This window comes from Bradyrhizobium sp. CCBAU 45384 (genome assembly GCF_028128665.1).
Taxonomy (GTDB): domain Bacteria; phylum Pseudomonadota; class Alphaproteobacteria; order Rhizobiales; family Xanthobacteraceae; genus Bradyrhizobium; species Bradyrhizobium manausense.
On record NZ_LBIZ01000104.1, the window covers coordinates 1 to 176,034 of the forward strand.

Consider the following 176,034-nt stretch of genomic DNA (forward strand, 5'->3'; position numbering starts at 1 on the left):
GCGGCGCAGTTTGCGGCTTCTTCATCGCGCAAGCCACTTGATCTGCCGCCGCAACGCCCGGAGCAGGCCGATTACGGGCGGCCATCGCCTATGCCGGCAGCGGCCTGCACCCTGATACGCTCGAGGCCTGGACGTTGGGGCGGAATTTCGCCTTCGTCTATCACAAGCATCCGCCCTTGATGGGATGGGTCGCAGCAAGCTGGACCTTCATCTTCCCGGTCAGCGACTTGTCGCTGCAACTGATGGCGATGGTGAATGCCGGGCTCGCGCTGTTCTTCGTCGACTGTATCGCGCGGCAATTCGTCACCGGGCACAAGCGCATCCTTGTGCTGCTGCTGTTAATGCTGACGCCGGCCTATCAATTCCACGCCCAGCGCTTCAACGCCAACGCCGTGCTGCTGGCGACATGGCCGCTGGCGACATGGTGTTTCCTGCGCGCGTTCGAAACACGGTCCGTGTTCTGGGCGGTCGCGGCCGGATGCGCCACGGCGCTCGCCATGGTCGGCAAATATTACTCGATCTTTCTGGTCGCGAGCTTTGCATTGGCTGCGCTCGCGCACCCGGCGCGTCGCGACTATCTCACCTCGGCGTCGCCCTGGATCTCGGTCGTGACAGGGGTCGCGGTGCTGTCGCCGCACGTCTACTGGCTTGCGACCACGGGGGCGTCGACTTTCGACTACGCCCTGGCCCATGCCAACGGCAATGCCCTCAGTTCGATCGATGACGTCACGAATTTCCTGCTTGGGCTGATCGCGGCCGTCAGCGTTGCGGCCGTGATCTGGGTGCTGATATCAGGCACGCGCCTGAAGCAGTTTCCGGCCGACTTCGTTGCGATGAGCCCCGGGCTTCGGCTGCTGTTCTACGTCGCCATCGGCACGATCGTTCTGCCGGTGCTGACCTCGCTCGCGATGGGCACCGATCTGCCGTCGCTCTGGGCTTTGCAGGGGCTGTTCCTGTTCATCGTGCTCGTCGTCTGCGGCGCCCGCTACCCGATTGAGCGCTTCTACACCGTCAATGTCACGGTCATCGTTGCAGGTGTTGCGTTGGTCGCCATCCTGGTCGCGGCTCCCATCCATGCCACCTATCGCAATGTCAACGGCTACGAGGAGGCGCGGAATCTCTACGCGCAAGCCGCAAGCGAGCTTACCCGGCAATGGCACGAGCTGACCGGCGAATCCCTCAAGGCCGTCAGTGGCGACGATTCACTCGCTTTCGCCACGGCCTTCTACAGTCCCGACCATCCGCACTACGCCCGGCCGTTCGAGCATCAGTCCGATTGGGGGCTGCCGCGCAAGACGACGCTTGATCGCGGCTGGGCCGCACTCTGTTTCAAGGGCCAGGATTATTGCGGTCGCTGGATGGAATGGGTGTCCTCGCGCGCCGGGACCTTCGTCAGGCGGGAATTCACGGTGCAGGCCCAGCTGTGGGGCCGGCCCGGCCTGTCTCGGGAGGTGGTCGTGTTGATGGTGCCGCCACGCGCCAACGCTGACGCGCCGTCCGAGAGTGCCGCAGAGGAGTTCGGTGCGAGCAAGCGCAGTCCGGACTAAAGCGCGATGAGATTGGGATGAATCGTCGTCGCGCTTCAGGTTATCGTTTGAGCATGATCTGCGCGCAAACGCGTTCCGCTGATGTCGCGAGGGAAAACCGCTTCGCACTTTTCCGGATCATGCTTTAAAGCCTCTCAGCAGTGGCTGTCGCGGACCTGCTCGAGCCCCTCGCTGGCGAAGGGCGGGTCGACGGCGGCTTGTTCAGCGGGCGACGCCACGGGTTCGGCATGCTGCCGGTTCGACTTGCGATGCTCGTCCTGCTGTTCCAGTTCCATTGAAGCCACCTCTCGAATTGCTGCAGGACAACATCGAGACGGCTTCGAAGTTCCTCACACGATCGGGCGATGGTGCGGCTTGAACAGCCGTCCCTTCTCCACCACAAGCACGATCGCGAGCGCGGCGAGCGTCGACAGGAAGAAGCCGGTCGAGAACGGCAGCAGCGTGCCGTCAAAGCTCTGGCCGATCGCGGTGCCGACGGCGATGCCGATCAGCGTCGTGATCGAGCCGTAGAGCGAGGAGGCCGTGCCGGCGATGTGGCCCTGCGGCTCCATCGCAAGGGCGGTGAAATTGGCAACCATCATGCCGAACGAGAACATCATCAGCGCCGACAGCGCCATGAACAAGGGCAGCGGCAGCACGCCGAGAATCTCGGTCAGCAGCATGACGCCTGATACCGCGGCATAGAGCGAGAGCGCGCCGTGCGAGATCACGCGCATGCCGAGCCGCCCGACCAGCTTGGAATTGAGAAACCCCGCGACGGCGGTGCCGGCCGCGATCGCGGCGAAGGCGAGCGGGAAGTAATGGCCGAGATGATAGATGCCGGTGAAGATCTGCTGCGCGGAAAACACGAAAGCAAACAACGCGCCCATGATGCTGCCGGCGGCCGTCGCATAGCCGATGGTCTGGCGGTTGGTGACGGTCTGGCGGAACGCCGAGAGCACGTCGGCAGGGGCGAGCGACCTGCGCTCCGTCTCGGGCAGCGTCTCCGGTAGCCGCCACACGCTCCATGCCAGCGCGATGACGCCGTAGAGCATCAGCACGACGAAGATGCCGCGCCAATGCGTCATGAGCAGCACCGCCTGTCCGAACGAGGGGGCGATCACGGGGACGGCGATGAAGATCATCATCGCAAGCGACATCACGCTCGCCATGCGGCGGCCGGCATAGCAGTCACGCACGATCGAGGTCGCGATCACGCGCGTGGCCGAAGTGCCGAGCCCCTGGAGCGCGCGGGCCAGCAGTAGCGTCTCGAAGGTGGGCGCGGCCACCGCCAGCACGCTCGCCACCGCATAAACAGCCATGCCGCCGAGCAGCACCGGCCGGCGACCGAACCGGTCCGACAGCGGGCCCATGATGAACTGGCCGGCGCCGAAGCCGATCAGGAAGGTCGACAGCACGAGCTGGAGATGGTTGGCGTTGGGAATGCGGAAGGCGGCCCCGATATTGGGCAGCGCCGGCAGCATCATGTCCATCGCGAGCGGATTCAGCGCCATGATGGACGCGATCACGATGACAAATTCGGGAAAACCCATCGGACGGTGTCCCGAGGACACCCATTCGTCGGCATTGACGTCGGACAAGCAGTTCACCTCTGATTTCGGAGGCTAAACTAAAGTCCATGCTGCGTCGCACAACCCATGTTTTGGGATGGGTGGTAGGCGGGCACAAGCTATGGCGCTTCACAAACGGTGCGCCTTGTTGGCCCTCGGGTTGGAAACCGGACATTCACCATAAGATCGGGGCGCCGCACCGAGGACATGAATCCGCAACTCATCCTGCCCATTGTGGCCGGATCGCCGCGCAAAGCGCCGAGAAGCCAGACAGACAGGTATTTGCGGTGTCCGACGTCACAGGTGCGACTCGATGGTTGGGGCCGTCGGCCGACACGGCTGCGAAGCGTGTCTGGCTTGGTTCCCTGATCGCGGTCGTCACCCTGCTGGCGCTCTACAATCTCGCCAACGACACGGCGACGGGTACGGGATACGGCTGGGACGCCCGCGTCAATTGTGCGGCCGTCGATGCGCATGTCGCGGGGCTCGATCCCTATTTCGTCAAGAACCTGAAGGGCACCTCCTACTCCTATCCCTATCTGCCGGCGACGCTGGACGCGTTTCGTCCGTTTTGCGCAGGTGGCGTTCTGGTCGATCACTACAGGGGCCTCTATCTCGTCCTCGCGGCGCTCTGCGGCTTGATTCTCCCTGGACTACGCAACTCGCGTGCCGGTCTGCGCGATGTCGGCCTTAGGGTCCTCTGCGCGCTCGGTGCATTCGTTGGTTTCGAATGGGTGCTGGCTTCCGGAAATTTTGCGGTTCTGGGCGGCTTCTTGACGGCGGTCGCGCTGGCGCTGCTGCTTCATGCGGGCGTGGGTGACAACAGGCGCTTCAAGATGCGCGCCGCCGGAGCTGCGCTGCTTGGTGTCGTCATGTCGTTCAAGCTGGTGTTCTGCCCCGTCCTGGCTGCACTTTACTTCCTGCCGCTGCGACGGACCCGGAAACTCGCTCTTCTCGCGGCGGCCGGCTTCGGCTTCGTGCTACCGATCCTGATTTCGGTGGTGTTCTATCCGGAGCTGTTCGCGAGCTGGCTGCTCGCGATCAAGGGACAGATCCCCAACCAGCATTCGGTCCATCTGGAGGAGATCAATCCATCGCTGCTTCTGGTTGCGCGGAAACTCATGGACCATATCGGGCTCGCGGACGACAGGCCGATCGAGTTCGCGATCTACGCGCTTGCCGCATGCGCGCTCGTGATCGCACCCTTTGCCCTGGTGTTGCTGCGCGCGCTCGGGATTGGAATTGCCGCCGTGAGAGCATCATTCCTGGCAGAGCTGGACCGCTGGCTGATGAATCACCCGCAAGCGGCCATGCGCGTCACAGTGCTTGCGATGTTTGCGCTCTATCTGTGCTCGCCGCGCATCAAGGAATATGCCTTCTTCGAGCTGGCGCTCTATCTTGCCGTCCTCGTCGTCGATCTTTCGACGCCGGCGCTCGCCATGGTCTTGACCGTCGCCATAGCCATCCCCGCGCTGGCATCGATTGCCGGCATTGCGTTCGAGGGCAGCTTCGCTCTGCTCGCCATCGCGCTGGTTTGCTTGTGGACCATGCTGTTCGATTTTCACGGCGTGCTGGCGCGCGACGATCGGGAAGAGTTGGTGCCATGAACAGCGGCGGTGCTACATCCATCGCCGCCACGGGGCGGCCACATGCGGCCGACGCGCCAGGCGCGAGCTGGCTGACCCGCCTCATCATGATCACGGCCATGCTGGTTGCTGCCGCCACCGCGATCTATCTCAGCATGGACGAGACCTTCGGCTGGGACGCGCGGGTGAACTGCGCCGCCGTCGATGCCTATATCGCCGGGCTTGATCCCTATTTCATCAAGAACCTCAAGGACACGAAGTATTCCTATCCCTATCTGCCCGTGACGCTGGACGCGTTTCGTCCGCTCTGTGCCGGCGGCGTCCTGGTTGCCCACTACAAGGTCATCTATGTCGTTCTTGCCATCCTGTGCGCGTTGGCGTTGCCCGGCCTTGGCGGCAGCCGCCGAAGCCTCCGCGATAGCGCGTTACGGCTCATCTTCGTGCTGGGCGGATTCGTCGGGCTGGAATGGATTCTGGCGACCGGCAATTTTGCGATTCTGAGCGGCCTGCTGACCTCTGTGGCCTTGGCTCTTCTGCTGCGTCCGGCTCGCTGCAAAGGGCAGGGGAACAAGAGCTTGCTGCTGCAATTTGCCGGGGCTGCGCTGCTCGGCCTTTTGACCTCGTTCAAGCTGGTCTACTGTCCGATCCTCGCCGCGCTCTACCTCTTGCCGCTGCGGCGTTCGCGCAAGCTGATGCTGATTGCTGTTGCGGCCGGCGCGTTCGCGCTGCCGGTTCTGATCTCGGCGGTGTTTTACGCAAACCTGTTTCCGAGCTGGCTGAGCGCGATCTCCGGCCAGATCCCGGGGCAACATTCGCCAGGTGACGACGTCAATCCGTCGCTCCTGTTCCTCGCGCTCACCCTTGCGGATCATCTCGGACTCGTCGGCAGCAAGCTGGTCGTCGCCTTGCTTTATGGCTTCGCTGCGGTGGCGCTCGTGATCGCGCCGTTCGCCCTTACGGTCTGGCGCATGGTTGCCGCGCACGGGCCGGCCGACGCAAGATCACCCCTGAAGTGGTTCGACCGCTGGCTGATTGAGCATCCCGTCGCGGCAACGCGCCTCGTCGTGCTGGCGATGTATGCGCTCTACCTCTGCGCGCCGCGGCTGAAGGAATATGCCTTCTTCGATGTCGCGCTCTACGCCGCCATTCTCGTCGTCGATCTTCCCACGGTCGGGCTTGCCGTGGTCCTGACGATCGCGGTCGGCCTCCCGGCGCTGGCGTCGATCACGGGTTATGTCTTCATAGATGGCTTTGATCAGCTGGGAATCGCGCTCGTGTGCTTCTGGATCATGCTGCAGGCGCAGCCGGCAACGCCGGAGCAGGTGGTGCGGGCAGCCGGAATCGAACCGGCACAGCGCTTGCGCGCCGAGGGATTTTAAGTCCCTTGCGTCTACCAATTCCGCCATGCCCGCATGATTGATCTATAACGATGTTTCGGCGCGGAGGGCAACCCGTTCGACGGAAAAACCCTCCGGTTAGACACAGGTTCACCCATTTGTTGTTCTTGCGGGCGCGATAGCGCACTGCTGTCGAAATTGGTCTGCCCGCGCAAGCCGACGTTGCGCGCCAGCAATCAAGCGCCAGGCAGTCGAACGCGTAGAGCTGCGCCTTGTCGTTGTGCCGGTTTGAGTGGCGAGCGTCGAAGTCCCGATAGGTAGCGCCGTCCCCTGTTTGGAGTACGGCCTGCGCGTCGAATACACGTCAACGTGATGGGGCTCGTTTACCACCGTACCAGCGGCAGGGTGGCGCTCGCCTGCAGGTTGTGGCAGAAGCCGCGCCGGAATGCGGGATTTGGAATGCAATGAAAGTGTTTGTTGTGGGCGTGGCTCTCTTCGCCCAGGTTACGTGTTTGGTGGTGATCGAGATCAGGGCTGCGAGCAAAGAGGACTGCGCACCAATCGAAATCGGGCACGTTCTAAAGACGGGGCGCTAGGGCGAGATCGGTACCGGCTGCGCCGACAATGCGCCGGGCTGTTTTCGGATGTGGCTAATTTTAAATCCCTTGCGTCCACCAATTCCGCCATGCCCGCTTGATCCAACGAGATCAAACATTTAAGCCCCGTCCAGCCGTCTGGAATTGGCGCTTCGGCCGCACAGGGGGCTTCCTTGAGCGAGCCGGCGGTACAAGGCAACGCCTCAATCCGGACATCTGGCCCTGCTTTAGGCATTCTCAATTCACGAAGGACTATTTTGCGACCCATGCCTGCTTCGCCTTTCTCTTCCTCGCGCGCGCCTTGCGCGGTTGCCGCGCTGGTCGTGGCCGGCTTCGCGCTATCAGGCTGTGCCGGCATGAGCGAGACCATCGCTCCGGCCTTCGCCGATCCCGCCAAATACGAACTGTACGACTGCAAGCAGCTCGAGGCGGAGCGCAAGTTGCTCGCCACCCGTACCGCGGATTTGCAGAGGCTGATGGACAAGGCCGAGACCGGGACTGGTGGCGCTGTCGTGTCCGAGCTGGCCTATCGCAATGACTACGTCGCGGTCCGCGGCTCGGCGCAGCTGGCCGAAGACGCCTGGCGCCGCAACCGGTGCCGGGAAACGCCGCCCAATATGACGCCGGCGACCACCGCACCTCAGCGGCCGGACATCAAGCCCGCGCCAAAGCGCTAACGTGCCGCGGCGTTCGCATCACGGACGCCAGCCGTAGATCCAGTCCTGTCGCGCCAGCATGCGCTCGGGTCCCAGCGCGCGGATCACGAGATCACGCGCGAGCGCGAAGGGACCGCCCAGATGATAGATGCGGCACTGCTGCCGCGCGGTCCGCTGCACTTTCCTGACACGGGCCTGACGCGCCTCGCCATATTGCTTCAGCGCTGCGGCGACGCTGCCCGCGTCCTCGGCGCCCTCGAGGCTCAGCTGCCGGGCGAGCACGGCCGCATCCTCGATCGCCATGCCGGCACCTTGCGCGGCAAACGGCAGCATCGCATGCACGGCATCGCCGAGCAGCGCGACCGGGCCCCGGCTCCAGGGGCATCCGTCGGGCACGCCGAACAGCGCCCATTTGCGCCAGCTGTCGACGGTGGCCAGCATCATCCGCGCCGTCGGCGGCCAGCGCGGCGCGGCGAAGGCCTCCATCAGCTCGAACGGATCGCCCGGCGTGCTCCAGCCAGGCCTGTTCCAGGTGCCCGGCAGCACCGCCACCACGTTGAGCTGGCGGCCGCCCGCGATGGGGTAAGCGACCAGATGCGCATTCGCGCCCATCCAGAGCTGCACCCGCCGCGCCGTAAAATCCTTCGGCAATTGCGTGGCATCCAGCGTGCCGCGCCAGGCGATCAGCCCGGCGAAGCGCGGCTGCACCTCGGGAAACAGATGCTGGCGCACCGTCGACCAGATGCCGTCGGCGCCGATCAGCGCGCTGGCAAGATCGCTGCGCCTGATGGTGCCGCTGCGATGCACGACCGTCAGTCCCTTGGCGTGGGGGGCGACATCCTCGAAGGTCGCGCCCAGCTTCAGATCGATATCGGGATGATCGGCGACAGCACCCGCGAGCGCCGATTGCAGGTCGGCGCGGTGCACCACCCAATAGGGGGCCCCGGCGCGCGCTGATGCCGCTTCGCCGAGTGGCATCCGCAACAGCTCGCCGCCGGCGCGCGCGCTCATGATCGAGACCGCTTCCGGAACCACGGCGCGCAGCTTGAGCCGGTCGGCGAGACCAAGCTCGACCAGCACGCGGCTGGCATTGGGGGAGAGCTGCAGGCCCGCACCGACCTCCTCGAGCCGCTCGGCCTTTTCCAGCACGACGATGCGAAACCCGCGCTCAGCGAGCGCAAGCGCAGCCGTCAATCCTCCGATCCCGGCACCAGCAATGACGATCGTTCGCGGGAGGGCCACCCCTGACCGAAGGAAGCGGTCAGGCCACCTTGTCCTTCAAGACGCATTCGGGCGGGCGGGCTTCGCCCGCCTTCAGGTCGGCGGCGAAGCGGTACAGCGTCGAGCAATACGGGCAGATGATCTCGTTGTCGTTGCCGAGGTCCAGGAACACGTGCGGGTGATCGAACGGAGGGTTGGCGCCGACGCACATGAACTCTTGCGAGCCGATCTCGATGACGGGGACACCGGCATCGTTATGGAAGTGCGGGACGACATGGTCGGACATCGTAGTTCATCCTGGAGTGGCAATGGCGGCAGACACAATCAGCAGTGACGCGGCATATTATTGACGCCGCGGACCATACTGATGGGTGCAAGTGATTGCTAGCCCGACGGAACCGAAAGGTTCGCAATTGCCCCATGCTCATTTGCTCATGCAAATTCGACACAATCTTGTCGCTTCAGAGAAGCCCTTCTTTCGTCGGGGACGTTGTGTCGCAATTTGGGCATACTATCTCTCTCGGACACGCGAAATTGCGACGAAAGACGAACCGTCAGGCGCAAAATGATTCTGCCAATGTCCCGGCTTTCAGCATGAAGTGGCTGCGAATCAGCTCCGCATTGGCAGGAATTGCTGCATGCAGCCTTGTGCTCGCGCAGGTAGCACCGCATGCACAGCAGGCCGGCGCCATTCTCGCCGCACAGGATGATCCCGCGGCGCTGTCCGAGCTCAAGCTCGATGAGGCCCTCGCGCATAACGATCGCCTGGTTCAGGACAATATCGAGGCTGCGCTGAGGGCTGGTGATGCCGATCTCGCCGATAGCTTTGTCGCGCTCGCGCGTGATCGCAACATCGCGCTGCCCGACGATGTGCTCAGCAGGGTCAGCGACGCGGTCAAGATCGAGAATTCCACCTCGCATTTCGCCAAGCGCTTCGCCACCGGTCTCGTCACCGGCAATGCCGATGATGTCGCGAGCCTGTCAGGGACGGTCGCGGGCGATCTTTTCGTGATCGGCGATATCAGGGACGTCGTGCGCGAGGGCAAGCATCTTGCGATGGGTGAGGATACCGATCGCCTGGTGCTCGGGCTTGCCACCGCAGGTCTTGCGGTCACCGCCGTGACCTACGTGTCCGCCGGCGGCGCCGCGCCCGTTCGTGCCGGGCTGACGCTGGTGAAGGATGCCCGCAAGGTCGGGCGGCTCGGCGAGGGTCTCGCCGCATGGGCCGGCCGGTCCGCGCGCGAAATGGTCGACGCACCGATGCTGCAGAACGCGGTCGTCAAGGGTTCGGTGTTCCGCCCGGGTGAGACCGTGAGCGCAATCAAGGCCGCATTCCGCGTCGAGAAGGCCGGTGCGCTGGTCCGGCTCGGCAAGGACGTCACGCGCGTCGCCGAGAAATCAGGGACGCGCGGCGCCATGGAGAGCTTGCGCATTGCCGAGGGGCCCAAGGACGTCGCGCGCGCGGCGCGGCTGGCGGAAGCGCAGGGCGGCAAGACGCGCGCGATCATGAAGGTGCTGGGGCGCGGTGCATTGCTGCTCGTCGGCGGCGCGTTCGATCTGACGCTGTGGCTGTTCGGTGCGGCGCTGACGCTGTTCGGCCTAATATCCTCGATCAAGGCGACCACGGAGCGCCTGACGCAGGCCTGGTGCGATCGCAGACGGGCCCGGCGGCTTCGCCGGGCGCAGATTGCAGCTGAGGCTGCTCTGGCCAGCGCGGTCCCGACCGCCTAAGATCGAACTTCCCCTGCAACATTGTGGACCTGCTGATGCCGAGCTTTCACAACGGCGCCGTTGAAATTGCCTATCTCGACGAAGGCGAGGGCGATCCGATCATCCTGGTGCACGGTTTTGCCTCCAGCAAGAACGTGAATTGGGTCTATCCGACCTGGGTCTCGGAACTGCGCAAGAACGGCCGCCGCGTCATTGCGCTGGACAATCGCGGCCATGGCGAGAGCGCCAAGCTCTACGATCCCGCGCAATATTCGATTCCCACCATGGCCGGCGACGTGCTGGCGCTGATGGATCATCTCGCCATCCCGCAGGCCGACATCATGGGCTATTCGATGGGCGGGCGGATGACGGCCTGGCTCGGCCTCAATGAGCCGCAGCGCCTGCGCTCGGCGATCCTCGGCGGCATCGGCATCGGCGGCCTGATCGAGGGCACAGGTCCTGGCGAGAACGTCGCCAAGGCGCTGGAGGCGCCCTCGCTCGACGACGTCAGCGATCCCGTCGGCCGCACCTTTCGTGCGTTTGCGGACCAGACCCGCTCCGACCGCGTGGCGCTGGCCGCCTGCCTGCGTGGCACGCGCGATCTCATGACCCGCGACGAGGCCGCACGCATCGATGTGCCCGTGCTGATCGCGGTCGGCTCGACCGATGACGTCGCGGGAAGCGCCAGCGCGTTAGGTGCGATCATCCCGGGATCGGAGGTGCTTGATATTCCCGGCCGCGATCACATGCGTGCGGTCGGCGACAAGGTCTACAAATCGGGCGTGCTGGATTTCCTGTCACGCCGAGGGTGACGTCTCCTCGTCGCCGAATGCGCGAAACAGCGCCATCAGCACCACGAAGGTCGCAAGCCAGACCATGCGGGCGCCGTAGCGATCGTGCGGCCCTGAGATCACGCCGCAGATGAAGGCGTTGCCGAGCAGGGCCAGCGTCACGGTCGCCGCCAGCAGCGTCAGGTCGTCGAGCCGGCGATAAGCGAGCGCGTGTCCCAGCAGCGCGAGCAGCCCCAGCATCGAGACCAGCGCGACGGGCACGTGCAGCCGGTTGATGGTGTCGAAATCGAGCTCCCAGTTCTGCTGGCGCGCCGCCCGCATCGGCGCGACCTGCGCCGGGATATAGCGCTCGATGATGCCGTAGGTGTGCGGGATCCACACACTGGCGCCTTCGCCGGTCGCCACATGCAGCAATTGCCGGCCCATCGCCCGCAGCGCGGCGCCTAGCTGCCAGGCCGGATAGTCGGCGAGCGATCGCTCGACGATGGTGCCCATCTCGTCGCCCAGCCCGTCGAAGCGGCCGAGCGTGTTGAACATGCTCTTGCCCCACAGGAATTCGTCGGCCGTCGCCGGCAATTCGTTGCGATAGGGACAGAGCTTGAAGTGTTCGCGCGGGCAATGGTCGTTGAGGAAGCGCGCAACGATGCCGTCCTGCATCATGCGGCCGAAGGCGACGCCGGTGCCGCCGGGCGTCCAGGCCCATTTGCCTGATAGCGCGTGGTTGGCCGCGATCAGCATCAGGCTGCCCGCGACGATGGTCAGGCTCGCCTGGGCAAGACCTGACATCGGCAGACGGGGCCCAAGAGACGGCCCAAGAGACGGCCCAAGCAACGGCCGCACCATCCAGCCGATGGCGCAGAGCCCCAGCAGCACGCCGAGTGTGGCGCTATGGGTTGCGGCCGCAAAAGCGGTGAAGACGAACAGCGCGGTCTTCTCGAACCCCGAGATGCGACTGCCGCCGACGATCAGCAGAAACAGCGACAGCACCGACAGCCCCGCAAAGATGTCGGTGAGCAGCATGCTGGCGAGCCAGGGCAGCGCCGTCGATACGATCAGCAGCAGGCTGATGGCGACGAAACGGGCCGTCTGCATCATCGAGAGGACGCGCAACGTCAGTTGCAACAGCCACAGCGTCGCCAGCGACTGGATCGCAAGGTTGATCCAGAATCCGAAGCTCTCGCCGTAGTGCAGATAGAGGCCGAACACGGTCGAGCGGCTGGGGACGAGATAGCCCTCGTACCAGCGCGCCAGATAGCCGCCGGTATCCCATTGCAACAGCGGATAGCCGTTCCAGAACGCCGGCGCGATCATGAGCAGGGGCAGAGCCAGCGCCGCCAGCCGCAGCCAAAGCGTCCCCGCGGCCCGCGCGCGCGATTGTTCGGTGATGATGCTCAAAACGGCTCCCGGTCATCAGGACCATGCCCGCGATGAGGGTCGGGACGAAATTCACCAATAGTTTGACGCCACCCGGCTTGAATTTGGCGAGACTCTGACCATTTCAAGCCGACCTTGCCGCCTGGGGGCACCAGAAGAATCTGTTGTGTTTCAATGCGTTGGCGTGCTTCCACGAAGCAAGGCGCAGTTCACTCTCAGGCAAGCCCGTCAGGACTTTGTCGCCTACACTGTGCTATAAGGCCAACACCGAAGAGCAGATCCCAAAGAGAAAATCATGGCAGTGCATCAGGTCAATCCGGGAGGAAAGCTCGCTTCGCTCGATCCAATCTGGGACCGGATCCGTGGCGAGGCAGAGGACATCGTCCACCGCGAGCCCGAGCTTGCGACCTTCATCTACTCGACCGTGCTGCATCACAGCCGCCTCGAGGATTCCGTGATCCACCGTCTCGCCGACCGGCTCGATCATTCGGCGCTGTCGGGCGACCTGGTGCGCCAGACCTATGACGAGGCCCTGCGCGAGGACCCTGATTTGGGCAACGCCTTCCGCGCCGATCTCGTCGCCGTCTACGACCGCGATCCCGCGACCTCGCGCTTCATCGATCCCTTGCTCTACTTCAAGGGCTTTCATGCGATCCAGACCCATCGCCTGGCGCACTGGCTCTATCTGAAGGGCCGCAAGGACTTTGCATATTATCTGCAGAGCCGCGCCTCCGCGGTGTTCCAGACCGACATCAATCCAGCCGCGCGCATCGGCCGCGGCATCTTCCTCGACCATGCCACCGGCTTCGTCTGCGGCGAGACGGCTGTGATCGAGGACGACGTCTCGATCCTGCACGGCGTCACACTCGGCGGCACCGGCAAGGAGAACGAGGACCGTCACCCGAAGATTCGTCATGGCGTGCTGATCGGCGCCGGCGCAAAAATCCTCGGCAATATCGAGATCGGCCATTGCGCGCGCATTGCGGCAGGTTCCGTCGTGGTGAAGCCCGTGCCGCACAACGTCACGGTCGCCGGCGTGCCGGCCAAGATCGTCGGCGAGGCCGGCTGCGCCGAGCCGTCGCGTACCATGGACCAGATGATCAACGCGATGGGACTTTAAGCCTGCGTTTCCTAAGGGTCGGATTCGCCGGCCCTTTCGTCCCCAAATTCTTTGGCAATTCATGCTGGCGGTTCGCCGCGTCTCGTCCTAAAACGCGGCCGACCAATTTCGATCGGAGACTTGCCGTGGACGTCAAAGAAGTCAGAAAGCTGGACGCGTATCTGAAGCGCGTATTCGGCAATCCCAAGATCCGCGTCGTGCCGCGGCCGAAGAAGGACGATTCCGCCGAGGTCTATATCGGCGAAGAGTTTATCGGCGTCCTCTTCGTCGACGACGAGGACGATGATCGCTCGTTCCAGTTCCAGATGGCGATCCTCGAGGACGATCTGGTCGACCAGGAATAACGACGCACTCTCCGTCATTGCGAGGAGCTCTTGCGACGAAGCAATCCAAGCTCTTTCCGCGGAGACAGTCTGGATTGCTTCGCTTCGCTCGCTCGCAATGACGGATGATAGGCCTGAAGTCGTGGACTCTGCGGCCTCATAGCCTATTTCCTTGCCAGAATCCGCAGCCGCGCCGTGGCGTCGGCAACCGTGACGCCCTCGGCATCAAGGAGCTCGGCTTGCACGACCATGTCGCGCTCCGTCTGTTCCGTCACCCGTGCCCGTGCCGTGATGGCTCCCACCGCTGCTGGTTTCAGGAAGCGCGTATCCAGACTCCTGGTGACCACGGTCAGGTCAGGCGAGAGCTTTGCAAGAGCGCAAACTCCGGTCGCGGAGTCCAGCATCGCCGCCAGGAATCCGCCCTGAATGGTGCCGTGCCTGTTGGTGAACGCGACCTGCGCCTGAAAGCGGATCAACGCTTGCCCGGCGTCGTCGAAGCCGAGCCATTCGCGCCGGAGTAGCTGGGCGCCCGGTGGCAGATTTGCGGTCGCATCGCTCACATCCATCCCCGCAGCGTTTTCCTCAGAGGGGAATTCGCAGTGTTCTCCCAGCAATAGGATTCATGTACCGGCTTCCTTCTCGCCTGTCCCTCGTTCTCAGTTGCAGACTTCGACGTTGAGCGTCTGAGCGCCGCCTCCTCCGACGATACGATTATATTCGAGCCGACAGCCCGGCCCAACCGGCCGGCAGCCCGCACGGCTGCAAATCATCTGCCCCGTCGCTTGCGGCTTCGCGGGCGCGGTCTCAGTCTTCTTTCTCTGATCGTCTCGCGGCTTGGCATCCTCGCGGGTGGCAACCGGCTTCTTGTCCTGCACCTTCTCGCATTCATTGTCGTCGTTAACGCGATAGCCGGCGCGGCAGGTGATCTTCACGCAAGCATCGCCATCGGCCTTGAAGCCGTGCTCGCACACCAGCGGACAGACCCGGCCCGGTTTGGCCTTGATGGCATCGAGGGCGTCTAAACTTGCGAGCTTGGCGTCGAACTTCGTTCCCGCATATTTGTTGAACAGCGTCAGCGAACGCTGCGACGACGCATTCCAGTCGCCATCGGCCGCGGCCGCCAGGCAGCCGACCCGACGCAACTCGGACTGGACCAGTTTTGCGGTCTCTTGCGGCGAGAGAGAGGAGGGCGTTTGGGTTGGGGCCACGGCTGCGACCTTCTGCTCGCCGTCGCGCTGCACCTTCTCCGCCGCCTGTTTGGCCGCCAGCTCAGCGGCCGCCTTGTCGTTGGCAATCTTGTCGGCAAGCGCCTTCTCGGCGGCCTGCTTGTCGGCCAGCGCCTTGGCCACGGCGGCCTCGGCATCCTTCCTGCGCTGCTCGGCTGCGGCCGCCTTGGCTTCCTCGATCTGCTTGGTCTTCTCCGCTGCTGCCTTGGCATTCTCTGCGGCTTTGGCGGTGGCCGCCGCCTTCTCCTGCTCGACCTTGTCGGCGCGCTCAGCCGCAAGGCGCGCCTTTTCGTCTTCCGCCTGGCGCGCTTTCGCCGCTGCGGCTGCGCGGGCCTCTTCGGCAGCAACGTTCTTCAGTTGGGCACGCGCAAGGCCGGCATAGAAGCCGTCGGGATAGGCCTGCAAAAATGCTTCCCATGCGTCGCGGTTTCCGGCCTGCAGCGCCAGCTCGTAGTCCCGGCGGATGCTGTCCTGAGGGTTGGCTTGCGGGCCCTGGGGCGCAGTGACCACAGGCTTCGCCGGAACGAGCGACACGTCATCGCCGCCCAGCGAACCATAGACAAAGGGTTCCTGCTTGTTGCCGGTAGACTTGAGTACGTCGTCGCGCACAAACCGGAAGGCCTTGCCCAGATCAAGGCCCGGCGTCGGGAGGCGTTCGACCAGCGCGGTGGCAAACGGGCTGTTCTTCGCATCACCGTCCGACGCGGTCGAGCCCGCCTTCGCCGCGAACGCGATCATGGTGTTCGGGCTCGTCGGCTCGACCTTGGCGAGGCCGCGGCCGATCGCGCGCGAGGCGACCGTCCGCTTCATGGTCTTGGCGAAAGGATTGTCGCGGCAGGCATCCAGGATGACGAGGCGCAGTTGCTTGGCCGGCTCGATGGCAAACAGCACCCGGTCGAGCGGGAAGGCCTCGTCGAGGACGTCGGTATCGGTCTCCAAGGCGGCATCGGTCGGGATCAGGTAGTTCGTGCCATCGAGCTCGATGCCGTGACCGGCATAATAGACCACCGCGACGTCGGCCTCGCGGGCCTTGCCGCCGAATTCGCGCAGCGCCTTGCGCATGTCGACCACGTTCAGGTCGAGCTTGACGTCGATCGTATCGAAGCCGGCCTTCTTGAACATGCCGCCGACCAGAGCGGCATCATTCGCAGGATTCGCGAGCCTCGCCACGTTCTTGTAGGCCGAGTTGCCCATGACGAGCGCGACGCGCTTCTCGGCGTGCGCCGAGCCGCACCCGAGCCAGGCAGAGAGGACGAGCAAACCAAGAAACCGAAGCGCGCCCATTGCAGCCCTCGTTCTCAATTGCAAACTTCGACGCTGGAACCGGCAGCGCCGCCTGCATTGTTGGAGCCCCGAGCGAGGACCGCAGGCCCACCTAGGACTTCGAGGTGACAGCCGGACCGGCCTGCAGCCACCCTGGCCACAGTAGATCTGCCCGGTTGCCTGCGGCTTAGCGGGTGTGGCCTCGCTCTTTTTTCTCTCATCGTCCCGCGGCTTGGCATCCTCGCGCGTTGCCACGGGCTTCTTATCCGGCACCTTCTCGCACTCGTTATCGTTATTGACGCGATAGCCGGCACGGCAGCTGATCTTCACGCAAGCATCGCCATCGGCCTTGAAGCCGTGATCGCACACCAGCGGGCAGACCCGGTTCCGGCTTGGCCTTGATGGCGTCGAGCGCCTCGAAGCTCGCGAGCTTGGCATCGAACTTCGTCCCGGCATATTTGTTGAACAGCGTCAGCGAGCGCTGCGACGACGCATTCCAGTCGCCATCGGCCGCGGCCGCCAGGCAGCCGACCCGACGCAGCTCGGACTGAACCAGTTTGCTGGTTTCTTGCGGCGAGAGAGAGGAGGGCGTTTGGCTTGGAGCAACGGCTGCGACCTTCTGCTCGCCGTCGCGCTGCGCCTTCTCCGCCGCCTGTTTTGCGGCTAGCTCGGCGGCCGCCTTGTCGTTCGCGATCTTGTCGGCGAGCGCCTTCTCGGCGGCCTGCTTGTCGGCCAGCGCCTTGGCAACGGCAGCCTCGGCATCCTTCCGGCGCTGCTCGGCCGCGAGCGCCTTGGCTTCCTCAGCCTGCTTGGCCTTTTCAGCGGCAATTCGGGCATTCTCCGCGGCTTTGGCGGTGGCCGCCGCCTTCTCCTGCTCGACCTTGTCGGCGCGCTCAGCCGCAAGGCGCGCCTTTTCGTCTTCCGCCTGGCGCGCTTTCGCCGCTGCGGCTGCGCGCGCCTCCTCGGCCGCGACGTTCTTCAATTGGGCACGCGCGAGGCCGGCGTAGAAGCCGTCGGGATAGGCCTGCAAAAATGCTTCCCACGCGTCACGGTTTCCGGCCTGCAGCGCCAGCTCATAGTCCCGGCGAACGCTGTCTTGGGGATTAGCTTGCGGGCCCTGGGGCGCAGTGACCACAGGCTTCGCCGGAACGAGCGACACGTCATCGCCGCCCAGCGAACCATAGACAAAGGGCTCCTGCTTGTTGCCGGTGGCCTTGAGCACGTCGTCGCGCACGAATCGAAAGGCCTTGCCCAGATCGAGCCCCGGCGTCGGGAGGCGGTCGACCAGAGCGGTGGCAAACGGGCTGTTCCTGGTATCGCCGTCCGAAGCGGTCGAGCCTGCCTTCGCCGCGAAGGCGATCATGGTGTTCGGGCTGGTCGGCTCGACCTTGGCGAGGCCGCGGCCGATCGCGCGCGAGGCCACCGTCCGCTTCATGGTCTTGGCGAAGGGATTGTCGCGGCAGGCGTCCAGGATGACGAGGCGCAGCTGCTTGGCCGGCTCCACGGCGAACAGCGCGCGGTCGAGCGCAACGGTCTCGTCGAGCACGTCCCCGTCGGTCTCCAGCACGGCGTCAGTGGGGATCAGGTAGTTGGTGCCGTCGAGCTCAATGCCGTGTCCGGCATAGTAGATGACCGCAACCCCAGCATCGCGCGTCCGGCCCGCGAACTCCCGCAGCGCCCTGCGCATGTCGGCAGCATTGAGGTCGAGTTTGACATCGACATTGTCGAAGCCGGCGGACTTGAACATGCCACCGACCAGGGTGGCATCGTTCACCGGATTGGTGAGCCGCGGGGCGCTCTTGTAGGCGGAATTGCCGATCACCAGCGCGACGCGCTTCTCGGCGGCCAGCGCAGAGCCGGCTCCGAGCAAGGTCGCAAGCCAAGTCGCAACGATCAACAAACCAAACAGCCGAAGCCGCATTCCAGCCCCCGAATGCATCTGCGCCAGATTATCCGAAGAATGGCCAAATGCAATTTGCGGTCTGTGACATCAGTCACATTTCCTCCAGCCGGGTCATTCAAGTCGATCTTCCACAGTGCCATTGAGCGCGATCATCTCGTCACGCTGCTCGCATCAATCGTGCGACACGGACAGTCCCGCAAGAAGCGGACCGTGCGCGGCGAGCCTGCGGGATACGAACTCAGTGAAGAGCCGGACGCGCTTCGTCTTGCGCGTATCGCCCTGGGTGAGAAGCCAGAGCGTTCCGTACGCGTGCAGGTCGGTGCCCGGCACCCTCACCAGGAGCGGGTCGGCATCACCGACGAAGCACGGCAGTGTCGTCATTCCGATCCCTTGCCGTACTGCAACGATCTGTGCCTCCGCGTCCGTGATCCTGAATGGAACTCCCGTGGTGCGAACCTCACCCTCGCTGGCCCAATCCGGAATTCCATGCTTGCTGATGACGATCCACCTGACAGGATCAGGCGCGCCGTCACGCCACGCGGCCAGTCGGTCCCTGGACATGTAGACGCCGCCGAACACCTCCGGCCCCTTGAGGGCGTGAAGATTGAGCGGCAGAGTCTTGCGGTCGTAAACGACGCGGATCGCGACGTCGGCCTCTCGGTTGGTCAGATTTGCCAGTTCGCCGGACGACAGGATGTCCATCTCGATATCAGGGTGGAGACGCGCGAAGTCGGCGAAATCAGGCATGAGCAGGTGTGACACGAGGGGCGGTGCCAGCGTCACCCGCAGACGTCCGCGCACGCTCTGGTCGCGTCCCAGGACGCGGGCCTCCAGCAGGCGGGACGAGGCCTCCATCTGCTCCGCGAATTCGAGAACCTCTTCGCCCGCAGCCGTCAGGCGGTAACCCGAAGGCAGCTTTTCGAACATGTGCACCCCGAGCCGTTCATCGAGCTGGGTGATATGTCGCAGCACTGTCGAGTGGTTCACGCCGAGCCGCTCGGCGGCAGCCCGCACCGAGCCTCCGCGCGCGACGGCAAGAAAGTAGCGAACGTCATCCCAGTCGATCATGACGAAATCCGGCACCGCCCGGTGCCCCTTCCAGAGCTCGTGTCCAACACGTCGGACGTCCTCTCGACCGTGGGTAGCACGAGCGGTGACAATAGCCCATGCCCGCGAGCACGGCTCAATTCCAGGCGGTGGACGCTGATCGTCGCGGCCGACTCATTGGTCCGGCCGGATCGATTTCGCACAACCGATGTGCGCGCTTCTGCACTCAACGCCCGACGATTGCAGGCCCATGTCGAGGTTCTCGGGGGCGGATGCCGTCCCGATCAATGGAGAAGTTATGCGAAAGCTTGAAGGTAAGGTTGCAGTCATCACGGGTGGATCGAGCGGCATGGCGCTGGCGAGCGCCAAGCGGTTCGTTGAAGAAGGCGCCTATGTTTTCATCACGGGCCGCAGGCAGGAAGCGCTCGACGAGGCCGTCAGGCTGATTGGCCGGAACGTAACCGCCGTGCGCGGCGACGCCGCCAGTCTCGACGACCTCGACCGTCTGTTCGACACGGTCAGGCGGGACAAGGGCAAGATCGACGTCCTGTACGCGAGCGCCGGCACGGGCGAAGCCGTCCCACTGGGCGAGATCACCGAGCAGCACTTCGATGCGACCTTCGGCCTGAATACGCGCGGCACGCTGTTCACGGTGCAAAAGGCGTTGCCGCTGTTCAGCGATGGCGGATCGATCTTCATGACTGGATCGGTCGCTTCGGTGAAGGGTTTTCCCGGTTACAGCGTGTATGCGGCGAGCAAGGCGGCGTTGCACGCATTCGCACGCGGGTGGCTCAACGAGCTGAAGGGCAGGAATATCCGCGTGAACGTGCTGCATCCGGGGCCGATCGCCACACCGATGCAGGACCAGGTTCTCACTGAGGAAGCGAAGCGGATGTTCGAATCCCTGATCCCGCGAGGAAAAATGGGGCGTCCCGAGGAAATCGCGGCGGCCGCGCTGTTCCTGGCGTCAGACGATTCGAGCTTCGTGAATGGGCTGGAACTGTCTGTCGATGGCGGCTTCTCGGCCATCTGAAATCGGAGACATATCATGAGCTATGCGATTGTAGGATTCGGCAAGATAGGCCAGGCCCTTGCCCGAACCTTCGCCCGTAAGAACATCGAGGTGACCGTCGCGAGCCGCCGGCCACCCGAGGCGTTGGCGCCGCAGGCCCGGGCGATTGGACCGGAGGTCGTCGCCAAGTCGCTGCGGGAGGCACTCGAGGCCGACACGATCTTCCTGGCGATGCCGTTCGGAGAGCATCGTGAGGTTGCGAGAGCTCTGCCGAGCTGGAAAGGCAAGACGATCATCGACGCCACCAATGCGTTTGGAGACGAGCCGGACAGTTTCCCGTCCTCCGCAATCGTCGCGAAGGTGTTCACTGGCGCCAGGCTTGTGAAAGGCTTCAATCACCTGATTGCGGCCAAGCTGGCTGCCGATCCGGTCGTCGAGGGCGGGCATCGCGTCGTCTTTCTGTCTGGTGACGACGAGGACGCGATCGCTGCCGTGGCGGCCTTGGCCAAACAACTGGGGTTCGCACCCGTCAAGCTGGGAAAGCTCAACGAGGGCGGCGCACTGGTGCACGCACGCGGCCGCACTTGGGGCCCGCTCATCTTCCAGGACCTGTTCAAGAAGGAGCAGTAGTTTGACGTACGACGGGGGCTTGGCTTGAAAGCCGAATGACGGCGCAGCGGCTTGACCATGGCGTCGCCGACAGGCCCAGGAGCATCCTGGGACTGTCGGCGACTGCAGCAACCAGTCACGGCAGGATGACATCATGCCGCTGTTTTGCCCGACGGGTCAAGTCTGGATTCTAAAAAAGAGAAATATCGAAAACACGAAATCATTCCGGGCACCTGGCTACTGTGCATGGGGTTGTTTTCGATTTCTTGCTACGGCGGCCGCGCTCAGCCCTTCGGCCCCCGCAGCTGCGCCGTCAGCTTGTCCATCGCGCCGGCCACGTCGCGCCATTGCGACAGCCAGCTGCGCGGAAAGCGGAAGGTGAGGTCGGCGCCGTCGACACGGCGCTCGGACAGGCACATGCCGGGCGTGGCTGCATCGCGCATGCAGCGCGCGGTGAGCGCGGGTGAGCTGGCGGAATAAAGGTCCTCACCGCCATAGGGCGTGTCGCCGCGGAAGGCGCGCATCGTCAATCCGTCGTCCGGTGCTGTTGCAGCCTGGTCGAGATAGCGCGGATAGATCGTCGTCGTCCGCTGCTCGGGCGAGAGCGCGTCGTGATGCGCCGCGATCGAGAGGAAGATGCGGTCGATCGGCTGCATCGTCGTGTCGACGGTGTCGGCGGTGACATGCGTCGGCCCGCTCGGTGCCTCCAGCGAGGGATAGAGGAAGTCGAGATCGATGCGCTCCTGCGGTCCGGAGTGCCGCTGGATCTTCATCCGGATCGCGGAGACCGGCAGGTTGAACAGCGTGCCGCCGACGCTGACGGGCAGCTTGTCCGGCGCGTCAGTGCCGCCCGTGCTCCAGGTCGGCCACAACAGATAGGCCACCAGCCCGATCGCGCTCGCGGCGAACACACCGGTGAGCGCGAGCGGGACGAGATGGGTCCGGGCACGCGCCTTGGCACTCATCTTGGCGCTCATCTTGGCATTCGTCCTGGAAGAGCGAGGGGAGGTTGCCGAAAACACCGTCATGAGGTCGCGCACATGGATCCGGGGTCGGTCGGCCGATGGCCGACGAATCACCGGCGAATATGCCACGTGGCGGCGATTTCGCGGAAGGTTCCGGGCTGCCAGGAGCGGCGGGGGCTCTGCGCAGGCCGGGCGGCGTCGTTAACCTTCGCTTAAGGATAATGTAGCGTTAACCGGCACTATTTGTCACAGGAAGGCTCCTCGCGTTGCGTATGGGCGGACTGTTCCGATGACACCTGAAGCTCTCAACACCTTCTTCTCGATCTGCATCGGCTTTGCGCTCGCGGGCGCGCTCGCCAATGGTTACCAGGCGCTGTCGCAGCGCCCCGCAGGTTTCGGATTGCTGCAGGAGGGCGTGGCGCCGAAGACGTTTGCGGCCGTGCCGTTCCTGGTGTTCGCCGCGCCCTTCATCATCATGCGCAATACGCTGCGCGGCATGCGGCTCGAAAGCCGCCGCTTCGAGTTCGTGATGATGGCGACCGTCATCGCCTGCTTCTGGAGCATGATGAGCGGCACCTTCTTCCTGATGACGCTGCGCGCGACCGGCGTCATTGGCTGACGCCTTGCAGGGCTGCGCGGCCGGCCTTTGCCTCCGCGGCGTCGTTTCGCTATGGCTTGGGTCGACGTGACAGGAGACCTCCATGGCGATCTACGAGCTCGACGGGCAGGCGCCCGATCTTCCCTCCGACGGCAACTACTTCATCGCGGAAACCGCGACCGTGATCGGCAAGGTGCGCCTGAAGCCGGGCGCGAGCGTCTGGTTCGGCGCGGTGTTGCGCGGCGACAATGAGTGGATCGAGATCGGCGAGGGCGCCAATGTGCAGGACGGCTCGACCTGCCACACCGATCTCGGCTTTCCGCTTGTCATCGGCAGGAACTGCACCGTCGGGCACAACGTCATTCTGCACGGCTGCACCGTCGAGGAGGGCGCGCTGATCGGCATGGGCTCGATCGTCATGAACGGCGCCAGGATCGGCCGCAACAGCATCGTCGGCGCCGGCTCCGTCATCACCGAGGGCAAGGAGTTCCCCGAACGCTCGCTGATCATCGGCTCGCCGGCGCGCGTCATCCGCACGCTCGACGATGCCCAGGTGCAGAAGATGGGCAGCGCCGCAATGTTCTATGTCGCCAACGGCCCGCGCTTCCAGAAGGGGCTGAAGCGGATCGGCTGATCCGCGCTCCGGATCGCCTATGAGATCGACCCGAACGACGGCCGCGCCGCCGCTTAGCGGCCGTCCGGAGGAGCGTCAGTTTCCCTCGGATTCCCGCGCTTCGATTGTGCCGGCGACCTTCTCATGCCCGGCCGCCCACAAGGCGTGCTCGTCACTGCCGTCGGTGTAAGGGTTGGCTTCGGCCGGAATGTTTTCGCGCGCCGCGCGCTCGCCTTCCGCAAAGGGATCGCGATCCGTCATAATGATTTTGCCTCTCACAGTCTCGCGCGGCGCCGCCTTGGTCGCTGCGCGGTCGAGTTTCAAGCTGATGTGACGGGATTTGTTCCGGAACCTGTTTTTGCTGCAACCGTTGATCGGGCAGGGAGATTTTCCAATGGCCCAGCCGTCCGCAAGAGCTTCGATCAAGATGTTGGTCGTCGTCATCATCGGCCTCGCCGCAATGCCCGCTGTCTCGTTCGCACAGACCACCGGCGGTGCGACCGGATCGACCGGCGGTGTCGCCAATGCGCCGGCGCCGCCGCCCGGCACCAACAGTCTGGGTACGGCGCAATCCTCCGGCGCGAACACCGCGCCGGGTGTCACCACCGGCGCAGCCTCGGGCACGAACCCCGACGCCGATGCCACGGTAAGCGCCGAGAACCGGCTGCTCGACAAGAAGATGAAGAGCATCTGCCGCGGCTGCTGACGCTCGCGCGGAAGTGAGCCGGTCCTCCTGTCATCGACGATCAAGTGACATTAGCTTGCTCCTGTTTTGCAGGTGTGGAGCGTTTCCACGCGGAGGGTGAGTTGATGTTGCGCAAGTTGATCGTGGCCGCACTGGCCATCGCGGCGGTTGGTCTCGCAGCGCCCCAGGCGGCGCAGGCGCGGGGCGGTTTCGGTGGCGGCGGCCATTGGGGTGGTGGCGGCTGGGGCCACGGAGGCTGGGGCCATGGTTGGCACGGCGGCGGCTTCTGGCCGGGTGTCGCGATCGGCGCCGGCATTGCGGGTGCCGGCTATTACGGCGCTTATGGCTATGGCTACCCGTACTATGGCGAATACTACGGCGTCGGCTACGAAGACTACGGTGCGCAGTGCTACCTGGTGCCGCAGCGCGTGATGACGCAATGGGGCTGGCGCGTCCGCCGTGTTCAAGTTTGTGAATAGAAGCAACTGCTATGAGGGCGGTGCCTGGCCGAGGCACCAGATTACCTCGGTATCAAAAAACAAGGCCGTTGACGCAGTATACCGTCAACGACCTTGCCAGCCCCGGATATTGAAATCGGCTCACGCCATCCGGTAGAGCCGAACATGGCCTGGAATCACACCGACAAATGTGATCCATTTCACATCCGGCGAAAATAAAGGGTCGCGACGCGGGATCTAATCAGCCCCTCGCGCGTTTGCGGGCGCTGGCATGGACGCGGTGGCGCGCCGGTTTCCTCGGAGTAACCGATGGCGTGTCGGCCTCGGTGGACCGGACGCTGGCAAAGGATTGCCGCAGCCCGTCGATGGACTCGTTCAGACTGGTGACCTGATCCGACAGGCGCTTGGTGTCGGCCTGCTGCGAGGCGAGCAGCTTCTTCATGCTCTGGAGCTGGTCCTGCACGACCTGGAGCTGATCGATCGATTCCTGCTGGGTCGCCTCCAGTCCTTTGGTCTTCTCGACCAGTTGTTCGGAGGCCTGCGCCGCGCGCACCTGAAGCTGCCGCGAGGCGACCACGCGGTCGGTCTCAGGCGCAGCGCCGGTATAGGCGCGCCAGATCGCGATCGAGGTGACGCCGGCGATCAGGAGCAGCAGCGCGGCAGCCGTCAACGCGATTGGCTGGGCGCCAAGACGAAGAAGGGGAGTGGACGGTGTGTCCTCTGCGAGATCGATCATCGCTGACAAGACCCAAATTGAAACTTGGTGAGTGCGAAGAGCGGCAGCACAAAAACGCAGACAATGCGGCCGGGGCGTCCCGAAAGTGTTACTGTTCAGCAACAATTGGGACAAAAAGGTGGCCACTTGAGGAAAAAGCCAGGATCCGCTGGAGCTTCGGCAGCGCTTGAGGACGGGCTGCCTTCAACGACGGCTGGATCGTCATGCGATAGGCTGAACGCGGTACACCGTCGAAGGTCCGCGCCGTCAGTGCGCAGCAGACGCTCAGGGCTGAAACGGTGCAAACGGGCCTGAGTATGCCTTCGCGCGCGGCGCCGCGTAGGGGCCAAGCCGGGATGTCGCGAGCCCGAGCCGGACCATTCCTTCCGCCAGCGTCACCGCGGCGGCAACGCCATCAACCACGGGCAGGCCGTGGGTGCCGGCGAGTTCTGCCGCAAGATCGGCCATGCCGGCGCAGCCGAGCACGATGGCCTCGGCGCGGTCGTCGCGAATCGCTGCCGTGATCTCCGCGGAGATCTTGCCGAGCGCCTCTGTATTGCGCTCCTCGAGCGCGAGCACCGGGACTTCGGCGGCACGGACGCGGGCACAGCGCTCGGCCAGGCCGTATTTCCGCAAATTATGTTCGATCGGCACGATGGAGACGCCAAGCGTCGTCACCACGGCAAAGCGTGCCGCGACCAGGCTCGCCATGTGAAAGCCGGCTTCGCCGATGCCGATCACCGGCGCTTTCGCAACGGCACGCGCGGCATCGAGGCCGGTGTCGTCGAAGCAGGCGATGATGTGCGCATCCGCGCCGTCGCGATCGGCCTCGCGGATGCAGCCGAGCATGCCGGGCACCGCGAAAGCCTCGTCGTAGAATCCCTCGATCGAAACCGGCCCCATCGCGGGCTGGCGTGCGTCGATCACCGTATCGGGCAGTGCGATGGCGCGCGCCGCTGCGGCGATCTTCGCCGTCATCGTCGCCGTGGTGTTGGGATTGACGACGTGCAGTCGCATTGCAGTTAGACAAGTCCCTTGCCGGCGTCCGACCCCTTGGCCGCCTGGCGCTTGTTGAGCATGTGGATGGTGCCCAGCGCAAGCGTGATCACCGCGAAGGACACCGCGGAGATGATGGTGCCGAGCGCATAGATATCCGGGTTCGTCACCGTCGTGGTGAGGCCCTGGAGGTCGAGCGGCAATGTATTGACCGCGCCGATCGCCTGGCTGGAGCGCGCCAGCTCATCCCAGGACAGCGTGAAGCCGAATAGGCCGATGCCAATCACGGATGGCAGGATGATCGGCAGCACGACATGACGGAAGGCCTGCCACGGCGTCGCGCCGAGATCGCGCGCCGCTTCCTCGAGCCTGGGATCGAAGCGGTTGAAGATCGCGAACATGATCAAGAGACCAAACGGCAGCGTCCAGGTCAGGTGCGCACCGAGACCCGAGGTGAGCAGGCCCATCGAGGTCTCGAAATTCCCGTTCCAATGCGCCTTGATCAGATCGTCGATGATGCGGAACTCCAATGAGATTCCGAGCGAGGTGATGATCGAGGGCACGATCAGGCTCGCGATCGCCGAGTAGAACAGAATGCTCTGCGCCTTGAACTTCCTGCGGAAGGCCATGCCGGCAGCGACCGACAGCACGACGGTGACGGCCATCACGATGACGCCAAGCAGCAGCGAGCGGCGGAAGGCCGCGCCGAGATCGACGATGCCGGTGCCCTGGAACAGCTTCGTCAGCCAGTAGGTCGACACGCCGTTCATGGGGAAGGTGAGGCCGCCTTGCGGCCCCTGGAACGACAGCACGTAGATCGCGATCATCGGGCCGTAGAGAAACAGCACATAGGCCGCGAAGAAGATTGCAAGCACGTAGAATGAGCGCGGGCGTCCTTCCTTCATCGCCTACAGCTCCTTCTTGATGTCGACGATGCGCGACATCATGGTGATGATCAGGAAGGTGATGACGAGCAGGATCACGGCATTGGCGGCCGCAGCCGGGAATTGCAGCGCGTTGACCCGGGTCTCGATGATCTTGCCGGCGGCGGCGATCTGCTGACCGCCCATCACGCCGATGGTGATGAAGTCGCCCATCACGATGGTGATGACGAAGATCGAGCCGATCACGATGCCGGGCTTGGCCAGCGGAATGATGACGTTGACCAGCGTCTGGAGGCCGGAGGCGCCGGCGTCATAGGCCGCCTCGATCAGCGATTTGTCGATGCGGACCATCGAATTGAAGATCGGCACCACCATGAAGAAGGTGAAGAGGTGGACCAGGGCCAGCACCACCGAGAATTCGGAGAACAGCAGCCATTCCACCGGCTGGTTGATCAGTCCCGTCTTCATCAGGCCGGAGTTGACGAGGCCATTGCGCCCGAGCAGCGGGATCCAGGCGATCATGCGGATGACGTTGGAGGTCCAGAACGGGATCGTGCAGAGCAGCGACAGTCCCATCTGCCAGGTCTTCGACTTGACATGGAAGGCGAGGAAATAGGCGACCCAGAAGCCGATGAAGAGCGTGATGGCCCAGACCAGGAAGCAGAGCTTCAGCGTCTTCAGATAGGTTTTTGCGATCGTGCAGAGATCCGGGAGCTGCGCGATGCAGCCTTCGAACGTGTCGGTATAGCCGCGGCCGGAGAAGGTCGGCAGCAATTGATATTCGTTGTAGTCCCAGAACGAGACGATCACGACGAAGACCAGCGGGATCAGGAAGAAGGCGAGAAATACCAGCATCATCGGCCCGGCCTGGAGCCAGGAGACGAAAGACGGCGACAGGCGCGCGGATTTCGCCGCGCGCCTCGTCTGGGATCCCCGGACGAGGTCCGGGGATGCCTGTTGCAGGATGTCTTCTGACGTATCCATCACGCGGCGATGAACTCGTTCCACTTGCGGACCATGTAGTCGTTTTCGTCCATCACCGCGTTCCAGCAGGCGACCCCGCCCATGCGGTCCTCATAGGAGCCGCCGTCACGCACGGCACCGGCCTTCTCCAGCAGCGAGCCGTCGGGCGCCTTGATGTCCTTCTCGGCCGGCTTGCCCTCCATCCAGTAGGCCCACTCGTAGGGCTCCATGTTGGCTTTCGCGGTAGAGAGCACGGCCGAGTAGTAGCCCTGGCGGTTGAGATACGCGCCGGCATAGCCGGACAGGAACCAGTTGACGAACTCATAGGCCCAGTCGAGCTTGTCGCCCGACACGCCCTTGGAAACGCAGAAGCCGGACGCCCAGGAGCGATAGCCTTCCTTGAGGGGCTGGAAGGTGCAGGGGATGCCCATCGAGCGTACCTTGGTCACCGCCGGCGACCACATCGACTGAATGACGGTCTCACCCGAGGCCATCAGGTTGACGCTCTCGTTGAAGTCCTTCCAGAACGCGCGGAACTGGCCGGCCTTCTTCGCTTCGGTCATCACCTTCATGGTGAGATCGATCTCTTCCTTGGTCATGTTGCCCTTGTCGGCATATTTGTACTTGCCGGTGGCTTCCACGACCATTGCTGCATCCATGATGCCGATCGAGGGGATGTTGAGGATCGAGGCCTTGCCCTTGAACTCGGGATTGAGCAGCTCCGACCACGAGGAGATCGGGCGCTTGATCAGGTCGGGACGGATGCCGAGCGTGTCGGCGTTGTAGACCGTCGGGATCAGCGTGACGAACTCGGTCGCCGTCTTGGAGAACGTCTTGGAGTCCTTGCCTTCGAGATAGAGCACCTTCCAGGGCGCGGTGCCCTGACCGCCGATCTTCTTGCCGCCGGGCGTCTCGCCCTTGGTGAAGACGGGGGTGATGTTGTCGAATTCCTTGATCTTCTTGGCGTCGAGGGCAAGGATGTTGCCCGACGGCACCAGCTTCTTCAGCGAGAAATATTCGGTGTCCAGCACGTCGAAGGAATTCGGCTGGGTCATCACGCGCTTGGTGACGTCGTCGGTCGTCGCGGTGATGTATTCGATCTTGATGCCGGTGTCCTTCAGGCACTGCTTGGAGATGTCGTCGCCCTCGTTCACGGCGGTGCCGAGATAGCGCAGCACCTTCGGCTCGGCCGACATCACGTAGGGGAAGCCGGTGATGGCGCCGGAGCCGGCGGCGAGGCCTGCGAGACCCGCGGTGCCCTTGAGTAGCGTGCGGCGGCTGACGCCTGTCTTCTTGGTCGTCTCTGTCATTCCAGTCACTCCTCTGTGTTGCGCATTTTCTAAAATGACGGCGCTATTGTAGACGTTGCGCCTTGGCGGGATCCCAGGTGGCCAGCACGCGATCGCCCGGCCGGAACGGTTGGACGTCGAAGGTGGACTCGGGAAGATGGGAGAACAGGGCGGTGCCGTCGTCGAGCGTGAGCGAGACGGCAACATAGGAGCCCTGGTACTCGGTCTGGGTCAGCAGCGCCGGCGCGCCGAATGCGCCATCAACGAACGGCACGATGCCGAGCTGATCGGCGCGCACGGCGATCAGCTTGCCGGCGTCGCTGAGGACGTTGTGGCCGCCGATGAAACGCGCCACGAATTCGGTGCGGGGATGGTGGAAGATGTCGCGGGCCGTGCCCTGCTGCTCGATCTTGCCCTGGTTCATCACCACGATGTGGTCGGCGAGCGCCATCGCCTCTTCCTGGCCGTGGGTGACCTGGATGAAGCTGATGCCGAGCTCGCGCTGCAGCCGTTTCAGCTCGCCGCGCATCTTGACCCGCAGGAACGGATCGAGCGCGGACAGCGGCTCGTCGAGCAGCAGGATCTGCGGCTCGGTGATGAGCGCTCGCGCGAGCGCCACGCGCTGCTGCTGGCCGCCGGACAGCTGGGCCGGCAGGCGGCTGGCATAGGGGCTCATCGCGACGAGTTCGAGCAGCTCGCCGGCACGCTTGTGGCGCGTCGGCTTGTCGATGCCGCGCATTTTCAGGGCAAACGCAACATTGTCGAGCACAGTGAGGTGCGGAAACAATGCGTAGGACTGGAACATCATGGCCGTGCCGCGCTTGGCGGGCTCGAGGTCCGTGACGTTCTGCGGGCCGAGGATGATGTCGCCCTCGCTGACCGCTTCATGACCGGCGATCATGCGAAGCGTCGAGGTTTTGCCGCAGCCGGACGGGCCGAGCAGGCAGCAATAGGTACCGGCCGGGATTTTGAGATTGACATTGTCGACCGCTACCGTCGCGTCATAGCGCTTGGTGACGGCAACCAGTTCGAGAGCGGCAGGAGTGGCCATGGCGTGTCCGAGAGGAGGGCGGTGCTCCGCCTCTCTCCGCAAGGTCCGTGCCAACAGCGCCAATATTTTCGAATTCGAAAACTGTGCAGTGGAGTCAGATCGTTAGATCGAATCCAGCGTGTTTGTGCGACGCCTCGGGTCGGCAGGAGCATGCACACAAAATGGGCGAAGATTGTATAAAGTTTCGCCTGTGATTGGATACAGCTCGTCGATTACCATCGAAGGCCGAACGCCGATCGCGTCCTCAAACCCAACACTTCGAGCTGATGGCCGCCAAATCCCGCCCGAAACCCGATGCGCCCGACGCGAGCGATCGCGTCAGCCGGATCAGGGAGGGTGTGACCGCGGCGATCCTCGAGCATCGCCTGCTGCCGGGCACCAAGCTCGGCGAGGATGAGATCGGCGAGATCTATGGCGCGAGTCGGACGCTGGTCCGCACCGCGCTGCAGCAGCTCGCGCATGAGGGCATCGTCAACATCGAGAAGAACCGCGGCGCATTCGTTGCCCGCCCGACGCCTGGGGATGCCCGCGAGGTGTTCGAGGCGCGCCGCCTGATCGAACCCACCATCGTCGATCACGCCGTTGATGCCGTTTCTCCCGCGTGGATCGAGCGCCTTCAGCAGCACCTCACCGAGGAGCGCGAAGCCGAGCTGCGCGGTGATGCGCGCGCCTCGGTCCGGCTCTCCGGCGAATTTCATCGGCTCATCGCCGAGATGAGCGGCCACAGCATCTATCTCGGCTTCCTGAAAGAACTGATCGCGCGCTCCTCGCTGATCATCCTGCTCTATCGCCGTCACGACACGCCCGCCTGCGGCACCGATCATCATGCCGAGATCGTCACTGCGATTCACAAGCGCGACAAGCAGGCTGCGCGCGCGCGGATGCTGTCGCATCTGAACGAGATCGAGGCCGAGCTGTTCCTGAAGGATCCCGCCGCGGACGAGTTGCGGCTTGCCGACGTGCTCGGCGCTTGAGGCGAGCCGCATTGCTCGGTCAAGGCAACGAAGATTTTTCGTTACGCCTGACTGTCAGTGACCGGCTGCAATCTTGCGTTGATCATAGGTCAACTGCGTTGCTCGACTTTTGATGAGAATTCGATGCAAGCGAGGCAGTCTCGCTTACTCATGCGCTGAACTTTCCCGAGAGATGTTTCTGCAATCGCATCTCCCTTGGACTCGTATGGCTGCAATACTAAATCGCCCTATAGTTGTAAATTGACTCCGCCCGATGGCGGGCGTCAACTCTCGTCCGCGCAATGAGTTCTGGAGCTGCTTCGGCAATAGCCCATCCGCTCTGCGGAGTTGGTGCGATGGCGTCGCATTCGGCCGTCGACGAGCGGGAGCGTTGCGGCCGCCTGGCGACTTGCCGCGGCGGCCGCGTAGCGGCACCCCAGCGGGAGATTGAACATGTCGGGATTGTCCAGGCTAGCCGGCTTCACGGCGCTGCTCGCAACGATCGTCTGCACCGCATCGCCTGCGCCGGCTCAGCAGAACGACGCCGTCCTGTTCCGCAACGTCAAGATCTTCGACGGCAAGAACGCGACGCTCTCGGCGCCATCCAATGTCCTCGTCAGGGACGGCAAGATCGAGAAGATCTCGACCGCGGACGTCGGGACCACTGGCCAGGTCGTCGACGGCGGCGGCCGGGTGCTGATGCCGGGACTGATCGATGCGCATTGGCACGCGATGCTGGTGCGGCCGACACCGATGGCGGCGATTGCCGGCGATATCGGCTACAACAACCTGCTCGCCGCCAGCGAGGCGACAGCAACGCTGATGCGCGGCTTCACCACCATACGCGACATGGGCGGACCGACCTTCGGCCTCAAGCAGGCCATCGACGAGGATCTTGTCGCCGGGCCGCGCATCTATCCGTCGGGTGCCATCATCACCATCACGGGCGGCCATGGCGACTTCCGCCAGCTCTCCGACCTGCCGCGAACCCTCGGTGGCATGCTCAGCCGCATGGAGCAGATCGGCGGCAGCATGGTCGCCGACAGCCCGGACGAAGTGCGCGTGCGCGCACGCGAGCAACTGATGCAGGGCGCCTCGCAGGTGAAGCTCACCGCCGGCGGTGGCGTGGCCTCGCCATTCAGTCCATTGGACGTCTCGACCTTCACCGAGCCCGAGCTGCGCGCGGCCGTCGAAGCCGCCGACAATTGGGGCACTTATGTTGCCACCCACGCCTATACGCCGGTCGCGATCCAGCGCTCGATCGCAGCCGGCGTGAAATGCATCGAGCACGGCCATCTGATGGATGAAGCGAGCGCGAAGCTGATGGCCGAGAAGGGAATCTGGCTCAGCACCCAGCCGTTCCTTGAGATGTCCGGCGCGGCCGCCGCGCTCGGGCCTTCGGAGCGGGACAAGAAGCAGCAGGTCGTCGCCGGCACCGATCGCGTCTATGCGCTGGCAAAAAAGTATCACCTCAAGACGGCCTTTGGCACCGATATCCTGTTCTCGCAGGCGCAGGCGGAGAGGCAGGGTTCGTTGCTGGCGGCACTGACACGCTGGTACACGCCGGCCGAAGCGCTGGCCATGGCGACGTCGACCAATGCGGAGTTGTTGAGCCTGTCCGGCCTGCGCAATCCCTATCCCGGCAAGCTCGGCGTGGTCGAAGAGGGTGCGCTTGCCGATCTTCTGTTGGTCGACGGCAATCCGCTCGACAACATCAGCCTCGTCGAGGACCCCGCGAAGAGCTTCGTGGTGATCATGAAGGACGGCAGGATCTACAAGAACATCCTGCCGCGCTGACAACCACGCCCTAAAAAGTTGCGGCCAGGCTTTGGGGGAAGCCTGGCCGCGCGCGAACCGGTCTGGGACGGGGAGGGGTGGGGATGTGACCGGGTCGCGTAACCTGTTGTCTCACTGATCGAACTACTGGTCTCTTGCGCTGGCGGTCGAGACCGCCGGCTTGGTATCGCCAAGCGAGACCCAGACGTTGGGATCGCTTTGCGACTGGCGCTTGACGAAGCGGTAGCCGGTCTCCGTCCAGGCGACGACGTTCTCGTTCTGATTGTCGAGAACGAACTCGCCCTTGTCGGTCTTCACCGTCAGCACCGCGTGTCCTTCGCCCTTCTTGTCGCGCACGACGGTGATGAGCAGGGCCTCGCGCGGCCAGCCGGCATCCATCAGCATCTTGCGCTTCAACAGCACGTAATCTTCACAGTCGCCGTAGCCGTCGGTCGGCAACGACCATTTCTCGACGACGCCCCAGTGCTCCTCGTCGGTCAGAGGCTTGATCGTCTCGTTGACCCAGCGATTGACCTTGGTCAGGTCGCGCCACGCGGCCTGCGACATCACGATGTCGCGTGGCTGCGTCGGTCCGCCCTGACACTGAGCGGCGTTCTCCGCACAAAACTCGACCCAGCCGATCGGCGCGCGCGTGGTGTCGCCGAGGCTCGCGTAGAGCAGGCGGCTTTCGCCGGCCTGCACCGCCGCGCTCATTCCGAACAGCATGGCGGCGAGCGCCAATGCCTTTCCCTGTCCCCTGAAATCCAACATTGCGGCCCCCGTTTCTTGTTGGGACCACATTTCGCACGGAGCTTTTGCGTTGCCACTAAGTCGACCAAGTCAAGTCGAGACGAATGCAAGTAAAACTGGCAGCGAATTCGCTCTATACTTGAATAGATATCGACTAAAATTTGAGAAGACTGGAATTGATTCAAATTGTACCGATTAACGCGGAAACACTGAGGGAACCGCGGCTTGAGCGGATGGACAGGCCGCGCGTTAACCGCCTGCAGCGGGCAGCGAGGCGCGAAAAAGGCGGCGTCTGCATCGCAGAGGCCGCCTTCGGAGCTGGAAAAACCGGGGTTTTGACGCCGTCGCGCTTTACCGCGCGGTAACGCTCTCTTCGAGTGTCTCGATCGGCTGCTCGTGCATGAACTCGAGCGCGAAGCCGTCCTCGAGGTTTCGCACCACGCGGCCCTGGACCCGGCCGAGTAGAACGGTCGATTTCAGCGGCGGACGGTTCTCAGCCGCAATCGCCGCGCCCGACAGCGACAGGTCGATGATGCGGCAGGTCATCTTGGTGCCGTCCTCGAGCGTCAGCACGGCGATCGGGTTGCGCGGCACGATACGGTCGTGGCGGCGGTCTTCCGGCAGGTTGAGGATGTCGCGATTGGCGAGCCAGGTCAGCTGGGCTGCGAGCTTGTCGCGCTTGCGCGGCGTCGCGCCCACCGTCATGGCGAAGCCGTTGTCGATGATCCTCGTGATCTTGCCCTCGACCCGGCCGATATGGTCGAGATAGGCGACCACACGGTCGCCGACATTACCGATGCCGGGCGCGAGCAGCGCAAGGCCCCCCGGCGACATGTTGATCACCTGGCAGGGGAATTCACGGCGATCCGGCAGCATGTAACGGCCGAGCAGGTGCACCTTCACCCGCTGGAAACGCCGACGTTCCTCGGCGGCCGGAAGAAATTTTTTGTTCGCCAACGCCATTTTCACTACCCGACCCCCCGCCCGGGCGGAGTCCGACACGACCCTAAGGTGCATAGGGTTAATGCCACGTTATGATTTGGCGCGGCGATAACGGACCGACACAATGCGTTCAAAAAGCCACATCAGCGGCGGCCTGGTCCCCGGCGGCCCCACTGGCTAGCCCCCTTAGGCTGCCCTGGTCGCACGCCCATAAAGTAGGCAAAGCGCGGCCAGCAGCACTGCGGCCGAAAGGCCCAGCGACCAGTGAATCCCGATCGCCGCACCAAAGACGCCGACGGTGATGCCGCTGAACGCCCGCATGCCAAGTCCCGCCATATTATAGAGACCGACGACGCGGCCGCGGATGTCGGAGGGCGCATTCAGCTGCACCAGGGCCTGCGCCATGGTGTTGAACGACAACTCGAAGAAGCCGGCGCAGAACAGCAGCACGATCGCGACCGGATAGATCCGCACGGACGCAAAGCCGAGCAGCGCTACGCTCCAGAGCATCGCGAGCGTGATCGCGGTGCGCGCAGTGCCCTTGAGGCGTCCCCAGGATTCCAGTGCAATGCCGGCGAGCAGTGCACCGCCGGCGTCGGCCGCGAGCAGCACGCTGTAGGACACGCCGGGATCGCCATGGCCGAGATCGCCGGCAAAGCCCGGCATCTGCGCGTGATAGGCGTTGCCGATCATGAAGGAGGTGAGGCCGGCAAGCGATGTCATCGCCGTCAGCACCGGCCGGCTGCCAATGGCGCGGATGGTCAGTAGGATGTCGGCGAAGCCGCGCACGGCGTAGCGCCGTACGGCAACGCTGCCGTCGCGCACCGGCGCCCAGAACAGCCACAGCAGCATCGGCAGATAGAACAGCGTGTTGAAGATGATGCCGTGCGAGGGGCCGAGCGTCAGCATGATGATTCCGCCGACCGCGGGGCCGACCAGAATGCCGAGATAGCGCGCCATCGCATTCAGCCGCACCGCGCTCGGAAGGTCCGCAGGACCGACGAGATCGTACAGCAGCAGCTGGTTCGGCGTCTGCCAGAGCACGCCGGCGCAGCCATGGATCACCAGCAGCAGCATCGCGTGCCACATCTGGATCGTGTCGGTGATGAAGAAGAAGCCCCAACCGCTTGATGCCAATATGAACAACAGCATGCCGCACTGGATGATGCGGCGCGGATCGAACCGGTCGGCGAGCCCGCCGACTACGACCGAGAACAAGAGGAACGGCAGCCAGTGCGACAGCACGGCAAAGCCGCCCAGCGTCGGCGAGTGGAATTTTTGGAAGACCACCCAATAGCTGATCACGTGCTCGATATTGTCAGCCATCATCGCCAGCACATAGGCGATGAACTGCAGCCGGTACGGCACGGACTTCATCGCCGCGAACGATCCGGACGCGGCCATGGGATTTTGGGGAAGGGGGTTCAAGCGGGCACCACGGGAAGAACTCTTGCGGAGTTACACGTTCGGTGCGGACGGCTCAAGACAATAGCGTGTGCGTGGACGGCAGCTATGCACTGCCGCAACAAGCTCAGACGTCATCCTGAGGTGCGAGCGAAGCGAGCCTCGAAGGATGAATTGCGGGCGGCCGTGGCCCATCCTTCCTTCGAGGCTCCCCTTGCGATGCTGACGCATCGCAAGGAGAGCACCTCAGGATGACGGCGGTGCTTGTAGCAACGCCGTACCCTGGATGGAGCGCAGCGCAATCTGGGGCCAATTCCCGCATTGCGCTGCGCTTCATGCGGGCTACGATCGTTGCCGCGGTTGGCAACTCGCCGAACCTCACATACGCTCTGTCCGAGCCCGCTCCATTATTCAACACAAGCGGGCCGCGAGGAAACAGCCATGGATTCAATCCGCGTATGCACCCACGCAGGACCAGGCTCGGAGCCCGAGATCAAGTCCGTGCCGTGGCCGAAGGTCGGCCGCAAGGGTGCGCTGATCAAGATCGGGGCGTGTGGCGTCTGCGGCACGGATCTGCACATCTTGAAAGGTCATTGGCCGAAGCCGCTGCCCTGGCCGTTTACGCTGGGTCACGAGCTCGGCGGCGTCATCGTCGAATGCGGTGACGAATTCACCGAGGACTTCATGAGCAAGCCGCTCAAGGTCGGCTCGAAAGTGATGATTCCGCCGCTGATGCCGTGCGGCCGCTGCTATTACTGCATTCATTATCCGCAAACCGCCAACAAATGCCTGACGCCGGTTTATTACGGCCGCTATCTCGGCTTCGACAAGGCGCCGCATCTGTGGGGCGGCTGGGCTGAATATGTCTATGTCGATCTCGACATGCTGCCGGGCACCAAGATCTACAAGCTGCCCGACGACATGTCGCTGCGCCTTGGCGCGCTGTCGGAGCCGCTGACCTCCTGCATCCGCGCCTTCAACCGCGCCAGTCGCGCCGGCGGCTTCAGCTGGGCCGACACGGTCGTGATCCAGGGCTCAGGCCCGATCGGCATTCTGGCGGTCGCAGCGGCGAAGGAGATGGGGGCAGGGCGCGTCATCTGCGTCGGCGCGCCGGAGGAGCCGCGTCTCAAGCTCGCGCGCGAGTTCGGTGCGGAAGCCACCGTGAACATCGAGGAGCTCACATCGCCGCAACAGCGGATCGCGCGCGTCCGCGACATCGTCGGCGGCTTCGGCGCTGATCTCGTGATGGATTGCTCCGGCCACCCATCAGCGGGCCCCGAAGGCATCGAGATGCTGCGCGACGGCGGCACCTATGTCGAGATGGGCCAGTTCACCGACGCCGGCTCGATCGAGACCTCCTGGCATCGCATCTGCACCAAGGACCTCAACGTGCTCGGCTCCTGGGGCTTCACCGGCAACGATCTGCCGCTTGGCGTCGACATGCTCTACCGCACGCGCGATAAATATCCCTGGCTGAAGATGCAGACGATCTATCCGTTCACGGAGGAGGGCGTCGCGCGAGCGGTGAAGGATGCGATGGCGATGAAGACAGTGAAGTCGACCATCGTGCCCTGGCCGGAATTGGTGGAGTAGGCCATGCGGTCCATTCCCCATGATCTCGCGGCATTCCTGGTCGAAGCCAAGCGGCGCACCTATGCGGGCCTCGACGATGATGCGACCGTGACCACGCCGCTGCTCACGGGCTCAAAACAGCTTGAGCATCGCGCACCGCCTTACACTTATCGCGATATCTATTTCGGGATGGGATTTTTTGTCGGGCAGGAGACCGTGTCACGCGATGACCGCGTCATCTGGTCGATGAGCTACAGCGGCGGTGCGGGTGCGGACATCACCGACCGGAACAGCTTTCTCGCGATCTACAAGTTTCTGCGTCTGGCGCTGCTGGGCGTGCGCGCCGAGGAGCCCTTCCGGGGACCGCGCCTGTTCGAGCAGGCAGACATGGTTTATCGCAACGAGGTCGATGGCTCCCTCGAGCGCTTTCATGGTATCGAGACGATATCGCGGCATGAAGGCGCTCGGCTTTACGAGCTGCATTATAGCGGGGGACTGTTACGATAAATTTGGTAGATCCCGTAGCCCGGATGGAGCGAAGCGTAATCCGGGGTCCGCCGGTCCCGCATTCCGCCTTGCTCCATGCGGGCTACGGGTCAGAATTTGGAATGAAGCTGCGATGACGAACGAACAACCTACCCGCACCCATTCCCCCTTCAGCGCCATCCGCGCGATCGACTACACCGTCATCTTCGTGCGCGACATGGACGCGATGCGCCGTTTCTACGAGGACGTGCTCGCTCTGTCGCCGTTGCGCGAGTTGTCGCCGAACTGGATCGAATACGGGATCGGCAGCAACACGCTCGCATTGGCGCGGCCGAGCCGTACCGCCGGAGACGCGCCGACGCCGGTGGGCAGTGCTTCGCTGCAACTGGCTTTCAAGGTCTCTCCGGCGGAGGTCGATGCCTGCGCCGAGGAGCTCGTGCGGCAGGGCGTGGCGCTGCTGTCGCCGCCGACGAACCAGCCGTTCGGGCATCGCACGTTGTTTTTCAGGGATCCCGACGGCAATCTTCTGGAAATCTACGCCGAGATCTGAGTTGGATGGAACCTAATGCCGCAAAAGCTCCACAGAGAATCCGCGAATGATCCACTTGGGCGTGAAACTTAAGCCCGGGTTCCGGCTTTGAGTTTGCGGGAGAGTATATCGTGAAGCGAATCCTGGAACCCATCACCTACGTCCTGGCCGCCGTCTACTTCCTGGTGGATGCGGTGTTCATGGCCGTGGCGATGCCGATCTCGCGCTGGATTGCCCGGCATTTCGAGTTCAAGCGGCTCCGCGCCTGGATCAGATCGCTGCCGCCTTATCCCTCGCTGGCGCTGTTTTCCGTGCCCGTGCTCATTCTGGAGCCGATCAAGCCGGTGGCGGCATACCTCGTTGCAACAGGTCAGTTCCTGAGCGGCGTGGCGGCGTTCGTCGGCTGCGAGCTGCTCAAGCTTGTGCTGGTCGAGCGCCTGTTTCACCTGACGCGCGACAAGCTGATGCGGATCCCGGCGTTCGCGTGGGTTTACGGCAAGTTCACCGAGATGAAGGCATGGCTGCAGGCGACCGAAGCCTGGCGCGCGATCCGCGCCTTAAGTCTGGCGGCCAAAGACTGTGTCGCGCGGGCCAGAGCAAGGCTGGCCGAAAGCTTCAGCAGGCCCGTGACATCAAGGGATTAGGGCCGCGCTGGCCAGGCCGTAGGCGGGGACCAGTGGGGCATGCATCCGTCAATCGTCGACGGAATCTGAGGCGGCGTTAAGCTCCTTCACCACCGTTGCGCCGACGACCTTCGCGCCCTCCAACTCGCGCACGATGCGGTCATCCGGTCCGACGATGCCGAGATCGAATTCGCGCTCCGGCGTGATCAAGATCATGCGCTGGCCGACGATGACGACGACCGTCATGTCGTCGCGCTCGCCTTCCTCGGCCCAGGCGCGGATCTCGCTGGCGTAGGGCTCCCTGCGCCACGCATGGGGCGTGCCGGGATCGCAGCGGATCTCGATGCCGTCCTCCGAGGTGGTCAGAACCAGCTTGGAGCGGCTCGGCTTCCAGCGCTCGTCGAGCAGGTTGTTGATGAGCCAGAGGCAACTGAAGCTGCCGCATTCGGTAGGCCGTTCGACGTAGATCGTGCAACCGCGGCCGGGATTGCAATGCGCGCACCAGTTGCCTGCCGGCTTGGCGAGCGCCTCGATAGCCATCACTTTGCAGCAAAGCGTGCATTCGCCGCACTGGCGTTCGTCCGACGAGGCCATGCGTCCATTCCGGTACGTCCAAACGTGGGCAATTTAAGCGAGATGGCCGCAAAAGTCCGCCATTCCGGCCCGAAATCGCGTTTGGGGCAGGGCCAGCATCCCGCACCTGTTCACCCTGTCGCCAATGCCATGCATCAAAACCATGGTGATTTGACAGCTTCTGGCGTAAAGAGCGTCCAAATCGAAATCATCAAGGGTGTGATCGGGCCTGCTGCAGTGATTGCAGCGTCAAGGTCCCTCGGCTCTTTCCGTTCCGCGCCCGGACCAACCAAGGTTTTCCATTCCGTGTCTTTTCCGGCCCTGACCCCGCCGCTCGCCCGTGCTTTGGCCGAGCGCAATTATGATTCACCGACACCTGTCCAGCTCGCCGTGCTCGGCGAGGATGCTGTCGGCCGCGACCTCCTGGTGTCGGCGCAAACAGGCTCGGGCAAGACCGTTGCGTACGGGCTGGCCATGGCCAGGGACCTTCTGGGCGATGCCGAGCGGTTCGCGCAGGCCGCGGCGCCTCTGGCGCTGATCGTCGCGCCGACCCGCGAGCTCGCCTTGCAGGTCCAGCGCGAGCTGACCTGGCTCTATCAGCATGCCGGGGCGCGCGTCGTCTCCTGCGTCGGCGGCATGGACCCGCGCCGCGAGCAGCGCGAGCTCGCCGCCGGCGCCCACATCGTGGTCGGCACGCCGGGCCGCCTGTGCGATCATCTCAGGCGCAATCGCCTCGACACCTCCGAATTGAAGGTCGTCGTGCTCGACGAGGCCGACGAGATGCTCAATCTCGGCTTCCGCGAGGACATGGAGTTCATCCTCGAGACCACGCCGGAGACGCGGCGCACGCTGCTGTTCTCGGCGACCTTTCCGCGCGGCATCGTGGCGCTGGCGAAACAGTACCAGCAGGACGCATTTCGCATCGAGGTCGCGGGCGACGAGGGCGGTCACGCCGACATCGAGTACCGTGCCATCCGGGTCGCTCCCGGTGATGCCGAGCATGCGGCCGTCAACGTGCTGCGCTTCTACGAGGCACCGAGCGCGCTGGTGTTCTGCAACACGCGCGATGCGGTCAGGCATTTGCAGGCGGCACTGCTTGAGCGCGGCTTCTCCGTGGTCGCGCTGTCGGGCGAGTTGACGCAGAACGAGCGCACTTTGGCGCTCCAGTCGCTCCGGGACGGGCGCGCCCGCGTTTGCGTCGCGACCGACGTCGCCGCGCGCGGCATCGACCTGCCGAGCCTCGATCTCGTCATTCACGCCGATTTGCCGAACGACCCCGAGGTGATGCAGCATCGCTCGGGCCGCACCGGTCGCGCGGGCCGCAAGGGCACAAGCGTGCTGCTGGTGCCGCCGGCACGACGGCGTCGTGCAGAGTTGCTGCTCAATCTCTCGGGCACCGAGGCGGTCTGGGGCACGGCGCCGCAGGCGGATGAAATCCGCAAGCTCGATCATGAGCGCATGAAGGAGGTGTTGTTCACCGAGGAGACGACATCAGACGATCTGGAGCTGGCGAAGGCTCTGCTGGCCGAGCGGTCGGCGGAGGATATCGCCGCCGCGCTTGCGCGGCTCTATCGCGCCCGGCTGCCGTCGCCTGAGGACATCATCGATCCCGGCGAGGAGCGCGGACGGCGCGAGCATCGCAGCCGCGACGATCGCGCGCCGCGCGGCGACGATCGCTCCGAGCGCCCTCGCGCCAAATCGGCGAAAGGGTCATCAAAACATGTGATGACGGAGCCGACGGTTTGGTTCCGGGCTGCCATCGGCCGCCGCAAGAATGCGGAGGCGCGCTGGCTGCTGCCGATGATCTGCCGCCGAGGCGGCATCGACAAGCGCGACATCGGCGCGATCAAGATCAGCGACACCACCACCGAGTTCGAGATCTCCGAGCGCGTCGCGGAAAGTTTTGCAGCCAAGGTCAAGCGACCGGACAAGGAAGACAGCATCCGCATCGAGCTGGTGACGGCGGCGCCGCAGGCGGCGGCAGCAGTGGAGAAGCGCCCACGCGCTCCGCAGCGCGATGACGGAGACGACGATCATGTCGTTCGCCGCAACGACGATCCCTGGAACGTGGGTGAGCCGAAGCGGCACGACAGGCCGCGGGGAAAGCCTGACACGAAGCACCAGGGCAGGCCGTACGCAAAGCCCCACGCAAAGCCTCACGACGGCGGCAAATCCGGCAAGCCGGCGTTCGGGAAGAAGAACAAGACATTCGGAAACAAATCCAGTGACGCCAAATACGCGCCGTCGGTCACCGAATGGCCGGGCGCGTCGGGCAAGAAGAACAAGAAGAAGCGCCGCGGCTGAGCGGCCGCCGATGGCGCAGGCAGCGAGATGCCGCCGGATTGCACCGGCGACATCGTCTGAAAAGTTAGCCGTGGGCTCAGCGGCCGCCGCCACCTCCGCCTCCACCGCCACCACCTCCGCCGCCGGCATCACGCATGGAGGAGCTGTAGCGCGGGTCGATCTGCTTCATGTAGGTCGGCGACGTATCGCGGTCGACCCGAACGACGTGACGCCGGGCGGGCGGTGGGTCCGGCAGCGGGATGATGCCGCAGCCTCCGAAGAAATCGACGTCGCAGCGATAGGTATGGAATTGCACCGCATTGGCGCTGGTTGCAGTGAACGCGGTCGTGGCAACGAACGCTGTCAAAGCAAGTTTGGGCAATGTGAGTTTCATCGGAAATCTCCAGCCTCGGTTCGGCGAGACCGGAACGGCTCGCTCGATCCTTCGACGGAGGCTGATCGAAACCAGTTCGAGGGTTGGCTTCACGCCCGCGTGAGGCCGCGTGCGGGGAGGGGCGGCTGCTCGGCAAGCTCGCGCAGCATGTAGATTGCGCCTGCGCCGTAGGACGTCAGTTTGTCGCGCAAGGCCGCATCCGGTCCGACGGCGTGGAAGCCGAGACGCTCCCACAGCACGCGCGTATCGTAGACCGAGACCAGCGCAAGCATCGTGATGCCGGATGATCGCGCGAGCTGTTCAATGTCGGCGACATAGCCGCGCGCCACGCCGCCGCGGGCGTCGGGCAGCACGGCGACGTCGTGTATGTAGAGACAGTCGGCATGTTCAGGCAATTGGCCGAGGAAACCGTCGAGGGGCGGGATCTGTTGCTGCATCCAGGGATGCGCCAGGCCATAGCCTGCGATCCCGTCGCCTGCAGCGAGCACGCGGCAGCCATCCGGACAGAGCCGCATCTTTTCCGCGAGCACGTCGGGCCGCTCGGGCAGATCGGGATGGATCCGCGCCGCGATCGCACTGATCGCTGCGAGATCGGTGGCGTGCGCGCGGCGCCATCGAGGCTTGCTCATCTGTGCTGCTCCGTATCGTCAACCGCAATTTATTCCGCCGCCTTGATGCGCGCAGCCAAAAATATCTTGGCCCGCTTGCGAGGAATAGTGCGTGGGCCGCGGCGTCCTACCTCGTGCAAGCCATCTGCATGACAGGAGACACCATGACGACATCCTCGATCCGCCTCGTGCTCGCGTTCGCGGCAACGCTCGCGCTCGCCTCTGCGGCGCTCGCCGCACCGCCGACCAAGACCGGCAAGACCGACAAAGGCAGCGTGCTCACCGACGCCAAGGGCATGTCACTCTACACGTTCGACAAGGACATGGACGGCAAGTCGGCCTGCAACGGCCCCTGTGCGACGAATTGGCCGGCGCTGAAGGCCGAGGCCAGCGACACGCCCGGCGATGGCTACACCATCATCACCCGCGACGACGGCTCGAAGCAGTGGGCGTACAAGGGCAAGCCGCTCTACACCTTCGCCAAGGACACCAAGCCCGGCGACGTCACCGGCGACGGCTTTCTGAATGGCGCCTGGCATCTGGCGATGCCGTGATGGATCGATGATGCGGCCGGGCATCGCTTGTGCGGGCGATGTCCGGCGCAAGCTTGCGCCGATCTCAAGTTGGCGCATGCGATTGCAGCAACTTCAAAGAGGCGCGATGCGGTCATGCGCCGCTTCGCCGCATGATTCGAATAAAATCAAGCGAAGAGTCTGAAAGCGAACCGAAGCTTCCACTGTCGTTGGCCATAGTTGGCTTCGGCAGGGGGGCGGCGGCGGTCCAGCCGCAGTGGCATCCCACCAACATGAGAGCAAGGGTACTGATGTCCTGGTGCAGCAAGCACCTGGACGCGTCGGGGAGTCTTAAATCCATTATCTAGTTTCGCTTGAAAGGATGAAAGCCCGTGAGTGATGCCAATCTGAACGCCGAAACGAATGCTGCTCTGCAAAACGGAGGAACCGACGGAAGTGCAAAGCTCCAGTTCGACGTCCCGTTCTTCAACATGCAGACGATCTTCGGCAATCTCGCCGAACAGGGCGCATCACGGGCCCAGGCAAATTTTGCGCAGATCAAGTCGACCTCGGAGGAGATGACCGCAGCTCTCTGCGATGCCTGCTCGACCAATGCCCAGCGGGCCGCCGACTACCGCACCAAGGTCATCGAAATATCCCACGCCAACACCACGTCCACGCTGGAATTTTTTTCCCAGCTTGTCGATGCGAGGTCGTTTGCCGATCTCATAGATCTCTCCACCGCTCATAGCCGCAAGATGCTTGAAACAGCTTCGGCCCAGAATCGCGAGCTATGGGACCTCGCCCAGAGGGTTGCGACCGAAACGGCTGAGCCGATCAAGCAGAGCTTGGATCGCGTATTGCGTAGCGCTGCTTGAGTCGAAGCGGTTGGCCGCGCGGACCGGCTGGGTGAGCGTCTTCGCAAGAAAAGATGCCATCCAGCCGGTGCGGCCCCCTCATAGTCGAGGTGATGCCAAGCTGGAGGAAATCGGGATGGGTATGGTGATGATCAAGTGCCCGGAAACGGGAAGGGTCATTTCGACGGGCATCGAGATGGATCGCGAAAGGTTTCGGTGCACTGCGGTGTTCTTCTCGCGGACCTATTGCAAGATGTGCGCGGCGACGCACGAGTGGTTCGCCAAGGAAGCCTGGGTCTACGAGTCGGCCTTGGCGAACGGGACGTCCGGCGGCAGGGAATCGTTCGGCGGCGGCGCGGCGTGAAGCACCTTCAAGGCATCCTGCGAAACGATCCGGTCGATCCTGCGGCTCATCACCTTGTAGCACTCGCATGCGACGACTTCGAGGCGCCGCCTGTCGATCTCGAGTTGACCGCGCCGGCTGGATTTCAGCGCCCTTGACGTCCGAAGGGCCCCAATGACGTGCGTGACCGTGGTACGCCGGACGCCGAGCAATTCGGACAGCGTCTCTTGCGTCAAGGGCAGGACGTCACCGCCATCGGTCCGATCGTGGATGTGAAGCAGCCAGCGGGCTAGGCGGGCTTCGACGGAGTGCAGCGCGTTGCAGGCTGCGACATGCTGGATTTGCGTCATCAGCGCCCTGGAGAGAAGCTGAACCAAACCTCTGAGAGCGGGGCTGCGTTCGAGCGCCGTCTGAAATCGCGTGGGTGATATCTGCAACGCCGCGCCGGCGACGCGCACGACCGCGGTCATGGGTGAGCGGAGCGGCCCTAGCGCCGTCATGAGGCCGATGGCGGCGTCGTTGCCGACCACGGCGGTTGCGGCGGTCTGTCCGTTCGGCAGCTCCATGATGAGGGCGATTGCGCCGCTACAGGGGAAGTAGATGTGATCGATCCGGTCGCCCGATCGAACCAGGACTGCGTCGTGCTCCAGCGGTACTTTCCGCAAATGCGGCGCAAGCAAAGCAAAATCGGCTGGCGGTAACGCAGCTAGCAGGCGATTACCAACTCTGGTCGCGCGCTCCATCACGGGTAGTTACCCCTCGACGGAAGCGGCTGGGAAACGCATCGTCTCAGCCGAGCCGCGTTGCCGCGCAGATACTCGCGCGGCAAAACAGACAAACGTATCCTAGCAGGTAAGGTTCCGTTGATCGATCGCAAGCCTTGGGCCTTGAGCCGTCGTCTCTGATCGTCATCTGATTCAGAAAACGATCGTCAGGCCGTTTTCACACGCTGCGCGCACGGCGCGATCGTTGCTCTACCTTAGCCCCTCATACACCATCAATCCGCGGGCGATCTGCAGTTTGCGGATCGCGCGCGGCAGCAGTTTCTCCGGCTGGTGCAGGTAGCGCCAGGAGATGACGGTGAACGGGCCGAGCGCGCCGCATTCATCGTCGAACGGCGCGAGCACGCCGGTCACGCTGACAGGCGTATGCGGGCGGGCGTTGAAGGGCAGCAGCAGCAGCTCGAGATGCGCCTTGCTGCCGTCCTCGCGCTGCGCGGTGAGACCTGCGATCGCGCCTAAGGTCTCGTCGGCGACAATGGTCGTGATCTCCTCGATCTCGCCGCGGCTCGCGTCGGTGAACAGCGCGGCAAAGCCCTGGTCCTTGAGATCGCGGCCGGCCAGCGCGCAGACCCGCGTGCCGGCGACGCGGAACGGAAAGCCAAGTTTTTGCTCGCAAGACAGCACGAAGATGTCGCCGAGCAGCTCGCGCACCGCGGCCGGGTCGATATCGGCCCGGTCAGGGGCCCGCGCGCTGCCGCGCTTGTTGTCCCAATACGCGAAGAATGCGCGGCTCGATGGATGTTTCATGTTCGACGCTTACCCTCGGCGCAACCTCATGGGACAAAGCTGTCCCGCTTCAGCGCACCTGAGATCCCTTTGATGTTGTGCAGGAGGGGAATTGCAGCGTCCATGCCGCGGGCGTGTTTTTGGCATCGGCAGCGATGTCTTTGCGTCGTTAACGTTAAATTAACTATGCGCTTTGCCCGTCCGGCACGCCTGCTATGGTGATCCCGGTCGCAAGCCTCGCCGCTTTCTCCAGGTTCTCGGCGAGGCCTGTACACGGGCGTCAAACAGTTTGGTCACTGGCCGCGGGGAGGGGTGGGGATACTCCTTGTTCTCCCGTCGCGTCGGAAAGGCCGACACGGACAGGCAGGGCTTTCCCAGGGCCCTGCCTTTTCCTTTGGTGCACTTGCGCAAGGCCGGTAAAGGCGACTATCTCCAGATCCCTTGCTTCGAGAAGCCCTCTGCCTCGATCGCGCCTGAAAGCGAAACCGCCTTGGATTCCCCGTCACAACCCCCGTCGGACCATCAGGTCGTCGAAGAGGCCCCGCGCGAGCCGATCCTGACCCTGCCGTGGCCGCTGACGGCCTATGTCGCCCTGCTGGCGCTGATCCATCTGCGGGTGCTGCTGCCGCCGGAGCTGGAGAACTGGACTATCGACGTCTTCGGCTTCATTCCGAAGCGCTACGATTCCTCGCTGGTCAATCTGCAGTTCGAGGGCGGCGCCGGCGCCAAGGTTTGGACCTTCGTCACCTATTCGCTGCTGCACGCCAATCTCACCCATCTCGCCTTCAACGTGTTGTGGCTGCTGCCGTTCGGCAGCGCGCTGGCGCGGCGCTTCGGGGCTTTGCGCTTCTTCGTGTTCCTGGCGGTGACGGCGGCGGCCGGCGCGCTTGCCCATCTCGTCACCCACGAGCATGCGGTGGTGCCGATGATCGGCGCCTCGGCCTCGGTCTCGGGCGCGATGGCGGCGGCGATCCGCTTCGCCTTCGTGCGCGGCAGCTTCCTGTCGTTCAGCCGTTCGGATGCCGATACCGCCGCAAAAGTTCCGGCGCTGCCGCTGTTTCGGGCGCTGCGCGATCGACGGATCGTCGGCTTCCTCGCCGTATGGTTCGCCCTCAACATCATCTTTGGCGTCGGCGGGATCGGCGTCGAAGGCGACAGCGCAGGTGTCGCCTGGGAAGCGCATATCGGCGGCTTCTTCGCAGGCCTGTTGCTGTTCACGCTGTTCGATCCGGTGCCGCGCGTGCGAAGCCATGATGCTGCGGATGCGTCATCACAGGACATTTCAGACGGTATTTGAAGCGGCGCTTGCGGCGCAGCCCGAATTCATCCATCATTTGCGGGAAGAATGTTCCGAAGCAGCAAGCTGATGGAGGCTGCACTTCGCAAAGCGCTCGAGCCTGCAACCGGCGCTGAAACTGTTAGTTGAAGACTCGCGAACAAGTCCGGACCGCGCAAAGCGGACGGATCCGATTCAGGGAGGCAACAATGACGGTACGTTCCATTCTCAATACCAAGGGCCACCAGATCATGAGCGTCGCGCCCGACGCCAAGCTCGCCGCCGCCGTCAAGCTGCTCGGCGAGAAGAAGATCGGCGCGGTGCTGGTGATGGACCAGAGCCGGCTCGAGGGCATCCTGTCCGAGCGCGACATCGTGCGCGTGCTCGGCGAGCGCGGCGCCGGCGTGCTGGACGAGCCGGTCTCCCAGGTCATGACGCGCAAGGTCGTGACCTGCAAGGAGACCGACACGGTCGCCGAGCTGATGGAGATGATGACCACAGGCAAGTTCCGCCACTTGCCGGTCGTCGACAACGGCAAGGTTGTCGGGCTGATCTCGATCGGCGACGTCGTCAAATGGCGCGTGCGCGAATACGAGTCCGAACAGGAAGCCCTGCGCGACTACATCAAGACGGCTTGAGGAGCTGGATCCGGAAAAGTGCGCAGCGGTTTTCCGAAAAGATCATGCTCAAACAATAACCTGAAGCGCGCTGACGATCCCTGATCTCAACGCGCGTCGGGTCTTATTCGACCGCTTTCGGCGCGGCGCCTTCGGGCGCGGGCGCCAGCACCTGGATCGTTTCCTGGATCTGTTCGAGCGCGCGCTCGGCGGCGCGCGCGCCGAGCGCGATCAGGTCCTCGGCACGATGAAAGTCGAACCAGCCGAACTGGCCGACCCGCGGCGTGATCAGAAAATCCGGCGGATCGCCGGCGAGCCGCGCCCGGGTGATGCGGTCCTGCATGATGTTGAAGGCATCGATCATGACCGACGAGATGCCTGGACGGCCGGCAGTGCCGAAAAACTCGCGCTTGACGGTTCTCTCCGCCGAGAAGATGCGCGGAAAACGCCGCTTGGCGGGGGTCTCTTCAGTGACAGGGGTGGCGACAGGCACGGGCATCGCCCCATGCGCATGGATCGTCGTCGAATGGGTGAAGATGTCGGTGGACAGATTGACCGCGATGACGATTTCGGCACCGAGCGCCCGCGCCGCCGACACCGGCACCGGGTTCACCAGCGCGCCGTCCACCAGCCAGCGATCGCCGACCATTACGGGCGCGAAGATGCCGGGCAACGCATAGGAGGCGCGCATCGCCTCGACCAGACGGCCGCGTGTCAGCCAGATCTCATGGCCGGTCCGGACCTCGGTCGCGACCGAGGCATATTTCATCGGCAGGTCCTCGATCAGGGTTTGGCCGATCGATTGCTCCAGCCGGCTTGCGAGCTTCTCGCCGCCGATCAGACCCGAGCCGTTGAGCCGGATGTCGAGATAGCCGAGGATGTTGCGCACGCCCTGCAGGCTGCGGGCCCAGTCTTCCAGCGCGTCGAGCCGGTCGGCCGCATAGGCGCCGCCGACCGCGGCGCCGATCGAGGTGCCGACCACGACATCGGGCACGATGCCGTTGGCCAGCAGCGTTCTCATGATACCGATATGGGCAAAACCGCGCGCCGCGCCGCCGCCGAGCGCAAGACCGATAACGGGCCGGCGGATACTGCCGAGACCGACTTTCTCGCCATTTGCGCCGTTCACACCCCGACCTCTCAACATATCCAGCACCGAAACTCTCCTACTCCGGGCCTTCCTCACTCCAGAGTAGGCGCCGCGCTTCCGCTTCGCCAGAAACAGGGCAAAGCATGGTTTATAGCGTTCGGGACGCAGGGGGCAGGAGTGTGGCGAGAGCCCGTTGCCTGAGATCTAATCACGCAGGCGTCAACCGGGTTCCACAGAACCGTAATCCATGGGATTTCAGAGGCTTGAATTTGCCGCGTTTTCGGTGAAAAGCAGGAAGCATGACTCCAGGGGGTGACGGCATCATCAGATGGCGGCGCGGCGGCAAGCTGCTGCCGGCGCTTGTCTTTGCCGCATCCTTGGCCGCGTGCCTCGTTACCTCGGGCCAAAACGCTGCGCGGGCGCAGCTTTTCTCCGATCGTCCGCCGCCAGTGCCGCCAGCCTCGGTGCCCGATCCCGGCGGCGCCGTCAGCCTCGCCCCGCCGTCCGGTCCCGGCGCCGGTCCCCCGAGCCTGCCGCCGACCCTGACCCAGCCGAATACACCGAGCATGCCGCCACCGGCCGTGTCGACGGTGCCGCCGTCCGCGCCGCTCAACGCGGCCGTGCCGGGCCAGGGTGTGCTGTCGCTGACCGCGAGATACGGCAAGGATTCTCCGGCGATCAACGGCGGCCTGGTCTGGCGCGTCTTTTCCGATCGTCCCGACGAGAACGGCACCTTCAGGCTGATCAAGGAGGACCGCAGCGCCACCCCCAGCATCGTGCTGCCGCCCGGCAATTACGTCGTGCACGTCGCCTTCGGCCTCGTCAGCGCGGTGCGCACCGTCAGTCTGAAGGCCGAGACCGACCGCGAGTCCTTCGTGCTGCCGGCCGGGGGCCTGCGCATCGAGGGCCGCGTCGGCACCAGCCGCATTCCGCAGAACCAAATCTCGTTTGCGATCTACAAGGGCAGCCAGTTCGAATCCGGCGAGCGCGCCGCGTTGGTGCCGAACGTCGCCGCCGGCGACGTCGTGCTGATCCCGGAAGGCACCTACTACATCATCTCCAATTACGGCGACGCCAATTCGGTGGTGCGCTCGGACATCCGCGTCCAGACCGGCAAGCTCACCGACGTCACCATCACCCACCGCGCTGCCGTGATCACGCTCAAGCTCGTCAGCGACAAGGGCGGCGAGGCGCTCGCCAACACCGCCTGGTCGGTGCTGACGCCCGGCGGCGACGTCATCAAGGAATCGATCGGCGCCTTCCCGCGCGTCGTGCTCTCCGAAGGCGAATACCGCGCCATCGCCAAGAACGAGGGCAAGGTCTACGAGCGCGGCTTCAACGTCGTCAACGGCGTCGACGGCGAGGTCGAGGTCGTGGCGCGGTAGTTGCGGCCTCCGCAACACCGCGCTTCTCATCCAGCGCATCTCCAGACGCGAGTTGGCCGCTAACATTTGTTGTGAACGTCCGGTGAGCGTCTGCTTACCGCGCGTTTCCACTGTGTTTTGATTTGAATACCGCTGTGAGCGCCGCGCAGCGAAGCGAAGGAAATAAGAAACACCGGCGGCATCGGCTTATTCCAGCCTCACCGCGACGTCGTCACAACCTTTGCAAGATACTCATTTCCGATAATCAATTTCATTCGCTTTCCGTCCTGCTGGGTTATATGTCGGACATCCGTCCAATGGGGACGCCGGCGCGGCCTCTTGCGTGGCCGGCAAGGAGCAGGGGACCAAGCGCGTCGGCATGTTCGAAGTGATCCTCACCAGGCGCAAACGGCTCGGTTGGCGGTGGCAGGTCTGCGATCAGTCCGGCAAGGTTTTTGCCGATGGCTTCGAGCGCACGCGTCCGTCAGCCAAATATCACGGCGAGCGGGCCCTGTTTTTCCTGTTGTCGCAGGCCTATCTGCGCAACCGCTCGGCGGCGTCGAGCGAGGATTAGCGCCAGTTCTGCGGCGCTAGATATCGACCACCAATTTGCCCTTGGCGGCGTGATCCCTGATCAGCGCATAGGCCTCGCCGACGCTCTCCATCGTGAAGCGCCTGGCATCGAGCAACGGCACCAGCTTGCCGGCCTCGGCGAGGCGCGTGGCTTCCGCCATGATCTCCCCGTGATGCGCACGGCCTTCGCCTGACAGCAGCGGCAGCAGCGTGAACACGCCGGAATAGGTCGCGGCGCGGAACGATAGCGGCGCCAACGCATGCGTGCCCCAGCCGAGCGCGCTGACGACGTGGCCGAAGCGGCGCACTGCCGCAAAGGAGGCATCGAGCACCTTGCCCCCGACGGTATCATAGACGATGTCGAAGCCGCGGCCGCCTGTGTGCTCAGAGATGTAGGCCTCAATTGAAGTGTCGCGGTCGATGAATACAGCGCCAAAACCTTCGATGGTCGCGCGCTGCGAGGCCGAGCCGGTCGCGAACACGTCCGCGCCGAATGCGTGTGCGATCTGGATCGCGACATGGCCGACGCCGCCCGCGCCACCATGGATCAACACCTGTTGGCCGGCCTTCAACGCGGCGCGGTCGATCAGGCCTTCCCACGCGGTGATGAAGATCAGGGGCAGGGCGGCGGCCTCGCGCATGCTCAGATTGGCCGGCTTTAGCGCCAGCAAGTCGGCATCGACGGCAGCGAATTCGGCAAGCGATCCCTGCACGCCACCGACGCCGCCTGTCATACCGTAGACCTCGTCGCCAACCTTGAACCGCGAGACCTCGCGTCCGGTCTGCTCCACCACGCCGGCGAGATCGATGCCGGGGATGGCCGGCAGCGGATGGCGCGCATGCGCGGCCGCGCCGGCATGGATCTTGGTGTCGAGCGGATTGACCCCGCTCGCGCTGATACGCACCAGCACCTCGCGCGGGCCTACCTCGGGCATGGAAATGGTTGAGATGCGCAAGGGGACGTTATGGGTCTCCAGTACGCCTGCGCGCATCGTCGATGGCTTGCTCATGATCGTTCTGCTCCGTTGTCGACCTCCAATATGCCCATAATTTTTTGTATGGTAAGTAAGAAGAACTGTACGATGACCGTGCATTTTTGAATGGGCGGGATTCCGATGGAATGGAGCGATCTGCGCATCTTCCTGGCGATTGCGCGCGAAGGCACGCTCGGGGCGGCCGCGCGCAAAATTGGCCAGACCCAGCCGACGATGGGACGGCGGCTGCGTGCGCTCGAAGCGGCACTTGGGCAGACGCTGTTCCAGCGCACGGCCGATGGCTTTGTGCTCACCGACGGCGCGATCAGGCTTTGCAGGGCGGGCAACCGTGAGCGAAACCATCGCGCAAACGACCGGTGTGGTCCGCGTACGGCAAGATCGTGTGGTCCTGGCGCCCGGAGCCTGTGCGCCAAGGCTCGTGGTGATGCGTGTGACCCGACCGGGTCCTTGCATCAGTCATCTGCGAGACGACGGGGGCAATAGTGCATCGCTCCCCGGGGAGATCACGACATAAGCCGTTCCAACCACTGCGCAGGGAAGGCCGGATGTTTCGGCTTCACCTGTATGCCGCTGTGCAGCCTCTTGTAGCGCAACCTATCGCACAGTGGACCGCGGGTGCCGGTCGGGCACCCGGTCTTCCCTGCGCCCTTTCATTGAGGGTGAGGCGATGAAGCAAAGCTCGGGCGAGATCAGCCGCGAGGATGCGATGGTGTGTCTACAATGAAGATGCGGATTGAAGGAGCGACGCCGCCGCCACACACTCCGTCATTGCGAGTGCAGCGAAGCAATCCAGAATCCCTCCGCGGAAAGACTCTGGATTGCTTCGCTGCGCTCGCAATGACGGTATGGAGAGAGTTTCGCACCAAACTTCAACCGCGTGCCCATGGAAGCCGGAAGTTCGGCCAGCGCGCCTCACGGGCGGCTTAGCTCGGGGGGAAAGCTCCCATAGACCAGTTCCTTGAAGGCGGGCGTGATGCGGCCGCGTTCGTTCTGGGTCTGCTGCATCAGGAGGTAGACCATATCGAGCTTGGGATCGACGCCGAAATAGGTGCCGCTGCCCGAGTCCCATTTCAATTCGCCGATCGAGCCCGCCGGCGGCGGCTTGGCGTTGCCGGGGTCGGTTCGGACCGCAAGGCCGTAGCCATAGCCGAAGCCATCGCCGGGGAAATAGAAATAGTCGCGTTCGACGCCGGAGCCGGGCCCGATCTGATCACTCGTCATGGCCCTGAAGGCGGCCGGGCTGAGGTAGCGTCTGCCATCGAGCTCGCCGCTGTTGAGCAGCATCTGCGCGAAGCGTTGATAGTCAGTGATGGTCGAGAGCAGGCCGCCGCCGCCGGATTGCCATTCCGGATGGTCGAGACGTTCGCGCTCGCCATCGAGCAGGATCTGGTCGCTCGGCAGCGGCCGCGCCAACCGCTCGATCTCGTCCGGTGTCGACAGCAGGAATTTGGTGCTGGTCATGCCGAGCGGATCGAAGATGCGCTGCTTCAGCGCATCGTACAGCGTCTGCCCGGTGATGATCTCGATGACGGCCCCGAGCACGTCGGTGGAGTGACCGTAGCGCCACAGCGTCCCCGGTTGGCGCGCCAGCGGGAGCCTGGCGATACGGTCGGCGAATTCCCGGTTGTTGAAGGGGCCTTCGAAGATATGCGCCGTCTTGTAGGCGAGCTCGACCCATCTGCCGCCGATATAATCGTAGGTGATGCCCGAGGTGTGCCGCATCAAATCCCTGATGGTCACCGCATGGACCGGCGGCACCACCTCGAGCGCCATCGAGCCATCGGGCTTGGTGATTTCCATTCCCACCTTCGTGGCAGCGAAGAGCGGGATGTATTTCGACACGGGATCGGTGAGCGCCAGCTTGCCCTCGTCGATCAACATCATCGCCGCCAGGCTGGTGATCGGCTTGGTCATCGAATGGACAGCGAAGATCGTGTCCGGCGTCATCGACAGCCGGGTCCTGACGTCGCGCACGCCGAACATCTTGAAATAGACAGGCTTGCCGTGCTGCTGGATCAGCACGATCGCGCCCGCCAAGCGGCCGCTGGTCACCTCGTTTTCGAAGAATGCGGTGATGCCTCGCAGCCTGTCGGGCGCGGGAGCGGGGACGTCGCCAGCGCGGCTCTGCGCCATCGTGCCGGCCAGCATCGCGGCCCCAACCAGAAATTCACGACGCTTCATCCGGGCTTCCTCCCTCGCCGGAAGCAAAGCCGCAAGACATCAGGGGCGTCAACGAAACTTCGATTAGAAACGGGTCACGATTTCGGAAAGGACCGGGCGCGGGCGATCCTCGCTCGGCTTGGTCGGTTTGCCGATATGCACGAGGCCTGCGAGTTTCTCGTCCGCCTTGAGGCCGAGTCCGTCAAGCACGTCGCGATCGAAGGCGAACCAGCCGGTCAGCCAGGCCGCGCCGTAGCCAAGCGCGGTGGCGGCCGTGACGATGTTCATGGCGCTGGCGCCCGCCGACAGCTCCTGCTCCCACGCCGGCACCTTGGGATGCGGCTTGGTGAAGCTGACGATCCCGATCACCAGCGGCGCATCGGTCAGGCGCTTGCGTTCGGTCTCGATATCGGCTGCGGGGGCGCCGGGATTCTTGCGGGCGAAGACTGTTGCGATCACCTCGCCGGCGCGCTGGCGCGCATCGCCCTCGAAAATGATGAAGCGCCAGGGCGTGAGCTTGCCGTGATCAGGCACGCGCGCGCCGATCGTGAGAATGGTCTCGAGCTCGGCCGGCGAGGGGCCGGGACCGGTCATCTCGCGCGGCTTGACCGAGCGGCGGGTTTTCAGGAGTTCGATGGCATCAGGCATTGCGATGGCCTCTTCGGATGGGCGACGGGCGTGCCATGCCGAGATAGGCATGCACGCCCGCAACCGAAAGCGATTTTAGATCGATTTCAACGATCAGACCGCGCCGCGCGCCCGCCGGACGTCAGGCGGGGTGGCCTCGTCGACGAGGGCGGCGATTGCCTCCTCCGTCGTCATCACCTTCTGGCCGTCGCTGCCAAGCCGGCGGACCGAGACCGAATGCGTCTCGGCCTCCTTCTTGCCGACCACGAGCAGCGCCGGAATCTTGGCCAGCGAATGCTCGCGGACCTTGTAGTTGATCTTTTCGTTGCGCAGGTCGATCTCGACACGCAACCCCGCGCGCCGCGCCTGCTCCAGCACCACCTTGGCGTATTCATCGCCTTCCGAGGTGATGGTGGTGACGACGGCCTGCACCGGCGAGAGCCAGAGCGGGAAGTTGCCGGCATAGTGCTCGATCAGGATGCCGATATAGCGCTCCATCGAGCCGCAGATCGCGCGGTGCACCATGACTGGCGGTTTCTTGGTGCCGTCATGGTCGATGTAGAACGCACCGAACCGTTCCGGCAGGTTGAAGTCGACCTGCGTGGTGCCGCACTGCCAGTCGCGACCGATGGCGTCGCGCAGCACGTACTCGAACTTCGGCCCGTAGAAGGCGCCTTCGCCCGGATTGATCTCGGTCTTGATGTGGTTGTTCTGCGCCTGGATCTCGCGCAGCACCGTCGCCATCACGCGCTCGGCGTGATCCCACATCGCATCCGTGCCGACGCGCTTTTCCGGCCGCGTCGACAGCTTGACCGTGAGATCGCCGGTGAAGCCGAAATCGGCATAGGTCGACAGGATCAGATCGTTGATCTTCAGGCATTCCTCGGCGAGCTGGTCCTCGGTGCAGAAGATGTGCGCATCGTCCTGGGTGAAGCCGCGCACGCGCATCAGCCCGTGCATGGCGCCGGACGGCTCATAGCGATGCACCACGCCGAACTCGGCGAGGCGCAAGGGCAGGTCGCGGTAGCTCTTCAGGCCATGCTTGAAGATCTGGACGTGGCCGGGGCAGTTCATCGGCTTCAGCGCGAACCAGCGCTTGTCCTCGGCCTCGTCGCCGGCCGACTGCGCCGCGAACATGTTCTCGCGGTACCAGCCCCAATGGCCAGAGGTCTCCCACAGCACCTTGTCGAGGATCTGCGGCGCGTTGACCTCGCTGTAATCGCCGGTCAGGCGGCGGCGCATATAGGCGATCAGCTGCTGGAAAATCGTCCAGCCCTTGGGGTGCCAGAACACGACGCCGGGACCTTCCTCCTGGAAATGGAAGAGGTCGAGCTCGCGTCCGAGCTTGCGATGGTCGCGCTTCTCGGCTTCCTCGATCTGCTTGAGGTAAGCGTCGAGGTCCTCCTGCTTGGCGAAGGCCGTGCCGTAGATGCGGGTCAGCATCGGATTTTTGCTGTCGCCGCGCCAATAGGCGCCGGCCACCTTCATCAGCTTGAAGGCGCCTCCGACCTTGCCGGTCGAGGTCATGTGCGGGCCGCGGCAGAGATCGAACCAGTCGCCCTGGTAGTAGATCTTGATCGGCTCGTTGCCGGGAATGGCGTCGACCAGCTCGACCTTGAACGCCTCGCCCTTGTCGCGGAACACCTGCTTGGTTTTCTCGCGATCCCAAACCTCTTTCGTGAAGGGCTTGTCGCGCGCGATGATCTCGCGCATCTTTTTCTCGATCGCGGCAAAGTCTTCCGGCGTGAACGGCTCATTGCGGAAGAAGTCGTAATAGAAGCCGTTCTCGATCACGGGGCCGATGGTCACCTGCGTGCCCGGCCACAGCGTCTGCACGGCTTCAGCGAGCACGTGGGCGCAGTCGTGGCGGATCAGCTCCAGCGCCTCCGGCTCGTCGCGCGAGATCAGCCTGAGCTTGGCATCGGCCTCGATGGGATCGTTGAGGTCGGTGAGCACGCCGTCGAGCATCATCGCCACGGTGCGCTTGGCGAGCGACGGCGAGATGCCCTTGGCGATGTCGAGGCCGGTGATGCTCTTGTCATATTGGCGCTGGGCGCCGTCGGGGAAGGTGAGGGTGACTTTGGCTGCGGGGGACACGGGCTTCAGATTGCTGAGGGAATATTGGAAGCCGGATTCGGATTTGGGCTGGTCGGACATTGCTTTTCTCCTGAGGCTCACTCCTGCGAACGAGCGCAGGTAAGCGGGAACGAGCGATATATCAGGCGATTCGGCCCGTGCAATCCGGCATTTCCAAGAAAGTGGCGCGCAAAAGCGGAGGCGGTGCGTCAACTATTTCGAGCCGCGCCCTTTAACCGGCCGCCAGCCGCTCTACATGCAGCTGCATGGAAAGTCCCCGCGCCGGCCGTTTTACGGCAACCGCCCTGATGCTTGGCAATCTCGTGACCGGCTGCTCGGTGCTGGCTCCTGCGGGGATGCTGCCGGAGATGTCGACCGGGCTCGGCATCAGCATCCACGCCGCCGGGCTGCTCATCACCTTTGGTGCGATCATCCTGTGCATCGGCTCGCCGCTGACGGCGTGGCTGACCAGCCGCATCGAACGGCGGACGCTGCTCACGACCACGCTTGCGGTGCTGGCCCTTGGCAATCTCGCCTCGGCCTTTGCACCCGACTACACGAGCCTCCTCCTCATCCGCCTGGTGATGCTCGCCGTCGGCGCGCTGTACACGCCGCAGGCCGCTGGCACGGCGGCGCTGATCGTGCCGGCGGAGCGGCGTGGCAGCACGATCGCCTATATCTTCCTCGGCTGGTCGCTTGCGGCCGCCGTCGGCCTGCCGCTGATCACCTTCATCGCCAGTCGCTATGGCTGGCGCGCCGCCTATGGCACGATCGGCGCGCTCGGATGTGTGAGCTTCCTGTTGCTGCTGGCGCGGCTGCCGGCCGGCCTGAAGGGTACGCCGGTCGACCTGAAGACGTGGAGCGAGGTTGGCCGCAACAGGTCTATCCTGCTGCTGCTTTTGATCACGATGCTGCAAATGTCCGGACAGTTCGCGGTGTTCACCTTCATGGGCCCGCTGCTCAAGAAGCTGACCGACGCAAGCCCGGACGCGATTGGCCTCGTGTTCGGCATCTACGGTGTGTGCGGCTTCCTCGGCGTCGTGGTGGCGAGCCGCATCGTCGATACCTGGGGCCCTTATCGGACGTCATTGCTGTTCACGTGCCTGTTGCTGGCGGGCATCTCGGGGTGGGCGATTAGCGCGGGCAGCCCGGTGTTGATGGCGACCGGGGTTGCGATCTGGGGGCTGGGCTTTGCCTCGACCAATTCGATGCAGCAGGTGCGGCTGGTCGCAGCCGCTCCGCCGCTTGCGCCCGCAACCGTCGCGCTCAATACATCGGTCCTCTATATCGGCCAGGCTATTGGCTCCGCCGTCGGCGGGCTGTTGTTTGCCCGCGACCTGCTGCACAGCACAGGCTTCGTGGCGGTCGGTCTCGTCGTCCTGGCGCTGGTCCTGGTGGTCCTGAGCCGGCCCCGGCCGGCCGCTGTGGCCTCGGTCTGATGGCTGTGTTTGCCTTGCGCAAGGCGCTTGGCAAACGGCGCGGGAGGGCGCTAGAAGGCCAGAGGTGGGGACCAAAGAGAGTTGACTGAAATGAGGATGATTCTGGCGATTGCCGCGGTGCTCTATTCAGCCTCCGCACTTGCGCAAACCGACAAGCCACCGATGGTGGGGGACAAGCCGCTGGTGCAGGTCAAGCCCAAGGGGACCAAGGCTGGGACCAAGGAGGCGGCTGCCAAGCCGGCCGCTGCTGCGGCAGCGAAGGGCAAGCCGCAATCGGTCGCGGCGCGGCTCCAGGCCTGTCTCGACGTGGATGATGGCACAAAGGACCGGCTCAATTGCTACGACGCCATCATCCCGCCCGCGCCCAAGCCGAAGCCGCCCAAGGCCAAGGGCTACGCCGATTGCAAATTCTTCAAGGAAGAGGACGAGCGGCTGGCCTGCTTCAACGGCTTTGCCGAGAGCATTCCGAAGCTGCCGAAGAGCTGAGCGCCCGGTCGCTCGTGTCCGGGCTAGCGGCTCGGTGCCGATGAGCTGGCAGCCGCAACGCGTGTCAGCGCCAGCGCCGGCGTTGCCGACATCTTCACCAGTACGTCCTTGAGCGGGTATTGCGTCCAAGCGCGGTTGACGTAGTCGCGATGGGTGATGCCCTCGCCGGTTTCGACGAACACGACGCTGCCCGGACGCAAGGGGCCGTCCATGTCCTCGGAGACACCGATACCCTTTTGCTTGAGCATGCTCATCAGCTCGCGGTCGCGCCGTGCCGTGTAGTGGGTGTAGGAGCTGACGAAGAAACCGGAGCGGTGGCTCTCGATCCAGGACGCGAACTTGTCCATCTCGCCATAGACCGCATCGAGCAGCACGACGCCGCGGACGCGATCGCTGATGCCGCCGACCTCAAGGCTCCAGGCGGTCGGCAGGAAGCCGCCGCTATAGCCGACGATCACGATCGGCATGTTGGCGAAGGCGCGCGCGCTGTTGGGATCGCCGGTCAGCTGAGCGAGGTGGCTCGCCGATTCCTCCATGAAGCGTTTGAGGCCGCCGGGCTGCCAGAATTTTCCGGCGCTGGAATCGGCGGCATCGACGGCCATCTGCGGCGCCAGCAGCACGGCGTTGGCGCCGGAATCGGTGATTTGCTGCGGCACCAGCTGGCGGTCGCGCACGTCGCGCTCGAGCGTCGCGCCGTTGCCGTGGAAGAACACCACGATCACGCCAGGCTTGCGTACGTCGAAATGTTCGGGGACGTGCACCAGCACGCGGCTGTCGTTGTAGGTCTCGTCCTGCCAGAACACGCGGCCCGAATAGCTGCGATGGCCGCGACGGTCACCCTTGGAGATGTTGAGAAAGGGCGCGTCGGAGGCAGGGTTGTTGCCGAAATAGGGGAAGGCCGAGGACTTCATGCTGACGAGGGTCGTCAGATCCTGGCGCGGCGGACGCTGAAAGGGGACCTGCGGCGCGAGCGAGGCGACCTTGTAGGGCGCCTGCTCCGGCTGCTGCTGCACGGCGCGCTTGGGTGAGAAGTCCGAGATCTGCCGCTGCAGGAAACTCTCGCTCGCCGAGGGAAAGCGCTCTTTGAACTGCGGGGCAGGGAAGCGATCCTCGAACGTGTCGCCGCTTGCGACCCGCTGATTGGCGGCCTGCGGGTTGGTCTTCGCAACGACCTGGACGTTGGCCTGCGAGCTTGCCGCAAGCGCTGTCGGATTGGGCGACTGACCGCATTGAACCAGCGTGAGCGACAGTGGCACCAAGCCTGAGGTCAGGGCGATCCGAAGCGCGCGACCGCGCGCCCAGGACCCCCAGGTCCGGTCAGCGCGCATGTCTGCCCTCAATTTAGGAACGGCCCCGACCATCCACCCATGACCCCAAGCATGACCCCATCCAAGTCACGAACCATCAGCAATCTTTAAGACCATTGAGCCGACTGGCGTTTAGGCGACGTTAAGCGTCCGGAGAAACTTCCCCACCTCCGGAATGACCGAAAATTGCCACGCAATCGTGTCGCGATTGTGGGAGAGACAGGCGCATCAGCGCGGCGGACTGCGGGTTTGTTGGGCCAAAGCGGGGAGAGAAGGTGGCTAGTTACCGATTTTGGCCGCCTCATTTAACCCTTGTTAACCCTGCTTGAATTGACTGAACCAATCTGCACGATGCCTCCAACGAGGCTCGACGCCTGAGGCTCAAGGACCAGATGACGGCATCAGATGCGGGAACTGCGCCCTGGAGCGGGCGACTGACCGGCGGCTCCGGCGTTTCCGTTCTGGTCGCAACCGCGATCGTGGTTGCGGACATGATCGGGGTGGGCGTCTTCACCAGCCTCGGCTTCCAGGTCAAGGATATCCCCTCGGGTTTCTCCATCCTCGCGCTATGGACGGTCGGCGGCATCGTCGCGCTGTGCGGCGTGTTTTCCTACAGCGAGCTGGGCGCGATGTTTCCGCGCTCGAGCGGCGAGTACAATTTCCTCGGTCGCGCCTATCACCCGGCCTTCGGTTTCCTTGCCGGCTGGGTCTCGGCGACGGTCGGCTTCGCAGCGCCCGTGGCGCTCGCGGCCATGGCGTTTGGCGAATACGCCAAGTCGGTGATGTCAGATCTTCCGCCGATCCCGCTTGCCATCGGCGTCGTCTGGCTGGTCTCGATCGTGCAACTGACCGGCGTGAGGCATTCGTCGACCTTTCAGTTGATCTCGACCATTCTCAAGGTCGTGCTGATCATCGCTTTCCTGATCGCCGGCTTCGTCATCGGTACGCCGCAGCCGATCTCCTTTGCTCCGCACGCTGGCGATCTCGCCCATATCGTGAGCGCGCCTTTCGCGATCGGGCTCGTCTTCGTGATGTACTCGTTCTCCGGCTGGAATGCCGCGACCTACATCATCGGCGAGATGAACACGCCGCAGCAGAGCCTTCCGCGCGCGCTGCTTGCGGGTACGCTGATCGTCTTGGTGCTGTATGTCGCGCTCAATGCGGTGTTCCTTTATGCGACGCCGATCAGCGCGCTGGCGGGCCAGCTCGATGTCGCAAGCGTCGCCGGCAGCGCTATCTTCGGCGCGCTTGGCGGCCGGATCGTCGGGGCAATGATCTGCGTCGGCCTGATCTCCTCGATCAGCGCGATGATGTGGATCGGCCCGCGCGTGATGATGACGATGGGGGAGGACATTCCCGCGCTGCGCGTGTTCTCGAAGCGATCGGTGAGAGGCGCGCCGGCCTACGCCATCCTGTTTCAGCTCGCGGTCGCCAACCTGCTGCTGTTCACGCGCAGCTTCGAGGCTGTGCTCGACTTCATCCAGTTCGCGCTCTTGTTCTGCTCGTTCTTCACGGTGGCCGGCGTCATCAAGCTGCGCATCACCGATCCTGATTTGCCGCGGCCTTACCGCGCCTGGGGATACCCGTTCACGCCGCTCATTTTCCTGCTCGTGACCGCGTTCATGATGTACTACCTCCTGACCGAGCGGCCCGTGCAGTCGCTGTCGGGGATGCTCGTCATGCTCGCGGGCCTGTTGATTTATGCTGTTTTCCGCAGGCGGCCGGTCGCCGCAGCCAATTCACACAATCGCGAATAGACATGTTTCGACCCATGAGATTTGCGGCCGTCGCTCTTACCCTGCTGGCCGCGACCATCTCGTCCGTGCGTGCGGCCGAGGTCACCTATGACGACACCGCGCGCTTCCTCGCGGGCATGCAGCCTTCGGCGGATTCGCCGCTGATGGCGCTGACCAGGGACCCCTCCTGGCAGCATCACGCAAAATTCTTCGACGGCGCCTTCGCCCAGCTCGAGCAGCGGCAGCTATCGAAGATCCGGAGCTGGGCCGACGTCAATCTCGCCGCGCCGCGGCCGACGATGTTCTATTTGTTCAGTGGGCCGGATTTCCTTTACGCCAACGCCTTCTATTCCAAGGCCAGCACCTATGTGCTGGGCGCGCTCGAACCTGTTGGCGCGGTGCCTGATTTGACCAGGCTGTCGCGCGGCTCGGTCGACGCCGCGCTGTACAATGTCGAGCGCTCGCTCGGTTCGATCCTGAGCTTTTCCTTCTTCATCACCAAGCAGATGAAGGTCGACCTGCACACCAATCAGGTCAACGGCACCTTGCCGATCCTCTACGTTTTCCTGGCGCGCTCCGGCAAAACCATCCGCAACGTCGAGATGGTCGCGCTCGACGACAAGGGCGGAGTACACGTCGGCAATGACAATCCTGGGCCGAACGCCACGCGCGGCGTCCGCATCACATTTGCCGGCAGCGACGGTGAGGCGCGCACCCTGTATTATTTCTCGACGGATCTCTCCAATCCTGGGGCACGCGCCGCCGGCTTCCTGAAATTCTGCGAGACGCTCGGCCCGGGCAACAGCCTGATCAAGAGCGCGTCCTATCTGCTGCACTCCGGCAACTTCACCGTTGCGCGCGACTGGCTGCTTGCCAACAGCGCGACCATCATCCAAGACGATTCCGGCATTCCGCTCGCCAACTACAATCCGCGGCAATGGCGCTTTTTCCCGTTCGGCCGCTATCTCGGTCCGATCAACGAATTCCCGGGCCGCTATCAGGACCGTTACGCCGAGTTGTTCACGCGCGCGCAGCCGATCGATTTCGGCGTCGGCTATCGCTGGCGCATGCACGAGTCGAATTTGCTGCTGTCGGTGAAGGTCGCGGGGGGCGATGCGCTGCCTGCCGCGGAGACGTCCTCGTTCGCCGAGCCGCCGCCGAAGCCGCTGCGCCCGAAGCGGCCGCGTCCACCCGAACCGATCCCGCCGCCGGGACGATTCTTCTGGTTCCGTTAGCTACCAGTGCACGCTCTGGCTGGGCTCGATGAATGCCGTCGTGCTTGGCGGCGTTGCAAGGCTTGCGGCCAGATACCACCCGGAACCGATGACCAGCACGAGCAATGCGACGATCGCGATCATGTCGACGGTACGCGGATCGTGATCCCTGGGATTGAAGCTAAGATGCAGACCAGGCCTGAAATGAAAATGACGGCTGATTTTCCAGCGCATTGTTGTTTCCTCCCGCGGGAGCATCACGACAACGCGAGGGGGAAGTTCCAGTTCCGCTCAAGGCAGCGATGCGTGAAGCACCGCAGCATGGTTACGAGGCGTTGACGCCGCGCCAGCGGCCGTAGCGCCACGGCAAATACCAGCGTGCGCTTTGCGGGGCAGCGAGAGGCACGTTGTCGATGCCTGATGTGCCGAAGGGATTGCAGCGCAACAGCCTGGCGATTGTCATCCAACCACCGGCCCAGAGTCCGAAGCGCTCGATGGCTTCGTCGCCGTATACGGAGCAGGTCGGCAGATGTCGGCAGTTATAGCCGACCAGCGGCGACAGCGTATGTCGGTAGAGCCAGATCAGCGCGCGACCGAATCTGCGCGGCAGCCGCAGTGCCTGGGCAACGGGTGCGGAACAATGCTCGCAGGCTGAGTGCTTCATGTGCGATGTGCCGACGTCCTGTGCGCACCAATGCTCGGTTCCAGCGCAGGGAACAGAGAGCTGTTGTACGCGCGCCATATTTTGCCTGCTTTCAGGGAGCAGTGCAGCAAGTACCTATGGACGATCTGTATTCCCCCGGATACCATTTTTGTGACGTCCGTGTGTAGACTCGCGGGAACATCGATACGGGGCTTGCCTGAATCGCCTTGGGGCTTGGGGAAGGAACCAGTTTGAAAGTTCTGAAGTCGTTCAACCTTCGTGGCTGGTTGCTGGTGGGAACCGCCGCTTGTGGCGTCGTGTTGGCGGGGGCCATCGCGACCCTTGGCTCGCCGGCCAGCGCTGGCGCCTCGCTCGAAGAGCGCAAGCTGCCGATGAAGTTTGGCTGGGTTGCCTGCGAGCCCAATTGCCGCGGCTGGGTCAGCGCGGTCGGCATTATCACCCCAGATACTCCGAAGGACTTTGACGATTTCGCCCGCGGCCGGCAGCTCGGCGGCGCTACAGTGGTGCTGGATTCCAGCGGCGGTTCTGTCAACGACGCGATCACGCTGGGCCGGCGCTTCCGCAATCTCGGTCTCCTGACCACCGTTGGGGTCACGCAGCAGAACGGCGGCGGGAAGGCCGCTCGTCCGAGGGTCGCCTCGGAGGCCTATTGCGAATCCATGTGCGTGTTCCTGCTGCTGGCCGGCAAGAAGCGCTACGTGCCTGATGCGGCCCATGTCCGCGTCCATCAGATCTGGATGGGCGATCGCGCCGACGACGCCAAGGCGGCAAGCTACAGCGCGCAGGATTTGATGATCGTGGAACGCGACATCGGCCGGCTCGCCAAATACACCTTCGACATGGGCGGGGCGGGGGATCTGCTGTCGCTCGCTCTGAACGTGCCGCCGTGGGAAGATCTGCATGAGCTCGATGCGTCTGAGCTGAAGCTGACCAATCTCGTCACGACCGATCTGGTGTCCGACGTCCTGCCGCATGTGGACGTCGCTGCGCCTGCAATGGCGGACCTTGCGCCAAAGACGCAGGCAAGGTTCGGCGAGGAATCGGAGCCTGCCAAGTCGACCAAGACGGCGGAAGCGCTGGTCCCGACCGGCGGCGTGGCGACGCCGGCCGCGGCGACGCAGAAGTAAGAGCCTCAGTCTCAGGCTTGCACGGGGGCCGGGTGCTTCGCCTTGGCCTCGATTTGGCCGATCGCATCGACCACGGCATCGAAGGTGAGGAGCGTCGAGGCATGACGCGCCTTGTAGTCGCGGACCGGCTCGAGGAATTTAATCTCTTCCCATTTGCCTTCAGGAGGAGCGCCGTTCTCCTTGAGCATCTTGCGAACGGTTTCGCGTAACTCACGGAGTTCGCTCGCAGTCGAGCCGACCACGTGACTTGCCATGATGGATGAAGAGGCCTGGCCCAGCGCGCACGCCTTCACGTCATGCGCGAAGTCGGTGACGGTGTCGCCCTCCATCTTGAGGTCGATCTTCACTGTCGAGCCGCACAGCTTGGAATGGGCGGTAGCGGTGGCATGGGGGTCCGGCAACCGTCCGAGGCGCGGAATATTACCGGCCAGCTCGATAATCCGCTTATTATAGATGTCGTTCAGCATGTGATGGAGTCCAACACTTACCTGCCGGATCGGCCTTGGCTGGCGCGGTCCAGGGTCCTATATAGGGGCGGAACTGGCGGAAAAACAGTCCGGCGGTGCGTCGGCGGTGATCCATATCCGCTCAGCCGGCGTTGTGCCGAGTGGCCTTTTTCGTCAAAACCGCTCTCTTCAGGCGTCCGGCGGCTTGTCCGCCCCGTCTGCCGGTGACACTCCGGCCGCAAGGCCGTCGAACGGAGTAGACATGGACGCAACGATCAAATCCATCCGCCCGAACAAGCCTTCCGACCGGCAGCCCGAGAGCCGGCCGGCCGAGCTTGACCCCGCTGAATTCCTCGCGGCCGCTGTCCGCGCCGACCAGCCGCGCCCCGCGCGTGCCGAGGCGGAAGCGGCGGTGAAGACGCTGCTCGCCTATATCGGCGAGAACACCGAGCGTGAGGGCCTGCTCGACACGCCGCGCCGCGTGGTCGAGGCTTTCGACGAGCTCTATCAGGGCTATCACCAGTGCCCGGCCGAGGTGCTCGATCGCACCTTCGGCGAGACCGCCGGCTATGACGACTTCGTGCTGGTGCGGGACATCGAGTTCACCTCGCAGTGCGAGCATCACATGATGCCGTTCTACGGCAAGGCGCACATCGCCTATACGCCAGTGGAGCGCGTCGTCGGACTGTCCAAGCTTGCGCGCCTGACCGACATCTTCGCCCGCCGGCTCCAGACCCAGGAACATCTGACGGCGCAGATCGCAGCGGCGATCGACGAGATCCTGAAACCGCGCGGCGTTGCCGTCCTGATCGAGGCCGAGCATACCTGCATGTCGGTGCGCGGCGTCGCCAAGCATGGCGCCTCGACCTTCACCAGCCGCTACACCGGCATGTTCCGCGACAATCCTGCGGAGCAGGCCCGGTTCCTGTCCATGGTGCGAGGCATGACGCGCTGACCTCGCGAACAACTGGCGAGATTTGTCGTGTCAGCTCACTCCCATGAGATCGAGGAAGGCCTGGCTTTCCTGCCCAAGTTCGATGCGAATGGCCTCGTGACCTGCGTGGCGACGGACATCGCCACCGGCGACGTCCTGATGGTCGCGCATATGAATGAGGAGGCCTTGCGCAAGACCATTGCCACCGGTGAAGCCTGGTACTTCAGCCGTTCGCGCAATGCCTTGTGGCGGAAAGGTGAGACCTCGGGTCAGACCCAGCGCGTGGTCGAGATCCGCACCGATTGCGACCAGGACGCGGTCTGGATTCGCGTCGAGCAGATCGGCGCGGCCTGTCACACCGGCCGAAGGTCGTGCTTCTATCGCAAGATCGAGGCCGAAGGCGGGGGCGCAAAGCTGGTGTTCGTCGATGCGGACAGACTGTTCGATCCGAACGCGGTCTACAAGAAATAGGCCCCCGTCATTCCGGGGCGCGCGAAGCGCGGGCCCGGAATCCATTGTACGGCATCACCCGCGATTCGATGGATTCAGGGCTCATCGCTGTGCGATGCCCCGGAATGACGGCGGTCCCGGAATTAACCCCGCATTAACCATACATGTCCCACGGTGGGACGATCGGGCGTCCGAATTGCCGGCGCCGCTCAAACGCCGCGCGGGGCGGGCGCTACATCATGTCGGTCGACAATTCCAGTGCCACGCAGATAGCCGCGAGCGACGGCTTGAAGCGCGTCGCTGGTGCGATCAAACAGGGCTCGAACCAGACCGGCGTCAGCTTCGAATACATGCTGACCACCGCCAAGATGGAATCGGATTTCGATCCATCGGCCGGCGCCACCACGTCATCCGCCCACGGCCTCTATCAGTTCATCGATCAGACCTGGCTCGGCACGGTGAAGGAGGCGGGTCCCCAGCTCGGCTATGGCAACTATGCCGATGCCATTACCAAGACTTCGTCGGGCAGCTACACCGTCGACGATCCCTTCATGAAGCGCTCGATCATGAAGCTGCGTGACGATCCAGAGGCCGCATCCAGCATGGCGGCGGCGCTGACGCAGTCCAACAGCTTCAAGCTCACCGGTCTGCTCGGCCGCAGGCCATCCGACAGCGAGCTCTACATGGCGCATTTCATGGGTGTCGGCGGCGCGGCGAAACTAATCGCCAATGCCGAAGACAATCCGCAAGCGGTCGGTGCGCGGCTGTTTCCCAATGCGGCATCCGCCAACCGCTCGATCTTTTACGCCAGGGACGGCCGCGCGCGCAGCGTCTCTGAAGTCTATTCGGTGCTGAATGCGCGCTACGCCAGCGCTTCGAACGCGAAATCGACGCGCAGCGCGATGGCGATGTATGGCGACACGCCCTCGACCACGCAGGTCGCCGCCGCCAATGGCGTGCAGCCGATGGTCAACAGCGCCGCCTATCTTCAGACCTTTCCGGAGGCGCGCGGCGTGACGCCGGTGAGCGCAACATCGGCAGCCAGCGTCGCCGACAACACGCCGGTCACGCCGGCCTTCCGCTCGATCTATCAGCCCGGCGATGCGACGCAGCCGGTCTCGACGACGGTGCAGAAATTGTGGGGCAACAACGCCTCGCTCACGTCAGTCGCCTCGGCAACACCGGACGTGCGCCCGCCGCAACCGCTCGATCTCTTCAGCGATCGCAGCGGCGCATACTCCAGCTAGCGCGGCCGCGCCCGCTCGGCGACTTTCAGCCCTTAACAAATCATCAATAAAACCAGCGAGTTATGGTGAACGCTTTGTTAAGCGTCGTGGTTTATTTTGTGTTGCAGGTGACATCCAGTCACCGCTTCGTTTTCCGTTGCGTAAGCCGGAAGCAACATGATTGTTCGGCAGTTCATCAATTGGATCAGGACCGCGCCCGCCGGTGAGCGGGCGGAGGCAACGCGGGCGTTGGCCCGGGCCTGGCTCATCTCAGATCTTTCCCATGACGACCGCGTCGCCGCTGAAGGCGCGCTTTTGATGCTGCTCGACGATCCTTCGCCGCTGGTGCGGCAGGCGATGGCCGAGGCTTTTGCGCGCAGCACGGACGCTCCGGCGTCGATCGTGCGGGCATTGTCAGCGGAACAGCCGACCGTGGCGCTCCCCGTGCTCGAACATTCGCCGCTGCTGATCGATGCCGATCTCGTCGACATCGTCGCGACCGGCAATGACGAGGTGCAGTGCGCGGTCGCCCGCCGCATCAACCTGCCGGTCTCGGTCTGCGCCGCCATCGCCGAGGTCGGCTGCGCGGCTGCGGCCCTCGAGCTGATCGAAAATCCCCATGCTGAGCTCGCCCCGTTCTCCTGGACGCGCATCGTCGAGCGCCACGGCCATCTCGCCGCGATCCGCGAGGCGATGCTGGTGCTGGATGATATTCCGGCCGCAACGCGCGCCGCGCTGGTGGCAAAACTCTCCGATACGCTGGCCCAGTTCGTCGTCGCGCGCAACTGGCTGAGCGCCGATCGCGCCGAGCGCATGACGATCGAGGCCCGTGACCGCTCCACCATCAACATCGCGGCGCGCTCGCGCGGCGATGACATGCAGGGCCTGGTGAAGCACCTGCGCGTCACCGGCCAGCTCACCGCGGGCCTGATCCTGCGCGCGCTGCTGTCGAGCAATCTCGACCTGTTTGATGCAGCGCTGGCCGAGCTCGCCGACCTGCCGCTGGCGCGGGTCTCGGCTCTGCTGCACGATCGCGGCGGCAACAGCCTGCATGCGCTGCTCCGTCGTGCCGGGTTGCCGGAAGCAACCTTCGCCGCATTTCAGGTCGCGCTCGATGCCTGCCACGAGCAGGGCTATGTCGATACCGACGACACCGCGGCGCGCTTGCGCCGGCGCATGGTCGAGCGCGTGCTCACCCATTGCGAGAGCGACCGCGGCGCCACCGAGCCGCTGATGGTCCTGCTGCGCCGCTTCGCCACCGAATCAGCGCGCGAAGAGGCCAGGCTGTTCTGTGACGAGCTGGTCGCAGAGGACGCGATTGATCCGATGTATGACGATCTGATCGCGGCTTAGCGAGGTGCCGTAGGGTGGGCAAAGGCGCAAAGCGCCGTGCCCACCATCCATCAATGATAGCGACAGATGATGGGCACGCTACGCTCTTACGATGCCGATCGTGATGAGAGCGTGCTACTCCACCGGCACGATGCTCGGCGCCAGGATCACCTCGAGATGCTCGGGGCGGTCGCGGTTGACGTCTGTGAGATAGTCGTCGGCGACCTTGCGCAGACGGCGGCTGAGTTCGGCGGAGACGCTGATGCTGTCGAGCCTGGTGTTCTGGTGCACGATGGCGAGGATGGCGTTGATGTGGTGCGTGAACAGCTCGGCCGGAACCTTCTCGAGGTCCGGGGCATGCTCGATGATGCGGCACAGGCTCTCGGCAACTCCCGCCGCGGCCGGAAAACCGAACGTCGCCGCGTCGCCCTTGATGTCATGCGCGGCGTGGAACAGTTCGTCGCGTCGTTCCTTGCTGAAGCCGTCGTTACGAATTGCGACGTAGGCGGTCGAGAGACGGTTGACCTCGGTCGTCATCCAGCTCTTGAACTCGCCGGATAAACCGGCCAGCGCCTGCTCGGCGCGGCCGATCGGATCATCCATGTCCTTTTCCTCGACCCGACGCAGGACTTTGCGCAGCGGATTGGGCTGCGTGATCACGTGATGCGTGGCAAAGGCCTTGACCTCGATGTCCTTTGCGCTGTTCTTCGCCATGATGCCTGCCTCGCCTGATGAGACGTTGCGCTAGATGGTGGAGCGGGCCTTGTCGAGCAGTGAGGGCTGCTGGAGCACCTCGTGCTTTTCGCCGACACGGCGCTCCGGACCCATATAGGCGGAATTGGTGTTGCGGCGCCGGTCGGGGCCGAAATAGGTCTTGGTCTTGATGAAGGGCCGGGGGCTGGCGACGACGTTGAGGATGCGCTGGTAGAGGCCCTTGGCCGATATCGGCTTGGCGAGGAATTCGGTGACGCCGGCATCGCGCGCGACCGTGACGCGGCGCTTCTCGGAATGCCCCGTCAGCATGATGATCGGTGCGTAGGGATTGCCCTTGGATTCCGGCTGCCGGATCATCTGTGCCAGCTCGAGCCCGTCGAAGATCGGCATCGCCCAGTCGGTGATGACGATGTCGGGCACGTAGTGGCTGTACATTTCCAGCGCAGTGGCGCCGTCCTCGGCCTCATAGACCTCGCGGGCGCCGAATGAATGCAGCAGCGTCCGCAGGATGCGGCGCATATGCGGATTGTCGTCGCAGACGAGAAAGCGCAGCTTGTTGAAGTCGATGCGGAACATGACGCCCGGGCCAAAGCGGTCAACCTTCGTTAACCATATCGTGGCTCGGGTTAACGAAGCGTTGCCATCGGGCGCCCGGGAGGGGGCCTCAATAGCCGAACTGCTCGCGCAAAATTCGCTCTTCCAGGCTGTGGCCGGGGTCGAACAGCATGCGCATCGAGATGGATTTGTCGGACAGGACTTCGACGCGCCGGACCCTGCGCACCTCCTCATGGTCGGCGACCGCCGCGACCGGGCGCTTGTCGTCTTCCAGCACCTCGATCACGACATAGGCGGTGTTGGGGAGCAGGGCGCCGCGCCAGCGCCGCGGCCGGAAGGCGCTGATCGGCGTCAGTGCCAGCAGCGCCGCGTTGATCGGCAGGATCGGGCCTTGGGCGGAGAGATTGTAGGCCGTCGAGCCCGCCGGCGTTGCGACGATGATGCCGTCGGCGATCAGCTCGGGCATGCGCTCGCGCTCGTCGATCAGGATGCGCAGGCGCGCCGCCTGGGAGGTCTGCCGGAACAGGTAGACCTCGTTGATGGCGTGGTGCAGATGGACCCGGTCGTTGACGTCAGTCGCGCGCATCAGCAGCGGATTGATCTCGGATTCATGCGCCGCCTCAAGCCGGGCGCGCAGATCATGCGTCGAGTACTCGTTCATCAGGAAGCCGACCGTGCCGCGGTGCATGCCGTAGATCGGCTTGCCCGAGCGCATGTGGTGATGCAGCGTCTGAAGCATCAGCCCGTCGCCGCCAAGCGCGACCACGACGTCGGCCTCGTCAGGATCGCAATTGCCGTATTGCGCCGTAAGCTGGTGGAAGGCGGCCGCGGCCTCGCTGCCCGGGCTGGCGACGAAGGCGATCCGTTCGTATCGCGATGGCTTGGTCATGGCTTCCAGGCAGGTGCCGCTGGCTCGAGAAAGGTCCGCCGAGGTCGTCTATACGACCTGGGCCCGTATTGTCGAGGATGACCGGTTGGCAAGGCAAACGCGGGAGGCTGACCGGACGTCCCGTCCGAGGGCAAAAGCCGACTTCATCGGCCCCGGAAAGCCAATCCGGGGTCTCCGATCCCCCAAACCGTCGCAATTGGCGGCTATTTCCGGGATTGAGAAGCACCGAGGGGGCAGGAGAACAAACATGTCGATGAGCTTGCCGATGCAATGCCGTGCGGGGCTGGTGCTTGCTGTCGTTGCTTTCGCGCTCGCGGGCCCGGCGCGGGCGGACGATCCGCCGCAGCCACGCAACGAGGCGTCAACGCCCGCCGGACAGAAGACCGGGCGCGGCGGCAATGCACAAAATGCGGCGCAGGCTTCGCCAGCGGCTTCCGATCGTCGCCTCCCTGATGACTCGACCACCAAACAGACCCTCGATCTGCCGGGCCGAGCCCTCAACTTCGCCGCGACCGCCGGCTCGATCCGGGTCTTCAATGAGAAGCGCGAGCCGCTCGCCGACGTCGCCGTCACCTCTTACGAGCTCGACGGCGCCGACCGCGCCACGCGTCCGGTGACGTTCCTCTTCAACGGCGGGCCCGGCGCATCCTCGGCGTGGCTCCAGTTCGGCGCGGTCGGGCCATGGCGGCTGCCGCTTGATGGCGAGGGGCTGTCGCCGTCGGCCTCGCCCGAGGTGAAACCGAACGCGGAGACCTGGCTCGACTTCACTGATCTCGTCTTCATCGATCCTGTCGGTACCGGCTACAGCCGCGTCATCGCGAGCGATGAGGATGCGCGCAAGCGGTTCTACTCGGTCGACGGGGATGTCAACTCGATCGCGCTCGTCATTCGCCGCTGGCTCGAAAAGCACAACCGGCTGACCTCGCCGAAATATGTCGCGGGCGAAAGCTATGGCGGTATTCGCGGGCCGAAGGTCGTGCGTCAGTTGCAGATTCAGCATGGCGTGGGCGTCAGAGGCTTGATCCTGGTGTCACCGCTGCTCGATTTCCGCGAGTTCACCGGCACCAGCCTGCTGCAATATGTCGCGAGCTTGCCGAGCTACGTGGCGGTGGCGCGCGAAGCCAAGGGACCGGTCAAGCGCGCTGATCTCGCCGACGTGGAGGCCTATGCGCGCGGCGAGTTTCTGGCTGATCTCGTCAAGGGCGAGGCGGACAAGGAAGCCACCAATCGCCTCGCCGACAAGGTTGCCGAACTCACCGGCATCGACCAGGCAGTAAGCCGCAGGCTCGCCGGCCGCTTCGATGTCGGCGAATTCCGTCGCGAGCTCGATCGCAAGAACGGCATGGTGACCGGGCGCTATGACGGCTCGGTGCGTGGTCTCGATCCGTATCCGGATTCGGGCAGCTCGCGCTTTGGCGATCCTTCCGGCGATGCGCTTCAGGCGCCGCTGACGAGCGCCGCGGTCGATGTGCTCACGCAAAGACTCAACTGGCGGCCCGACGGCTCTTATGAAGTCCTCAATGGCTCCGTTGAGCACAACTGGGACTTCGGTGGCGGCATCAACCCACCGCAATCGCTGTCGGAGCTGCGCCAGATTCTCGCCACCGATGCGAAGCTGAACGTGCTGGTCGCGCACGGTCTGTTCGATCTCGCGACGCCCTATTTCGGCACGAAGCGGGCGCTCGACCAATTGCCGGCCTTCGTGACAGCGCGCGTGAAATTCGTCGTCTATCCCGGCGGTCACATGTTCTATTCGCGCGACGGCTCGCGGCAGGCGCTTCGCGGCGAGGTCGAGGCGCTGATCAGGGAGTAGGCCGTCGTTTCCGCGGCGGATAGCGCCGCGCGATCTCGCGCGCCACGACGCTTCCGGGTTTGAGGTTTGCTCCGCCAAGCCAGACGTCGCGGATCTTGCCGCGCTTGTCGCGGGCGCGGCGCACCGGCTCGCCGTGGCTGGAATAGCCGGCTGCCCAGACGAGCTTGCCGGTATCGCGGCCAGTGACCTCGATCTCGCCGGCGTCCATGAAGGGATTGTTGAACTGCGGGTTGGCGACGAGCACGCGGTTGCCGCCCGGCACGAAGTCTGTCGCGCCCCAGATCGTCCACCAGCGGCCGGTCCAGTCGCGCACGCGTCGGTCGGGTGCGCCACGTGTTTTGAAGACGCGCAGGATCTGCATCGCGCCGTCCATCCAGAACGGTGCGGCGCCGTCGATGGAATTGCTGAAAATGCTGATCGCGAGCTCGCATTCGGGAATTGAGCAGGTCCGCGAGATATAGCCCTGGAAGCCACCGCCGTGGCCGAACCAGTCCCATCCGTCGGTCTTGCCGGCGTTGACGCCGAGGCCGTAATAGGCCTCGAAGCTCTGCGGCACGCGCCAATGATGCCGTGTCATCTCGCGGCGGCTCGCGACCGACAGAACGCTTTTCTTCGCGTTGGGGGCAAGCTGGGCAAAGAATCGCGCGGTGTCCGCGGCGGTGGCAACGAAGCCCGCGGCTGACGCCAATGCATGGGCCGGATTGTCGCCCGGGATCACGCAGCGTTCGCCCAGCGGCAGCTTGCGTGTATGGCCGCGCGCGAACAGCGCGCCCCTGGGAAGCGGCGTATTCGGCTCGGTCTCGCGAAGGCCCGCAGGCTCGATGAGCTCGCGCTTGATCCAGGCGGAGTAAGGCTCCTTCGTCACGGCTTCGATGAGGAGGCCCATCAGGGCAAAGCCGTGGTTGGAATATTTGAAACGCGTGCCTGGCTCGATCGCGGTCGGCTGCTTCAGCTCGTCGAGCAGCTCTTTGGCGTTGAGATAGGGGCGGCTGTCGATGAACTGGCCGGAATCGACGCCGTCCCGCGTCAGCCCGGCGCTGTGCGAGAGCACCTGCGCAATCGTCGTCTCGGCGACGCGCGGATGCAAACCGCTGACATACTGGCCGACGGGATCGTCGAGCCGGAGCTTGCGCTGCTCGCGCAGCTTCATGATGCCGGCCGAGGTAAAGCTCTTGGAGTGCGAAGCGATGCGGAAGCGATGGCGCGGGGTGAGCTTCTCGCCGGTATCGAGATTGGCAAGCCCAAATGCATGCTCGGCGACGACCTCGCCGCGATGGACGAAGGCAAGCAGGACGCCTGGCTGCTGGAAGGTCGCCTGTTGGAATTCGATCCAGGAGCCGATGTAGTCGATCGCGGATCGCAGCCACGTGTCCATTGCGCCACCGGTTTGTGAGGGAGGATGGGTGTGTGAAAGCTAGCCGAGAAAGCAGAACGGGCACAACCGGAAGGTTGTGCCCGTTCGCGTCCTCAGAAGATGCGATTTCTCAGTAGACGAGCGTCGCGCCGGTCGGCTTGTCGAGCGCGGCAGCCAGCGAGCGATATTCGGAGCTGTCGGTGCCGGCGAGCGAGGCGATCTTGTTCAGGTGATACTGCGCCTGTTCGCGGTTACCCTGCTCGAGCTGCCAGAGGCCGTAATACTGCCAGGTGCGGACGTGGTTCGGATCGTCCTTCAGCGCGATCTCATAATAGACCTTCGACGACTGGTAGTCGCCGAGCTTGCGATAGGAGTAGCCGATCAGGTTGGCGACGTCGGCGACGTCCTCACGCTTGAGCTGCTTCAGTTGGCCGATCGCATCCGTATAGTCGTGCTTGTCGTAGATCGTGGTGTACGCGGTCCGGTACGCCGCGAGGAATTTCGGATCGCTGACGGAAGAGCTCTTCTTCTTGCCCTTCTTGGTCGACGTATCGGATTTCGGCGGCGAGGAGGGCTCGTCACTGCCGGCGGCATAGGCGCTGGTCAGAGCCGGTCCGGCCGCCAAGCTCATGGCGACAAGTCCCGGCACAAGAAGCGTTGCGAGTCTGCGCATCTAAGTTCTCCCGAATGGAACGTGGCGATCCTACACGATTGCCTAAAGACCGGAACACCCGGGCGGCAAAAACATTCCCTGCCGCCTCTGGGCGGTTCGGCGGCCGCAAGATGACAAACTTGTCATCCAGATGAACGGAAGCCTGCTACGCGCTTCAGAACGGGTTCAGCGCGCGCCGTCTAGGCTCTCCCCCATGATCGAAGAGTTGGCGAGAGGCCGCCTCAAGATCCTTCCAAGAGGAGACCACCATGTTGAAGACCATTTCCGCAGCCTTGCTCGCAGCTTCCGTCATCGCCGCTCCGGCCTTCGCCAAGGATGCAGCGAAGGATGCCGCCAAGACCACCGCGACTGCCCCGGTGATCAAGGCGGACCAGACCCAGAGCAAGGTCTCGACCCCCGCTGCCAAGCCCGACGCCGGCGTCAAGGCCGATGCCAAGACGGCTGACAAGACTGCCGACATCAAGTCGCCTGCCAAGGTCGATACCAAGACCAAGGCGATGAACGCCAACGCCGCGGTCACGCCGGACGAGCACAAGGCCGTGCGGACGCATCGTCATCACCACAAGCATCTGTCGGTCAAGAAGTCGCTGAAGACGCAGTCGGGCCTCACCAAGCCGGTGACGACCGAGAAGCGCAGCTAACAACTGACCCCAGCGAGGCGGCGTCCCTGGCATTGCCCCGTCGTCTCGCGCGGAGTTCAGGCCCGGCCCGTTCGTCATGCTTCGCGTCATAGCGCGAGGTGCTGACGGCGGGTCGGTGCGCCGTTTGCGGAAGCGAATTCCCTTTGTGCAACCTTGGGGCTAGAACGTCTGCCGAACCGACTGACTGGAGAACTTGATCCCTTGGGGCAATTGGCGAAACGCGCGATGGTCCTGTTGCTGCCTCTGGCGCTCGCGGCCTGTTTTGGCGATGGTGACCGTCCGTCCCTGATGGAAGGGGCCCAGGCCGGCGGCCCGCAGCCGTTTCCCGACAATTTTCGCGGCGACGCACTGGCTCTGATTCACGCCTATCTCAACAATCCGGTCGGCGTGCGCGACGCCAGCATGGCGGATCCGGTGCTGCGTGAGATCGGTGGACGGCAATTCTACATCAGCTGCCTGCACTTCACGCCGCGGGAGACTGACGGCAGCTACAAGGCCATGCGCGAGCGCGCCGTCGTCTATGTCAATGGCAGGGCCGACCGTGTCGTCGATCGCGCCAGCGAGCTCTGCGCCGGCGCGGTTTACGCACCCTTTCCAGAACTGGAAAAGATGACGCGGTAGCGCAAAGCCCGCCTTCATCGCGGACTGCTAGATCAAGAGCAGCCGGAGCTGCTGGATCACATTTTGGCGAGCTTTGAACGAGGCGAGTTTCCCTTGCGACAAATCGTTACGGCAAGTTTTGCGCGAACGAAAATCGGTCGCGGCAAGCGGACGTGACGGAACAAAATCGCGATGTTGCCGCCGCGTCACAGTAACGAACGATCAACGTTCCGGCATCGCCGCGAAGCAACCAAATTCAAGCCACGTTGTTTCCCGAGGGTCGAATTTGAAAGAACGGGGATGATCATGAAGAGGTTTTTGCTGGGCGCAGCAGCTCTGCTGGCGCTAGCCGCACCGGCGGCCGCGGCAGACATGCAGCCGCGCCCCTACACCAAGGCTCCGGCCTACACGCCGCCGCAGGTGATCTACAACTGGACCGGCTTCTATATTGGAGGCCATGTCGGCGGCGCCTTCGCAGGCGACACCACCTTCCAGTCGAGCGACGCCCGCTTCCTGGGTGGCGTGCAGGGCGGCTTCGACTACCAGTTTGCGCCCAATTGGGTGGTGGGTATCGAGGCCCAATATTCCTGGCTGCCGACCAACAACAAGGGCGTCACGTTCCCGCTCGGGACGCAGGTGACATCGAACACGGACCAGATCGGGTCGGTGACCGGCCGCCTCGGCTACACCTGGGGCCCGGCCCTGCTTTATGCCAAGGGCGGCTACGCCTGGCGCAATGGCGGCCTCGGCGTCAACGTCGCCGGCGTGCCGCAGCCCTTCACCGCCAGCGGCAACAGCAAGGACGGCTACACCGTCGGCACCGGCCTCGAATACATGTTCGCGCCGAACTGGTCGGCCAAGGCCGAGTACCAGTATTACAATTTCGGTAGCACGACGATCGCCTCAGGTCCGGCCGACGTCGTCGGCGTCCGCGGCCGGGACGACGAGCATACCGTCAAGGTCGGTGTGAACTACCGCTTCGGCTGGGGTGGCCCGGCCTCGCGCTACTGAGCCGCCCGGAGCGACCACGATCCGACAAAGGCCGGCTTTCCGCCGGCCTTTTGTTTGTCGGCGCCTGTTGTTTTCATTGTGTGAACCATCTGGCGCGTCATTTGCAAGCCAACGGTCTTGCGGGCGCATTCTCTCGCGTGTCACGGGCATCGGGTAAAGCAAAAATAATTTTTGCGACTTACGGAACTCGTGCTCCGGTACGCGGATTATGGCAATAACCGGGCTGGTGGGATGACGAACATGCGTATCTTGGCGTCGGTGGTGGTCGTCGCGTGCTTCGCCGCGCTCCCCTGCGCTGCCCAAACAATCCTCAAATCCGAGCCTCTGATGTTGGCACCTTACGAGGTCGCCTTCGTGAAAGACGCCTCCTGTCCCTCCGGCAAGGTGCTGAAGGTTACCGGAGCAATCCGCGGGCTGCATCGCCGCAAGGCTTGCGTGTCGCTCGCCGGTGAGCAGGCATCGCTGGCGATCGCGACACCCTGAAGTGCGCTTTGCACCGAAGCACGTCTTAGCCGGAGCTCACGAACTGAGCTGAAGCTCCATCCTGGATTCCCGCTCGGCGTCCGCCTTGTTCTTGGCGGGATCCTCGCCTTGGGCGGCCCGGCAGGATTTGATCTCGTAGTCGTTGTCGAGCACCCGGCGCGGACCGTGCCGCTCGTCGTCGGTCCCGACGTCCACGACCAGCCCGCTCCGTTGCGCGAGCTTCCAGACGTCGGCTTCATCAGGATAGGCCTTGCTGATCTGGCTGTCGTTGCAGAACAGGGCGTACGGCATGCTTCCCGCTCCCGGAAAACGCGTTAACGGCTTACGGGCGCGGCCGGTTCCTGAGCGATCACGGGCCCGTGATCGGCTATGGGTACTTGGATGCAAGGCGGGACCTGAGTCCTTAACGAGTCCTGAATCCTCCAAAAAAGAAACCTTGGGACTCGTTTGGCGGAATCAGCGGATGTTTCCGGCCATGACGACCGACCTCAAAACCTGCTGTGGGCACCTGCTCCTGCCACTGACGCTGGCACTGATCGGCGCCTGTGCAGCCAATCTTTGGCTGGTGTGGTCCTGGTTGTAGGGGACGGTCCGATCCTACTTGCGAGCCGTCGGGGGCGCGTCGGTATCGCGGATGGCGGCGCGGAGCTTGGTCAGTGTCGCCACACAATATTCCTCGCGTTCGCGCTCGAACCGCTCCTGATGCTTCCTGAAATCGGCGATGCGGGTCTGCATCTCGCTGCGGAAGTCGCTACCCATTCGCGGTGCGGGGGTGAGAAGGGGCTGGGGCGCCGGGTTGATCGGCGGGGGCGGATCGGCCTGCGCCTGTTCAAGCGTCACGGTCGTGGCCCGGACGGAGACGATCTCCGTTGCCAGGACCGGAGCAGCTGCAGCGGTATCCGGCTGACGGAAATCGTCCTTCTTGCCAGCAACCGATTGCACGAAGGCCAGCGTCTGCGCGATCAGAGCGTCGCGCTCCCTGATCCACTTCATGATCCACCACCCTGTTTGACCCATTCCACCAAAGCCGGGGCACCGAATCAAGAAGGTTGACCGGGGGTTGCATATTTTTCCCAGTCGCCTGACATTAGTCGGATGGATTCCAGCGCCGACCCGTCGGGCGAAGTGCAGGGCTTGCGCCTTGTGCGCGCCTTCCTGTCGCTGCCGCCCGAGAAGCGGGCGCAGGTGATTGCGTTCGTCGAGGATCTCGTGCGTGCCCATGTCCGACCAGATGACTGCCGGGAGGCCTCCCCGGATCACTAGCGCTGGCGCGGATGCCCGTTCGCTAGCCCGCGGAACGCCTTGAAAGGAGGCTCAAGCTTACGCAGGGCTTACGGTCAGGCTCGATTGGGTATTTTTCCGTAACCTCATTCACGACGCTTATTATCAAATGTTAATTTCCTCCGGTTCCAATGCGGCCGCTGGGACAGTTCCGGCGTAGGAACCGGGTATTTGAAGGCGGCTGCGAATGAGCTTTTTGAATAATTTGAAGATCGTGTTGAAGGTTGCGCTGATCGTGACCGTGATGGGCTGTGCCCTGGTTGCGGTTGCGGCCTTTGGCATTCGCGAGTTGTCGGCGACGGTCGACGGCTTCAGCGAAGTCACAGCGATGCAGTCGGCTGCCCTCAACCTCGTACGCGCCCAGCGCCGCGTCGAGACCTATCACGCTGCGCTCTATGCGGTACTCACCGAGACGACCGAGGCGGGCAACGCCAATCGCCTCAGAATCGCGAACCAGAACCGCAATGAAGTCGGCCAATATATGACCGCTGCGGAACGGGATGACCCCGCACGTGCGGCCGAAACGCGGAGCGTCGGCGAGCAGCTGAAGGCCGCCTTTGCGGGCTGCGATCCGGTGCTCCAGGCTGGCGCGGCGGCAAGCACCCCTGAGGACAATGTCAAGGCCGCGGATCGTGCCCACAAGGAGTGTGACCCGCTGATCGATGCGGCCCTCGAGCGCGTGGCCAAGTTCACGTACACGACCAAGGCCGTGAACCAGCGCAAGGAAGCCATTGAGGCCGACGCCAAATCCGCGACCTGGACTGTGATGAGTGTCAGCGCCGGCGGCCTGATCATTGGCATTGCGATTGCGCTCTTCATCGGCCTCGTGGCGATGTCGAAGCCGATTGCCCGTCTCAAGGCCGCCATGGAGGGCTTGGCGCGCAACGACCTCCAGACGGAAGTGCCCGACAAGGACCGCCGCGACGAGATCGGCGAGATGGCCAAGACCGTCGAGGTGTTCAAGACCAACGCGATCGAGGTCGAGCGCCTCAAGGCCGCGCAGGTGGAAGCCGAGCAACAGGCCGCCGAGCAGCGCCGCCGTGACATGTTCAACCTCGCCGATGGCTTCGAACGCGCGGTCGGCGAGATCATCGATACCGTCGGATCCGCTTCCACCGAGCTCGAAGCCTCGTCCTCGACACTCGCTACGACGGCGAAGCGCGCCCAGGAGCTGACCTCGGTGGTCGCAGTCGCCTCGGGCGAGGCCACGGGCAACGTTCAATCGGTTGCGACCGCCGCGGAAGAGTTGTCGTCCTCGGTCAACGAGATCAGCCGGCAGGTGCAGGAATCCGCGCGGATGGCGAGCGAAGCTGTCAACCAGGCGCGCACCACCACCGAACGCGTCAGCGAGCTCTCGATCGCAGCCACGCGCATCGGCGACGTCGTCGAGCTGATCAACACCATTGCCGGCCAGACTAACCTGTTGGCGCTGAACGCCACCATCGAGGCGGCACGGGCAGGCGAGGCCGGCCGCGGCTTTGCCGTCGTCGCCTCCGAGGTGAAAACGCTCGCCGAGCAGACCGCGAAGGCGACCGGCGAGATCAGCCAGCAGATCTCCGGCATCCAGACCGCCACCCAGGACTCGGTGATGGCGATCCGCGATATCTCCGCAACCATCGAGCGGCTGTCTGAAGTGTCCTCGACCATTGCCGCCGCCGTCGAGGAGCAGGGCGCCGCGACCCAGGAGATCTCGCGCAACGTTCAGCAGGCCGCTCACGGCACCCAGCAGGTCTCGGCCAACATCACCGACGTGCAGCGCGGCGCCGCTGAGACCGGTTCGGCCTCCTCGCAGGTGCTCTCGACCGCGAAGATGCTGGCGACCGACAGCACCCGCTTGAAGGACGAAGTCGGCAAATTCCTGCGGACGGTGCGCGCGGCCTGATCCCGCGCGAGGACGGCCCGGCGGCCCCGCCGCCGGCGCGCCGCAGCTCCTATTGCGGCAGCAGGAACGCCATCGCGATCGCGAAAAGGAAGAGCGTTGCGACGACGGCCGTGACGGCTCCGGCGATGCTCTTGGCGCTCTCTCGGCTGGTGTAGGAAGGCATGCAAGCGCATGCTACCTCATTCAGACTGTTGATCCAATCTGTGGTGGCTCGCCTTCCCCGCGCTTTTCCTGCGAAGAACATCCACATCATGGGTAGCTGAAGCCGCCCTGAAGCGGTCAGGTGGCGAGCCGTGCCTGGAAGAATTTCGTGACCCGATCGATCGCATCCTGAGTCATCGGGTCTGTGTCCGAGAAATCAAAGCCGTGGGCTCTGCCGGGATAGGGCACGAATTCGGCGTCGGCGCCGGCCAACTTGCCGAGCGCAACCAGCCGCCGGCCTTCCTCGATCGGGATGTTCTTGTCGGCCTCGCCGTGCAGTACGATCAGCGGCGGCAGGTGCTTGATCTTCGTGGCCATGGCGTGAGGCATGCCGCCATAGAGCACAGCGAGGGCTGCGATGCGCCTGTCACGCGCGGCCGCTTCGGCGGCGATGTAGCTGCCGAGCGAGAAGCCGAGGAGGCCGATGCGTCCCGAACTGTCGGGTCGGCCGAGGACATCAGTCACGGTGGCGGCGACCGTGTCGGCCCAGCCCTCGAACCGTTTCGTTTCATAGGCCTCACGTGTCTCGTGTGAGGTCGATGTCAACGCAACCATGTCGGCTGGCGCCATGTAGCTGAGAAAATAGGTGTCGATGCCCTGCGCCGTCAGCGCATCGGCGTAACGCTCGTAAGCGCGCGGTTTGATCTCGACCCCGTGGGCGCCGTGCAGCGCGATTACGGCAGGACGTCTCTCTGATCCGGCCGCCGCATAGCGCGACACGGAGAGGCTGTCCCCGCCGGAGGCGATCTTAAACTCTTGGCTGGGAGCGCCATGCGCGGGGATCGGCAACAGAAGGGTGGCAAGGCCGGTCAGGGCCGTTCGTCGGGTGATCATCAGCGAACTTGCTCGCGGGAGATTTTGGTTTGATATCTCGCCCCTATAGTATGCTTGCGACGGAATCTTGACGCGAGTCCCATCCGATGATCTCCCATCGTCCCGCTGTGCTCGCCCATGAGCGGTTCGTTGCCGACCGTGACAATTTTGCAGGTCTCGACCTCGCCGCGCGTTTTGAGAGGATCGAGCGGACCAATTTGTGGGGAGCTGCGACGTCGGTCTCGGGCTTGGGATCGGAAGATCCTGCCACCGCGGCGATCCGCGAGGCGCTGCCCGGCCTGCTGCATCGGCTGGGCGCCCGTTCACTGCTCGATGCGCCTTGCGGCGATGCCGGCTGGATCGGCAGCATGCAGCTCGATGTCGACTATATCGGCATCGACATCGTGCCGTCGCTGATCGCAGCCAACGGCGCCCGCGTCGCGCGAGGCGAGTTGCGGGGCCGCTTTGCCGTCGCCGACATCACGCGAGATTCCCTGCCGCGCTGCGAGGTGATCCTGTGCCGCGACTGTCTCGTGCATCTGAGCTTTCAGAACATCGCGCGCGCTATATCCTGCTTTCGCGCCAGCGGCGCGCAATTCCTGCTGGTCACGACCTTTCCGGAATGGGACGACAACAGCGATTGCGAGGACGGCGATTGGCGGGCACTCAACATGACGAAGCCGCCGTTCGGCTGGCCGGCCCCGCGCGAATTGATCAACGAGCGCTGCGAGGAGGGCGGTGGCGGCTGGCGCGACAAGAGCCTCGGGCTCTGGCGGCTGGACGAGTTGCCCGCCAGCTGAGCGCGCCTGACGCCCGGCCATCATCGCCGCGGCTTAAGCGGACATCGAAGCAATGAATGCAAGGAGTGGAGTCTATGATCGACGCCAGATGCAGCTGCGGCGCGCTTGCGCTGTCGCTTCCGGGACCGACCAACCTGGTCGCGGCCTGTCACTGTCTCGAATGCCAGCGGAGGACCGGCGCGCCGTTCGGTGTTGGTGCTTTCTATCCGGTCGATGCGGTCAAGATCTCAGGAGCGCCGAAGGAATATGTTCGCGCCGGCGAGAGCGGCGGCAGGGTCCGGTGCTATTTTTGTTCCGATTGCGGCTCGACGGTCTTTTGGAAGCCGGACAAATTACCGTCGATGATAGGCGTTGCCGTTGGTGCAATCGCTGACCCCAATTTCCCGGCGCCGATCAAATCGGTATTCGAGCGGTCGAAGCATGCATGGGTCAATATCGACGGCACGGACGTCGAGCATCTGCAGCACGGCAGCCTAACGAAGACTTCGAGCTGAGGGATGCGCATCGCGCGCTGGTGCCGGCTGAGGGGATTGCTAAATCGATTTAAGTCATTGTAATTTATTGCGAAATTTATGTTATGATTGACGCCTTACCAACGTAGATACCAACAATTCGCAAACGCTGGCGGAAGTTTTGACGGGGAAAACGACGACGGGAGAATGCCCGGCGGCGCAACCCAGTGTATTACGACAATGTTGTCTTTGGGGAGGGCAAGGGGGATGCCGGGCGGAACTACTCTGTGCCCCGTGTGCAATGGGAAATGTGTGTGCATCGTTTGCGACGGGCGGATGGAATATTTCCCTGAACCGAACCCGAAGGGCGAGTGGATGCCCTGTCCGGTCTGCTGCGGCGATCCAAACAAGAACGACCGACTTCGCGGCGTCTGCCAAAATTGCGAAGGCGTCGGCACCGTCGACAAACCGCAAACATACTGATGCAGCGCGCACCGATGAAGGCTGATCGCTTCCCCTATGAAGCGTCGCGATGGTCGCCGGCACAGCCGGACGAAGCCAGACGCTGGTTCGAAGAACTGGAAAAGCAAAGTCCCCTGAACGTCCGCAACCGGCTGACGAAAACCGACGCCGGCCCTGCCGGCGCGGTTACGATCGGGACGACGCAAATGACGATCGGCTTCGCCGAAGACTGGCTGGCTTGGCACGATCGCAGGCGTGAGGCATCGGAAGGCAAGCCAAAGAAGCACTGGCTTGATTGGGCTGGTTGGGCAGTTGCGGTGATATCCCTGTGCATTACCGGGTTCACGGCCTACCGCACGCTGCTAATCCAACGCGACGACATCCGCGTCGTTGTCGACGGCGCGCTGGCGGTGCGGCCCGACAAAGGCGATTTGCTGCTGGATCAGGATCAGCAGTTCACGTTCATCAATTCGGGAAACCGCGCGGCGGTCATCACCGAAATCTATGGAGAATTGGTGCTGGTCACCGATCCTAAGACTGGATGCGATGGCCGCTTCGCCAAATCGATCACCTTCAATCCGACCCAGATTGTCGTAAAGCCGGGAGACATTTTGCCTGTGCACGCGAACGTGGCGCAGCGTTATCCTTGGGTGAAGGACGGCAACGCACTCCGGTTTCGGAGGAGCAAGGAAGAACAGAACGACAGCTACATCGTCTGCCTACAGCTGTACGTGACGACGCCGGACAGTACATCGATCCGGTGGGTGCAAAAGCTCTATTCGGTCCCGGCGAAGGACGGCCAATCCCCAGACGCCCCTGATAGGGGCCCGCCGCCGTTGAACGTGATCCAACAGACGAACTGGGGCTTTGGCTGATGGAAATCGAACGATATTTCGAGCTGATCGTCGAGCCGACGATCGCCGACTTCGAAGCGAACCCGACGTCGGTCCGGCACGCCTTCTTGGCGGCGCTCGCGGTGTTCCACTCGATCGACTACCTGAATGCAAAGCGCGATCGAAAGAACTTTCGAGATGCGAGTGCCGACTTTGCGTTGGTCGATCGCATTGCGCACGCTTTCAAGCACGTTCATACCGGGCATCCAGCCGACCCAAACCTTCAGCCGCTCTCGAGCGCAGGCGTCATCGCGCGGCCGCCCATGTACTACACTGTATCTGGAGCCTACGGCTTATCGCGCTACAACGACGCGGTCGGCGGCGTCACTCTGGAGGGCGATCGAGCCGTAGACGTTCTGTCAGCGATTAAGGCCGCTGCTCACTTCGTCCGCCAGCAGTGCGAGAGCCAGCCTGATGCGAAAACCTAAACCACCGCGCCGCTTCCGCGGCCCGCGGCTGCCCGCCGATCCTGTCAACCTGACGCTGACGGAAGCCGCGAGCCGACAGATTGACGCTGCCATTGGTGCTTTGGAAAGGGGCAAGTTTGACGTCGCCCTGACGCTCGCCGGTGCTGCCGAAGGAATGATCAAGCGCGACGGCTATCACCTGCTTGCCGGCTTGCGCGATAACCCGCGCGCCAAAAAGAGATTTGCGGAAAAGAAGGATTGGATCGCGCAGCTTAATCGAGAGCGCGATTGGCTGAAGCACGGCGGAGCCGCTGAAATGCAAATCGAGTGCTTCGATGCCGCCATGATGATTGCGCGAGCGGCATCCAAGTTGGAGATCTGGACCGCGACGATAGAAGACTTTCGAACTTGGTTCATGGCCAATCTGGATAGCTTTTGATCAGTCTTGCGAGACCGCCCCGATGTTTCCGTCCGTTGCTTGTACCAAAGCCGCTGCGATTGGTGCCGCGCTCCAAATACTCTGCTGTCCTCCTCTGGCACTGTAGGGGCAAGGATTGTTGAGTTCAGCAGCGCCACAAGACCGGGTCATCTCTCTGGGAGCAGGACTTGCGTCAATCCCTGAGAGACTGCTGCTCGCACACGCTCGCGGAGAAGTGCTGTTTATCTGCGGCGCAGGCATATCTCGGCCAGCTGGGCTGCCCGACTTCAGAGAGTTGGTCTTGAACGTGTACGAGGCTTTGGACCCGGGTGTTCACACCGTTCTAACCAAATTGCCTCGTGGGATATGTAATCAGTGGGACGCGGACTGTAGCAGCCTGACGGAACGCCAATCCGCGGAGGTTAAACGCTTCATTGGGGGTGACTACGACGTCGTACTCGGAATGCTTGAGCGTCGCTTAGACGAAAAGACCAGAGGCGATAGTCAAGTCAGACGTGAAGTAGCCCGTCGGCTGCGGCTTGACGGAGTTGGGCCGGCCGCAGTTCATCGGGCGCTAATGCGGCTTGCCGACCGCGGCGGCGCCACCACCGTAGTGACGACAAATTTCGATCTGCTGCTTGAAGGGGGCACGAAACGGGGCTCTCGCGTTGATACGTACGCCTTGGGCTCAATACCGCGACCAACACGACAAGCCGACTTCGCGGGTGTCTTGCACATCCACGGCGCTCTTGACCCGGATCAAAGTCGATTTTCAGAGCTCGTTTTGTCGGACCAAGATTTCGGTGAGTTCTATCTGCGGCGGCGCGTTGTGCCTGACTTCATCTATGATGCCGCGCGTCTTTTCCACCTCGTACTTGTCGGCTACAGCGCGAACGATCCTCCTATGCGATATCTTTTGAACGCGGTCGCCGCGGACGGCTCGCGCTTTGACGATCTAAGGGAACGCTTTACGTTCTTCGGGACCCGCAGCCCCGATCCAGTCGCACTGGAAGATTGGAAGGCGCGGGGCATCACCCCTATACACTATGACGCGGCAGACGATCACAAGGCTCTCCAACTGACCCTAGAACGTTGGGCCGAATACTCGGCCATAAACGGCAAGCCAAATCGAATTAATGCTGAGATCCGCCGGATCGTAAAGAGCACAAGAGCAGCCGCCTCAGAGACCGATAAGGACCTGTTTGACCATCTAATCAGGCGCAGCAACACAAGCGAACGAATTCGGCTGGCGGCTGTGGCATCCAAGGCCAAGGCTGACCTCGGCTGGTTGGACGCGATTTCCAAAATTGGCGCCGAAAAAGAACGGACGCTTCGTCCATGAACCCGATCTATCTGGACGAACAAGATCGCGGCGTGTTTCGGGTCGTCCACACGTTCCTGAACGATCGGCTCCAAGAGAGAAGCACGGTTGAATGGGCTGCGCAATTGGGGGACGAAAATCGAATTGAACGGCTAGCAATCGAGAATTTGCTAAGTGGTCCCGGCGCTCGGCAACTCGAAGAGCCATGGGCGACGACATGGCGGTTGATTGAGGAGAGTTGGTCCGAAAAACCGATCGAGAAAGGCCCCTCGACCGCCATCTATTTCATACAACGTCGGTTGCGTGCTGGAGATCGCTCAGGATCGGTCATTTCAGCTATCGTGGATCTAGTAGCTCCGCGGCTGAAAGTAGGCACTATCAGCTCGTCATTTAGACACTTCACAAAAGTTCCCCGTCGTCCCAAGTCATTTCGTCATTTGATTTCTGCAAAGCTGTCGAGCGGCGACCTTGTAGACCTAAACGTCATCCAACTCGACCAGATTGATGACTTGGCGTTATTGGAAGGCACAGCTGGCGCACTGGAGGGCGCTGTAAATCGTGGCCTAGACATCGCTCGCCGCTTAGGTTGGGACGGGAAGGGGCAGCTGTGGCTACTTGGGGAGTTGTACCGGGTCATCTACGTCGTGCCCGGCCGCAGAACGGCCGAAGGGATCGAGGACCCCGACGCGTATCATCGCGGTATCGCGCCATCCGTGAAATTGCTATTTGCCGTGGTATCCCGCATCGCATCGCTGGACCGCGACTTGGCTCGACCGTTTGTGGCGCGGTGGCGCTCCGGCGCATCGGTGATCCATGTCCGTCTTTGGGCTGCTGCCGCCAAGAGCTTCGACTTTGTGTCGGTCCAAGACGTGGCAGAATTTCTCAATGAATTGGACGATCGAGAGTTTTGGGATCTCCATACCTTACCCGAAATTGCAGAACTTCGAGCGACCCGCTTTCACGAATTGGACGCAAAAACTCAACAGCGGATCGCCGACCGGCTAAGTAAAGGGCCCCCACGCAATCTGTGGGTTCGCAAAGGTGAGCCTGAAAGAGTTAAACAGGCCCGCTTGTATTCGACCATTCGCGAGTTGAACCGCATTCAAATCGCCGGCGGCGCTTTGAACTCCCGTGCCCGCAGCCTTTTGGCAGCCAATATCGCCAGTTTTCCCGAATTGCGAACAATGCCTGCGAACGAAGGCTTCCCGGACGGACCTGTCGTTAGAGATGTTTTCCCCGAACCGGACGATCGTTTTGAAGCCCTTGAGGGGGTAGCACGCCTCCGAGCGCTGGAAGCCGCGCTGGGAAGCAGTCGTGGCAGCTGGAATGACGATCCAGCTGGGCGCGCCGATGATTGGCTGAGGCAGCCGGACAAGACCAAGCTTGTCCTTCGTGACCTAGAGGCCGCAGACCGCGGAGGCGACGAGTTTCCGAAAGTGTGGGAGTGCTTTGGCTGGGCCCATTCACCGAATTCGCCTCAACAAGACGGTACAGGAAACCACGAAATCCAGCGGGAAGCGCGTCGTGTTCTTGCGCTCCTAGCGCAATTATCAGAGACAACGTTGCGTGCAGCGATCGACGGCGTCAGCAATTGGCTTGATCATTGGCGCGCTCAGGTAGTCTCGTCTCCGGCATGGCATGCAGTATGGTTCAGAGCGTGGCCCTTGGCAGTGATCGTTACTAACGAGGCTGGCAAGGGAGATAACACCGCCGATCTGAGCGCAAGTGCGGCTATCAATAACGACCGTCGTGAAACGATGGATTTGGATACGCTGAACACGCCGGCAGGAAAGCTCGTCGGTGTATTCCTCGCCGGATGCCCATCGCTCAATACGGTGCAACACCCGTTTGAAACTGACGAAGACCTTCGCCGCGTGCGTGACGCGCTAGTTGGAGTTGACGGTCGCAGTGGTTTGATCGCTCGGCACCGCTTGATCGAATTTCTGTCATACTTCTTGCGTGCGGACCACACATGGACCGAGCGGCAACTTATTCGGCCGCTGCTGAACGATGATGCTGCGTCGCTGGCTTTGTGGAGAGCCATAGCCCGACGCACGCACTTCGCTGATACCCTGGCCATTATTGGTGGAGCGATGGCTCAGAGGGCGTGCGACAAAAGGCTAGGCCGCGAGACGCGCGGTCGCTTGGCGTTTAGCGTGGTAGTCGAAAGCCTCCACGCATTTCGCAAGCAACGTCCTCCGGCGGTCCCGAACGGAAGGATCACGCAAATGTTGCGCACACTCGAAGACGAAGTTCGCGCAGCTGCCGCAAATGCAATACAGCAGTTCATCAGGGATGTATCGGAAAATCAGAACGATGACGGCGAAGGTTCGGCGGCTGATCTATTTCGATCTGCCGCGAGCCCTTTTATTCGGACAGTATGGCCGCAGGAGCGCTCGCTAACGACGCCGGGCGTGAGCAAGGCCTTCGCTGACCTTCCAGCAACTTCGAGATCAGCTTTTGCGGAAGCTGTTGGGGTAATCGAACGATTTCTCGTTCCATTTGAGTGTTGGTCGATGCTCGACTATGGGCTCTATGGCGACGAAGGCGGAGATCGAAAGCTTGCGATGATCGATGATGCGGCAAAGGGGGAAGCGTTACTCCGGTTGCTTGACCTAACAGTCGGAGCCTCGGAGGGCGCAGTTATCCCTTACGATCTGACCGATGCGTTAGATCAAATATCGAACGTTGCGCCCCAACTGGCCGAACGCCCGGCCTTCCGGCGGCTTTCAACCGCCGCGCGCCGAAATTAGATTGCTCAATTCCCACCCGATCGCGAATTGGATGGTCTCAAATGGGCCTGCTCTCGATTGGTCAAAGTTACTCCAATGGCCAATACGCCGCGGCGCAACGGCCAGCAGAGGGCGCCAGCGCCGGCCTGTGGGCCGGCAGCTTCGTCGAGCCTTGGCGATATCGAGCATGTACCCCGAATGGTGGAAGATCGTTAGATTGTTCCCACGGAACGCTCAACCGCTAATGAACGGCAGAGTAGAGTTTGCCACCAGCAGCGTGCCGGATAGAACAGTAACTTAAAGAGAAGAAATCGTGCCAAAGGGCTTCGTTTACATTCTCGTTTCTCCGAATAGTGACTTTATAAAGATTGGCCGCACCGAGCGGCCAATAAGCGAGAGGCTTCGCGGGATAAATGGCGGCGAGGCTTACGCTCCTCACGGTCCTTGGGAATTATCTGACTTCGTTCATGTGACGGACTGCGCCATAGTAGAGAGCGCGGTCCATCGTCACTTTCGAACGCGAAACGTGGACGTCGACGGGACGCGGGAGTTGTTCAGCGTCGCTCCGCACGAGGCCAGAGAACAATTGCGCTCGATCAGCGAACCACTTCGGGTCGATCCCGAGAGAACTGATCAGCTTTTCCGCAATCCCGATGTTAGCTTATTTCTCTTTCGCTTATTCCAGTTGTCGGGATTGTACGGCAATCTCGACATCCAAGGCGCATGGGCCTTGAGCGTTCTCCCGCAGACCAACGGAGGCCGTTGGTTCACGCTCAACATCGGGTCTCACGAAGTTGCGTTTAGCACGCGAGCGCCGATGGACGGGAAGTTCTCACATTACGTTGTGCTCGATCGCCTCATTTTGGAGTACCCAAAATCAATCATGTGGCTCGGTCAACATGGTGGGAACGTTCTAGACGCCGATTACAAGGCTGCTGAACGGGCGGTATGCGTGAGTTTCGACGAAGAGTTTGCAAAAGCCGAACGTTTCTTCGCCCTAGACGGGGTTCGTCGCGCAATGGTCGCTTATTGGGCCGATGCTCTGGCCGATCTTCGCGAGAGGAATGCAAAGAGCGTCTACGCAAGGTACCACTCGTACGATGCGGTGTCTCAGTTGCTCGAATACAAGCGAGCAAGAGACAAGGTGGTCGTGGGGCCTGGCGAGTTATGACACGATCGTTCAGGAAGGGGACGGTCTATGCTTGGCGCATCACATGCCGAGCCCTAGTTGCGCTTTTTCTGGGGACAGTTCGAATGGCGGCGGCCGGTGAGCACTCGGCCGAGACACCTGAATGCAAGGAAATAACAGCGAGGATCATCACGCAAACGAATACGAATTTCGATCACTTCTCGCCATCCGGCGGGAGCGTCTTCTTTAGAAGACCCGACATGGTCCTGATCTGCGACCCCAAGTTCGTGACCTATGTTTCCCTGAACTGGGATGCGAGCGGCTTTCCGCCGAACGAATGGTTCGCGCTGGCCGCAACGGCGGGAAACGCCGTTACGAGCGTCGACCGAACGAAGCTGGAGGTTGCTGCGCACCGATGCCATCGGGCAGCGCTGAAGGATCAAAGTGAACTAGCAACAATCGAACTTCATGGTGCCGCAGTCGAGTGTCAAGCGTTCACCCGGGACGGCGGCGGCGTGGTCGTGAATTTCGCCAAGCGTTGAAAAAAGGATTAGAGAGATGTGTGTCAGCAGGCTTATCATCGTTGCCCTTTTTGCAGTGGCTCATTCGAGCTTGGCGAGGTGCGAGCCAATAGCTGCGGACCAAGTACACGTCGTCGATGGCGATACCATTCGAATATATCACGAGACCCCCGACGTTCGACTTGTTGGCTTCAACGCGCCGGAGACGCGTCGCGCCCAATGCGCGCAAGAGCGCGAGCTTGGCGACCGAGCAACCCGGCGCCTGCGTGATATCGTTCGGTCTCAGCCCCTAGACTTCGATTTCGTTGACTGCTCGTGCCCACCGGGAACGGAGGGCACGTTCTCTTGCAACTATGGCCGATCTTGCGGTGTCCTCAAGGCGAACGGAACGGATATCGGCCAGACGTTGATCTCTGAAGGTCTCGCCGTGCCCTTTCCGTGCGGACCAACGCGCTGCCCTAAAACGCCGCGCCCGTGGTGCAATCGGCCGCATAGTTGAAGTGATCGTAGAAAAGTTGGAATGCTGGGGGGCAAAATGACACTTATCGCAGCAGCTGGAAACGCGAAATGTACTGTAATCGCGGCCGACACTCGTATTTCGTGGAACGGCGCGCCGCGCGATGATCAGACAGTGAAGGTAAGCCACTATAAGTTCTTCGACGGCGAGCTTATCGGTGCATTCACTGGTCTTGCGTACTGGAACGATTTCAATTCGAAGCGCTGGTGGTTAGGTCGTCTTCAGGAGATTGCCCAACCATGGGTCAGCACACGAGAGGCCTTAAGCTTTCTGAGGCGAGATATCTCCGCAGAGTTCCTCAGCAATCCAGAACTCAAAAGCCTCCTACCAGAACAGAAGAAGTTGAGCATTATATTCGGTGGATTGATCGACGGACTTCCGTTCAGCGCTCTCATTTCAAATTTTGAGGATTATGATGGCGAGTTCGATAGCGTTCGACCGGAATTCATCCTGACAAAGTGCGATGCGATCGACACCACAGCGGCGTGGTGTGGTTTTTTTGGTGCCCGCAAGCATGTTACGGATGCTGACAGGCAAGAGTTGTATAGGTTGGCTGATACTCAGGCCCCGACCACCGCCATCAAAGGCAAGTGCCACTCAATTGTTCTTAAGGCTTCGAGTGACCCGCGGACGCGTGCGACCGTTGGGCCGAATGTTTTGACGGCCACTCTCGAAGGAGGGATCGTTTCGTCCTGGCATTCAAATGAAGAGGAAGGCGACAAGATCATCGGGGTCGATGCCTTCAGTTCGTCTGCTGCCGGTGGTGAACCGATGATGATACGAGACATCGAAATCGTCGGCAGCAAGATTGCTCCTGCGCGCAGCAATAGAAGGGGCAAGCGCGGCAAACACAAGCCCTGACCGCCGCGGGACGCAGAGCGGAAAAATGTGGAAACGGGAGATACCCGGCATGTTGAGCAGACGCAAATGTTTAGTCAACTTAGCCGCAACGGCAGCCGCTCTGCCCGGAGCGCCTTCGACGGATACAGGCGCGCCCTACAGAGTTGCCGGCGGCACGCTCGTCATCATGGTGCCCACTAAGGACGGGCTCGTAATTGCTGAGACAGTCGGCTGACCATATTGGAAGCGGGTATAGCTTGCGATACTGAATACAAAGGTACTTCCATTCCCGGCATCTATCGTGACAGAGGTTGGCAAAAGACCGCCGGGGCTGTGACTTCCCTAAGGGAGGCTTCGTTCCCGACGTTAAGCGGAAGGCCCCCGACCTTGGGTTCCAAGCCTCGCAAAATAGCCCGCAACGGCCTATTTACGATCCATGCGCATGGCTTACGAACTCTGCCTAGCAATGGCCGGCAAACAGGTCCCATCGGGCCCGGACTGGCTTCATGAAGTGAAGCATGATGGCTACCGGATGCTTGTCATCCGAGAGAATGCGGGAGTGCGCCTGCTGTCTCGCAACGGCACCGACTGGACCAAGCGCTATCCGTGGATCGCCGAAGCCGCGCTGAAGAACCGGCAAAAGCACTTCGTCATCGACGGTGAAGCCGTGATCCTAGGCGTCGACGGCATCTCCGACTTCAACGCGCTACATTCGCGGAAACACGATCATGAAGTCCAGCTCTGTGCCTTCGACGTCCTAGCCATCGGCGGCGATGACTTGCGCGACCTACCCCTCCATCATCGGAAGACCAACCTTGCGCGGCTGCTGGCGCGCCGTCCGGACGGTATCACCGTTGCGCCGTTTGAGCGCGGCGAGATAGGCCCTGAGCTTTTTCGAGCCGCCTGTCGCATGGGCCTTGAGGGGCTGGTTTCAAAGCATCGCGATCGGCCATACCGGGGTGGCCGCCAGAAGCACTGGATCAAGGTGAAGAACCGCAGCCACCCGGCAATGGATCGCGAACTGTAGAGGTTCATGGAACCGACAAAAGCAGAGCCACGTTGATTGCCATGGCCCTGAAGGAAGTCCGAGGCTGGTTGACCAATATCGGCGTGCTGGCTGCGCGGCCAGCCGCGTTCGTCGTGTTTCTCGTTTATGCCGCGCTTTGGATGGTCTTCGGCAATGGCCTAGAGTGGCATTCGTTTGCTACTCTCGCGACCTGGGGAATGACCCTCGTGATCCAGCGCGCCGAGCACCGCGACACGCAAGCCATTCATGCCAAGCTAGACGAACTCCTGAAGGTTCATGGGGAGGCCAGAAACTCGCTTATGAATATCGATGACAAGGACGCTGAGGAAGTCGAGCGGGAACGAGCAGAGGTCCGTGCATCGTGAGCCGCGGTCTAAACAACTGGGTCGCGGTTGAATGTTCACCCTCGCGGTTCCAGAATTAACCCGCCACCGCGACATCAAGCTTAATTCCAGACTTTGATTGCAGCGACGCTGCGGAGCGTTAGCTTCTCACGGCCGGACATTGCCCTGTGGTCCGGGTCCCCAATGCGAAGCCGTTGCGCCATTATATTCGACGCGGCGGCTTCGTTTGGACTGTAGGGCTCTCGCGCGAGTTTCATTTGAAAAGGCAGTCAGACCGCGAAACTCTCGATCTCATGGCGATGCGTCGGCAACTCACGGCCCTGCGCTCGCAATACTCGGACAACCTTGCAATTGCTTCGCTCTTGAACCGTTTCCTCGTAAAGGTCGCATTCCTCTCGGAGCCGAAAGACCGCGACCACGAACAATATCTCCGATCCGAATTTGCAGAGACGCTGAAGAAGGTGGAGGCGATCACCTCCCGCAAACCAGCAGCGAAGCGGTCGGCTCCCACTAAGCCATCCAAGTAACATTAACGATCGTATCTCATTGCGCTTGCCGCAGCGGCGCCGATGCTAGACACAGTCGCGAAGAGCGTCCTTGTTTGGCGTACTGACGTCCTTCGCGGCGAGGGGCCGCCGCGTTCGTCGGCGGCCCCGTCCATGAGCAAGTCTCAGTAGGCCCGGCGCACCAGCAGAGGCAACCGCCCGACTTTTCGGAAAAACGCTGACCGATCATTGATTGCATTGCGGCCGGCGAGAACGCCGTTCAGGGAGGATTGCGGCAAAAGCGGCTGTACGCAGCCGAGGACGCCGTCTAAATTCCTAGGTAATTGACCGGTGGAAACACGATGGCCAAATTGACCGGAATAATTGTGGCCTTGACTGCATTTCTCGCGGCTTTTGCGGGATTGATCGATGTATGCGGCCGCTTGATTAGCAGGACCGAACCGGTGACCTGCAAGCTCAGTTTCCAAATCGGGCTTCCGTTACCCTGGTGCGGCCCCCGTAGCAAGAACTACAACCTGACAGTTAAGGCCAAAGCTTCGTCGAGCGGAAATGACAGCTTGAAAACGACCAAAGCGTGAGAAGCGCCACCTGATGGCTGGCGCTTCGTCGCTGGAAGTTTCCGTGGAATTCCATCACCGGGCAATTCAGAGAGCGCGGAAGGTGGTTTTGGAGATGGGAAGCCGGGCTATGTGGCAGACGTAAAACCTGAACGGGTTTGCTTTGATGTCTGGGCCAATACGCACGATGCTCGCGTGACAAGAAGCTTTGAAGGAAGCGGGTCAGTAATTGTCGAAAGATACTAGCGCCAAGCTTGCATCGCGTGCGGTCGGCGCCCGTTTGGCCCGACCGCCGCGACCGCCGCGACCGGCGCAGCGCGCGAAAAAAATGAGGTTCTTAACTTTCGCGAGACACCCGCGAAACCGACGGGCGATAGACCGTCCATCCATTCTGAATAAAGGAGATTGATGGATGTCTATCCCGGTTGAATTAGTGCGCGGCTTCAACAACTTCGGGATCAAGGTGCTTGTCCCGGGGCGTTCGGCCGACGATCTTATCGAGGTATGGGTCAGCTGGCCGATCGGCGAAAAGAGGACGGACGTGCTGATCTGTAACGGCTTCGACGAAGTTGCGTCCGTATCGCTCGACCATTAAGGCCGCTGTGATCGGCGCGGCCTTCGTCGCCGCGCCAATTCGCCTACATTCTGTTATCCAGCAGCGGAATGCGATCGTACCGAAGCAGCGCGTCCCATTTGCCCCGCCGTGCGTGGGGCGTGACGTCCCGGCGGATCACGACGGCTTGCGCGTACGCTTCTTCCATGGTGCGCCTAAGTCGGCAGGCTGATGCGGCGCCAGCACTCGGGTGCGGTGAATGCCGTACCGCAATCAAAAAGGTGCGGACAGCGTGCGTATATCGCCCGCCCATCAGACCGTCGATTTGAGGAAGCCGCGGCTTTTGGGCAGAGTAAGGACGGCGCACCAAAGGGCCGTATTTGCCGCGCTCTAAAGGGGCCTTGCTCAGCGATCGTCTGCTCTTCGATGGCCGCACGCATAACACCGCACTGCGCACATGTTGAACGACCGCTTTCGCGTCTGACACGGCCGCCAAGAGCGGCAAGCCCCTACGATCGATCCAACGCGACGCGACCCGCGCCACGGCGTTAGGCCCGATCTGGCCCGCATCGCTGCGAAGTCACTGGACAAGGGCGTTTGGGACGCGCTGACACGGCCGCGCAAGGCGTTAAGGAAATCGTCTCGCCTTGTCACCCACGAAGAGGCCGGGTTGTTAAGCGGCCTCAGTAATACTAATGCACGAAGATCCTTGCACCGGCCGACACGATGCGGATGATGGACGTAGCCGCGAAGCCCATCATCGTCTCGCCTACCGACGTTCTTCGCGGCGAGGGGTCGCCGTCCCTTTTGGTCGACGACCACCCCTTCTGATGCTGCAAATCTTGAGGTCTCGGAAAGTGTCTCTCGCATGAACCGGTGTTGAGCGGCGACGCGTCACACGCAAGGCGCTCGAACAAACTGTGATGCTTTCCCTACCAGGCAAACCGACGATCACGCCCTGCAAGATGCTGAACCTCTCCGTCCTCGGGGCCTGACGAATTTCGGACGTCGTTCGATTGTCGCTTGGTGTGGCGACAGGAAGACCGCGCTAGCATGTCGTTCGTTTTTTAAAGTCGCACTCAATCGATGCGAACCCCGTCCAGAGGGCGCGATCTTGGGGGTCTTGCCGGGCGCGGGCAGCCTCTGCTGATCAGAAGGTGCGGCCGAAGCCCACGACACCGCCCATGCTCCCTGGCTGATGCGGGGTAGGTGAGGTAGAGGCGTTCTGACCAAACCCGTAATTGTTGGTGCCCGGCACAGGTATCGAAATCTGCGAATTGCCGTTCAACGCTGTGCCAGTCGTTGTGCCGCTCGGAAGGAACGAGGAATTCACGTTGTTCGTCGTTCCGAGTTGGTATTGCGGCGCGTTCGGTGCGTTCTGAGGCTGTGCCGCACCCGAAAGGAAGCAAAGAACGATCGCGGCAATCGTCGCACGATCCATCATCTGAGTTCTCCTTGACTTTGTTAGAGCATCGCCGGGTTGTGCAGCGCACGGCGATGCAGATCGTCCATGTCACTGTTGAACTTGAGCACCTTGCGGGCTTCATCCGGAGGCAGCTTCGCAATGAGCTCATTGCACGCCGATTGCTGGTCGATCGCTTTGAGGTAAGCCGGCATGTTTTCGGCGGCCAGCGCGGCGCCGGCCGCGATCAGCGCTCGTGTCTTGCAGTCGCCGTATTCGCTCGCATTGGCTGACGGCGAGCCAGCAATGATCACCAAGAAGAGCAAAGCAGATTTACGCATAACTACTCTCCGCTCATGTAGCCCCACCCCAGATCAACACCGCCCCAGTGAACCGAAAATGAATAGAGTGCGGCGAACAAATGGCGGGAGGGGAGCGGGTACTGCGGCTGCGGCGCGCCTTACGTGCCGGCAGCAGAGCGCGCCGCAGCAGCCATTGCCGCGAACCCGGACAAGTCTGACCGGGCGATTACCGCGGAACTTGGCGTCGCCGACAGGACCGTTAACCGCGCGCGCAAAAGGGCAACTTCGACATGTGTCGCAGTTGAGCAGCGCGTCGCCAAAGACGGGAAAGTTCGCAAGATGCCGAAACCTGATCCGCCGCGACCTTAGGCCGGCGCAACGGAGGAAGCTGATCGCGAAGCGGAAGGGCGGGGGCGCGGAAGGCGTGGTTCGCCGCCTCAGCGCCGCAAAAGGCCACAGTCGCGCCATCGCGCGGCTGTGGCCTAGCCCGAGCCACCGGGTGCGCTACGCACAACGAGCAATCTGAGCCGACAGGGGGTTCAGCACCACGGTGATGTGAACTTTGTCGTCGGTCACCGCATTGGCCTCCGCGAGCGCGCGAATGTACTCGTGGCGGGCCTTCGTCAGTCGCTCAGTGACGGTCGCCTGCCCCGAGGCGGCGGTCGACTGCCCCGAAGTGGTGGTCGACGGATTGGCATTGGTCGCAGTCGGGGCCGCCACGCCTTCGAGAATGAACTCCACACTCGTGTCATACAGTTTCGCGAGCGCGCGGATGTTCTTCAGTTCCGGGTTGACGTCGTCACGCATCTCGTAGGCGTGGAGGGTGTTGTAGTGGATCTTGGCTTGTTCGGCTGCCTCTTTCCGGCTCAAACCCTTAGCCTCCCGGAGAGTAATCAATCGCTCGCCCCGGGGCGTCTTCGCTTCAGTGACCATAGCTGGCCTCCATTAAATGTGGATTTTATGCCGCGCTTCAGCCCGGCCCGGTTCGTATCCCACATTTATTCAGCGCGCGCAAGGTTTATTGTGAAAAAAGTGGTCGAGAGGGCCGATGGTAATGAAGTACCAGCCGGCCACTTGGCCGACCGTTTCCCTTTCTCGTCGGCGCACACTGAAGCTACCCGATCTTTCGGCGGCGGATGGCCAAGATGAAGCTTTCCCACCAATTCGCGAACTCGGGATCGGACATGCTGCCCTTGGCGTTGTTCGCAAACTTCGCAACCCATCGGACGTTTCGCTTGCAATATCCGCGGGCACCAACGATCCGATCAATCGTCGCGCTCTGTGGCCCGCTCTTAGTGAGCGGAACGCCTGTCAACGCACAGCGGAAATTTTGACGTCGAAGCAATTTCAAAAGATATTCGGCTGTTACGTCGATCTGAGGCAAGTGCGGCCGACTTCTTGATCGCCATCTCGCGAAGTAAAGGCAATCCGCGACCTTCCGGCTGACGTCCACCGCCGACAACGTTTCCAGAGTGATCATCTTCTTCCGCCCAACCGGAGTAATGCCGTCGCAAGCGGCCGGTCTCTCAGGGTTCGCATGCAGTTAATCCGCAATCTAGTAGGTATTGAAAGGTGCCGTCATAGTGATGGGCGGGCCGTGTAGGATCAGCTGGGTCACCCCCCTCGGGTAGATAGATAACCATCCCTTGGCGGGCGCGCGTAAGTAGGACCCGGTAGGCATTCTCGAGGTACATCTGGTCCGTCTCGCTGTTCACGTTTTGCCAGCTCGTTCCTCGAAATCTTTGATGCGCCCATCGGCCGCCTGCGCGGCGCAGGTCGCCCTCCCAGCAAACACCGACCCAGTCCAGTTCAAGCCCTTGAACGTCAAATTCGGTGGCGGGGTCTTCTAAATAGTAAGATGACCGAACGTCCTGTTTTCCGTTCAGAAACCAAGAAGGTGCATCTAACTGCTGGGAAACGTTCAGTCCGTCCGGTTTAAGCCGGTGCGCGCCGGAGGATGCAACCAATCCGAAGCGCTCCGACCCACGCGCGCGGTTTCGAAGCCACGCCTTTGCCGATTGAAGGTCGCGGGTCAACGCGATCGGATAGGCTGATTTGATCTTCGCATAATGTTCGCGGGCCAACTTAATATCGCCGGCGATAAGCGCGCTCACGAATTCCGAAAGCATCTCTGCACGAAATGACCGAACAGAAACTGCCAAATGCAACGCCGGCTTCATGTGGAATTCAAGACCTTCCAGCATTGCGGTAAGGTCTTCCCCACGATGGTAATCGCGGTGTTTCAGTTGGGGCGAGGTATAAATCAGCCAGCCCGGAAATCTTCGGCGCAAGGCGTCGAACCACTCCTTCAACCCAGCTTCGCCCGCATTGATTTCCTGTCCACCACCCACCAGACATACAACGGTGCACCATTCGCGGTGCCGATCCATGATGCTGATTAGGAACTCCGGCTCTGACATCGCGAAGTCACTTATGCCTCGCTTTTGAGCCATAAACTTCGCTGTCTGCTGCGCATTCCAAGCGCGTTGGGCTTCGTCGAACACGGTCACGTGTTCGACCGGTGCATCCGCTGAAAGTAGGCTGGCGTCTCGGAAGTGATGAATGTTTTGTATGAAAGCTTTCACCTTGCGCGTCGCGTCACCCTTCTTCAAGGGAAGACCCAAGTCTTTGGCTTGGGCCAGTTCGTCGCGAGCGAGAGCTTCTCGCAAGACGTCGACTAGCGGTCCGTTACCCGAGAGGAATACTGCATGTTCTTCTTCTCGAATTCTGGCGCGATGGGTCACGAGGTTGAGGCCGGCCAGTGTTTTACCGGCGCCAGGTACGCCCGTTACGAAGCAGATCGCCTTTCGTTTGGCCGCCTTGGCTGCATCGATGATTTCTTCAAGACAGGCTGTCGTCTCACCTAGGTTTTTTGCACCGGCATCAGACCGGCTTATTTCCTCAACCCTATGCCCCCGGTAAAGCGCTTGGGCGGCTTCCACGATAGTCGGGGTCGGCCGATAGCCACTGGCAAGCCAGGTGTCTGGGTGGATCGGATGATTTGCCGGGGCACTCCGCAGGACCTCCGATAGCATCGCTCCCAAGTCACTGCCGTTCGACAACAAGGGGGCCGCAACCCAGTCCGAAGACCATCGGACGTCTTTTCGGGTGCCAATCGCCTTCGTAGCGATGACGACGGGAACAATACACTTCTCGTGGCTACCGGCGTGGAAATTTTTCAGGTCCAGCGCGTAATCCGTGACTTGGTCAATCGCAGATGCGTCGAAATTTGTAGATCCAACCTTGAACTCAATCACAAAAACTGTGGCGCCTTCAATCAGGATTGCATCTACCCGGCGGCCCATGCGGGGAATTGAAAATTCAAGGGCAAGCCACGCCCCCTTCATAGGGCGAAGTTCACGCTGAAGTAGCGCTAATTGGTCCAGCCAAGCGTTTTTTTGTTGGATGGTGAGTTCGTGCCGGTGACTTTGGGTGAGGATACCCAAAATCTGAGAAACTGGCGAACAAAGAAATTCGGTTACTCGTGAACTGTAGTACGCTTGCCGCATTTGTCAGGTCATCTGCGGATCAAGCATTCAAACCAGACCCGGGCGTCCGCCAATGAAAGTTCTAAGTTGGCGGCAGACAATCGCAAGTTCACTATCCGATCAAGAACGACGTTCGAACAATGTGGATAGTTGCCTAACAGAATGAAGCAACGCCTCGGCGGGCTTCGCCAGAATGGGGAGGCCGCGGGCCTCGCGGCCCGCGGCCATTGACGCGCCTGCCGATGCAAGGAGGCGCGGCACCACGACGCTCTGCTGGCAAGCAAAGACCAACAGAGCGCCGAATAAAATCACGCGGCGGCGTTCCGGTCGGCTTCACCGGGCAGGGCGGCTTTCGGCGGCCAGGGGCGATCAGCCGGAATGAGTTCGACCTGCGTCGGCCGCGGCGGCCTCTTCCGCGGCGCGGTCGCTGCGGCGACGTCGAGAGTGGCGACGGTTTCCGGCGTCATAAGCGCACCGTCGAATGCGAGACCCGGGCCGTCGAGACGCGGAAGGCGGATCAAGCTGAAAAAATCGCCGGGCCAATCGGGAAGCGTCCGGGGGTGGAATTCGACCTCCCTGAATTTCCTCCGCACGCAGCGCCAACGGATGCTTGCGCCGGCGACGTGGAGGCTACCGGTCACACCGTCGTTGGTAGCGACCGCCGCCTGATCGCCAACTATCCGCCCGTCGTCGGCGACGACCCAGAGTTCCGTCGTCCGCGAACGCAAGTCCTTGCGATCCTCTGGACCAAGGTCCCGGGCCAGAATGTCGGCGGCCGGGATCGGCGCTTCACCGTCGGGCAGGGTTTCGTTCAGCCGCTTGGCATCAAGGGCCTGTTGCGCGGCTTCCTTCGCCAGTTGCAACAATTCGGCGGCGATCCGTTGCCCGTCCGTCCTGATGCGCGCCGCCAGATCGTTTGCGGCTTTTCGGGCTGCTGCAATTTCTCGGCGGACCGCTGCGTCCGCTTCGGCCCTCCGCGCAGCGTCCGCTTCTGTTTCGTGGGTCTCAAACAAACCAGCCCGACGATCGACTTCAAGGGCGGCCGCGTTGCGCTCGGTGCTCCACTTCGCAAAGGCGACGCTGTCAACCCGCGCGGCCGCTTTGCCGGCATCGATTTCGGCCAGTTTGGCGCGGGCGGCCTCAAGGTCCGCCCGCAAAGCGGCGGTGCGCTTATCAGCTTCGGATGGTTTCCGGAATGGATTTCGCATCAGTGCCCCCTTAGCCGACTTGCATCCCGCGCGACTTCAGGGACGCGTCCCACAGAGCAGAACTGTCCGTCGCCGTGTTCGCTTTCTGCATAGGAAAGCCGCGAGCCGACAGAGCCTGATCCCACAGCGCCGCAGTGTCATCCGCGCTCGCTGCGGTGACGCTGGATGTAGGCGGCAGCGCGGCGGCGTCCGCGGCCGGCGCGGCAGCAAGCGCCGCCTTGACTTGCTCGACCGACATATCGGTCGTGGTCGCCAGCGTCCGCGCCAGACTTTCGCGGCCTGCTGCTTCCGGCGCGGCCAAGATTGCTCCGATCCGGGCGCGGTCTCTTTTCAGCGCGACGGACACCGCCGTCCGAAGGTCAGAATTGGTGAAGGTTCGTGTTTCGCTCATTGCGGTCCTCTCAAATTTCTTCGGAGGATCGCTGAGAGCGCCGATCGCGGCAACGCACCGCGCGCGCGTCGGCGCGCGTTTCGCTACCTCATTCGCGCATCCGCGCGCGATTTACGCTGTTGACACGACGCAATGCGGATACGGGCAGGGTGTCGACGAAGGGGGCGATCACGACTTCCCAGCGGGCGCCGTTCTTGAAACCGTAGCCGCCGGGTTCGATCCCAAACCGGTTATCCTCGCAACGTTTGCGCATCTGCGCTTCGCTAACCCCGGCAACATACGCGGCATCCTTCAGCCGCATCCGGCGCATCGCGCCCAACGGCGCTTCTTCCAGCTGATCGGCGACCGCGCGCAGCGCCTGAACAGTGGCTGCGATGCTGGCAGTGTCAATCACCGGGAGTGCTCCCGCAATTGTCGTGGCGACGGCGCCCCGTAAGGAAACCGGGAAATTGACCGCCGGGAATATGCTCGAAAACCGGGGCCGCTTGGGCCGCATCTGATCGACCCTCGGTGTACGTTCCTTTGATGAGGGGGAGGGGGGTAGGCTCGGCAGCCGCGGCCGTCAGTGCGTTCGCAGAAGCAGACATCGGCAATGTGCGGTCGATCGGCGCGCGCATCAGCGAGGCTACCAGCGGCTTTGCGGCGCTACTCGGCTTCATGCCGCTGATCCCGGTTGTCCGCGACGTCGTCGTTTGTCTGGATCGGTGTCGACGGGATCGCCGGCTGCGGCGCGCCACGGAGTGACGGTGCGATCGGCGCGGGTTGCGGCCATTCGTCGGTGTCCCAATCCATTTGATCGTCCTTCATCATTCACCTTTTAATGTTTCCAAAAGGTCGGCCGGCAGGTCGTCCATGCCGTCGTCACCGCCTTCGTCGAAGTCGCCTTGGTCAAGATCACCGTGATCTGCCGGTCGCGCCGTCAGGCGCGCCGGCGCCAACGTGCAGCCGCTTCGGTCTTGTGAGGGGTTGTGCAGAGTGACAATCCAGACATCGCGGCGGTTTCGATCGCGAGTGACGCTGACTAATGCGTCGCCAAGTGAGCCGAAGAAGGCGGCGTCCCCGTCTGAGGTCTTTCGCTGGTAGAGCCGAAACAGTTCGACGCCGCCGGTCATGTCAGCCCCGGCTTTCCGGGAGACTGCCCGTCGCCGACGCGCCCGAAGGCGCGTCCGGCGCTTGGCGCGATGTCAGAGGCCGAAGCCCAACAGCGTTTCTATTGGGCATCGAAAGGCCCAATGACCCCAACAGGCCCAATGAAGCCCAATACAACCCCAACAGCGTCATGGTTGGGCCCAATGACTGTCCCCCAACAAATCCTCTCTCTTAAGAGAGGATTGGGCCGTTGGGGTTGGGGACGGCTCTGGTTGGGTCCAGACCTCCTTAGAGGTGAAATCCAACCGTGCTTGCCGCTTCAGTTCCACTAAGCAACGTCGAAGCATTTCGGAACTGGAAGATGGATTGAGAGGCGTGACGATCTCTTGCTCTCGCGCTTCAGTGAGAAGGGTCGCCCGATCGATCCGACCGCCAGCCGCGATCGATTGGAAGAGTGCGAACACTCTTTCCGCCCGCTGCAAGTCGGCCTTCGATGTAGCGGCGTGCGCGCCCTTCGGCGCGTCGCCGCGCTCCGCACCGCCTTCCTCATAGATAGGCTCGATGAAGACCGAGAACTCCGCATCCGCATCTTCGGTCGCCGGCGTGACTTCGACTACAGGCATTCGAAATCTAAATGTTTGGCCGTCGGGAGCGTCGTTCGCGAGAGTGACTTCTGCCGTCCGAACTTCATCCGCCTCTTTCTGGATGGAGATGACGACGTCGGCACTGGCGGTGATCGTAGTGCTACCTCGTGCCTTTCCCCGACCTTCAGTGTTGTGATGAAGAACCAGCACCGCAACTTGAGCTTCCTCCGCGATGCGGGTCAGTTCATTCATCATGGCGCCCATCGGGCCGGCGGCGTTTTCGTCGATGCCGCCCGCACAGCGGTTCAACGTGTCGATCACGATTAGGCTGCCGCCTCCGGCCTTAGATGAAATCTCGCGCATCGTCGCGATCACTGCACTCGCGTCCTTTGCGAGGGTCAGGTTGACCGGCGTTGTCGATACGGCAATCGGAGGCCGAATGTTGCCTTGTAGTTTCTGCGAGGCCCGAAACCGCTTCTTCGTAATGCGACCTTTTTCGAGGGCGAGGTAAAGCACTGCGCCTTGACGGACCTTCCGTCGAAAAAAATCGGTTCCGGTTGCTACGCAGAGGCTGAGGTGTGTGGCGAACTGTGTTTTGCCGATCTTCGTTTCGGCATGGATTACGACGACCTCTCCGATGCCGCAGAGGCCGGGAACGACCCACTCCTTGCGCTGGACAATCGAGGGGTCGCCCAAGAATTCGTAATCGACCGTTGATGCCCTCTTTAATCCGCTGTTCTGAGATTGCATCACAGCGTCGGATACTTCTTTGACCTGGGGGCGCGGCATCATTTCGAACCGTCAATCGGGATACGAAAATCGGGCCCGTGCAGTTCGCGGCCGATGGCGCTGGCGAAGTCCATGAACACGTCGTCGGCGTCGCAGCAGGAGATGCCGAGTTTCTCCACGTCTTCACAGACCCGCTCCAAGACGTTGGCAAGATAGTCGCTTGCCTCGGCGGGCGTCATCGCGCGCATCGCGCGCGCGTGACGTTCAACTAGATGGCGTTGCCGGCTGTATGGGAAAGGCAGAACCTCGGAAGCCCCTGCCTTAGGCCGCGCGTCGGGCGATCGAAGAACCAATGGAAAGACGATGACGTCAGGCATTGTCGATGCACCTCGGTTGAACATGGTAGACCTGCGCCATAGGGCAGACCTCGAACTCAAGGAAAGGGTTTGGCGGCGCGCCGCGAGGGATCACAGCGCGCCGCCGGTGCTGCCGCGGTACGTCCGCGCGACAGCAGGGCGCCGGCGGCGTGCTAACGCCGGCGCAAAGACGGCTAATCGGCGGCCTGATCGCCGCGGCAATAGCGGAACAAGTCTTCTACCGGCGTGACCGTGGACCGACCTGCCTTGCGAGCGCGGATCACCCCTTCTGCAATCAGTCTGTAGTACTTCGTTGTGCCGATACCTGCGATTTCGCAGAAGCGACCGGGAGACACGTTCGCTGGCGCATTGTAAATTTTCACGAAGTCTGGAAATTTCATATCGTCTTCGCGAGATCGTTGAGACGTTGGCAGGTGGGGAGGCAGTTTGCGGCTCATCGCGTGACCCTTCTCCTTCGGTCTTTTAGGTTCGTCGATGGCCGCAACAATTCGCCGTGCCGATGGCGTTCGTCAAATGTCTTCGGGTTTCCGGTAACTTTCCCGGTTTCGGGTTTTCTGGATCACTGGTCTAATGGGGCTATTTGAAGCAACCCGATGAACTGATTGAGGTACGGGCGGATGTCGGGATGTGGAGATCGGGCCTAATCCGATCGGACAACCCGAAACCGGGAAAGCGCCCGGCACTTGTCCCGAAATCTTTGCAAGAAGAAGATCGAAGTTATCCACAGCAAAGCCGCGGAAGTCTGTGAGTTCGTCTTCGAAGACACGGACGCCTTCGGGACCTCAAGTGCGGATGTCTCTGCTTCAGGTGCTGGCCACGCGCGACCGACGCGCGCCGGCGATCGATAAGACGGCGCCAGACCTGCGCAGGTCGTCCAAATAATCGGCCCACCACTGAGACAGTCGGCGCCGCTGTTCGTGATACGCCGCATCGTTGTACGTGCCTCGGACAGCATCCTCATCCATGTGGTTCAACGCGGTTTCGATCACATCCGCTCGCGCGGCATGGGCTTCGTTCGCCAATGTCGAGAACGCGCTGCGGAAGCCGTGACCCACATGGTCACTGTTCGCGTAGTCGAGCCGGCGCAGAGCCGAATTCATCGCGCTCTCCGATAGCGTGCGGTACCGCGACCGCTTGACCGGCTGCCCGTCCTTTCCGACCGTGCGGCGCGGTTGCTGGCAGGGGAAAAGGAAATCAGCGCCGGCAGCAATACGTTCGCCGTTTTCCGCCGTCCACCCGGTCAGTTGGCGAAGCTCTTGCAGCAACGTCACCGCTTGCCGGCTGAGATAGACGGTGTGGCTCTTGCGCATTTTGATGATTGCGGCGGGCAGGGTGATGGTGTCGCCGTCAATCCATGTCCAGCGCAGGCGCCGCAGTTCGCCCGGCCGCAGCGCAGTCAGTGCGAGCAATTCGAGCGCAAGGCGAGTTTCGGTAGCGCCATGGTAGCCGCGCACATCACGGAGAAGCTTGCCAAACCGCCGCGCCGCGTCCCCGTCGCGGTCACCTTCGCGCGCATCCGTAACGCTGGCATGGTGCTGCACAGCCTTCGCACCCTTAATCGCAATGTCGCCGTTTTTGGTGCCGCCAAGGGGGTTGACCGGGATAGCGCCGCGATTGGCTGCACGGGCAAGCGCACGGCTGACGATCGCGCGGCAGCGGTGGGCAGTGTCACGTTGACCCCGGGCGCCTATGCGGTCGAGCGCGCCGATGATCTGCACCGTCGTCAACGACCGCGCATCCAGCTTCCCGAGTTGGGGCCTTACCAGCGACAGCAGCCAGCTTTGTTTTTCGATTGTCTCCGGGGACCGCTTGCGCTGGTCTTTGGGCGCGTCCAGCCCGCCGCTCAGACTGCGTTGATAGTCGAGCCAATCGTCAGCAATGCGGTCGAACGTCGTCAGATGCGCCACGGCTGCGGCCTGCTTTTCCGCCTTGCGTTTTTCAGACGGATCAATTCCTGCCGCCAGTAACCGCTTGTTTGCGTCGCGCGCATCGCGCGCGGCCGCAAGGCTGACGTCCGGATATCGTCCAAGCGAAAGCATCTTCTGCCGACCATTGACCCGATACGCGTGCCTCCATAGTCGCGATCCATTGGTTTCGACCAGCAAGTGAAGGCCGCCGGCGTCGGACAGCTTGTAGGCTTTGCCCTTGGGTTTTGCGCTGCGAACGGTTAGGTCGGTCAACGGCATGGAACAATTCCCCTAAGCATTTTCCGAACAGCTGTTGGTAGCGTCCTAGGCGTCGAAAGGTCCTACCAACAGTCCTACCAACAGAGTTTTGCGGCTGCCGAAGAACGTTGACGAAAATGCGCGAAAAGAAAAAGCTTCATATCTCAGTGATTTCCGGGAGAACGCCCGGGCTTCGGCTGCTAAAACGAACACTAGCGAAGGTGAGGGAATAGTCAAACGGTGCCGGCTGAGGGGATTGAACCCCCGACCTTCGGTTTACAAAACCGCTGCTCTACCGCTGAGCTAAGCCGGCGACGCCTCGAGAAAGGCAGGCGGGGGGCCGGCATGCGCCGGGCTGCGCGCCCGCGCGTGGCAATACCAGACTTGATCCGAAAGTGCCAGAACCGAGCGCGGTCCCGCGGGCACGAAACAGGCGGCTCTGGGCCGCCTGTCCGCTGCCTGAACGGCTTGGCTTACTGGCAGATATGCCGGCGGCCGTCGTCACCCTTGAACCAGGTGCCGGGCGTGCAGACGAACCCGTTGCGCTGGGCATAGGTGCGGGTGTCCCAGCCGCGATTGTCGAAAGAATTATCGTAGGCGTAGGAGTTGTCCATGGCGCGGAACGGGGCGGTCGCAATCGCGCCGGCGGTCCCGATCGCGGCGCCCGCGACATCGCCCGCAACGTCGGTCGGCCAGAAGCCGGTGTGAGTCCTGTTCCAGTCGCCATTGCTCTGTCGATAGCTCACCCGCTGATGGCGATATCCGTGGCGTCCGAGATTCTGGCAGGAGGGATCAGTGGATTGCACCGAGCAGCGCTCGGGATTGGTGACGACCGATTGCGCCATCGCGGAGCCGGTCACCATGGTTGCTGCAATCGCCGTCGCGCCGAGGAGTTTCGTGATCGTCATTAGTTGTCTCCCTTCGAATTGACGGGGAGCTAAATGTCGTGCCGCGGCGGTCGTTCCGACGCAGCAGGCTGATTTTCCGCAAACGTCGGTCAAACGCACGTGAGTGAATGGAACAAGGTCTGCCGCCGTTAACACTTCGCTAGTGCGCGTCGCAGCATTTGAGCAGCGCGAGATCCTTACGCGTTAGGCTTACCTGAATTTGGTCAACTGTCCTTAACCCTCTCTGCGTCGCGATCGGATAGTTTGCGGGCCGGATAACCGGGGCTCTTCCATGCGCGCATCTGCGCTCGCAATCTTTCTGATCGGACTGCCCGCGACGGCCTTTGCCGGCGGCGGCTTCGATCTCGTCGTGCCGGGCCGTCCCGGCGTGCCCATCATCATCAACAACATCGATGCGTCCTACGCCGTGGTCGAAGGCGTCTGGGGCCTTGGCAAGAACGTCCAGGTGCAGCCCACGATCTATGGCGGGGTGTACGTCCCGGAACGGCAGCCCTCCGATGTCGGCCATTATTATCCGAGCTTAGGCTTGCAGCCCGGCTACGGCCGCCTCGAGGTCGAGCCGCCGGCGAATCGCAAATTGCCGAAGCCGGCGGAGAGCTACCACCAGAGCTGGGGCGCATCGTCCGCGCCGCTGCCGCCGCAAATGGATGTGCCGGTCAACCCACCGCCGGTGATCCTGGCGCCCGAGATCAACGACTATCCGCGACCACCACGGCCACGGCCGCGTACAGGAATGCCCGGCAGGCCGCCGGGCTAAAGAAACGTCGGAATCCAACAAGACGGAAATCAACAGGAGAGAGTAATGCGTCAGATGATTTCGGGACTGGTCGCGGCGGCTGCCGTGATGTTTGCGGGCGCTGCGCCCGCGATGGCCTGCGGCTTCAGCCCGTGCCAGCCGGTTGCGCCGGTCTATTCCGGCTGCAACACCGGTTGCGGTGGTTATGGCTACGGCGCTGCCTACGGTTATGGCTATGACCGCCTCGCCGCGCCGACCTCGCAGTACTACTACGTCAACCAGGGTCCGACCTACACCGGTCCGGGCGCCTTCGCGCCGTATCCGACCTACCAGGAAGACGCGGTCGTCGCCCCCGCCAATTATGGCTACGGCTATGGCTATCGCGCGGCTGCCGTCGAAGCGCCGGCTGCCTATCCCTATCGCCGCCCGTACTACCGTCCGTATCGCTACGGCTACGGCCCGCGCTACGGCTATCTGCCGCGCCCGCATTACGGCTATGGCCCGCGCTATGGCTACGCCCATCGCTATCAGCCGTACTATGGCGGCCATCGCGTGCTGCGGCGCTACTACTGATCTCTGACCGGCTGAGCCAAACAAGCGCCCGTTCGCTCAATGCGGACGGGCGCTTTGCTTTGTCTCCAAAACAACCCCATGCACAGTAGCCGGGGACAGCGAAATCAAACACTTGAAACGCAACGAACTCGCGACGCGCGATCATCGCCCATGGGCGCGCTGCTCGAGCTCGATCTTTCAGAAAATCCGAAATAAACTTGTCCCGTCGGGCAAAACAGATGTATTATGGCATCGTCGGGATGTGCGCCTGGCGCTTCATCAAGCCAAGCCTGACAGCACCGACATAGAGCGAGAGCACCGCGGCATTCGAGACGTTGAGGCTCTTGATCTCCCCGGGCATGTCGAGCCGCGCCACCACGCTGCAGGTCTCGCGCGTCAATTGCCTGAGGCCCTTGCCTTCGGCGCCGAGCACCAGGGCCAGCGGCTCGCGCAACGTCACGTCCGAGAGATCCTCGCTGCCCTCGCTGTCGAGACCGACGGTCTGGAAGCCGCGCTCGTTCAGGGCGGTCAGCGCGCGCGCGAGGTTTTGCACTGTGACCATGGGCACCAGCTCCAGCGCGCCGGAGGCGGCCTTGGCCAGCACGCCGGTTGCTTCCGGACTGTGACGCGCGGTGGTCACGATCGCCTTCACCGCGAACGCCGCGGCCGAGCGCAGGATGGCGCCGACATTGTGCGGATCGGTGATCTGGTCGAGCACCAGCACCATGCCTTCCTGCTTCAAGGTCTCGATGTCGGGCGAGGGCAGGGGATCGGCCTCGGCGAGCAGCCCTTGATGCACGGCGTCGGGCGAGAGCAGGCGGTCGATCTCCTGGGGACGGACGATCTCGGGCGTGATCGGGCTCGCGATGTTTTCATCGGCCAGGCGCCGCGCGGCGTTCTCGGTCAGCGTCAGCTTGCGGATCCGCCGTTGCGGGTTGGCGAGCGCCATGGTGACGGTGTGCCAGCCATAGAGGATGACGGGGCCGTCGGGGTGCGAATCGCGTTCGCGCCAGGCCGGCCGGCCAGCCGATTTTCCTGTTCTGTTGAAGGGCTTAGCCCCGCCGCGGGGCCCCCTCGGAGCAAATTTTTTGTCCTTCATGGGCTCGCTTGTGTCACGGGCGCCGGAATATGGCAATTTGGGTGGCTCCAAGGGCGATTTTAGCTGTTCGCCTCGGTTGACTTTGCCCCACCGCTTCGCCCATAAACGCGCCCGGTCGCGCCCCCATCCGGGCTGTCGCGGCCTTCACGTTCCATGGCCGTCTTCGGTCCGCCGGCAAGGTCCGGCCCGATTGTGCTGCCGTCGAGCGGGGGAGTGTCCCGAGTGGCAAAGGGAGCTGACTGTAAATCAGCCGCCTCATGGCTTCGCAGGTTCGAGTCCTGCCTCCCCCACCAGCCTTCGCTCGCTTCGCGAGCTACGGCTGGGCAGGCCAGCACAAGTGCTCGTGGCGCGAAGCGAGCGAAGGCTGCCCCGCCGTAGCCCGACAGGGCGCAGGCGGGCTGTCTTGAACAGCTAGACTACCCCCTCATCTCCCTGACCATCGGCACCACCTTCCGCCCGTAGAGCTCGATGCTCTTCATCAGCTCTCGTGCGGCAGCGGTGCCGCCGAGTATTCAATTGAAACCGCGCAAGGCCGAATGTCTTGGCCGGCTTGTGGTGCTGTCGCGCAGCAGACTCTCGATCCACTCCCGGCAGAGCCGGCGATCGCCTCGATGATTTTCTCACGACTACCTAAGGTAGCGATAATGGCAGTCTGCACGCATGTTGATCACCGGCTGCAGCCCGACATTCATTACACTGGAAATAGTGGGCCATGTGTGAGCTAGCCGACACGCACTGATGTCCGGCGCTCCTAACATTCCGGACGGTCAACACGCGGAGTGACGATACGAGAGAGGTTATCAGTCATGCCAACCAGAGAGCAGCTCGCCCACATTAGCCCCGTCGATGGCGACGGCGCATCTATCGTTCAGAACGACGACGGCTCGGTCACGACATCCTGGCCTGACGGTACCGTCCGCGTCGACGAATCCGACGGAAGGGCAATGGTCACCTTCCCTGACTTCGCGGTTCTCAATATCGAGACCGACGGAACCATGACCCTCAACGACGTCAATGGCAATCCGCTGGACGTTACTACGGGAGAGCCGCTGTCCGGCTCATCCGACGATCCTCCCACACCACCGCCGACGACAGTCGAAGAGCTCAGCGAAGTCCTCGAGGGGGTGAGTGCAATTCGCGACCTGGCAGCAGCCAAAGGCATCCTGCGCGCATTCGGGGTCGCCGCCGTGGTCGACAAGCAATATGGCGCGCTGTTCGAGCTTGCGTCCGCTTTCGGCGAGTCGCTCAAGGGCGAACTGTCGCCAACCAGCTGGTTCATCCAGCCGGTGAAGATGCTGCTCGCGGTGATCAAAGCCCTCCAGACGGAAGAGCGCGGAGCGGCCATGCGGTCATGGTGCTACACCGTGGCCTATGACGCGATGGCCATGGGGGTCCCTCCGGAGCCGAATTTTTCCGGCAGCCTCCAGGGCGCTGACCAGGACGCGTTGGACAAGCAGTGGTGGGATGACGCCCGCAAGCAGGCCCAGGACCAGCTCGCTGACGGGAAGGCCGGGACCGCCCTTCGCAACCGGGTGACGCTGCTGATTGCCAAATGCAGCGGAGATCCAGCGACCGCGGTCACCGAATTGTGGGCAGCAGCGTGCAAGCAATCGGGTGACGACGGTAACGCCGGACTGCTCGCCGCTTATCCCAATCTGTCCTGGCCGCAACCGACCGGCGCCTGACCGGATTGCCGTGCAGTAAATGCCGAGCCGTCACGCACGCACTTATTTTCGTCGACTCATATTTCATAGGAGCTTGATATGGCCGATTTTATTTCCGGCGTCGGACCGCTGTTTGGCCCCGATTTCGTTGTGGTCACGGTCAACGATGAGACAGGAACGAGATTTGATGTGCAGGTCTATCCTGATGCGCACAATCCCGAGCTGAGGCAAGCCGGGTTGCCCACCCAGTACTACTTCCAGCCCGCCCAGGTCTTCCTGGCGCGCAAGCAGAGCTCGCCGCAAGACTTTGATTTCGAGATGACTCTGTTCAAAGGTCTGGGTTCGGAGGAAGCCAACATAACCCCCGAGGAGCTCGCCGGCGCCTCAACCGAGATGGGCGGTGGCTTTTGCACGTTCTCTACCACCTTCGCGATCCCGCCGAGCGTGATCGAAGGTGTCATCGCCAAACTCAAGACCCGCGAGCACCCCGCGCCGATCCCGCGGTTGGGTCGCTTTTTCAATCATCAATCGGGTGACCCCGACCCCGGGCTGGGCATCGTGCCCATCACCAACAGCACCGTGGTGTGCGCGGTGCAAGACCCCAGCGTCACCGGCGGCAAGATCCTGATGACCGCTCAGTACAGCCAGAAGGGCAGCATCGAGCAACACGGCATAAGCACGTTTCTCATCTCCTGCAATCTGTTCGCCGCGGGTGAGATCGCCTCAGCGCTCAAGGCAGGCGCCTCGCCGCCATTCACCGTCACCAACGTCCTCAAGGAGGCGTTCTATGTCAACGCCGTGACGGTCGAGGTCAATGTCGACGTCGACAAGGTCTATGACTCGTTCTCCTTCGCGGTCCAGGCGGGCGGCTTCCTCGGCATCGACGAAATTTCCGCCAGCGCGGCCTGGTCCTCGTGTCTCACCTCAGGAGGTGTCACAACGCACATTACCCAGAACGGATCCGTTCTCGATGCCTCCACGGCAAAGTGGGTCAACGAGAATGTCGACGCCATGAAGAAGACCGCGATGGATCTGGTCAAGCAGGAGATCTTCGACTGGGACCCGTCCAAGGCCGACTCCAAGGCCACGACGTCGGGGCGCGGCTGGTTCAGCGAAGTCTTCGGCGGTGCTGCGGTGTCACTGAAGTCTGATCATGAGCGACGCGGTGTGCATTTCCAACAGACGCTGATCCTCGACGAGACCATCTCGGTCGAAACCGCAGTGACGGGAGACCTCAACGACCTGCTGCCGGCGGTGCGCGCCAACCTCAACAAGTACCTGTTCGTCATTGATATCGGCGAATTCTTCAAGAAAGTTCAGGTGGTCGGCACCTGCGCGGTGAACTTTGGCGAAAAGCTGCCGGATGGTACCGACCTGCGGGACCCGCTCGTCGCTGTTGAGCTCGAGGCCGGTTATCCCGACTTTTCCAGTCCGGTCGAGAACGGGCAACCCAATCTGCGGATGCTGAACCAGGGCCAGCACTATGTTCAGGGACAAAGCGTCCCCAAAGGGCCTGTTTCGCCGGCGATCTGGAAGGCCGAGAACAGCAGCGATTTCGTGAACTATTCTTTCCTGCGTCTGGACAACCCGGTGCAAGGTTGGCCGAAGGACCAAGTCAAACTGCGTCGCAAACTTGTCTTCGATGGACTTGACCCCCGGGTGAACCTTTCCCCGGCGATCGCCCCGCACGATCCCGCCATAGCCGAGATCGAAGAGCTCACCACCGATCATGGACCGATTCTCACCGCTGCGGCAGTCGGATATGTGTTCGTGCGGTTTGCGGTTACGCCGCTCAAGCTTCCGCCGAACGTAAGCGTCACGATCACGCCGAAGATCGGCAACGATACCTACCCGGAGATCGTGGTGACGAAGGCGAACGTGACCAACGCCATCTGGGAGGTGTTCTCGGACAAATACGTCCAGGAGACCAAATTTACGTACACGATGACGGTCGAGGTCGATGGTCCCAATTTCACCGATGACCCGGTGATCTACTCGACGCCCGAGCCTGTTTCGGTTGCGATCCCACAAGGACACATCAAGTACTTCCCGCAGCTGAAGACGCCGTTGCCGAGCGCGCCCGCTGACAAGAAGGCCCTTATCGACGCCTATGTGAAAGCGGCCCAAACCGCACCTGCGTGACGGGTTCTGCCCCGTGCATGGCGCGTCGTGCCTGCGCTGTCGTCAGCTTGGGAGGATGCCGTGGAAGAAGAGATCAACATAGCCTTCGACATGTTCCTGGCCGCACGGCAGGCGCCATGGATCGTAAGGCGCAACGGCATCGCACTAGCTGATGCGGGCGGCATAAAATTGCCGGCGGGGGCATTGGATCTGCCGCGGCTGGACGAGGTGTTTCCGGCTAATCTGCTGTCGGCGGACAGGCAGAGAGGCTGGTTCTTGCCGGATTTCAAGCTGGTCGACGCGGACCCGGCGTTTCGCTTTGATGTGGTTCAGCAAGCAGGCGAAGTCACCCCCGACGGCAAGCCGGTCAATCAGGCGACGCTGGCACTTTCGTTCCGGACCGAAATTCCCGCCAACGTCAAACATGTGCTGACGACTCCGGACGCCCCGGCGAGCGTGACGATCGTGCCCGACCCGCATCCCATCGCAACTCTGTCGGTGCCGGTCACGGCTCAGGATGGCTCGGTGCACCCGCTGATAACGCAAGGCGCGGTGACGCCTCAATCCGACGGCACCTACCTGGCGACATTTGCTCTGTCACAGGGCGCCGTAGAGGCGGCCTACGAGCGGCTGACCGATCTCGGCGGCGCGACGCTCGAACTGTCAATGAACTACAGCGCCTGGCAAACGGTGTTCGCCTTCATTCCCGACGTCGGGTTTCCGCATCCGACCCCATTGTTCCATGGCTGGCACTTCCAGGCATTCGGCGACGGAACCTCGCCAGTGCTCGAGCAGCTCAATGTCTTCCCCGGCGGCTATCATTTTTTTCCGGTGACGGCGAGCTATCCTCCATCCCCGCCAACGCGGTCACTGCCGCTGGGTCTGTCCTTCGCTACCGATGCCTATCGCGCACGGTTCAGGATCACGACGCGAGACGGCCACGCCCGGCCCATCATCGATGCTGGCGATCTCAGCGAATTCGCCACCGTCCGTTCGGAATATCGCGAGCTCACCTCGCTGGGAGATGTTCAGGCCCAATATCCGTCGCTTCGGCGGCTCTATTTTGGCCAGGTCAGCGGCACCGTCGTCGCGCTGCCGATGAACTACGGTATCGTGCACGGAGCCACGGGCCTTGCCGCCAAATGCGATTCCATCATCGATCCATCCAGCAATCTCACCGGCAGCCGCTTCCACTTCACCTTCACCGTTGCTCCGGTGGTGGACCCAATTGATTGGGCGAGGCTCGCGGCCGCGCTGCCGGGTGCGCCCGAGGCTGCAGGGCGCGGCTTGCGGTTGACCTTGCCGGATGGACTGGACCCGCGCCATCCGGCAATGCTCAATGGATTTCCTTCGGCGACAGCAGCGTTCGCGGACGGAATCACGCCGCACACCCTTAGAGTCTCGGTCGACATCGCCGATGACCATGCCACGCCTGCACTCACGAATGTCAGCCTCTTCCTGGCTGAACTCGAAACGGTCGGGGAGGCACCCCTGTTCGCGAACATGGCCGTACGTCTCGATGACGTTTTCGGCCAGCCGGTTCAGACCCAGGCGACGCTGAACCTGCACCAGACTGCCGGGTCCGACGATCTCAGCTCCGTTATCATGCCCGGATCGCCGCCCACTGCAGTGGTCACCAACAAGGGTCCGTTCGATCTAACCCTGCAGCGATTTGCGCTGTTACCCCAGCTTGGTATCACCGCACTCAACGACAAGGTCCTTGCGGCGGGCCTGTCGACCACGTTGAGCGCAGACGCAACTGGCGCCACCTCCGTCGCTGTCGTCCGCTCCCTCGTCGTGCCTAATCCGATTTCCAGGGAGGTGATGCTCGAGTTCGTCTCGTTCAATACTCAAACCGTGCAGCAGGTCCAGCATCCCCTCACTGTTCACGCTGCGATCAACTTCGCCGCAGCCGGGATCACCGCCATCGACGTGGCGTTCAGCCTTGCCGAAGCGCCTGCTCTGCCTGTGCCCCGGCTGACCCTGACTGCCTCGCATACGATAGACTTCGTCAACGTACTGATCCCTGTCGACTCCGCAATCACCGGCCTCGGGACGACAGTCACGCTGGATATCACCACGTCCAGCGGCCAACGCACCGTCACCGTCACCCACGATTTCGTCGACGAGCCCACCCTGACCATCACCAACACTACGATCGCGTGAGGCGATCCCGACTGTGTTGCGCCAAACCCGGCGTGCTCGAGATAAAGGAGGAAGATCATGGCGGACGACGTTCTTCCGGCTGGCCCAATTTTCGGTCCCGACTTCGTTGCGATCAGCCTCGACGATGGCAGTGGAACCAGACTCGATGTTCCGATCTATCCAGACGCCAACAATGTTCAGCTGAGGGACGCGGGCCTTGCCGCCATATTCTATTTTCAGCCTGCAAGGGTCTTCCTGGCCACTCGACCGAGCTCGGGTCGTCCTGACTTCTCCATGAGAGCCATGGTCAAGCGCGGCGGCGGTGCCGGTGCTCCCCAGGTCGAATTCGTTGGTGGATCATGCACTTTCAGCACCACTTTCGCGCTCGGTGAGGCGATGCTCAATTCGATTCTGGCAGAGCTCATGGCGCATCGTCACGTGCCGCCGCCCGACAGGATTGCTGCGCTATTCAACCATGAGAGCGCCGACCCCGCTCCGGAGCTGCGCATGGTCCCGATTTTGCACAACACCGTCTCATGCACGGTCCCGCGGCCTGCGCCCGGTCCGGCCTTCCTGACTGTTCAACCCAGCCAGATCGGAAGTATCGAAATGCACGCGCGCACCACCTTTCTCGTGTCTTGCAACGCGGCTGCCGCGGAAGAAATTGTCGGCAATCTCAGGAACGGATCTTCGCCACCGTTTGTCGTGACCAACACTCTCACCCAACAGTTCAGCACAGGCGGAGCAGCGCTGGCAGTCGAGATCGTTCTTGATGTCGCAAAGCTTTATGATGCGTTCGCGTCTGCTCTGCCACAGGGCGATTCGCGGGCGATCGCGGGGGCGATCACGAATCTGGCTTACAGCATGGGCCTTGGCAATGGTGCGGTCGTCACTCACATCACCGAAGGCGCCAGCCGAAGCATGGATCCGAGCTTGAAAGCCTGGATCGAATTGAGCAACCCCGTCAAGAGCGCTGCGATCGCCGCAGCAAAGGAGCAACTGTTCGAGGTCGGCCCCGAGGTGTCGGCTCCAGCCGATTCTGGTTGGTGGAGCGACGTGTTCGGAGGGGCTACCGCCTCGTTGAAGCCAACGCGTCCCGCGGCGGGAACGACCATCGCACAGACCGTTGCGCTCAGTGGTCCCATTTCCACCGAACAGACAGTTGTGGGCCAATTCGACTCGCTGGCCGCCGCGGCGAAGACCAGCATCGATACCTATCTCACGGTCATCGATATGGGCGAGTTCGCGTGACACATTGGTTCGGGCTGACCTATCGCAAAAGACTACCCCATCATCTCCCTGACCATCGGCACTACCTTCCGCCCGTAGAGCTCGATGCTCTTCATCAGCTTCTCGTGCGGCAGCGGTCCCGCTGAATATTTCAGCTGAAACCGCGCGAGGCGGAGTGTCTTGGCCGTCTTGGCGATCTTGCGCGCCACGGTTTCGGGCGAGCCGACATAGAGCGAGCCGTGCTCGGCTTCGCTGACGAACTCGTCGCGGCCCATCGGCGGCCAGCCGCGCTCGCGGCCGATGCGGTCGCGCATGGCCTTGTAGTCGGACCAGAGCTCCTCACGCGCCTGCTCGTCGGTTTCGGCGACATAGCCGGGCGAATGCACGCCGATCGGCTGCGCCGGGCGGCCGAATTCTTTGAAGGCACGGTGGTAGAGATCGACATAGGGCACGAAGCGCTCGGGATCGCCGCCGATGATGGCGAGCATCAGGGGCAGATCGTAATGCGCGGCGCGGACCACCGATTTCGGACTGCCGCCGACGCCGATCCAGGTTTTAAGCTGGCCGTTCTCGACCGGCGGATAGACCAGTTGGTCCTTCAGCGGCGGACGCAGCTTGCCCTGCCATGTCACCGGCTGCTGCGACAGCAGGGCTGCGAACAGATCGAGCTTCTCCTCGAACAGCTCTTCGTATTCGCGCAGGTCGAAGCCGAACAGTGGGAAGGATTCGGTGAACGAGCCGCGACCCAGGATGACCTCGGCGCGTCCGCTCGAAAGTGCATCGAGCGTCGCAAAGCGCTGGAACACGCGGATGGGATCGTCCGAGCTCAGCACCGTCACCGCCGAGCCGAGATGAATGCGCCTGGTGCGCGAGGCGATCGCGGCCAGCACGGTCTCGGGCGATGAGATCGCAAAGTCAGACCGGTGGTGCTCGCCGAGCCCGATGAAGTCGAGGCCGAGCTCGTCGGCCAGCACCGCCTCGTCGACGACATTGCGGATCACCTGCGCGTGGGGAAGCATTGCGCCGGAGGCATCCTTGGTGACGTCGCCAAAGGTATCCAGTCCGAATTTGAGCGGTGTGGTCATCGATCAGGTCTCTGGGGGAATGCCGCACACTTAAGCGTTGGGCGTCGTACCACAAGCGCGCTTTCGGAAATGCTCGGTTTCCGTTTGGTCGGCCTACCGCCACATGCCCCGCATCCGTGCGCCGATGTCGATCTTCGGTCCTTGCGGTGCAGCGTGCGGGCCGGCCGCGGCGGCCTTCGGCCAGGCGGCGCGCTCGAACAGATAGACCAGCTGCTCCGGGATGAAGCGGGTGCGCGAGGCATAGACGTGGCGGTCGCCCTTGGCGGCCTGGCCGTGCACGAAGAAGCGCTGCGGCACCACGAGATGCAGATCGTCCTTGGCGCGCGTCATCGCGACATAGAGCAGGCGGCGCTCCTCCTCCAGCTCGGCCGAGGTGCCGGCGCCGAGATCGGAGGGCATGCAGCCGTCGACGACGTTGAGCACGAACACGGACTTCCACTCCTGGCCCTTCGCCGAGTGGATCGTGGAGAGGATCAGATAATCCTCATCGCGCAGGGGCGGCCCGGATTTGTCGCTGGTCGCATCCGGCGGATCGAGCGTGAGCTCGGTCAGAAACTTCTCGCGCGAGGAATAGCCGCTCGCGATCTGCTCGAGCTGCATCAGATCGGCGCGGCGCGTCTCGGAATCCTCATGGATGCGATCGAGATGCGGCTCGTACCAGAGACGCACGCGCTCGAGATCCACAGGCCATTCCGAGTAGCGCAAATTCTCGACCGTGCGGACGAAGCTGGTCCAGTCATCGCCGGTGCGCGCCGGCACCGGGAGATGGGCGAGCGCGTGCAGCGGGTCCATACTCTCTGCCATCTGGTCGAGCACGCGCTGCGCGGTAGCGGGGCCGATTCCAGGCAATAGATGCAGGATGCGGAAACCCGCGACGCGATCGCGCGGGTTCTCGGCAAAGCGCAGCAAGGCCAGCACGTCCTTGACATGCGCGGCGTCGAGGAATTTCAGCCCGCCGAACTTCACAAACGGAATGTTGCGGCGGGTCAGCTCGATCTCCAGCGGACCCGAATGCGAGGAGGTGCGGAACAGCACCGCCTGGTGCTTGAGCAGCGCGCCTTGCTCGCGGTTCGCCAGCACCTGCTCGACGATGTAGCGCGCCTGGTCGGCCTCGTCATGCACGGTGACGAGCTGCGGCTTCTGTGTGGAGGTGCGATCGGTCCAGAGGTTCTTGGTGAAGCGCTCGCGGGCGAGGCCAATGACGCCGTTGGCCGCCGCCAGCACCGCTTGCGTCGAGCGGTAATTGCGGTCGAGCGTGATCGTCTCGGCGCGCGGCGAGAAGCTCTGCGGAAAATCCAGGATATTGCGCACAGTGGCGGCGCGGAATGAATAGATCGACTGCGCATCGTCGCCGACGACGGTGAGCCCGCGTCCATCAGGCTTCAGGGCCAAAAGGATCGAGGACTGCAGGCGATTGGTGTCCTGATATTCGTCGACCAGCACATGATCGAAGCGGCCGCCGATCTCTTCCGCAATGAGCGCATCGCTCATCATCTGCGACCAGTAGAGCAGGAGGTCGTCGTAATCGAGCACGTGCTGGGCCTGCTTGGCCTCGACGTAAGCCGCAAACAGCCCCTTCAGCTCGGCGGCCCAGCCCGTGCACCAGGGATAGTGCTGACCGAGCACCTTCTCGATCTCCATCTCGGCATTGACGCAGCGCGAGTAGATCGACAGGCAGGTGCCCTTGGCCGGAAAGCGGCTCTCGGTCTTCGACAGCCCGCGCTCGTGCCGGACCAGATTCATCAGGTCGGCGGAATCCTCGCGGTCGTGGATGGTGAAGGCGGGATCGACGCCGATGCGCTCGGCATATTCGCGCAGGAGACGCGCGCCGATGCCGTGGAAGGTGCCGGCCCAGGTCAGCGCATCGCGCATGATCGCGGCATTGTTCTCACCCAGAACCTTGCGCGCGATGCGCTCGACGCGGCCGGCCATCTCGGCGGCGGCGCGGCGGGAGAACGTCATCAGCAGGATGCGGCGCGGATCGGCGCCGGCGACGATCAGATGCGCGACGCGGTGGGCGAGCGTATTGGTCTTGCCGGAACCGGCGCCGGCAATGACGAGCAGCGGCGCGCCCACGGTCGTGCCGTCGGCCACACCATGCTCCACGGCGCGGCGCTGCTCCGCATTGAGCGTGTCCAGATATGACGTCACGAATCGCCCCGATGAAGCGGTCAGAATCAACGATCCCCGCGCGAATCGCAATGCGGCTGGACGTGAGTGTCGTGAGGATTTAGGGGAGAGGGCAGCTCAAGTTCCAATCCGAGGGATTGCAGACATGGCCGAATCCCGGCCCCCGCATGGATACGCCGACGCCGGCAAGTCGTGACGGCGCTCCTGTCCATCATCCCCCAGTTGCTGTCGCGCCGAACCCATCGGCCGGCACGTAAAGCTTGACAGGCCGGATCTCGTAAACCGCACTCGGATTGACCTCACGCAGCTTCCGTGCAGCCGCGATCGCCTCTTCATCCGTGTCGTAGTTGACGAGGTGGAAGCCCAGAAGCTGCTCCTTGGTCTCGGCAAACGGGCCGTCCAGCACGATGCCGGCACCGGGGCCGCGCAAGGTGCGGGCCTTTTTGGTGTCATCGAGACGAGCGGCCGGCCCGAGATGTCCGCTGGCCCGCAAGGGCGCCTGAACCTCGATGACCTTGGCCACGACGGCGGCGTCCTGCTGCGGCGTCCAGGACAACATCTCATCTTCCACGTGATAGGCCAGGATCGCGTAAAGCATTGTTACCTCGCTCGTTCTTGGGGGCGCCGCCGGAAGGATGTAGCACCGCCGCCGATGCCGGCAATAGCGGTGCGCCAATATTGCGTCGCGGCGATGCTGACGAAACCATTCTGAAACCCGATTGCCGGCCGGTGGCGTGAACGCCGGCCAAAGGCGGGGCGACTGATGGCCACCAAGAGCAATCGAAGGGCTATCGGAGGCGGCAATGTCGGGTCAGACCATCAAGATCATCTGCGACGCGCGGCGGGCGGGGAAGTCGGAGCCGGCTGATCTGCACGACCAGGCAGGCCATCACCGCTATTACGGAAGCTCGGTCGAGAATGGCGGCGAGCGCATCGTCGAGAGCCGCCGCGGCAAACGCCCGTCCGTGCTCGCCATCTTCGGCTTCTGAATCGCGCTTTCAGCCGGCATTGTTAGGGAGCGCTCAGCACCTGCTTGACGAGGGCTTCGCGCAGCGCCGCCAACTCGCCGCTCGCCTCCATCTGCGCAATCACCTGTCCAACCTTCGGCACCAGGTCGCGGTGGCGTTCGTGCAGGTAATGGAAGATGCGGACACGCTCGAGCGGCGGCGAGAGCGGATAGATTCTTGCTTGCAGATTGAGCTTGCGGATCGCGGCCAGCCCGCTGAAGAGGTCGGTGACCACCACGTCGAAACGATCGGCATCGAGCATCGTGATCATGTTCTCGAGGCCAGCTGTTGCCGTGACACGGTCCATGCCGCGCGTGCCGGCTTCCGACGAGCCGACGCCGCGGACGATGCCGATGCGGTAGTCCCGGATCGAATTCCAACCGTCCACGACGAAATGGAGTTTGGTCGTGAACACGGACGGCTCGATGTAGTTGATCGCGGGCGTCACCTGCAGCAGCGTCGGATAGTCGCGCGACAGCGTTCCGATGCGCTGGATTTCGCCGTCGACCTCGCCGGCGCTCGACAGCGCGAGCGCCCGCTTGCCGGGGACGTCGACGAATTCGAGCTTGATGTTCAGCTTGGCGTAGACGGAGCGAAGCATTTCGCCGCCGACATATTGATCCGGGATGTCGGCGATCCGGGCCAGCCGGATCACCGACTGCGCCTGGGCCGAGCCGGCTGCAAACAGCGACAGGCAGACGAAGATGATCCGCCACATGAGTGCCTCTCGGCCGTTTCTTGCTACCCTTGAGTTCTGATACGAGCGTGATCTACCGGAGATGGCGGTTGCGCGAAGGCATAACGCTCACCGCTCGCCCGCCATGGGCGCGAATCCGGGATATCACCGATGACATTCTAGCACGCGAAGTGGTAGTTTGCGCTGGCATCCTGCTGCTGGGCGCAAGATATGACCCCGCCGACCTCAGATCGCCCAAGGGCCGACAGGATTGCTGCGCGCACCGCGTGCTGAGGCACCGCGTGCTGAGGGAGATCAAAATCGTAAAATCGCGTGCGGCTGCGATCGGCAGGCCGAAGAGGAGTGTCGCCATTTTCCGGGACGGGGTGCATGGGCAACGCAGGTAAAGAGAGTCCGGATCGCAGCCGCGCTGTCGCGCCGGCGGCGGCGAAGCAGGATTTGAGCGGCATCGGAGCTGCGTTCGCGTCCCCAATGCTCGCGACTTTGTCGTCGCGGGCATTCAACTGGTCGCGCAGCGGTATCGGGCCACGCCTGCTTGCGGCCGTGCTGCTGTTCTCATCGCTCGTGACGCTGACCCTGACTGCGCTCCAGCTCTATCTGGACTACGATCGCGAAGTCGGCATGATCGAGACAAGGCTCGGGGAGATCGGTCGCAGCACCACCGGCAGCCTCGGTGAGAGTCTGTGGAGTCTCGACCAGAACCAGCTCAAGCTTCAGCTCGAAGGAATCCTGCGGCTGCCTGGTCTGCGCGCCGCCGAGGTCCGCGAGATCGCCGATCGGCCCAATCCTATCAGTGTCGCCGTCGGCGAACGAGGTCGCCGTTCGGTCGTCACGCGCGACTATCCTCTGACTTACATGGTTCAAGGGACCGCGCGCCCGATCGGCGTGCTCCATGTCGAGGCGACGCTCAGTGACGTCTATCAGCAATTGCTGAACCGGGCCCTCGTCATCCTGGCAAGTCAGGCGGCAAAGACGTTCCTCGTCTCGCTGTTCATCATCTATATGTTCCACATTCTGGTGACGCGGCACCTGGTCGCCATCGCCGAGTTCGTCAGCAAATACAATCTGGCGCGGCCGCCTCCGCCGTTGCATCTGGAGCGCCGGCCGCCTTCCGACCCCGACGAGCTGGACAAGGTGGTCGACGCATTCAATGCCATGTGCAGCAACCTCGGGCATGCCTATGACGAGCTGCGCGAGGCCAATGCGAATCTCGATCGTGACCTGAAGATCCGCCAGCGCGCCGAAGAGGATGCGCGCGCGAGCGAGCAGCGCTTTCGCGACTATGCCGAGACCGCCTCCGACTGGTTCTGGGAAACCGGACCGGATCACGTCTTCACCTACATCTCGGACCGGGCCGGTGCTTTCGGAATGGATCGCCAGGCCGTGATCGGCAAGCGACGTCCGGATGCCGCCTTCGAGCAGAGCGCCGACGTGCAGAAATGGCGCGACCACATGGCGACGCTGGATCGTCACGAGCCGTTCCGGAAATTCGAATATCGCGGCCGCGATGCGGCCGGGCGTCCGCACTATTTCAGCGTCAACGGCCAGCCTGTGTTTGGCGACGACGGACGTTTCATGGGCTATCGCGGCTCGGCCACCGATCTCACCGCACAGCGCGAGGCCGAGGAGCGGCTTCGCCAGTCCCAGAAGATGGATGCGATCGGTCAGCTGACGGGCGGCGTCGCGCACGACTTCAACAACGTGCTGACGGTCATCACCGGGACCATCGAGATCATCCAGGAAGGGCTGGCGGACAAGCCCGAGCTCGCTGCGGTCGCCCAGCTCATCGACGACGCGGCCGCGCGCGGTGCCGAGATCACCTCGCAGCTCCTGACCTTCGCGCGGCGCCAGCCGCTGGAGCCGCGAGAGATCGATATCAACGCTCTCGTCGCCGAGACGGCGAAGCTGCTGCGGCCGACCCTCGGCGAGCATGTCGAGATCGTGATGCGTCTCGACGACGATGCGTGGCCGGCCATGGCCGATCCGTCGCAGCTTTCGTCGGCGATCGTCAATCTCGCCGTCAACGCGCGCGATGCGATGCCGGATGGCGGCAGGCTCACGCTCGAGACCGCAAACCGGGAATTCAACGGCACCGACAATGATGACGGTGAAGCCGGCGCTTACGTCATGATCGCGGTGGCCGACACCGGGCACGGCATTCCTGCCGAGATTCGCGAGCGCGTGTTCGAGCCGTTCTTCACCACCAAGGGCGTCGGTCGCGGCACCGGACTTGGGCTGAGCATGGTCTACGGCTTCGCCAAGCAGACCGGTGGCACCGTCACGATCGAGAGCGAGGAGGGGCGCGGCACGGTGATGAGGCTGTTCCTGCCGCGATCGGCGGGCGATGCAACGGCGAGGACGGGGCCGGCGCCGATGCCGGCGCCGACGCGTGGACACGAGACCATTCTCGTGGTCGAGGATGATCCGCTGGTGCAAGGCTACGTCATCGCCCAGCTCGGCAGCCTCGGCTATCGCACGCTGACGGCCAACGATGGCGCAACCGCGCTGGCGTTGATCGACCGCGGCGCGAGCTTCGATCTTCTGTTTACGGACATCATCATGCCCGGCGGCATGAACGGGCGGGAATTGGCAGATGCCATCCAGCTCCGCCGCCCGAACGTGCGGGTGCTCTACACCTCCGGCTATACCGACAACGCGATCGTCCACGGGGGGCAGCTCGATGCCGGCGTGGCGCTGCTGCGCAAGCCGTATCGAAAGGCCGACCTGTCGCGGAAGATCCGGGAGGTGCTCGGGGGCGAGCGCTCTGAGAAGGGCGCGGCATCCGCGAAAATGGCCTGAGCCAAGACCTGACCCAAGAAAAGGCGCGGCGGGGAGATCCCCGTCGCGCCCGATTCTTGCTCGCTGGTCCAGGGCTGAGAGCGCCCCGATGCCAAGCCCAACCTAGAACTTAGCGGGCGATCCCAGCGAGGTGACAGCGCTCGGTAAAAGACACTGGATCACCTCCTTTCGTTGATTGCGGGAGCCCTCAATATAGGCTGGACGACCGTACCTGTTAAGGGGCGGCCGCGGTTGCGGAACCGGCCCCCGTGCGCAAGGGCGGAAAGCCGCCGAAAGCGATCCCGGGGCAGTTGAGACCGCCGCCCGGCCGTGTTAGGGAGCGACTTACGCGGGTGTAGCTCAATGGTAGAGCAGCAGCCTTCCAAGCTGAATACGAGGGTTCGATTCCCTTCACCCGCTCCAACGCTTAGCCGGATTATGGCCTAGAGTTTTACAGCCGGTTTTACAGTTTTTGTTCCGGCCTCGTTCATTTGCTCAATCAGCGCCTTGGTCAAGGCCGTGCGGTTGACGTACCGCCGAATGATTTTTTCAACGCTCTCTTCGTCCCAAGCCATGATCTCGGCGATCGATCGAATTGGGATGCCGGCGACATCAAGCAGGCCACGCATGGTTCGGATGACCATCCCCTGAAGATCGGAGACATCGAAAGCCGAGCGGAGGCGAGCTATTCTACTTTTCTGATTTTCTTTTCGAGGTGCCCGTTTTTTTGGTCGTGAACCAGCTGGCTTAGCGATGTCTCATTGAGATGATGGAGCACTTCAGCCAACTTTGCTGTCTCCGGGTGGCCGGCGGCAAAGGTGTTGCCGTAAATCTTGCGCAGTGTGCGAATGAGGGTGTTGCCGTGCTTCTTGCTGATCTCACCGTTCTTGTCACGGTGGCGGTCGTCGATGGACATCGCGCCCTCCCTTATGTTTTGTGCTTGCTCGGGCAGCCTAACGTCATTAGGTCGGCGGCATCAACCCTAATGGTCCCGCAGACGAGTCGCAGAGTTACGGCAAAGAAATTGCCGTAGTCTCGCTCCTCTCAACCAAGGGTCGAGCGTTAGGGCGTTCAGTTCCTCGGTGCGGCGCGCCAGCCGTATTCCTGATGCGGAATCGTGGAGGTAATGTCAGCGTCTCTGCTAGCCGACAGGCGCCAGGCTGCCACCCCGAAGCACAAAGTCAGGGTCAGGGCGACGGCAAGCAGAAGCATCGAGACGAACTGGCTCACGCGCGTGAGGCCCGCAAATTTGAGCTACTGGGAGCGAGCACGGCGGATCGATTCGAACAACACAGACAAGCTGACCTAATCGCGGGATTTCCCCAGCGCAATGAGGCGGCGCGTCCGTTAGGTCTAGGATAAGGAGGCCCGGCCCGCGGCAGTAATGCTGTACTCGACTTCACCTGAAGCTAGCGGGTTGGCCTCGACGAGACCAAGCTCCACCAGTCGAGCGACGATCTCATGATCGAACAGCGGAGTGCTGATCCACGGCTCAGCGGACAATTGCTTCAGGAAAGCGCGCTCGACCTCAGTCAGATCCATAGTTGCCTTTCTGGAGACAACTCGCGGCATCTCGCTGTCATTCCGCTCCCGAAGTAGCCCGAGCCCTGTCAGGAAGGACCGAAAGCGCTTATCAGCCCAATCGCGATGGGGACCAGGCCAACGACAGTCCACAGGGCAGGCGAACTGGAGCCGACGCCAACAACTAAAATCCAGACGCCGAAGCCTACGATGACTGCCGAAATGACGTAGGCGAGAGCTTTTTCCATTGTTCGATCCACAAGCAACAACGGACCGATTGCACTTCTAGGACTCGGCGCGAGCCGAAACGTTCCAACGCGCGCCGAGGGACAAGTCTGAGGGTTGGCGCCAAAACTACTTCACCCGCCGGCTTCGCTTGGCGAGCCTCACCCCGGCACCCCCACCGTTCTCTGGGCTGAACTAACCGGCTGCACAAGGAACGGTAGAGGCTGAACTGAGCGGCCGTTGATGGGGCGCGGCCCGCCGGTTCACGCTCGCGGATATGTGCACTCATTTGTGAACTGCTTCACAGCATCCCAGCGTTGGAGGGATTGCAGTGCTCCTTTCGGTCTGCGGAGCCGAGGTCTCGATCTACACGGGAGGAGTTATGAAGCTCATTCTTTCAATCTTCATCATCCTTCCGACGAGCGCTTTCGCCAACGATTGTCCCGGATTTTTGAACTACCTGAAGGCCAATTCGCAGCTGAAGCAAGTCAGTAACAGCCAGATTCAGTGCTTTGTGACCAAGCCGCCCAAGCAGCACATTAAGGTATTCACTTTTACATCCGGCAACGTGACCGTCGCTTGCACAAGGTCGGGATCTTATCCTTACCGACAATTGTCCTGCTCCGACGGCGGCCGAACCTTCGGAAGGTTCCTCAACAACTGAGAATGGCAATCGGTCAACCGCGCCGACGTGTCCGAATTATCGAACCCTAAGGCGCCAGGAAGGCGCGTGAGGTACTGCGCGTCGTGGGATGTAATTCGGCGTCAGACAGCTCGCCGCTCCCTTTAGTCCAACTGGCGCTTCAGGATTGCGATCGTCGCCAGAAGGTTGTCCCGCCGATTCCGCAGGTTTCGGGCAAGGATAGAGTATGTCGGCTCAGCGACGTCATGGACCCGGGTCCGCGCTTCTTCATGGGCGATGTCGGTTTCCAGCAGTTCGATCCGCCTTTGAAGGTCGGCAACCAACACTTTCATTTTGAGAGCGGTCTTGTCGGTGTGAGTCTCGAAACGGGATGACATCTCCATCTGTCTGCTCCGGTTTGGCACGGACTGACGATCGCCGCGCGGCCCTGAGCCGTAACTGGCAACATGCGGGCCAACGGCTTCCCATCAAGACGCGAAGATCGTCCTAACTAACCCTTGACGAGCGCGCGGCGGCGGGAGTCCTGGGCGGCATCAGCACGACGTCGAAAGGTCGCGCGCAAAGTAGCGCATCTAGGACGGATCGAAGGAGCTCACTGCGGCCCTTCGCAGCCACTCAGTGCAGCGTAGTTTGAACTGGTGCGTTAGGAAGCCGCAACCGCGCCTTGCAGGAGGAAGCGCAGCGACGTTATCCAGCGCCTCGATCAATTCCGGCAACCAAGCAGCGCTCGTGAGGGCGGTGCTCGAAGGTGCGCTGCTGGTCGGTCCCTGGGCCTTCATGCCGGTAACCGAGGCTGAAATGACCTCGCCGTAGATCGCGTCCAAAAGCATGCTCAACATTGAACACCGTACCCGTTATTGATTGGCAATCCGCCGAATCCTTGCGAAACCTGCCATCTTCGCGAAGCGCCACCAGAAGGTGAGCGCCTGTGGTATTCATTATCGCTGGGTGCAGCGCTGCCCGCTGGGAAAAATGGCAAAGTTGAGGCCGTCAAGGATACATCGGATTAGAATGCCGATTATCCCCGTTATACACTGAATCCCGTTTGGGGTTCTGGGCGCTTATTTGGAGGGTCAATCATGGCGAGTGTTCAACCATTGCACAGACGGGAAGGTGTCAATCTAGTTCAACTTGAGGCGGACATTAGTTCGATACGCTCGGGAAGCTCTGTCGCTTCCATCGCTCTGCCTGATTATGTCGAGCACACCGCGGGGGTGACGCGCGTTGGCGCGCTCAGCGCGGAGGCGGTCATTCGCGACTATGAGTCCGCCGCAAAGGAGATCGAGGCTATGGGCACCGAGTTGATCGACGCCGCACAAAAATGCGAGGCGCTGACGGCGCAGGTCCATGATGCGATAGCCTTCATGCGCGAAACGGCGGCCGGGTATCGTGAAGAAGGACGGAAGATCTTCAAGCGCATCGAAGAATGCGCGTTGTTCACCGAAGACGTTCGCAAGACATGCGAACAGGTCAAGCGCAGAATGGCAGAAGTCTCCGTCGGCGAGTCTCCGAGGCCGGAGTTTGCGGAGCTGGAGCCCGAGACGGAAGGCGCATAGCGCGCAGAGGCGTAGGGCGGGTTACGCCGCGCGGATTCCTCTTCGCGCAATCCGCAGGGCTAACCCGCCCAGGCTCGCGACGACGGCTCGCCGCGGACCGGCGGATTACGGACAGCGAGCATTAGGTTTCCAAGGTTACGTGGCGAAGGTCTTTTCTTCCTCAGTCGGCTAGAACTGATCCTCGTTGCGTCCCGTCCGAGTGATAGATGTGCGTCCCCCGCGCAACGAGGTGCCCATAAGCAGCGCGAGCCGCTCGCGCCATGCGCGACCGGCGCGGGCCCCAAAGTCCTCAAGCACCAGATAGATGTCGCGGTCCAGTCTATCGAGCGGCACGATCGAGGGCGAGGCACGCATACGCGTACTCCAACTGACTGCGGAGAGACGGCCCCGGCTGGCAGGGGCAGGGGGTAAGGCCGGGGCCGCCTTGCCAGCCCGGCGGCGGGCTGGCAAGGCTCAGAAGCGCACACCGCGGCCGTCGTTTTTTCGTGCCGCCGTTGGGGTCATATTTGCCCCAGCAGGGTTCCCAAGTTCAATATTGAACCAAGCGGTCTGTGGTAGTTTACGACCATCACTTGGCCGAGGCTCTGCCCGTAGGCGTCGGTGGCTGAGAGACCGAGAGCGCTCCCGCCTGCATAACAGGGAGCGCCGCCATGCCGGTCTTTCGACCCATTCCCATTGACGCCGATCAGGCAGAGCATATGCGCCAGGTCGCGCAGAAGTCGCGCGAACTTCTGAGCGAGCCCGCTCCGGACACATTCTTGGGCCGCAAGGCGCAGGAGCCGTTTCCGGATGAAGATCCAATGGAACGCGCCGATGTTCAGAACCTGATCCACAGCGAATTACAGCCGCCGCAAGAGTAAGGCCGCCTCAGTTGACGGCCAAAGCCAACAAATGTTGGGTCTCGTAGGTTCGCCTGCATCATCGCCCGGATCGTGGCTTTTATCGGTGACTGAGAGACCAATAGCGCTCCCGCTCTACTCTAACAGGGAGCGCGGTCATGCCCTTAGACCGTTTCCTTTCAGATATTGACGTCACGCCAGAGCAGCGCCACGTTATCGAGCTGGCGTTCAAAAGCACGCTACGCAACCTCAACCTGATTGATCGTAGCGATCCCGTTTGCGAGATCGTGGCGCGCAAGGTGATTGAGATCGGCACGAACGGCGTCAGCAACGCAGTCGCGATGAGCGAGATCGCCTACAAGCAACTTAATCCGCGCGAGTAAGGCCGCCTCGGTTGGCGGCCTCTTCGGCCCACCGGTTCACGTTGGGGGCCTATCTCTTCGATCACGTCGTATTCGAAAGCGACGCCTTCCGGATCGTTCTGCTCGAACCACATTTCCGCGGCATTCACAGTAGCGAAAACCTTGATGTGATTCTTGTCGCCGACCTGCTTGGCGGTGTTGACGTATATGAAGACGGTCATTCGTCCCTCTGCAGATTGGTCGCCAGAGATCTCGGTCGCACGGTCTGGCATCACAGCGTTATCCCACTGAATTGAACAATGGTGAAACCACCAGCACTTGGGGATGATTGACGTCCGAACCACATGTCTGGCTCGGAACGCTCGATTGGAAACAGCGATGATGCGGTCGGTTTTGGCCCTGGGCCTATTGCTTAATTTGAGTGTTGCGGGGAATGCTGCCACGGTGCATCGCTCGACACCACCATTGCGCGCGCGCCCGCAAGTGTTCGTTCCCCACAGTCAACTCGTTCCTCCCGGTCAAGGCGTGGCGACCCCCGGCTTCGCCGTCCCCGGTTGGACCGACGAGGCCACCCGGCGATGGCTGGACAGCCCCACGGCCTGCTTAGGCTGTGGCGGATAGCCCGCCACGCTGTGGCCTCTTGTCTGCCGAGTAGTCGGCGGCGAAGGATAGAACGAGGCGGAGGCCGCTCGCGCTGGGACGGCATATCCAAACGCAACTACCCTGCTGTGGCGCTAGTTTTAAAACGCACTGGCGCAGTACTTTCTTAACCGCCTCAGCCGGGGTAGTTTATTCTGCCTTGAAGGGCTCTGTTGGCGACGCTGATTGCCGCCAGCATCGAGCCGAAATCTATTGTCGTTCCTCGAATTTGCTGCAGCGAGGATCGCCTCGCTTCACCCGGCGAAGCTCCTGGAACGACAGCCCGTCACACTGGAGCAGTGTGTATTCTTTGTATGATGGGGGCGGCACGCGCCAGCAAAGCGCCTCACCAGCGGGCACTGTGTACGTATCCCCCACGCCGGTAATATAGTTGCAGCCCGACGCAGGCCTTTTGACCTTCTCTTGATCTTGTGCGTGAGCCTGAGCTAGCGAAGCCACTGCGAAGAACGCTACCGACAAAACGCGCATTATTCTCTCCTCTCGCGACAGCAAACATTCAGGGGTCCGAAGCATCGATTGGCTTGGGCGCAGGGAAGAGATCAGTCGGGGACGTAAGAAATTCCCGGATTCGGCGGCGGTCTCAAAGCGGAGCGAGAATCTGCCAGATGACCAGAAGCACCACGATCATCAGCATGGCATAAACCCGATCCGCGCGAACATCGTCGGGCCGCGCTCCAGCGGGGGCCGCATCGCCTAACGGTTATCAACGGCATGTGGGCGGACTGGATTCCTGTCTAGCTTGGTGGGTTTTGAGAGGCTATCGGCGTTGCATGCACGCATGCACGTAATCCTTCATGCCGGAATCTAGCGCGCTCCGGCTGAGGCCCATGGACATGGCCTCCTCTTTGCACCTTTCTCTCTTTGCTTCGAGCTGCGGATGGATTGCTTCGGCGCACTGAAGGCGGAAGGGGCCGGGGGGGATATTGTCGGCAGTTTTGCGCCTGAGCGCTGGTGCTGCTTAGAACCATTGAGAAGGCAATCAGCGCGCGGACCACGTCAAAAAGGACGTCTTTCGCCATTTCACTTCTCCTTTCCCCCGATCGAAGCCGTGGTCGATTTCTTGTTGCGAGCGCCCGAGACCATGAAGCACCGGCGCTGAGTCTCACCGCACGCGCGACCGGCAGCGGCTCATGACCCATCGCCGGCGGTTGAGGCGGTAAGCTACGACGCGACCCGCCGGCTGCCACGTCGGCGGGTCTCTAACCGATTATCCAAAAAACGTCATGGCCGTGAGAGCCAAATCGGCGCCGAAATCTGATGCAAACGTCAGAAGAAGCCCGAGGGCGATACAGGCAGCGAAAATTGCGACAGCAACCTTAGACATAGTCATTTTTGCAATCCCTCTAAAAACGTTGGGAAGTGCAATTCCGAACATTGACTTAGCAAGGGCTATGCCGGCGATGTGTGAGGCAGTTCACACCAGACTGCTCGAACAAGCGAAAGTGACCCGCGCAGGGTGGCGCTGGGCAGCACCAATTTCTCGGAAAGCTTCCTGTCTCAGAGCTAGGGCCGAAAGAGCGGCAAGTTTTACACCACGCCGCTAACCCATTGATGCGACTTGATGCGGATAACAGCGGTTTTACAGCGTAACCGTCCGGTGAGGGCCGCGGGATGATCGCGTGGCGCGGTGGCCCGATCAGGCCGCAGACTGAACGGGGGTTCTGTTCCAATCCCAAGGCAGCAGCTCATTGAGCTGACCTTGAGGGGTGCTGGCGATGCGGGCCAAGACGTCCGCCAGCCAGGCTTGCGGATCGACGTCATTGAGCTTTGCCGTCATGATTAGCGTCGCCATGGTGGCGGCGCGGTCGGCACCACGTTCGGAGCCGGCGAAGAGCCATGACTTGCGGCCGAGGGCAAAGCCGCGCAGCGCGCGCTCCGCCGCATTGTTTGTCAGGCAGATCCGCCCATCATCGATGAAGCGAGCAAACCGGTCCCAGCGGCGCAGCATGTAGTCGATTGGCTTGGCGACCGCGGACGAGTTTGACAGCCGGGCACGCTGCTCGCGGAGCCATGCTTCCAATGCCGTCAAAGGCGGAGCGCTTTGCTCCTTGCGCATGCGCAGACGCTCTTCGGCGCTTTGGCCGTTGATGCTGCGCTCAATATCGAACAGTGCATCGAAGCGCTTGACCGCCTCCAGGGCAATCGGCGAGATCGCTGCGGCATTCTTGTCGCGCCTCGCATTGGCCGCGATGTCCGCCAGCTCGAAGAACTGGCGCCTGGCGTGGGCCCAACAGAGTGCGGACGTGATCGGCCCCTGCGCGCGCGAGGCGTCATACAGCTCGTTGTAGCCGCTATAGGCGTCGGCCTGCAGGATGCCGGAGAAGCTTTGGAGATGCCGTGTGGGATGCTCCTGCCGCCGGTCGCGCGAGGCGTAATAGAGCGCGGCCGGCGGCGCCCGTCCGCCAAACGGCCGATCGTCGCGAACGTAGGTCCAGATATGTCCCTTGACCGTCTGGCCCTTGGCCAGGATCGGCACCGTGGTGTCATCGCCATGCAGTCGCTCGGCGGAGAGGACGTGACGCTCGATCAGCCGATAAAGCGGCTGCAGGGCCACCGCACAGGCGCCGACCTGGTCAGCCAGTGTCGACAGACTCAGATCGATGCCCTCCCGGGCGTAGCGCTCGCTCTGCCGATTCAAGGGCTGATGCTGGCCGAACTTCTCGAACAGGATCATGGCCAGCAGGTTCGGCCCGGCAAAGCCGCGCGGCGTCACGTGGAAGGGGGCTGGCGGCTGGGTGATCGTCTCGCAGTCCCGGCACGAGAACTTCTCGCGCACCGTCTGGATCACCTTCCACTGCCGGGGAACGACCTCCAGCGTCTCGGTAATGTCTTCGCCCAGCTTTGATAGCTTCGATGAGCCACAGCAAGGGCAGCTCTGCGGTGCGGCGATCACGACCCGCTCGCGCGGTAAATGTTCGGAGAACGGTTTGCGCGACGGACGCTTGCGCTGGAAGGATTGTACCGTCTGTGTCTTGGCCGCCGCCCTCTCGGCCGCCAGCTCGTCTTCGGTTGCGGTTGCTTCCAACTCTTCGAGCTCGAGCTCCATCTGCTCCAAGAGCCGTGCCTTGCGCTCCGAGCGGCTGCCGTAAATCTGGCGACGCAGCTTCTCGATCTCGAGCTTGAGGTAACTGATCAGGGCCTCGGCCGCCTTCGCGTCGGCAGCTTCTGCTTTGGCGCTCGCCGCAACCGCTTCCGCTTCCAGGCGCGCGGCGCGCTCCGCGAGGATCATCGCATGCGCGGCGGCAAGATCGGTGGGGAGCGATTCAGATGTGGTCACGATGTTGATGGAATCACATCCATCACGATCCGCAAGCTCAAAGCCTCATCCGACCGACGTCGGTCGCCACGTCTCCTGTGGGTGCCGCCAGTCGATTCCGGACAAGAGATAACCGAGCTGCGCCGACGAGATCGTCACCACACCCTCGGCCGGGCTCGGCCAGATGAAGCGGCCGCGCTCAAGGCGTTTTGTGAACAGGCAGGCGCCCTGGCCGTCATGCCAGATCACCTTCAGCAGGTTGCCGCGGCGACCGCGAAAGCAAAACAGGTGGCCGCCCAGCGGGTCGCGATGCAAGATCTCCTGAACCTGCAACGCCAGCGACGGAAAGCCCTTCCGCATGTCGGAATGGCCGGTCGCAAGCCATACCCGCACGCCGGCCGGCAACGGGATCATCGCGGCCGTCCATCAGTCAGCGCCGCCACGACTGCGCTTAGTGTCGCCGCGTCAACCGCACCGGTGATCCGCATCCGAGCGCCGGCAGCGAACTCAATCTCGATCGCACCGCAGCTTCCGGAGGGCGCCGTCAACGGTTGCCGGTCTGGCGCCATGGAGACTGCCGCAAAACGGACCTTATCGTCCTGCCGCTGCATCGGCTCGGGCCCGCAAGCGAGGACGCCGGTCCGCGCCTGCCGCCGCCAGGCCGTAACCAAATTGCGGTGAACGTCATGTCGTCGAGCAACTTCGACAACACTTGCCCCAGGAGCCAGACTCTCCTCCACGATCCGGAGCTTCTCGGCACTCGTCCACCGCCGTCGCCGCTCAGGACCGGACAGAACCGTAACCGTCGTCACGTTTGCTCATTTGCTTGCGAATTAATGCGCAAACCATCTCACGCCCGTACCCGATCCGGGAAGGCGGCCTCCACCGGAGGCGTACTTTACAGCTAAGTCTCTCGCGCCCATGAATAAGCCACAGCCTTCCAAGCTGAATCGAGGGTTCGATTCCCTTCACCCGCTCCAGCTTTTTCAGAGCCTCGGCAATAGGCTTGGCAATAGACTTGGCGAGCGGTCAGATTTCACCGTGACCACTGGGCTGCTTGACGCGTTCCGACGCGTCTTTCCGATCGCTTTCCGCAGGCGATCAGCGTCCGGCCCAGTGGACGAAGCGGCGCTCGATGACGAGGAAGATCAGGTTGAGCGAATAGCCCAGCGCGCCTGCGGCGAAGATGGCGGCATACATCGCGGGCATGTCGAACAGCTGCTGGGCCTCGAACACGCGCTGGCCGAGGCCGTCGGTCGAGCCGATGAACATCTCGGCGACGACGATGATGACCAGCGCCAGCGACACGCCGTTGCGCAATCCGACGAAGGTCTGTGGCAGCGATTCCCTGAGCATGACGTCGAACAGGACGCGCGCACGCGACGCGCCCATCACCTTGGCTGCCAACAGCCGCGTCTTGCGCGCGTTCATGACGCCATAGGCGACGTTGAACAGGATCACCAGGGCCGCGCCGAACGCCGCCACCGAGATCTTGGTGCGGTCGCCGACGCCGAACAGCACCAGGAACAGCGGGAACATCGCCGAGGCCGGCGTCGAACGGAAGAAGTCGATCAGGAATTCGACCGAGCGGTAGACCTTTTCGGATGAGCCGAGCACGATGCCGAGCGGGATGGCGATGACGGCGGCAATCGCCGTCGAGGTGATGGTCCGCACCACCGTCCGGACGAAGTCCACTCCGAGCTTGCCGGACTGCATGCCCTCCCAGAGCGTGCGGAAAGTCGCAAGCGGCGAGGGCAACAGCACCGGATCGACCAGCTTGAGGAAGCTGACCAGCGACCAGATCGCCAGCAGGATGGCGATGCCGACGAGCGGCAGCAGGGCATTGGCGCGTTTCATCCGCGATGCACCTCGCGCTGGAATAGTTTCAGGCAATGCGCCTTGGTGGCGACAAAGCCGGGGTCGGACATGGTGCGATCGGTTCGTGGCCGGGGGGCGTCGAACGGAACGAATTCGACAACACGGGCCGGATGCCGCGACAGCAGCAGAACATGGTCGGACAGATAGACGGCCTCCTCGAGGTCGTGCGACACCAGCACCATGGTCGTCGCCGTCTCCATGAACACGCGCTGCAGCTGCTCGCGCATGAACAGCGTCATTTCATAGTCGAGCGCGGAGAACGGCTCGTCCAGGAACAGGATTTCCGGCTCGACGATCAGCGCGCGCATGATCGAGACCAGCTGCTGCTGGCCGCCGGACAAATGATAGGGATAGAGCGACAGATCGACCTTGACGCCGAGATGCGCGACCAGGCGCTCGACGCGCCGGTCGCGCTCGCGCTTGGCAATGCCCATCAGCTTGAGCGGGTAGGCGATGTTGTCGAAGGCGCGCAGCCAGGGGAACAGCGCTTCGCGATAGTTCTGGAAGACATAGCCGAACTTGACCTTGCTGACCGGCCGGCCGTCGAACAGCACTTCGCCCGCGTCCATCGGCACCAGGCCGGCGATCATGTTGATCAGCGTGCTCTTGCCGCATCCGTTCGGCCCGAACACCGAAATCAGCTTGCCGCGAGGAATGTCGAAATCGAAATTGTCGTAGATGACGGCATCGGTGTAACCCTTGCAAAGTCCGCGGATAGTGACGTGAGGCGCGGTCCTGTGCGACTCGTCGTGGGTGCCGGTCGGCCGGCTCGGGACGGCGCTGCTCACGCGGGGCTCAAAACTTCTGCAGGAACTTGGTGGCGTCGACCTTTTCGGGGATGACGCCGATCGACGCGCCGAAATCCGCCAGCGTTTGCAGGTCGGCGATCTGCTCCTTGCTCATGTCCGATGCCATCACGTAACCGAGCATCGGCACCATGTCGACGACGTTATCGGGCGTGAAGGTGTTCTTGGCGAGATGCTTGCGGGCCTCGTCCGGATTGGCGTTGATGAATGCGATCGCCTTGGCCCAGGCCGCAGCGAAGCGCTTGGCGACATCCGGCCGCTTCTGGACGAAGTCGCTGGTCACCGCGCAGCCGGCCGCGTAGGCATTGGCGCTTTCGCTGCCCAGGATGTATTTCGAGATCACGCCCGCCTCGAGCGAGCGGGCGACGCCGGCCTTGATCATCATGGATGCATTCGGCTCGAGCGTGTATCCGCCGTCGAAGCTGCCCGAGGTCATCGCATTGACGTGCTGGCCCATGTCGAGCTGATCGATGGTGTAGTCACCGTCCTTCAGTCCATTCTTGGCAAGGATGGCCTTGGCGGTGTTCAGGTTGGCAGGTCCCGGCGCCGACATCAGCTTGGCGCCCTTGAGGTCGGCGATCGAGTTCGCGGGAAAGCCGTTGCGAACGACGAATTGCTCCATCTTCCAGGTCTTGGTCTGGCTGTTGAGCGCGATGTACATCGCAACGCCCGGCTTCTTGACGTTGGCGTTCAGCCCCTCGATCGTGACGAGGACGGCGGACACCTCAATCTGATTGGTCATGAGCGCCGCGACATTGGCCGGCCCGCCCATCAGCTTGGTCATCTCCGGCTCGATGTTTTGCTCCCTGAAGAACCCGCGCTCGAGCGCGACAAAATAGGGCAGGGACGAGCTGAGCGGGAAGACGCCGACCGAAACCTTGTCCTGCGCTCGCGCGGGATCTGCGAGCCCGGCCATGCTCGCAAGCAGGAGCAGTGCCGCGAGCGTCTTCGTCGTCCAGTTCATGGGGATGTCCGTCCGGAGGGTTCGATTGAATGAGCGGTCGCGAAATGAAGGGAGGACGGGACGCGGTGCGGCCGTCCTCCCCCCGGGTCACTTCTTCATCGCTTCGATGACGGCGAAGCTGTAGGCGCCTTCGGGCTTCTTGGTGATGACGGGATCGGAACCGCCCGACATCAGCGTCGCCACCGTGCGGTCATAGTCCTTGACGTCGAGCTTGCCGTCGGCATCGCCAAGCAGCTTGGCGATCTCGCCCATCATCCGCTTCTGATCCTTCTCGGTCTTGGCGCCGGTCGTGTCGGCGGCGAGGATGATCTTCACGGCCTCATCGGGATGCGCCTTGGCATATTCCCAGCCCTTCATCGAGGCCTTCACGAACTTCGCCATCTTGGCGACGAAGGCGGGGTCCTTCAGGTTCTTCTCCAGCACGTAGAGGCCGTCCTCCAGCGTTGCGACGCCTTCGTCCTCGTATTTGAAGACGACGAGCTGGCTCGGCTTGTAGCCGCCGTCGATCACCTGCCAATACTCGTTGTAGGTCATGGTCGAGACGCAGTCGGCCTGCTTCTGCAGGATCGGGTCGACGTTGAAGCCCTGCTTGATCACCTTGACGCCGCCCGGCGAGCCGTCGGTCTTGAAGCCGAGCTTCGACATCCAGGACAGGAACGGATATTCGTTGCCGCCGTACCAGACGCCGAGCGTCTTGCCCTTGAGGTCGGCCGGCTTCTTGATGCCGGTGTCGGCGCGGCAGGTCAGCTCCAGGCCGCTCTTCTTGAAAGTCTGCGAGATGTTGACGAGCGGCACGCCCTTCTCGCGCGAGGCGAGCGCGGACGGCATCCAGTCGACGGTCACGTCGGCGCCGCCGCCGGCGATCACCTGCGGGGGCGCCACATCAGGGCCGCCCGGCTTGATGGTGACGTCGAGGCCGGCTTCCTTGTAGAAGCCCTTGTCCCTGGCGACGAAGTAGCCGGCAAACTGCGCCTGGGCGACCCATTTGAGCTGGATGGTGACGGGTTCGGCTGCTTGTGCGTTCGAAAGCGTCAGGCCGAGCGAAAGACCTGCGGCCAGTGCCAATGCGTGCTTCATGCAAGACTCCAAATTCAACGTGGACCTCGCCGACCTAGGTCCGATAGGACGGATGCCAGAACGTTGTCGCGCGTTCGGCCAGCGTGACAAAGCCGTAGAAAGCCATTCCGGCGAGGGCGGCCAACGCGATCTCCGCCCAGACCATGTCGATGGCCATGCGGCCGGCCTCGGTGGAGATGCGAAATCCGATACCCTGTGTCGGAGTTCCGAAAAACTCTGCAACGATCGCGCCAATCAGGGCAAGCGTGGCGTTGATCTTGAGCGCGTTGAAGATGAAAGGCAGCGCGGCCGGAAGATGCAGCTTGGCCAGCGCCTGGGCATGGGTGGCGCCGTAGGAGCGCATCAGGTCGCGCTCGATATGGCCGGCCGCATTCAGCCCGGCGATGGCGTTGACCAGCATCGGGAAGAAAGTCACGAGCACGACCACGGCGGCTTTCGACGGCCAGTCGAAGCCGAACCACATCACCATGATCGGCGCGACGCCGACGAGCGGAAGCGCCGAAAAGAAGTTGCCGAGCGGCAGCAGTCCGCGGCCGAGGAAGGCGTAGCGGTGCGCCAGGATCGCAACCAGAAGGCCGGCGCCGCAGCCGATGATGTAGCCTGCCAGCACGCCGCGTATGAAGGTCTGGACGAAGTCGGCGCCGAGGATCGGCAGCGAATGGGCGAATTTCGTCGCCGCCGCGCTCGGTGATGGCAGCAGCACGGCCGGCACGCCGAAGCCGCGCACCGCGACCTCCCAGAGATAGAACACGGTGAGGCCGAACAGCAGCGGCACCAGCAGATCGAGCACGCGCCGTCGTCTGCCCCGGGGTTGATGCGTCCCGGCGAGATTGACCACACCGAGTGCCGCCGACAGCCAGCACGCCATCACGATCATCCAGAAGCCGGCACGAGCGGTCCCGGCCACGGCCGCATCGTCCAGCAGGACCAGCGACGCGGTGGCGGCGAGCGTCGCGCCGGCAAGACCGGGAATGGTCGCCCGCTGATCCGACAGCCAGGCGGCCAGCAGGAACAAGATGGCGGCTGCGCCGACAATGGACCGGACGACGGCATAAGCCGACAAAGGCGGTGATTGCGGCGCGAGCGGAAGCACGAAGGCGAGCGCCAGCGCGGCGGTCGCGGCGATGAATCCCAGCCTCAGCTTGCGCGGATCCATCAATGCACCCCCATGCGCCGGCCGACGGCGCGTTCGATCATTCCGATCAGCGCGATCAAGGCGGAGGAGAGGACAGCGGCGGCCACCAGCGCCGACCACAATTGCACCGTCTGGCCGTAGTAAGAGCCCGAGAGCAGCCGCGCGCCGATGCCGGCTTCCGCGCCGGTCGGCAATTCGGCGACGATAGCGCCGATCAGCGAAATCGTGACGGCGACCTTGAGGCTTGCGAACAGATAAGGCACCGATGCCGGCCAGCGCAGCTTCCACAGCACCTGCCGCGGTGTCGCCGACCACGTTCGCATCAGTTCGAGCTGGAGCGGATCGGGTGAGGCAAAGCCTTTCACCATCCCGATGGTGACGGGAAAGAAGCAGAGATAGGCCGAGATGATCGACTTCGGCAGCAGCCCGTGCAGTCCGAGCGCCCCCAGCACCACGATGAAGATCGGCGCCAACGCCAGCACCGGCACCATCTGCGAGCAGATGATCCAGGGCAGCAGGCTGCGCTCCAGCACGCGGCTGTGCAGGATCAGCAGCGCCAGCACGATCCCGAACAGCGCGCCGAGCAGGAAGCCGAGCAGGGTCGCCGATATCGTCACCAGCGAATGGTAGACCAGGCTGCGCGGCGCCAGCGGCGGATAGCCGAAGACGGAATCGAGGAAGGCGGCCGCGATCTGGTGCGGGGCCGGCAACAAGGGCCGCTCGGCATCCATGGTGCCGGCGAGCACGTCGCTCATAGTATAGGGTGTCTCTTCGCGCTCGAAGCCGTCGCGGACCAGCGACCAGTTCATGGCGACGGCCGCGACATACCAGATCGCGACAAGCGCCAGCACCATGGCAAGCACAGGCGCGTAACGCGTGACCAGGGGATGATCCCGAAGCGTGCGCGCGGGACGCAAGGGCAGGGCGAGCGCGCTATTCGTCATAGGAGTGCCCCGCGCGCAGGCCATTGCGCACGCGCTGCGCCACCTTCAAAAATTCCGGCGTCTCGCGGATTTCCAGGGAACGGTCGGTCGGGAAATCGCAGTCGATGACGTCGATGATGCGGCCCGGGCGCGGCGACATCACGACAATCCTGGTCGACAGGAATACGGCTTCCGGAATCGAATGGGTCACGAACAGCACGGTCTTGCCGGTCGACTTCCAGAGCTGGAGGAGCTGCTCGTTGAGGTGATCGCGCACGATCTCGTCGAGCGCGCCGAACGGCTCGTCCATCAGCAGCAGCGCCGGATCGAACGACAAGGCGCGTGCGATCGAGACCCGCTGCTGCATGCCGCCGGAAAGCTGCCAGGGAAATTTGCGCTCGAAGCCGGTGAGGTTGACCATCGACAAATAGCGCTCGACGCGCTGCTGCTGCTCGATCTCGGAATAGCCCATGATCTCCAGCGGCAGCTTCAGGTTCTTCTCGATGGTTCGCCATGGGAACAGCGCCGGTGCCTGGAATACATAGCCATAGCTGCGGGCAAGCCGCGCCGCTTCCGCGCTCATGTCGTTCACCGTGAGCGTGCCGGACGAAGGCTGCTGCAGATCGGCGATCACCCGCAGCATCGTGGTCTTGCCGCAGCCGGACGGCCCGATGAAGGAGACGAACTCGCCCTCGGCGACTTGCAGATTGACGTTGGAGAGCGCCTCGACCCGGCCGTCGGCGGTGTCGAAGGTCAGCGAGATGTTTTGGGCGTCGACGACGAGCCGCCCCGGTCGGGGGTCCGCGATCGGTTCGTCTGATAGGGAGAGACTTGGCTTTGGCATGGCGATGCGAAATATTGTCGCAAAAGCGGTTTGTCGTGGCGCGCCCAATCTTTACGCAGGCGAAGTGCATAATAAGCAGGTTTTTGTCTGATTTCGAAGCAATTGACGCGCGGGTGACTTTTGACTTGCCTTGTTCACAGCAGATAGTTTCGTGTTCGCTTTCGCAACAAGCGCGCGAGCCCTCGATATGCGAGCCCTATGAAGCCTGCCCCATTCAAATATGTCCTGGCATCGTCGCTCGACCACGCGCTCGCGCTGAAGGCCGAACATGGCGACGAAGCACGCTTTCTCGCAGGCGGCCAAAGCCTTATCCCGGCGATGAATTTTCGCCTGGCGCGGCCTTCGGTGCTGATCGATATCAACGCGCTCACGAGCCTCTCCGGCATCGATCGTCCGGAGGCGGGGCAGGTCAGGGTCGGTGCCTTGACGCGCTACAGGGGGCTCGAGCGGGATGGCGAGTTCCTCAGGAGCTGTCCGCTGTTCGCTGACGCACTGCCGCATATCGCGCATCCGCAAGTTCGTAACCGCGGCACCATCGGCGGCAATCTCTCCCACGCCGATCCGGCATCGGAGCTGCCGGCGCTCGCAATCGCCATGCAGGCCAGGATGCGGATCAGGTCGGCAGCGGGCGAGCGAACGGTGGCGGCGTCCGACTTCTTTGCCGGCCTGCTCACCACCGACCTCGCCAGCGACGAGATGCTGGTCGATGTCACTTATCCGGTCCTGGCCCCGCGCAGCGGCGCCTGCTTCATGGAAATCGCGCGCCGCCGCGGCGATTTTGCCATTGCAGGCGTAGCGGCCGTCGTGTCCTTGGACGAGGAGCGCCGCTGCGCCAGCGTGCGGCTCGCGCTCTGCGGCGTCGGCGAGACGCCGGTGGATGCTGGTGCCGCAGCATTGCCGATGATCGGCAGCCGTGTGACGGGCGATGCGGTCGAAGGGGTCGCCGCAGGCGTGCGGGACCTCATCGCGCCGTCGGGCAACGTTCACGCCAGCCCGGACTACCAGCGGCATGTGGCCGGCGTGCTGGTCCAGCGCGCCATCCGCACTGCTCATCAACGGATCAGCCATGCAGCCTGACTACCACGAGATCGAGCTCACGGTGAACGGCACCTATTATCGGCGCACGGTGGAATCGCGCTTGCTGCTGTCCGATTTCCTGCGTCACGAGCTGGGGCTCGCCGGCACCCATGTCGGCTGCGAGCACGGCGTGTGCGGGGCCTGCACCATCCTTCTCGACGGTGATCCGGTTCGGTCCTGTCTGATGCTGGCGGTGCAGGCCAACGGCCACGCGCTTGCGACGGTCGAGGGGCTGGCGTCTGCGAGCGGCGAGCTGCATCCGGTGCAGCAGGCGATGCACGCCCATCACGGCCTGCAATGCGGCTATTGCACGCCCGGGATCCTGATGACCATGACGGCCTATCTGGACGAGCATCCATCGCCGTCGGAGGACGAGGTGCGAGAGGCGCTGTCAGGCAATCTCTGCCGCTGCACCGGCTATCAGAACATCGTCGATGCGATGATGGATGCGGCCGCGCGGATGCGGGAGGAGGCGCCATGAGCACCCGCTTCTTCGGCGCGCCGGTCAAGCGCAACGAGGACAGGAAGCTCCTGACCGGCCAGGCGCTGTTCATCGACGATGTCGAGCTGCCTGAAATGCTGCATGTCGCCTTCCTGCGCAGCCAGGTTGCGCATGCCCGCCTGAAGCACATCGACGTATCGCGCGCGAGAAAGCGGCCGGGCGTCGTCGCGGTCTATGTTGCGGAGGACTATGGCGACTATTGGCAGCCCGGTCCGCTTCTGGTGCAGCCCCCGCCGATTCCGGGAAGCACCTTCAATCCGCGCACTCAGGTGCCGCTCGCCAGGGACAAGGTGCGCTATGTCGGCGAGCCGCTCGCTGTTGTCGTCGCAGAGAGCCGCTACCTCGCCGAGGACGCGCTCGACGATATCGATGTAGAGCTGGAGACGCTGCCTGCGGTCGTCGACATCGAGCAGGCGTTGACGTCCTCGTCGACGCCGGTCCATGACGACCTCGGCTCGAATGTCGCGGCCCATGTCCACCAGGTCAAGGGCGACTATCGCAAGGCCGCCGCGAACGCGCAGATCATCCTCAAGCGCCGCTTTCGCTACGAGCACGGCATCTCCTCGCCGATCGAGACCCGCGGTGTGGTCGCGCATTGGAATGCGCGCGGCCAGCAGATGACGATCTGGGATACGACCCAGGCGCCGGTGTTCATCCGCAACGGCCTTGCCGCCATGCTCGGCCTCGGCGAGCGGCAGGTGCGCGTCATCGCGCCCTTCGTCGGCGGCGGCTTCGGGCCGAAGATCATGATGTTCTACCCGGAAGAGGTGGCGCTGCCGTGGATCTCCATGCGGCTCAACCGTCCGGTCAAATGGATCGAGGACCGGCTCGAGCATTTCGTCGCAACCACGCACGAGCGCGGCCAGATTCACGACGCCGAAATCGCGCTCGCGGCCGACGGCCGCATCCTCGGCGTCAAGGACGTCTTCCTGCACGACACCGGCGCCTACAATACGTACGGCCTGACGGTACCGATCAATAGCCAGTGCACGCTGCTCGGCCCCTACGTGATCCCGGCCTATGACAGCACGTTCACGGCCGTCTTCACCAATCTGCCGATCGTCACGCCCTATCGCGGCGCCGGCAGGCAGCACGGGGTTTTCGTGATCGAGCGGCTGCTCGATCTGGCCGCGCGGGAGCTCGGCATCGATCGCGCCGAGATCCGGCGGCGCAACCTGATTCCACCAGACGCCTTTCCATACAACAACGAGATCATCTTCCAGGACTTTGCGCCGCTCAGCTACGACAGCGGCAATTACGAGCCTGTGCTCGCCAAGGCTCTCGACGCGATCGGATATCAGCGCTTCCTGAAGGAGGAGCAGCCGAAGTTTCGCGAGGAGGGACGCTGCGTCGGCATCGGCGTCGCCTGCTACGTCGAGGGCACCGGCATCGGCCCCTATGAGGGCGCCAAGGTGCAGGTGCAGGCCAACGGCAAGGTGAACGTTGCGACCGGCATCGGCACGCAGGGGCAGGGGCATTTCACCAGCTTCGCGCAGATCGTCGCCGACCAGCTCGGCGTCGATCCTTCCGATGTCGATATCGTCACCGGTGATACCGACCAGTTCTACTGGGGTGCCGGCACCTTTGCGAGCCGTGGTGCCGTGGTGGCGGGCAACGCCGTCAGCGAGGCGTCGGCCGCGGTCCGGCGCAAGGCCCTGAAGCTCGCGGCCGACGCCTTCGAATGCGCCGAGGAGGACCTCGTCCTTGCCGATGGAAAAGTGTCGATCGCGGGGATCCCGGGAAAGTTCATCCGCCTCGGCGAGCTCGCGCAGCGCGCCAATCCGATGCGCGGTGCGGTGAGGCCGGGCACCGAACCGGGGCTCGAATCCACGCAATATTTCGGTCCGCCCTCCGGCGCGACCGCCAACGGCGTTCATGCCGCGATCGTCGAGATCGATCCGCTGACCTTCGAGCTGAAGGTGCTTAAGTATGTCGTGGTCCATGACTGCGGCACGGTGATCAATCCGATGATCCTCGAAGGCCAGATCCACGGCGGCGTGGCGCAGGGCATCGGCAATGCCTTCTTCGAGAAGCTTGCCTTCGACGATCAGGGCCAGCTCCTCAACGCTTCGCTCGCCGATTATCTGCTACCGACCGCGCTCGACGTGCCGCGCATGGAGCTCGACCATACGGTGACGCCGTCGCCGCTCAATCCGCTCGGCATCAAGGGCGCGGGCGAGGCGGGAGCCATCCCGGTGGGTGCGGTGTTCGCGCAGGCGATCGAGGATGCGCTTCTGCTCACCTCGCGCAAGGTCGAGCTGCTCGAAATTCCGCTGAGCCCGAGCCGGCTGTTCGAGCTGACACGACAGGAGGACGCATGAGAACAGCACGCGTGTTTCGCCTGTCGATGGCCCATCCCGGCGACCTCTCAGAACTCGATGATCTGATCGTGCGCGGCACGATCAAGGCGGCCGACGTCGCGGCCATCATCGGCAAGACCGAAGGCAATGGCGGCGTCAACGATTTTACCCGCGGCTACTTCACCCAGACGCTGATGGCGCTGCTGTCGAAGCATCTCGGCCGGCCGGCCGCCGAGCTGATCCGCGAGATCCCCTGCGTGCTCTCCGGTGGCACCGAGGGGGTGATGAGCCCGCATTACAGCGTCTTCTGTGTCAGCGAGAGCGAAGCCGCTAAGCACCATCCGTCCGCGCTGGCAATCGGGACTGCCTTCAGCGCTCCGGTGGCGGCCGAAGAGGTCGGCCGGCGCGCCCATGTCGAGAGCGTGGCGGCGACCGTGCGTGCCGCAATGAGTGACGCCGGAATCGAACGGATTGAGGACGTGCATTTCGTCCAGGTGAAATGCCCCTGCGTGACGGTGGCGCGGGCGACGGCGGCCATCGCCGCCGGCAAGACACCGCTCACCAGCGATCCCAACAAGTCGATGGCCTTTGCGCGCGCCGCCGGCGCCTTTGGCGTCGCGCTCGCCCTGTCCGAGATCGGGGCGGATGACTTCACCGATGCGTCGCTGCTCGCCGATTTCTCGATCCAGTCGCCGCGTGCCAGCATTTCCTCGGGCGTCGAGGTCGAAAGCAACGAGGTCGTGGTGCTCGGCAACAGCCCGAACTGGGCGGGCAATTTGCGCATCGCGCACCGGCCCATGAGCGATGCGCTCGATATCGGAGCGGTGGTCGACGTGCTCGCCGATCTCGGCATCGCGGCCAGCCCGCAGGTGTCCGCCGCGGACTGGGCGCGCATTGCCTCGGTGCTGGTCAAATGCGAGCCGGACCGGCGCGGCCGGATCCGCGGCCATCGCCACACCATGCTCGACGACACCGATATCAACGCGCAGCGGCACATAAGAGGTGCGGTTGCCGGCCTCGTGGCCGGCGTGATCGGCGATGGACGCATTTTCGTGTCTGGAGGCGCCGAGCATCAGGGGCCGGATGGCGGCGGCCTGATCGCCGTGATCGCATCGCAGGAAGGGGCTGGCTAGATGCGGATTGTCATCATCGGCGCTGGCGTCGCGGGATGCGTGATGGCGCGGCGGCTTGCAGCGCTCGACGGCGTCGAAGTCGTCTGCCTCGAGCGGGTCAGCCGCGACGACCACTCTGAAGCAGGCACCGGGCTCAATGTCGGGCCGAACGCGGTGAAGGCGCTGCGTGCGGTCGATCCGGAGCTTGCCGCGCGCATCACCGCGGCGAGCTTCGTCTGGGCCAATTGGCGGATATCGCTCACCGACGGCACCGTGCTGTTCGATCTGCCGCTCAAGGACGTTGCCGATGGGCCGGGCTGGCGTATCCGCTGGTCGGAGCTCTACCGCGTGTTGCGCGAGGCAGCCGGCGCGAGCGTCGCCTATGGCTGCGAGATCACGCATATCGCCCGCGATGCCGCCGATCCGCGCAAGACGAGACTTGCCTGGCGCCAGGATGGAAGCGAGCATCGGCTTGACGGCATCGATCTCCTGATTGCGGCGGACGGCCGTTACTCCGATGTGCGGCGGACCATCTCCGGCGAAGTGCCGGTGCGCCTCACGGGCGTTGCGATCTCGCGCCTCCTGGTGCCTGACACCTCGCGCGGCCTGATCGACGATTATGAGCAATGGTTCAATGGACCGAACCGGTTGCTGGCGTTCCGCGTGCCGCCGGATCACGTCTATCTGGCCGGCACGTTCCCGATCCAGGGGGAGATCCCCGAGGCCCGCAAGGCGCCTGATGCACTGCGCGCCGCCTATACCCCGGCCGAGGCGCCGCCGAGCGACCAGGCGCGCTGGCTGATCGATCAGCTCTGCAATGGCGTCGCCGACACCCATTGGGCGCGGATGCAGGAGCATGTTTTGCTCTACCGCGCCGCCGACTGCAACGTGCTCTATCTTGGCGACGCCGCCCATGGCATGGTGCCGACGCTCGGCCAGGGCGCGACCCAGGCGATCGAGGATGCCGCCTGTGCGGCCGCGCTGATCACGCAACGCCATCAGGGCGGTGTGCGTGACGTCGCGGCGTGGCTTGCGGAGATCGAGGCGCTGCGGTCTGATCGCATGCGCTTCGTGATGGAGCTGTCGCTGGCCGCGAGCGACACGATTCTCGCCGGCGGAGATCCGGTCGCGGGCACGCGCAAGAAGAGCGGCGAGCCGTTTCGCAACAATCTGAAGGCGCTGTATCGTCAAATCGGCCCGCCGATCGACGGCGGGCAAGCGTGAGGAGATATTGAGATGACCGATCTGCCGCTCGCGACCGTCCATGGTCTCTATCACATTGCGATCAAGACCGATGATCTCGCCGCGACCAAGACGTTCTGGACCGCAATCATCGGGCTGCGCGAATTTCCCCGGCCCGATTTCGGCTATCCCGGTGCCTGGCTCGGCTGCCCCCAGCCGGGCGGGCTCGGCATCATCCACGTCTATGCCGGCGGCCCCGCGCTCGGCCCCGAAGGCAAGGCGCCATCAGGCACGGCGGCGATCGATCACGTCTCGCTGTCCTGCTCGGGCTATCGCTCCTATGTGGCGCGCTTCAAGGCCGCGGGCCTCGACTGGCGCGAATTCATCGTGCCCGGCACCTCGCTGTGGCAGCTTTTCGTCTACGATCCCTCCGGCGTGCAGCTCGAGCTGACCTTCGAATCATCGGGCGAAGGCGAGGAGAAGCCGGACGTGTCGCCAGGCCGCAAATATGTCGCGGGCGCGAGCTTCTTCGACAAGGCGACCTACCCGAAACTCGGCTGATCCATGAACGATCGCGCTCCGCTCTGGGCCATGTCGGCGTGTGAGTTCGCGCGCGCCTTTGCGGATGGCCTTTCGCCACGCGCGGTGGTCGAGGCGACGCTCTCGCACATCGCCGCGACCAATCCGCGCCTCAATGCGGTCGTGACGCTGGATGCTTCAGGCGCGCTCGCCGCCGCAGATGCAAGCGCGCGGCGTTGGCGCGACGGCAAGCCCGCAAGCGCACTCGACGGCGTGCCTGTTACGGTCAAGGACAACATCCTCGTCGCGGGGCTGCGCGCAACCTGGGGGTCGAAGCTCTATTCCGACTTCGTGCCCGATGAGGACGAATTGCCGGTGCGCCGGCTGCGCGAGGCCGGCGCCATCATCCTCGGCAAGACCAACGTGCCCGAATTCACCGTGCACGGTTACACCGACAATGCGCTGTTCGGCACCACCGGCAATCCCTGGGATCCGGCCCTGACACCGGGTGGTTCGAGCGGCGGTGCGGTGGCGGCGGTTGCCACCGGCATGTGCGCGTTCGCGCTCTGCACCGACGGCGGCGGCTCGATCCGGCGCCCGGCCGCTCATACCGGCCTCGTCGGCTTCAAGCCCTCGCGCGACACCGTGGTGCGCGGCAAAGGTTTTCCGGCCATCCTGGGTGAGTTCGAGGTGATCGGCCCGATCGCACGCGGCGTCGAGGATGTTCTCGCAGCCATGGAGGTGATCGCTGCGCCGGCGTGGCCGCGCCTCCTGGCTGCGCCGTTGCCGCCACGGCCGCGCATCGCCTATGCGCCGACATTTGGCGGAGCGCCCGTCGACCCCTTCATTCGCGACGTGATCGAACGCACGATCGCGCAGGCTCGCTCGCTCGGCCTCGACGTTGAGACCCTCTCACCGTTCACGCTGGCCGATCCGCTTGATGCGGTGTGGCCCGTGATCAGCCAGACCGGGGTCGCCTGGCTCCTGGAACAGCATCCGGGTTGGCAGGGCCAGGTTAGTCCCGCCATCGCCGAGATGGAGGCGGCCGGGCGCCGCCTGTCGGCGCGCGACTATCTCAATGCACTTGACCAGGTCGCAGCCTTGCGCCGGTCTTTCGATGCGTTGTTCGCGCAGTACGATTTCCTGATCACGCCGTGCGCCGCCGCGATGCCGTGGCCGGCCGCCGAATCCCATCCCCCCGTCATCGACGGCCAGCCGGTCGGGCCGCGCGGCCATGCCGTGTTCACGGCGATCGTGAACGCGCTCGGCCTGCCTGCCATGTCGCTTCCCTGTGTCATCCCCGACGGCGCGCTTCCTGTCGGACTTCAAGTGATCGCGGGCCGCGATCATGATGGCCCGCTGGTGAAATTTGCTCGAGAAACTGAAGGCCGGCTGTTCGTGCACCGATGGCCGAATTCGCTCTGACGGGCTGGTGCGTAACCACTCGGCAAACGGCGGACATCAGCAGTCACTGTGCCACGGCGACCGGCTTCGGAACTTCTTCCTCGTCATGCTCGTGCAGCAGGTCGAGCAGGCGCTTGCGCATCAACATCCCGGGACGGTCGGATGGCATGTGCTTCTCGATCTTGCGCCCCATGTCGACGATCGCGTCCGGGTCGGTCGATTCCAGGATGTCGCGATCTTCTGCGATGATCGCGGCATCCCAATCGATCAGCTCCTGCGTCGAGCAGTCCGCTTCGGTGTCGTTGCGGAACAGGAGCTGCACCACCTGGATCTTGCCGTCGGCGATCGGCGTTGCGCAGTTGAAGATGATATGGCGGATGCCGGAGGGATATTCCATGTCGAGCCGGCGGCAGAACGGCATGAACCATTTGTTGCGCATGTGCCGCTTGGTATAGGGTTCCGTTGTGCCGGAGATCTTCGCCGCGACCGGCGGGTTCTTGACGGTGACAAGAGTTTCCGCCTCGAAGCCGTAATCGGTCTCGACGATCTCGTATTTCTCCGGCCGCGGTTGGTCGATGTCACCGAACGTGTTCTTGTGCACGAAGGCGAAATGCGCGTTGTCGAACGAATTCTCCATCAGCCGTAATGCTGCGGTGTTCCACGTATCGTAGAATTGGAAGATGCGGCGATAGGCGGGATCGCCGTCCTCCGGAATGTCGGGAATATCGCGGAGCGGCTCGTCCAGCGCCACCCAGACGTAACCGTAGCGAGTCTTCGTGCGGAACGCGCGCGCCTTGGCGTCGGGGATCGGTTGCTCGAATGGAAATTGCGGGATCATGACCAGCCTGCCATCGCGATCGTATTCCCAGCCGTGATAGCCGCAGACGATGTTGCCGTTGCGGCACCAACCCTTGGAGAGCTTCGCGGTGCGATGGCAGCAGCGATCCTCCAGCGCCGCGGGTTCACCCTTGGCATCGAGAAAAAGCACGATCGGCTCACCGAGCAGCGTGAAGGGCTGCGGCCCGCCCTCGAGCTGTTCGATCCGCATGATCGCGTACCAGAAGCGGCGAAGCACCGGTTGTTTGGTGACCAGCATGAGGTGTCTCCCGAAAATTCAGGCGGCGATGCGCGTCACGACGCGCGCAGCGTCCGATCGAAGTCGAGCAAGGTCGACGCCGGGGATGGCACCGTCGTTAACGACGGTCCGCCCGCCAATCAGCAGATGACGCACGCGGGCGCCGCCGCACGTCACCGGTGCGACCAGGAGATCATGCATGCCGAAATGGCGCGGCTGGTCGAGATCAAACACGGCGATGTCCGCCTGCTGGCCGGGCACAAGCGTGCCGACATGCGGCAGGCCCAGCACCCGAGCGCCGCCGGCGGTGGCCCAATGCACGACCTTTTCGGCGGTGACGGCATTCGCCCCCTTCACCGCGCGATGGGTGTGCCAGGCGCTGTGCATCTCGCAGACCATGTCGGCGGCCTCGTTCGAGGCAGCACCGTCGACGCCCAGCGACACCGCGCCGCCGAGCGCGGCGAGGGCGTCGGCCGGCGCGACACCGGACCCGAGCCGGCAGTTCGACTGCGGGCAATGCGCCATGCCGGTGCCGGTGTCGGCGAGAATCTTCACCTCGTCATGGTCGAGATGGACCATATGCGCGTACCAGATATCGGGGCCGAGCCAGTCGTGGTCGGCGAGCCAGTGCACCGGGCGTTTGCCGTGCACCGACATGCAGAAGTCGACATAGTCCGACGTCTCCGACAGGTGGCTGTGCAGCCGCAGCTTCATGCGCCGCGAGGCGGCGATCACTTCGCGAAGCTCACCCGGGTCCAGTGACCAGGTCGGCGTGGTCGGTGCCATCGCAACCTTGGTGAGACCGGCAGGAGAGGGGTCATGAAAACGCTGGGCGCAGGCTTCGACCGAGGCCAGCATGCGCTCGAGCGGTTCGATCGGCGTCGGTGCTCCGTCGCCGCCGCCGACATGGCTTGTCCTGGTGCCGCCGCCGCGGCAAAGCACCAGCCGCAGCCCGAGGCTGCGGGCGACTTCAAAGATCACCGCCGCCGGATCGAAACGATAGGTATCGCTGAACAGGTAGTGGTGATCGGCCACGGTCGTGGTGCCGGACAGCAGCAGCTCGGTAAGGCCGATGCGGGCCGCGACCGCCAACGCCTCCTCGTCGATCTTCGACCAATAGGCATAGGGCACTGACCGCAGCCAGCCGGCTAGCGGCTGATTGATGCCGGCTTGAACCCCCTTCAACACGCTTTGGAACAGGTGGTGGTGGGTTGAGATCAACCCGGGATAGATCACGCAACCGGAAGCATCCAGCGTTCGTTCGCCGCTCTCCGGCGCGAGCGCGCCGATCGCCGTGATGACGCCGTCGCGGATCCGGATCGATCCCCGGGTGCGCATCGCGTCGCCGGCGAGGCCGGTGAAAATCCCCTCGGCGTTCTCGATCAGCAATGCGCTCATGCTTCGGCTCCGATCTCGCTCTCGTGCCAGTTCGACAGCGCGAGCCTGGACAGTCCCACCATCGCGCCGAACAGCACTACTCCGGTTACGGTGATCAGGAACAGTGCGGCGAACATCCTGGGAATGTCCAGCTGGAATCCGGCATCGAGAATTTCGTAGGCGAGTCCCGATGAGCGGCCGCCGGTGCCGGCGACGAACTCGGCGACCACTGCGCCGATCAGCGCGAGCCCGGAGGAAATGCGCAGGCCGCCGAAGAAGTACGGCAAAGCGCTGGGAATCCGCAGCCGCACCAGGGTTTTCAAGCGGGTGGCTCGGTTCATGCGGAAGTAGCTCGCGAGCCCCGGATCGACGCTGCGCAGGCCCAACGTGGTGTTGGAAATGATGGGAAACAGCGCCACCAGCGTCGCGCACACCGTCAGCGAGAGTTGCGTGTTCTTCACCAGGATGATGATCAGCGGCGCGATCGCCACGATCGGCGTCACCTGCAGCAGCACCGCATAGGGAAACAGGCTGATCTCGATGGCGCGGCTTTGCACGAACATGAACGCGATCAGCGTTCCCAGCACGACCGCGGCGGCGAACGCCTGTAGCGTGATGCGCAAGGTGATCAGCAGTGCGCGCAGCAGCGACGGACCGTTCTTGATCAGGCTCGCGAGGATGTCGCTCGGTTTCGGAAACAGATAGACCGGGATCGAGCCGAGGCGGCAGCCGATTTCCCAGACCGCTAGCAGCACCACGCCGACCGCGAGCGGTGCTGCGATTCGCACGAAAGTCTCCGATTGCAGCAGCGGCCTCATGGCGCAGCTCCCGTTGCCGACGGCAACGACGCTTCGGCGAGCCAGGTCGACAATTCGCGGCAATAGGCGGCGAACCGGGCGCTGTCGCGGAACTCCTGGCTGCGGGGTTGCGGTTCATCGATGGTCATGGTGCGGAAGATGCGGCCCGGGTTGGCGGCGAGCACCACGATGCGGGTCGACAGGAACACGGCTTCATAGATCGAGTGGGTGACGAACACCGTGGTCAGCTTGCGTTCCCACCACAATTTGATCAGATCGTCATCGAGCTTGTTGCGGGTGAATTCATCGAGCGCGCCGAATGGCTCGTCCATCAACAGCAGGTTCGGCTCGGTGGCGAGCGCGCGTGCGATCGACACCCGCATCTTCATGCCGCCGGAGAGCTGGCGTGGGTAATGCCGCGCAAAGGCGGAGAGGCCAACCCTGGCGATGGCGTCGCTGACTCGCGGATCGGCCTTGCCGCGTGGCACGTCTGCGAGATCCAGCGGCAGCCGCACATTGGTGTCGACCCGCGCCCAAGGCATCAGGGTCGGCTCCTGAAAGACGAAGGCGAAGCCGCGACCGCCCTGGCCGACCTGGCCGAAATCGCCGCGCCACCACAAGATCCGTCCGTCCGATGGCTGGAGCAAATTGGCGATCAGCTTGAGCAATGTGCTTTTGCCGCACCCGGACGGGCCGATCAAAGTGAGGAATTCCCCCTCGGCGATCGTGAGGTCGACCGGCGCCAGGGCACGGGTACCGTTGGCGAAGACCTTCTCCGCGGACAGCACTTCGACCGCCGGCGGACGATCGCCGGCGTGACGCGCGGTGTGGGCGTCCAGGGGGTCGCTGGGCAAGGGAGCGTTCATGCGAGGCGTCTTCGTTGGGGCATCGTCACGGGGTCGCTGCACTAGAAGCCGATCTTCAGATCCTTGACGAAGCGATCGGTGAACGCCTTTTGCCATTCGGTCTTTGGATCGAGCAGGTTTGCGGCGACCAGGAAGTCATAGGTCTGCTTCCATCGCGCTGTCGTCATGATGCCGATTCCGCCGGTGGCGGCATCTCCGCCATCGAGTGCCTTGGTCTGTTTCAGCTTGTCGATCGCGAATGCGATCTGGGTCTCGGTCATTTTCGGGTTGTCGGCCTTGATCAGGCCGTTGCCCGGCTCGGGGTTCTTGAGATAGTCGCGCCAGCCCTCGAGCGAGGCCTTGACGAAGCGCGCCACCACATCGGGCTTCTCGGCGAGCATCTTCTCAGTGGTCACGATCGTCGAGCCGTAGGGCGGGTAGCCGCCGTCGGCGAACAGGAAGTATTTTACCTTGACGCCCTGCTGCTGCGCCTGGAACGGTTCGGACGAGAGATAGGCTTGCTGCGACACCGTGGGGTCGGCGAAGAACGGTTGCAGGTTGAACGTGTAAGCGCGGATCTGGTCGTCGGTGTAGCCATACTTGGCCTTGAGCCACGGCCAGAACGTGGTCCGCGCCGACCCAGAAATCAGGATCGGCTTGCCTTTCAGGGCAGCGAGATCTGCCACGTCGTCATGGGCCATGATGCCTTGCAGATCGAACTGGAACGAGGACGCCACCGTCACCAGCGGCAGCCCCTGTTCGCGGCCCTTCAGCACCTGGATGTCGTAGCCCATCATGAAGTCGGTCTCGCCGGCCAGGAGGAGCTGCGATCCATTCACCTGCGGTCCACCCATCTTGATGGTGACGTCGAGCCCGGCTTTCTCATACAGCCCTGTCGCCTTGGCCTGGTAGAAGCCGCCATGCTCGGCCTGCGCGAACCAGCTGGTCAGGAATGTCACCTTGTCGGCGGCGGTCGACGGGGCGACGAAGGCCGCGCAAGCCGCGGCAACGAGCAGGGCTCGGGACACGATGGTCATGAAGGCGTTCATGGCAACCTCGGTGTGATTTCGATCGGGTGGAATTCCGATGGCGGGCGGAATCCCGGTGCAGCGTTCCCGGCAATGCAAAAGATGCACGCGCCGTGTGTCATCCGGAAGCATTTTGATTCGAGGCATACGTTGCCTTTTAGGCAACGCACAAAAGCCCGGGGAACGCGGCTTCGCACACCATTGTCAACGGCTCTGTGATGCCATAGTCGACATCATGGTCGTGCGCACCGCAACGGCGCGGTGCGGCGTGAAAGGAGCCGAACATGGACAAGCCACGCCGCCGGGTCTGGTGGGACGAATACGCCTCGCGTGAATTCGAAAGCCTCGATCCGGAAAGCACCATCGCCGTGCTGCCGATCGCTGCCATCGAACAGCACGGGCCGCATCTTCCGGTCGGCGTCGACGCTGCGATCAATCGTGGCATGCTCGAGACACTGATCGAGCGATTGCCCGATGACCTCAATATCCGGATCCTGCCGATCCAGCAGGTCGGAAAATCCAACGAGCATCTGCGCAGGCCCGGCACCCTGACCCTGCCGGCGGCCACGCTGATCGAGGCCTGGACCGAGCTCGGACTATCGGTCGCGCGCGCCGGCCTGCGCAAGCTCGTGATCGTCAACTCGCACGGCGGCAATGACGAGGTGATGGGCATTGTCGCGCGCGAATTGCGGGTGCGCGCCGACATGCTGGTGGTCAAATCTGCCTGGTCGCGGCTCGGCAAGCCGGCCGGCCTCTACAGCGAACGCGAGCTGAAATTCGGCATTCACGGCGGTGACGTCGAGACCTCGCTGATGCTGCATTTCCGCCCCGAACTGGTCGACATGGCGCGCGCACAGGACTTCCGGTCTGTTGCCGAGGACGACGAAGCGGCGTTCGACCATCTCAGGCCGACTGGATTCATCGCTTATGCCTGGATCGCCGGCGACCTCAATCCCGACGGCGCGGTCGGCGAAGCGCACAAGGCCACCGCCGACAAGGGACATCTGACCGCCGAGCACGCCGCGCGAGAATTCATCAAGCTCCTGTACGACGTGAAGGCGGCGAAGCTGCCGCGCTGATCAACCGCGCTCGAACAGCTGCCGGATCAGGGTCGTGATCCGGCCGGTCGGCGAGCCCAGCGTGAGCATGATCGAGAAGTGGTCGGCGCCGGGAATTTCCTCATAGCTCACCGGCAATCCATTGATGGCGCGGTGGGCAGCCATGTCGGCGGTCTGCTGGCGCAACATCGGCAGTTCAGCCGCGCCGACGACCAGCGCCAGCGGCACCGAAGGGCCTGCCGCGTGGAGCAGCGGTGAATTGCGCCGCGACATCGCCTCGTCGAGTTTCAGCTTGATGTTGAGAAAGCTGTGGCGGATCGGTTCGAGGTCGAAGATCCCGCTGATCGCTATCCCCGCCTTGACGCTCGGATGCGACAGCGCCATCGTCGCCAAATGTCCGCCGGCCGACCAGCCGGACACGACGATACGGTCAGGGTCGCCACCGAGCGCCGGAAGTCGTTCAACCAGCGCGTCGAGAGCCCGATGGATCTCGGCAACAATCTCGTCCAGGGTCGCCTCCGGCGCCAGGGTGTAGCCGATCAGCGCGACGTTGATGCCGTGAGCCATCGGTCCTTCGGCAAACCAGGTGACGGTTTCCTTCGAGCGCATCTGCCAGTAGCCGCCGTGGATCAGCACCAGCGTCGGTCCGCCATCGGCCGCCTTCAGGAAGTCAATTCGATTGCGGTCGCGTGGACCGTATCTCAAGTCGAGATGCGCGGGATGCTTGTCCCGCACGGCGGCCGAGCGCTGCTCCCAGCTCGCGACAAGCTCGGCGCTGCCAGGGACGGCGGCGCTGTTGTTGAGCCCGAGGTCGCGCTGCTCCTGGCTCATCGAGCGCCAGTTCGTCTCGCCGAAGATCGTCGCCATGAGATGTCCTTGAATGCCGTTGGTTGCGAATCCGCAGCGAGCAACTCAGAGCCGCTCCATCGCTCGGCGGACCTCCGCGAGAAAGCGGCGGCGCCTAACTGCGGTCGCAATGTTCATATGGTACAGCGCATGATAGCGCACCTTGGCTTTGAAGCCAGTGAACCAGGGCAGGTAGCGCGTCACGATCTTGCGCGGCGGATCGGCCATGGCGATGGCTTTCCAGCGTGGGCGGCCGTAGGTCGAAATGCCGCTGATGCGCCTGATGTGCTGGAGCTGGGGTTTCACATGTGCCGGGTCGGACAGGTCCATCGCGATGCCGGGGCCGAACATCCGGTCGAACCAGCCCTTCAGCATGGCCGGCGGACCGAACGACCAGGTCGGAAACTGCACCACCAGCGCCTCTGCCGCCATCAGCCGGTCGACATGGGCCTGATTGTTGGCACGGTTGCGCGCGGGATCGTGATAGTCGCGCCGCCGCTCGGCTGTCAGCACGGGATCGAACCCCTCCGCATAGAGGTCGAGCAGGTCGACCGCATGCCCGGCCTGCGTGAGTCCGGCGAGTGCCTCGCGACGGATCGCGGCGTGGAAACTGTCGTCCAGCGGATGGCAATAGACGTACAGCACGCGCACGTCACGGCTCCGCCACGAAGCTGCGCATCTTGCCTGGATTGAGCAGGCCGTAGGGATCGACCTCGCGCTTGAAGCCGAGCTGATCGACATCGACGCGCTTGTAGCGGCTGCCGTCCTCGACCGTGTACACGTGCGGATTGGCGATATGGACATCGTGCGCCTCGTGCAGGCGGATGATCTCGTTCAGCCGATCCGCGTCGCGGAACCGCACCACCGGCAGCCCGCTACAGGTCAGCTCGCCGTTGAAACGGATGAATTCGAGATGCTGCAGCACCTCGTCCGGAAACATCGTGCGCATCTCCTCGACCTTCTGAAGCAACTGGTCATGGGGGTACAGGCATTGCAGATAGGTCACGGTGCGATCGCTCTTGAGCACCTGCAGGGTGGTATGGTTCCAGGTGTATTCGTACAGCGGCACCTTGCCGGGGCCATCGTCGGTCGGCATCTCCAGGGTGATGGTGCCGCGGCCGCCGAGCAAATTCCTGAAGTCTTGCATCGAGCGCTCGGCGATCATCGCGATCAGGATGCTCTTGCCCTCGGGACAGCAGGATTTCAGCGCGCCAAAATAGGACGGCAGCGGCCATGTAATGGGCGACAGCAGCTTCTTGACGATACCGTCGGAAAGAGCCGCCGTGTGGCCGAATTCGACCGCGTCCGTGAAATGGTCGAAAGCGACCACCACGTCGATCCATGGCCATGCCGGCGCAAGTGGCATCTCGAGCGCGGTGATGATACCCGTGGTGCCGTAAGCACGGTTGATCTTCTGCGCTGCATCGCCGCGGAGTTCGATGACGCGGGGCTCCGGCTCCACGGTGACGATGCGCGCGGCGAGGATGTTGCCGGGCTCGCGCAGGCCGCCATGGGTGATCGAGCCGACGCCACCGGATCCGCCGGCGACGAAGCCGCCGATGGTGGCGGTGCGCTTGGTGGAGGGATGCATGCGCAGCTCATAGCCCGAAGGCTGTGTCGCGGCGTCGATCGCATTCATTTTGGCGCCGGCGCCGACACGGATCTGCTCCGGTCTGATCCATTCGATTGTGTCGAGCGCGGTGATGTCGAGTAGCACGCCGCCGGCGAGCGGCACGGCCTGGCCATAATTGCCGGTGCCGCCGGCCCGCACCGTCAGTGGCACGCGGTGACGTGCGCAGGCGGCGGCAACGCGCACGACATCGGCCTCGTCGCGCGGCGCGACGATCAGATCGGCAGACTTGCCGTTGAGCTGATCGTTGAGGACCGGGCTGTACCAGAAGAAATCGCGCGAGCGCCGGCGCACGATGGTGGGATCAGTCACGACAGGGATATCGCCGAGAGCGGCGAGCAGCGATGCCAGTCTGTCCGTCGAGGGATGCCGGTTGGAGGCGACGTCAAAGGGCGTGAGATCGTTCATGGCGCGCTTGACCTCGGCGATCGCGGCCCGCGGCCGGCGAGGGCAGCGGCAAGGAGGGGCGACTCCAGCATAAAGCCGAAGCATTGGTTCACGTTGTAGATGGTCGCAGCCATGCAGTATTCCGGTGAGGTGGTGGCCGCACAGTCGCGCAGCAGCATGCAATCGTAGCCGCGGAAGTTGGCGTCCTGCAGCGTGCACAGCACGCATTGGTCGGCATTGACTCCCGCAAACAAGAGCGTCGTGACATTGAGGTTGCGCAGGATGCTGTCGAGTTCGGTGTCCTGGAACCCCGACATGCGATATTTGGCGACATGGATGTCGGTGGATTCGACGGTCAGCTCTTCGACAATCGAAGCCGACCAGCTGCCGCGCTCCAGCACCCGCGCGCCGGAGCCCGGCAACCGGTCGCCGAGGCCGACGCCCGTGCCGGACGGCTTGTAGACATGCAGCAGAGCCGGGCTGAGGTTGAGCCGATCGGGCCGGTTGCCCCAATTGAGCCAGATCACGGGCACGTCGACATCGCGCAGCACCGGCAACAGCCGCTGCAGCGGCGCGATCGGCGCGCGTGCCGGCGTCACGTCGACACCGATGTGGCCAAGCCAGCCGTCGGGATGGCAGAAGTCGTTCTGCATGTCGATGACGATGATGGCGGTGCGCGCGAGATCGAAGGTCACGAGCTTGGCGCCGGCGTCGATCGTGACTGGCTGCGGCACGACCGGCGGCCTGACGAGATTTGCCTGGGTCGCGGAAACGGACCAGCAGTTGCGCGCGCTGGCGCCGAGTGGCGTGAGATCGTCGACCTGATGGAGGCGGGTGTTTGTCATCGTTGAACCGCCAGATCGCGCCCCTGCAGCACAGCAATGTCATCGGGCTCGACCTCGACCGGTTCGCCACCGCGGATCAGTTCGGCAAAGCCTTCGTTCGGTGTCATCACCGTCAGGCAATACAGCTTGCCGGCCCCGGTGTTCTCGATCACATGCTCGGAGCCGGGATGCAGCAGCAGCGAGTCGCCCTTTCTGATCGGCACTGTCCTGCCGTCGCAGCGCGCGATGCCTTCGCCGTGCAGCACATGGAAGAATTCGTGCGCGGCCGCATGTTCATTGGGCGGCGTCGCACCGCCAGGCCGGAAGATTTCGATGACGAAGATGTTGTCGATCCGGTCGCTCTCATGATCGAACAGCATCACGAAATAGTTGGTGTCAGTCGGCGAGATGCGGAAGGCCTTGGACTGGGCGAGGTTTGCGACGCTGAACGCCATGAAGGAGGACTCCTGATTGCGGTCGGCTCGACCGTGCGGGGCCTGCACGTGACGAGCCGTGCCGGATTCAGCACGCCGGAAGGCTTGCATAAAAGCGCTTTATTTCGCAAACACCGTTGCCTTTGAGGCAACGTCACAGCATGCTCCGGGACCACGCTGTTTTCCGAGCAGGAGCAAGGGGATGCTGCACAGCCGCCTGTTGACCTATGTGGACGAGGTGGCGCGCACCGGATCGATCCGAAAGGCTGCGAGCCATCTCAACGTCGCGGCCTCCGCGATCAGTCGCCAGATTCTTGCGCTCGAGACCGAGCTCGGGACGCCGATTTTCCAGCGGCTGCCGCGCAAGCTGATCCTGACTGCGGCGGGTGAAGTCCTGGTCGGCCACATTCGCCAGACCTTGAAGGAATTGACCCGCGCACAAGGCAAGATCGAGGAGCTGAAGGGTTTGCGCCGGGGCGAGATCACGGTGGCGATGATGAGCGGTCTTGCCTCGAACCTCGTGCCTGGCACCGTCAAGCAGTTTCGCGTCTCCAATCCCCGGGTGCGGCTCTGCCTCACGCTGCTGACCACGGGCGAGGACATTCAATCCGCGGTCGCCAGCGGCGAAGCCGACCTCGGCATCGGCTTCGATTTCACCCGCGGCAGTCATCTGAAGGTGCTGGCCCGCGCCGCCGGCAAGCTCGGCGCGGTGATGGCGCCGAGCCATCCGCTTGCCAAGCGTAACCAGATCCGGCTCAGCGACTGCGTCGACTATCCCTTGGTGATCGCCGACGGGTCGACCGTGATCCGGCCTTACCTCGATTCGGCATTTGCGAAAGCTTCGCTGGAGCCGCTGCCGATCATCGAAACCAACGCCATCGAGATCATGCGCCACGCTGCCATTCTCGACAATGGCATCACCTTTCTCACGCCGTTCGACATCGAGTTCGAGCGGCGCCTCGGCCGCCTCGTCTATGTGCCGGTACGCGAGTTGGCGCACGAGACGCAGACACTCATGCTGATCGGCCACGAGCGCGGGACGAGCGCGATCGCCAGCGTGCTCGCGGAAATGCTGAAGGCGATGATGCGCGAGGCCGCGGCGTGAGCGACCGGGCATCACCGGCAGCCATCGCCGGCCGGGTCGCAGCTTCACACGCCCCAGGCGCGCCTCGGATAACGATGCCGCAGCGGGTCAATCCTTCAACGTATAGGCGATGACGTAGTCGCCGCGCTTGGTGCCGAACGAGCCGTGACCGCCGGCCGCGGTGACGACATATTGCTTGCCGCCGGCCTCGTAGCTCATCGGTGTCGATTGGGCGCCGGCGGGCAGGCGGTCTTCCCAGAGAACCTTGCCGTCGCGCACGTCGTAGGCCCGGATCGTGTATTCGTAGGTGCCGGTGTAGAACGCAACCCCGCCGGCGGTCGTGATCGGCCCGCCCAGCATCGGCACGCCCATCCGGAAAGGCAAAGGCAGCGGCGTGGTGTCGCGGATCGTGCCGTTGGGATGCTGCCAGACGATCTTCATCGTCTTCAGATCGATCGCCGCCATCGAGCCCCATGGCGGCCGGTAGCACGGCACGGAGAGGGGCGAGAGGAAGCTCTGGATGTCCACCCCGAACGGCGTGCCATACATCGGCTGCGTGCCGACCTCGCTGCCGACAGGCTTCTCGGCCGTCGGCGCGGGAGGATTGCCGGGACCTCGCGGAATGAGCTTCGAGACGAACGGCAGCGACATCGGGTTGGCGATGGCGACCTGTCTAACCGGATCGATCGCGATGCCGCCCCATTCGAACATGCCGAGATTGCCGGGAAAGACGAGCGTACCCTGCAACGAGGGCGGCGTGAACGTGCCCTCGTAACGCAGCCGGTGGAACATGATCCGGCACAAGAGCTGATCGAAGATCGTGCCGCCCCACATGTCCGCGCCGGTCAGCTTCGCCTCGGGGCGGAACGTCAGTTCGGAGAATGGTTGCGTCGGCGCGCTGCGATCGCCGGGCGCGGCGCCTTGCGGCACCGGGCGCTCCGACGCGGGCACGATCAGCTCGCCGGTGCGTCGATCGAGCACGAAGATGTTGCCCACCTTGGTCGGCTGGATGATCGCGGGAACGATGCCCTTGGCCGTGGTGACATCGACCAGGCTCGGCTGCGAGGGAACGTCCATGTCCCAGAGGTCGTGATGCACCGTCTGGTACGACCAGACGCGCTTGCCGGAGTTGACGTCGAGCGCAACGATCGAGCTGGAATAGCGCTCGACCAGGGCATTGCGATTGCCGCCCCAGATGTCGGGTCCGTTATTGCCCGTCGGGATGTAGATGAGGTTCAATTTCGGATCGAACGAGGCTGATATCCACGAATTCGGCGAGCCGTTGGTGTAGTGACGCGTCGGCGTCGGCAACTCATTTTCGTCCGCTGCGCCGGAGTCCCAGGCCCAAACCAGCCTGCCGGTGTAGACGTCGAAGCCGCGGATGACACCGGAGGGCACGTCGACCCCATAATTGTCGATCACTGCCGCGGCGACGACCAATATCTTGTCGCTGACCACAGGCGGCGACGTCGGCTCGAAGAAGCCCAGCGTCTTGATCCCCATGCCTTGCTGGAGATCGAGGCTGCCGTGATCGCCAAAGCTCTCGCACGGCCTGCCGCTGTCGGCATCGAGCGCGATCATGCGGCCGTCATTGACCGGCAGGAAAATCCGGCGGAGGCATTCGCCGGGCGCGGGAGCGCCGCTGCTGTCGACGGCACCATCAGCGGTTTCATGATAGGAGACGCCGCGGCAGGTCATGTGCTGGAACGTCTTGTTGAACACCAGCCTGGGATCGTATCGCCAGCGTTCCTTGCCGGTGCTGGCGTCGAGCGCGAACAGCACCTGGTGCTGTGAGCAAAGATAAAGCGTGTCGCGGACCTTGATCGGGGTGACCTCGAAGGTGGTCTCGCCGGAATCCTCCGGTGTCGGCATGTCGCCGGTGCGGAAGGTCCAGGCGACCTTGAGCTTGCCGACATTGTCGGGCGTGATCTGCTGCAGCGGCGAATAGCGCTGTCCGAATTGCGTGCGTCCATACGCCCGCCAATCGCCATCCGGCTGAGGGTCGGCTTCGCTTTGCGGCACGCTCGATGCTTGCTCGGCGATCGTGCCGTTGCTGTCGTGATAGCTGGACAGAAGCGAGATGACGAGGACGACCGAAGAGGCGGCTACGCCGATCCACAATGGCAGCGTCGCGCTTCGGTACGACACCGGCTGGTCTCGCAGCAGCCCGCGAACGATCACGGGCGTGAGCAGCCAGAGCGCCATGGGGAAGACGATGTCGCCCCGCGATGCCAGCGGCCACCAGTCGAACCGCACCTCCGAGATGGCCCACGCCACCGTGGCGACCACCACGATCGCGAACAGCCAGAGCGCCTGATGGCGCTGTGCCAGCAACAACGCGGCCGTCACGACAATCCCGGCACCGAGAACAAGGTAGAAGATGGATCCGCCGAGCGTGGCGAGCCAGAGGCCGCCGCCCGCGAGCACCAGACCGATCAGGGCATAGACGAGACCTGTGACAAAGACGGCCCTGGATCGCTGCATGGTTGCTCCGGCGGGGCAAAAAGATCGAGCACTGTCCGGTGCAAACGCAGCAGACGGCGCCGAGTTGCAGTTACTGTGGTCAAGTCAACCACAGCTGGCAACCTTCGACTGCTGCGTCGATGCAACATCCGCGGGCAAAAAGTTGCGATCCGATGTGATAAGTCTTTGTTCGGAATTGCGCGCTCGTTGAATACGATCATTGTCGTGTCTTAAGGACTCGCAATAGCCGGGAACCACATCCGTCATGTATCTGGGCATCGATCTCGGCACCTCCGCAGTCAAGACCGTTCTGGTGGACAGCGCGCAGCGCGTGATCGCGAGCGAGAGTCGAGCGCTGACGATCGCCTCGCCGCAGCAAGGCTATTTCGAGCAGGATCCAGCGCAGTGGATCGAGGCGACCTTTGCCACGCTGGACGCCCTGAAGGCCTCGCATGGAGAAGAGCTGGCGAGGGTCGAAGGCATCGGGCTGTCGGGCCAGATGCACGGCCCGACGCTGCTCGATGCGAACGACAGGCCATTGCGGCCCTGCATCCTCTGGAACGACGGACGCTCGGCCGGGGAGTGTCGCATTCTGGAGCAGCGCTGGGCCGCCTTGCGCGCGATTACGGGCAACAAGGCGATGCCCGGCTTTGCGGCGCCAAAGCTGCTCTGGATCGCAAAGCACGAGCCCGAGGTTTTTGCGGCGACGCGGCGCGTGCTGTTGCCGAAAGCCTATCTGCGCCTCGTTCTATCGGGCGAGGCCGTCGAGGACGTCTCCGACGCATCGGGATCCCTATGGCTTGACGCGGCGCGCCGGGACTGGTCGGATGCGGCATTGGCCGCGACCGGCCTGTCGCGCGCGCACATGCCGCGCCTGGTGGAGGGGTGCGCGCCGGCGGGTTCATTGCGCAGCGAGCTTGCAGAGCGTTGGGGCATGGTTCGCCGGCCGGTGATCGCGGGCGGCGCCGGCGACAACCCCGCCGGTGCCATCGGCATCGGCGCGATCCGTCCCGGAACTGCATTCATCTCGCTGGGAACCTCAGGCGCCTTGCTGGCGCCATCAGACCATATTGCGACAAACCCGGACCGGGTGGTCCACACCTTCTGCCACGCAATCCCTGGCATGTGGATTCAGGCCGGCGCCATTCTCTCGGCGGCGTCGTGCCTTGCCTGGGCTGCGCGCCTGTTCGGCGTCCCTGAAAGCGAACTGCTGGCGCCGCTGGGCCCGCGGGCGCAGGCGCCGTCGCCCGTGAGCTTCCTGCCATATCTTGCGGGCGAGCGGACACCGCACGATGATCCCGTCGTGCGCGGCATGCTCGATGGGTTGAGCCACGGCACCGACCGCACGGCGATCGTGCAGGCCGTGCTGGAGGGCGTAGCCTTCGCGCTGGCCGATTGCAGGGACGCGCTTGGCGATGCCGGCATTGCAGTGACCGAGGCCGACGTCATCGGCGGCGGTTCGCGGTCCCGGTTCTGGCTGTCGGTGCTTGCAAACGTCTTGAATGTTCCGATCCATCGCTTCGCCGAAGGCGAAACCGGCGCGGCGTTCGGTGCGGCGAGATTGGGGCGACTTGCTGTCACCGGCGAGGCCGTCGCAGACGTCTGCACGCCACCGCAACGCGTCGAGACTTTCGAACCTGACCCCGTGCTGGCTCGGGCCTATGCCGAGCGGCTTCCCGCCTGGCGCCAGCTGTATCGGCCACGCCACTAGCTTCGCTTTGGTTGCGCATTTTGACCTGTTCGCTGTTGCCCTGTGCGGCGGCCTTTTGTTTAATGCGCAAAACCGCGCCCGACGAGGCGCGAACAGGAAACGCATTGTGCGCCGGGAGGCACGATGAACGAGCCGATCCTCGAGATGCGAGGAGTTTCAAAATCCTTTTTCGGCATCAAGGCGCTGCGTGCGGTTGACCTGACGGTCTATGCCGGCGAGGTCCATGCCTTGATGGGCGAGAATGGCGCCGGCAAATCGACCCTGATGAAAATCCTGTCGGGGGCCTACCGGCCCGATCCTGGCGGCGAGATCCGCATCGAAGGCAAGCCGGTGCATATCCACGGTCCGCTCGGCGGTCGCGCCGCGGGTATCTCGATCATCTATCAGGAACTGTCTCTGGCCCCCAATCTGAGCGTTGCGGAGAATATTTATCTCGGCCGCGAGATGTCGCGTTCAGGTCTGCTGGCGCGCGGTGCCATGCGCGAAGGTGTTGGCCCGATCCTGGAGCGGCTGGGCGCGGATTTCACACCGTCGACATTGGTGGCGCATCTTTCCATGGGGCAGCGCCAGCTCGTCGAGATTGCGCGTGCGCTGCACGCGCGCTCGAAAATCCTGATCATGGACGAGCCGACCACGGCGCTGTCCGCCGGCGAGAGCGAGCGGCTGTTTGCGCTGATCCGGCAACTTCGCGCCGAAGGGCTTGCCATCATCTATATCTCGCACCGCATGGACGAGGTCTATGCGCTCGGTGACCGCGTCACCGTGCTGCGCGACGGCCGGCTGGTCGGTTCGCTCGGCAAGCAGGATATCCGCGCCGATGCCATCGTCCGCATGATGGTCGGGCGCGACGTCTCCTCCTTCTACAAGAAGGATCATGATCCCGAGGCCGGGAAGGGGCATCCCGTGCTGACGGCCACCGACATGGCGGATGGGCAGCGTGTCAAGGGCTGCTCGTTCACCGTCCATGCCGGCGAGGTGGTCGGGCTTGCCGGACTGATCGGCGCCGGCCGCACCGAGCTTGCGCATCTGATCGTTGGTGCCGCACCGAAGATTTCGGGTCGTCTCGAACTCGAAGGCCAGCCGATCGACATCCGCACGCCCGGCGAGGCGCTCGAGGCCGGCATCGCCTATCTGACCGAAGACCGGAAGGCGCTCGGCCTGTTCCTCGACATGTCGTGCCTGGACAACATCAATCTCGCCGTGATCGGACGCGATGCCAAGCTCGGCTGGTTCCTGGACCGCGACAAGGCACGCGAGCGCGCCGACAGGGCGTTTGCTGGACTCAGTATCCGCGCCGCCAATCCCGGCGTGCCGGCAGGAGGCCTGTCCGGCGGCAATCAGCAAAAGGTGTTGCTATCGCGGCTGCTCGCCATTGCGCCGAAGGTGCTGATCCTCGACGAGCCGACGCGCGGCGTTGACGTCGGCGCCAAGTCGGAGATCTATACCATCATCGACAATCTCGCCAAGGCCGGCACCGCCATCCTCGTCATTTCGTCCGATCTGCCAGAAATCATCGGTATCTGTGACCGCGTCCTGGTGATGCGGTCGGGGCATATCGCAGGCGAGGTCAGGCGAACCGAGACGGCGCCTTTAACGCAGGAAGACATCATGGCCCTCGCCACGGGGACGGAGCATCTCGATGCCTGACAATGGATCGACGCAGGCGAAGGCCGCGACCGTAAACGGCACCGCCGCTGCCGAGGCAACGAAGCGCCAACGCATCAGGCTCCTGATCCGCGCCGCCGGCATGCTGCCGGTGCTGCTACTGCTGTGCATCGGTTTCCACTATCTGTCGGATGGCCGCTTCTTCACCGGACAGAATCTCGGGATCGTGCTGCAGCAGGCTGCCGTCAACACCGTGCTCGCCGCGGGCATGACCTTCGTCATCCTCACCGGCGGCATCGATCTCTCGGTCGGCTCGATCCTGGCAGCCTCGGCGATGGCGGGCCTGACGGTCTCCAAACTGCCCGAGATGGGGGCGCTTTGGCTGCCGGTCGCTGTGCTCACCGGCCTTGGCTTCGGCATCGTCAATGGCGCGCTGATCGCGCTGATGCGCCTGCCGCCCTTCATCGTCACGCTGGGCTCGCTCACCGCCGTGCGCGGACTGGCGCGTCTGCTCGGCGCCGACACCACGGTGTTCAATCCGTCGATTCCCTATGCCTTCATCGGCAACGGCTCGCTGACGCTGATTCCGGGCGTCGCCTCGATTCCCTGGCTGTCGGTCATTGCACTGCTCGTCATTCTCGTGTCGTGGGTGGTGCTGCGCCGGACCGTGCTGGGCGTGCACATCTATGCGGTCGGCGGCAATGAGAGCGCCGCGCGGCTTGCCGGCATCAAGGTCTGGGCCGTGCTGACCTTCGTCTATGGCGTATCAGGGCTTTTCGCAGGCCTTGGCGGCGCCATGCAGGCGGCGCGGCTCTATGCCGCCAACGGCTTGCAGCTCGGACAAAGCTACGAGCTCGATGCCATCACCGCGGTCATCCTCGGCGGCACGTCTTTCGTCGGCGGCATCGGCTCGATCTGGGGGACGCTGGTCGGCGCACTGATCATCGCAGTGCTCTCGAACGGCCTGATCCTCGTCGGCGTCTCCGACATCTGGCAATATGTGATCAAGGGCCTGGTGATCATCGGCGCCGTGGCGCTGGATCGCTACCGGTTGCAAGGCTCCGCCAGGACTTGAACGGTTTTAAGCGCATCTGAGCGCATGGTGTGAAATTCGGTTGCGGCAACTGGTCTGCCGCGCCCGGGGATGAAGACAGACCAGGGAGGAAGACAATGTTGAAGATGACCATGCTCGCCGGCGCCGCGATGGCGCTTGCCCTGACTACCGCGCCGGCCTCTGCCAAGGAGCTCAAATCGATCGGCGTCTCGCTGGGCTCGATGGGCAACCCGTTCTTCGTCGCGCTGTCAAAGGGCGCCGAGTTCGAGGCCAAGAAGACCAATCCCAATGTGAAGATCACCACCGTCGGCTTCGAATATGATCTCGGCAAGCAGGTCACCCAGATCGACAATTTCATCGCCGCCGGCGTCGATCTGATCCTGCTCAACCCCGGCGATCCCAAGGCGATCGGCCCGGCGATCAAGAAGGCGCAGGCGGCGGGCATCGTCGTGGTCGCGGTCGACACCGCGGCCGAAGGCGCCGATGCCACCGTGACGACCAACAACGTCCAGGCCGGCGAGATCGCGTGCCAGTACATTGTCGACAAGCTGGGCGGCAAGGGCGACGTCATCATCGAGAACGGACCGCAGGTCTCTGCGGTGATCGACCGCGTCACCGGCTGCAAGAACGTCTTCGGCAAGAATTCCGGCATCAAGGTGCTGTCCAGCGACCAGGACGGCAAGGGCTCGCGCGAAGGTGGCCTCACCGTTGCGCAAGGCTATCTGACCCGCTTCCCCAAGATCGACGCCATCTTCGCCATCAACGACCCGCAGGCGATCGGCACCGATCTCGCGGCCAAACAGCAAAACCGCAGCGGCATCATCATCACCGCGGTCGACGGCGCGCCCGACATCGAGGCCTCGCTGAAGGATCCCGGCTCGCCGCAGATCCAGGCGTCGGCCTCGCAGGACCCGTTCTTCATGGCGCGGCGCGCGGTGCAGGTCGGCGTCGGCATCCTCAATGGGCAGAAGCCGGCCTCGACCGTCGAGCTGCTGCCCTCGAAGCTCGTGACCCGAGATAACATCGGGGATTACAAGGGCTGGACCTCGGACCGTTCGCAGTAGAACGGCTGCATTGGGCGGCGACCTCTTGCGGGGTCGCCGCCTTCGCACGGCGGCGCGTTTCGGCATCGTCAGCCCCATTGGCACAGCGACTGCGTGAGCGGCGCAAGGCGCTCCCGTCAACGGCCGACCATGGCCTTGTGGCTGGAATCCTCGGAAAAAGAACGGTTTAGCGCCATAGTGGGTTGACCCCGGCGAGCGATATGTCAGAGAAGGACGGGTTTTCGGCGGGAGCTGGAAGCAAGTCCGGTCGGGCATTTTGGGACATCGCGAATGGCAAGCGTACCGTTTGAGCTGAAGGGCAAGAGCGTCTACGTCGCCGGCCATCGCGGCATGGTCGGCAGCGCGCTGCTACGCCGGCTGGCGCGGGAGGACGTCAAGCTCGTGACCGTTGACCGGCGCGAGGTCGATCTCTGCAACCAGGCCCAAGTGTTCGACTGGTTCGCGCGCGTGCGGCCGCAGGTCGTCTTCCTCGCCGCGGCCAAGGTTGGCGGCATCGTCGCCAACAACACGCTGCGCGCCGAGTTCATCTACGACAACATCGCGATCGCCGCGAACGTGATCCAGGCCGCGCATGCGAATGGCGCGGAGAAGTTGATGTTCCTGGGCTCGTCCTGCATCTATCCAAAACTGGCAGCCCAGCCGCTGCGCGAGGATGCCGTGCTCACCGGTCCGCTGGAGCCGACCAACGAACCCTATGCCATCGCCAAGATCGCCGGCATCAAGATGGCCGAGGCCTATCGCAGCCAATATGGCAGCGACTTCATCAGCGTGATGCCGACCAACCTCTACGGCCCCGGCGACAATTATCATCCTGAATTGAGCCACGTCGTCGCGGCGCTGATCCGCCGCTTCCATGAGGCGAAAGAATCTGGCGCCAGGAGCGTCGTCGTCTGGGGCACGGGGACGCCGCGGCGCGAGTTCCTCTATGTCGACGACATGGCGGATGCCTGCGTGCATCTGATGAAGACCTATTCGGGCAGCGACCTCATCAACATCGGCACCGGCGAGGATATCGCCATCGCCGAGTTCGCGCGCGTGGTCGCGGAGATCGTCGGCTATCGCGGCGAGATTTCCTACGATACCTCGCGGCCCGACGGCACGCCGCGCAAGCTGCTCGACGTCAGCAGGCTCGACAAGCTCGGCTGGCGCGCGACGACCTCGCTTCGCGAGGGCTTGAAGCGCGCCTACGAGGCGTATCGGGCGACCCTGCTGGTTCCGACGCAGCCATAGGAACCATCACCGCAAGCACGAGTTGGGCGCACGGGCAGGGCGACATACGAGACCTACCGTGCAAGATATCGTGCCCGTGCGCTCCACTGCGCAAATCGCGGGTCACCCCATTCATCCGATGCTGGTGCCGATCCCGATCGTGTGCTTCATCGGCGCGTTGCTGACCGACATCGCCTATCTCGTCTCCGCCGAGATCATGTGGGCGGATTTCTCCGCCTGGCTTCTGCTCGTCGGCGTCGTCTTTGGTGTGCTGGCTGCGATCGCCGGCCTGACCGATTTCCTCGGCAACCGCCTTGTGCGGGCGCAGACGCCGGCCTGGCCGCATCTGATCGGCAACGCCGTGGTTCTGATCCTCGCGATCATCAATGCGCTGATACACACGCGTGATGCCTGGAGCTCGGTATGGCCATGGGGGCTGGTGCTTTCGGTGCTCACCGTGCTGATCCTGCCTGTTACCGGCTGGCTCGGCTGGGCCATGGTGTATCGCCACGGTGTCGGAGTTGCGCCATGATGTCTTTGCAAACGCGCGCGCTGCTATGCGCTTCGCTTCTCGCTCTTCTCGCCGGCTGCAATGACGGGAGCGGCGATCCCAAGGCGCAGATCGGCGCCAATCCTGTGCTGCCCGACATCCGGCAATATCTGCTGCCGCCGATGCACATCGCCCGCATCATCGGCTGGAAGAAGGACGAGACGCCTGATGTTGCGCAGGGCTTGCAGGTCAAGGCGGTCGCGACCGGCCTGCAGCACCCGCGCTCAATCTACGTGCTGCCCAATGGCGACGTGCTGGTGGTGGAATCCAAGGCGCCGAAGGCCGCCGCGATCAAGCGGCCCAAGGAGATCGTGATGGGCTATATCGAGTCCTGGGCGACCTCCGGCGGCGATACCGGACCCAGCAATCGCATCACGCTGCTGCGCGATACCAATGGCGACGGCGTACCGGATACGCAGAGCGTCTTCCTCGATCATCTCAATTCGCCGTTCGGCGTCGCCCTGGTCGGCAACGAGCTCTACGTAGCCAACACCGACGCGATCGTGAAATATCCCTACGCCGAGGGCGACACCAAGATCACCAAGCCGGGCACGGTGCTGACGCCGTTGCCGGGCGGCCCGATCGACCATCATTGGACCAAGAGCCTGGTCGCAAGCGCTGATGGCTCAAGGCTCTATGTCGGCGTCGGCTCCAACAGCAACATCACCGAGAACGGGATGGAGGCCGAGCACAATCGCGCCGACATTCTCGAGGTCGACCGCGCCAGCGGCCGCTGGCGGATCTTTGCCAGTGGCCTGCGCAATCCCAACGGTCTCAGCTTCGAGCCGCAGACCGGCGCGCTGTGGACCGTGGTGAACGAGCGCGATGAGCTCGGGCCCGATCTCGTGCCTGACTACATGACCTCGGTGAAGGACGGCGCCTTCTATGGCTGGCCCTACAGCTATTACGGCCAGCACGTCGATCCCCGCGTCAAGCCGCAGCGGCCGGATCTCGTGGAAAAGGCGATCGTGCCCGATTACGCCCTGAGCTCGCATGTCGCACCGCTCGGGCTTGCCTTCTCCACCGGCAACAGCCTGCCGGAGGCCTATCGCGGCGGCGCTTTCGTCGGCGAGCACGGCAGCTGGAACCGGCAGGTGCTGAACGGATACAAGGTTGTCTATGTGCCGTTCACGGACGGCAAGCCGAGCGGGCCGGCGCAGGACGTCGTCACCGGCTTCCTCACCAGCGACAACCAGGCGCGCGGCCGTCCCGTCGGTGTCGCGCTGGACAAGACCGGTGCACTGTTGGTCGCCGACGACAGCGGCAATACGGTCTGGCGGGTGACCGCGGCGCATCCGCAAGTGACGCAGCGATAGGCAAGCCGCGCAATGATAGGAGAGGGATGATGGGCCTTGCCCAATATGCTGTTGTACCGGTGCAAGACGAGTGGGGCGTGCTGCATGACGGCGACGTCAAGAGCAGATACGCCACCAAGGAAGCCGCGTTCGAGTCGGCTGTTGCCGCTGCATCCCTGGCGCTACGTGAGGGCCACGAAGTCCATGTCAGCGTGCCCGGCCGCGAGCCGGGCGAGAACGCGCTCGGAATCTAGCGGCCTCACACGATCAGGCGTCCGCGCCGCCTGGCGATGCCGATCGTGACCTCGGCGCCCGCGTTGAAATCGAGCCGGTCGGCTTCGACACCGTCGCTGAAGATCACGCCGTTCTCCGCCATCAGCGAGCGGATGCGCAATTGCTCTTCGGATGCGAGCCGGCCGCAGACCAGGTTGGTCTCCGAGTGCAGGCTCGGGAACGGCTCGCGCACGGCGAAGCGCAGCTCAGCGGTGTCCCAGGGCAGGGCCTCATAGCCCGTCAGCGAGGGCGACTGACCGAAGCTGCCGGCGATCGCCAGCGAGCCGGTGACGATGCTCTTGAACCACGCGGTCGAGCCGAGCCCGGTCGAGACGATCAGCCCGCTCGAGGATTGCCGCTCCCTCGTCCCGCCGGCCGCGATCTCGTAGATCGCGGAGACATGCGTCCGCGCGCCGATGAAGAGGTCGTTCACCGCATGCAGCACCTGGCCATCGCCGAGCCGGGCCTCCGCCATCGTCACGGCCTGGCTGTCGCGCTTGTCGGCGGCGACATCAGGCAGCAGCTTCGCGAGGTCGCGCGGCGCGAAGGGCAGCAGGATGCCGTCATAGCGCGCGGGATCCGGATTGAGCCCGATCAGCGGATGGTCGTCGAGATATTTCATCGTATTGGCGACGACGCCATCCTGGCCGAGCGCGACCACGATGTCGTCAGGGGCGAAGATGAAGTTCGGAAGGTATGCGCGCTCGATCACCTGATAGCGCCCCCATTGCTCGAGCACCTGAAGTGTCGCGCGCCGCTGCGCCTGGTAGACCTCGTGCTCCCTCTCATAATCGGAGAAATCGGCGCCGAGATGCTCGACATAGAAGCGTGCCTGCGCCGCCGTCAGGTAACGCGCGACCAGGTCTTCCAGCCTGGTCTTGCGCGTCACCAGCACGATCTTGCGATCATTGGCGGCGGGCATTGGCGGCCTCCGGCTTCGGCTTCTCGATCAGCTGGCTGAGCAGGTCGGGCGAGACGTTGAGCTGGCCGATCTTCTCGGCCTTCTCGGCAATGCCGGAAAAGGCCTGCGCGATCAGCTGACCCGGCTGCATGCCGGCGGCGGCGAGCGCCTGGATCACGCGGGTGTCGACGCCCTCGAAGATCTTCATCAGCGCGCCGACGCGATAGGCCTCGGCATCTGCCAGAGTGCGGGTGTTTTCGGCGTTGAGGCCGACGAAATCCTTGCGCTTGCCCTCCAGCACGATATCCGCGGCCATGCCGGCCTCGCGCAGCTCGTTGCGCTTGGCGGCAACGCTCGCCTCGGCATCCATCTGGGTCTCGCGGATCGAGCGCTTCTTCTGCTCGACCGCGATCTCGGTGTCGAGCTCGCTCTCGCGAATGGCGCGCTCCTGCTCGACGGCGAAATTGCGCCGGGCGAAGATCGCTTCGTCCGCGTTCTTCAAAATCGCTTCGCGCGCCTGCGCCTCCAGCGCCTTCGCCGTATCAGGCGTCGGCTTGATGCCGCGGATCGAGACACCGAGGATTTCCAGGCCAAGCGCCTCGATGTCGGCCCGTCCGCGCAGGCCGCCGGCGATGAGCTCAGCGATGCGGTCGGAGGCCTGCAGCGCCTCCTTCAGCGTCAGCTCCTTGATCGCCTGCTGCGCCAGCACCTCGACCGTGCCGAGAATGCGCTCCGGCAGCTTCTCCGGATCGTCGCTCTCATAGGTCTTGCCGTCGGGCTTCAGGGTGAAGTTCAGCATCGAGGCCGCCTTTTTCGGCTCGCTGACGCGATAGGTGATTTGGCCCTGCACGGTCAGGGTCTGAAAGTCGCGCGCGATCTGCTGAAAGATGAAGGAGGCGTCGCGGCTGCCGACCGGCACGGCGACGAGCGTGGTCACCGGAGCATAGTAGAACGCGGAGAGGCCGGTGCCCTCGGCGACAACGGCGCCGGCGCGGTACTTCATCAGATAGGTGGTGGGCTGGGCCTTGATAAACCTTATGCCGAACATGGCCGTCTCCAATGGCTGACTATAAGTTGGTCTGAGCAACTAAGTAAGTTGGACTGTACAACTAACTGTGTTACTGTCAAGGTCCAACGAAGGAGGCTGCCGGTGGCAGGCGAGGATCGGGCCGAAGGCTTTGAAAAATCAGGAGATCTGGACTTCCCGCGGCCGCTGACCACGGTTGACGTCGTGATCTTCTCGATTCGCGACGACCAGCTCCAAGTGTTGCTGGTACGGCGTCCGGCCGGTGAGGGCGAGCCGTTTCCGCAGGCGCTGGCTCTCCCAGGCGGCTTCGTCGACGTTGCGAAGGACCGCGATCTCGCGGCCTGTGCAGCGCGCAAGTTGAAGGAGAAGACCGGAGTCACCGCTCCTTATCTGGAGCAACTCGGAAGCTGGGGGAGCGCCTCGCGCGATCCGCGCGGCTGGTCGGCAACGCACGCCTATTTCGCGCTGATTCCGGAAGAGGCGGGCGCGCTCACGCCAGATGCGCGCTGGTTTCCGATTCAAGGCGGCAGGCTCAAGGAGAAGCTTGCCTTCGATCACGGCGACATCCTGGCCAGCGCGATCCAGCGCCTGCGCAACAAGGTGGAATACACCTCGCTGCCCGCTTACCTGATGCCCGCGGAATTCACGCTGCCCGACTTGCAGCGGGTCTACGAGATCGTGCTTGACCGTCCCTTGGAGAAGAGCGCCTTCCGCACCCGGATCCTGTCGGCCGACATGATCGAGCCGGTCGCGAAAATGCGGCGCGGCCCGAACCGTCCGGCGCAGCTCTATCGCCTGAAGAGGAACAGCAAGCCGGTGTATTTCGTGCGGACCTTCAATCCGCCGGAGTGATGCAGCGTCCGCCCGCTCCGGACGGGCATAACATCATGTTAGGTTTATCGCATAACAGGGTAATTGTGTTAGCGCGGCGAAAGCCTATTATCACGTCACTCAAGCACGTATCGGCAGTGACAAGCGCTGGCGGAAAAGTCCGCACAGCGCGCGGAGAGGGCTGCCCAATTTCTCCAAGAAGCCCGCCAAGGGACGTCAAAAAAACCAGTTTGGAGGACTCCCAGGATGACCGGAATCCATCAGG

Annotated in this window: 181 protein-coding genes, 4 tRNA genes and 2 pseudogenes; 91 read left to right on the forward strand and 96 right to left on the reverse strand. The window is 63.2% G+C overall.

The annotated features are described in order from the left end of the window. The first annotated feature begins 134 nt into the window (after positions 1 to 134). A complete protein-coding gene (locus XH80_RS14785; protein WP_442869146.1) occupies positions 135 to 1,547 on the forward strand; it encodes a glycosyltransferase family 39 protein in 1,413 nt (470 codons plus the stop codon). A gap of 134 nt (positions 1,548 to 1,681) precedes the next feature. Here XH80_RS14785 and XH80_RS14790 read toward each other — a convergent pair whose 3' ends face one another. Next, entirely contained in the window at positions 1,682 to 1,822 is a 141-nt protein-coding gene (locus tag XH80_RS14790; RefSeq protein ID WP_271599193.1) for a hypothetical protein, read from the reverse strand. 54 nt (positions 1,823 to 1,876) lie between these two features. After that, a complete protein-coding gene (locus XH80_RS14795; RefSeq protein ID WP_271599194.1) occupies positions 1,877 to 3,127 on the reverse strand; it encodes a multidrug effflux MFS transporter in 1,251 nt (416 codons plus the stop codon). A gap of 257 nt (positions 3,128 to 3,384) precedes the next feature. Between XH80_RS14795 and XH80_RS14800 the strand changes: the two genes are divergently transcribed. Beyond that, entirely contained in the window at positions 3,385 to 4,704 is a 1,320-nt protein-coding gene (locus XH80_RS14800) for a hypothetical protein (RefSeq protein ID WP_271599195.1), read from the forward strand. Between the two features lie 404 nt (positions 4,705 to 5,108). Here XH80_RS14800 and XH80_RS14805 read toward each other — a convergent pair whose 3' ends face one another. Further along, positions 5,109 to 5,666 (reverse strand): hypothetical protein, encoded by a 558-nt coding sequence (locus XH80_RS14805; protein WP_271599196.1) that lies wholly within the window; start codon positions 5,664 to 5,666, stop codon positions 5,109 to 5,111. Between the two features lie 340 nt (positions 5,667 to 6,006). Next, positions 6,007 to 6,095 (reverse strand) — tRNA-Leu (locus XH80_RS14810). Between the two features lie 787 nt (positions 6,096 to 6,882). Between XH80_RS14810 and XH80_RS14815 the strand changes: the two genes are divergently transcribed. Then, positions 6,883 to 7,293, forward strand: a complete 411-nt coding sequence (locus XH80_RS14815; RefSeq protein ID WP_057740940.1) for a hypothetical protein — start codon at positions 6,883 to 6,885, stop codon at positions 7,291 to 7,293. 18 nt (positions 7,294 to 7,311) lie between these two features. Here XH80_RS14815 and XH80_RS14820 read toward each other — a convergent pair whose 3' ends face one another. Both XH80_RS14820 and XH80_RS14825 read right to left on the reverse strand, forming a co-directional pair. Continuing rightward, the gene (locus tag XH80_RS14820) at positions 7,312 to 8,514 is read right to left on the reverse strand and encodes an FAD-dependent monooxygenase (RefSeq protein ID WP_271599197.1); all 1,203 of its coding nucleotides are present in this window, start codon (positions 8,512 to 8,514) and stop codon (positions 7,312 to 7,314) included. A 19-nt stretch (positions 8,515 to 8,533) separates the two neighbouring features. Next, the gene (locus tag XH80_RS14825; RefSeq protein WP_007602543.1) at positions 8,534 to 8,779 is read right to left on the reverse strand and encodes a zinc-finger domain-containing protein; all 246 of its coding nucleotides are present in this window, start codon (positions 8,777 to 8,779) and stop codon (positions 8,534 to 8,536) included. Between the two features lie 308 nt (positions 8,780 to 9,087). Between XH80_RS14825 and XH80_RS14830 the strand changes: the two genes are divergently transcribed. Together XH80_RS14830 and XH80_RS14835 are read left to right on the forward strand one after the other, a co-directional pair. Next, the gene (locus tag XH80_RS14830; protein ID WP_271599198.1) at positions 9,088 to 10,224 is read left to right on the forward strand and encodes a hypothetical protein; all 1,137 of its coding nucleotides are present in this window, start codon (positions 9,088 to 9,090) and stop codon (positions 10,222 to 10,224) included. Between the two features lie 35 nt (positions 10,225 to 10,259). Next, the gene (locus XH80_RS14835) at positions 10,260 to 11,015 is read left to right on the forward strand and encodes an alpha/beta fold hydrolase (RefSeq protein ID WP_271599199.1); all 756 of its coding nucleotides are present in this window, start codon (positions 10,260 to 10,262) and stop codon (positions 11,013 to 11,015) included. Here XH80_RS14835 and XH80_RS14840 read toward each other — a convergent pair. Beyond that, positions 11,001 to 12,389 carry a hypothetical protein gene (locus tag XH80_RS14840; protein ID WP_271599200.1) on the reverse strand — a complete coding sequence of 463 codons (1,389 nt, stop codon included), beginning with the start codon at positions 12,387 to 12,389 and terminating at the stop codon, positions 11,001 to 11,003. The two genes, XH80_RS14835 and XH80_RS14840, sit on opposite strands and share 15 nt — an antisense overlap. A 274-nt stretch (positions 12,390 to 12,663) precedes the next feature. Here XH80_RS14840 and cysE point away from each other — a divergent pair, with 274 nt between their 5' ends. Both cysE and XH80_RS14850 read left to right on the forward strand, forming a co-directional pair. Beyond that, on the forward strand, positions 12,664 to 13,488 hold the full coding sequence (cysE, locus tag XH80_RS14845) for a serine O-acetyltransferase (protein ID WP_057740949.1): 825 nt from the start codon (positions 12,664 to 12,666) through the stop codon (positions 13,486 to 13,488). A gap of 125 nt (positions 13,489 to 13,613) precedes the next feature. Beyond that, entirely contained in the window at positions 13,614 to 13,832 is a 219-nt protein-coding gene (locus XH80_RS14850; protein ID WP_007602550.1) for a DUF3126 family protein, read from the forward strand. Positions 13,833 to 13,975: 143 nt separating this feature from the next. Here the strand turns inward: XH80_RS14850 and XH80_RS14855 are convergent, their stop codons facing one another. From XH80_RS14855 to XH80_RS14870, 4 genes and pseudogenes are all read right to left on the reverse strand, one after another. Then, complete coding sequence (locus tag XH80_RS14855) at positions 13,976 to 14,425, reverse strand: PaaI family thioesterase (RefSeq protein ID WP_271599201.1); 450 nt, start codon at positions 14,423 to 14,425, stop codon at positions 13,976 to 13,978. A gap of 42 nt (positions 14,426 to 14,467) precedes the next feature. After that, positions 14,468 to 16,321, reverse strand: a complete 1,854-nt coding sequence (locus XH80_RS14860) for a caspase family protein (RefSeq protein WP_271599337.1) — start codon at positions 16,319 to 16,321, stop codon at positions 14,468 to 14,470. 111 nt (positions 16,322 to 16,432) lie between these two features. After that, positions 16,433 to 18,221 (reverse strand): annotated as a pseudogene (locus tag XH80_RS14865) (caspase family protein); the annotation flags it as partial. 153 nt (positions 18,222 to 18,374) lie between these two features. After that, positions 18,375 to 19,271 (reverse strand): LysR family transcriptional regulator, encoded by an 897-nt coding sequence (locus tag XH80_RS14870; protein WP_271599202.1) that lies wholly within the window; start codon positions 19,269 to 19,271, stop codon positions 18,375 to 18,377. A gap of 277 nt (positions 19,272 to 19,548) precedes the next feature. Here XH80_RS14870 and XH80_RS14875 point away from each other — a divergent pair, with 277 nt between their 5' ends. Further along, entirely contained in the window at positions 19,549 to 20,283 is a 735-nt protein-coding gene (locus XH80_RS14875) for an SDR family NAD(P)-dependent oxidoreductase (RefSeq protein WP_271599203.1), read from the forward strand. 15 nt (positions 20,284 to 20,298) lie between these two features. Beyond that, complete coding sequence (locus XH80_RS14880) at positions 20,299 to 20,892, forward strand: NADPH-dependent F420 reductase (RefSeq protein WP_271599204.1); 594 nt, start codon at positions 20,299 to 20,301, stop codon at positions 20,890 to 20,892. 263 nt (positions 20,893 to 21,155) lie between these two features. On the opposite strand, the gene XH80_RS14885 is transcribed toward XH80_RS14880, so the two are convergent. Beyond that, entirely contained in the window at positions 21,156 to 21,899 is a 744-nt protein-coding gene (locus XH80_RS14885; RefSeq protein ID WP_271599205.1) for a hypothetical protein, read from the reverse strand. 226 nt (positions 21,900 to 22,125) lie between these two features. On the opposite strand from XH80_RS14885, the gene XH80_RS14890 reads away from it, so the two are divergent. Both XH80_RS14890 and XH80_RS14895 read left to right on the forward strand, forming a co-directional pair. Next, a complete protein-coding gene (locus XH80_RS14890) occupies positions 22,126 to 22,455 on the forward strand; it encodes a DUF6949 family protein (protein ID WP_057744356.1) in 330 nt (109 codons plus the stop codon). Between the two features lie 82 nt (positions 22,456 to 22,537). Continuing rightward, positions 22,538 to 23,068: a gamma carbonic anhydrase family protein gene (locus XH80_RS14895; RefSeq protein WP_271599206.1), complete on the forward strand. Its 531-nt coding sequence runs from the start codon at positions 22,538 to 22,540 to the stop codon at positions 23,066 to 23,068. A gap of 75 nt (positions 23,069 to 23,143) precedes the next feature. Here XH80_RS14895 and XH80_RS14900 read toward each other — a convergent pair whose 3' ends face one another. Beyond that, complete coding sequence (locus XH80_RS14900; protein ID WP_271599342.1) at positions 23,144 to 23,491, reverse strand: hypothetical protein; 348 nt, start codon at positions 23,489 to 23,491, stop codon at positions 23,144 to 23,146. Between XH80_RS14900 and XH80_RS14905 the strand changes: the two genes are divergently transcribed. Both XH80_RS14905 and XH80_RS14910 read left to right on the forward strand, forming a co-directional pair. Then, positions 23,442 to 23,753, forward strand: a complete 312-nt coding sequence (locus XH80_RS14905) for a hypothetical protein (RefSeq protein ID WP_271599207.1) — start codon at positions 23,442 to 23,444, stop codon at positions 23,751 to 23,753. The genes XH80_RS14900 and XH80_RS14905 overlap by 50 nt on opposite strands. 104 nt (positions 23,754 to 23,857) lie before the next feature. After that, positions 23,858 to 24,211: a hypothetical protein gene (locus XH80_RS14910; protein ID WP_057744342.1), complete on the forward strand. Its 354-nt coding sequence runs from the start codon at positions 23,858 to 23,860 to the stop codon at positions 24,209 to 24,211. Between the two features lie 220 nt (positions 24,212 to 24,431). Here XH80_RS14910 and XH80_RS14915 read toward each other — a convergent pair whose 3' ends face one another. From XH80_RS14915 to XH80_RS14940, 6 genes are all read right to left on the reverse strand, one after another. Continuing rightward, positions 24,432 to 24,926 (reverse strand): hypothetical protein, encoded by a 495-nt coding sequence (locus XH80_RS14915; protein WP_057744338.1) that lies wholly within the window; start codon positions 24,924 to 24,926, stop codon positions 24,432 to 24,434. 264 nt (positions 24,927 to 25,190) lie between these two features. Continuing rightward, positions 25,191 to 25,922 carry an aspartate/glutamate racemase family protein gene (locus XH80_RS14920; protein ID WP_271599208.1) on the reverse strand — a complete coding sequence of 244 codons (732 nt, stop codon included), beginning with the start codon at positions 25,920 to 25,922 and terminating at the stop codon, positions 25,191 to 25,193. A gap of 5 nt (positions 25,923 to 25,927) precedes the next feature. Next, on the reverse strand, positions 25,928 to 26,806 hold the full coding sequence (locus XH80_RS14925) for an ABC transporter permease (RefSeq protein WP_271599209.1): 879 nt from the start codon (positions 26,804 to 26,806) through the stop codon (positions 25,928 to 25,930). Between the two features lie 3 nt (positions 26,807 to 26,809). After that, positions 26,810 to 27,769 (reverse strand): ABC transporter permease, encoded by a 960-nt coding sequence (locus tag XH80_RS14930; protein WP_271599210.1) that lies wholly within the window; start codon positions 27,767 to 27,769, stop codon positions 26,810 to 26,812. Then, positions 27,769 to 29,058 carry an ABC transporter substrate-binding protein gene (locus XH80_RS14935; RefSeq protein WP_057744324.1) on the reverse strand — a complete coding sequence of 430 codons (1,290 nt, stop codon included), beginning with the start codon at positions 29,056 to 29,058 and terminating at the stop codon, positions 27,769 to 27,771. Before XH80_RS14935 ends, XH80_RS14930 begins: the two co-directional genes overlap by 1 nt. Positions 29,059 to 29,101: 43 nt before the next feature. Beyond that, entirely contained in the window at positions 29,102 to 30,088 is a 987-nt protein-coding gene (locus tag XH80_RS14940; RefSeq protein WP_271599211.1) for an ABC transporter ATP-binding protein, read from the reverse strand. A 266-nt stretch (positions 30,089 to 30,354) separates the two neighbouring features. Between XH80_RS14940 and XH80_RS14945 the strand changes: the two genes are divergently transcribed. Together XH80_RS14945 and XH80_RS14950 are read left to right on the forward strand one after the other, a co-directional pair. Then, entirely contained in the window at positions 30,355 to 31,062 is a 708-nt protein-coding gene (locus XH80_RS14945) for a GntR family transcriptional regulator (RefSeq protein WP_271599212.1), read from the forward strand. Positions 31,063 to 31,494: 432 nt separating this feature from the next. Then, the gene (locus XH80_RS14950) at positions 31,495 to 32,838 is read left to right on the forward strand and encodes a metal-dependent hydrolase family protein (protein WP_271599213.1); all 1,344 of its coding nucleotides are present in this window, start codon (positions 31,495 to 31,497) and stop codon (positions 32,836 to 32,838) included. Positions 32,839 to 32,961: 123 nt separating this feature from the next. Here the strand turns inward: XH80_RS14950 and XH80_RS14955 are convergent, their stop codons facing one another. From XH80_RS14955 to XH80_RS14965, 3 genes are all read right to left on the reverse strand, one after another. Continuing rightward, positions 32,962 to 33,588, reverse strand: a complete 627-nt coding sequence (locus XH80_RS14955) for a transglutaminase-like cysteine peptidase (protein WP_220002589.1) — start codon at positions 33,586 to 33,588, stop codon at positions 32,962 to 32,964. Between the two features lie 330 nt (positions 33,589 to 33,918). Next, positions 33,919 to 34,530, reverse strand: coding sequence for a PilZ domain-containing protein (locus XH80_RS14960; RefSeq protein ID WP_057744308.1), 612 nt, complete (start codon positions 34,528 to 34,530; stop codon positions 33,919 to 33,921). Between the two features lie 165 nt (positions 34,531 to 34,695). Beyond that, entirely contained in the window at positions 34,696 to 35,913 is a 1,218-nt protein-coding gene (locus XH80_RS14965) for an MFS transporter (protein ID WP_271599214.1), read from the reverse strand. Between the two features lie 441 nt (positions 35,914 to 36,354). On the opposite strand from XH80_RS14965, the gene XH80_RS14970 reads away from it, so the two are divergent. The 4 genes from XH80_RS14970 to XH80_RS14985 all read left to right on the forward strand — a co-directional run bounded on the left by XH80_RS14970 (position 36,355) and on the right by XH80_RS14985 (position 39,144). Beyond that, positions 36,355 to 37,506: a zinc-binding dehydrogenase gene (locus tag XH80_RS14970; RefSeq protein WP_271599215.1), complete on the forward strand. Its 1,152-nt coding sequence runs from the start codon at positions 36,355 to 36,357 to the stop codon at positions 37,504 to 37,506. Between the two features lie 3 nt (positions 37,507 to 37,509). Beyond that, complete coding sequence (locus XH80_RS14975; RefSeq protein ID WP_271599216.1) at positions 37,510 to 37,992, forward strand: DUF5680 domain-containing protein; 483 nt, start codon at positions 37,510 to 37,512, stop codon at positions 37,990 to 37,992. A gap of 112 nt (positions 37,993 to 38,104) precedes the next feature. Further along, positions 38,105 to 38,521, forward strand: a complete 417-nt coding sequence (locus XH80_RS14980; protein WP_271599217.1) for a VOC family protein — start codon at positions 38,105 to 38,107, stop codon at positions 38,519 to 38,521. 110 nt (positions 38,522 to 38,631) lie between these two features. After that, positions 38,632 to 39,144 carry a hypothetical protein gene (locus XH80_RS14985; RefSeq protein WP_271599218.1) on the forward strand — a complete coding sequence of 171 codons (513 nt, stop codon included), beginning with the start codon at positions 38,632 to 38,634 and terminating at the stop codon, positions 39,142 to 39,144. Between the two features lie 48 nt (positions 39,145 to 39,192). Here XH80_RS14985 and XH80_RS14990 read toward each other — a convergent pair whose 3' ends face one another. Further along, a complete protein-coding gene (locus tag XH80_RS14990) occupies positions 39,193 to 39,717 on the reverse strand; it encodes a hypothetical protein (protein WP_271599219.1) in 525 nt (174 codons plus the stop codon). 285 nt (positions 39,718 to 40,002) lie between these two features. Here XH80_RS14990 and XH80_RS14995 point away from each other — a divergent pair, with 285 nt between their 5' ends. Next, entirely contained in the window at positions 40,003 to 42,000 is a 1,998-nt protein-coding gene (locus XH80_RS14995) for a DEAD/DEAH box helicase (RefSeq protein WP_271599220.1), read from the forward strand. Positions 42,001 to 42,076: 76 nt separating this feature from the next. On the opposite strand, the gene XH80_RS15000 is transcribed toward XH80_RS14995, so the two are convergent. Then, positions 42,077 to 42,373, reverse strand: coding sequence for a hypothetical protein (locus XH80_RS15000; protein ID WP_271599221.1), 297 nt, complete (start codon positions 42,371 to 42,373; stop codon positions 42,077 to 42,079). 89 nt (positions 42,374 to 42,462) lie between these two features. Next, complete coding sequence (locus XH80_RS15005) at positions 42,463 to 43,002, reverse strand: GNAT family N-acetyltransferase (protein ID WP_271599222.1); 540 nt, start codon at positions 43,000 to 43,002, stop codon at positions 42,463 to 42,465. Positions 43,003 to 43,145: 143 nt separating this feature from the next. On the opposite strand from XH80_RS15005, the gene XH80_RS15010 reads away from it, so the two are divergent. From XH80_RS15010 to XH80_RS15020, 3 genes are all read left to right on the forward strand, one after another. Beyond that, entirely contained in the window at positions 43,146 to 43,535 is a 390-nt protein-coding gene (locus XH80_RS15010; protein WP_057744372.1) for a COG4315 family predicted lipoprotein, read from the forward strand. A gap of 449 nt (positions 43,536 to 43,984) precedes the next feature. Continuing rightward, positions 43,985 to 44,371, forward strand: a complete 387-nt coding sequence (locus tag XH80_RS15015) for a phasin (protein ID WP_271599223.1) — start codon at positions 43,985 to 43,987, stop codon at positions 44,369 to 44,371. A 31-nt stretch (positions 44,372 to 44,402) separates the two neighbouring features. Beyond that, positions 44,403 to 44,714: a hypothetical protein gene (locus XH80_RS15020; RefSeq protein WP_333932369.1), complete on the forward strand. Its 312-nt coding sequence runs from the start codon at positions 44,403 to 44,405 to the stop codon at positions 44,712 to 44,714. On the opposite strand, the gene XH80_RS15025 is transcribed toward XH80_RS15020, so the two are convergent. Together XH80_RS15025 and XH80_RS15030 are read right to left on the reverse strand one after the other, a co-directional pair. Next, the gene (locus tag XH80_RS15025; protein ID WP_271599224.1) at positions 44,648 to 45,358 is read right to left on the reverse strand and encodes a Crp/Fnr family transcriptional regulator; all 711 of its coding nucleotides are present in this window, start codon (positions 45,356 to 45,358) and stop codon (positions 44,648 to 44,650) included. The genes XH80_RS15020 and XH80_RS15025 overlap by 67 nt on opposite strands. Positions 45,359 to 45,667: 309 nt before the next feature. After that, complete coding sequence (locus XH80_RS15030; RefSeq protein WP_271599225.1) at positions 45,668 to 46,222, reverse strand: PAS domain-containing protein; 555 nt, start codon at positions 46,220 to 46,222, stop codon at positions 45,668 to 45,670. Positions 46,223 to 46,691: 469 nt separating this feature from the next. On the opposite strand from XH80_RS15030, the gene XH80_RS15035 reads away from it, so the two are divergent. Beyond that, on the forward strand, positions 46,692 to 47,498 hold the full coding sequence (locus XH80_RS15035; RefSeq protein ID WP_271599339.1) for a rhomboid family intramembrane serine protease: 807 nt from the start codon (positions 46,692 to 46,694) through the stop codon (positions 47,496 to 47,498). Between the two features lie 188 nt (positions 47,499 to 47,686). Next, positions 47,687 to 48,115 carry a CBS domain-containing protein gene (locus XH80_RS15040; RefSeq protein ID WP_057744276.1) on the forward strand — a complete coding sequence of 143 codons (429 nt, stop codon included), beginning with the start codon at positions 47,687 to 47,689 and terminating at the stop codon, positions 48,113 to 48,115. A 103-nt stretch (positions 48,116 to 48,218) separates the two neighbouring features. On the opposite strand, the gene XH80_RS15045 is transcribed toward XH80_RS15040, so the two are convergent. Next, positions 48,219 to 49,250 (reverse strand): patatin-like phospholipase family protein, encoded by a 1,032-nt coding sequence (locus tag XH80_RS15045; RefSeq protein WP_271599226.1) that lies wholly within the window; start codon positions 49,248 to 49,250, stop codon positions 48,219 to 48,221. Between the two features lie 233 nt (positions 49,251 to 49,483). Between XH80_RS15045 and XH80_RS15050 the strand changes: the two genes are divergently transcribed. Together XH80_RS15050 and XH80_RS15055 are read left to right on the forward strand one after the other, a co-directional pair. Beyond that, a complete protein-coding gene (locus XH80_RS15050) occupies positions 49,484 to 50,569 on the forward strand; it encodes a hypothetical protein (protein ID WP_271599227.1) in 1,086 nt (361 codons plus the stop codon). Positions 50,570 to 50,891: 322 nt separating this feature from the next. Beyond that, the gene (locus tag XH80_RS15055; protein WP_271599228.1) at positions 50,892 to 51,122 is read left to right on the forward strand and encodes a hypothetical protein; all 231 of its coding nucleotides are present in this window, start codon (positions 50,892 to 50,894) and stop codon (positions 51,120 to 51,122) included. 16 nt (positions 51,123 to 51,138) lie between these two features. Here XH80_RS15055 and XH80_RS15060 read toward each other — a convergent pair whose 3' ends face one another. Continuing rightward, complete coding sequence (locus XH80_RS15060) at positions 51,139 to 52,131, reverse strand: zinc-dependent alcohol dehydrogenase family protein (protein WP_271599229.1); 993 nt, start codon at positions 52,129 to 52,131, stop codon at positions 51,139 to 51,141. A gap of 105 nt (positions 52,132 to 52,236) precedes the next feature. Here XH80_RS15060 and XH80_RS15065 point away from each other — a divergent pair. Next, positions 52,237 to 52,446, forward strand: a pseudogene (locus XH80_RS15065) (LysR family transcriptional regulator); the annotation flags it as partial. A gap of 582 nt (positions 52,447 to 53,028) precedes the next feature. On the opposite strand, the gene XH80_RS15070 reads toward XH80_RS15065, so the two are convergent. From XH80_RS15070 to thrS, 3 genes are all read right to left on the reverse strand, one after another. Next, positions 53,029 to 54,297, reverse strand: coding sequence for a serine hydrolase domain-containing protein (locus XH80_RS15070; protein WP_271599230.1), 1,269 nt, complete (start codon positions 54,295 to 54,297; stop codon positions 53,029 to 53,031). Positions 54,298 to 54,360: 63 nt separating this feature from the next. Further along, positions 54,361 to 54,924, reverse strand: a complete 564-nt coding sequence (locus tag XH80_RS15075; RefSeq protein ID WP_271599231.1) for a nitroreductase family protein — start codon at positions 54,922 to 54,924, stop codon at positions 54,361 to 54,363. A 93-nt stretch (positions 54,925 to 55,017) separates the two neighbouring features. Further along, entirely contained in the window at positions 55,018 to 57,060 is a 2,043-nt protein-coding gene (gene thrS / locus XH80_RS15080) for a threonine--tRNA ligase (RefSeq protein ID WP_271599232.1), read from the reverse strand. A gap of 185 nt (positions 57,061 to 57,245) precedes the next feature. Between thrS and XH80_RS15085 the strand changes: the two genes are divergently transcribed. After that, entirely contained in the window at positions 57,246 to 58,418 is a 1,173-nt protein-coding gene (locus tag XH80_RS15085; RefSeq protein WP_271599233.1) for an MFS transporter, read from the forward strand. Between the two features lie 90 nt (positions 58,419 to 58,508). Beyond that, positions 58,509 to 58,904, forward strand: coding sequence for a hypothetical protein (locus XH80_RS15090; protein WP_057744261.1), 396 nt, complete (start codon positions 58,509 to 58,511; stop codon positions 58,902 to 58,904). Between the two features lie 23 nt (positions 58,905 to 58,927). Here XH80_RS15090 and XH80_RS15095 read toward each other — a convergent pair whose 3' ends face one another. Next, positions 58,928 to 60,232 (reverse strand): alpha/beta hydrolase, encoded by a 1,305-nt coding sequence (locus tag XH80_RS15095; protein ID WP_271599234.1) that lies wholly within the window; start codon positions 60,230 to 60,232, stop codon positions 58,928 to 58,930. Positions 60,233 to 60,603: 371 nt separating this feature from the next. On the opposite strand from XH80_RS15095, the gene XH80_RS15100 reads away from it, so the two are divergent. Together XH80_RS15100 and XH80_RS15105 are read left to right on the forward strand one after the other, a co-directional pair. Next, on the forward strand, positions 60,604 to 61,968 hold the full coding sequence (locus tag XH80_RS15100; protein WP_271599235.1) for an APC family permease: 1,365 nt from the start codon (positions 60,604 to 60,606) through the stop codon (positions 61,966 to 61,968). Between the two features lie 14 nt (positions 61,969 to 61,982). Next, positions 61,983 to 63,182 (forward strand): hypothetical protein, encoded by a 1,200-nt coding sequence (locus XH80_RS15105; RefSeq protein WP_271599236.1) that lies wholly within the window; start codon positions 61,983 to 61,985, stop codon positions 63,180 to 63,182. Here the strand turns inward: XH80_RS15105 and XH80_RS15110 are convergent, their stop codons facing one another. Together XH80_RS15110 and yidD are read right to left on the reverse strand one after the other, a co-directional pair. Continuing rightward, positions 63,183 to 63,395, reverse strand: coding sequence for a hypothetical protein (locus XH80_RS15110; protein WP_271599237.1), 213 nt, complete (start codon positions 63,393 to 63,395; stop codon positions 63,183 to 63,185). Positions 63,396 to 63,486: 91 nt separating this feature from the next. Then, positions 63,487 to 63,825, reverse strand: a complete 339-nt coding sequence (yidD, locus tag XH80_RS15115; RefSeq protein WP_271599238.1) for a membrane protein insertion efficiency factor YidD — start codon at positions 63,823 to 63,825, stop codon at positions 63,487 to 63,489. A 230-nt stretch (positions 63,826 to 64,055) separates the two neighbouring features. On the opposite strand from yidD, the gene XH80_RS15120 reads away from it, so the two are divergent. Beyond that, positions 64,056 to 64,952: a hypothetical protein gene (locus XH80_RS15120; RefSeq protein WP_271599239.1), complete on the forward strand. Its 897-nt coding sequence runs from the start codon at positions 64,056 to 64,058 to the stop codon at positions 64,950 to 64,952. A gap of 11 nt (positions 64,953 to 64,963) precedes the next feature. On the opposite strand, the gene XH80_RS15125 is transcribed toward XH80_RS15120, so the two are convergent. Further along, positions 64,964 to 65,419, reverse strand: a complete 456-nt coding sequence (locus tag XH80_RS15125; protein ID WP_271599240.1) for an iron-sulfur cluster assembly scaffold protein — start codon at positions 65,417 to 65,419, stop codon at positions 64,964 to 64,966. A gap of 241 nt (positions 65,420 to 65,660) precedes the next feature. On the opposite strand from XH80_RS15125, the gene folE reads away from it, so the two are divergent. The 4 genes from folE (at position 65,661) to XH80_RS15145 (ending at position 69,361) form a co-directional block, all read left to right on the forward strand. Beyond that, on the forward strand, positions 65,661 to 66,353 hold the full coding sequence (folE, locus tag XH80_RS15130) for a GTP cyclohydrolase I FolE (protein WP_271599241.1): 693 nt from the start codon (positions 65,661 to 65,663) through the stop codon (positions 66,351 to 66,353). Positions 66,354 to 66,380: 27 nt separating this feature from the next. After that, entirely contained in the window at positions 66,381 to 66,803 is a 423-nt protein-coding gene (hisI, locus tag XH80_RS15135; RefSeq protein ID WP_271599242.1) for a phosphoribosyl-AMP cyclohydrolase, read from the forward strand. Positions 66,804 to 67,021: 218 nt separating this feature from the next. Beyond that, complete coding sequence (locus XH80_RS15140) at positions 67,022 to 68,029, forward strand: transglycosylase (RefSeq protein WP_057744359.1); 1,008 nt, start codon at positions 67,022 to 67,024, stop codon at positions 68,027 to 68,029. Positions 68,030 to 68,185: 156 nt separating this feature from the next. Continuing rightward, positions 68,186 to 69,361: a DUF2336 domain-containing protein gene (locus tag XH80_RS15145; RefSeq protein WP_271599243.1), complete on the forward strand. Its 1,176-nt coding sequence runs from the start codon at positions 68,186 to 68,188 to the stop codon at positions 69,359 to 69,361. A 114-nt stretch (positions 69,362 to 69,475) separates the two neighbouring features. Here the strand turns inward: XH80_RS15145 and XH80_RS15150 are convergent, their stop codons facing one another. From XH80_RS15150 to XH80_RS15160, 3 genes are all read right to left on the reverse strand, one after another. Beyond that, a complete protein-coding gene (locus tag XH80_RS15150; protein WP_271599244.1) occupies positions 69,476 to 70,054 on the reverse strand; it encodes an Hpt domain-containing protein in 579 nt (192 codons plus the stop codon). 30 nt (positions 70,055 to 70,084) lie between these two features. Next, on the reverse strand, positions 70,085 to 70,630 hold the full coding sequence (locus XH80_RS15155) for a response regulator (protein ID WP_057745877.1): 546 nt from the start codon (positions 70,628 to 70,630) through the stop codon (positions 70,085 to 70,087). Positions 70,631 to 70,718: 88 nt separating this feature from the next. Beyond that, positions 70,719 to 71,498, reverse strand: a complete 780-nt coding sequence (locus XH80_RS15160; RefSeq protein WP_220002556.1) for an NAD kinase — start codon at positions 71,496 to 71,498, stop codon at positions 70,719 to 70,721. 247 nt (positions 71,499 to 71,745) lie between these two features. Here XH80_RS15160 and XH80_RS15165 point away from each other — a divergent pair, with 247 nt between their 5' ends. Next, positions 71,746 to 73,311, forward strand: coding sequence for a S10 family peptidase (locus tag XH80_RS15165; protein WP_271599245.1), 1,566 nt, complete (start codon positions 71,746 to 71,748; stop codon positions 73,309 to 73,311). Here the strand turns inward: XH80_RS15165 and XH80_RS15170 are convergent. Further along, on the reverse strand, positions 73,301 to 74,686 hold the full coding sequence (locus XH80_RS15170; protein WP_271599246.1) for a serine hydrolase domain-containing protein: 1,386 nt from the start codon (positions 74,684 to 74,686) through the stop codon (positions 73,301 to 73,303). The two genes, XH80_RS15165 and XH80_RS15170, sit on opposite strands and share 11 nt — an antisense overlap. 109 nt (positions 74,687 to 74,795) lie before the next feature. Next, positions 74,796 to 75,338 (reverse strand): tetratricopeptide repeat protein, encoded by a 543-nt coding sequence (locus XH80_RS15175; protein ID WP_271599247.1) that lies wholly within the window; start codon positions 75,336 to 75,338, stop codon positions 74,796 to 74,798. 248 nt (positions 75,339 to 75,586) lie between these two features. On the opposite strand from XH80_RS15175, the gene XH80_RS15180 reads away from it, so the two are divergent. The 4 genes from XH80_RS15180 to XH80_RS15195 all read left to right on the forward strand — a co-directional run bounded on the left by XH80_RS15180 (position 75,587) and on the right by XH80_RS15195 (position 78,073). After that, on the forward strand, positions 75,587 to 75,979 hold the full coding sequence (locus XH80_RS15180) for a His-rich protein BRANT (protein ID WP_271599248.1): 393 nt from the start codon (positions 75,587 to 75,589) through the stop codon (positions 75,977 to 75,979). Positions 75,980 to 76,204: 225 nt separating this feature from the next. Beyond that, positions 76,205 to 76,600, forward strand: coding sequence for a hypothetical protein (locus tag XH80_RS15185; RefSeq protein WP_057745855.1), 396 nt, complete (start codon positions 76,205 to 76,207; stop codon positions 76,598 to 76,600). Between the two features lie 285 nt (positions 76,601 to 76,885). Then, positions 76,886 to 77,590 carry an outer membrane protein gene (locus XH80_RS15190; protein ID WP_271599249.1) on the forward strand — a complete coding sequence of 235 codons (705 nt, stop codon included), beginning with the start codon at positions 76,886 to 76,888 and terminating at the stop codon, positions 77,588 to 77,590. 240 nt (positions 77,591 to 77,830) lie between these two features. Next, positions 77,831 to 78,073 (forward strand): DUF6719 family protein, encoded by a 243-nt coding sequence (locus XH80_RS15195; protein WP_057745935.1) that lies wholly within the window; start codon positions 77,831 to 77,833, stop codon positions 78,071 to 78,073. Positions 78,074 to 78,109: 36 nt separating this feature from the next. On the opposite strand, the gene XH80_RS15200 is transcribed toward XH80_RS15195, so the two are convergent. After that, positions 78,110 to 78,364 carry a hypothetical protein gene (locus XH80_RS15200; RefSeq protein WP_220002546.1) on the reverse strand — a complete coding sequence of 85 codons (255 nt, stop codon included), beginning with the start codon at positions 78,362 to 78,364 and terminating at the stop codon, positions 78,110 to 78,112. 306 nt (positions 78,365 to 78,670) lie between these two features. Continuing rightward, entirely contained in the window at positions 78,671 to 79,066 is a 396-nt protein-coding gene (locus XH80_RS15205; RefSeq protein ID WP_271599250.1) for a hypothetical protein, read from the reverse strand. 102 nt (positions 79,067 to 79,168) lie between these two features. On the opposite strand from XH80_RS15205, the gene XH80_RS15210 reads away from it, so the two are divergent. Both XH80_RS15210 and XH80_RS15215 read left to right on the forward strand, forming a co-directional pair. Next, positions 79,169 to 79,336, forward strand: coding sequence for a hypothetical protein (locus tag XH80_RS15210; protein ID WP_271599251.1), 168 nt, complete (start codon positions 79,169 to 79,171; stop codon positions 79,334 to 79,336). 205 nt (positions 79,337 to 79,541) lie between these two features. Next, positions 79,542 to 81,236, forward strand: coding sequence for a methyl-accepting chemotaxis protein (locus tag XH80_RS15215; protein WP_271599252.1), 1,695 nt, complete (start codon positions 79,542 to 79,544; stop codon positions 81,234 to 81,236). A 279-nt stretch (positions 81,237 to 81,515) separates the two neighbouring features. Here the strand turns inward: XH80_RS15215 and XH80_RS15220 are convergent, their stop codons facing one another. Then, entirely contained in the window at positions 81,516 to 82,271 is a 756-nt protein-coding gene (locus tag XH80_RS15220) for a dienelactone hydrolase family protein (protein ID WP_271599253.1), read from the reverse strand. A gap of 86 nt (positions 82,272 to 82,357) precedes the next feature. Between XH80_RS15220 and XH80_RS15225 the strand changes: the two genes are divergently transcribed. From XH80_RS15225 to XH80_RS15295, 14 genes are all read left to right on the forward strand, one after another. Next, positions 82,358 to 83,050 (forward strand): class I SAM-dependent methyltransferase, encoded by a 693-nt coding sequence (locus XH80_RS15225; protein ID WP_271599254.1) that lies wholly within the window; start codon positions 82,358 to 82,360, stop codon positions 83,048 to 83,050. A 74-nt stretch (positions 83,051 to 83,124) separates the two neighbouring features. Beyond that, the gene (locus XH80_RS15230; protein ID WP_271599255.1) at positions 83,125 to 83,544 is read left to right on the forward strand and encodes a GFA family protein; all 420 of its coding nucleotides are present in this window, start codon (positions 83,125 to 83,127) and stop codon (positions 83,542 to 83,544) included. 440 nt (positions 83,545 to 83,984) lie between these two features. Next, a complete protein-coding gene (locus tag XH80_RS15235) occupies positions 83,985 to 84,839 on the forward strand; it encodes a hypothetical protein (RefSeq protein ID WP_271599256.1) in 855 nt (284 codons plus the stop codon). Further along, on the forward strand, positions 84,839 to 85,285 hold the full coding sequence (locus tag XH80_RS15240; RefSeq protein WP_271599257.1) for a hypothetical protein: 447 nt from the start codon (positions 84,839 to 84,841) through the stop codon (positions 85,283 to 85,285). The genes XH80_RS15235 and XH80_RS15240 overlap by 1 nt, the downstream gene beginning before the upstream one ends. Further along, on the forward strand, positions 85,272 to 85,703 hold the full coding sequence (locus XH80_RS15245; protein ID WP_271599258.1) for a hypothetical protein: 432 nt from the start codon (positions 85,272 to 85,274) through the stop codon (positions 85,701 to 85,703). Before XH80_RS15240 ends, XH80_RS15245 begins: the two co-directional genes overlap by 14 nt. Before the next feature lie 556 nt (positions 85,704 to 86,259). Then, the gene (locus tag XH80_RS15250) at positions 86,260 to 87,024 is read left to right on the forward strand and encodes an SIR2 family protein (RefSeq protein WP_271599259.1); all 765 of its coding nucleotides are present in this window, start codon (positions 86,260 to 86,262) and stop codon (positions 87,022 to 87,024) included. Then, the gene (locus XH80_RS15255) at positions 87,021 to 89,756 is read left to right on the forward strand and encodes a hypothetical protein (RefSeq protein ID WP_271599260.1); all 2,736 of its coding nucleotides are present in this window, start codon (positions 87,021 to 87,023) and stop codon (positions 89,754 to 89,756) included. The genes XH80_RS15250 and XH80_RS15255 overlap by 4 nt, the downstream gene beginning before the upstream one ends. A gap of 292 nt (positions 89,757 to 90,048) precedes the next feature. Beyond that, a complete protein-coding gene (locus XH80_RS15265) occupies positions 90,049 to 90,906 on the forward strand; it encodes a GIY-YIG nuclease family protein (protein ID WP_271599261.1) in 858 nt (285 codons plus the stop codon). Between the two features lie 83 nt (positions 90,907 to 90,989). Continuing rightward, the gene (locus XH80_RS15270; RefSeq protein WP_271599262.1) at positions 90,990 to 91,406 is read left to right on the forward strand and encodes a hypothetical protein; all 417 of its coding nucleotides are present in this window, start codon (positions 90,990 to 90,992) and stop codon (positions 91,404 to 91,406) included. 16 nt (positions 91,407 to 91,422) lie between these two features. Next, on the forward strand, positions 91,423 to 91,884 hold the full coding sequence (locus XH80_RS15275; RefSeq protein ID WP_271599263.1) for a thermonuclease family protein: 462 nt from the start codon (positions 91,423 to 91,425) through the stop codon (positions 91,882 to 91,884). A gap of 36 nt (positions 91,885 to 91,920) precedes the next feature. Next, on the forward strand, positions 91,921 to 92,763 hold the full coding sequence (locus tag XH80_RS15280; protein ID WP_271599264.1) for a hypothetical protein: 843 nt from the start codon (positions 91,921 to 91,923) through the stop codon (positions 92,761 to 92,763). A gap of 421 nt (positions 92,764 to 93,184) precedes the next feature. Further along, on the forward strand, positions 93,185 to 93,769 hold the full coding sequence (locus XH80_RS15285) for an ATP-dependent DNA ligase (protein WP_333968746.1): 585 nt from the start codon (positions 93,185 to 93,187) through the stop codon (positions 93,767 to 93,769). A 41-nt stretch (positions 93,770 to 93,810) separates the two neighbouring features. Further along, positions 93,811 to 94,134: a low affinity iron permease family protein gene (locus XH80_RS15290; RefSeq protein WP_271599266.1), complete on the forward strand. Its 324-nt coding sequence runs from the start codon at positions 93,811 to 93,813 to the stop codon at positions 94,132 to 94,134. 173 nt (positions 94,135 to 94,307) lie between these two features. Then, positions 94,308 to 94,640 carry a hypothetical protein gene (locus XH80_RS15295; RefSeq protein ID WP_271599267.1) on the forward strand — a complete coding sequence of 111 codons (333 nt, stop codon included), beginning with the start codon at positions 94,308 to 94,310 and terminating at the stop codon, positions 94,638 to 94,640. A 143-nt stretch (positions 94,641 to 94,783) separates the two neighbouring features. On the opposite strand, the gene XH80_RS15300 is transcribed toward XH80_RS15295, so the two are convergent. Continuing rightward, positions 94,784 to 95,086, reverse strand: a complete 303-nt coding sequence (locus XH80_RS15300; RefSeq protein ID WP_271599268.1) for a hypothetical protein — start codon at positions 95,084 to 95,086, stop codon at positions 94,784 to 94,786. Positions 95,087 to 95,588: 502 nt separating this feature from the next. Here XH80_RS15300 and XH80_RS15305 point away from each other — a divergent pair. Continuing rightward, entirely contained in the window at positions 95,589 to 95,771 is a 183-nt protein-coding gene (locus XH80_RS15305; RefSeq protein WP_271599269.1) for a hypothetical protein, read from the forward strand. A gap of 1,108 nt (positions 95,772 to 96,879) precedes the next feature. Here XH80_RS15305 and XH80_RS15310 read toward each other — a convergent pair. The 16 genes from XH80_RS15310 to XH80_RS15385 form a co-directional block, all read right to left on the reverse strand. Continuing rightward, the gene (locus XH80_RS15310) at positions 96,880 to 97,173 is read right to left on the reverse strand and encodes a hypothetical protein (protein WP_271599270.1); all 294 of its coding nucleotides are present in this window, start codon (positions 97,171 to 97,173) and stop codon (positions 96,880 to 96,882) included. A gap of 20 nt (positions 97,174 to 97,193) precedes the next feature. Next, positions 97,194 to 97,472 carry a hypothetical protein gene (locus XH80_RS15315; protein ID WP_271599271.1) on the reverse strand — a complete coding sequence of 93 codons (279 nt, stop codon included), beginning with the start codon at positions 97,470 to 97,472 and terminating at the stop codon, positions 97,194 to 97,196. A gap of 465 nt (positions 97,473 to 97,937) precedes the next feature. Then, entirely contained in the window at positions 97,938 to 98,366 is a 429-nt protein-coding gene (locus tag XH80_RS15320) for a helix-turn-helix domain-containing protein (protein WP_271599272.1), read from the reverse strand. A gap of 181 nt (positions 98,367 to 98,547) precedes the next feature. Then, positions 98,548 to 98,913: a hypothetical protein gene (locus XH80_RS15325; RefSeq protein ID WP_271599273.1), complete on the reverse strand. Its 366-nt coding sequence runs from the start codon at positions 98,911 to 98,913 to the stop codon at positions 98,548 to 98,550. 46 nt (positions 98,914 to 98,959) lie between these two features. Continuing rightward, the gene (locus XH80_RS15330) at positions 98,960 to 100,942 is read right to left on the reverse strand and encodes a DUF2075 domain-containing protein (protein ID WP_271599274.1); all 1,983 of its coding nucleotides are present in this window, start codon (positions 100,940 to 100,942) and stop codon (positions 98,960 to 98,962) included. Between the two features lie 287 nt (positions 100,943 to 101,229). Beyond that, the gene (locus XH80_RS15335) at positions 101,230 to 102,129 is read right to left on the reverse strand and encodes a hypothetical protein (protein ID WP_271599275.1); all 900 of its coding nucleotides are present in this window, start codon (positions 102,127 to 102,129) and stop codon (positions 101,230 to 101,232) included. A 10-nt stretch (positions 102,130 to 102,139) separates the two neighbouring features. Beyond that, entirely contained in the window at positions 102,140 to 102,520 is a 381-nt protein-coding gene (locus XH80_RS15340; protein ID WP_271599276.1) for a hypothetical protein, read from the reverse strand. 88 nt (positions 102,521 to 102,608) lie between these two features. Then, the gene (locus XH80_RS15345; RefSeq protein WP_271599277.1) at positions 102,609 to 102,914 is read right to left on the reverse strand and encodes a hypothetical protein; all 306 of its coding nucleotides are present in this window, start codon (positions 102,912 to 102,914) and stop codon (positions 102,609 to 102,611) included. A 251-nt stretch (positions 102,915 to 103,165) separates the two neighbouring features. After that, complete coding sequence (locus XH80_RS15350) at positions 103,166 to 103,327, reverse strand: hypothetical protein (RefSeq protein WP_271599278.1); 162 nt, start codon at positions 103,325 to 103,327, stop codon at positions 103,166 to 103,168. After that, positions 103,327 to 103,632: a hypothetical protein gene (locus XH80_RS15355; protein WP_271599279.1), complete on the reverse strand. Its 306-nt coding sequence runs from the start codon at positions 103,630 to 103,632 to the stop codon at positions 103,327 to 103,329. Before XH80_RS15355 ends, XH80_RS15350 begins: the two co-directional genes overlap by 1 nt. A gap of 165 nt (positions 103,633 to 103,797) precedes the next feature. After that, positions 103,798 to 104,985: an AAA family ATPase gene (locus XH80_RS15360; RefSeq protein ID WP_271599280.1), complete on the reverse strand. Its 1,188-nt coding sequence runs from the start codon at positions 104,983 to 104,985 to the stop codon at positions 103,798 to 103,800. Continuing rightward, positions 104,982 to 105,299, reverse strand: a complete 318-nt coding sequence (locus XH80_RS15365) for a DUF6074 family protein (RefSeq protein WP_271599281.1) — start codon at positions 105,297 to 105,299, stop codon at positions 104,982 to 104,984. The genes XH80_RS15360 and XH80_RS15365 overlap by 4 nt, the downstream gene beginning before the upstream one ends. 173 nt (positions 105,300 to 105,472) lie before the next feature. Further along, positions 105,473 to 105,736 (reverse strand): hypothetical protein, encoded by a 264-nt coding sequence (locus XH80_RS15370; protein WP_271599282.1) that lies wholly within the window; start codon positions 105,734 to 105,736, stop codon positions 105,473 to 105,475. Between the two features lie 366 nt (positions 105,737 to 106,102). Beyond that, the gene (locus XH80_RS15375) at positions 106,103 to 107,485 is read right to left on the reverse strand and encodes a tyrosine-type recombinase/integrase (RefSeq protein WP_271599283.1); all 1,383 of its coding nucleotides are present in this window, start codon (positions 107,483 to 107,485) and stop codon (positions 106,103 to 106,105) included. A 220-nt stretch (positions 107,486 to 107,705) separates the two neighbouring features. Further along, positions 107,706 to 107,777: transfer RNA gene (locus XH80_RS15380), tRNA-Thr, on the reverse strand. A gap of 160 nt (positions 107,778 to 107,937) precedes the next feature. Continuing rightward, the gene (locus XH80_RS15385) at positions 107,938 to 108,372 is read right to left on the reverse strand and encodes a hypothetical protein (RefSeq protein ID WP_271599284.1); all 435 of its coding nucleotides are present in this window, start codon (positions 108,370 to 108,372) and stop codon (positions 107,938 to 107,940) included. Between the two features lie 271 nt (positions 108,373 to 108,643). Between XH80_RS15385 and XH80_RS15390 the strand changes: the two genes are divergently transcribed. Further along, a complete protein-coding gene (locus XH80_RS15390) occupies positions 108,644 to 109,129 on the forward strand; it encodes a hypothetical protein (protein WP_057745830.1) in 486 nt (161 codons plus the stop codon). A gap of 45 nt (positions 109,130 to 109,174) precedes the next feature. Continuing rightward, entirely contained in the window at positions 109,175 to 109,681 is a 507-nt protein-coding gene (locus tag XH80_RS15395; protein ID WP_271599285.1) for a hypothetical protein, read from the forward strand. A 223-nt stretch (positions 109,682 to 109,904) separates the two neighbouring features. Here XH80_RS15395 and rlmB read toward each other — a convergent pair whose 3' ends face one another. Continuing rightward, positions 109,905 to 110,759, reverse strand: a complete 855-nt coding sequence (rlmB, locus tag XH80_RS15400; protein WP_271599286.1) for a 23S rRNA (guanosine(2251)-2'-O)-methyltransferase RlmB — start codon at positions 110,757 to 110,759, stop codon at positions 109,905 to 109,907. Between the two features lie 207 nt (positions 110,760 to 110,966). Between rlmB and XH80_RS15405 the strand changes: the two genes are divergently transcribed. The 5 genes from XH80_RS15405 to XH80_RS15425 all read left to right on the forward strand — a co-directional run bounded on the left by XH80_RS15405 (position 110,967) and on the right by XH80_RS15425 (position 117,940). Continuing rightward, positions 110,967 to 111,052: transfer RNA gene (locus tag XH80_RS15405), tRNA-Tyr, on the forward strand. A gap of 513 nt (positions 111,053 to 111,565) precedes the next feature. Next, on the forward strand, positions 111,566 to 112,444 hold the full coding sequence (locus XH80_RS15410; protein WP_271599287.1) for a hypothetical protein: 879 nt from the start codon (positions 111,566 to 111,568) through the stop codon (positions 112,442 to 112,444). Between the two features lie 78 nt (positions 112,445 to 112,522). Then, positions 112,523 to 114,565 (forward strand): hypothetical protein, encoded by a 2,043-nt coding sequence (locus XH80_RS15415; protein WP_271599288.1) that lies wholly within the window; start codon positions 112,523 to 112,525, stop codon positions 114,563 to 114,565. A 60-nt stretch (positions 114,566 to 114,625) separates the two neighbouring features. After that, on the forward strand, positions 114,626 to 116,710 hold the full coding sequence (locus XH80_RS15420) for a hypothetical protein (protein WP_271599289.1): 2,085 nt from the start codon (positions 114,626 to 114,628) through the stop codon (positions 116,708 to 116,710). Positions 116,711 to 116,767: 57 nt separating this feature from the next. Beyond that, the gene (locus XH80_RS15425) at positions 116,768 to 117,940 is read left to right on the forward strand and encodes a hypothetical protein (protein ID WP_271599290.1); all 1,173 of its coding nucleotides are present in this window, start codon (positions 116,768 to 116,770) and stop codon (positions 117,938 to 117,940) included. Positions 117,941 to 117,972: 32 nt separating this feature from the next. Here the strand turns inward: XH80_RS15425 and XH80_RS15430 are convergent, their stop codons facing one another. From XH80_RS15430 to XH80_RS15440, 3 genes are all read right to left on the reverse strand, one after another. Then, positions 117,973 to 119,004, reverse strand: coding sequence for an LLM class flavin-dependent oxidoreductase (locus tag XH80_RS15430; RefSeq protein WP_271599291.1), 1,032 nt, complete (start codon positions 119,002 to 119,004; stop codon positions 117,973 to 117,975). A gap of 93 nt (positions 119,005 to 119,097) precedes the next feature. Then, positions 119,098 to 121,155, reverse strand: a complete 2,058-nt coding sequence (locus XH80_RS15435; protein ID WP_271599292.1) for an ATP-dependent helicase — start codon at positions 121,153 to 121,155, stop codon at positions 119,098 to 119,100. A gap of 190 nt (positions 121,156 to 121,345) precedes the next feature. Further along, a complete protein-coding gene (locus XH80_RS15440; RefSeq protein WP_057745801.1) occupies positions 121,346 to 121,732 on the reverse strand; it encodes a YciI family protein in 387 nt (128 codons plus the stop codon). Between the two features lie 205 nt (positions 121,733 to 121,937). On the opposite strand from XH80_RS15440, the gene XH80_RS15445 reads away from it, so the two are divergent. Beyond that, positions 121,938 to 122,123 (forward strand): hypothetical protein, encoded by a 186-nt coding sequence (locus tag XH80_RS15445; protein ID WP_057745799.1) that lies wholly within the window; start codon positions 121,938 to 121,940, stop codon positions 122,121 to 122,123. Between the two features lie 22 nt (positions 122,124 to 122,145). Here the strand turns inward: XH80_RS15445 and XH80_RS15450 are convergent, their stop codons facing one another. Next, positions 122,146 to 122,859, reverse strand: a complete 714-nt coding sequence (locus XH80_RS15450) for a substrate-binding periplasmic protein (RefSeq protein ID WP_271599293.1) — start codon at positions 122,857 to 122,859, stop codon at positions 122,146 to 122,148. A gap of 348 nt (positions 122,860 to 123,207) precedes the next feature. On the opposite strand from XH80_RS15450, the gene XH80_RS15455 reads away from it, so the two are divergent. Both XH80_RS15455 and XH80_RS15460 read left to right on the forward strand, forming a co-directional pair. Further along, entirely contained in the window at positions 123,208 to 125,637 is a 2,430-nt protein-coding gene (locus XH80_RS15455) for an ATP-binding protein (protein ID WP_271599294.1), read from the forward strand. A gap of 328 nt (positions 125,638 to 125,965) precedes the next feature. Continuing rightward, positions 125,966 to 126,039: transfer RNA gene (locus XH80_RS15460), tRNA-Gly, on the forward strand. A gap of 20 nt (positions 126,040 to 126,059) precedes the next feature. Here XH80_RS15460 and XH80_RS15465 read toward each other — a convergent pair. From XH80_RS15465 to XH80_RS15480, 4 genes are all read right to left on the reverse strand, one after another. Continuing rightward, the gene (locus XH80_RS15465) at positions 126,060 to 126,245 is read right to left on the reverse strand and encodes a hypothetical protein (RefSeq protein WP_157083481.1); all 186 of its coding nucleotides are present in this window, start codon (positions 126,243 to 126,245) and stop codon (positions 126,060 to 126,062) included. Between the two features lie 56 nt (positions 126,246 to 126,301). Further along, positions 126,302 to 126,532 carry a hypothetical protein gene (locus XH80_RS15470; protein WP_220002524.1) on the reverse strand — a complete coding sequence of 77 codons (231 nt, stop codon included), beginning with the start codon at positions 126,530 to 126,532 and terminating at the stop codon, positions 126,302 to 126,304. A 437-nt stretch (positions 126,533 to 126,969) separates the two neighbouring features. Then, on the reverse strand, positions 126,970 to 127,158 hold the full coding sequence (locus XH80_RS15475; RefSeq protein WP_057745930.1) for a hypothetical protein: 189 nt from the start codon (positions 127,156 to 127,158) through the stop codon (positions 126,970 to 126,972). Between the two features lie 68 nt (positions 127,159 to 127,226). Further along, the gene (locus XH80_RS15480) at positions 127,227 to 127,385 is read right to left on the reverse strand and encodes a hypothetical protein (protein ID WP_167353972.1); all 159 of its coding nucleotides are present in this window, start codon (positions 127,383 to 127,385) and stop codon (positions 127,227 to 127,229) included. Positions 127,386 to 127,744: 359 nt separating this feature from the next. On the opposite strand from XH80_RS15480, the gene XH80_RS15485 reads away from it, so the two are divergent. Beyond that, entirely contained in the window at positions 127,745 to 128,026 is a 282-nt protein-coding gene (locus XH80_RS15485) for a hypothetical protein (RefSeq protein ID WP_271599295.1), read from the forward strand. 122 nt (positions 128,027 to 128,148) lie between these two features. Here XH80_RS15485 and XH80_RS15490 read toward each other — a convergent pair whose 3' ends face one another. After that, entirely contained in the window at positions 128,149 to 128,388 is a 240-nt protein-coding gene (locus tag XH80_RS15490) for a hypothetical protein (RefSeq protein WP_271599296.1), read from the reverse strand. A gap of 696 nt (positions 128,389 to 129,084) precedes the next feature. On the opposite strand from XH80_RS15490, the gene XH80_RS15495 reads away from it, so the two are divergent. Then, the gene (locus tag XH80_RS15495) at positions 129,085 to 129,561 is read left to right on the forward strand and encodes a hypothetical protein (protein WP_271599297.1); all 477 of its coding nucleotides are present in this window, start codon (positions 129,085 to 129,087) and stop codon (positions 129,559 to 129,561) included. 168 nt (positions 129,562 to 129,729) lie between these two features. Here XH80_RS15495 and XH80_RS15500 read toward each other — a convergent pair whose 3' ends face one another. After that, on the reverse strand, positions 129,730 to 129,915 hold the full coding sequence (locus XH80_RS15500; protein ID WP_271599343.1) for a hypothetical protein: 186 nt from the start codon (positions 129,913 to 129,915) through the stop codon (positions 129,730 to 129,732). 296 nt (positions 129,916 to 130,211) lie between these two features. Between XH80_RS15500 and XH80_RS15505 the strand changes: the two genes are divergently transcribed. Together XH80_RS15505 and XH80_RS15510 are read left to right on the forward strand one after the other, a co-directional pair. After that, the gene (locus tag XH80_RS15505) at positions 130,212 to 130,421 is read left to right on the forward strand and encodes a hypothetical protein (RefSeq protein WP_271599298.1); all 210 of its coding nucleotides are present in this window, start codon (positions 130,212 to 130,214) and stop codon (positions 130,419 to 130,421) included. Positions 130,422 to 130,558: 137 nt separating this feature from the next. Continuing rightward, positions 130,559 to 130,783, forward strand: a complete 225-nt coding sequence (locus XH80_RS15510; RefSeq protein ID WP_271599299.1) for a hypothetical protein — start codon at positions 130,559 to 130,561, stop codon at positions 130,781 to 130,783. Here XH80_RS15510 and XH80_RS15515 read toward each other — a convergent pair. From XH80_RS15515 to XH80_RS15565, 11 genes are all read right to left on the reverse strand, one after another. Next, positions 130,756 to 131,034 (reverse strand): hypothetical protein, encoded by a 279-nt coding sequence (locus XH80_RS15515; RefSeq protein ID WP_271599300.1) that lies wholly within the window; start codon positions 131,032 to 131,034, stop codon positions 130,756 to 130,758. The two genes, XH80_RS15510 and XH80_RS15515, sit on opposite strands and share 28 nt — an antisense overlap. A 2,024-nt stretch (positions 131,035 to 133,058) precedes the next feature. After that, positions 133,059 to 134,651: an IS66 family transposase gene (tnpC, locus tag XH80_RS15520; protein WP_271599340.1), complete on the reverse strand. Its 1,593-nt coding sequence runs from the start codon at positions 134,649 to 134,651 to the stop codon at positions 133,059 to 133,061. 93 nt (positions 134,652 to 134,744) lie between these two features. Next, on the reverse strand, positions 134,745 to 135,092 hold the full coding sequence (gene tnpB, locus XH80_RS15525) for an IS66 family insertion sequence element accessory protein TnpB (protein WP_271599301.1): 348 nt from the start codon (positions 135,090 to 135,092) through the stop codon (positions 134,745 to 134,747). Next, a complete protein-coding gene (tnpA, locus tag XH80_RS15530) occupies positions 135,089 to 135,490 on the reverse strand; it encodes an IS66-like element accessory protein TnpA (protein ID WP_271599302.1) in 402 nt (133 codons plus the stop codon). The genes tnpB and tnpA overlap by 4 nt, the downstream gene beginning before the upstream one ends. A 289-nt stretch (positions 135,491 to 135,779) precedes the next feature. Beyond that, a complete protein-coding gene (locus XH80_RS15535) occupies positions 135,780 to 136,535 on the reverse strand; it encodes an ABC transporter permease (RefSeq protein ID WP_057745763.1) in 756 nt (251 codons plus the stop codon). Next, positions 136,532 to 137,344: an ABC transporter ATP-binding protein gene (locus XH80_RS15540; RefSeq protein ID WP_057745759.1), complete on the reverse strand. Its 813-nt coding sequence runs from the start codon at positions 137,342 to 137,344 to the stop codon at positions 136,532 to 136,534. The genes XH80_RS15535 and XH80_RS15540 overlap by 4 nt, the downstream gene beginning before the upstream one ends. 7 nt (positions 137,345 to 137,351) lie before the next feature. Further along, a complete protein-coding gene (locus XH80_RS15545; RefSeq protein WP_271599303.1) occupies positions 137,352 to 138,326 on the reverse strand; it encodes an ABC transporter substrate-binding protein in 975 nt (324 codons plus the stop codon). 87 nt (positions 138,327 to 138,413) lie between these two features. Next, positions 138,414 to 139,403, reverse strand: coding sequence for an ABC transporter substrate-binding protein (locus XH80_RS15550; RefSeq protein ID WP_271599304.1), 990 nt, complete (start codon positions 139,401 to 139,403; stop codon positions 138,414 to 138,416). A gap of 34 nt (positions 139,404 to 139,437) precedes the next feature. After that, positions 139,438 to 140,559, reverse strand: a complete 1,122-nt coding sequence (locus XH80_RS15555) for an ABC transporter permease (RefSeq protein ID WP_271599305.1) — start codon at positions 140,557 to 140,559, stop codon at positions 139,438 to 139,440. Next, entirely contained in the window at positions 140,559 to 141,482 is a 924-nt protein-coding gene (locus XH80_RS15560; protein ID WP_333932405.1) for an ABC transporter permease, read from the reverse strand. The genes XH80_RS15555 and XH80_RS15560 overlap by 1 nt, the downstream gene beginning before the upstream one ends. Then, on the reverse strand, positions 141,472 to 142,305 hold the full coding sequence (locus XH80_RS15565) for an ABC transporter ATP-binding protein (RefSeq protein WP_271599306.1): 834 nt from the start codon (positions 142,303 to 142,305) through the stop codon (positions 141,472 to 141,474). The genes XH80_RS15560 and XH80_RS15565 overlap by 11 nt, the downstream gene beginning before the upstream one ends. Positions 142,306 to 142,503: 198 nt before the next feature. On the opposite strand from XH80_RS15565, the gene XH80_RS15570 reads away from it, so the two are divergent. Genes XH80_RS15570 through XH80_RS15600 form a run of 7 tightly spaced genes read left to right on the forward strand, consistent with a single transcriptional unit; the run spans position 142,504 to position 150,422 of the window. Further along, positions 142,504 to 143,382, forward strand: a complete 879-nt coding sequence (locus tag XH80_RS15570; RefSeq protein WP_271599307.1) for an FAD binding domain-containing protein — start codon at positions 142,504 to 142,506, stop codon at positions 143,380 to 143,382. Next, entirely contained in the window at positions 143,372 to 143,863 is a 492-nt protein-coding gene (locus tag XH80_RS15575; protein WP_271599308.1) for a (2Fe-2S)-binding protein, read from the forward strand. The genes XH80_RS15570 and XH80_RS15575 overlap by 11 nt, the downstream gene beginning before the upstream one ends. Beyond that, positions 143,860 to 146,205, forward strand: coding sequence for a xanthine dehydrogenase family protein molybdopterin-binding subunit (locus XH80_RS15580; protein WP_271599309.1), 2,346 nt, complete (start codon positions 143,860 to 143,862; stop codon positions 146,203 to 146,205). The genes XH80_RS15575 and XH80_RS15580 overlap by 4 nt, the downstream gene beginning before the upstream one ends. Beyond that, positions 146,202 to 147,317: a ring-opening amidohydrolase gene (locus XH80_RS15585; protein ID WP_271599310.1), complete on the forward strand. Its 1,116-nt coding sequence runs from the start codon at positions 146,202 to 146,204 to the stop codon at positions 147,315 to 147,317. Before XH80_RS15580 ends, XH80_RS15585 begins: the two co-directional genes overlap by 4 nt. Further along, positions 147,318 to 148,520 carry an FAD-dependent oxidoreductase gene (locus tag XH80_RS15590; protein WP_271599311.1) on the forward strand — a complete coding sequence of 401 codons (1,203 nt, stop codon included), beginning with the start codon at positions 147,318 to 147,320 and terminating at the stop codon, positions 148,518 to 148,520. It abuts the gene before it with no gap. Between the two features lie 12 nt (positions 148,521 to 148,532). Next, a complete protein-coding gene (locus XH80_RS15595; RefSeq protein WP_271599312.1) occupies positions 148,533 to 149,039 on the forward strand; it encodes a VOC family protein in 507 nt (168 codons plus the stop codon). A gap of 3 nt (positions 149,040 to 149,042) precedes the next feature. Continuing rightward, positions 149,043 to 150,422: an amidase gene (locus XH80_RS15600; protein WP_271599313.1), complete on the forward strand. Its 1,380-nt coding sequence runs from the start codon at positions 149,043 to 149,045 to the stop codon at positions 150,420 to 150,422. A 43-nt stretch (positions 150,423 to 150,465) separates the two neighbouring features. On the opposite strand, the gene XH80_RS15605 is transcribed toward XH80_RS15600, so the two are convergent. From XH80_RS15605 to XH80_RS15625, 5 genes are read right to left on the reverse strand one after another with little or no spacing between them, the layout of a single operon-like run. After that, positions 150,466 to 151,497, reverse strand: a complete 1,032-nt coding sequence (locus tag XH80_RS15605; RefSeq protein WP_271599314.1) for an aromatic ring-hydroxylating dioxygenase subunit alpha — start codon at positions 151,495 to 151,497, stop codon at positions 150,466 to 150,468. A gap of 18 nt (positions 151,498 to 151,515) precedes the next feature. Continuing rightward, positions 151,516 to 152,874: an amidohydrolase family protein gene (locus tag XH80_RS15610; RefSeq protein ID WP_271599315.1), complete on the reverse strand. Its 1,359-nt coding sequence runs from the start codon at positions 152,872 to 152,874 to the stop codon at positions 151,516 to 151,518. Further along, positions 152,871 to 153,671, reverse strand: coding sequence for an ABC transporter permease (locus tag XH80_RS15615; RefSeq protein WP_271599316.1), 801 nt, complete (start codon positions 153,669 to 153,671; stop codon positions 152,871 to 152,873). Before XH80_RS15615 ends, XH80_RS15610 begins: the two co-directional genes overlap by 4 nt. Then, a complete protein-coding gene (locus XH80_RS15620; protein ID WP_271599317.1) occupies positions 153,668 to 154,516 on the reverse strand; it encodes an ABC transporter ATP-binding protein in 849 nt (282 codons plus the stop codon). The genes XH80_RS15615 and XH80_RS15620 overlap by 4 nt, the downstream gene beginning before the upstream one ends. A 41-nt stretch (positions 154,517 to 154,557) precedes the next feature. Then, positions 154,558 to 155,544 (reverse strand): ABC transporter substrate-binding protein, encoded by a 987-nt coding sequence (locus XH80_RS15625; protein WP_271599318.1) that lies wholly within the window; start codon positions 155,542 to 155,544, stop codon positions 154,558 to 154,560. 263 nt (positions 155,545 to 155,807) lie between these two features. Here XH80_RS15625 and XH80_RS15630 point away from each other — a divergent pair, with 263 nt between their 5' ends. Continuing rightward, a complete protein-coding gene (locus XH80_RS15630) occupies positions 155,808 to 156,602 on the forward strand; it encodes a creatininase family protein (RefSeq protein WP_271599319.1) in 795 nt (264 codons plus the stop codon). Here the strand turns inward: XH80_RS15630 and XH80_RS15635 are convergent, their stop codons facing one another. From XH80_RS15635 to XH80_RS15655, 5 genes are read right to left on the reverse strand one after another with little or no spacing between them, the layout of a single operon-like run. Beyond that, complete coding sequence (locus XH80_RS15635) at positions 156,603 to 157,448, reverse strand: alpha/beta hydrolase (protein ID WP_271599320.1); 846 nt, start codon at positions 157,446 to 157,448, stop codon at positions 156,603 to 156,605. Positions 157,449 to 157,493: 45 nt separating this feature from the next. Continuing rightward, a complete protein-coding gene (locus XH80_RS15640; RefSeq protein WP_271599321.1) occupies positions 157,494 to 158,078 on the reverse strand; it encodes an NAD(P)H-dependent oxidoreductase in 585 nt (194 codons plus the stop codon). Position 158,079: 1 nt separating this feature from the next. Continuing rightward, the gene (locus XH80_RS15645; RefSeq protein WP_271599322.1) at positions 158,080 to 159,465 is read right to left on the reverse strand and encodes an FAD-binding oxidoreductase; all 1,386 of its coding nucleotides are present in this window, start codon (positions 159,463 to 159,465) and stop codon (positions 158,080 to 158,082) included. After that, a complete protein-coding gene (locus tag XH80_RS15650) occupies positions 159,462 to 160,289 on the reverse strand; it encodes a cysteine hydrolase family protein (RefSeq protein ID WP_271599323.1) in 828 nt (275 codons plus the stop codon). Before XH80_RS15650 ends, XH80_RS15645 begins: the two co-directional genes overlap by 4 nt. Next, positions 160,286 to 160,723 (reverse strand): cupin domain-containing protein, encoded by a 438-nt coding sequence (locus XH80_RS15655; protein ID WP_271599324.1) that lies wholly within the window; start codon positions 160,721 to 160,723, stop codon positions 160,286 to 160,288. The genes XH80_RS15650 and XH80_RS15655 overlap by 4 nt, the downstream gene beginning before the upstream one ends. 181 nt (positions 160,724 to 160,904) lie before the next feature. Here XH80_RS15655 and XH80_RS15660 point away from each other — a divergent pair, with 181 nt between their 5' ends. Beyond that, complete coding sequence (locus XH80_RS15660) at positions 160,905 to 161,807, forward strand: LysR family transcriptional regulator (protein ID WP_271599325.1); 903 nt, start codon at positions 160,905 to 160,907, stop codon at positions 161,805 to 161,807. Positions 161,808 to 161,894: 87 nt separating this feature from the next. On the opposite strand, the gene XH80_RS15665 is transcribed toward XH80_RS15660, so the two are convergent. Beyond that, entirely contained in the window at positions 161,895 to 164,270 is a 2,376-nt protein-coding gene (locus XH80_RS15665; protein WP_271599326.1) for a glucose/quinate/shikimate family membrane-bound PQQ-dependent dehydrogenase, read from the reverse strand. 244 nt (positions 164,271 to 164,514) lie between these two features. On the opposite strand from XH80_RS15665, the gene xylB reads away from it, so the two are divergent. The 8 genes from xylB to XH80_RS15705 all read left to right on the forward strand — a co-directional run bounded on the left by xylB (position 164,515) and on the right by XH80_RS15705 (position 172,991). After that, entirely contained in the window at positions 164,515 to 165,960 is a 1,446-nt protein-coding gene (gene xylB, locus XH80_RS15670; protein ID WP_271599327.1) for a xylulokinase, read from the forward strand. A 123-nt stretch (positions 165,961 to 166,083) separates the two neighbouring features. Further along, positions 166,084 to 167,607: a sugar ABC transporter ATP-binding protein gene (locus tag XH80_RS15675; RefSeq protein ID WP_271599328.1), complete on the forward strand. Its 1,524-nt coding sequence runs from the start codon at positions 166,084 to 166,086 to the stop codon at positions 167,605 to 167,607. Then, the gene (locus XH80_RS15680) at positions 167,600 to 168,640 is read left to right on the forward strand and encodes an ABC transporter permease subunit (protein WP_271599329.1); all 1,041 of its coding nucleotides are present in this window, start codon (positions 167,600 to 167,602) and stop codon (positions 168,638 to 168,640) included. Before XH80_RS15675 ends, XH80_RS15680 begins: the two co-directional genes overlap by 8 nt. 95 nt (positions 168,641 to 168,735) lie before the next feature. Then, positions 168,736 to 169,683 (forward strand): ABC transporter substrate-binding protein, encoded by a 948-nt coding sequence (locus XH80_RS15685; RefSeq protein ID WP_271599330.1) that lies wholly within the window; start codon positions 168,736 to 168,738, stop codon positions 169,681 to 169,683. A gap of 270 nt (positions 169,684 to 169,953) precedes the next feature. Then, positions 169,954 to 170,913 carry a GDP-L-fucose synthase gene (gene fcl / locus XH80_RS15690; protein ID WP_271599331.1) on the forward strand — a complete coding sequence of 320 codons (960 nt, stop codon included), beginning with the start codon at positions 169,954 to 169,956 and terminating at the stop codon, positions 170,911 to 170,913. 58 nt (positions 170,914 to 170,971) lie between these two features. After that, complete coding sequence (locus tag XH80_RS15695; RefSeq protein ID WP_271599332.1) at positions 170,972 to 171,424, forward strand: DUF2231 domain-containing protein; 453 nt, start codon at positions 170,972 to 170,974, stop codon at positions 171,422 to 171,424. Next, a complete protein-coding gene (locus XH80_RS15700; RefSeq protein WP_271599333.1) occupies positions 171,421 to 172,758 on the forward strand; it encodes a PQQ-dependent sugar dehydrogenase in 1,338 nt (445 codons plus the stop codon). Before XH80_RS15695 ends, XH80_RS15700 begins: the two co-directional genes overlap by 4 nt. Positions 172,759 to 172,787: 29 nt before the next feature. Continuing rightward, on the forward strand, positions 172,788 to 172,991 hold the full coding sequence (locus XH80_RS15705) for a hypothetical protein (RefSeq protein ID WP_220006908.1): 204 nt from the start codon (positions 172,788 to 172,790) through the stop codon (positions 172,989 to 172,991). Between the two features lie 5 nt (positions 172,992 to 172,996). Here the strand turns inward: XH80_RS15705 and XH80_RS15710 are convergent, their stop codons facing one another. Next, entirely contained in the window at positions 172,997 to 173,932 is a 936-nt protein-coding gene (locus tag XH80_RS15710; RefSeq protein ID WP_271599334.1) for a sugar kinase, read from the reverse strand. Beyond that, on the reverse strand, positions 173,916 to 174,959 hold the full coding sequence (locus XH80_RS15715) for an SPFH domain-containing protein (protein WP_271599335.1): 1,044 nt from the start codon (positions 174,957 to 174,959) through the stop codon (positions 173,916 to 173,918). Before XH80_RS15715 ends, XH80_RS15710 begins: the two co-directional genes overlap by 17 nt. 102 nt (positions 174,960 to 175,061) lie before the next feature. On the opposite strand from XH80_RS15715, the gene XH80_RS15720 reads away from it, so the two are divergent. Further along, positions 175,062 to 175,790 carry an NUDIX hydrolase gene (locus tag XH80_RS15720; RefSeq protein ID WP_271599336.1) on the forward strand — a complete coding sequence of 243 codons (729 nt, stop codon included), beginning with the start codon at positions 175,062 to 175,064 and terminating at the stop codon, positions 175,788 to 175,790. The last annotated feature ends 244 nt before the right edge of the window (positions 175,791 to 176,034 follow it).

Excerpts from the sequence above, each read along its gene's own strand:
- XH80_RS14790 (WP_271599193.1), bottom strand. The coding sequence starts at position 1,822 with ATGGAACTGGAACAGCAGGACGAGCATCGCAAGTCGAACCGGCAGCAT.
- XH80_RS14815 (WP_057740940.1), top strand. The coding sequence starts at position 6,883 with ATGCCTGCTTCGCCTTTCTCTTCCTCGCGCGCGCCTTGCGCGGTTGCC.
- XH80_RS14825 (WP_007602543.1), bottom strand. The coding sequence starts at position 8,779 with ATGTCCGACCATGTCGTCCCGCACTTCCATAACGATGCCGGTGTCCCC.
- XH80_RS14830 (WP_271599198.1), top strand. The coding sequence starts at position 9,088 with ATGAAGTGGCTGCGAATCAGCTCCGCATTGGCAGGAATTGCTGCATGC.
- XH80_RS14835 (WP_271599199.1), top strand. The coding sequence starts at position 10,260 with ATGCCGAGCTTTCACAACGGCGCCGTTGAAATTGCCTATCTCGACGAA.
- cysE (WP_057740949.1), top strand. The coding sequence starts at position 12,664 with ATGGCAGTGCATCAGGTCAATCCGGGAGGAAAGCTCGCTTCGCTCGAT.
- XH80_RS14860 (WP_271599337.1), bottom strand. The coding sequence starts at position 16,321 with ATGGGCGCGCTTCGGTTTCTTGGTTTGCTCGTCCTCTCTGCCTGGCTC.
- XH80_RS14870 (WP_271599202.1), bottom strand. The coding sequence starts at position 19,271 with ATGATCGACTGGGATGACGTTCGCTACTTTCTTGCCGTCGCGCGCGGA.
- XH80_RS14875 (WP_271599203.1), top strand. The coding sequence starts at position 19,549 with ATGCGAAAGCTTGAAGGTAAGGTTGCAGTCATCACGGGTGGATCGAGC.
- XH80_RS14880 (WP_271599204.1), top strand. The coding sequence starts at position 20,299 with ATGAGCTATGCGATTGTAGGATTCGGCAAGATAGGCCAGGCCCTTGCC.
- XH80_RS14885 (WP_271599205.1), bottom strand. The coding sequence starts at position 21,899 with ATGACGGTGTTTTCGGCAACCTCCCCTCGCTCTTCCAGGACGAATGCC.
- XH80_RS14890 (WP_057744356.1), top strand. The coding sequence starts at position 22,126 with ATGACACCTGAAGCTCTCAACACCTTCTTCTCGATCTGCATCGGCTTT.
- XH80_RS14895 (WP_271599206.1), top strand. The coding sequence starts at position 22,538 with ATGGCGATCTACGAGCTCGACGGGCAGGCGCCCGATCTTCCCTCCGAC.
- XH80_RS14905 (WP_271599207.1), top strand. The coding sequence starts at position 23,442 with ATGGCCCAGCCGTCCGCAAGAGCTTCGATCAAGATGTTGGTCGTCGTC.
- XH80_RS14900 (WP_271599342.1), bottom strand. The coding sequence starts at position 23,491 with ATGACGACGACCAACATCTTGATCGAAGCTCTTGCGGACGGCTGGGCC.
- XH80_RS14910 (WP_057744342.1), top strand. The coding sequence starts at position 23,858 with ATGTTGCGCAAGTTGATCGTGGCCGCACTGGCCATCGCGGCGGTTGGT.
- XH80_RS14915 (WP_057744338.1), bottom strand. The coding sequence starts at position 24,926 with ATGATCGATCTCGCAGAGGACACACCGTCCACTCCCCTTCTTCGTCTT.
- XH80_RS14920 (WP_271599208.1), bottom strand. The coding sequence starts at position 25,922 with ATGCGACTGCACGTCGTCAATCCCAACACCACGGCGACGATGACGGCG.
- XH80_RS14925 (WP_271599209.1), bottom strand. The coding sequence starts at position 26,806 with ATGAAGGAAGGACGCCCGCGCTCATTCTACGTGCTTGCAATCTTCTTC.
- XH80_RS14930 (WP_271599210.1), bottom strand. The coding sequence starts at position 27,769 with ATGGATACGTCAGAAGACATCCTGCAACAGGCATCCCCGGACCTCGTC.
- XH80_RS14935 (WP_057744324.1), bottom strand. The coding sequence starts at position 29,058 with ATGACAGAGACGACCAAGAAGACAGGCGTCAGCCGCCGCACGCTACTC.
- XH80_RS14940 (WP_271599211.1), bottom strand. The coding sequence starts at position 30,088 with ATGGCCACTCCTGCCGCTCTCGAACTGGTTGCCGTCACCAAGCGCTAT.
- XH80_RS14945 (WP_271599212.1), top strand. The coding sequence starts at position 30,355 with ATGGCCGCCAAATCCCGCCCGAAACCCGATGCGCCCGACGCGAGCGAT.
- XH80_RS14950 (WP_271599213.1), top strand. The coding sequence starts at position 31,495 with ATGTCGGGATTGTCCAGGCTAGCCGGCTTCACGGCGCTGCTCGCAACG.
- XH80_RS14955 (WP_220002589.1), bottom strand. The coding sequence starts at position 33,588 with ATGTTGGATTTCAGGGGACAGGGAAAGGCATTGGCGCTCGCCGCCATG.
- XH80_RS14960 (WP_057744308.1), bottom strand. The coding sequence starts at position 34,530 with ATGGCGTTGGCGAACAAAAAATTTCTTCCGGCCGCCGAGGAACGTCGG.
- XH80_RS14965 (WP_271599214.1), bottom strand. The coding sequence starts at position 35,913 with ATGGCCGCGTCCGGATCGTTCGCGGCGATGAAGTCCGTGCCGTACCGG.
- XH80_RS14970 (WP_271599215.1), top strand. The coding sequence starts at position 36,355 with ATGGATTCAATCCGCGTATGCACCCACGCAGGACCAGGCTCGGAGCCC.
- XH80_RS14975 (WP_271599216.1), top strand. The coding sequence starts at position 37,510 with ATGCGGTCCATTCCCCATGATCTCGCGGCATTCCTGGTCGAAGCCAAG.
- XH80_RS14980 (WP_271599217.1), top strand. The coding sequence starts at position 38,105 with ATGACGAACGAACAACCTACCCGCACCCATTCCCCCTTCAGCGCCATC.
- XH80_RS14990 (WP_271599219.1), bottom strand. The coding sequence starts at position 39,717 with ATGGCCTCGTCGGACGAACGCCAGTGCGGCGAATGCACGCTTTGCTGC.
- XH80_RS15000 (WP_271599221.1), bottom strand. The coding sequence starts at position 42,373 with ATGAAACTCACATTGCCCAAACTTGCTTTGACAGCGTTCGTTGCCACG.
- XH80_RS15005 (WP_271599222.1), bottom strand. The coding sequence starts at position 43,002 with ATGAGCAAGCCTCGATGGCGCCGCGCGCACGCCACCGATCTCGCAGCG.
- XH80_RS15010 (WP_057744372.1), top strand. The coding sequence starts at position 43,146 with ATGACGACATCCTCGATCCGCCTCGTGCTCGCGTTCGCGGCAACGCTC.
- XH80_RS15015 (WP_271599223.1), top strand. The coding sequence starts at position 43,985 with ATGCAGACGATCTTCGGCAATCTCGCCGAACAGGGCGCATCACGGGCC.
- XH80_RS15030 (WP_271599225.1), bottom strand. The coding sequence starts at position 46,222 with ATGAAACATCCATCGAGCCGCGCATTCTTCGCGTATTGGGACAACAAG.
- XH80_RS15040 (WP_057744276.1), top strand. The coding sequence starts at position 47,687 with ATGACGGTACGTTCCATTCTCAATACCAAGGGCCACCAGATCATGAGC.
- XH80_RS15050 (WP_271599227.1), top strand. The coding sequence starts at position 49,484 with ATGACTCCAGGGGGTGACGGCATCATCAGATGGCGGCGCGGCGGCAAG.
- XH80_RS15060 (WP_271599229.1), bottom strand. The coding sequence starts at position 52,131 with ATGAGCAAGCCATCGACGATGCGCGCAGGCGTACTGGAGACCCATAAC.
- XH80_RS15070 (WP_271599230.1), bottom strand. The coding sequence starts at position 54,297 with ATGAAGCGTCGTGAATTTCTGGTTGGGGCCGCGATGCTGGCCGGCACG.
- XH80_RS15075 (WP_271599231.1), bottom strand. The coding sequence starts at position 54,924 with ATGCCTGATGCCATCGAACTCCTGAAAACCCGCCGCTCGGTCAAGCCG.
- thrS (WP_271599232.1), bottom strand. The coding sequence starts at position 57,060 with ATGTCCGACCAGCCCAAATCCGAATCCGGCTTCCAATATTCCCTCAGC.
- XH80_RS15085 (WP_271599233.1), top strand. The coding sequence starts at position 57,246 with ATGGAAAGTCCCCGCGCCGGCCGTTTTACGGCAACCGCCCTGATGCTT.
- XH80_RS15090 (WP_057744261.1), top strand. The coding sequence starts at position 58,509 with ATGAGGATGATTCTGGCGATTGCCGCGGTGCTCTATTCAGCCTCCGCA.
- XH80_RS15095 (WP_271599234.1), bottom strand. The coding sequence starts at position 60,232 with ATGCGCGCTGACCGGACCTGGGGGTCCTGGGCGCGCGGTCGCGCGCTT.
- XH80_RS15100 (WP_271599235.1), top strand. The coding sequence starts at position 60,604 with ATGACGGCATCAGATGCGGGAACTGCGCCCTGGAGCGGGCGACTGACC.
- XH80_RS15105 (WP_271599236.1), top strand. The coding sequence starts at position 61,983 with ATGAGATTTGCGGCCGTCGCTCTTACCCTGCTGGCCGCGACCATCTCG.
- XH80_RS15110 (WP_271599237.1), bottom strand. The coding sequence starts at position 63,395 with ATGCGCTGGAAAATCAGCCGTCATTTTCATTTCAGGCCTGGTCTGCAT.
- yidD (WP_271599238.1), bottom strand. The coding sequence starts at position 63,825 with ATGAAGCACTCAGCCTGCGAGCATTGTTCCGCACCCGTTGCCCAGGCA.
- XH80_RS15125 (WP_271599240.1), bottom strand. The coding sequence starts at position 65,419 with ATGCTGAACGACATCTATAATAAGCGGATTATCGAGCTGGCCGGTAAT.
- folE (WP_271599241.1), top strand. The coding sequence starts at position 65,661 with ATGGACGCAACGATCAAATCCATCCGCCCGAACAAGCCTTCCGACCGG.
- XH80_RS15140 (WP_057744359.1), top strand. The coding sequence starts at position 67,022 with ATGTCGGTCGACAATTCCAGTGCCACGCAGATAGCCGCGAGCGACGGC.
- XH80_RS15145 (WP_271599243.1), top strand. The coding sequence starts at position 68,186 with ATGATTGTTCGGCAGTTCATCAATTGGATCAGGACCGCGCCCGCCGGT.
- XH80_RS15150 (WP_271599244.1), bottom strand. The coding sequence starts at position 70,054 with ATGGCGAAGAACAGCGCAAAGGACATCGAGGTCAAGGCCTTTGCCACG.
- XH80_RS15155 (WP_057745877.1), bottom strand. The coding sequence starts at position 70,630 with ATGTTCCGCATCGACTTCAACAAGCTGCGCTTTCTCGTCTGCGACGAC.
- XH80_RS15160 (WP_220002556.1), bottom strand. The coding sequence starts at position 71,498 with ATGACCAAGCCATCGCGATACGAACGGATCGCCTTCGTCGCCAGCCCG.
- XH80_RS15165 (WP_271599245.1), top strand. The coding sequence starts at position 71,746 with ATGTCGATGAGCTTGCCGATGCAATGCCGTGCGGGGCTGGTGCTTGCT.
- XH80_RS15170 (WP_271599246.1), bottom strand. The coding sequence starts at position 74,686 with ATGGACACGTGGCTGCGATCCGCGATCGACTACATCGGCTCCTGGATC.
- XH80_RS15175 (WP_271599247.1), bottom strand. The coding sequence starts at position 75,338 with ATGCGCAGACTCGCAACGCTTCTTGTGCCGGGACTTGTCGCCATGAGC.
- XH80_RS15180 (WP_271599248.1), top strand. The coding sequence starts at position 75,587 with ATGTTGAAGACCATTTCCGCAGCCTTGCTCGCAGCTTCCGTCATCGCC.
- XH80_RS15185 (WP_057745855.1), top strand. The coding sequence starts at position 76,205 with ATGGTCCTGTTGCTGCCTCTGGCGCTCGCGGCCTGTTTTGGCGATGGT.
- XH80_RS15190 (WP_271599249.1), top strand. The coding sequence starts at position 76,886 with ATGAAGAGGTTTTTGCTGGGCGCAGCAGCTCTGCTGGCGCTAGCCGCA.
- XH80_RS15195 (WP_057745935.1), top strand. The coding sequence starts at position 77,831 with ATGCGTATCTTGGCGTCGGTGGTGGTCGTCGCGTGCTTCGCCGCGCTC.
- XH80_RS15200 (WP_220002546.1), bottom strand. The coding sequence starts at position 78,364 with ATGCCGTACGCCCTGTTCTGCAACGACAGCCAGATCAGCAAGGCCTAT.
- XH80_RS15205 (WP_271599250.1), bottom strand. The coding sequence starts at position 79,066 with ATGAAGTGGATCAGGGAGCGCGACGCTCTGATCGCGCAGACGCTGGCC.
- XH80_RS15210 (WP_271599251.1), top strand. The coding sequence starts at position 79,169 with ATGGATTCCAGCGCCGACCCGTCGGGCGAAGTGCAGGGCTTGCGCCTT.
- XH80_RS15215 (WP_271599252.1), top strand. The coding sequence starts at position 79,542 with ATGAGCTTTTTGAATAATTTGAAGATCGTGTTGAAGGTTGCGCTGATC.
- XH80_RS15220 (WP_271599253.1), bottom strand. The coding sequence starts at position 82,271 with ATGATCACCCGACGAACGGCCCTGACCGGCCTTGCCACCCTTCTGTTG.
- XH80_RS15225 (WP_271599254.1), top strand. The coding sequence starts at position 82,358 with ATGATCTCCCATCGTCCCGCTGTGCTCGCCCATGAGCGGTTCGTTGCC.
- XH80_RS15230 (WP_271599255.1), top strand. The coding sequence starts at position 83,125 with ATGATCGACGCCAGATGCAGCTGCGGCGCGCTTGCGCTGTCGCTTCCG.
- XH80_RS15235 (WP_271599256.1), top strand. The coding sequence starts at position 83,985 with ATGCAGCGCGCACCGATGAAGGCTGATCGCTTCCCCTATGAAGCGTCG.
- XH80_RS15240 (WP_271599257.1), top strand. The coding sequence starts at position 84,839 with ATGGAAATCGAACGATATTTCGAGCTGATCGTCGAGCCGACGATCGCC.
- XH80_RS15245 (WP_271599258.1), top strand. The coding sequence starts at position 85,272 with ATGCGAAAACCTAAACCACCGCGCCGCTTCCGCGGCCCGCGGCTGCCC.
- XH80_RS15250 (WP_271599259.1), top strand. The coding sequence starts at position 86,260 with ATGCGGCTTGCCGACCGCGGCGGCGCCACCACCGTAGTGACGACAAAT.
- XH80_RS15255 (WP_271599260.1), top strand. The coding sequence starts at position 87,021 with ATGAACCCGATCTATCTGGACGAACAAGATCGCGGCGTGTTTCGGGTC.
- XH80_RS15270 (WP_271599262.1), top strand. The coding sequence starts at position 90,990 with ATGGCGGCGGCCGGTGAGCACTCGGCCGAGACACCTGAATGCAAGGAA.
- XH80_RS15275 (WP_271599263.1), top strand. The coding sequence starts at position 91,423 with ATGTGTGTCAGCAGGCTTATCATCGTTGCCCTTTTTGCAGTGGCTCAT.
- XH80_RS15280 (WP_271599264.1), top strand. The coding sequence starts at position 91,921 with ATGACACTTATCGCAGCAGCTGGAAACGCGAAATGTACTGTAATCGCG.
- XH80_RS15285 (WP_333968746.1), top strand. The coding sequence starts at position 93,185 with ATGGCTTACGAACTCTGCCTAGCAATGGCCGGCAAACAGGTCCCATCG.
- XH80_RS15290 (WP_271599266.1), top strand. The coding sequence starts at position 93,811 with ATGGCCCTGAAGGAAGTCCGAGGCTGGTTGACCAATATCGGCGTGCTG.
- XH80_RS15305 (WP_271599269.1), top strand. The coding sequence starts at position 95,589 with ATGTCTATCCCGGTTGAATTAGTGCGCGGCTTCAACAACTTCGGGATC.
- XH80_RS15310 (WP_271599270.1), bottom strand. The coding sequence starts at position 97,173 with ATGATGGATCGTGCGACGATTGCCGCGATCGTTCTTTGCTTCCTTTCG.
- XH80_RS15315 (WP_271599271.1), bottom strand. The coding sequence starts at position 97,472 with ATGCGTAAATCTGCTTTGCTCTTCTTGGTGATCATTGCTGGCTCGCCG.
- XH80_RS15320 (WP_271599272.1), bottom strand. The coding sequence starts at position 98,366 with ATGGTCACTGAAGCGAAGACGCCCCGGGGCGAGCGATTGATTACTCTC.
- XH80_RS15325 (WP_271599273.1), bottom strand. The coding sequence starts at position 98,913 with ATGATCACTCTGGAAACGTTGTCGGCGGTGGACGTCAGCCGGAAGGTC.
- XH80_RS15330 (WP_271599274.1), bottom strand. The coding sequence starts at position 100,942 with ATGCGGCAAGCGTACTACAGTTCACGAGTAACCGAATTTCTTTGTTCG.
- XH80_RS15335 (WP_271599275.1), bottom strand. The coding sequence starts at position 102,129 with ATGCGAAATCCATTCCGGAAACCATCCGAAGCTGATAAGCGCACCGCC.
- XH80_RS15340 (WP_271599276.1), bottom strand. The coding sequence starts at position 102,520 with ATGAGCGAAACACGAACCTTCACCAATTCTGACCTTCGGACGGCGGTG.
- XH80_RS15350 (WP_271599278.1), bottom strand. The coding sequence starts at position 103,327 with ATGAAGGACGATCAAATGGATTGGGACACCGACGAATGGCCGCAACCC.
- XH80_RS15355 (WP_271599279.1), bottom strand. The coding sequence starts at position 103,632 with ATGACCGGCGGCGTCGAACTGTTTCGGCTCTACCAGCGAAAGACCTCA.
- XH80_RS15360 (WP_271599280.1), bottom strand. The coding sequence starts at position 104,985 with ATGATGCCGCGCCCCCAGGTCAAAGAAGTATCCGACGCTGTGATGCAA.
- XH80_RS15365 (WP_271599281.1), bottom strand. The coding sequence starts at position 105,299 with ATGCCTGACGTCATCGTCTTTCCATTGGTTCTTCGATCGCCCGACGCG.
- XH80_RS15370 (WP_271599282.1), bottom strand. The coding sequence starts at position 105,736 with ATGAGCCGCAAACTGCCTCCCCACCTGCCAACGTCTCAACGATCTCGC.
- XH80_RS15375 (WP_271599283.1), bottom strand. The coding sequence starts at position 107,485 with ATGCCGTTGACCGACCTAACCGTTCGCAGCGCAAAACCCAAGGGCAAA.
- XH80_RS15385 (WP_271599284.1), bottom strand. The coding sequence starts at position 108,372 with ATGACGATCACGAAACTCCTCGGCGCGACGGCGATTGCAGCAACCATG.
- XH80_RS15390 (WP_057745830.1), top strand. The coding sequence starts at position 108,644 with ATGCGCGCATCTGCGCTCGCAATCTTTCTGATCGGACTGCCCGCGACG.
- XH80_RS15395 (WP_271599285.1), top strand. The coding sequence starts at position 109,175 with ATGCGTCAGATGATTTCGGGACTGGTCGCGGCGGCTGCCGTGATGTTT.
- rlmB (WP_271599286.1), bottom strand. The coding sequence starts at position 110,759 with ATGAAGGACAAAAAATTTGCTCCGAGGGGGCCCCGCGGCGGGGCTAAG.
- XH80_RS15410 (WP_271599287.1), top strand. The coding sequence starts at position 111,566 with ATGCCAACCAGAGAGCAGCTCGCCCACATTAGCCCCGTCGATGGCGAC.
- XH80_RS15415 (WP_271599288.1), top strand. The coding sequence starts at position 112,523 with ATGGCCGATTTTATTTCCGGCGTCGGACCGCTGTTTGGCCCCGATTTC.
- XH80_RS15425 (WP_271599290.1), top strand. The coding sequence starts at position 116,768 with ATGGCGGACGACGTTCTTCCGGCTGGCCCAATTTTCGGTCCCGACTTC.
- XH80_RS15430 (WP_271599291.1), bottom strand. The coding sequence starts at position 119,004 with ATGACCACACCGCTCAAATTCGGACTGGATACCTTTGGCGACGTCACC.
- XH80_RS15440 (WP_057745801.1), bottom strand. The coding sequence starts at position 121,732 with ATGCTTTACGCGATCCTGGCCTATCACGTGGAAGATGAGATGTTGTCC.
- XH80_RS15445 (WP_057745799.1), top strand. The coding sequence starts at position 121,938 with ATGTCGGGTCAGACCATCAAGATCATCTGCGACGCGCGGCGGGCGGGG.
- XH80_RS15450 (WP_271599293.1), bottom strand. The coding sequence starts at position 122,859 with ATGTGGCGGATCATCTTCGTCTGCCTGTCGCTGTTTGCAGCCGGCTCG.
- XH80_RS15455 (WP_271599294.1), top strand. The coding sequence starts at position 123,208 with ATGGGCAACGCAGGTAAAGAGAGTCCGGATCGCAGCCGCGCTGTCGCG.
- XH80_RS15465 (WP_157083481.1), bottom strand. The coding sequence starts at position 126,245 with ATGCGTGGCCTGCTTGATGTCGCCGGCATCCCAATTCGATCGATCGCC.
- XH80_RS15470 (WP_220002524.1), bottom strand. The coding sequence starts at position 126,532 with ATGTCCATCGACGACCGCCACCGTGACAAGAACGGTGAGATCAGCAAG.
- XH80_RS15475 (WP_057745930.1), bottom strand. The coding sequence starts at position 127,158 with ATGGATCTGACTGAGGTCGAGCGCGCTTTCCTGAAGCAATTGTCCGCT.
- XH80_RS15480 (WP_167353972.1), bottom strand. The coding sequence starts at position 127,385 with ATGGAAAAAGCTCTCGCCTACGTCATTTCGGCAGTCATCGTAGGCTTC.
- XH80_RS15485 (WP_271599295.1), top strand. The coding sequence starts at position 127,745 with ATGAAGCTCATTCTTTCAATCTTCATCATCCTTCCGACGAGCGCTTTC.
- XH80_RS15490 (WP_271599296.1), bottom strand. The coding sequence starts at position 128,388 with ATGGAGATGTCATCCCGTTTCGAGACTCACACCGACAAGACCGCTCTC.
- XH80_RS15495 (WP_271599297.1), top strand. The coding sequence starts at position 129,085 with ATGGCGAGTGTTCAACCATTGCACAGACGGGAAGGTGTCAATCTAGTT.
- XH80_RS15500 (WP_271599343.1), bottom strand. The coding sequence starts at position 129,915 with ATGCGTGCCTCGCCCTCGATCGTGCCGCTCGATAGACTGGACCGCGAC.
- XH80_RS15505 (WP_271599298.1), top strand. The coding sequence starts at position 130,212 with ATGCCGGTCTTTCGACCCATTCCCATTGACGCCGATCAGGCAGAGCAT.
- XH80_RS15510 (WP_271599299.1), top strand. The coding sequence starts at position 130,559 with ATGCCCTTAGACCGTTTCCTTTCAGATATTGACGTCACGCCAGAGCAG.
- XH80_RS15515 (WP_271599300.1), bottom strand. The coding sequence starts at position 131,034 with ATGCCAGACCGTGCGACCGAGATCTCTGGCGACCAATCTGCAGAGGGA.
- tnpC (WP_271599340.1), bottom strand. The coding sequence starts at position 134,651 with ATGATCCTCGCGGAGCGCGCCGCGCGCCTGGAAGCGGAAGCGGTTGCG.
- tnpB (WP_271599301.1), bottom strand. The coding sequence starts at position 135,092 with ATGATCCCGTTGCCGGCCGGCGTGCGGGTATGGCTTGCGACCGGCCAT.
- XH80_RS15535 (WP_057745763.1), bottom strand. The coding sequence starts at position 136,535 with ATGAAACGCGCCAATGCCCTGCTGCCGCTCGTCGGCATCGCCATCCTG.
- XH80_RS15545 (WP_271599303.1), bottom strand. The coding sequence starts at position 138,326 with ATGAACTGGACGACGAAGACGCTCGCGGCACTGCTCCTGCTTGCGAGC.
- XH80_RS15550 (WP_271599304.1), bottom strand. The coding sequence starts at position 139,403 with ATGAAGCACGCATTGGCACTGGCCGCAGGTCTTTCGCTCGGCCTGACG.
- XH80_RS15555 (WP_271599305.1), bottom strand. The coding sequence starts at position 140,559 with ATGGATCCGCGCAAGCTGAGGCTGGGATTCATCGCCGCGACCGCCGCG.
- XH80_RS15560 (WP_333932405.1), bottom strand. The coding sequence starts at position 141,482 with ATGACGAATAGCGCGCTCGCCCTGCCCTTGCGTCCCGCGCGCACGCTT.
- XH80_RS15565 (WP_271599306.1), bottom strand. The coding sequence starts at position 142,305 with ATGCCAAAGCCAAGTCTCTCCCTATCAGACGAACCGATCGCGGACCCC.
- XH80_RS15570 (WP_271599307.1), top strand. The coding sequence starts at position 142,504 with ATGAAGCCTGCCCCATTCAAATATGTCCTGGCATCGTCGCTCGACCAC.
- XH80_RS15575 (WP_271599308.1), top strand. The coding sequence starts at position 143,372 with ATGCAGCCTGACTACCACGAGATCGAGCTCACGGTGAACGGCACCTAT.
- XH80_RS15580 (WP_271599309.1), top strand. The coding sequence starts at position 143,860 with ATGAGCACCCGCTTCTTCGGCGCGCCGGTCAAGCGCAACGAGGACAGG.
- XH80_RS15585 (WP_271599310.1), top strand. The coding sequence starts at position 146,202 with ATGAGAACAGCACGCGTGTTTCGCCTGTCGATGGCCCATCCCGGCGAC.
- XH80_RS15590 (WP_271599311.1), top strand. The coding sequence starts at position 147,318 with ATGCGGATTGTCATCATCGGCGCTGGCGTCGCGGGATGCGTGATGGCG.
- XH80_RS15595 (WP_271599312.1), top strand. The coding sequence starts at position 148,533 with ATGACCGATCTGCCGCTCGCGACCGTCCATGGTCTCTATCACATTGCG.
- XH80_RS15600 (WP_271599313.1), top strand. The coding sequence starts at position 149,043 with ATGAACGATCGCGCTCCGCTCTGGGCCATGTCGGCGTGTGAGTTCGCG.
- XH80_RS15605 (WP_271599314.1), bottom strand. The coding sequence starts at position 151,497 with ATGCTGGTCACCAAACAACCGGTGCTTCGCCGCTTCTGGTACGCGATC.
- XH80_RS15610 (WP_271599315.1), bottom strand. The coding sequence starts at position 152,874 with ATGAGCGCATTGCTGATCGAGAACGCCGAGGGGATTTTCACCGGCCTC.
- XH80_RS15615 (WP_271599316.1), bottom strand. The coding sequence starts at position 153,671 with ATGAGGCCGCTGCTGCAATCGGAGACTTTCGTGCGAATCGCAGCACCG.
- XH80_RS15620 (WP_271599317.1), bottom strand. The coding sequence starts at position 154,516 with ATGAACGCTCCCTTGCCCAGCGACCCCCTGGACGCCCACACCGCGCGT.
- XH80_RS15625 (WP_271599318.1), bottom strand. The coding sequence starts at position 155,544 with ATGAACGCCTTCATGACCATCGTGTCCCGAGCCCTGCTCGTTGCCGCG.
- XH80_RS15630 (WP_271599319.1), top strand. The coding sequence starts at position 155,808 with ATGGACAAGCCACGCCGCCGGGTCTGGTGGGACGAATACGCCTCGCGT.
- XH80_RS15635 (WP_271599320.1), bottom strand. The coding sequence starts at position 157,448 with ATGGCGACGATCTTCGGCGAGACGAACTGGCGCTCGATGAGCCAGGAG.
- XH80_RS15645 (WP_271599322.1), bottom strand. The coding sequence starts at position 159,465 with ATGAACGATCTCACGCCCTTTGACGTCGCCTCCAACCGGCATCCCTCG.
- XH80_RS15650 (WP_271599323.1), bottom strand. The coding sequence starts at position 160,289 with ATGACAAACACCCGCCTCCATCAGGTCGACGATCTCACGCCACTCGGC.
- XH80_RS15655 (WP_271599324.1), bottom strand. The coding sequence starts at position 160,723 with ATGGCGTTCAGCGTCGCAAACCTCGCCCAGTCCAAGGCCTTCCGCATC.
- XH80_RS15660 (WP_271599325.1), top strand. The coding sequence starts at position 160,905 with ATGCTGCACAGCCGCCTGTTGACCTATGTGGACGAGGTGGCGCGCACC.
- XH80_RS15665 (WP_271599326.1), bottom strand. The coding sequence starts at position 164,270 with ATGCAGCGATCCAGGGCCGTCTTTGTCACAGGTCTCGTCTATGCCCTG.
- xylB (WP_271599327.1), top strand. The coding sequence starts at position 164,515 with ATGTATCTGGGCATCGATCTCGGCACCTCCGCAGTCAAGACCGTTCTG.
- XH80_RS15675 (WP_271599328.1), top strand. The coding sequence starts at position 166,084 with ATGAACGAGCCGATCCTCGAGATGCGAGGAGTTTCAAAATCCTTTTTC.
- XH80_RS15680 (WP_271599329.1), top strand. The coding sequence starts at position 167,600 with ATGCCTGACAATGGATCGACGCAGGCGAAGGCCGCGACCGTAAACGGC.
- XH80_RS15685 (WP_271599330.1), top strand. The coding sequence starts at position 168,736 with ATGTTGAAGATGACCATGCTCGCCGGCGCCGCGATGGCGCTTGCCCTG.
- fcl (WP_271599331.1), top strand. The coding sequence starts at position 169,954 with ATGGCAAGCGTACCGTTTGAGCTGAAGGGCAAGAGCGTCTACGTCGCC.
- XH80_RS15700 (WP_271599333.1), top strand. The coding sequence starts at position 171,421 with ATGATGTCTTTGCAAACGCGCGCGCTGCTATGCGCTTCGCTTCTCGCT.
- XH80_RS15705 (WP_220006908.1), top strand. The coding sequence starts at position 172,788 with ATGGGCCTTGCCCAATATGCTGTTGTACCGGTGCAAGACGAGTGGGGC.
- XH80_RS15710 (WP_271599334.1), bottom strand. The coding sequence starts at position 173,932 with ATGCCCGCCGCCAATGATCGCAAGATCGTGCTGGTGACGCGCAAGACC.
- XH80_RS15715 (WP_271599335.1), bottom strand. The coding sequence starts at position 174,959 with ATGTTCGGCATAAGGTTTATCAAGGCCCAGCCCACCACCTATCTGATG.